Below are 228,436 nucleotides of genomic sequence, written 5' to 3' on the forward strand. Positions count from 1 at the left end.
GTTTATGCAGACCCTCGTCACCCCCATCCTCCCCGAGCTCCCGCAGCTGCTCGACACGACCGTCGGCGACGCGTCGTGGATCCTGACCTCGACGCTCCTCGCCGCAGCGATCACGACCCCGATCTCCGGACGCCTCGGCGACATGTTCGGCAAGCGGCTCATCGTGCTCGTGCTCCTCGGCTGCCTGCTCGCCGGCTCGGTCGTCGCCGCGCTCTCGACCTCGCTCATCCCGCTCATCGCCGGCCGCGCCCTGCAGGGCGTCGGGCTCGGCGTGATCGCCCTCGGCGTCAGCATCCTGCGCGACGTGCTGCACCCGAAGAACCTCGGCGGCGCCGTCGCCCTCGTGAGCGCGACGCTCGGCGTCGGCGGCGCGATCGGCCTGCCCATCTCGGCGATCATCGCTGAGAACCTCGACTGGCACGTGCTGTTCTGGCTCGCGGCCCTGCTCGCGGTCGTGGCCTTCGTGCTCGTGCTCGCGATCGTGCCCGAGAGCACGCTCAAGACGGCCGGGCGCTTCGACTTCGGCGGCGCCGTGCTCTTCGCGATCGGCCTCACGGCGATCCTGCTCGGAATCTCGAAGGGCGAGCTGTGGGGCTGGACGAGCCTCGCGACCCTCGGCCTCCTCATCGGCGGAACCGTCGTGCTGCTCGGCTGGGGCTTCTACGAGCTGCGGGTGCACAGCCCGCTCATCGATCTGCGGATCGCCGCCCGCCGGCCCGTGCTGCTGACCAACCTCACCTCCATCTCCGTCGGCTTCGGCTTCTTCATCAGCAGCGCGGCGCTGCCCCAGCTGCTCGAGCTGCCCTCGACGACGGGGGTCGGGCTCGGGCAGTCCCTGCTCATCGCGAGCCTCTGCCTCACGCCGAGCGGCCTCGTGATGTTCTTTATGTCGCCCGTGGCCGCACGGCTCTCGGCCGCTCGGGGGCCCCGCACGAGCCTCATCCTCGGCGGCGCCATCATCACCGTGGGCTACGCGATCGCCGTCGGCCTGATGACCGAGGTGTGGCACGCCGTCTTCATCGCGACCGCCGTGGGCTTCGGCGTCGGCTTCGCCTACGCGGCCATGCCGACGCTCATCATGCACGCGGTGCCTGCGACCGAGACGGCCGCCGCGAACGGCCTGAACTCGGTCATGCGCACGCTCGGCTCGACCGTCGCCGCGACGGTGGTGGGAGTCATCCTCTCGTCGAGCGTCGTCGTGTCGCAGGGCGTCGCGATCCCGACGGCGGGCGCGTTCCGCACGGTCTTCATCGTGGGCGCGGGCGTGGCGCTGATGGGCGTCGTCATCGCCTTCTTCATCCCCCGCCACGAGCCGAAGTACGAGACCGCGAGCATCCCGATCGTCGGCAGCGAGGCCTGAGCCTCGCCCGGCTGATTCAGGGCAGGATCACGTTCAGGCCAGCGTGACGCCCGGCAGATCGGATGACACGACCGTGTCGAGATCGGATCCGAACGTGAAGCTCGCCCGGATCTGGTCGCCCGCCAGGGCCAGGGGAAGCCAGAACCTCGCGTCGTGCCACATCCGCTCGAACGGGAGGTGCTCGAGCTCGAACCACTCCGGCACGAGCTCATCGGACTCGACGGGCTCGCCCTCGAAGCTGTCGCAGCGGAACGCCGTCGACTCCTGGCTCCACGCGGGCCGGTCGGGGAAGAAGTACCGCAGCCGCGCGAGGGGAACGAGATCGCGGGCCCGGACGCGCACACCCGACTCCTCGTGCACCTCGCGCACCGCGGCATCCAGCACCGACTCGCCCGGCTCGAGCTTGCCGCCCAGGCCTACGAGCTTGCCCGCGCCGAGACCGCCCTTCTTGCGCCCGAGCAGCACCCGGGTGACCCCGGAGGCGTCGACCCGGGTCAGATAGCAGACGCAGACCTGCGGCAGCCCGCTCGCGGGGCCGAGCGGCTCAGCGTCCGCCACCGCCGCCTCCACCACCGCCGCCGCCGGAGAAGCCGCCGCCCATCGAGCCTCCGCCGAACGAGCCGCCGCTGCTGCCCGACCACGAGCTCGAGGAGACGACGGTCGCCGAACTCGCGGCCGACAGGGAGAAGGAGGAGAGCGCGACGGCGAGGTTCGCCGATTGGAAGCCGTTTGCGCTCACGAACCAGTTCGGCTCGGCCGCGAGCTGCTCGTAGCGCACCGCGAGCTCGCCCGCCCAGCGGTCCTCGACGCCCCAGAGCACCGCGAAGGGCAGCAGCCGCTCGTAGAGCTTGACGATCTGGCTGCCGTCGCTCACGTCGATCCGCTCGGCGCCCTCGGGGCTCTGCAGGTAGCGGAAGCGATCCTTCTCGGCGAGGTCGAGGTAGACGCGCATGCCCTCGAGGTACTCCGACAGCTCCGCCCCGCTCGGCGTGAGCACCTCGGGCGGGCGCGACCAGCGCAGGCAGAGCGCGAAACCGACGACCGCGAGCACGATGACCCAGAAGATCCACGGCACATCGGCGTTCGCGGCCATCGCGATGACGAAGAGCACGATCGAGGCGACGACGAGCAGGGCGCTCAGGAGCACGATCGCGGGAGCGAACTTCGCGGTCGGCTTCGTGCGGAGCCCCCGCCCGACCACGAGCCTCCTCGTCGCCGCGGGAAGCGCCGCGAGCTTCGCCGCGAGCGTCTGCGAGGCGACCCCGAGCTCGCGCACGGCGCCCGGTGTCAGATCATCGCGGAAGAGCGCTGAGAGCAGCCCCTGCTCCTGCTCGTCGACCCCGTCGGCGTGCACGAACTGCAGCGTGAAGGTGCCGGACGCCGCGGCGCCCTTCTCCGTCACGGGGTAGTCGAGGATGTGGATGTTGCCGCGCACGGCGAAGCTGATGAGCTGCGCCTGCAATCCGCTCGAGGTGCGCCCGGCGATGTCGGCCGCGACGAGCAGGTTCACGCCCTCCGGAACGCTGTACTGCGGGATGATCGTGCCACGGCCCTTCGCGTTCGGCCAGAGCACCCGGCGCAGCAGGAGCATAACGGCGGCGGCCAGCGCCGAGAGCCCGCCGACGATCCAGGGCAGGATCGTGAACGCCCAGGACTGGCCGGGGGCCTCGGGGACCACGAAGGTGCCGCTGGCGAAGCCGATCGCGACCGTGAGGTTCTCCCCCGGTTCGAGCGGGCCGGCCGAGGCGCTGAACAGCGCGGGCGCAGGCGCTCCCGCCTGCACGTCGACCGCGGGGTCGACGCCCTGCTCGATCGTGCAGTTCTCGGTGGAGTTCTGCGCCCCCTGGTAGCACGCGAAGTCGCCGTTGAGCCCCTCGACCGGCAGGCCCGTCACGTGCACCCGCACCGTCACGCTGCCGAACGGCTGGGCGAACCCGGTGCCGTTCGTGTCCCAGTAGAACTCGTCGGAGTTCGTGTCGTTGAAGTGGCGCACGACGTTGACCTGGTCGTAGCTGATGACGTAGGTCTGCTCGCCGTGCACGAACTCGTCGGTGCCGAGCGCGAGCTCGGTGAAGCCGTCGTCGTGCGTGGTCTCGTAGGGCACGGGGTTGCCGAGCGCGTCGGTGACCGACTGCACCGTCGTACGCAGGGGCACGCCGTCGTAGTCGTCGGGGATCGCGCGCACGATGCCGCGGTTCTGATCGAAGTCGGGGAACTCCGCGACGAAGGTCTCGACCGTGTGCAGGGTCGAGGTGCCCGCCTCGTCGCTGCTCAGATAGTAGTCGACAGAGAAGGAGCCGAAACGGAAGTCGTCGACGTCTCCGCGCACCGCGAGCGTGTCCTGCTGCGTCGCCTGCGGCTGGACGATCGCGGCGGATGCCGCACCGCTCGTGAGCGCAGTCACGGTGCCGAGCACCCCGAGGAGGAACAGGCCGGTCAGTGTATGTCGCGAACGGAATCTCACAGGCTCACCCTACCGACCCCGGTCGGTCACAGCCGGGAGACTCCCGTCACCCGCACGATCGCCGTGCCCTCGGCCACCGAGGCGGGCAGGTCGACCTCGGCGTCGATGCCCCAGTCGTGATAGCCCTGGGGGTCGTGCAGGGTCTGACGCACGAGCCACACGCCGGCACCGGCATCCGCTCGGGACTCGTCGATGCTCAGCAGACGCGGGTTGCGGGCGTCGGCGTCGATGAGGAGCGTGTCGTGCTCCTCGAAGTAGGGGTCGAGGGCGTCGGCCCATTCATCGGCCGAGAGCACGTGCCCGAGCCCGGACGACGGCGACGGTCCGGACGACGACCCCGACGACAGCGCCGCTGATGCCGTCTCGAGCTCCCCGAGGGCGTCGTAGGCCTCGCGCGAGGCGAGTTGCACGCGGCGGAAGAGCTCGTTGCGCACGAGCACCGTGAAGGCCCGGCGATTGGTGAGGATGCTCGGCGGCGGGGGCGGCACGATCTCGGCGCCCCCGAGCTGCTCGAGGTCGGGGTGGATGAGCTCCTCCCACTCGTCGAGCAGGCTCGAGTCGACCTGGCGCACGAGCTCGCCGAGCCACTCGATGAGATCGAGCAGCTCCTCGGTCTTCGCCTCGGTGGGGATCGTCTGCCGGGCGGCGCGGTAGGCGTCGGAGAGGTAGCGCAGCACGACGCCCTCGGAGCGGGCCAGCTTGTAGAAGGCGATGAACTCGCCGAAGCTCATCGAGCGCTCGTAGAGGTCGCGCACGACCGACTTGGGGCGCAGCTCGAAGTCGCCGATCCACGGCTGCGAGGCGCTGTAGGTCTCGAAGGCGGCCTCGAGCAGCTCCTCGAGCGGCTTCGGATGGGTCACCGACTCGAGCAGCTCCATACGCTGGTCGTACTCGATGCCCTCGGCCTTCATGGCCGCGACGGCCTCGCCGCGCGCGGCGAACTGCTGGGCCGAGATGACCGGCCGCGGGTCGTCGAGGGTCGACTCGAGCACCGAGATCATGTCGAGGGCGTACGTGCTCGACGGGGCATCCTCGGTGCCGGGGTCGAGCAGCTCGAAGACGGCGAGCGCGAAGGGCGAGAGCGGCTGGTTGAGCGCGAAGTTCGGCTGCAGCTCCACCGTGAGACGGATGCGCACCGAGCCGTCGGCCTGCGGGGTCTGGGTGACGATGCCCGCGGTGCGCAGCGTGCGGTAGATCGCGAGCGCAGTGCGGGCGAGGGCGAGCTGCTTGAGCCACGGCTCGTGGTTGTCGAAGATGAGGTCGCGCATCGTCTGGAAGGCGTCGCCGCCGCGCGCGATGACGTTGAGCAGCATCGCGTGGCTCACCTGCATGCTCGAGCTCAGGCGCTCCGGCTCGGCCGACACGATGCGGGTGAAGCTCGGCTCGCCCCACGAGACGAAACCCTCCGGCGGCTTCTTGCGCACGATCTTCTTCTTTTTCTTCGGATCGTCGCCGGCCTTCTCGACGGCCTTCGCGTTCTCGGCCTCGTGCTCGGGGGCCTGCACGACGACGGTTCCCGCGGTGTCGTAGCCGGCTCGGCCCGCCCGGCCCGCGATCTGGTGGAACTCGCGCGCGTTCAGCTGGCGCATCTTGATGCCGTCGAACTTCGTGAGCGCCGTGATGAGCACCGTGCGGATCGGCACGTTGATGCCCACGCCGAGGGTGTCCGTTCCGCAGATCACCCGCAGCAGCCCGCGCTGGGCGAGCTGCTCGACGAGCCGCCGGTACTTCGGCAGCATGCCGGCGTGGTGCACGCCGATGCCCGCGCGCAGCAGCCGGTTGAGGGTCTTGCCGAAGCTCGTCGTGAAGCGGAAGCCGGCGATCGCCTCGCCGATCTCGTCGCGTTGCGCACGTGTGGCCACGGCCGAGCTCGTGAGCGCCTGTGCCCGCTCGAGTGCGGCCAGCTGCGAGAAGTGCACGACGTAGACGGGTGACTGGTTGGTCGTGAGCAGCTCGTCGATCGTCTCGTGCACGGGCGTCGTCGCGTAGTAGTAGTGCAGCGGCACGGGCCGCTCCACGCCGGTCACGACGGCCGTCTCACGGCCGGTGCGGCGGCTCAGGTCGTCGGCGAGCCACGACACGTCGCCGAGTGTGGCCGACATGAGGATGAACTGCACGTTCGGCAGGGTGAGCAGGGGAACCTGCCAGGCCCAGCCGCGATCGGGCTCGGAGTAGAAGTGGAACTCGTCCATGACCACCTGGCCGACGGGCGTGTCCGGCCCCATGCGCAGGGAGAGGTTCGCGAGGATCTCGGCCGTGCAGCAGATGATGGGCGCATCGGCGTTGACGGCGGAGTCGCCCGTCATCATGCCCACGTTCTGCGCCCCGAAGATCTCGACGAGGGCGAAGAACTTCTCGGAGACGAGAGCCTTGATCGGTGCCGTGTAGAAAGTGCGCCTGCCCTGAGCGAGGGCGGTGAAGTGCGCGCCCGTGGCGACGAGCGACTTCCCCGTGCCCGTCGGAGTGCTGAGGATGAGGTTCGCCCCCGAGACGATCTCGATGAGCGACTCCTCCTGCGCGGGGTACAGGGTTATGCCGCCATCGGCGACCCAGTTCGCGAACGCGTCGAACGCCGCATCCGCTTCGAAGGGGATGGGCAGGGCGTCGAGGAGTCGCATCGAGACCATCCTCCCATTGCCGGATGACGATCGGATGCCGCGGCTGCCCACCGAGACCGGCTGGCTAAGGGGTCAGTAGCCAGCCGTTCTCGGCCGCGATACGCGCCGCCTCCGAGGCGTTGCGGGCGTTCGTCTTGCCGATCGCCGCTGAGAGATGGTTGCGCACGGTGCCCTCGGAGAGGCGCAGGAGGCGTGCCACCTCGGCCGTCGTGCCACCCTGGCGCAGGGCGATGAGCACGTCGGTCTCTCGCGCGCTCAGCGGAGAAGCGCCCATCACGAGCGACTCGGCCGCGAGAGCCGGGTCGACGACGGTGTCTCCCGCGGCTACCCGGCGCACGGCGGCGGCGAGCTGGCCGGAAGGGGTGTCTTTGACGACGAAGCCCAAGGCGCCGGCCTCGAGCGCGAGCCGGAGATAGCCGGGGCGGCCGAAGGTCGTCACGATGAGCGAACGGCACTCCGGCACCTGCTCGCGCAGCAGCCGGGCCACCGCGATGCCGTCGAGCCCCGGCATCTCCACGTCGAGCAGCGCGACATCCGGCCGGGTCGAGCGAGCTGCCTCGAGCACCTCGTCGCCTCTGCCCACCTGCGAGACGATCTCGAGATCGGGCTCCAGATCGAGCAGGGATGCGATCGCGCCGCGCACGAGGGCCTGGTCGTCGGCGATCAGCACGCGGAGCACCTCCCGCGCCCGGAGCTGTCGGGGCGTGCTCATGTCCCCACCTCCTCGACGACGAGCTCGAAGCCGCCATCGACCCGATCGGTCGCCCGCAAACGCAGTCCGCTTTGCTTCGCGCGTTCGGTCAGGCCGCGCAAACCGTTTCCCGCACCGTCGCCCGTGCCCGGCGTCGAAGCGGTCGTCGCGGAGCCGACTCCGTCGTCGCGCACGACCAGCCGTCGCGGCCCCAGTTCGACCCAGCACTCGCCGGCCTCGGAGTGGCGGATGACGTTGGTCACCCCTTCCCGCAGCACCCAGGCGAAGGCGGTCCGCACCTCGTCGTCGACGGCCGAGGTGTCGTCCGGCAGTCGCGCCGTGATGCCCGCCGCATCGAGTGCCGAACGCGCGGCCGCGAGCTCGGCGTCGAGGTCGGCCTCGCGATAGTTCGAGACCGAGCTTCGCAGATCGGCGAGCGCCGTGCGCGCGAGCTGCTCGACGTCGGCGATCTCCACGCGCGCTCTGCGCGGGTCGAGGCCTACGAGCCGGCCGGCCAGCTCCGCCTTCACCGCGACGACCGTGAGCGAGTGGCCGAGCACGTCGTGCAGGTCTCGGGCGAGCCTCGCCCGCTCCTCCATGGCGGCGAGCCGCCCGATCTCCGCCTGCGCCTCGCGCAGTCGCCGGTTGGCGACGATCTGGCGGGAGAAGGCGATCATCGAGAATGCGACCGAGGCCGTGACCACCGGTGCGAAGGAGACGGAACTGGGGAAGCCCGTGGCGACGACGATCGCGAACAGCACGCCCACGAGAGCCAGGGCGAGCACGAGCGCCGTGCGCATGGGCAACCAGGTGAAGCCGATCATGGCCGCGACCAGCGTCCAGACCCAGAGGGCGTCGACACCGAGGAAGGGGAAGAGCGCGACCGTCGCGACCCAGTACACCACGATCGCGAGGACCTTGATGAGCACGGGCTCCGGCCAGACGAGCGGCGGGAGCACGAGGAACCCCAGGTAAAAGGCCACGAGCAGCACCGTCACAACGATCTGCTCGGCCAGCGGGCCGTCACCTGACCAGACGACGATGAACTCGAGGATCTGGTAGACGAGACCGAACATCGCGCCGAGATACCAGCGGTAGGCCCCCGGAGTGAGGAGACGGCCGATGAGCCTCTTCGATCGCCGTCCGCTCCGATCCTGCACGGGGTTCACTGTACGCCCGCTGCGCTCAGGCCCTCGCCGCATCCCGCCGATAGCGCCAGACGATGAGCACGGTGAGAACCACCGCCCAGCACCCCAGCACGAGTGCCGGGGTGAGCGCGCCACCCGAGCCCAGGGCGCCCATCTGCCCGAGCCGGTTGAGCCAGTACGACGGCACGATCTGCGCGACATCCGACACCCATCCCGGCATGACCTGCAGGGGAATCCAGAGCCCGCCCAGGATCGCGAGGCCCAGGAAGGTCACCATGAACAGCGGCTGCGCGAACTCGGGCTTCGCGAACTGGCCGATGAGGATCGCGATGAGGGCGAAGGGGATGACGCCGATCCACAGGCCGAGGGCTGCCATGGCCCATTCGGCAGGCGCCAGGCGCGCGCCGAGAACGAGAGTCGACACGGCGATCGTCAGCAGGATCGAGAGCAGTGCGATCGTGAGGGCAGCCACGACCTTCGACACGAGATAACCCGTTCCGCTCAGAGGGGTGATACGCAGTTGCCGGTTCCAGCCGATCGAGCGCTCGTTGACGATCGTGAACGCCTGCGAGAGCGCCGCCATCATGGCGCCGTAGCCGGCCATCTGCACGGTCGTGACGACGAGCCAGGGCAGGCCGGTCGAGCCGTCGAGCTGACCGCTCGAACCGTAGGCGCCGCCGAAGATCAGCAGCATAACGACCGGCAGCACGAAGGTGAAGACGAGGGATCGGAGGTTTCGCAGCTGCCGCGCGACCTCGAGGGCGATGTAGCGGGGTCTCATCGAACGGTCTCCTTCGTGCTCGTGAGTGCGAGGAACGCGTCGTCCATGGTGCGCGCGACGACCTCGATGTCGTGGATCCTCGGCCAGGTGGCGAGCACCGTGCGCAGAACACCGTCGGAGTCGTCGGTGCGCACCGAGAAGCGTCCTGCGCGGTGATCGACGGCGTGCACCCCGGGCAGAGCCTCGAGCACAGCCCGGACATCCGCGGTCCCGTTGTCGAGGGTGAAGGCCACGACTCGGCCGGTCACAACAGCCTTGATCTCGGCGGGGGCATCGTCGGCGACGACGCGACCGCGACTCAGGATGACGATGCGGTCGGCGAAGCTATCGGCCTCATCGAGGTAATGGGTCGCGAAGACGACGGTGCGGCCCTGCGAGGTGAACTCCCTCATCGACTCCCAGAAGACGTGCCGCGCCTCGACGTCCATCGCGGCCGTCGGCTCGTCGAGGATGAGCAGCTGCGGGTTGGAGACGACAGCGACGGCGAAGCGGGCGCGCTGCAGCTGGCCGCCGCTCAAGCTGCTCACACGTTGCCGGGCGATGTCGGTGACGCGTGCGCGTTCGAGCGCCTCCGCGACCGGAAGCGGGTGGTTATGAGCAGCGGCGACGAGGGCGACGCTCTGTGCGACCGTCATCGTTGGCAGGAGCGCGCCGCCCTGCAGCATCGCGCCCACCCGGCCGCCGACGATCGCCGCGCGGGGTGTGCCTCCGAAGAGCTCGGCCGTGCCGGAGCTCGGCGTCGCGAGCCCCAGCGCCAGGTCGATCGTCGTCGATTTTCCGGCCCCATTGGGCCCGAGCAGAGCGACGACCTCGCCTCTGCCGATCTCGAGGGAGATGTCGTCGACGGCGGCGAGGGTTCCGAATCGTTTGGAGAGATCCGTCAGGCGGATCACCGGGCTTTCTGTCATGCCTCCATGCTCGTCGCGGCCGCCACCTCGCGCCCAGGGTGGCTGTCACGATCTGGCGGTGACAAATGTCATAACGGGTGACATCTCGGCGCTGCGGCACACTCGAAAACCTAAATGTTGTTAATAAACCGAAATAGCAGAGTATGCCGAGTTCACGCGCCTGTCGCTGTCCCCTGTTCGAACGAGGCAACATACTGTCGACGCCATCCTCATCGCACACATACCACGCCGGATTCACCGTAGATTTGCGGATGCTGAGACCATCGACGATAATCGCGCGCTCGACGGCAATGGCCCCCTCGCACGAGTCCGTCCATTAAGTCTTGACTATCGACATACTCTGCGATTAGCGTGAACCTCGGACTCCCCCGGACCATTCGCCGCAGCTAGGAACGCGGCGATCGCGACGCGAACGGGTGTCTGGTGCCGCGGATGGCCGCGGTATGGAATCAACGGGCGACGCCGCCGGGCATCGTCCGCACAGAACGTGCAGCGACGCACGGGAGAGCGAGCTTCGATGGCTGACAGCGAACGGACGGGAATCTGGTTCATCGGAGCGCGGGGCTCGGTGGCGACGACGGCCACGATCGGGCTCTACGCCATCCGGCGCGGGGTCGCGGCATCCACCGGGCTCGTCACGGCCGGCGCGGACTTCGTGGGCGTCGACCTGCCCTCGCTCGACTCGCTCGTCGTCGGCGGTCATGACGTCTCCGGCCTTCCCCTGCAGGCCCGCGCGCAGGTCATCGTCGACGGCGGCATGGTCTCCGCCGCGATCGTCGCCCAGGTCGCCGACGAGCTCGCGCTCACGGAGCAGGACCTGCGGCCCGGCTACTCGGTGACGAGCGACGAGACCCAGCAGGATGCCGCCGAGCGCCTGCGCGGTGACATCGTCGACTTCCGCGAACGGCACGGCCTCGCCCGCGTCGTGGTCGTCGACGTCGCCTCGACCGAGCCGCTCGTGGACGACGTGCCCGAGTTCCACGACGCCGAGCTCCTGGGCACCGCCCTCGCCGACCCGACCCGGCGCGTGCTGCCGCCGAGCTCGCTCGCGGCCTACGCGGCCATCCTCGCCGGCAGCCCCTATGTCGGCTTCACACCCTCGAGCGGGATGTCGCTGCCCGTGCTCGTCGAGCTCGCGACCCGCGCCGGCCTGCCGATCGCCGGGCAGGACGGCAAGACCGGCGAGACGCTCCTGCGCACGGCCCTCGCGCCTATGTTCCGCGCTCGGGGCATGCGCGTGCTCTCGTGGGCCGGCGCGAACCTCCTCGGCGGCGGCGACGGCGCGACCCTCGCCGACCCCGAGGCCGTGCGCAGCAAGCTCGCCTCCAAGAACCGCGGACTGCACGAGCTGCTCGGCGACGACGTCGTGACCCCGCTGCACATCGACAACGTGCCCGATCTCGGCGACGTCAAGACCGCGTGGGACAACGTGCACGTCGAGGGCTTCCTCGGCTCGCGCCTGACCCTGCAGACCACCTGGACCGCGTACGACTCCTCCCTCGCCGCACCCCTCGTGCTCGACCTCGTGCGCCTCCTCTCGCTCGCGCACATCGCCGGCACGGGCGGCCCCGTGGCCGCCATGGGCTTCTTCTTCAAAGACCCGTGGGGCTCCGACGTGCACGACTTCGGCGAGCAGACCCGCGCTCTCGTCGACTGGGCGCACACGACGAGCGACGCGGTGGCGGCCGCGGCGCCCGTGGGGGACGCGCCCGCGGAAGCGGCACCGACCGAGGCGGCACCGACCGAATACGCGGCGAGCAGAGTGTGACGGTGAAGGCCTATCTCGAACTCGTCAGGGCCCCGGCCGCGCTGACCGTTCTCGGCGACACCCTCGTGGGCGCGGCATCCGCCGGCCGCGCGCTCGGGGTCCGGGGCCTGGCTCTGCCCCTCGCCTCGGCGTGCCTCTACGCGAGCGGGATGGCGCTCAACGACTACGCCGATCGGGAGCTCGACGCCGTCGAACGCCCCGAACGGCCGATCCCCTCCGGCCGGATCTCGCCGCGGCGCGCTCTCGGCGTGGCGGTGGGGCTCACCGCCGCGGGGCTCGCGATCGCGGCCGCGGCGGGCGGGCGGCGCAGCTTCGCCGTGGCGCTGCCCCTCACGGCGAGCATCTGGCTGTACGACCTCGTGGCGAAGCCCACCGCTGCCGGGCCCGCCGTCATGGCGGCCTGCCGCGGGCTCGACGTGCTCATGGGCGCGGGGAGCGACCGGATCGGCGCGGCCGCCCCGTCCGCGGCGATCATGGCCTCGCACACCTTCGGGGTCACCGCCCTCGCCCGCGGCGAGGTGCACGGCACCACGCCCGCGATCGCCCGGGCCGTCGCCCTCGGCACGGCCGCGAACACGATCGCCGCCCTCTCGATCCCCTTGCCGGCCGGATCGGTGAGCGGCTCACCGGGCGGCCTCCGGGCCCCGAGCCCGGCCGCCGGCGCCACACGAACGCTCGCCGCGGCATCCGCGCTGTCATACGCCGCCGCCTGCGGGCCCGCCCAGCTCGAGACGGTCGAGACGCCGGATGCCGCGCACGCACGCCGAGCGACCGGCCGCGGCATCCGCGCCATGGTGCCCCTCCAGACCGCTCTCGCCGCGCGCGCCGGCTCGCTCGGCGCGACGCTCGTGCTCGCCGCCGTGGACGTCGCCGGCCGGCTGCTCTCCCGCAGGCGCTCGACCGCGGACATCACATGAGCACGCCCGACACGGCCGCGCCCTTCGCCATCGGCTACGGCACGAACGGCTTCACCGACCACACGCTCGACGACGCGCTGCGAGTGCTCGCCGGCCTCGGCTACGAGGCGATCGCTCTCACCCTCGGGCACCCTCATCTCGACCCCTTCGCACACGACGCGGACGCCCGCGCCGACCGGCTCGCCCGGCGGCTCGGCGAGTTCGGGATGCGCGTCGTCGTCGAGACGGGCGCCCGGTACCTGCTCGACCCCCGTGTCAAGCACCATCCGACCCTCGTGAGCGAGGAGCTCGGCCGCCGGATCGAGTTCCTCCAGCGCGCCGTCGAGCTCGCCGAACGGCTGGACGCCGAGTGCGTCTCGTTCTGGTCGGGTGTGCTGCCCGCGGGCACGACCCCGGCGGAGGGCGAGAGGCGCATGCTCGAGAGACTGCCCGCCCTGCTCGACACCGCCGAGCGCCACGGCGTGACGCTCGCCCTCGAGCCAGAGCCGGGTATGGCCGTCGAGACCGTCGGCGACGCCCTGCGCCTGCGCGAGGCGCTCGGCTCCCCCGCGCTGCTCGGCATCACGGTCGACCTCGGTCACTGCGTGGCCGTCGAGCCGCACGGCGTCGACGGCGCGCTCCGCGAGGCGGGGGCGCTGCTGCGCAACGTGCAGGTCGACGACATGGTGCCCGGAGTGCACGAGCACCTCGAGCTGGGGCACGGCGAGCTCGACCTCCCGCTCGCCCTCGCGACCCTCGCCGAGATCGGCTACTGCGGTGTCGCGGCCATGGAGTTCCCCCGCCACTCGCACGACGCGCCCGCCCTCGCCGCACGCAGCATCGCCGCCGTCCGTGCGGCGTGGGAGTCATCGCCGTCCACAGCCGAGGAGCGCAGTCATGCCTGACATCCCCTCCGACGGCTGGGTCGCGCGGGCGCAGGCCGTGATCGCGAACGACCCCGCCTCGATCTCCCGCTTCTTCGCGCAGGCCGGCCGCGCCGTGGGGCGCGAGGCCGTCGAGCCCGCAGCCGACCCGACCGGCATCGTGCACGGCACCCGGGACGACCTCGCGCGCGTCGCCCTCGTGGTGTCCCTCTCCGGCGCGCTCGACGACGCCCCGCTCGCGACCGAGCTCGAATCGCTCTACCGCCACGGCGACAACGCCGAGCGACGCGGAGTGCTGCTCGGCCTCGGCGCCCTCGACACCCGCCCGGCGGGGCTCGTGGAGGGCGAGGTGGTAGCGGCAGGTGTCGAGCTCGCGAAGGACGCACTCCGCGCGAACGACCCCCGGCTCGTGGCATCCGCCCTCGGGGATTTCGGCGCTCGGCACCTCGACGACCACAGCTGGCGCCACGGCGTGCTCAAGCTCGTGTTCATGGACGCGCCGCTCGCCTCCGTCGCGGGCCTCGACGGCCGCTACGACGACGAGCTCGACCGGATGCTCGGCGCCCTCGACGAGGAGCGCAGGGCGGCCGGGCGCACGACACCCGACGACGTCGTGCGGCTGCGGCTCCGGCACCGCGCACAGGCACCGACGCGCGCGCAGCCGCCCCAGGACCAGCACGTGCACCAGACGAAAGGCGAATGATGCGCATCTTCGACCCGCACATCCACATGACCTCCCGCACGACCGACGACTACCAGGCGATGTACGCCTCGGGGGTGCGCGCGCTCGTCGAGCCCTCCTTCTGGCTCGGCCAGCCGCGCACGAGCGCGGGCTCCTTCACCGACTACTTCGACGCCCTCATCGGCTGGGAGCGCTTCCGGGCCTCGCAGTACGGCATCCGGCACCACGCGGCGCTCGCCCTCAACCCCAAGGAGGCGAACGACCCGCGGCTGCGCGAGGTCGTCGAGCTGCTGCCCCGCTACCTCGGCAAAGACGGCGTCGTCGCGGTCGGCGAGGTCGGCTACGACTCGATGACCCCCGAGGAGGACGAGGTCTTCGCCCGCCAGCTCGAGCTCGCGCGCGAGTTCGAGCTGCCCGTCATGGTGCACACCCCGCACCGCGACAAGGTCGCCGGCACGAGGCGCACCCTCGACGTCGTGCGCGAGTCGGGCATCGACCCGGCGATGGTCGTGGTCGACCACCTCAACGAGGGCACCGTCGACCTCGTCGCCGACAGCGGTGCCTGGATGGGCTTCTCGATCTACCCGCACACGAAGATGGACGAGCCGCGGATGGTCGAGATCCTGCGCAGGATCGGCACCCGGAGGGTGCTCGTGAACTCGGCCGCCGACTGGGGCCAGTCCGATCCGCTCAAGACCTCGTCGACCGGCCGCGAGATGCTCGGCGGCGGCTTCGACGCGGCCGCGGTGCACACGGTGCTGTGGGAGAACCCCGTCGCCTTCTTCGGGCAGAGCGGCAGGCTCGTGCTCGACCCGATCCCCGGCTTCGAGGAGGACGACGCCTCCGACGGCTCCGGCGCGCCCGACGCCTCGGGCGCGCTCTTCGAGGGCAACTCGGTGCTGCGCGGGGAGCGTGTGCGATGAGGCTCTCCTACTGCACGAACGTTCATCCCGCCGAAGACCTCGAGGGCGTCATCCGTCAGCTCGACGAGTACTCCGGACCCGCTCGGATCGCCGCGGGCCTCGACGTGCTCGGCGTGGGCCTCTGGCTTCCCGCCGAGCTGGCCGCGCTGCTCGCGAGCGACGACGACGCTCTCGCGAGCCTCCGCGACGCGCTCGAGCGCAACCGGCTCGAGCTGCGCACGATCAACGCCTTCCCCTTCGCCGCCTTCCACGCCGAGGTCGTGAAGCTCGACGTCTACCGTCCGAACTGGGCGGATGCCGCGCGCCTGCGCTTCACGCTCGACTGCGCCCTCGTGCTCTCCCGCCTGCTGCCCCCGCACGCCGACGGCAGCATCTCGACGCTCCCCCTCGGCTGGCGCACGGAGTGGTCGGCCGACGACGACCGCATCGCGACGGCTCAGCTCGGCGAGCTGTCGCGCGAGCTCGCGGCGCTGCGGCACAGCAGCGGTCACGCCATCCGCCTCGCGATCGAGCCGGAGCCCGGTTGCATCCTCGACACGGTGAGCGACATCGTGCGCTGGCTCGCGCCCCGCGTGGCGGACGGCGCAATCGATCCCGAGTTCATCGGCGTCTGCCTCGACACCTGCCACCTGGCCGTGTCGTTCGCCGAGCCGGAGTCGGCCGTGCGGCAGATCGCCGAGGCGGGCCTGCGGGTCGTCAAGGTGCAGGCCTCGGCCGCGCTCGAGGTCCCCGACCCCGCCGACCCTCTGCAACGTGCGGCCGTGGGCGTCTTCGCCGAGAAGCGCTACCTGCACCAGGTGCGGGAGCTGCAGCCGGACGGCACGGTGCTCGCCTCCGACGACCTCGACGAGGCGCTCGAGGCCCTTCCCGCCACCGGGCCGTGGCGTGTGCACTTCCACGTGCCGCTGCACCACGTGCCCGCAGAGCCGCTGCGCTCGACGACGGACGTGCTCATCCGCGCCGTCGCGGCCGTCGCCGCGACGCCGGGCGGCGGCGACACCCACCTCGACGTCGAGACCTACACCTGGAGCGTGCTCCCGGAGGGCCGGAACCCCGCCGACCTCGTGGCGGGCATCGCGGCCGAGCTGCGCTGGGCCGTGCGCGAGCTCGTGCCGCCGACGGCGGATGCCGCGACCCATCCGAAGGCCCAGACCGAGGGAGCCCTGCGATGAGGCCCGTGCTGCTGCTCGACGTCGTCGGGCTCACCGCGAAGGCCCTCGCCCACATGCCACGGCTGCGCGCCTGCGTGCAGAACGGCTGGCAGGGCGAGCTCGGCACGATCCTGCCCGCTGTCACCTGCAGCGTGCAGTCGACCATCCTCACCGGCACGATGCCCGCCCAGCACGGCTCGGTCGGCAACGGCTGGTACTTCCGCGAGCTCGGCGAGATCTTCCTGTGGCGCCAGCACAACAAGCTCGTCGCGGGCGAGAAGCTCTGGGAGACGGCCCGCGGCCGCCACGACGGCTACACGGCGGCGAACGTCTGCTGGTGGTACGCGATGGGCGCCTCGACCGACGTCACCGTCACGCCCCGCCCCGTCTATCACGCCGACGGGCGCAAGTCCCCCGACGCCTACGTGCGCCCGCCCGCGCTGCACGACGTGCTCACCGAGCAACTCGGCGACTTCCCGCTCTTCCAGTACTGGGGCCCGACGGCGAGCATCGCCTCGACGCGCTGGATCGTGGAGGCGACGCGCAGCATCCTGCGCAGCCACGAGCCGAACCTCACGATGGCCTACCTGCCGCACCTCGACTACGACCTGCAGCGCTTCGGACCGGACGGCCCCGAGGCGGATGCCGCGGCGGCGGAGCTCGACGCGGCCCTCGCCCCTCTGCTCGACGACGCCGCCGAGCGCGGCATCGCCGTCGTCGCCCTCGCCGAGTACGGGATCGCCCCGGCGACCCTGCCCATCGACCTCAACCGCACCCTGCGCCGCAACGGGCTGCTCGAGGTGTACGTGCAGGACGGCCGCGAGCTGCTCGATCCGTGGACCTCGAAGGCCTTCGCGGTCGCCGACCACCAGGTCGCGCACGTCTACCTCGACGACCTCTCCCGGCTCGAGCGGGTGCGCTCGATCATCGCCGAGCTGCCCGGGGTCGACGAGGTGCTCGACCGCGGGCAGCAGGCCCGGTACGGCCTCGACCACAGCCGCTCGGGCGATCTCGTCGTCGTCGCGCAGCCCGGCGCGTGGTTCACCTACTACTACTGGCTGAGCGACCAGCGCGCCCCCGACTTCGCGCGCGGCGTCGAGATCCACAAGAAGCCCGGCTACGACCCCGCCGAGCTGTTCTTCAACCCCGCCGACCCGCTCGTCAAGCTCAAGGCGGCCGGCAACCTCGCCAAGAAGAAGGTCGGCCTGCGCTACACGATGAACGCCGTGCCGCTCGACGCACACCTAGTGAAGGGCACGCACGGCCGGCTGCCGGACTCCTCGGCCGACACCCCGCTGCTGCTGCTCTCGGATGCCGCGCTCGCCGAGGGGCTCGGCGCGGGCCCCGTTCCGGCCACCGGCATCCGCGACATCGTGCTGCGCGCCCAGGGGCTGCTGCCCGGCTGACTCGCCGCTGACTCGTCGAGCGCGGTTTTGTTCGCGGCCGACGAGTGCCGGGGCTCGTCGGCCGCGAACAAAACCGCGCTCGACGTGCCTCGTTCCCATTCACAGAATTCGGTCGTAGTCTCGGCGTCGTGACAACTACCGGGGAACGCACGGCCGCGAGGCCGGGCAGGCGCACCGTGCCCTGGCGTCTCGCGGCTCTCGCGGGCATCGCCTCCGCCGTCGCCGGCCTCGGCGCGGCCGAGCTCGCCGCGGCCCTGTTCGCGCCCACGGCCGGCCCGATCGTCGTTGTGGGCGCGCTCGTCATCGACCTCGTCCCCGGCTGGGTCAAAGACGTGGTCGTCCAGCTCTTCGGCACCGACGACAAAGCCGTGCTGCTCGTGACCCTCGTGGTTCTCGTGCTCGTCCTCGCAGCCCTCGCGGGGGTGCTCGAGCTCGTGCGCTCGCCCATCGGCCGCATCCTCGTCATCCTCGCCGGCCTCCTCGGCGCCTTCGCCGGGCTCACCCGCGCCGGGGCGTCGCCGCTGGATGCCGCGCCCTCCGTCGTGGGGATGATCGCCGCCGCCGTCCTGCTGGCCGTGCTCGTCAAACGGCTGCAGAACGCGCCTCGCCCGGGAACCCCCGAGGCCGGCATCGACCGCCGCCGCTTCCTCGTCGTCGCGGGCTCGGCGACGGCGCTCGGCATCCTCGCGGTGATCGGCGGGCAGCTGCTCGCCGCCGGCTCGCGGGCCGTCGACGCGGCGAGGGCGATGTTCAGACTCCCTGCGCCTGCGAAGGCCGCGCCGCCCATCCCGAGCGGGGCCGACTTCCGGATCGAGGGGCTCGCCCCGATCGTCACGCCCAACGAGAGCTTCTACCGCATCGACACCGCGCTGCAGGTGCCGCGCATCGACCCCGCCGACTGGAGCCTGAGGATCACGGGCATGGTCGACACCGAGGTCACGCTCGGCTTCGACGAGCTCGTCGCCCTGCCGCTCGAGGAGAGCACGACGACGCTCACCTGCGTCTCCAACGAGATCGGCGGCGACCTCATCGGCAACGCGACCTGGCTCGGCTACCCGATCCGCGAGCTGCTCACCCGGGCGGGCGTGCACGCCGACGCCGACATGGTGCTCTCGACGAGCGAGGACGGCTGGACCGCGAGCACGCCCATCGAGGCGCTCACCGACGACCGCAACGCGATCCTCGCCGTGGGCATGAACGGCGAGCCGCTGCCGCTCGAGCACGGCTTTCCCGTGCGCATGGTCGTGCCGGGGCTCTACGGCTACGTGTCGGCGACCAAATGGGTGCGCACCCTCGAGGTCACCCGCTTCGACCGGCACGTCGCCTACTGGCAGGAGCGCGGCTGGGGCGAGCGCGGGCCCATCAAGACGGCCTCGCGCATCGACGTGCCGAAACGCGGTCAGCCGCTCACGGCGGGCACGATCACCGTGGCCGGCGTCGCCTGGGCGCAGCACACCGGCATCCGGGGCGTCGAGGTGCAGGTCGACGACGGCGCCTGGCAGGCCGCGACCCTCGCCGACGCGATCTCGGCGGACACCTGGCGGCAGTGGCGCTACGACTGGCCCGCGACGAGCGGCGCCCACAGCATCCGGGCGCGGGCGACCGACGGCAACGGAATCGTGCAGACCTCGGCGGTCGCCGGGGTGCTGCCCGACGGGGCGACCGGCTACCCCGAGATCTCGGTGACCGTCGGCGGCTGAGACGCCTATCGCGCGCGGGCCGCCGTGCTCGCCTCGAGCTCGTGCTCGATGAGCGCGAGCGCATCGGTGCCGGCGATGGCGGTCGCCATCCGTTGCGCGGCGATGCGGTAGGCGGGCTCGGCGAGCACGCGCATCACGGCGGCGCGCACGGCCTCGGGCTCGGGGCTGCCGGTGCGCAGGTCGATCCCCGTGCCCGACCAGCCGATGCGGGCGGCGACCTCGGGCTTGTCCTCCGTGTCACCGGCGACGACGATCGGAACGCCCTCGCGCAGTGCGTGCTGCACACCGCCGTAGCCCCCGTTGGTCACGTAGACGGAGCTGAGGGGAAGCAGCCGGTCGTAGGGAAGGTAGGAGGCCACTCGCGCGTTGGTCGGGAGTTCGCCCGGCGCGCCCAGCTCGTCGGGGGAACGGCCGCCGAGCGACACGACCACCAGGACGTCGAGCCCCTCGAGCGCTCTGAGCGTCGGGCGGATCAGGCGGTCCAGGTCGTGATTGTCGATCGTGCCCTGGGTGACGTGCACAACGGGACGGAGGCCGTCGAGCTCGCCCCACCAGGCGGGCAGCGGGATGTCGGCGGAGCCCCCCGGCGGGATCGGACCGACGAACGCCGTGTTCGGCGCGATGTCGCTCCGCGGATACTCGAACTCGCGGGGGCACAGTTGCAGGAACCTGTCGAACGCGCTCGAGATGTCCATGATGAAGTGCTCGGTGCGCGGGATCCCGAGGTCTGACAGGATCCGCTGCGCCAGGGCCTGGGTGCGGCGGAAGAGGATGCGCTTCGCGACGACGTCGAGGAGCCGGTTCCGAATGCGTCCGAGCGGGGTCGACGAGGGCGGCAGCGCGGTTCCGGCGGGCGCGACATCCCGGCTCGACTGCGTGAGCGGGGTCACGCCGAGCGCGAGCACGGGAGGGCGCGGGGCGTCGCGCAGGAGCAGCGGCGCGACCCCGCCGAAGGCGCCGTCGACGAGGATCGCGTCGGGCTGCTCGGCCGCCACGATCGCGCGCACCGCACGATACTGCTCGGGGATCGGCGTGACGAAGATCGTCTGGATGTCGTATTGCGCCTGGGCGATGCCCCGATAGCGCTCACGCTCGGGGAGGTAGCTCGTCACGTCGCGGTCGTCGAAGTCGGCGATGCCGGCGAGGGGGCGGAATTCGGCCCCGATGGCGGCGACGCGATCGGCGAAACGGCTGCCGGTGAGCACGATCACCCGGTGCCCGCGCTCGACGAGATGGCCGGCGGCTCCGAGCACGGGGGCGACATGCCCGTGGACGGGGGTGCTGCAGACGAGGTAGGTGGCCACGGAGTTATTTATAGCACGAATATATTGATTGACATCGGACTAAAATCAATATAGGAATACCTCATGAGATTTCTGACCTGGTGGTTTCGTATCGTCGGCATCGTCAACCTCGTCCTCGGGGCGTTGTGGCTGCCCTTCCTCAGCGCACCCCGTCTCGAGCTGAGCATCCCCGGCTGGGACGCGCCCATCCCCGGCACCGCCTATCGCGGCTTCCTCGACTACACCCTGCTGTTCGGCCTCGATCTGCTGATCCTGGGAGTGTTCTTGATCATCGCGTCCTTTCGTCCGGAGCAGAGCCGCATCCTCGCCTGGCTCGCGATCACGCTCTCTGTCGTGCGCGGCATCCTCGACGACGTCTACATGATCGCGGCAGGCTATCCGCTGCCGAGCATGCTCGCCTTCATCGTGCTCCATCTCGCGATCATCGTCACCGGCCTCCTCGCGTTGCGCGCGGCGGCACGACCAGGGCAGCGGCGCAGCTCCTGAGCGGGGGCGCGACCGGCGCACGTCCACCGAGAGGCGACGGACATCGTAGGATCGCCAGCATGGGAACGCGACAGTACTCCTCGCCGATCCGGGCGGAGGCGTCTGCAGAGACCCGCCGTCGCATCCTCGGCGCCGCCGCGAAGCTGTTCGCGCAGGAGGGCTACCAGGGCACCACGATGGCGGCCATCGCGAAAGAAGCCGGGGTCTCGGCCCAGAGCGTGCACCTCGCCGGGCCCAAGAGCGCCCTGCTCATGGCCGCGTTCGAGGTGACGCTCGCCGGCGACGAGGGCACTCATCCTCTGTACGAGCGCCCCGCGGTGGCGGCGATCATGCAGTTGCCGCCCGACCAGGCCCTCCCCGCCTACCTCCGCTTCCTCGCGGAGGCGAACGCGCGAACGGCAGGCATCCACAACGCCCTCTACGTCGCCGCCGAGACCGACGAGGCGGTCGCAGAGCTGCTGTCCGACCTCAATCGCCGGCGCCACAACGACATCGGCATGGCGATCAGCTGGTGCGGGGCCCACGGGCTGCTGCGCGGCGACACCGACCCCGACGAGCGCGCCGAGGTGCTCACCTACCTCGTCTCGCCCGAGACCTACCGCTTCTTCGCCGGCGAGCGCGGCTGGAGCGACGAGCGCTACCAGCGCTGGCTGGGCGACGCGATCGAGCGCCTGGTGCTCGGCGGACCGATCGTCTGAGCACCGCGCATCCGGCACACCACCGGTCGCCCCGATGCGCCGCGGCGCCGCTCAGCGGCTGACCCGCACCTCGCCCGCCTTGACGCTCAGCCAGACGGTGTCGCCCACGGCCAGCCGCAGCTCGGCGAGCGCCGCCGCCGTGATGTCGGCGAAGAGCTCGAGCCCGCCCTCCGCGGTCGTGGCGCGCACCCTGATCGTCTGCGCGTGCTGCTCGACGCCCCGCACCCGGCACTCCCACACGTTGCGCGGGGAGCCCTCCGGCCGCGACCGGTGCACCCCCACCGCCGAGGGCGCGAAGACGAGGGCCGTGACCGGACCCTCGCTCGTCTCGGCGCTGCGCACGAGGATGCCGCCGCCATGCCGGACGGCGACGCCCGCGTCATCCGGCTGCGCCCGCCCCGTGACGAGGTTGAGCCCCATCAGACGCGCCACGTAGTCGGTGCGGGGCGCACGCGCGAGCTGCGCGGGGGCGCCGCGCTGGGTCACCCTGCCGTGCTCGACCACGAGCACCTCGCTCGCGAGCACCATGGCGTCGAGCGGGTCGTGGGTCACGAGCACCGTCGAACCGGGGAAGTCCCCCAGGTATTCGGCGAGCTCGGCACGCACGTCCATCCGCGTCGAGGCGTCCAGGGCCGCGAGCGGCTCGTCGAGCAGGAGCAGCCGCGGCTCGAGCACGAGCGCGCGGGCGAGCGCGACCCGCTGGGCCTGGCCGCCCGAGAGCGCCGCAGGCCGTTTCTCGGCGAAAGGGCCGAGCGCCATCCTCTCGAGCCAGCGCTCGCTGCGCTCGTGCGCCTCGGCGCGGGCGACGCCCTGCGCACGCAGCCCGAAGGCGACGTTGTCGCGCACGCTCAGGTGCGGGAAGAGCAGGTAGTCCTGGAAGACGACGCCGAGCCCGCGCTTCTCGGTCGGCACCCTCACCGAGGCGCCGACGTCGTCGAGCACCCGGCCGGCGACACGCACATGGCCGCCCGTCGGGCCCACGAGCCCCGCGATCGCCCGCAGAGCCGTGCTCTTGCCCGCGCCGTTCGGCCCGAGAACGGCGAGCACGGCGCCCGGGGCGACGGCGAGCTCGAGGTCGAGGGTGAAGCCCTCCCGCTCGACCAGGAGCCGGGCGTCGAGGCCCGCCGCGCTCACGAGGTCACCCCGAGCCAGCGGTCGCGCAGGCTCACGAGCACCACGATCGAGACGGCCAGCAGCACGAGGGAGAGCACGATCGCGGCATCCGGGTCGGTCTGCAGAGCGAGGTATGCCGAGATCGGCATGGTCTGGGTGACGCCGGGAAGGCTGCCTGCGAAGGTGATCGTGGCCCCGAACTCGCCGAGCGCCCGCGCGAAGCACAGCACGGCACCCGCGAGCACCCCCGGCGCGACGAGGGGCAGCGTCACCCGGCGGAAGACCGTGAACGGCGAGGCGCCGAGGGTCGCCGCCGCGTCCTCGTAGCGACGGTCGGCGCTGCGCAGCGCGCCCTCGACCGCGAGCACGAGGAACGGCATGGCCACAAAGGCCTCGGCGAGCACCACGGCCGTCGTCGTGAACGGCAGCGAGACGCCGAACCACTCGAAGAGGTACTGCCCGAGCAGTCCGCGCCGGCCGAGCAGGAGCAGCAGCGCGACGCCGCCCACGACGGGCGGGAGCACGAGCGGCACGAGCACGAGGGCGCGCAGCAGGCGGCGCAGCCCCGGCATCCGCCACCGGCTCGACCGCACGAGAACCCAGGCGAGCGGCACACCGAGCACGAGCGAGATGAGCGTCGCGAGCACGGCGCTCACGAGCGAGAGACGCAGGGCGTCGAGCACCTGCGGGGTGAACAGCAGCTGCGGCAGTTGCGCCCACGGCGCCCGCACGAGCAGGGCGACGAGCGGGAAGGTCAGAAATGCGAGGGCGAGCACGGCGAACGGCCAGAGCGCGCCGGGGACCCCGGCACGGCGGTCGGTCGCCAGACGAGCCCTAGCCGGCATCGAATCCCGCCGCCGCGAGCACCCCGGCGCCCTCGGAGAGCACGAAGTCGACGAAGGCCTGCGCCCCCGTGGGGTTGGGCGCCGCCGAGAGCACGGCGATCGGGTAGTCGTTGACGGCATCCGCGGCCTCCGCGAACTCGATGCCCTCGACCCCGTCGCCGGCCGCGAGCACGTCGGTGCGGTAGACCATGGCCGCGTCGACCTCGCCGAGCTGAACCTTGGTGAGCGCTGCCTTGACGTCCTGCTCGAGGGTGTCGGGCGCCGCCGTGATCCCGGCCTTCTCGAAGACCGTGGCGGCGGCCGCACCGCACGGCACCTCGGGAGCGCACAGGGCGATCGTCTTGGCCTCGTCGCCGAAGTCGGCGATCCCCGTGATGCCGCCGGGGTTCCCGGGCGGCACCGCGATCTCGAGCGTGTTGCTCGCGAACACGGTGGGCTCCCCCGCCACCCCGCCCGCGTCGACGACGGTCGTCATGGTCGCCGGGCTCGCGGCGGCGAAGACGTCGGCCGGCGCGCCCTGGTTGATCTGCTCGGCGAGCGCCGAGGATCCGCCGAAGTTGAGAGTGACCGTGGCGTCCGGGTTCGCCTGCTCGAACTGCTTCGCGAGCTCGGTGAAGGTGCCGGTGAGGGATGCCGCGGCGAAGACCGTCACGGCGCCCTCGACGTGCTGCGCCTCGCGGCCCGGCGTCGAGCTCGCCTCCGACGACGCCGCGGCGCTCGGGGCGTCGGCGGCGGGCGCGCAGCCGGCGAGGGCCGCCACGAGCGCGAGGGCCGCGAGCACGGGCGCTCCCCGCAGCGCGGTCGTGAGCAGCGCGGTCGTCGACGAGGCGCTCCGGGGCAGGCGGGTTCTGGAGGTCATTCGCGGTCCTTTCGATCGGGCTGGCCGGGTCTGTCGGACTGGCCGGGTCTGTCGGGCACCTCGACGACGACGGTCGTCGCCTTCATGCTCGCGATGGCGAGGGTGCCGGGCTCGAGTCCGAGCTCGTCGGCCGCCTCCCGGCTCATGAGCGAGACGATGCGGAACACCCCGACCTGCATCTCGACCTGCGCCATCACGGTGTCTTTGACGACGCGTGTGACGAGCCCCTGCAGCCGGTTGCGAGCGGATGCCGCGCCCGGCACGGGCAGCGCCGCGAGGGGCGACTCGGCCGCGACCTCGACGCTCAGCCGTGCCAGCTCGGCGCCGTCGACCTCGAGGGCTCCGCTCGCGCCCTTGCCGAGCGTCAGCCGGCCCGCCGCGGCCCAGCGTCGCACGGTGTCGTCGCTCACGCCCAGGAGCGCGGCCGCCTCACTCACTCTGAACGTGCTGACCATGCCGCCTCCGCATCTGCGCTCCCATCATATGCTTCCGCCCGCAGGTGCGGTGAGGCCTGTGCCGCCTGCCGCGCGAGTCGCGCCGAACCGTCGAACAGGCGGCGATTCGAGAACGGTTCGGCGCGACTCGCACAGCGCAGGGCCGAGGAGCGGTGGCAGAATCGCAGGATGACGGTTGCAGCTCAGGCAACACCCCTCCCGCCCCTCGTCGCGGCGGCGGACACCCTCACCGCGGAGGAGCTCACCCGGTACTCGCGGCAGATCGTGCTTCCCGGCTTCGGACCGCTCGGCCAGGGCAGGCTCGCGAACGCCCGCGTGCTCGTGGTCGGCGCCGGCGGGCTCGGCAGCGCGACGATCACGGCGCTCGCCGCGCTGGGCGTGGGAACGGTGGGGATCGTCGACGCCGACATCGTCGAGCTCAGCAACCTGCCGCGCCAGAGCATCCACGACCCGGGCTCGGTCGGCGCGGGCAAGGCGGCGTCGGCTGCGGCATCCGTGCGCGCACTGGCGACCCGCACCCGCGCCGTCGTGCACGATCTGCGGCTCACGCGCGAGAACGCGCTCGGCATCCTCGGCGACTACGATCTCGTGCTCGACGGGAGCGACAACTTCGCCACCCGCTACCTCGTCAACGACGCGGCCGCGATCCTCGGGACACCGCTCGTGTGGGGCGCCGTGCACCGCTTCGGCGGGCAGGCCGGCGTCTGCTGGGCCGTCCACGGGCCCCAGTACCGCGATCTCTTCCCCCAGCCGCCCGAGCCAGGCAGCGTGCCCTCGTGCGAGGAGGCGGGGGTGCTGCCGAGCGTCTGCGCCGTGGTCGGCGGGATCATGGTCGGCGAGGCCGTCAAGCTCATCACCGGCACGGGGCGCACCCTGCTCGGGCGCGTGACGAGCTACGACGCGCTCACGGGCGGCTTCCGCGAGCTCGCCTACGAGCGCGACCCCGAGGGCGCGCCGATCACCGAGCTCGTCGACTACGACGCGTTCTGCGGCACGACGCCGCCCGGCGACACGGCCGGCACTGTCGTGCGTCCCACCTCGATCACGGCCCCGGAGCTCGCGCGCAGGCTGGCCGCGGGCGAGCAGCTGACCGTCGTCGACGTGCGCGAGCCGTGGGAGGCCGAGATCGCGAGCATCCCCGGCGGCCTGCTCAAACCCCTGCCCGGCATCGAGGGCTGGGTCGGCGAGGTGCCCGCAGAGGGCGCGGTCGTGCTCTACTGCCACCACGGCATCCGCTCGGAGACGGCGAGGCGCAGGCTCGCGGCATCCGGCGTCGAGGCCCTCTCCCTCACCGGCGGCATCGACGCCTGGTCGCTCTCCGTCGACCCCCGCGTGGCGCGATACTGAAACGATCGACGGTGGACGTCAATCGATACCGGACACGGGGCGCGACGGCCCGAGGCTCGACGAAACGACAGGTGGCAGGATGATCTCGGTCGAAGACCACGCCGAACGGGTGCGGAAGCTCGTCGAGCCCGTGCTCACACGGCTCCGATCGGGCGAGGACGCCGAACAGCCGGCACTCGACGACGCGCTCGGCCGGGTGCTCGCGCGCGATGTGCTCTCCCCCGTCGATCTGCCGCTCTTCCGCAACTCCCAGATGGACGGCTACGCCGTGGGCAGCGCGGATGTCGCGACTCTGCCGGTCACGCTCCCCGTCGTCGGCGAGCTCGCCGCCGGCGGCACGGCGACACCCGCGTTCGTGCCCGGCACGGCGCTGCGGGTGATGACGGGCGCGCCCGTGCCGCCCGGGGCCGACGTCGTCGTGCCCGTCGAGGAGACCGACACCCTCGAGTGGCCCGAGCGGGGCCTCACCGGGCAGAGCGTGACGATCCACCGCGCGGGGCCGAGCGGGCGGTACGTGCGCGAACGGGGAAGCGACCTGCGGACGGGCGAGCTGCTGGCGCCGGCCGGCGTGCGCCTCGCCCCCCGGCACCTGGGAGCCCTCGCCGCGGCCGGTGTGCGCAGCGTTCCGGTGCGACGCCGGCTGCGCGTCGCCGTGCTCACGACGGGCGCCGAGCTCATCGGCGCTGGTGACGGGCGTGCCGACGACGCGCCGGCCGCCGGCAAGATCTTCGACGCCAACCTCACGAGCCTCGTGGCCGCCGTGCACGAGTGCGGCGCCGAGGTCGTGCTCGCCGAGCGCTCGGGCGACGACACCGCCGAGTTCGCCGGGCTGCTCGCGCGCGCGACATCCGCCGCCGATCTCGTGCTCACCTCGGGCGGCATCTCGCGCGGCGCCTACGAGGTCGTGCGCGAGACCACCGAGCCCCTCGGCGGCAGCATCGTGCACGTGGGCATGCAGCCCGGCAGGCCGCAGGCGACAGCTCTCGTCGACGGGGTGCCGGTGCTGAGCTTCCCGGGCAACCCCGTGAGCACGCAGGTGTCGTTCCTCGTCTTCCTGCGGCCCCTGCTGCGCGAGGCGGCGGGACTCCCGGCCCTGCAACCCGTGACCGGCGCGCTGACGACCGCTGTCGAGTCGCCCGAGGGCAAGAGGCAGTTCTTGCGCGGCATCCTCTCGCCCGACGGCACCGTGACGACGGTGGCCGGGCCGAGCTCGCACCTCGTCGCGGCGATGGCTCGGGCGAACGCGCTCATCGAGATCCCCACGCAGACGACGAGTCTCGCGGCCGGAGCGAACGTGAGAGTGTGGATCCTATGAGCGAGTGGGCACTGTGAGCGAGTTGATACCGTGAGCGAGTTGACGCACCTCGACGGCGAGGGCCGCGCACGGATGGTCGATGTGAGCGGCAAGGCCGAGACGACGCGGGTCGCGATCGCCCGCGGACGGCTCGACACCACCGCGGAGGTGCTCGCCCTCGTGCGGGGCGACGAGCTGCCGAAGGCCGATGTCCTTGCGACCGCCCGGATCGCCGGGATCATGGCCGCGAAGAAGACCTCCGAGCTCATCCCGCTCTGCCACCCGATCCCGCTCAGCTCGGTGACCGTGGTCTTCGAGCTGCACGAGAGCTCGATCGTCGTCGAGGCCGCCGCGAAGACGCGCGGGCAGACGGGCGTCGAGATGGAGGCGCTCACGGCCGTCGCCGTCGCCGGGCTCACCCTGCACGACATGATCAAGGCCGTCGACCCCGCCGCCGTCATGAACGATGTGCGACTCGTCTCGAAGAGCGGCGGCAAGCACGGCGACTGGGTGCGACCGGGCGCCGACGGCGGCGAGCCCTCTCCCGGTGACACGCCGCACGATCGGCCGACGGACGACGACCGCAGCGCCGTCGTTCTCGTCTCCTCCACCCGTTCGGCCGCCGGCGAGCGCGACGACACGACCGGCCCGGTCATCGTCTCCTGGCTCGCGGAGCGCGGTTACGCCGTTGAGGCGCCCCGGGTCGTCGCCGACGCGGATGTCGCGACCGCCCTCACCACGGCCGTCGCCGCCCAGCCCGCCGTCGTGATCACCACGGGCGGCACGGGCGCTGCTCCCGGCGATGTGACCCCCGAGGCGACCGCGGCCGTTCTCGACCGCGAGCTGCCGGGAGTCGCGGAGGCGATCCGGGCGCGCGGCCTCGCCTCGACGGCGACGGCGGCCCTCAGCCGCGGTCTCGCGGGCACGGCCGGCCGCACGATCGTCGTGAACCTGCCCGGCTCGAGGGGCGGAGTCGCCGACGGCCTCGAGGTGCTCGGCGGCCTGCTCGACCATCTCGTCGCCCAGGTCAACGGCGGCGGCGACCACCGTGGCTGACGCGCTCGATGCGGCTGAGGTGCTCGCCCGCGTCTCCGCCGAGCCGCTGAGCCTCGCCGAGGTCGACGCCTTCGTCGCCCGCGCCGCGAACGGGGCGACGGTCTCCTTCCAGGGCGTCGTGCGCGATCACGATCGCGACCGGACCGTGCGGGCCCTCGACTATCGCGCGCATCCCGAGGCCGAGCGCTTCCTGCGCGAATGCTGCGAGCGGGTCGCCGAGCGCTCGGGGCTCGCGGTCGCGGCCGTGCACAGGGTGGGCTCCCTCGTCGTCGGCGACCTCGCGCTCGTCGCCGCGGTCGCCGCACCGCACCGGCGCGAGGCCTTCGAGGCCTGCGCCGAGCTCGTGGAGCTCGTCAAGCACGAGGTGCCGATCTGGAAGCGCCAGCACTTCGACGACGGCGTCTCGGAGTGGGTCGGGCTCTGACGCCAGCCCGGCTCTATCCGCCCGCGAAGGGCGGCAGCACGTCGACCCGCGGGCCGAGCCTCGCGTCCCCTCCACGGCGCACGATCCCGTCGACGAGGAACGAGCCGGAGCGCAGCACGCGCGCCATGGGCTCGCCGTGACGCCGCACGAGCTCGGCGTGCAGCTCGGCGAGCGTGGCATCCGGCGCGAACTCGAAGGCCTCCTGCTCGAGACCGCCGGCGGCCTCCTCGGCCGCCGCGAAGTACCGCACGAGCACCTCAGCCACCGATCGCCCCCATGCTGCGCGCGGGCGGGCTGAACGTCTCGGCGTCGATGCCGTGCCCGGACTGCTTGGCCCACATGGCGCCGCGCCACCATCGGGCGATCTCCTCGTCATCCGCGCCACCGCGCAGCAGGTGCCTGAGGTCGGTCTCGTTGTCGCCGAAGAGGCAGGATCGCACGGTGCCCTCCGCGGTGATGCGGGTGCGGTCGCAGTCGGCGCAGAACGAGCGCGTGACCGAGGCGATGACGCCCACCGTGGCGGGCCCGCCGTCGACGAGCCACTCCTCGCCCGGAGCGGAGGGATCGTCGCGGCCGATCCCGGTGAGCTCGAAGCGCTCGGAGAGCACCGCGAGCAGCTCGCTCGCCGGCACCATGTGGTCGCGCGCCCAGTTCTGGTCGGCGCCGAGCGGCATCTGCTCGATGAACCGCAGCCGGCAGCCCTCGGCGAGCGCCCAGGCGAGCAGCTCGGCGGCGCCGGGCAGGGTCTCCCGCATGAGCACCGCGTTCAGCTTGAGCGGCGTGAGCCCGGCCGCGTGGGCGGCCCGGATGCCGGCGATCACGTCGGGCAGGCGGTCGCGGCGGGTGAGCTCGGCGAAGTGGGCGCGGTCGACGGTGTCGAGGGAGACGTTGACGCGCGTGAGCCCGGCAGCCACGAGCGCGCCGACCCGCCTGTCGAGGCCGATGCCGTTGGAGGTCATCGAGAGGTCGATGCCGGGCGCCGCCTCCGCGCTCAGCCGGACGATCTCGGCGAGGTCTGCGCGCATGAGCGGCTCGCCTCCCGTCAACCGCACCTCGCGCACACCCAGGCGGTGCACGCCGATGCCCACGAGCCGGCCGATCTCCGCCGGGGTCAGCAGCTCCTCGCGCGGGATGGCCGGCAGCCCCTGCTCGGGCATGCAGTAGGTGCACCGCAGCGAGCACTTCTCGGTGACGGAGATCCGGAGGTCGCGCGCCGTCCTCCCGAAGCGGTCGAGGAGCCCGGGCACGTCGGGTCGCCCCGCAGAATCGGGCTGCTCGGCGGAATCCCGCCGCAGCTGCGGAATCCCCAGCTTGAGGAGTGTCACACTCCCAGACTAGACCGGCATTCCGGGGATCTTCCGCCTCTGGACCGCGCTCTCGCGCTCCGTTAAGCTGCCTCACAGCGACACACGGCGCAGCACGAGCGGCACAAGCGGAGGTCGGACATCATGGGCATCATCTCCTCGGGATTCCTCGGCCGGCGACGCAGCGACGACCCGAACCTCCCGCCCGGCCAGTACCTCACGAAGAGCTTCCCCGTGCTCTCCGCCGGCCCCACGCCGCGCGTCGACACGGACGAGTGGGAGTTCACGATCACGACCGAGACCGGTCAGGTGCACCGCTGGGACTGGGACGCGATGATGGCCCTGCCCCAGGAGGACGTGACGGTCGACATCCACTGCGTCACGAGCTGGTCGAAGTTCGGCACCGGATGGCGCGGCGTGGCCCTCGACACCCTCTTCGAAGACGTCGAGTCCACCGCCGATTTCACGATGGCGCACTCCTACGGCGGGTACACGACCAATGTGCCCCTCGAAGACCTGCTCGACGGCCAGGCCTGGATCGCCCACCGCTTCGACGGCGAGCCGCTCGACCCGGAGCACGGCGGCCCCGCGCGCCTGCTCGTGCCCCACCTCTACTTCTGGAAGAGCGCCAAATGGGTGCGCGGCATCGAGATGATGCAGCAGGACGTGCCGGGGTTCTGGGAGAGCAACGGCTACCACATGTACGGCGACCCGTGGCGTGAGCAGCGGTACTGGTGAGCCGCGGCATCCTGAGCGCCCTCGTCCTGGGCAGCGCTCCCATCCCGAGAACCCGGTCGTGAGAACGAGCTGGAAGGTCGCCGACGTCGTGGCGCTGCGCGATGAGACCCCGACCGCCCGAACGCTGCGCCTGCGCATCCCCGGACTGCACGGCCACCTCGCCGGTCAGCACATCGACGTGAAGCTCACGGCCCCCGACGGCTATTCGGCCCAGCGCTCCTATTCGATCGCCTCCGCCCTGCCCGGCGACGAGCTCGAGATCACGGTCGACGAGCTCGTCGACGGCGAGGTCTCGCCCTACCTCGTGCGCGGGGTCTCGGTCGGCGACCAGCTCGAGATCCGCGGGCCGGTGGGCGGCTGGTTCGTCTGGCGGGCCGACGACCCCTCGCCCGTGCAGCTCATCGCGGGCGGATCCGGCGTCGTGCCGCTCATGTCGATGATCCGCGCCCACGAGCTCGCCGGCGCCACGACCGACTTCCGCCTGCTCTACTCGGCGCGCAGCCGCGAGGCCCTGTTCTACCGCGACGAGCTCGCCGCGCTCTCGGCCTCCCCGCATCTCCGCATCGACTACGTCTACACCCGCGTCGCCCCCGAGGGCTGGCATTCGCCGGCCGGGCGACTGGATGCCGCGACCCTCGCCTCGCTCGTGCATCCGATCGCCGCCGACCCGGGCGTCTTCATCTGCGGATCGACGCCGTTCGTCGAGACCGTCGCGGACTGGCTCGTGGCCGACGGCTACTCACCCGACCGCATCAAGACGGAACGCTACGGCGGAGTGGGAGAGAGGCCATGACCGGCGACAGGCAGTTCGAGGGCCGGCGGCTCGACGGCACGCAGTTCGACGGCACGCAGTTCGATCGCCTCGACGGCAACGCGGCCGCCGGGCCGCTCTCCGAGCTCTTCGCGATCGACATGACGACCGCCCGCGGCACGTGCGAGCACTGCGGCACGGTCTCCGTCGTCGCCGAGACGCGCCTCTACGTCGAGGTGCACGGGCTCGCGCTGTGCTGCCCCGGCTGCGACTCGGTGCTGCTGCGGATGGTCGAGGGCGAGGGCCGCAGCCGCCTCGACGTCTCGGGCCTGCGGATGCTCGAGCTCGACGATGAGGCCGACCACCCCGTGTGACGGATCGGCCGGGCGCAGCCGTCGCCCATGCGGCTACGAGCGACGCCCGCCGACCGGCTCGCCGTGCCGGAGATTGTCGATGAACCCCAGGATCGTCGGCCGCAGCGCTTCGTAGGCGCCGTCGAGGGGGATCTCCTCCCCGACGATCGACTCCAGCTGGTCGAGCGTGTCGCCCACAGTGAGACCGGATCGCCGCAGCCCCCACGACGTGAACTCGGCGATCAGGTCGTCCGCGGTGATCTCCGAGTGCCGGTACTTCCCGTCCACGGCCAGAGCCAGCTTGCCGTCGTTGGCGAGATGGGCCTGCGGCACGACGTCATACGCGGGCGCGAGCTGCACGGTGCCGTCGGCGGAATGCAGCAGTCCGATGTTCTTCGTGTGCATGTCGAGGTTTCCGATGCCGACGGCGAGCACCACCATCTGGGCGAGTCGTCGCAGATCGTGCTCCGGCGCGTGTCGCTTGAGCGTCTCGGCCACCCGCTGCAGGCTGACGACGCCGCCCACCTCTTGATATTTCTGGTTCGCCCCGGGAGCCTGGTTGAAGTCCTCCTGCTGCACTCGCTCACCGCCGACTCTGTCGTAGCGCTCGATCACGAGCGCGGCGAGACCGTCGAACTCCTCGATCCAGGTCGCGAAGCGTGCGAGATCGAGTCGGCGAGCGATGCGCGAGCCGTACTCCTCGTCGAAGATCACGGTCGCCTTGTCTGCGCCGAGCCGGGGTTTGAGAATGTGCGTGGTCGGGTATCCGTCGAGCGCCTGCGCCCACCCGTCCTCGAGGCGCACGAGAACAGCCTTGGGTTGTACGCCGCCGAGAGAGGACTTCCCTGCCTCCGGCGCGTTCCCCAGCGGCGACCCCATCGGGTCTTCGAGAAGCCTACGGATCTCGAGGCCGTTCACCGGCCTGACGCCGGGCACCTTCGGCTCAGTGGGATCGTCCATGTCCCAGATGTGAAGTGCACCCGCGACATCCCGCCCGTAACGGGCGAGGAATCTGGGTGTGTCGCCCGCGCGCAAGCCGCCCTGCTGCAGCATGTAGTCATAGTGATCACCCTCGGGAAGCAGCTCGGTGAACCAGTTCCGGCGCCGGCCGGCGTGGTCGCGACGAGGCGTGGGGACGAGCGGTATCGAGACCGAGAGCACGAGGCTGTTCTGGCCGAAGCGCTCGACGCCCTCAGCGCTCGGAACGAAGTCGAAGGTCCGGGCGTCGCCCTCGAGCGTTCCGACGATCGTGCCGTGAAGATCAACCGCGAGTCGCATCGCCATCTTCCCATGTCGCGGTGAGCTCGATGCCCGTGGCGCGTGCCAACGTGAGCAGGCGCCGCAGATAGATCGTGGATTTCCCGCTCTCGATCTCGCTGATCGTGCTCTGCGGAATGCCGAGAAGCTCGGCGAGCTGCTGCTGGGACATGAAGTGGTCGAGACGCGCCTGCTGGATGGCGAGCCCGAAGTCTGCGGGCGCATGCAGTCGGGCGGTGTGTTTCGCCATGTGCTCTCCTCGGATTCGTTCATCGGTCGAGTATCGGGATTTCGTGACACCCGCTCCCCGCAGCGTCCGCGGCGCGGCACGATGGCCCCGCGACACCCGCGAGTAGCCTGTAACCACGATGAGCCATGCAACGCTGTTTCTCGTCACCCGCCCGGTCTCGGTCGAAGGTGTGCTCGACGACGCCCAGCGCGCCGCGCCCGACTTCCTGCCCGCAGACCCCGCCGAGCCGCAGTTGAGCGTGCTCGATCTCGGAGTCAGCCGCGGCGACGGCTGCTTCGAGTCGATCAGCGTCGTGCGGGGGCACGCGCAGGCGCTCGAGAGCCATCTCGAGCGGTTCGCCGCATCCGCTCGCCGGCTCGACCTGCCCGAGCCCGACCTCGACGTCTGGCGCGCCGCCGTGCACGCGGTCATCCAGGCCCACGTGCCCGTGCCGGAGCTCTTCGTCAAGATGATGCTCACGCGCGGCATCGAAGGCGCGAACGCCCCCACCGGCTGGGTCTACGCCGAGACCGCGCCCGACTTCCGAGAGGCGCGCACGACCGGCATCCGCGTGGTCACGCTCGACCGCGGGTACCGGCACGACGTCAACCGCACCTCGCCCTGGCTGCTGCAGGGCGCCAAGACGCTCTCGTACGCGGTCAACCGCGCCGCGATCCGCGAGGCGCACCGCCGCGGGGCGAACGACGTGATCTTCGTGAGCTCCGACGGGATCGTGCTCGAAGGGCCGACCTCGAACCTCATCCTGCTCGACGGCGGCCGGGTGCGCACCCCGCAGACCGACCTCGGCATCCTCGCCGGCACCACCCAGGCGAGCGCCTTCGAGTTCTTCGAGAGCCGGGGGCTGCGCACCGAGTACGCGACGATCTCCGCCGACGAGCTCGAACGGGCGGATGCCGCGTGGCTCGTGTCGAGCGTGCGTCAGGCCGCCCCCATCAACGCGATCGACGACCGCGAGCTGCTGGTCGACGGCCCGCTCACCGAAGGGCTCAACGAGTACCTGCTCGCGCGTCAGGAGTGACGAAGCGGCCGCCGACCGATACCCTCTGACCATGTCAGCCATCGGCAAGAGACTCACGGGAGACGACGACCCCAAAGACGTCGACGGCACGATGACGCTCGAGCAGCTCGCGGAGCTCGAGAGCACGAACGAGGACTGGCAGACCGCGGCACGGGCCGGGCGCTTCATCCGCCCGGGCGGCGTCTACCCCGTCAGCGAGCCCGCCCACGATCAGGAACGAGCCGACGAGCTCGACTGAGCGGCTCGTCGAGATGAATGATCGGCGCCTCACCGTCGAAGATTCGCTCGCGCAAAGATGAACGGTTCACTGCTCAGGTGAACGAGACCTGAACATCACTGAGGAAGACGCTATGAGTGTTTTCCCACCGATTAGCGTGGCGTTATCGCCCCGTGACGTTTTCCGGCGCATCAATACTCGATCCCTCGGCGCCTTCGCGCCGATCACATCTAAGGGGCATCCACAGGGATGATTGGTGACGCTTCGGCGCGCGCGGTTAACACTCCGCGAAGGCGCAAGACACTACTCGCGGGTGGCATCATCGCCGCTCTCGCACTCGGCACGATCGGCAGCGGCATCGCCTATGCCGCGGGCGGCGGCTTGGCTCCGCCGCCCGTCAACCCGGCCACCGTGCACCTCGCATCGGCCGTGCCCGACCGGGTGATCCTCACCCCCACGATCACCCCCGCGACCACGCAGAACGTCTCCTGGCGCACCTCGGTCGAGGTCACCGCGCCGCAGGTCCAGCTCGCGCCGATGACCGACGGCCCCGTGCAGGCGACGAGCACCACGCCGGCCGTGAGCACCACGGAATTTGCCACTGACCTGGGCTATTCCATCAAATACCACACCGCGACGCTTACCGGGCTGACCCCCGCGACGAGCTACGTCTACCGCGTGGGCGACGGCGAGACCTGGAGTGAGTGGTTCGAGTTCGCGACCGCCTCCACCGAGCCGGAGCCGTTCTCCTTCCTCGTGCAGGGCGACGCCCAGAACGACGTCAAGTCGTACGCCTCGCGCGCCTTCCGCGCCGCCTACGAGGCGCGTCCCTACGCCAAGGCCGTCGTCCACCTCGGCGACCTCATCGACACGGACGTCGCCGACGCCGAGTGGGGCGAGTGGTTCTCCGCCGCCGGCTTCGAGAACGCCTACCTCAACGTCATCGCGACCCCCGGCAACCACGAGTACTACCCCGGTCCCGAGCTCACGCGCTACTGGAAGGCGCAGTTCGAGTTCCCCGACAACGGCCCGGCGGACACCCCGGAGGCGAAGGCGATGTTCAGCGAGAACACCTACTTCGTCGACTACCAGGGTGTGCGCTTCATCTCCCTCAACGGCTCGCAGATCAACACGGCCGACCTCGCCTCCCAGACCGCGTGGCTCGACCAGGTGCTCGAGGAGAACCCCGGCAAGTGGAGCGTCGTCTCGTTCCACCAGCCGGTCTTCTCGGTCACCTCGGGGCGCGACAACAAGACGATCCGGGATGCCTGGCTGCCGATCTTCGAGAAGCACAACGTCGACCTCGTGCTCTCGGGCCACGACCACGCCTACGGCCGCGGCAACCTCTTCGCGAACGAGCAGAACCTGCCCGCCGGCGCCTCGGCGGAGACGAGCCAAACCGGCCCGGTCTACATGGTCACCGTCGCCGGCCCGAAGATGTACGTGCCCGACGACCCCGCGACCAACAACTGGGTCACGAACGGGGCGCACATGCGCAGCATGAACCGCGACACCCAGATGTTCCAGACGGTCGACGTCACGGGCGACGAGATCCACGTCGAGAGCCGCAAGGTCACCGGCGAGCTCTTCGACGCCTTCACGATCACCAAGTCGGATGACGGCACCAAGCTCGTGACCGACGACACCGTCGGGCGTGCATCGGGCCCCGGCTCCACCCGCTCGACGATCAACGCGCCCGAGCGGCCCACCCCGGTCATCCCCGGGGCGACCGACGAGCCCACCGCAGAGCCGACGGATGAGCCCACCGACGAGCCGACGCCGGAGCCCACCGACGAGCCCACGGACGAGCCGACGGGCGAGCCCACCACGGAACCGACCGACGAGCCCACCGCAGAGCCGACGGATGAGCCGACCGGCGAGCCCACGGACGAGCCGACCGGCGAGCCCACCACGGAACCGACGGACGAGCCCACGAGCGAGCCCACCACGGAGCCCACGGTCGAACCGACCGAGGAACCCACGACGGAGCCCACCACGGAGCCCACGAGCGACCCGACCTCCGAGCCGACGACGGAACCCACCGCGGAACCCACCGACGAGCCCACCGACCCGCCGAGCCATTCGGCGCAGCTGGAGCTCTCGGCGACCGGGATCGCGGCCGGCGGCGAGCTCTTCCTGAAGGGCTCCGGTTTCAAGCCCAACGAGGACATGGAGGCGACGCTGCATTCGGACCCGATCAGCCTGGGCTTCACGAAGGCCGATGCATCCGGCGACGTGCTCTTCAGCGTGCACATCCCCGCCGGTGTTCCCGCGGGCGTGCACACGATCGTGCTGCGCGGGCTCGAGTCCGGGGTGACCGCCGAGAAGACGATCACCGTGCTTCCCGTCGGAGCGGCGCCCACCGGCGTGAAGAACCTCGCCGACACCGGGGCGAGCGCCGTGGGAACGGCCCTGGCCATCGGCGGCTTCACGCTCTTCGCCGGACTGCTCGTGCTCTTCGGCGTGCGCTACTACCGCAAGCCGCGTCAGGGTGGTGCCGTATGAGGGCCGCCCGGCACACCCGTCCATCGTCGACTGTCCTCACTTCCGAGAAAGGCCCCTCACGCATGAGGAGTTCGTCCCCCTGGTTCCGTCGTGGACCACGCCTCCTGGCCGCGCTCACCGTGGCCGCCCTCGCCGGAGCGGCCCTCGCCCCGGTGCTCGGCACGGCGCAGACCGCAACCGCGGCGACCGTCACGCCGCTCGTGCAGCACGGCCCGTCGCGCGTGCCCGACCGGATCGTCCTGACCCCCTCCGGCGACCTCGCGAACTCGCAGGCCGTCACCTGGCGCACCTCCACGGGGGTGACGACCGCGCAGGCCCAGATCCGGGTGGCGACGGCCGAGCCCTACATGACCGACTACACGACGGTCGACGCCTCCGAGAGCACGACCGTGCCCACGGATCAGGGCTACACCGAGATGTTCCACAGCGTGGAGTTCACGGGCCTCTCCCCCGCGACGCAGTACCAGTACCGCGTCGGCGACGGCACCAACTTCAGCGAGTGGCAGCACTTCACGACCGCGGCCGCCACGCCGGAGGACTTCTCGTTCATCTACCTCGGCGACGTGCAGAACGGCATCAAGTCGGATGCCTCGCGCGTCATCCGCAACGCCTTCCGCGATCGCCCGGATGCGAGCATCGTGCTGCAGGCGGGCGACCTCATCGACGACGCCAACAACGACTCGCAGTGGGGTGAGGTCTTCGACGCCGCCGGGTACACCTTCGGCACGCAGAACTTCCTCGCGGCAGCCGGCAACCACGAGTACGAGGGCGAGCAGCTCTCCTCGCAGTGGCAGGCGCAGTTCGAGTACCCGGACAACGGGCCGAAGGGCTCGCCCGAGGTCGAGGCGCTCCTCGACGGCACCGTGTACTACACGGACTACCAGGGTGTGCGGTTCATCTCGCTCAACAGCAACATCACCGAGGCGTCGGCCCTCGCCGTGCAGACGGCGTGGCTCAAGACCACCCTCGAGAACAACCCCAACAAGTGGACGGTCGTGTACTTCCACCACCCCGTCTTCTCGCTCGACGAGGGCCGCAACAACATCGCGATCCGCCAGGCCTGGGTTCCGCTGTTCGAGGAGAACAACGTCGACCTCGTGCTCCAGGGCCACGACCACGGCTACGGCCGCGGCAACACCCTGGCGTCGGAGGAGGGCAACCCCGAGAACTGGAGCCCCACGACCAACTACGACGGACCCGTCTACGCGGTCTCCGTGGTCGGCTCGAAGATGTACCCCGGCGGCCCGCGGCTGTGGAACGCGAACGGCGCGCACCTGCGCAAGCTCGGTGGCAACATCCAGCTGTACCAGCTCATCGACGTCTCCGGCGACGAGCTGCGCTACGAGTCCCGCACGGCCGACGGCGAGTACTACGACGGTCTGACGATCGTCAAGAACGACTCGGGCAAGGCCGTGACGGATGACACGGAGCCGCAGGTCATCGATCCGGGCAACCCTCAGCCCTGCCTCGGCTGCGAGCCCAACCCCGACCCGAACCCCGACGACCCGGACGAGCCCGAGACCCCCGTGGGATCGGTCGACTACGAGGTCGTCGGCGGACTCGACTCGGTCAACAAGTCGAACGCGCAGCTGCCGGCCGGCTCGGCGTACTCGGAGAGCCGCGACGTGCTGTACCTGGGCGACCAGAACGGGCAGAAGATCTTCGAGATCGACCCCGACACCGACGAGGTCAAGCGCGAGATCACCCTGCCCGAGAACATCCGGGACCTCGGGATCGACGACGAGAAGAACCTGCTCTACGTCGGTCAGCAGAACCGCAACTGGGTCGTCGTCTCCATCGCCGACGACACCTTCGGCCAGATCGTGCGCGGCCCGTTCCCGTTCATCGAGTCCAACCGCTCGATCGACGTCGACCCCGTGCGCGGCTACGTCTACGGCGCCATCCCGTCCCGCGGTGTCGAGGTGCTGAACGCCGAGACCGGCGAATCGATCGGTGTCATCAACGGAACGGCCGACGCCTACTACGTCGCGGCCGACCCCGCACACGGCCAGGTCGCGACGACGTACTTCAGCGACGTCGCCGACGCGATCAACATCGAGGCCTTCGACGTCGAGAACGGCTTCGCCTCGCTGTGGGAGAAGACCAGCAGGTCGAGCCCCCGGCAGCTCGACTACGACTCGACCAACGGTCTGCTCTACGTCGGCTACACGGGCACGGGCGCCGGCACCGGCGGGTTCTCGGTGCACGACCCGAACACGGGAGAGGTTCTCGGAGACTTCGACGACCCCTCCTACGGCAAGGACGGCTACGGCATCTCGGTCGACGAGGAGCACCAGCGCGTGTTCGTCTCCAACCGCGACTTCCGGCTCAACCCGCCCGGCTCCGAGCTCGACGCGGTCGCCGTGACCGTCAGCGAGCGCGTGCTCGACGACACGCTCGACTACACGACGCTCAGCGAGCTCGACTCGGTCAACAAGTCGAACGCGCAGCTGCCGGCCGGCTCGGCGTACTCGGAGAGCCGCGACGTGCTCTACCTGGGCGACCAGAACGGGCAGAAGATCTTCGAGATCGACCCCGACACCGACGAGGTCAAGCGCGAGATCACCCTGCCCGAGAACATCCGGGATCTGGGCATCGACGACGAGAAGAACCTGCTCTACGTCGGTCAGCAGAACCGGAACTGGGTCGTCGTCTCGATCGCGGATGCGGACTTCGGCCAGATCGTGCGCGGCCCGTTCCCGTTCATCGAGTCCAACCGCTCGATCGACGTCGACCCCGTGCGCGGCTACGTCTACGGCGCGATCCCCTCGCGGGGCGTCGAGGTGCTGAACGCCGAGACGGGCGAGTCGATCGGCGTCATCAACGGCACCGCAGACGCGTACTACGTCGCGGCCGATCCGGCCCACGGCCAGGTCGCGGCAGCCTACTTCAGCGATGTCGCCGACGCGATCAACATCGAGGCCTTCGACGTCGACAGCGGCTTCGCCTCGATGTGGGAGAAGACCACCCGCGCCAGCCCGAGGCAGCTCGACTACGACTCGACCAACGGTCTGCTCTACGTCGGCTACACCGGCACGGCCGTGGGCTCGGGAGGCTTCTCCGTGCACGACCCGAACAGCGGCGAGCTGCTCGGCGACTTCGCGGACCCGAAGTACGGCAAGGACGGCTACGGCATCTCGGTCGACGAGGAGCACCAGCGCGTGTTCGTCTCCAACCGCGACTTCCGGCTCAACCCGCCCGGATCGGAGCTGACCGCCGTCGCGGTGACGGTGAGCCAGCGCGTCGGAGCGAGCGGACCGGTCGATCCCGGCGAGCCGACCGACCCGACCGACCCGACGGACCCGACCGACCCGACCGATCCGACCGACCCGACCGATCCGACCGACCCTACGGACCCGACGGACCCGCCCGCGGGCCTGCAGTACACGGCGACCCCGATGGCTGCGATCCCGTCGTCCGAGGCCGATCCCGAGCTCGACACGAAGCCGGTCGGCTCCGTCGTCGACCCGGCCACCGGTCACCTCTTCGTCGGCAACGAGCAGCGGCCGGCACGAGTGATCGAGATCGACCCGATCACCGACACGGTCGTCGCGACGCACCTCATCCCCGGCGGAACAGACGAGGGTGTGCGGGATGTCGCGATCGACTCCGCCACGGGCGAGCTCTACGTCGCCTACGGGGCCTCGTGGGCCGTGCTCACGCTGAGCGACGACACGATCGCCCGCGGGCCGTTCGCGTTCAGCGCCAATGTGCGCGGCATGGACGTCGACCTGGCCGGAGGGCGCGTCTTCGGCGCGACCCGCGGCTCCGGCTTCGACGTCATGGACGCGACCACCGGCGCGATGATCCAGACGGTGACGACGGCGGGGGCCAACTGGGCCTCGCACGGCATCGCCTACGACGCGACATCCGATCGCATCTTCGTGAGCAACTCGGATGTCGCGGGAGCGACGGCCTCGGTGCGCGTCTACGGCGGCGGCGACTACGCGCTGCTCGACGAGACGCTCACCTCGGCGACGCCGGACCTGCGCTCGGTGGCGATCGACCCGATCACGAAGCGCCTCTACCTGGGCCACCAGTCGGATGCCTTCGAGGCCAGCGGCGTGCTCATCCTCTCGTCCACGGATCTGACGCAGCTGCAGGACTACCCGGGCACCGCCTACGGCAACAAGGTCTACGGAGTCTCCGTCGACCCGGCCCGCGGTGCGGTCTACGTCTCGGCGCGCGACCGGTTCCCGACCGCGCTCATCGTGCTGCACAGCGAGGAGGAGGACCCGGGCTACACCCCGGCTCCCCTCGCGGCGATCCCGTCGTCGCAGGCCGATCCCGAGCTCGACACGAAGCCGGTCGGCTCCGTCGTCGACCCGGCCACCGGTCACCTCTTCGTCGGCAACGAGCAGCGACCCGCACGAGTGATCGAGATCGACCCCGGAACCGACGCGGTCGTGGCCACCCACCTCATCCCCGGCGGCGCCGCGGAAGGCGTTCGGGATGTCGCGATCGACACGGAGAAGGGCGAGCTCTACGTCGCCTACGGGGCGGCCTGGGCCGTGCTGAAGCTGAGCGACGACACGATCGCACGCGGGCCGTTCTCCTTCACGGCGAACGTGCGCGGGCTCGACGTGGACCTCGCCGGCGGACGCGTCTTCGGGACCACCCGCGGCTCCGGCTTCGACGTCATGGACGCCACCACCGGCGCGATGATCCAGACGATCACCTCCACGGAGGCCAACTGGAGCTCGCACGGCGTCGCCTACGATCCGAGCACCGACCGGATCTACCTCAGCAACTCGGACGTCACGGGCGCGACCTCATCGGTTCGCGTCTACGACGGAACGGACTACTCCGTGCTCGCGAGCGTGCTGACCTCGGCGGCACCCGATCTCCGATCGATCGCGGTCGACCCGATCGCGCAGCGGCTGTACCTGGGGCACCAGTCGGACGCGTTCGAGGCCAGCGGCGTGCTCATCCTGTCGGCCAGGGATCTGACCCAGATCCACGACTACCCGGGAACCGCCTACGGCAACAAGGTCTACGGCATCTCCGTCGACCCCGCACGAGGCGCCGTCTACGTCTCGGCGCGTGACCGGTTCCCGACCGCCCTGATCGCGCTGCACCGGGGTGGCATGTAGTCAGGGCCCTCACACGATGGCGTCGCACCGGGGGTGCGGCGCCATCGTGCGTTAAAGCCCATCCTGTGCTCGGCTACCGTGGGAGCATGGACCCCATCGAAGAAGAGCTCGAATCGACGCTCGGCGAGCTGCGCGACGTGTACCTCACGGCGGGCGCCGCGGTGCCGAGGCCGCTCCGGGCCCTGCTCGACACGGGATTCCGCCGCGACCCCTCCACGGCCGGCGCCCTCGTCTCCACGGCCCCGGGCACTCTGCGGGCGCGGCGCTTCGGCCCTCGCCTCGGTGACCGGATCGACCCTGCCGCGGTCGCGGAGCTCGAGCTGAACTACGCGGTGCTGCTCGACGAGGCGACAGAGCTCGCCACCCGCCTCGGCCTGCCCTCGGCCGACCCGAGCCTGCCTCTCGGCCTGAACGGCGCCACCTACGCGTACACGCCCGAGGACGGAGCGGTGTCCGGGGTTCCCGGTGGCTTCTCGGAGGCCCGAGATCGCTCCGTCGGCATGTGGGGCTATCTGAGCGCTCTCGCCTGGATCCTGCCGATCCCGTTCTCGAACCTGTGGGGCCCGCTCATCGTGCACCTGAACACCCGGAGGCGTTCGGGCGAGGTCGCGCTCGCCAACACCGCCAACTCGGTGAGCTGGCAGCTCTCCTACCTTCTCTACTGCGTGGCCTCCGTGGCGGTGACGCTCGTGCTGGCGCTCGTGATCGGGCAGAAGGTCAACGGCTTCTTCCCCATCGGCACGCCCCTCATCGTCATCCCCGTGCTCGGTGTGCTCAACCTGATCTTCACGATCATCGGCGCGGTGCGGGCGCACCGCGGGGTCGTCTACCGCGTGCCGCTCGCGCTCCCGCTCCTGCGGGGCTGAGCCGGGGCCGGCTCCGGGCCGGCGGGCAGATCCGGGCTAGACGACCGGATGCGGGGCCGGCGCGACCTGGCGAACGAACTCCTGCAGGCGCCCGTAGACCTCCTGCGACTCCGGGTACCGGTAGTTCTGCTGCCAGGTGTGCTCGGTGTTGCGGCGGGCACGGTCGTAGATGAGCGTGTCGACCTGCACGCCGTGCCGCCGCAGCTCGGCGACGAAGTTGAGGTTGGCGCCGTAGAAGAAGTCGCGCTCGGAGGTCGTGACGAGCACGGGAGGGAAGTCGGGCCCCAGCCACTCGATCGGCGACAGGAACCGGGCGGCGTGCGGCAGCGACATCCCCCGCCCACGGCCCGGAAGCAGGATGCGCACGAAGTCGAGGCTCATGATGAAGCCCTTCTCGAAGACCACGGAGAAGTCGACGGCGCTGCAGTGCTGCACGAGCCCCCGGATCGCCTCCGGCGCGAGCACCGGCTCGAGGTCGTAGTGCTCGGCGAGCTCGGGATGGAAGGCCGCCGCCGCGACGAGCGCCGCGATCTGGCCGCCGGCGGAGTCGCCGCCCAGCACGATGCGCTCGGGATCGCCGCCGTAGCCCGCGATGTTCTCACGGACCCAGAGCAGGGCCGCCGTGGCATCCTGCAGCATGTGCCCCATCTGGAACCGGGTCGCCATGCGGTAGTTGACGTTGACGACGACCATGCCGGCCTGCGCCTGGCTCGCGCAGTACTTGGTGAGCGGCTGCTTGTCGCCCGACGTCCAGCCGCCGCCGTGGAAGTAGACGTAGACGGGGAGCGAGGCGGGGGCGGACGAGTGGAGGGCCGGGGCGGGCGGGCGGGGCACGAGCACGTCGAGCCGATGGCCCCGGATGCCGTCGCCGACGTAGTCGAGATCGAGGTGGTAGTCGACGTTCTCGATCGGGTCGATGTTGAACCGTCGACGCTCACCGGGCTCCAGCTGAGACATCAGAACCTTCCACGCCCAGACGGGAACGCGGGAGACCAGGGCGCGGGAACTGTGCACACCTGAACGCTAGTGCGTCAACCCGGGGGCGCGCTGAACGGAGGCCGACAGGTGCATGTGCGGGTGCGCGCGGCGGGATGTGCAGGGCGCGCAGCGGGATGTGCAGGCAGGTGCGAGGGCGGGCGATCCGTGCAAGGCTGGATGGGTGGTGCTTCCGATGGAACAGATCGACCGGCTGGAGTCGACAGACGTCGATACCCCGTGGGTCGCGATCGTCTGGAACGACCCCGTCAACCTCATGAGCTACGTCACCTACGTCTTCCGCAGCTATTTCGGCTTCACCGCCGAACGCGCCGAGAAGCTCATGCTCGACGTGCACAACAACGGCCGCACCGTCGTCGCGAGCGGCAGCCGAGAAGAGATGGAGCGGCACGTCGAGGCCATGCACGACTACGGACTGTGGGCCACGCTCTCGAAGGCGCCGCAGTGAAGGCTTTCGAGCAGGATGCCGCGGGCGCACTGGTCGCGGAGTTCGAACCGCAGGAGGCGCTCATCCTCACCCTCCTCGCCACCGACATCGCCGACCTGCTCGACGACCCGGCGCGATCCGAACGCGGACCCGTCCTCGAGCGGCTCCTGCCCGACGCCTACCCCGACGACGACTCCGCATCGGCCGAGTTCCGCCGGCTCACGGCCGAAGGCCTCGCGACCCGCAAACGCCTCAACGCCCACACGATCATCTCGACCATCCAGGTGGCGTCGATCGATCGCGACGGAGGCGGCCCCGTGCTGAGCCCCGACAACCCCGCTCCCGTGCGGGTGGAGCTCGACGAGGAGACCACCCAGGCGTGGCTCAAGAGCCTCAACGACATCCGTCTCACGATCGGCGTGCGACTCGGGCTCGACGACGGCCACGACGCGCACGACGACAGCGGCATCGACGAGGAGACCCTCATGCGCGACATCTACCGCTGGGTCAGCGATGTGCAGGACTCCCTGTTGGAAGCGCTCGACGCGTAGGCGGTGACACCTCTCCTCACTTGTCCTGCACGGGATGTCGCATGGTCGGGTCGTTCACGGATCACGTGGTGCCGGCCGGGGTTGTCGGCGGGGTCTGCTCGGCTCGTGGCTAGGGGAACCCCGGCGGAAACCCTTGATCGGCGTGCAGCACAGCCCGCTCCTCATCCGGACACCGAGGAGTGCTAAGTTAAGCGCATGGACAATCGTTGGTATGCGTATTTCGCGTTGGCTCTGGGAGGGCCAACGGTCTAGTACGCCGACCGACACTTCCAGAGCCAACAGGCAGGGGCACAGCCCTTGCCTTTCGTCTTTAACAGGCGGGTTGGTTCAGGACCGGTCCGCCGAGAACGGATCAGAAGAATGAGTTCCACGAACGACCTGCGGGTGACCTCCTTCGAAGCGCTGCCGTCGCCGGCCGAGCTCCGCGACGAGCTGCCCCTCACCGCCGCGCACCAAGACCTCGTGTCTGCGAGCCGTGCCGCCGTCGAGGCCATCGTCCGCGGCGACGACGACAGGCTGCTCGTCGTCGTCGGTCCCTGCTCGGTGCACGACCCCGTCGCGGCCCTCGAGTACGCCCGACGGCTGGCGCCCATCGCCCAGCGCCACAACGATCGGCTCCTGATCGTCATGCGCGTCTACTTCGAGAAACCGCGGTCGACGGGCGGCTGGAAGGGCCTCATCAACGACCCCTACCTCGACGGCAGCCACCGGGTGGCCGACGGGCTCCGGATCGCGCGGAAGCTCCTGCTCGACATCCTCGACCTCGGTCTGCCCGTCGGCTGCGAGTTCCTCGAGCCGACGAGCCCCCAGTACATCGCCGACACCGTGAGCTGGGGCGCCATCGGGGCTCGCACCACCGAGAGCCAGATCCACCGTCAGCTCGCCTCCGGCCTCTCCATGCCCATCGGCTTCAAGAACGCGACCGACGGCGACGTGCAGGTGGCCGTCGACGGATGCACCGTGGCGAGCCAGTCGCACGTCTTCTTCGGAGTCGACGACGACGGCGCCGCATCCGTCGTGACGACGACCGGCAACACCGCCGCCCATGTCATCCTGCGCGGCGGTCGCGGCGGGCCCAACTACACGACCCCCGACCTCGCCGCAGCCGCCCGGCTGCTCGCCGCAGCGGGACGCCCCGCGCGACTCGTCGTCGACGCGAGCCACGCGAACAGCGGCAAAGACCACGTGCGCCAGGCGGCCGTGGTGCGCGAACTGGCCGGTCAGATCGCAGCCGGCGAGCCGATCGCGGGGCTCATGATGGAGAGCTTCCTCGTCGAAGGCGCGCAGAAGCTCGACGGCCGGCCCCTCGACCAGCTCACCTTCGGCCAGAGCGTCACCGATGCCTGCCTCGGCTGGGAGACCACGGAGGAACTGCTGCTCGAGCTCGTGGAAGGGCTCATGGTCGACCCCGACCACCGGAACGAGGAGCTGACCCCGGCGGTCTAGCGCTCGGCGGGCGCAGACGTCTCGAAGTAGAGGTGGGCGTGCAGGCGGCATCCGGGGTTGAAGGCGGCCGCGCACGACGGGCAGGCGTCGACGAGCCGGTAGTCGGCGATCGTCAGCTCCTCTCCGCAGACTCCGCAGAGCACGGCGCGCTCGTGCCACGACGAGCGGGGCCATCGGCGCGCCTCGTGGTCGGCCGTCTCCGCGTGACACTCGAAACACGGGAAGTACCGGTCGCAGCAGACGAACCTGATCGCGACGACGTCGAGCTCCGAGTGGTAGTGCACACAACGGGTCTGGTCGTCGACGACAGGGCCGTGCACCGTCGGCGTACTCGACTGACCCTTCACCACTCGAGGCTAACCCGTAGACTGTCGGTGCAGTGACACGGGGTGCCCGCGACGGAAGCGGGCTGAGATCACACCCGTCGAACCTGATCTAGTTAGAACTAGCGAAGGGATGTCGCGAATGAGCATTCGCACGCCGAACGACCATGCCCGCACAGAGCATGCCGAACAGCCAGAGCACGCCGAACAGCCAGAGCACGCCGAGCAGCCAGAGCACGCCGGATACACCGGCCACGCCTCTCGGGCCGGGGAGCTCCTCCGCGAGCTGCGCGAGACCAATCCTCTTGTGCAGTGCCTCACCAACACCGTCGTGACGAACTTCACGGCCAACGTGCTGCTCGCGGTCGGAGCCTCGCCCGCGATGGTCGACATCCCGGGTGAGGCAGGGGTGTTCGCCGGCATCGCGTCCGGCGTGCTCGTCAACCTCGGCACCCCGCACGCCGAGCAGCGCGCGGCCATGCTCGAGGCCGCCCGGGCCGCGCACGAGGCGCGCACACCCTGGGTGCTCGACCCCGTGGCCGTCGGGGCGCTGACCGTGCGCACGGCCCTCGCTCACCAGCTGCTGGAGTTCCGGCCGACCATCATCCGCGGCAACGCCTCCGAGATCATCGCCCTCGCCGGCACAGGCGCCGGCGGCCGCGGTGTCGACGCGACCGACGAGGCCGAGTCGGCGCTTCCCGCGGCCCGCGAGCTCGCCCGGCGCCACGGCTCGGTCGTCGCCGTCTCGGGGCCGGTCGACGTCACCACCGACGGCGACACGGTCGTGCGCACCCGCAACGGGCACCATCACCTGACCCTCGTGACGGGCGGAGGCTGCGCTCTCGGCGCCGTGATGGCGGGCTTCGCCTCGCTCGAGACCGGGATGACAGGGGCGACCCACCTCACGACGACCGTCGCCGCCGTTCTCGCGTACACCGTGGCCGCAGAGCAGGCGGCCGAGCAGGCGACAGGCCCCGGCAGCTTCTCCCCCGCGTTCCTCGACCGGCTCCACGACCTCGATCCGGCCGTGCTCGACGAGCGGGCGCGCGCCGACTCGAGTGCAGGGGAGGTCCGGGCATGAGCAGCATCACCGCAGCGGCCGACCTGAGCGTCTACCTCGTGACGGATGCCGCGGCGAGCGCCCCGCGCGCGGTGCTCGACGTCATCGCGCTCGCCGTCTCCGGAGGCGTGAGCGCCGTTCAGATCCGCGAGAAGACGGCGAGCGCGAGCGAGCTCTACGCCCTCGTCGTCGAGGCCTCCCGCGTGATCGACGGCCGGGCGGCGCTGCTCGTGGACGACCGCCTCGACATCGTTCTCGCGGCTCGCCAGGCGGGAGCCCGGGTCGACGGCGTGCACCTCGGCCAGAGCGACCTGCCCGTCGCGGCCGCCCGCGCCCTGCTGGGCGAGCACGCGATCGTCGGCCTCACCGCCAACACCCCCGAGCACCTCGCGGCGGTCGCGGCGCTGCCCGCCGGCACCGTCGACTATCTCGGGCTCGGAGTCATCCGCCCGACGGCGACGAAACCCGATCATCCCGAACCGCTCGGCATCGACGGCTTCGCACGACTCGCGGCGACGACGGCACTGCCCTGCGTCGCGATCGGAGGCGTCGCCCTCGGCGACGCCGCCGCTCTGCGCGCTGCCGGAGCCGCGGGACTCGCCATCGTCTCGGCGATCGCGTCGACGGCCGACCCGTCCGAGGCCGCACGCGCCTTCCGCGCGGCATGGGCCGCACGATGAGCCGCGCACCCATGAGCTCAGCGCCGATCCCGCGGGTGCTGAGCATCGCCGGCACCGACCCGAGCGGCGGCGCCGGCATCCAGGCCGACCTCAAGTCCATCGCGGCGAACGGGGGCTACGGCATGGCCGCCGTCACCGCGCTCGTCGCGCAGAACACTCACGGGGTGCGCAGCATCCACGTGCCGCCCGTGGCCTTCCTGCGCGAACAGCTCGACGCGGTGAGCGATGACGTCGAGATCGACGCGGTCAAGATCGGCATGCTCGGCACAACGCAGATCGTGCGCACGGTCGAGAGCTGGCTCATCGAGGTGCGCCCGCCGATCGTCGTGCTCGACCCCGTGATGGTCGCGACGAGCGGGGACAGACTGCTCGATGCCGAGGCGGAAGCCGCGCTCGCGGGCATGCTGCCCCTCGTCGACCTCGTGACGCCCAACCTCGCCGAGCTGGCCGTGCTCGCGGGACTCGCGGGCTCCGCGCACCCGCGCTCGGTGCCGCCGGGCTCCGCGCACCCGAGCTCCGCGCCCGCCCGCGACTGGGCGGGGGCGCTCGCCCAGGCCCGCCGGGTGAGCGAGCGCTGGAACGTGATCGTGCTCGTCAAGGGCGGCCATCTCGGCACGGACGCCTCGCCCGACGCCCTCGTCGACGGCGCGACGCTCGTCGAGTTCCCCGGCGTGCGCGTCGACACCCGTAACACACACGGAACGGGCTGCTCCCTCTCGAGCGCGATGGCGACCCTCCAGGCCCGCAACCACGACTGGGCCGCCTCGCTGCGGCAGGCCAAGGCCTGGCTGACCGAGAGCCTGCTGCGCTCCGAGGAGCTGCACGTGGGCTCGGGCAACGGCCCCGTCCACCACTTCGCCGGGCTGTACGCGAGGGCCGGTCTCTCGGACGCCGAGACGGAAATCAGCGCGGCGACCACCCCAGCGCAGATCACCGGCGACTGGTGGGATGCGATCGCCGGCATCCGTGACGGCATCGACGCGCTGCCCTTCGTCACGGGTCTCGCCGACGGCACCCTCGAACGCGACGACTTCCTCGCCTACCTCGCGCAGGACGCGCTCTACCTCCGCGACTACGCACGGGTGCTCGCCCGGGCGAGCCAGCTCGCGCCCACGAGCGAGGAGCAGGCCTTCTGGGCCACGAGCGCGAGCGGCTCGATCCTCGGCGAGCTCGAGCTGCACCGCGAGTGGCTGGGCGGCGAGCCGGGTGCGACGTTCGAGGCGCATCCCGTCACGACCGCGTATCTCAACCATCTCGCAGCGGCCGGCGCCGGCACGAGCTATCCCGTTCTCGTGGCCGCGCTGCTCCCGTGCTTCTGGCTGTACCAGGATGCCGGCGAACGACTGCACACACGCTCGCATCCGGGGCATCCCTACGCCTCCTGGCTCGACACCTATGCAGACCCGGCGTTCCGCATGGCCACCGACCGGGCGATCGCCATCGTGGGCCGAGCCGCGGCGAGCGCGCCTACGGCGGAACGCGACGCGATGCGGCGCGCGTTCTCCGAGTCGGCGCGGCACGAGCTCGCCTTCTTCGCGATGTTCCCGGAGGCACCGGACAAGCCTTCGGAATAGTCGGAATAGGGTGTACCCATGAGCGATGCGGATCTGGAGCGGTTCCGGTCGCTGCTGCGGATGGCCACGGTCTCGAGCCTCACCCCCGACGAGGTCGACTGGAGCCGCTTCGCGAGCTTCGCCGATCTCGTCGAACAGCTCTATCCTCGTGTGCACGAGCACCTCGCCCGCGAGATCGTCGACGGGCACACCCTGCTCTGGCATTGGGTCGGGCGGGAGACCGGCGATCCGACCGTGCTCATGGCGCACTACGACGTCGTGAGCGTCGTCGAGTCCGAGTGGAGCAGCCCGCCCTTCGAGGCACGGCTCGTCGGCGACGGCGGCGACAGCGACGACGACTCCCAGATCGTGGCCCGCGGCGTGCTCGACGACAAGGGCTCCCTCGTCGCCCTCCTCGAGGCGATCGAAGGGGCGCTCGAGAGCGGATACCAGCCTCTCCACGACGTCTACCTGCTCAGCACGCACGACGAGGAGGTGGCCGGCTCGGGCGCGCCCGCCGCTGTCGCCCTCTTCGCGAGCCGCGGCATCCGCCCCGGCTTCGTGCTCGACGAGGGCGGCTCGGTGCGCGAGGGCATCCTGCCCGGGGTCGAGCGCGCGATCGCGGTCGTCGGCGTCACCGAGCGGGGCATCATCAACCTCGAGCTGCTGGCGAAGGATGCCGGTGGGCACGCCTCGACGCCGCCGCCGCCACCCGCGCTGCTGGCCACCCAGCGCATCGCCCGCGCCATCGACCGTTTGAGCCGCCGGCCGTTCCCCGCCACCGTGCCGGCCCCCATCGCCGAGCTCGTGCGCACCGCAGCACCCTACGCCGACGCCGAGCACCGCGAGCTCTACACGAGCCCGGGCCGCAATGCGCGGGCCATCGTGCGCGCCCTCAACGCCCACTCGAACCGCTCCGCCGCCATGCTGCGCACCACCGTCGCCATCACCCAGCTGCGCGGCAGCGCGGGCGCCAACGTGCTCGCGACGCGGGCGAGTGCGGTCGCCAACATCCGGGTGAACCCGGGCAGCAGCGTCGCCGCCGTCATCGAGCGCGTCGCCCGCATCATCGACGACCCCCTCGTCGAGCTGCGCGTGCTCTCGGCGAGCGAGCCCTCGCCCGTCTCCCCCACCGGCGCGCCCGGCGACGGCGGACCGTTCTCGGTGCTGCGGGAGACCATCTCCGAGGTCTTCCCCGAGGCGATCGTCGCACCCTACGTGCAGACGGGAGGCAGCGATGCGCGCCACTTCGCCCCGATCAGCGACCGGATCTACCGCTTCATCCCCTTCGAGATCACGCCGGCGCTGCAGCTCGGCGTGCACGGCGCCGACGAACGGCTGCCCGTCTCGCAGTTCCGCCGCGCGATCGGCTTCTACCGACGGCTGCTCGAGCGGCTCTGAGGCCCTCCGCACGACCGGAGCCTCCAAAGAGACCGAACGTTCTGGTATCCTCGACCTATGAGCACGACCCTCGAAGCACCCGCGAAACGCCCCTCCGAGGCACGCGAGCGCCTCCTGCGCACGGCATCGGAGCTGTTCTACCGCGAGGGCATCCACTCGGTCGGCGTCGACCGCATCGTCGCCGAGGCCCAGGTGACCCGGGCCACCTTCTACCGTCACTTCCCGGGCAAGGAGGAGCTCGTCCAGGCCTACCTCGAACGCGAGGATGCCGGCATCCGCAGTATGTTCGCCGGCGCGGCCCCGCTCGCGAGCTCCCCCGAGCAGCTGCTCGATCTCGCCATCCGGGGCATCGCCGACGACGTCGCCCGCAACCACACCCGCGGCTGCCCCTTCATCAACGCCTCGGCCGAGTACCCCGATCCGCAGAGCCCCGTGCGCGTGACCGTGCGCGAGCACCGCGCGTGGTTCCACGACACCCTCGAGACCGCGCTCGTCGCGGCCGGCAGAGCGGATGCCGCGGAGAAGGCACGTGCGCTCGTGCTGCTGCGCGACGCGGCACTGGTCGGCGGCTACCTCGACGGCGCCTCCGCCATCACCCCCACCTTCGTCAGGACGGCGCGGACGATCGCCCAGCTCGACTGACGCCGTCGGCCGGCTTCGCGGAGCCGACGCCGTCGGCAGAGCCTCTCGCAGCACGCGCGAGCACCTCCGGACCGGTCACGAGGGCACGACGCCAGGGGGCGACCCCGTCGATCTCGACCTGGAGCGAGAAGCTCAGCACGGTGCGGATGATCACGATGATCGCGAGCACGGCGGCATCCGTGAGCGACGGCGTGGACGTGACGGTCTTCACGAGGTCGGCGGCCACGAGGATCTCGAGGCCGAGCAGGATGACTCCGCCGATCGTCTCGCGCAGGGTCTTGAACGCCCGGGCCCCGTCACGGCTGCGGATCCACACCCGCACGGAGATGATCAAGGCGACGACGAAGCCGACGACCATGGCACTGACGCCCACGATCTCGAAGACCCGGGTGACCGTCTCGAAGAAGGCCTCGTCCACGGCACCTCCCGCTTCTCGAATGAGCCTGGCCCGAACAACGACGCGAATAACGCCGCCTGAACAGCGTCGGTCGAAAATCGCCGTTGAACACCACTGTCTGCACCACAGCGTAGCCTGGATGCATGGACGTCCCCGTGAGCATCGAGGTGCTGCGCCAGGAGGCCCGAGACGAACTGTCCGCGGTCATCGACTACCGCTGCCGTCTCGGCGACGATCCGTGGGAGTTCATGCCGCTGCTGCCCACGGTCGACGAGCACGTCGTCGCGACGCTCCGCTCCGATCTCATGGAGTCGCAGAGCCTCGGCGAGGAGCGCGCCCGAGCCCACCACCCGGCCGCTCCCCCCGATGTCGCGGTCGAGTTCGAGTACGGCATCCTGCGCCGGATCGCCCTCACCCATCCCGAGCTCACCCGGGCCGTCTGGGCGATGGTGTCGCGGCTGCACGACGACCACGAGCACCGTCAGGCCTGAGGCACGCCGAGCAGCGCGAGCAGAGCGAGCGCGTAGGCATCGGCGGCATCCGCGGCCTCGAATGATCGCGGCGGCCCGTCGTCCGATCGCACGGTGACCGCGTGGCCACCGTCGTCGATCCGCTGCAAGGCCAGGAACCGGTCGCCCAGGCGTTCGCGCAGCTGATCCTCGCGGGGCAGCCAGAGCGCGCTCTCGAGGGCGACGGAGTCGAGGGCCCACTCGGTCGTGCCGTTGAAGCCGAGGATCGTGCCCGTGTCGAACTCGTGGGCCTCGATCGTCATCTCGCTCACGGTGAAGACGTCGCCCTCGAACTCGTCGCCCTCGATCCTGAAGGCGTCGCCCGATGCCGGTCGCCACTCCAGCCCGCGGGCACGGAGCCTGCGCGCGTGCTCATTCGAGATCATCCGCCCATTATGCGCCTCCGCCCTGCACCCGCGCCGGCGGATGTCCGCCACGACTCGCGAACGCCTCGCCGAAAAGTATTGGCACTCTCCTACAGAGAGTGCTAAATTTGAGCTAGTTGAGTCACAATGACTCAACTTTCAGAAACCGTGAAGACCGCGTGAGCGGCCGATGTGAAGGAGTAATGACAATGGCTGTGAACTTCGATCCTTTCCGCGATCTGGACCGCGTCGCCGGCGCCCTCTTCGAGGGTCGCCAGGGGCCCCGGAACATGCCCGTCGACGTCTATCGTGACGGCGACACCTATGTGCTGACCGCCGACCTTCCCGGAATCGACCCGGGCTCGGTCGACATCGACGTCGACGGACAGCTGCTGACCGTCCGCGCCGAGCGCACGCTGAGCAACGACCGCAGCGTCAAGTGGATCTCTCGCGAGCGCCAGGCCGGCTCGTTCCTGCGTCAGTTCACCCTCGGCCAGGGGATCGACACCGAGAGGATCGCCGCGAGCTACACGAACGGCGTGCTGAGCATCACGATCCCGGTCAGCGAGAGGGCGAAGGCCCGCAAGATCGAGGTCACGACCGAGGCCGGCTCCGACGCCGTGACGCCCGGCAGCGCGAGGGTCGGCAGCGCGGGGGTCGGCAGCGTGACATCCGGAGCTGTGCCATCCGGCACGATGTCGATCGCGGAGGCTGACGCGTCCTGACCCGTTCGGCCTGATCGACGACGACGGAGATCTCCCCTCCCGCAGGCCCCGCTCGGGCCCGAACAGGCGGAAACGCCCCGGAACGCGGAGATCTCCGTCGTCTCGTGTCCCGGGGAGAAGCCGCGGCGCGGAACGAGGCGCAGAATGAGTACATGTCAACGAACACCACGAACGTCTACGTTCCGGGGGTCTGCAACATCGGCCCCGCCGAGATCCGGATGCGCCGCACGGCCGGCGTCATCGGGCTCGTCATCACGGCGCTCTTCGTCGCCGCCGCGGTGATCTTCGGCATCCCGACCCCGTGGCGGCTGCTCGTCGTCATCCCGGCCGGCCTCGGCGCCTCCGGCTTCCTGCAGGCCGCCCTGCACTTCTGCGCGCGATTCGGGATGTCGGGGCTCTTCAACCTCGGCGACGAGCTCGGCCGGCAGGAACAGGTCTACGAGACCGAATACCGGCGTGCCGACCAGCGCAAGGCCGTCACGATCGTCATCGGCTCGGTGCTCATCGCGATCGTCGTCGCGGGGATCGCGATGCTCCTGCCTTGATCCGCCCTCCCCTACTTCTCTTCTTAAAACGACGGAGATTCCGCCGATATTCTGCCCGTTCTGCGAGAAACCGGGCGTAAGTGGCGGAATCTCCGTCGTTTTAAGAAGAGGCGGAAGGGAAGGGCACCGGAGGATGCCCTAGCGTTGATGGATGCCCTCCGTGCCGCGCGCCGAATCCCGTCCGCAGATCCGCAGCCACCACGGCGACGATGTCGTCGACGAGTTCGAGTGGCTGCGCGACAAAGACGATCCGGCCGTCATCGACTACTTGACCGCCGAGAACGATCACACCGACGCCGAGACGGCGCACCTCGCCGGGCTGCGCGAGACGATCTTCGAGGAGATCAAGTCGCGCACGCAGGAGACCGACCTCTCGGTTCCCGTGCGCGAGGGCGAGTGGTGGTACTACTCGCGATCGTTCGAGGGCAAGCAGTACGGCGTGCACTGCCGCGCGCCGATCACGGGCCCCGACGACTGGACTCCCCCGACGCTCGATCCGGGCGTCGGCGCCACCGAGAAACGCGTTCCGGGTGAGCAGATCGTGCTCGACGACAACGTCGAGGCCGCCGGCCACGAGTTCTACTCGCTCGGATCCTTCGACGTGAGCGAAGACGGCCGCCTGCTGCTCTACGCCGTCGACACGGTCGGCGACGAGCGGTACACCCTGCGCGTGCGCGACCTCGAGACCGGGGAGGACCTCGCCGACGAGGTACCCGGCACCTTCCCGGGGGCGCTCTTCTCCCCCGACGGCCGTTACCTCTACTACCCCACCGTCGACGACGCCTGGCGCCCCGACACGATCTGGCGGCACGAGCTCGGGCAGCCGGCATCCGAGGATGTCGCGGTCTTCACCGAACCCGACGACCGCTACTGGGTCGGGGTGGGGATGACCCGCAGCCGCCGCTACCTCGTCATCGACATCGGCTCGAAGATCACGAGCGAGACGCTCCTGCTCGACGCGGACGACCCCACGGGCGAGTTCGCGGTGGTCTGGCCGCGCCGTGAAGGCGTCGAGTACTCGGTCGAGCACGTCGTCGTCGACGGCGAGGACCGCCTGCTCGTGCTGCACAACGACGGCGCCCTCGACTTCGAGCTCGTCGAGGTCGACCCGCACGCACCCGGCACGGGCCCGAGCGGAGCGCACGTCGTCGTGCCGGCGCACGACGGCCTGCGGCTCGAGGACGTCGACGCCTTCGAGCGCTTCCTCGTTCTCGAGTACCGCCACGAGGGACTCACCCGCGTGGCCGTCGTTCCGAACGCGGCGCTCTCGAGGCCGGCGGGCACGGTGCAGGCAGACACGACGCTCGATCCGCGCGAGTTCGAAATCGCCTTCGACGAACCGCTCTTCCAGGTCGGCGCGCGCGGCAACCCCGAATGGACGCAGCCCACCCTGCGTCTCGGCTACGGCTCCTTCGTCACCCCCTCGACCGTCATCGACTACGCCGTCGACTCGGGCGAGCGCACCGTGCTCAAGCGCCAGCCGGTCCTCGGCGACTACGACCCGCAGCGTTACGAGCAGAGGCGCGAATGGGCCACGGCCTCCGACGGCACGCGTGTGCCGGTGAGCCTCGTCTTCCGTCGCGATCTCGTGAGCCCCGGCATCCCGGCGCCTCTCGAGCTGTACGGCTACGGCTCCTACGAGACGAGCATCGACCCCGCCTTCTCGATCGCACGGCTCTCCCTGCTCGACCGGGGCGTGGTCTTCGCGATCGCGCACGTGCGCGGCGGCGGCGAGCTCGGCCGCGCCTGGTACGAGAACGGCAAGACCCTCACCAAGAAGAACACCTTCACCGACTTCGTGGCCGTCGCCGATCACCTCATCGCGGGGGGCTGGACGACGAGCGAGCGGATGGTCGCCGAGGGCGGCAGCGCGGGCGGCCTGCTCATGGGCGCGGTCGCCAACCTCGCGCCGCAGACCTTCGCCGGCATCCTCGCGAGCGTGCCCTTCGTCGACGCGCTCACCTCGATCCTCGACCCCTCGCTGCCCCTCACGGTCATCGAGTGGGACGAGTGGGGCGACCCCCTGCACGACGCCGAGGTCTACGCCTACATGAAGTCGTATTCGCCCTACGAGAACGTGCGCGAGGATGCCGCGTACCCGCGCATCCTCGCGGTGACCTCGCTCAACGACACCCGGGTGCTCTACGTCGAGCCCGCGAAGTGGACGGCGCGGCTGCGTCAGGTGAACGCCCCCGTGCTGCTCAAGACCGAGATGCAGGCCGGGCACGGCGGGGTGAGCGGCCGGTACGACTCCTGGCGCGAGCGCGCCTACGAGCTCGCCTGGATGCTCGACGTGCTCGGGCTGGCCTGAGATCTCGAACGCATAACAGGTGATCCCGTGTTCGGCAAAACGCCACGTTATCACCAGCCGTCGTTCACATTCGCGTCATAGTGTGTGCCGCATGAGCACCCCGCAGCGCACTGGGGCACCCGAAGCACCGGCGCCGAGAACAGCTGAATACCCGAGACCCGACCACTTCCTGCTGCACCTGAGCGACACCCATCTCATCCCGGGTGACGAGCTGCTCTACGGTGCGGTCGACGCCGAGGCGCACCTGCGCGGCCTCGTCGAGGAGATCGAGGCGTCGAACGCCCGGCCCGAGGCGATCGTCGTGACCGGGGACCTCGCCGACAAAGGCGATCCCCGCGCGTACGTGAAGCTCAGAGGCATCCTCGAGCCCGCGGCCGAACGGATGGGCTCGCAGCTCATCTGGGTCATGGGCAACCACGACAACCGCGCGGCCTTCCGCGCCGAGCTGCTCGACCAGCTGCCCTCGATGCGCTCGGTCGACCGCGTGCACGATGTGAACGGCCTGCGGGTCATCGCGCTCGACTCCTCCGTGCCGGGCGAGCACTACGGCGAGATCACGGGCGCGCAGCTCGACTGGCTCGCCGAGGAGCTCTCGAGCCCCGCGCCGCACGGAACGATCCTCGCCATGCACCACCCTCCCGTTCCGAGCGTGCTCGACCTGGCCGTGACCGTCGAGCTGCGCGACCAGGCGGCCCTCGCCGAGGTGCTCGAAGGCAGCGACGTGCGCAGCATCATCGCCGGTCACCTGCACTACTCGACGAACACGACCTTCGCCGGCATCCCCGTCTCGGTCGCCTCGGCGACCTGCTACACACAAGACCTCACGGTGCCGACCGGCGGCAGCCGCCCCCGCGACGGCGCGCAGGGCTACAACCTCGTGCACGTCTACGAGAGCACGGTGCTGCACTCGGTCGTTCCGATGGGGCAGTTCCCGGTGATGTCGTACACCTCGGCGCAGGAGGCTCAGCGCATCCTCGACCGCGAGCGCATCACGATCCTGCCCCCGGCCTCCGCTCCCGTCGCGGCCGAGGAGCCGCTGACGGTGGACGCGCCGCTCACTGTCGAAGCATCGGCGGCTCTCGTCTAGGGAGCCGTGTCGTCGACCTCCCACGGCGCGACGATCGGGAAGTAGCGCTCGAGGAACCGCTGCACGGTCGCGCGACGCTCCTCGGCCGACACCTCGGGAAAGCTGCCGTCGTTGAGGCAGAAGAAATCGAACGAGCGCCGTTTGAGCAGCCCGGGCAGCAGGCCGAGCCCCGCGCGGGTCGTCGTGTCGACATAACGCACGCGCGCGGCATCCTGTTGCACGGCCCGCCCCGTCATGAGCGCGTAGTAGTGGTACAGCGAGTTGGTCACCGAGATGTCGGTGGGCGAACGGAAGCGCGCCGCCTGCGTCTTCGCGAACTCGGCGGCGAACTCCTGCTCGAGCTCGAGCAGCACGGAACGCCGCAGCGGGGTCGCGGCGTGCTCGAGGTGGCGGGTGATCAGGCGCCCGAAACGGTCGCGCAGCAGTTTGCGGTTGACCCGTGCGGCGTTCTCGAAGCCGCTGCGGCGCGGGTCGTTCTCGCCCAGCCCGATGCGCGTCGACGCCTCGATGAACTTCGTCACGCCGCCCGGTGAGAAGAACATGCTCGGCTGCACGGGCCGGCCGAAGAACATGTCGTCGTTCGAGTAGAGGAAGTGCTCGCTGATGCCCGGGATGTGCTGCAGCTGGCTCTCGACGGCCTGCGAATTGTGGGTGGGCAGCACCGACGGGTCTGAGAAGAAGTCCTCGCTGCGCATGATGTGCACGGCAGGATGCTCCGCGAGCCAGGCGGGCCGCGGCGAGTCGGTCACGATGTAGATGTTGCGCACCCAGGGTGCGAAGAGGTAGACGGAGCGCAGCGCGTACTTGAGCTCGTCGATCTGGCGGTACCGGGCCTCCGCCTCGTCGCCCTCGCCGATCACCGCGTGCTGCATGCGCGCAGCACGCTGGCGCAGGAACTCGGGATCGCTGCCGTCGACCCAGGAGAAGACCAGGTCGATGTCGAAGGTCACGTCGGAGGCGTGCGGCTCGAACATCCCCTCGAAGGTGTCCCAGCTCTGCCCGTACAGCTCGACGGTGCTCGGGATCGCCTCGGAGCGCGGCAGGATCGTGCGCGTGAGCGAGTTCTCGACCGGGCAGATGATCTCGTGCTCGGTGACGGTCCAGAACTGCAGCTCGACGCCCGTCGAGGTGCCGTAGCCCAGACCGCTGTCCACCACGAGCCGCGGGCGGAAGAGCCGGAAGATGCGCGGCTTCCTGTGCCCGAGGGCGCCGTCGGCCACGAGCACCGGCGGTCGTTTCTTGCCCTCCACGGCCTTCGAATAGAGCGGCTCGTGCACACAGGCCGCGGCGAGCACGGTCTCGACCTGGCGGCGCAGCGAGGCGTCGATCGCGATGACGGGGCGCTCGTCGTTGCCGCGCACGAGCCAGAAGTCGATGCCGGCCTCGGCGAGCACGTCGCGCACGAAGAGCAGATCCTCGACGAGGGCCTGCCACGGCGTGAGCCGCTCGTTCGCGAGGGTGAGCATGCCCTTGACGACGACGACGTCAGGGCGGCCGTGAGAGCTCGGCCACGATCTCGACGCGGGGTAGGTGCCGGATTTTGCGCCGAACTCCTCACCCGGCTCGAGCGGCTCGAGCGACTCCTCGAGCGCCACGTTGTGCGTCGCGGCACTACCTGTCGCACTGCTTGCGACACTGCTTGCGCCACTGCTCACGGCGTTCAGTGAGCACCCTCGATCGCCTGTTCGAGCAGGTGCACGAGGGCCTCGAGCTGGATGCTGTCGCTCGGAACGAGGTCGGCGTCCGAGCCGTCGAGCGCACGGGCCGCGAGGCCCTGCTTGTTGTCGATGAGCTCGGCGATCTTCGTGTCGATCGTGTGCGCGGCGATGATCCGCCATGCCGTGACCGGCTCCTCCTGGCCGATGCGGTGCACACGGTCGATGGCCTGCGTCTGCTCGGCCGCCGTCCACGACAGCTCGGCGAGCACGACGTTGGAGGCCGCCTGGAGGTTGACGCCGACGCCCGCCGCGGTGAGCGAGCACACCGCGATCGAGACCTCGGGGTCGTTGTTGAAGGCGTCGATCTGGCCCTGACGGAAGTCGGCGGTCTGGTCGCCGCGGATCGAGACCGTCGTGAGGCCGCGCGAGGCGAACGCCTCCTCGGCCTGGTCCATGACGTCGATGTGCTTGGCGAAGAAGACCACCTTGCCCACCGAGCGGGCCAGCTGGGCCGTGTAGTCCGCGGCGAGCTGCGCCTTCGCCTGGCCGATCTTGCGCACCATCGTGAAGACGTTGTCGCCCGTCGTGGTCGACTTCGACTCCTCGAGTTCGCTCGAGGCGACCATACGCATGAGCTGCTCGGGCGTGTAGTCGGCCGCGGCCTTCGACGCCGACATCGTGCGGAACTTCTTGAGCAGACGCTCGCCGAGCTCCTTCTCCGCCTTGCGGATGCTGCGGCCCAGCTCGTCGTCGAGCTCGACGGGCAGGTCGGCGATGCGCTTCGAGGGCAGGTCGGCCGCGACATCCACCTTCTTGCGGCGCACGATCCCCATGTCGACGACCGCGCGGCGTGCCGCCTGATAGAAGCCGGGATCGGCCGGGGTGAGCTCGGTCTCCTCGAGGCGCTCCATAAGCGGTGCGGTCGGCTTGCTGCCGTCGATCCAGCCGAGGAACTGCCAGATCGCGCGGAAGTCGTCGATGTCGTTGATGAGCGGCGTTCCGGTGAGCGCCATCAGCAGGGGGTCGCCGTTCGGCGCGGTGCGGCGGATCGCCTCGGCGAGCCCGAGCACGTAGCGCGAACGCTGCGAGTGCAGGTTCTTGATGAAGTGGGCCTCGTCGACGACCATGCCGCGGAAGCCGAGGGTGCCGAGCCACGAGAGGTGCCGGTCGAGCACCTCGTAGTTGACGATCACGACGTCGGCGAAGGCGTCGAGCTGGGCCCCGTCGCCGTGGATGACGGTGGCCCGGCGATGCGGCGTCCACATCTCGACCTCGCGCGCCCAGTTGACCTTGACCACGTTCGGCACGACCACGAGCAGCGGGTAGGCGTTGGCGACGGATGCCGCGAGCACCGACTGCGCGGTCTTGCCGAGTCCGGGCTCGTCGGCGAGCAGGAATGAGCGGTGGCCGGCGCGGACGCTCTCGATGAACCGGGCCTGGTGCACCATGAGCTCGTGGCCGGGGGGCGAGTAGCGGTCGATCAGGGGCGGCGGCGGCAGCTCCATGCTCGCCGCGACGCCGCCCGCGCCCTGTTCGAACGACTTGAAGAGCGGCCCGAGCAGCTCCCAGCTGTCGAGACGGCGACGCGGGGCCGGGGCCTGAGCCGCGACGGCGCTGAAGTCGGGGGCGAGGAAGGGGTTGGCGAGCTGGCGGGCGCGCACCGAGGCGGGCACGACCTGCTTGTCGGCGAGCTCGGCGGGGATGACCGTCGGCTGCTGCACCTTGGGCGGCTCGGTCGTGATGATGAGCTCGTCGGGGCTGAGCTCGGTGCCGGCCTCGAGCAGCCAGTCGCGGCGGAAGCGCTGCGCGACCGAGGAGACCGAGGCATCCGGCTCGAGAAGCGTGATGAGGGAGGTGTCGCGCGCGGCCGTCTTCGCGAGGATCGTCGCGATACCGTCGAGCCGTTTGAGCATCTCGGCACGGGCGGAGTCGGTCAGCTCGGTGCTCGTCTTGACCTTGGCGCGCTCTTCGCGCATGAGGAGCGCGATGACCTGGAACTTGACCCGGTTGGTGGGCCCGACCTTGCCGCCCTGCGCCTTCGCCTCGACCTCGCGCACCTTACGGGCGAGGATGGGGATGAGCGGCGCGTCGTCGTCGCGCGAACGCCCGCTGCGCCCCGACGAACCGCGGGATTTCGAGCGGGTGCCCGACGCTGTCGAACCGGTCGAACCTGATCGAGTGCCTTGGCCTGGGCCGGACATTGTCCTCCTGTGCTGTACGAACCGCCGACGTTGGGCAAACGCAGGCGGGCGATCCGAGAGGATCGTGTCTGCCGATACGCCGGTCTGGCAGAAGCCCCGGGTCTTCGTGGAAGAACCCCGAAGAACCTCACCGACGGAACAGCTGCACGCCGACCCGCGAGGGAAAGCCACACCGAAGATCACGTGTCACGTGTCGGATGGCGTCCGGGTTGCCCGGCGTACCCGCCCAGTTTACGCCATTCGGGGGGCGAACGGGCTCATGGCGGCCACAAACGTCAGCGGCGGGTCGTGTTTCCGCGTGAGGCCTGGTTGCGCGCCGCCGGATTCGGCACGGTGATGCGGATGGCGGCGCCCACGAAGACGACGCACGCCGCGAACTGCAGGAAGAGCCACGGCTGATCGTCGATCGTGATCGGGAACACGGGGTTCCAGAGCACCGCGATGGGAACGAGGCCCACGAGCCACCACCACTTCTTGGCCTGGACCGCGAAGACCACGATGATGAGGGCCAGGATGGAGACGATGTAGCGGATGACGATGTAGCCGTCGGGCGAGCCCAGGAGCGCCAGGCCCGCGAGCAGGGCGATCGCGGCGAGCAGGCCGGGAGCCAGCGCCGGTCGGGAGATGGCGGGTTCGTTCGTGGGCATAAAAACAGCCTAGCCGGGGGCGGTGTCGCCCCCGGCCAGGCCGGTTGTCGCTTGTGCGGTTCTACGCGCTGATCAACGCTGTGCCGGGGCTCAGCTCAGGCGGCGCCGGCGCACGAGGAACGTCGTCGCGATGCCGCCGGCGAGCAGGATGCCGCCTGCCGCGAGCCAGAGCATGGCGTCCGCTCCCGTACTCGGCAGCTTCTCGACCTCGCCGGCCGGGTCGGTGCCCTCGCCGGTGCCGCCGTCGCCGCCGTCATCCGGCACGAGGCCGAACATCACGTCGGCGGAGCCGAGGCGCAGGAAGACCGTCTCGCCGGTCGCGTCGTTCACGCCGTCGTTGTCGGTGACCGCGTAGGCCTGGCCGTCGGTGCCGACGGTGAAGCCCTCGAGCTTCTCCTGGGTCCAGCCGTGCGTCGCCTTCATGTCGGGCAGCACGTCGTGGCGCAGCGTCTTCTCGAGGACCGGCAGCTCGCCGTCGGCGTCGTCGGCCGAGAGGCCCGGGCCGGTCGGCAGCTCGACGCTGTAGATGCGCTTGATGGCCGCTTTCTCGCCGTTGAGCTTGTCGCGCTCGATGACCGCGAGTTTGCCGGCGAAGACCGTGATCTCGCTCAGGCCCATCCAGTCGGCGGTGTTCGAGGCGTCGGAGACGGCATCGAGCTCGTAGCCGAAGAAGTCCCAGCTCCCGGCCTCGACGTCGTAGCGGGCGAGGCGCACGGTGCCGGCCGGGTCGGTGCTGAGCTCGCGCTGCAGTGCCGTCCAGACGTACTCGTTCTCACCGACGACCTGGGCGCTGACGCCCTCGAAGCCCCACTTGCCGAGTGCGTCGGCGACGGTCGCGGGAAGCTCGATGTCGTCGATGACCGCTGCCGCGTCATCCAGGAGCAGGAGGTGGTTCTCGGGGCCGGTCGCGCCCTCGGAGACCGCCCAGTAGCCGCCGGCCGGGCGGGCGAAGATGCCCTCGAGGTCGAGGGCGGCGTTCTCGCCGTCGACCGTGACGGGGCGGGCCTCGGTGATGACGGCGGGCTCCTCGGTCACGTCGATCGTGTAGATGAGGCTCGGCGCGTAGGCGTTGTCGCTCACCGAGTAGAGGATGCCGGGGTCGTTCGGGTCGGCGGTGAGGCCGGACTGGGCGCCCCAGGCGATCGGCTTCTCATCCACGTACTCCGAGCGCAGGCTCGGGAAGAACGGCTTGTCGGCGCCGAACTCGTAGACCTGAACGGTCGCGCGCATGCTGATCTCGGCGTCGTCCTCTTCGCTCGAGACGACCAGGAGGTCGCGCTCGGGGATCGCGAGCAGGCCCTCGGGCCCGTTCGTCGAGGGCAGGATCTGCACGAAGCGGGGCTGCGTGGGGTCGGTCACGTCGTAGACGGCCACGAAGTTGCCGCGCTCGCTGCCGACGAAGACGTAGGGGACGCCGTCGAAGGTCGCCGAGAGCAGGCCCTCGGGCTCGGTGCCCTTGGCGTCCGAGCGGCTGTCGGGGTAGAGGGCGTGCTGAATGGCGAGGTACTCCATGTCGGTGCCGGAGTCGAAGACCACGTCGCCGGTCTGCGCGTCGAAGATGGTCCAGCCGCGGGTTCCACCGAGCCAGTCGCCCTCGTTGGCCGTCGCGACGAGGTCGTTGCCGATCCAGCCGATCGAGTCGGGCTCGCGGGGAACGTCGGTGAAGCTCCCGGTGAGCGAGAGGGCGCCGTCGTCTTCAGTGTCGATGCCCGAGAGGCTGCTCGTGCCGGCCGAGAAGTGGCTCGTGACGGCCGCGCTCTCGATGTCGACGAAGGCGACGCCGTTGTTCTCCTGCAGGGTCACGGCGACGGTGCTGTCGTCGGGGCTGATCGTGACGTACTCGGTCTCGGCGTCCTCGGCCTCGGTGAGGCCCGAGAGGCCCGCGAGCGCGACGCGACGCAGCTCCCAGTCGGCGGGGGCGCCGTCGAGGGTGAGGATGACGAGCTCGCCGGAGGGCAGCTGAGGCAGGTCGCCCTCCTCCTTGCCCTCGGGGGTGAACTCCTCGTCGCGCTGGTTCTCCATGGCGATGACGGCGTACTTGCCGTCGGAGGTCATGTCGATCGAGTCGGGCTGGCCGCCGAGCTCGATGGTCTCGAGAACCTCGTGGTCGCCGTCGGCCGCGAGGACGCTCACGTGGCCGGAGGGGTTCACGAAGTCGCCGTCCGAGCCGTCGACGACGGCGAGGATGTAGTCGCCGACCGCGTAGACCGAGGTCGGCGAGCCGTCGACGGGGACGGCGCCGGCCGCGACGGGCGCATGGGCGTCGGTGATGTCGTAGAACGCGATCTGGTCGCCCACGGCGTCCGTCGTGATGACGGTGTTGCCGTCAGGCGTGACGGTCGAGATCTCCGCGACGGCGGGCCCCCCGACCGGCGTCGCGTTGAGGTAGGCCGGAACCGTGGCCACCCTGTTGAAGTAGCTCTGACCCTCTTCCGCGGCGTTCGCGGCCGGAAGGGCCACCGCCCCGGTCACCATGATCGCCGCGACGGATGCCGCGACTACGGCACCCCCGCGAACACTCGAACTGACGCCCATGTCTCTCCTCGTTCACGTGAAATCGGTAGTCGACGCACATCGGATCCATAGCTTTCTCTGCCACGGGGAATGCCGCCCGATCGAGCGTGACGGCGGTGAGTAACGGAGAGGCTCACGGCGGGTTTCCGGATGGTGAATGAACGGTTATGCGACGGCAAATCCGCGGCGAGGTCCCGATCGCATCCCCGACCCGCCCCGCCCGCGTCGCGCCCGATTCGCGCCCGCGTCCCGTCGCGATCGCGCAGCGGTAGCCTTGTCGGGTGATCGAGGACATCCAGAAGCGCGCTCTGCACCGCACCCGCATTCTCGAGGGCCAGTTGCGCGGCATCGAGAAGATGATCGAGAACGATGCCTACTGCATCGACATCATCACGCAGTCGCTCGCCGTGCAGAAGTCGCTCGGCTCGCTCAACAAGCTCCTCGTCGAGAACCACCTGCGCACGCACGTCACCGAGATGTTCGAGGCCGGCGGCGAGCAGCGCGAGGCCGCGATCACCGAGCTGCTGCGGGTCTTCGAGCTGTCGAACAATCGCGCCTGAGGCTTGCGGGCGCCCGAGCGTCCGGCGGCGGCGTCAGAATCCGCGCCGCGGCCGCTCGTAATGGTCGACGGGCAGCACGATGGGCCGCGTGATCGGGGGAAGCGCGTCGAGCGCGTCGATAGCCGGGCGCAGCGCCGCGAGCCACGCCTCGTAGCCGGCATCCGTCAGATGCAGCTCGTCGTCGGAGAAGACGCTGTCGATCGCGGTGCCGTCGGAGCTCAGCACGGGCCAGAGGTCGAGGTACTGCGCGCGCACGGTGGGCGCGAACTGCCACAGGTGACGGTTGATCTCCTGGATGCTCTCGGCGTACTCCGCGCCGCGCGGGATGACCGACTGCAACAGGATGCGGGTCTCCGGCAGCGCCTTGCGCAGCGTCACGAGGATCGTCTCGATCGTGCGCACGACGTGCTCGACGGAGCGGCGCCAGGCCAGGTCGTTGGTGCCGATGAGCAGCACGACGGCATCGGGGTCGAGGTCGACGATCTCGCTCAGGCGGGCGAGGAGATGGTCGGTCGTGTCACCGCCGGCGCCGAGGTTGTGGGTCTCGTGGTCGGGGAACCACTCCGCCCAGCGCCCGGCCTCCGTGATGCTGTCTCCTGCGAACACGATCGTGCCGACAGTCGTCATGGCCAACCTCCCTGGGCGCTCGGGCGCCGTGCCCTTCTCCATCATCCCCCCGCATCCTGAGCTTGACCAGGGCCTGACGTGCTATGAGATCCCGTGCGAGGCTCCGGATGAGACCCTGCGCCGGCTATCCCACCGCCTGCGCGAAGGCCGCCGGCTGCTCGGCCTGGTCGGCGAGGTGCGCGAGGTTCTGCGGCAGCTCGAACCCCTTGCGCCGCATCGACTGCGCCCAGAGCCGACCGGCGCGGTACGAGGATCGCACGAGCGGGCCCGCGAGCACGCCGAGGAAGCCGATCTCCTCGGCCTCCTCCTTGAGCTCGACGAACTCCTCCGGCCTCACCCAGCGCGCGACCGGAAGGTGCCTCGGGCTCGGGCGCAGATACTGCGTGAGGGTGATGATGTCGGTTCCGGCGTCGTGCAGATCGTGCAGTGCCGCGCTGATCTCGGCGCGCTCCTCGCCCATGCCGAGGATGAGGTTCGACTTCGTGATGAGCCCCGCGTCACGTCCCTGCGCGAGCACGTCGAGCGAGCGCTCGTAGCGGAAGGCCGGGCGGATGCGCTTGAAGATGCGCGGCACCGTCTCGACGTTGTGGGCGAAGACCTCCGGCCGCGACGAGAACACCTCGCCCAGCAGATCGGGGTTGCCGGAGAAATCGGTGGCGAGGATCTCGACCCCCGTGCCCGGGTTGCGCCGGTGGATCTCGCGCACGGTCTCGGCGTGCAGCCATGCGCCCTCGTCGGGCAGGTCGTCGCGGGCGACGCCCGTCACGGTCGCATAGCGCAGCCGCATCCGCCCCACCGACTCCGCGACCCTGCGCGGCTCGTCGGTGTCGTAGTCGGCGGGTTTGCCCGTGTCGATCTGGCAGAAGTCGCACCGCCTCGTGCACTGCGAGCCGCCGATGAGGAAGGTGGCCTCGCGATCCTCCCAGCACTCGAAGATGTTGGGGCAGCCCGCCTCCTGGCACACCGTGTGCAGTTCCTCCGACTTCACGAGGGCCTGCAGAGCCTGGTACTCCGGCCCGAACCGCGCCGTGGTCTTGATCCATTCCGGCTTGCGCTCGATGGGCGTCTGCACATTGCGGGCCTCGAGACGCAGCATCCTGCGGCCCTCCGGGGCGGCGCTCATGCCGCGGCCTCCGCGACCCTCGCGCTCCCCGCAGCGGCCCCGGGCTCCGCGAACACGTCGAATCGCGCACGGACGAGCGGGATCACGTCGAGCGGATCGACCCGGCGGCCGAGGCACTCCGACACCGTCGTGACACCGGCGTCGCGGATGCCGCACGCGACGATGTGCGCGTAGGGCTCGAGGCTGTTGCTGCAGTTGAGCGCGAAGCCGTGCATCGTGACTCCCCCGGCGACGCGGATGCCGATGGCCGCGATCTTGAAGTCGCTCAGCCCTCGGGTCACCCAGACGCCCGACCGGCCCTCGATCCGCCGGCAGTCGACGCCGAGCTCCTCGAGAACCTCCATGAGCAGGCTCTCGAGCCGTCGCACGTAGCCGACCACGTCGATCGGCTCCTCGAGCCGCAGGATGGGGTAGCCGACGAGCTGACCGGGCCCGTGCCAGGTGAGCTTGCCACCCCTGTCGACGTCGATGACCCGACTGCCGTCGGTCGGCCGTTCAGACGCCTCCGTGCGCTTGCCCGCCGTATAGACGGGCTCATGCTCGAGCAGCACGAGGGTGTCGGGGATCGTCCCCGCCGTCACCCCGTCGTGAAGGCCCCGCTGAAGCGCGAGTGCCTCGTCGTACGGAACGGCCCGGTCACCGAACCCCGCCAGAATGACATCCATACGGGCAGTCTAATTAATAAATGGACTGCGTCCAGTTAATTATCCTTCTCCGGATCCCGGTCAGTGGAGGCCGCCCGCACGAGCACCCGTCCGAGGCGGCCCAGGTAGTCGAGGAATCCCGGCTCGGCCTCGACCCGATAGCTCATGCCCTCGGGGATCCAGTAGAGCGCGCTCGCCATCTCCTCGTAGCTGTAGCCGCCGATCGGCCACATCGTGGTGGCGGCCGCGACCGGCTCGGCTCCCGAGCCCCAGACGCCGAAGTGCGCGAGGAAGCCGTCGATGTCGACGTCGAGGATGACTCGGGCCACGTGCCGGCGCTTGAGGCTCGAGATCGCCGCGGCCACGAACTCCGCGGCGTCGGCGGCCGGCAGCTCGCGTTCGGCGAACCGCACCCGGGTCGGGAAGAGGCCGTCGATCCGGTCGACCCGGAAGGTGCGCCAGTCGTCGCGGTGCAGATCCCAGGCCACGAGATACCAGCGGCGCTCGGCCGAGACGAGGGCATGCGGCTCGACGAGGCGGTCGCTCCGCGCCCCACTCGTACCCTCGTAGCTCGTACCTTCATAGCGGAAGCGCACCCGCTCGCGATCGCGGCAGACGAGCGCCAGCTGCCCGAGCAGCTCGGGCGCGACCTGCGGCAGTTCACCCTGCTGCCCCGCACCGGCCTGCCAGAGGCTCATCGGCAGCGTGTGGCTCTGCAGCGCGGCGACCCGCCGGCGCAGGTGGGCCGGCAGCACCTGCTCGAGCTTGGCGATCGCACTGAGGGTGAGGTGCTCCGATCCTTCGAGACCGCCCTGGGCGCTCGCGCTGAGCCCGACCGCGATCGCGACGGCCTCGTCCTCGGTGAGCAGCAGCGGCGGCAGCTCGCTGCCGGCCTCGAGCTGGTAGCCGCCGATCGCGCCCCGAGTCGCACCGACGCGGTAGCCCAGCTCCCGCAGCCTGTCGATGTCGCGGCGCAGGGTGCGCCCGCTCACGCCGAGCCGCTCGGCGAGCTCCGGGCCCGCCCAGTGCCGGTGGGTCTGCAGCAGGGAGAGCAGTTCGAGGGTTCTGGCTGTCGTGTCGGACATGGCACCATCTTCTCGCGCATAGCGGACGGAAAGTGGCCTGATGGATTCCTAACCTCTCCCCATGACCACTCACACCGACACCATCATCAGCGCCCGGCGGCTGAGCAAGAGGTTCATCGTCAAGAAGGCACCCGTCGACGCCGTCGTCGGCCTCGACCTCGAGGTCGAACGCGGAGAGCTCGTGGCCTTCCTCGGACCCAACGGCGCCGGCAAGTCCACGAGCCTGCGGATGCTCACGACCCTCATCCCGCCCACGAGCGGGCAGGCGCGCGTCGCGGGCCACGACATCCGCCGCGACCCGGCCGAGGTGCGCCGGCGCATCGGCTACATCGGCCAGGGCAACAGCGCGAGCCAATACCAACGGGTGCGCGACGAACTGCTCAGCCAGGGCGCCTTCTACGGCCTCGGCCGCGGCGCGACCCGGCGACGGGCCGACGAGCTCATCGAGTCGCTCGACCTCGGCTCGTTCGCCAAGCGCCCCGTGCAGGGGCTCTCGGGCGGGCAGAAGCGCCGGGTCGACATCGCGCTCGGCCTCATCCACGGGCCCGAGCTGCTCTTCCTCGACGAGCCGTCGACCGGCCTCGACCCGCAGAGCCGCGCCAACCTGTGGGAGCACATCCTGCGCCTGCGCGAGGAGTACGGCACCACGATCTTCCTCACCACCCACTACCTCGACGAGGCGGACCAGCTCGCCGAGAGGGTCATGGTCATGGACGAGGGCCGGATGATCGCCGACGACACCGCCGCAGGCCTCAAACGCACCCTCGCCGGCGACCGGATCGTGCTCACGCTCGACGACGCCGCGGATGCCGCCGACGCCGTGGCCTGCGCGCGGGCCGCCGGTGCGAGCAGGGCCGTCGCCGAGGGACGAACCGTCACCTGCACGGTGGACGAAGCGGATGCCGCGCTGCTCGGGCTGCTGCGCGAGCTCGACGGCCGCGGCATCCGTGTCTCGAGGGCGACCCTGCACCAGCCGACCCTCGACGACGTCTTCCTCGCTCTCACCGGCCGCAGCCTGCGCGAGTCGGGGGCCGCCGCGGAGCACGCGATCGGGCAGACGACCGAACCCGCGAAAGCAGAGGCCGCACGATGACCACCACGACCAGCACGACCACCGGCGCACGCCCCACCGGATTTCTGCGCGACACCGGCAACGTCTTCGTGCGGGAGCTGAGGCCGGTCATCCGCGACCCGTTCTCGCTCGTGTTCAGCCTCATGCAGCCGCTCGTCTTCCTGATCTTCTTCGGGCCGCTGCTGAGCGGCTCCTCGGGGCAGTCGACGGCGGAGACCCTGCAGTGGTTCGTGCCCGGCATCCTCGTGATGATCGCCCTCTTCGGAACGGCGATGACCGGCTCGAACCTGCTCTTCGAGATGCAGACCGGCTCCCACGAGCGCACCCTCGTCGCGCCGCTCGCCCGCTCCTCGCTGCTCGTCGGGCGCGCGCTCAAGGAGATGGTGCCTCTCGTGATCCAGGCCACGGTCATCGTGCTGCTGACGATCCCGTTCGGCTTCCGGCCCGACCTCGCCGGCATGCTCGTCGGGCTCGTGCTCATCGGCCTCTTCGGAGTCGGCTTCGGCGCGCTCAGCTATTCGCTCGCGATCGCCTCGAAGTCGCGCGACTGGATGTTCTGGACGGTGCAGCAGGGCCTGCTCTTTCCGATCATGATCCTCTCGGGCATGCTGCTGCCCCTCGACGACGGGCCCGAGTGGATGCGGGTCGCCGCGGCCTTCAACCCCGTGAGCTACATCGTCGCCGCCGAGCGCGCGCTGTTCTCGGGCGACATCGCCTCGCTCACGGTGCTCGGCGGCTTCGTCGCGGCCGCCGTGGTCGCGGCGCTCGGTCTGGGCCTCGGCATCCGGGGCATGCGCAGGAGCAGCTGAGCCACGAGCTGAGCCCGCAGCGGAGTCGCGGGGCTGCGTTCTGTCAGCGGGCGGCCACGGCCGCCCGCTCGGCGAGCTGGTCGAGCACAAAACGTGCGGCGGGAACGAGCCGCGGGAACTCCGTGCGGTAACGGGCCACGATCCTGCGCGAGCCCAGCTCGCCGACACCCGGCACACCGGCGCCCAGCACCCGGACGCCGCCGGGCTCGGGCAGCGCGAGCATGGGCACCACGGCGGCGGCGAGGCCTGCCGCGACGATCGCGAGCACGGCGGGATACTCCACGCACTCGTGCTCCCGGCGCAGTCGCACCCCGTCGCGTCTCTCGATGGTCTCGAGGAGCGCGCCCGGCATCCCGTCGGGAAGGCCCACCCAGGGCGAGTCGTAGAGCTCGGAGAGCGCCGCCGGTGGCGGCCACGAGGCGGGCACGACGATCCGGTAGGGGTCGTCGATGAGCACGTCCTCGCTCATCCCCTCGTCTGCGAGAGCATCCTCGCCCGTCTCGCGCTTGGCGATCACGATGTCGGCGGCTCCCGCGCGCAGTGCGCGTATGCCGGAGCCGTCCCGGTCCTCGACGATCCGCACCGTCACCGCGCTCGCCTCCGCCCCGAGCACGGCGGCGGCGGGTGCGACGAGACTCTGGATGGCCGTCGGGAACGCGGCGACCGTGACCGTGCGACGGTGGGCCCCGCGCAGCTCGGAGATGTCGCTCGACGCGCTCACGAGCTCGTCGGCGATGGCGTCGGCGCGCGCGGCGAGCCGGAGCCCCGCGGGCGTGAGAGTGAGCTTGCTGTTGCCGGCGCGCACGACGAGGCCGAGCCCCGTCTCCGCCTCGAGCTTGGCGAGGTGCTGAGAGACCGCGGATGCCGTGATGCCCAGGCTCTGGGCGGCAGCCTGCACTCCCCCGGAGCGCTTGAGCTCGCGCAGCACCATGAGCCTGCGCACGTCGGGAAGAGTCATCTGGCCTCCATCGCTACTTAACCCGGACTGTAGAAGAAACATCTACCACCGTAGCGGAACTTAAGCCGAGAATGGATGCCGTGGACAACCTGATACCCGTGCTCATGACCGTGATCGGCTGGCTCGGCACCCTTCTGCTGCTCGGAGCGTATGCGCTCGTCACCGTCAAGAGGCTGCGGGTGGACGGCTGGGCCTACCAGGGCGCCAATCTCCTGGGCGGCGCCCTCCTGATGGTCAACACCGCCTACCTCTCGGCCTGGCCGTCGGCCGCCCTCAACCTCGCCTGGCTCGGTATCGGGGCGGTCGGGCTCGTGCACGGGCGTCGTGCCCGCCTGCGGCTGCGCACCGGAGCCCGGCCCGAGCCCGAGCTCTAGCCGAGAGCGGCGCCGAGCCGCGCCGCCTCCCGGTGCGCTGCGGCGAGCTCGCTCGCGCTGCGCTCAGCCAGCTCGGCGAGCGCGGGCACGAAATCGGCGAGGGTCACGCTCGTCGTGACGACGGTGACGTCCATGCCAAGGGCGGAGCCGAGCACGATCCGCAACGCGGGAACCTCGTGATCCCAGTCCTGGCTCGGCGTGCCGGGGTCGTACACCGCGCCTCGCGCGGTGACGATCACCGCCGGGCGTCCCTCGAGAGGTCGGGGACTGCCGGCGAAGGAGCCCGTCACGCCGGGAACATGGATGTAGTCGATCCAGGCTTTGAGCGTCGAGGGCAGCGAGTAGTTGTAGAGCGGCGCTCCGATCAGCAGCACATCGGCGCAGAGCAGCTCGTCGAGGAGCTGCCGCTGAAGCTCATCGGCCTCGCGCGCAGGCGTTGCACCCGGCGGCCGCAGCTCGGGCGCCCAGTGCAGCGCCGGGTCGGCGAGGTGCGGCAGCGGTCGCATGTGGAGGTCGCGGTAGACGACCGTGTAGTCGTCACCTCGACCGCGCCAGGCCTCGGCGAAGGTCGCCGTGATCGCGCGCGAGCGCGACGACGTCAGGTCGGCGGATGAGTCGAGGTGCAGCAGCGTGGGCATAACCCAACGCTACAACCCGGCTTCAGCGGTAGCTGACAGCGTCGCGGCGGGAGAAAGTCTCGCCGGCACGTGGAAGATCACGTGCCGGCGAGACTTTCGCGTTCCGTGACAGCGAGTCTCGACGTCCAAACCTCGAATCGAGGTCCAGATGCGCTCAGATGAGGCTCTTCGTGTGCCAGACGGTCTTCGTCTCGGTGAACGCCGTGATGCGCGCGAGCGCGGGGGCCGCGGCATCCGGGCCGGACTCGGGGGTCAGCACGCGCTTGAGGGTCTCGGCGGCGGCGATCTCGAGGTCGACCCAGTCGAGCTCCTCCGCGCCCACGAGGTCGAGGGCGTTGACGTCGGAGTGCGAGGCGAGCCACGGCGCGATCTCGGCGGGAGAGCCGGTCAGCACGTTGACCACGCCGCCGGGCACGTCGCTCGTCGCGAGCACCTCGCTCAGGCTGATCGCGGCGAGCGGCAGGCGCTCGCTCGCGACGACGACCACCGTGTTGCCGCTCACGAGGGCCGGCGCGACGGCGCTCACGAAGCCGAGGAGCGAGGAGTCCTGCGGGGCGATGATCGCCACGACGCCGGTGGGCTCGGGGGTCGAGAGGTTGAAATACGGACCCGAGACGGGGTTGCCGTTGCCGGCGAGCTGCACGTACTTGTCGGCCCAGCCCGCGTACCAGATCCAGCGGTCGATGGCCTCGTCGACCTGCGCCGAGGCCTGAGCGGATGTCGCGCCCTCCGCCGCGCGGATCTCGTCGACGAACTGCGCCCGCCGCCCCTCCAGCAGTTCCGCGATGCGGTAGAGCACCTGACCCCGGTTGTACGCGGTGGCGCCGGACCAGCCGCCGAGAGCGGCACGCGCCGCCACGACCGCATCGCGGGCGTCTTTGCGCGAGGCCTGGGCCGCATTGGCGAGGAAGGCGCCCTCGGCGGTCGTCACCTCGTAGGTGCGGCCGGACTCGCTGCGCGGGAACTTTCCGCCGATGTAGAGCTTGTAGGTCTTGGGAACGGCCAGTCGGGTCATTTCTTCACTCCCTTGCGGTTCGTGGCGGGAGCCGCCTTCGGTGCTGTCTTGGGCTCAGCCTTCGGTGCCGTCTTCTTCGCCGCCGCCTTCGGGGCCTCGACGACAGCCGCCGCGGGGCTCGCGGTCAGCGCCGGCTTGGCACTGGCGGGCTTGAGATACGCGGCGAGCCCGTGGCGTCCGCCCTCGCGCCCGTAGCCCGACTCCTTGTAGCCGCCGAACGGCGAGGCCGGGTCGAAGCGGTTGAAGGTGTTGGCCCAGACCACGCCCGCGCGCAGCTTGTCGGCGACGGCGAGGATGCGGCTGCCCTTGTCGCTCCAGATGCCCGCCGAGAGGCCGTAAGGAGTGTTATTGGCCTTGCTGATCGCCTCGGCGGGCGTGCGGAAGGTGAGCACCGAGAGCACCGGCCCGAAGATCTCCTCGCGCGCGATGCGGTGGCTCGTCGAGACGTTCGTGAAGATCGTGGGCGCGAACCAGAAGCCGTTCTGCGGCAGCTCGCACTTCGGGCTCCAGCGCACGGCGCCCTCGGCCTCCCCGATGTCGCTCAGCTCGCGGATGCGGGCGAGCTGCTCGGCGCTGTTGATGGCGCCGACATCGGTGTTCTTGTCGAGCGGATCGCCCACCCGCAGGGTCGAGAGGCGCTCTTTGAGGCGGTCGACGACCTCGTCGTGGATGTTCTCCTGCACCAGGAGGCGGGAGCCCGCGCAGCAGACGTGGCCCTGGTTGAAGAAGATGCCGTTGACGATGCCCTCGATCGCCTGGTCGATGGGCGCGTCGTCGAAGACGATGTTCGCCGCCTTGCCGCCGAGCTCGAGGGTGACCTTCTTGCCCGTGCCCGCGATGGAGCGCGCGATCTCACGCCCGACCGCCGTCGACCCCGTGAAGGCGACCTTGTTGACATCCGGGTGGTTCACGAGCAGCCGCCCGGTCTCCCCCGCGCCTGTCACGATGTTGACGACTCCGGCGGGCAGATCGGCCTGCTGCAGGATCTCGGCGAAGATGAGCGCCGAGAGCGGCGTCGTCTCTGCAGGCTTGAGCACGACCGTGTTGCCCGCGGCGAGCGCCGGCGCGATCTTCCAGGCGAGCATGAGCAGCGGGAAGTTCCACGGGATGACCTGGGCCGCCACGCCGAGCGCGGCGGGGTTGGGCCCCACGCCGGCGTGATCGAGCTTGTCGGCCCAGCCCGCGTAGTAGAAGAACCAGGCGGCCACGAGCGGCACGTCGACGTCGCGGCTCTCCTTGATGGGCTTGCCGTTGTCGAGGCTCTCGGCGACCGCGAGCTCACGGGCGCGCTCCTGCACGAGACGCGCGATGCGGAAGAGGTACTTGCCGCGGTCGGAGCCCGACATCCGCGACCAGCTCGTGTCGTAGGCCCGGCGGGCGGATGCGACGGCCGCGTCGATGTCGGCCGCGTCGGCGCTCGCGATGGTCGCGATGCGCTCCTCCGTCGCCGGGGAGATGGTCTGGAAGCTCGCGCCGTTGCCGGGCACGAACTCGCCTCCGATGAACAGGCCGTACTCGTCGCGGAGGGACAGGATTGTCCGCGACTCGGGGGCCGGTGCGTATTCGAGGAAAGTCATGAGTGTTGTCTTCTTTCTCAGCCGACGGCGGTTCTCAGTCGACGGTGACGTAGTCGGGGCCCGAGTAGTGGCCCGTGGTCATCTTCTGGCGCTGCAGCAGCACGTCGTTGAGCAGGCTCGACGCCCCGAACCGGAAGAGGTGCGGCTGCAGCCACTCCTCGCCGGCCGTCTCGGCGACGGTCACGAGATAGCGGATGGCGTCTTTCGAGCTGCGGATGCCGCCGGCCGGCTTCACGCCCACACGACGGCCGCTCACGCGGTACCAGTCCCGCACGACCTCGAGCATGCTGAGCGTCACCGGCAGGGTCGCCGCGGGTGAGACCTTGCCGGTCGAGGTCTTGATGAAGTCGCCGCCGGCGAGGATCGCGAGCCAGGAGGCGCGCCGCACGTTGTCGTAGGTGTTGAGCTCGCCGGTCTCCAGGATGACCTTGAGGTGGGCGGAGCTGCCGTCGGCGCGGCGGCAGGCGTCTTTGACGGCCACGATCTCGTCGTAGACCTTGCCGTAACGGCCGGAGAGGAAGGCACCGCGGTCGATGACCATGTCGATCTCGTCGGCGCCGGCCTCGACGGCATCCTTCGTGTCGGCGAGCTTGACCGCGAGCGACGCCCGGCCGCTCGGGAAGGCCGTCGCGACCGCGGCCACCTGAATGCCGCCGTCTCCGCCGGCCGCGTGCGCCGAGCCGAGCGCCTCGACGGCGTAGGGCACCATGTCGCCGTAGACGCAGACGGCCGCGACGCGCGGGGTGCTCAGGTCGGAGGGGTCCGGGGTCATCGCCTTGGCGACGAGCGAGCGCACCTTTCCCGGGGTGTCCGCGCCCTCGAGCGTCGTGAGGTCGATGAGCTCGATGATCGTGTCGAGCGCTCGCCTCTTCGAGCTCGTCTTGATGGAGCGGGTGGCGAGGTCTGCCGCGCGGGCCTCGAGCCCGACGGCGTCGACTCCCGGGATGCCCTCGAGGTAGCGGCGGAGATCGGCGTCGGTCGGGTCTCCGTCGACGAGGGCCCGGATCCTCTCGGCCGGCGCGCTCCCGCCCTGCTGGGTGAGTGTCATCGTGCGATTCCTTCCTGGAGAGCACGGCTGTCGGCCACGAGGGCCGACGCCGTTGCTTCGTCTGTGACGAGCACCGTGCACAGGCCGCTCGACGCGACCGCCCGGGCGATCCCGAGCTTCGCGGCGCCGGCGATCACGGCGATGCTGATGGTGGCCGAGCGCAGGGCGTCGTGACCGAGGCCGAGGGTGCGCTCGTTGAGCTCGTGGTCGACGATCGCGCCCTGGGCGTCGATGAAACGGCCGACGACGTCGCCGACCGCTCCCCGGTCGACGAGGGTCGCGACCTCCTCGGCCGTGAGATAGCCGCTGTCGACGAGCACGGAGTTCTCGTCGGCCGTGCCCGCGCTGAACAGGTAGGCGGAGACCGCACCGGCACGGGTCAGCACCGCGGCGACCGTGCGATCGGTCTCGACGGCGCGTTTGGTCTCGACCCGCTCGAAGATCGCGGGGCTCGGCAGCACGGTGGCCCGGCCGCCGCCCTTGTTGGCGATCGTGACGGCGGTCTCGGCGGCGTCGCCGGGGTGCATGGTCACGCTCACGCCGCCGTTGACCTGCACGACGTCGACGCCGCGCGCCCAGCCCTCGTCGAGCTGGCTCGCGAGGTCGTGCAGGGTGCGGCCCCAGCTCACCCCGAGGGAGCGCGGCGTGGGGCGCAGAGCGGTGAGGTAGTCGGCGGCGGAGCGAGTGACCCGCAATCGCAGATCGTCGTCGCTCGCGGCGTCCGTGCCCGAGACGACGACGGCGTCGTCGAGGCCGTAGCGCTCGCGCAGAGCACGCTCGATGCGCACCTTGCGGGCCCGGGGGTGGGAGATCTCGATGCGCACGAAGCCGTTCTGCTTCGCCTGCGCGAGCAGGCGGCCGACCTTCCAGCGCGTGATGTGCAGGAGGTTGCCGATCTCCTCCTGCGTCTTGTCGTCTTCGTAGTACAGCTCGGCGGCACGGAGGGACAGCAGCTCGTCACTCTGCAACACGGCGGACCCCACTCTCTTCTTCAGTCAACGATAGGCACGTGCCCGGCGGTTCTCAACATCTGTGGGTGGCTTTGCTCATCTGAGCAATGGCGTCGACCGGTCCCCGCGTCCAATAGCCTTTCCTGGTGCCAGAAAAACTCGCTGTAGCCGTCGACTTCGGCGGCACCAAGGTCGAAGCCGCTCTCGTGAGCGCCAACGGAACCGTCGTCGAAGGATCGCGCCATCGCGCCCCGACCGGCCGGGCGGCCGACTCCTCCCAGCTCGAGCAGAGCGTGACCGGCGTCGTGGCCTCCGCCATCGCCGCGCGCCCGCAGGGCGACACGATCGTCGGCGTGGGCATCGGCTCCGCCGGCCCCGTGCTCGTGAGCGAGGGGCTCGTCTCGCCGCTCAACGTGCCGGCGTGGCGCGACTACCCCATGCGTGAGCTCATCCGCTCCTCCGTCGCGGGTGAGCTGGGCGATGTGCCCGTCGAGCTGCAGATGGACGGCGTCGCGATCACCCTCGCCGAGCACTGGGTCGGCGCCGGCCAGGGCGTCGACAACCTCATGGGCATGGTCGTCTCGACGGGCATCGGCGGCGGGCTCATCCTCGGCGGCCGCGTCGTCGCCGGCCCCACGGGCAACGCGGGCCACATCGGCCATGTGGATGTCGCGGGCATCGTCGGCGAGGACACCTTCGGCAATCGGGGCTCCCTCGAGGCCATCGCCTCGGGGCCGCACACGGTGGCCTGGGCGAACTCCCAGGGCTGGGTCGGCGGCACGGGCGAGGAGCTCGCCGCGAGCTACGCGGCCGGCGACGAGCTCGCGCGGCAGGCGATCGTGCGCACCGGAACGGCGCTCGGCCAGGCCATCGCGAGCGCGACGGCCCTCCTCGACCTCGAGCTCGTCGCGATCGGCGGCGGGTTCTCGCAGTCGACGCCCGACCTGCTCACGGTCATCCGCGAGACGATCGCGCGTCACCACTTCGGCTTCGTGCGCAAGGTGCGGGTTGCGCCCTCCGGGCTCTCCGGCACCGGACCGCTCGTGGGCGCCGGCGCGATCATCCACCGCGCCGAGATGCTGCGCCGGCCGTAGTCCTCGGTTCGGGGCCGTCACCCCGTTCCCGCTACGACCCCGGTCGACGTCGCAGCTCCTGCGTCACTCGATGCGCCTGCTCGAGGAGCAGCCGACCGAGCGCCGGACGTCGTTCCGCGGAGAAGCGCGGCTCGATCCCGGTGAGGCTGAGAGCCCACGCGGGCTCGCCGTGCGGATCGAAGACGGTCGCCCCCATTCCCCAGCTCCCCTCGACGATGAGCCCGGGATTGAGCGCATACCCCGTCGCACGTGTCGCCCGTATCCGGTCCCGCAGCGGCCCCGTCCCATGCGACCGCCCGTGCGCGAGGGTGAGATCGTTGCGCGCGAGGTAGTCGTCGACGCGCTCGTCGGGGAGGAACGACAGGATCGCGAGCCCGGCGGATGCCACGCCGAGGGGAAAGCGGATCCCCTCGTAGAGTACGAACGAACGGATCGGGAAGGCGCCCTCCTCACGCAGCAGGCACACGGTCTCCTCACCGCGCCGCACCGAGAGGAACGCGCTCTCGCCCGTGGCCGCTGCGAGCGTTCGAAGGCTCTCGCGCGCGACGCGCGTGATGTCATAGCGCTCGGCCGCAAGCGCCCCCATCACATAGAGCTCCGGGCCGAGCACCCAGCGGTTCGTGACCGGGTCGTGGTCGAGCAACCCGTTGGCGGCGAGGGAGGCGAGGATCCGGTGCGCCGTGGGTCGAGTCAGGCGGGTCGCCTCGGCGACCCGCGTCGTCGAGAGCCCGGCTGGCATGGCACCGCTCACACAGCGCAGCACGGCGGCTGTGCGGTCGACGAGCTGTGTACCGGGAACGGAAGTCGGCATGTCCACATTCTGGACTATCTACTCTATGGATTTCCAGATTTCGACCATAATTCAACTGAATTGGCGGGTAATGGATAGCCTCATGATCGTCATAGTGTGGACACCTTACGCACACAAGGGAGTGAGATGCCCGGCAAACGAAGGGCCAGCGCCGCAGACGCGCTCACGAGCGTCGTCTTCGATGGAATGACGGTCGCCGTCGGCGGCTTCGGTCTGAGCGGTAATCCGACCAATCTCATCAGCGCGCTCCGCGACACGGGGGTGAGAGACCTCACCATCGTGAGCAACAACATGGGCGTCGACGGAAAAGGCCTCGGCCTGCTCCTCGAGGGCGGTCAGGTGCGAAAGGTGCTCGCCTCCTATGTGGGCGAGAACAGGCGCTTTGCCGAGCAGTACCTCGATGGATCGCTCGACGTCGAGTTCGTGCCGCAAGGCACCCTGGCGGAGCGCCTGCGCGCGGGCGGTGCCGGCATCCCGGCCTTCTACACGCCGACCGGGGTCGGCACCCCCGTCGCCGAGGGCAAGTCCGAGGCGAGCTTCGACGGCGTGCGCGCGATCCTCGAACGGGGAATCGTCGCCGACCTCGCCCTCGTGCGCGCGCGCTCCGCTGACGACGCGGGCAACCTGCGCTACCGGCTGACCGCACGCAACTTCAACCCGCTCGTCGCGACATGCGGAAGGGTGACGGTCGCAGAGGCCGAGGAGATGGTCGAAGGGTTCATCGACCCCGACGACATCCACACACCCGGCATCTTCGTGTCACGGCTCGTCGCCGTGGAGGACCCCACGAAAGAGATCGAGCAGAGGACGGTGCTGCCCCGTGTGGACGCGTGATGAGATGGCCGGGATCGCGGCCAGAGACCTGAACGACGGCGACTACGTCAACCTCGGCATCGGTATCCCCACACTCGTTGCCAATGCCCTCCAACCCGGCGTCAACGTCACGTTGCAGAGCGAGAACGGCATCCTCGGAATGGGCCCGTTCCCCGTCGATGGCGACGAGGACGCCGACCTCATCAACGCGGGCAAGCAGACGGTCACCCTCGCGCCCGGCGCCTCGATCTTCGACTCGGCCACGTCGTTCGGCATGATCCGCGGCGGACACGTCGCGGTCGCGATCCTCGGTGCACTGCAGGTCTCGCAATTCGGCGACCTCGCGAATTGGACCATCCCCGGCAAGCTCGTCAAGGGCATGGGTGGCGCGATGGACCTCGTGGCCGGCACACCGAGGGTCATCGTGATCACCGAGCACCTCGCGAAAGACGGGAGCCCCAAGATCGTCGCCGAGTGCGATCTCCCCCTCACCGGCGTGCGTTGCGTCGACCGGATCGTCAGCGATCGCGCGGTCTTCGACATCACCGACGACGGGCTGAACCTCGTGGCGATCGCCCCGGGCCATTCCGTCGAGGAGCTGCGCTCGACAACGGGCGCCCCCTTCCGGATCGCCATCGAGGAGGCCGGATGAACGCCGTCATCGCGGGCTACTCCCGCACCGCGTTCGTCCGTTTCGCCGGAAGTCTCGCGGCCGTTCCCGCCGTCGCGCTCGGCGCGCACGCGATCCGCTCCGCGCTCGCTCGGGCCGCAGTTCCGGCCGAGGAGGTCGAGCGGGTGCTGATCGGTCAGGTGCTTCAGGGCGGGGCGGGGCAGAATCCCGCGCGCCAGAGCGCATTCGCCGCAGGCATTCCGCTGACGGTTCCTGCGATCACCCTCAACGCCGTCTGCCTCTCCGGGATGGAAGCGGTCTCCAGCGGTGCTCTGCTCATCGATCAGGGCAGGGCCGACGTCGTGGTCGCCGCAGGCCAGGAGTCGATGTCGCTCGCCCCGCACGCGTTCAGTGCACGTGCCGGAACGAGGTACGGCGCGATCGAACTCGTCGATACGCTCGAGCACGACGGGCTCACCGACGCGTTCGAGCACCGCTCGATGGGCGCCTCGACCGAAGAGGGCAACGGGGAGCTCGGCATCGGGCGACCCGCACAGGATCGGTGGTCCGCGTCGTCGCACACCCGAGCCGCATCGGGAGCGCAGTGGAGCGCTGCCGAGATCGAGCCGTTCACGATCGAATCCCGTCGCGGCTCGATCGTCGTCGACACCGACGACGGCGTGCGCCCGGAGACCACTGAGGAGACACTCGCGGGCCTACGACCCGCGTTCTCATCGAACGGGACGATCACGGCCGGCAACTCGTCGCAGATCACGGACGGCGCCGCCGCGATCGTCCTCGTCTCCGAGCGCTATGCCGCCGAGCACGCGATCCCCGGCATCGCCTCGATCGAGTCGACGGCGTTCGTAGCGGGTCCCGGCGTCCGTCTGCATACACAGCCCGCGGACGCCATCCTTGCGGCCCTCGCCTCGCTCGGAGCTGATCCGGCAGCCCTGGCGGCGGTCGAGATCAACGAGGCGTTCGCCTCGGTCGCGGTGCACTCGACCGCCGCCCTCGGGATCGATCCCTCGATCGTCAACCGCTACGGGGGCGCGATCGCGCTCGGCCACCCCATCGGAGCCTCGGGAACGCGCATCGTCGGCACGCTCGCCCGCCAGCTCGCGGATGCCGGCAGCGGGGCGCTCGGCGCCGCCGGCATCTGCGGCGGAGGCGGTCAGGGCTCTGCCGTGGTTCTGCGCGCACGGTGATCGTCGAACGGAGCGAGTCAGTAGTCGTCCGGTCCCGGCGGCGTCGCGCCGGGGAGCCACTGCTCGAGCAGCGCCGTCGTCGCGAGACCGCGGTCCGACGAGCACGCGGACGACACCGTGACCTTCTCGTCGTCGGCGGAGACGACCTCTCCCGAGACGACGAGCACGTCGCCGGGCCAGATCTGATCCGAGAAGCGCATGGAGAGCCGCCACGGGCAGTCGAGGGAGAACCAGTCGGTGACCATGTGGCCGATCAGGGCTGCGGAGAGCATGCCCATGGCGAACGTCGTCTGATAGCCCCGGGACCGAGCGGCGTTCTCGTCGTAGTGAATCGCCGTCAGGTCTGCACTGGCGACCGCATAGCGTACGAAATCCGCACGGGTGATGGGACCGAAGCGGCCTTCGGCCAGGGATCGGCCCGGCGCAGCACAGCGTGCCGGGATGGGGTCCGGTACGACGGGGTCTGTGCGCACACGCAAGCCGTCATCGAACACCCTCGTGTCACCGGTGGGAACCGACGACACAAGAGGGTCGGCCGCTTCGAGCAGCGTGCGCGTCACGACGCCCACGACGTTCCCCCGCTCGTCGGCGAGGATGCTCCGACGGCGCGCGCGGCGCATCACGCCCCCGCGCCGGCCCATCACATCGGGCAGACGCAGCGTCGCATCCGTCACCGTGAGCGTCGTGCCCACGATCAGAGGGGCGTAGAGCAGGATCGTCTCCTCGCCGTGGAATGAGCGAGCGACGTCGAACCCGAGAACCTCGAGTGAGTGAGAACGACCGGCGAGCGTCGCGGCGAGGCATCCGAACATCGGCGGCACCGCGATCGAGGCGGTGTCACCCGAGTACCGGTAGCGCGGATTCGCGTCCCACGCGGCCTCTGCGTACCGTCGCACTGAGAGCTCCTCGACGGGAAAGCGGTACTCGTCGCGGATGTCGGACGCCGTGTAGTCAGGCACGCCGATCATCCCGCCCGACCGTGCCGCGCACCGGGAACATCGAGCATCCGCTCATCCGGCTTCCCCCTCGATCCCCATGCCCAGGTAAGCCTCACGCACAGCAGGCGAGGCCTGAAGCGTCGCGGCATCCCCTTCGACGACCACACGCCCCTGCTCCAACACGTATCCGCGGCTCGCCGTGGCGAGTGCGAGAGAGGCATTCTGTTCGACCAGAAGCATGGTCAGGCCCTCCTGCCCGAGCGTCGAGATCGTCTCGAAGACGAGATCGGTGACGATCGGGGCGAGGCCGAGCGACGGCTCGTCGAAAAGCACGAGCTTCGGATTCAACATCATCGCCCGAGCGATGGCGACCATCTGCTGCTCGCCGCCCGAGAGCGTCCCCGCCTGCTGCTGCTTGCGCTCGGAGAGTCGTGGGAAGAGATCGTACATCTCCCCGAGCCGCTTCCGCTTGCCCGACTGCGACCGGCGGGCGCTCGCTCCGACGAGCAGGTTCTCCTCGACCGTGAGATGCGAGAACATACGGCGTCCCTCGGGAACGACGGCGATTCCCCGCTCCGCGATCAGATACGGCGGAAGGCCGGTGATGTCCTCGCCGTCGAAGACGATCCGCCCGCCGCTGCTGCTCAGATGGCCGGCGATCGCACGCAGGAGGGTCGACTTGCCCGCCCCGTTCGAGCCGAGGATGCTCGTGATCGCGTGATCGGGCACCTCGATCGATACGTCGCGGATGGCGCGGGCGTCGCCGTAGCGCACCTCGAGGCCGTCAACGACCAGCATCGTCCACCTCCTCGTGTCGCGGTACTCCGATGTACGCCTCGATGACCTGCGGATCCGCCTGGACCTCGTCCGGCGTGCCGTCCGCGATGAGCTGTCCGTGCTCGAGCACGAGCACACGGCGGCTGATCCGCATGACCACCTTGAGCAGGTGCTCGACGAGCAGGACGGTCACGCCCTCGTCGACCAGCTGGCGGATGAGCATGATCGCATCCTCCACCTCGTGCGGGGTCAGGCCCGTCATCACCTCGTCGAGCAGGAGCAAGGTGGGCTCGGGCACGAGCGCGCGCGCGAGCTCGAGCCGTTTTCGGTCGATGAGCGTGAGCTCTGCCGGGCTTCGGTCCGCCCGATCGTCGAGACCCAGCCGTTCGAGAGCGCGGCGGGCCGCGCCCTCGGCAGCCGACACGGAGTGGAACTTCGCCAGGCCGCCGACGAGAGCGTTCTCGAGCACCGTCATCGACGGGAAGAGACGAACCTTCTGGAAGGTTCTGGCGACGCCGAGCTCGGGGAAGCGATAGCTCGGCGATCGGGTCGTGTCGATCCCCATCGTCCGTCGACGACCGCTGTCCAGCTTCTGGAAGCCCGTCATAAGGTCGAAGGTGGTGCTCTTTCCCGCCCCGTTCGGCCCGACGAGCGCGATCACCCCACCCTCGTCGATGGTGAAGGTCACGTTGTTGACGGCTTTCACACCCCCGAACGACTTGGAGGCGCCATCCATCTCGATAAGCGCGCGTGACATCCCGATCTCACCTCCGTGACTTCTCGCTGGCCTGCCGCCGGGGTGGCACAGGCGTCGTCTGATCCTGGTGCTTCCTGCGCCCCTTCTCCACCGCCGCGCGAATCCGACGCGGGATGGAGACGAGCCCGCCGGGCAGCCACAGCGCCACAGCGATGAGGAAGAGGCCGTACACGATCACATCCGCACCCGCGAAGACGTGCTGCAGGGCGTTGTTCGCCGACTGGCTGATCACGACCACCGCGATCCCGCCGATCACCGGGCCCCACAGGGTTCCTGCGCCGCCGAAGATCGCACCGAGCGCCATCTCGACGGACCTGTCGGTTCCGAACGCACCCGTCGGGTCGATGAAGAGGTCGTGTTGGGCGGTCAGCGTCCCGACGAATGACACCATCACAGCGCTCAGGACGAACGCCCGGAGCTTGACCTGCTCGGTCTTCACCCCGAGGGCCCGCGCGACATCCACGTCGTCTCTCACCGAGCGGAGCTTGTAGCCGAAGGAGCTCCGCATGACCAGCCAGGCGATCGCCGTGAAGATCACGAGGGTGATCAAGGCGATGTAGTAGTAGCTCTGCTGACCGCGGAACTGGAACATCAGGAACGACGGCTCCGTGAGCGGAACGCTCAATCCCACGTCGCCACCCGTCAGCTCGGTGAAGTGGCGCGCCAGGTTCACGAGCAGCAGCGAGAAGACGAAGGTCACAAGGGTGAAGTAGACGCCTCGCAGGTGTGTCGTGATCGAGCCGAGCCCCAGCGCGACAACGGCCGAGATCACCATTCCGGCGATTCCGCCGAGCCACGGCGAGATGCCGAAGTTCACGACCAGAAGCGTGCTCGTGTATGCCCCGATCCCGAAGAAGGCTGCATGCCCGAAGGAGAGCCGGCCGCCCAACCCGCCCACGATGTTCCAGGCGACGGCCATCGCAGCCAGCGTGATCGCCTCGAAGCCGAGGCCCTGCAGGTATCCGGTTCGCAGCAGCCAGAGCGGCGACACTGCGAGGAACACGAAGAATGCGGCCCCGACGATGAGGCTCAGACGTTCTCTCATGCCACGTCTCCCTTTCGCCCGAAGAGGCCGTTCGGCCTGAAGATGAGTACGAGGATGAAGATGACGAACAGGCCGGCATCCTGCAGCGCCGGTCCGACGAACGCGCTTGTGAGCTGCTGTACGACACCCGCGATGACCCCGCCCACGAATGCGCCGTAGACGCTGCTGAGCCCGCCGAGCACGACGGCGACGAACGCGATGACCAGGAACGCGTCACCGGTCGTCGGCGAGACCGGCTGATAGGTGACGAGCACCCCGCCCGCCACGATAGCGATGCAGATTCCGATCGCCATCGAGATCGTGTAGATCCGCTTCGATCGCACTCCCGCGGACTCGGCCATCTGCGAGTCGTCGACGACCGCCCTCATCCGCCTCCCGAGATCCGTGTAGCGGAGGATCAGGACGAGCATCGCCGCGACGAGGATCGCTATCGCGAAGCCGATGATGTGCGCGGGCTTCACATAGAGGCCGCCACCGATGTCGACGAGTGTCGAGCCCGCCGTGAACCCGGACAGCGACAGGGAGTTGGGAGAGAAGATCACCTGCGCGATGCTCTTGATGATGAGGCTGAGACCGAGCGTGAGAAGAAGCTGACGCAACTCGTCCTTGCCCGTGACCGGCCCCAGGAGGACCGTCTGCAGGAGCGCTCCGAAGAGGAGGCCGAGAGGAACCGCGATCAGCAGGGCGACGAACGGATTCACTCCCGCGTTGTAAAGGGAGTACACGAGGTACATGCCCACGAGCACGATCGACCCGTGTGCGAAGTTGATGACCCTCATCACTCCGAAGATCAGGCTCAGGCCCATGGCCACAAGCCCGTAGACGCCGCCGAGGAGGAGACCCGTGAGCGCGGTCTGCGCGAATAGTTGCATGTCGAGTGGCACCTGTCCGATCATTTGGCTGGGCCGCCCGACGGGTGACGCCGGACGGCCCAGTACTGACACGAGCGACTGTCTACTACTCCGGTTTGCAGGCCTGGACCTCCTGCGGCCAGACCGTGCACGGCACGCCGTCCTGCCACTGGATCATGATCGGGAAGATCACGGAGTTGCGACCCGTCTCGTCGAACCGCACCGAGCCACCGGGCATCCAGCTCGCCGGGCCCTCCGAGAACTCGATCGTATGGAGCGCGCTCGAGATCGCGGCGGGGTCTGCGCTGGCCGCGCTCTCCATCGCGGCCGCGATCTCCCACACGGCGACATACGCCTCGCCCGCCTCCTGCGGAGCGAACTTGCCGTACTTGGCCTTGTACGCCTCGTTGACGTCGCCGATGCCGTCGTACGGCAGGTCGAAGTTCCAGCTGGTCATGCTGAGAACACCGTTGACGGATTCGCCCAGTTGCTCGCCGAACTCGGGGTCGAGGATGCCGCCACCGCCGAGGCCCACCATGGGACCCGTGAATCCGAGAGTGCGCGCCGTGCTGACGATCGTTGCGACGGCGGGGGTGGGGCCGCCGAGGAGAATGGCGTCGGGATGTTCAGCGAGCGCCGTCTGCACCATGACGGTGGCGTCGCTCAGGTCCTGCGGATAGAACGCCTGGTTGACCACCGTGAGACCGTTGTCGGACGCTTGCTGGATCGCCGTCTCCCCCTGCGCCTGTGTCGTCGCGTCGTTCGCCGCGAGCACGGCGACCTTCTCGACCGGCGAGCCGACGGCGGCGAAGGCATCCTTGAGGTACGACACCGCGGACCCACCGGAGGCGCTCGCGAGGATCGACACCTGGAAGTAGTTCTGGTAACCGCGCTCGCCGAGCGCATCCGAGTTCGACATCGTGATGAGCGGCACGCTCGCCTGCTCGGCGGAGGTCGATGCCGTGTTCGTGAACGCCGTCACATATGCACCGACGATGGCCACCGCGCCGTCCTGCTCGATGAGCTGGCGCGTGACGGTTCCGGCCTGCCCGGGATCGGTGGAGCCCGTGTCGGCCGTCACTCCCGTCAGCTGGGCGCCGTCGAGGGCCTTGATACCTCCGGCCGCGTTGATCTCGTCGATCGCGAGGAGCGCGCCGTTCGCCGATGCCTGGCCGCCCGATGCCCACGATCCCGTCAGTGGGAAGGGCAGGCCGATCGTGTAGCTCGTGCCCGACGAGTCACCGCCGTCGCCGCCCGCCGCGCCATCCGAAGAACACGCACCGAGTGCGAGGATCGCGACGCTCGCGCCCGCTATCGCGGCCGCGGCCCTGATGCGCCGCGGTGTGTGGCCGCGCCGCTCGCCTGTACCGTGCCGTTTGTCTATACCGTGCCGCTGGTCTGTACCGTGCAGTGCATTTGTCACTTCTGTTCCTCCACATTGAGGTTGGCGGCCCTAGTTAGCCCCCGACAGATTCCGAGAGTTCGGAAATGATTTCCGACAGGCTGACTCTATGGGCGCCGTTCTGCGCCGACAACGCGATTCCGTGAATCCGGAATCGACGGCCCCGCCCGCGCCTCCGAGCAGCCGTCAGACCTCCGCGAGCCGCCGAGAAACGAGGTCCGCAGCGGGCGCAGACAGCTCTCTGCGCGTGAGTTTCCCGGTGGCAGTGCGAGGCAGCTCTCGCACGAACTCGACGGCCCACGGCACCTTGAAGCTCGCGACGGAGTCGCGGCAGTGCCCGATGATCCACTCCTCGGAGGCGGCCTGCCCGGCGCGGGGGACGACGAAGGCGATGGGGACCTCACCGCGAGACGGATGCGGTGCACCAACGACCGCGACCTCTTCAACGGGGGGAAGACTCGCGATGAACGCCTCGACCTCGGTGGGCGAGATATTGATCCCGTTCGACTTGATCATGTCCGAATGCCGGCTGACGAACTGTATGCTCCCGTCCGCCCGCATCGTGCCGAGATCGCCCGTGCGATACCAGCCGTCCTCCGTGATGGCTTCCCGAGTGGCCTCTGCGTTGTTGAGGTACCCGGGCGTCACCCGGCCTCGGACCCAGATCTCCCCCTGATCTCCGATCGGAACGGTCTCCCGCGACTCGATGTCGACGATCCGCACCTCCACACCGGGAAGCGGCTGGCCCTGCGTCACCACCCGCTCGCTCACGGGCATCTCGTGCGGCGTCACGCAGCAGTTCCCATAGGTCTCGGTCTGGCCGTAGACGTTGCACAGCTCAGGGATCCCGAGTTCGACGATAGCCCGCTCGACCTCCTCTCCCCGGCCGATGATGAGGCCCGTGCGAAGCGAGTCGATGGCACGCACTTCGGCCGCGACCTCCTCCTCGAGTGCCAGCGCAAGGCTCGGCAGCAGGTAGAGCGCCGTGCACGCCTCTCTCGCGAGCACCTGGGCGGCCTCCGCCGCTGTGAACCGCTCCTGCAGCACAAGACAGCCCCCATGGGTCAAAGTCGTCATCGCCGCGTTGGCGATTCCGTAGCTCCAGAAGATGGGAGAGCCGAGCCAGACCCGCTCGCTGTCGCCGAACCCCGCTCTCTCCCCCATCGCGAAGCCGTTCTCGATGAGATGCCGATGACGCAGCGGAACAGCCTTGGGATACTGCGTCGTTCCCGAGGTGTACACAATGACCGCCGCGTCATCGCCCCGCGCACGATTCTCCGGAGCAGGCCTGCCGGCCGCACGCACGATCAGGTCGTGGAAGTCATGGGCGGAATCCGGAATGGGCGTCTCGCGGACACCCGAGCCGATCGTGATGAGATTGCGCAGCTGGGGGTATCGCTCACTGTGCACCGGCCCGCCCGTCTCCCAGAACTCGGGGACCAGGGTCGCCAGCTCTCCGAGGAGATCGCTCGAGCGCACGCTCGGCGTCATGATCAGGGTCTCGGTCTTCGCTGACGACAGGAGGAAGTCCAGGTCCCACGCGCGAACCCAGGTGTTGAAGCTGTCAACGGCGACCCCGAGTCGCATCGCTGCGAAGGCCGCGACGACCCACTCCTCGATGTTGGGGGCCAGAAGTGCGACTCGGCTCCCGGGCGAGACACCGAGCGTCGCGAGCGATGCGGCGAACTCGCCGACGCGACGTGCGAGTTCCTCGTAGCTCAGAGTGCCCGAGCTGGAGACCAGGGCGTCGGCATCGGGGCGGACGGCGGCGGTCTGGTCGAGCAGTGCGGGAAGGGTTCGCGCCTCGGGCGGCAGCCGGTTCTCGTCCCAGGCGAGCGGGCCGAACGAGCTCAATCGTGTGGAATCGGAACTCATGGGTTCTGACCGTCCTTTCATCTAGATGACCCTCGTCGCCGTGAGCCCGCCATCGACGCGGATGTCCGCACCGGTGATGAAACCCGACATGTCCGAGGCGAGGAACAGCACACATCGCGCCACGTCCTCCGCTTCGCCGAGTCGCTCGAGCGGGGTCATCGCGATCGCCGTCGCACCGCTTCCTTCTCGGGTGTAGTGGTCGCGATTGATCCCCGTGACGATCACGCCGGGACTGATCGAGTTGACCCGGATGCCTCGTGGGCCGAGTTCGGCCGCGAGTTCACGTGTCATCGACAGCATTCCCCCTTTCGTCGCGGTATAGGCGGGGTAACGATTGCCCGAGTTCGCCGTCATCGACGCGATCTGGATGATGCTCCCGCCGCGTCGCATTCGTGGCACCGTCGCCTTGAGCACCGCGAAACAGCCGGAGAGGTTCACCGAGACGATCCGCTCCCAGTCCTCCCGCTGCGTCTGCTCCAGATCCTTGCGGATCATGATCCCGGCGGCGTTGATCACGATGTCGGCCTCGAGCGAGCCGAGCGCCGTCTGCACCGCACCCCACTCGCTCACATCAAGCACGAGCGCCTCGACCGAGCCTCGCAGACCGTCCGCCGCCCCCACCGTCTGCTCGAGGCCGTCGCCGCTCACATCCACCGCAGTCACTCGCGCTCCGGCGTCAGCGAGCAGGATCGCACTTGCCCGCCCGATGCCCGACCCTCCGCCCGTCACGAGGGCGCGTCGTCCTCGAAGGTCGACGAGACACTCCGAAGCGCTCATCGCGTCTCGCCCTCCGGACGTTCCACGCAGAATCGCGGCGCACGCCGGGCGAGGAAGGCCTGAACACCCTCGACGTAGTCGTCGCCGGAGAACGAGGCGTTTCGCACCTCGACGGTCTCCGGGGTCTCCTCCCGCACACCCTTCGCAAGCTCGCGGAGCATCGACTTCGCCCCTCGAATCGAGGTGCTCGACAGGCTCGCGATCTCGGCGGCGATCGTGCGAACGGCTCCCTCGAGCGCCGCCGGTGCGTGGATCTCGTCGACGAGCCCGGCGCTCAGCGCTTCATCCGCGGTGAGAAGGCGGGCGGTCACGAGCATCCGCGTCGCCCTCACCCTGCCCACGGCGTCGACAAGTCGCCTCGTAGACTCGAGCCCGTAGACGAGGCCGATCCGAGCCGCGGTGACTCCGATTCGAAGACGCGTGTCGGCGATGCGGAGATCGCAGGCGAGCGCGATCCCGCATCCTCCCCCCACGCACGCCCCGTGGATCTGCGCAATAACGGGCACGGGGCACGACTCGAGTGCGCGCTCGGCCGTTGCGACCGCCGCGTTGTAGCTGATCGCGGGGGCACCGGGCGCTCTCGTCTCGCGGAACTCCGAGATGTCCCCGCCCGCCGAGAACGCCTCCTCGCCCGCCCCGCGCACGACGACGACCCTCACGCGCCCGTCGCCGCTCAGACCATCGATCGTTCGGGCGATCAGGCGGTACATCCCGAGGTCGAGGGCGTTCCGCACCGGCCTGTTGTCGATCTCGATCGTCGCGATCCCCCGGTCGACGACCGAGCGTACGGTGCCCGTCACGGCTCCGCTCCCGGATCGATCGGGTGCAGCCAGTCGACGGGGATCGGCAGACCCGCGCAGGCGTCGTTCCCCGCACTGCGGCGAGCGAGCTGGGCAAGGATCTCGGGATCGGAGGGATCGATCACCTCGACGGGCAGGTCGTGGTTCGCTGCGATCGCCGCGATCTCGTCAGCGGTCATCGCCTGAAGCGATGCGGCGAGCCGCTCACGGATTCGGGCGGACCGGGTGCGTCGATCACTGTACCGGGTGTACTCCGGATGTCCGGACCAGTCGTCCCAGCCGAGCGCGGCGCACAGGCGCTCCCACATCGGATCCTCGAGCAGGGCGACGACAACACGATGTCCGTCACGAGACGAGAAGGTGCCGTAGCTCGGTTCGCGATGATCGACGGCCTCCGGTTTGATCCGCGCCCATGAGGCCGCCGCGTCGAGCATTGCCAGATCGAGGTGTGCGCCCGCCCCCGCGTGCCAGGCCGCGACTGCCAGGAGGGCGGCAGTCGATCCGGTCGACAGGTCGACCCAAGGCACCCCGATGCGATCGATCGTGACGTCATCCGGGATGGCTCCGATCATCGCCTGAAGGCTGATGTCGTGCGTCGGCCGCGACGCGAGGGGGCCGCTCTGGCCGAAACCGGAGATCGAGCAGTAGACGATCCCGGGATTGATCGCGCTCACCGTCGCGTAGTCGCAGCCCAGACGCGCGACGACCCCGGGGCGGAAGCCTTCGACGAAGACCTCGGCGTCGACGGCCAGTCGAAGCAGCTCAGCACGATCGCCGTCGCTCTTGAGATCCAGCCTCACCCCGCGTTTCCATCGGTTCACGGTCGTGAACATCGCTGGGTCGAAAGCGCGCCCCGCATCGCCGCCGGGCGGCTCGACCTTGATCACGTCCGCCCCGAGCGCGGCGAGCAGCGCGGTCGCGTAAGGCCCCGGCAATTGCTGGCTGAGGTCGAGCACGCGCATTCCGGCGAGCGGGCCGTCTCCACCCGAGAGAAGCCACGAGATCTGTTCGCTCATAGGATCGCCAGAGGGGTGACCTGCCCCGCGGTCGAACCGGCGAACCCGACCGGGGCCACGACAAAGCAGAACTCGGCCACCCCGCGGCCCACGAGCCCGTCGAGCTCCAGGTTCTCGATGAACGGCACACCGTGCTCATGGATGAGTGCGAGGTGCACGGGGAACCGCGTGCCCTCGCTCGACGGCTGCACCTCGATCGCGTAGTTGTCGACGCCGACGATCGCGATGTCGGCGGCGGCGATCCACTCGGCGGCTGATTCGTCGAGCCCCGGCTCGTTGTCGAAGTAGTCGGCGTGGCTTTCCCGATGCGACTCCCACCACCCCGTGCGCACGACGAGAGCGTCACCGGCCTCGGGCACGAGTCCGGCGGACGCGTAGCCGCGGGCGAGCTCCTCGGCGCCGATGCGGGTGGATGCCGGAAGCGGCTCGCCCCTGGCCGCGACGAGATCGATCAGCACGCCGCGGGTCATGATGCTCCGCAGTGTCTCGGCGCCGAGTCGCGCCGCCCCCGTCGTGGACCGCAGTGTCGAGGCCGGATGCCCGTTGAAGAGCTCGTCACCTGACCACACGTGAGAGAGGGCGTCCACGTGGGTTCCGCTGTGCGTCGAGAGCATCACGGTGTCCTCGGCGAACTTGAACCCGCCGACGACCCGGGCGCCGAGTGCGTAGTCGCCGGCATCCCGATCCATGAATCTCATCCCACGCCCGCGATGCGGTGGCACGGCGCCCTCGGCTCCGGAGGGCTGTGCGAGCGCCACGACGGTCCCCTCGCGGACGAGCGATGCGGCTCGCCGCACCTCGTCCGGACCCACGAGGTTGAGCGCACCGATCTCGTCGGAGCTCCCCCATCTGCCCCAATTGCCGCTCACGGGATCACCACCGTCCGTCCGATCTGCGTCCGCGCGTCGAGAGCGGCATGCGCGGCAACAACCTCGCGAAGCGGACGGCTGTGCGTCCGCGGGGACAGGAGCGCGCCCGATGCGACGAGTTCGACGACGGCTTCGAGATCCTCTCTGGTCGCGTGCGCGGAGCCTGTCACCGACAGCTCTTTCACGATGACGAGGCCGCCCTCCAGACCCAGTGTCCGCGGGTCGACATTGCCGACGAGCACGACCCGTCCCCGCGGAGCGAGCGAGCGCACGGCGAGCGCAAAGGTCGGAGCTCCCGTGAGCTCGAGCACCGCGTTCACGCCGCGACGGAACCCATGGCGTGCAGCCGCGGCCCTGACGGTGCCGGCATCGGGGCGCACAAGCACCTCCACCGCTCCGGCCTCGAGCAGAGCCTTCCCTTTCGCCTCGCTCGAGGTCGCGGCGAACACCGATATTCCCCGTGACGCCGCGAGAGCGACGGCGTTCAGGCCGACCCCGCCCGCGGAGCCCGTGATCAGCAGCGCGTCGCCCGACCCGCAGCCTGAGGCGTTGATCGCCCGGAAGCCCGTGCCCACACCGCACGACAGCACGGCTCCCGTCGCATCGTCGATCGAGTCGGGCAGCAGCACGGCGTTCAGCGGATCGGCGAGGACGAACTCGGCATAGCCGCCCTGGACATCGTCGCCGTAGAAGCCCGGACCCGAGCGGCATTGGTTCGTCGACCCGGTGAGGCAGTCGGCGCACACACCACAGGGGCGCCGCTGCACGAGGGCCACCCGGCGACCCAGCCAGGCGGCCAGCGAGTCGTCCCCGACGGAGTCGACGACGCCGGCGATCTCGTGGCCGAGCACGGCGTCGGACGCAGACGGGATCCTGCCCGAGCGGGCCAGGGCATCGTGTCCGCAGACCCCGCATGCGAGCACCCGCACCCGAAACTCCCCGGGAGCCGCTCGCGGCACGGGGATACGCTCCATTCCGATCACCGACGGACCGCCGTGCCCGTGGAGCGCCATGACCGCCATGGCCTCGACCGGCTCGGAACGCGGGGCGGGCGCAGTACTCGACATCGGCGGGATCAGGAGAGCGGCTCGAACCAGTAGTCGGCCGCGGTTCCCGTCGGCTGCTCGGCGAAAACCGCCTTCACACGAGATCCGATCGTAAGGGCCTTGACCGCGGATCCCTGGTCTGTGAGTCCGACGCCGCGAACGTATCCGACGAGCGCCGTGTCGGCACCGTCGAGCAGGACATAAGCGAGGGCGTAGGGCGGCTTCGGCAGCCCTGTGAAGTGCTCGTAGACGACGGTGGACATCTCGATGGTGCCCTCCGTCCCCACCTCGACCCAGTCGTCGACCTTCGTGTGGGTTCGGTCGTCATAGGAGCGAGGCGGCACAAGAACCCGTCCCTCCTCGGTACGTGTTCCCCAGATCCGCCCTTCGGCGAGTCCACGGAGGAATCTCGATGTCGTCGCGCCCAGCGCGTGCCGGTACTGAAGGTCCCACGTCTGTTCGTAGAACAGCGGAGCCTCTGGGCTGATTGTCTGGTCGGTCACAGTTAGATCTCCTCGAGGTCGGTGCTGAGCACCATGGTGGAATAGAACTGGTGGTCGCCGCCGATGGCGCTCGCCAGGCCGACGCGCGCGCCCTCGACCTGGACCGCGCCGGCTCGACCGCGAACCTGGTTGGCCGCCTCGCCGACGCGGATGGTGCCGGTGACGGCGATCGGGTTGGTGCACAGCGTGCCGCCCGAAGGGTTGACGACCGGCCCATGCGATCCGAACGTGAACTGTCCGTCGGCCAGCGCGGCCGGCGCCTCTCCCGGTGCGGCCAGGCCCGCGGCCTCCACAACGTGCAGTTCGACGCTCGAGAAGGGGGCGTAGAGCTCGGCGACGTCGACCTGCTCCGACGGATTCGTCACACCCGCCTGGGTGTAGGCGATTCGGAACGCCTTCGCGAGCGCGTCCGCGTCGGCGTGGTCGCCGAGGGATTTCGGTCCGACCCGATCGCCCATCCAGAATGTCTCCGTGTTCTGGCCGATCCCGCGAATCCAGGCGGGTTCGAGCCCGTGCTCCTTCGCAAACCGCTCCGAGACGAGGACGAGGCCCGCTGCACCGGTCGATGACGGACAGGCGTCGCCGAGCTTGATCGGCCAGGCGAGTGTCCTGCTCTCGAGCACCTCATCGAGTGTGATCGTCGTACGCAGGTGCGCATAGGGGTTCAGGCTTGCGTGGTAGCGGTTCTTCACGGAGACACGCGCCATGTCGAGCTCCGTGCTGTTGTACTTCCACATGTAACGCTGAGCGGAGAGTGCAAGCATCGTGATCGTGTTGAGCGGAACCGTGCGCTCGTATCCCACGTCCCACATCTTGTTGAGCACGGATTGTGCGGAACCGGACTCCGAGACACGATCGGCCCCGGCGACGAGAACGGCGTCGAAGCGGCCCGAGGCGATGTGCGTCCACGCGGCGAGCACGGCGCTCATGCCCGTCGCCCCGCCGTTGTTCACTCTCATAAAGGGCTTCCCTGCCGCACCGAGCGCATCGATCACCCAGCGTTCACCGTTGTTGACACCGATGAGCGCGTCGGGAGCGAGCGGATAGACGACCGCGTCGATGTCGTCGATCCCGATACCGGCATCGGCGAGGGTGAGGTCCACACCCTCCTTGACCAGTTCGGGGAACGTGACATCGGTGCGCTTCGTCGTGAAGTACGACTGCCCGAATCCTGCGATACCGACGTTGATCATTCGACGCCTCTCTTGTGTGTGCTGAAGACCATCACCGTCGCCCCCTGCGAAGCGAAGCCGTGATACCCGATCCCTGCCGTCTTCGTCGGTGCGCCGCCGCGCGCGGCCGTGGTCGCCCGGATCGCCTCGGCGAATCGTCCCAGACCGGCGACGTGCGGCGAGGTGGGCAGCTCTGCGAGGCCGCCGGCGACGTTGACGCTGTCGGGACGGAGGCCGAGGACCCGCACCGTCTCCCGAACGACGTATTCGCTTCCCGCCGCGATCTCGGTGCGCGCCCAGTTCGCCGGGGCGGCAGCGGGATTTCGCGCGACGATCTGGTCGACGGCTCCGCGGAGGCTCTCAAGTTCTGAGAGGTCACGGCCGCCGAGCTCATAGCTCGACGTCGCCCAACCGGAGTCCACGATCCACGCGAGCTCGCTTCCCTCGGGGAACGCTCCATCCGCCGCGATGACGATCGCGTGCACCGAGTCGCCTCGGCCGGGAAGATCCCCGTGGTCCAGGGGGTAGGCGACCGTCGCCCCTGCGACGGCGCCCTCCCTCACCCACGTGGATGCCTGAAGGGCGGCCGCAATGGTGTGGTTCATTCCGATGTCGCGCAAGACATACGGCTCCGCGGCCATAAGCTCAGCACGATCGGGGTCGACCGACTCGCTCGGTTTGGCCCATCCCACCACGAGCACACGCTCCCCCTGCCCTGCGAGCAGCCGCAGGAAACCATAGCTCAATGCCTGATCGGCCGACGAGGCGATCATCGTGGTGTCTCGATCCACACCGCCCGCGGGACCCGCACTCGCCATGATGGAGATGACCCGACCGTCGATCTCGTCGTTGCCACTGACGACGACCCCATCGAGATCCTCATGGGTGAGGTTCGCGGATCCGAGGGCGCTCGTCGCCGTGTCGAAGATCATCTCCTCGAGGCTTCTGCGCTCTTCGCGCTCCACCGTGGTGCTCGCGACCGCGAGCACCGCAATTTCCGTCCCGGTCACACGTTCTCCTTCCTCAAGACTGCTGTATCGCTGGATGCCGTGCATCACACGCGCGGAATGACGCTTCCGCTGACCAGCGGCGCCACATCCGCCTCCGTGATCGGCTCATGGGGTCGCTGCTGCGGAGGCCTGCCCTGGAGCCGCTCCTCGATGGCGGCCACTGTGGCGATCAGTTCCCCGCCGACCTCGCGGAGCCCCTCATCGTCGAGGCGACTCCTCAGCACCGAGATGTGAGCGGCACCGATGATGTGCTCGTCGCGAAGGATCGGAGCGGCGAGACCGATGATCCCCGTGACCGCCTCCTCGCGCGAGATGCTCAGCCCGCGGCCGAGGATGGCGTCGAACTCCTTGTTCAGCGCGGCCTTGTCCGTGCGCGTGCGGGGGGTGAGCTTGGGGAGCTCGCTGTTGATCACCTCTTTGCGGATCTCCTTGCTGTAGGCGGCGAACAGCTTGCCCGCCGCGGTCGCATGCCGGTAGAGGGGCAGACCCAGTGGAATGTCGATGTTGACGCCCTGACGCCCGCGGAACCGCGACGCGTAGATCACCTCGTTGCCCGTCTGCACAGCCAGGTACACATCGAAGCCGACGCGCCGAACGAGCCGCTCGAGCTCTGGAGTCGCGACCTTCGCGACATCCATCCGCTGCCAGATCTTGAAGGCGAGCCGAGCGGCGACCGGTCCGACGTCGTAGCCGCGTGACGTGACCGTCGCGACGCCTCCGCGGGCCATGGCCGTCAGCAGATCGTGAGTGCTGCTGACGGGGAGCGCTAATATCGAACTGATCTCGGTGACGGTCTTCGGTCCGCTCACGGCGAGGAGTCCGAGGACATCTGTAATCCGCTTCAGGCGATCGCTTTCCAACGCGCATCCTCCGATCGACATCGTTGACGACGAATTTCGGATTCTCGAATCGGGAATCCGAATACCTGTAGTACAGCGGGTGCGCCAGGCCTGTGCAAGCAAGATTCGAAAACCCGGAGCAGACCGCGATCCCCGCGGCCGTTCGGCTAGTGTGCCGCCGGGGCCATCGGCACGGCGGCTCCGGTCGACACAGATCGCGGAGGACCATGATGACGGCAGGCGAGGCGAGTGACGATCTCACCGAATTCTCCTTTCTCGAAGCGGATGCCGACAGGCTCGGAGTGTCGGTTCGCGACGTCGAGCGGGTCGATCTCGGTGCCGGACTCAGCGGCCTGCGCTGGCTCACAGGCCCGCCGCTGCTCGCTCTCGCCCACGGAGCCGGGCTCCACGCGCATTCCTGGGACTCCGTCGCGCTGTCGCTCGGTGCGCCGTCGCTCTCGATCGACCTCCCGGGCCACGGCCAGTCGGCATGGCGCGACGATGCGCGCTACTCACCACTCGAGATCGCTCCGACGCTCACCGACGCGCTCCGCGAATGGCCGACGGTGTCGACGCTCGTCGGCCACTCCCTCGGCGGGCTGGCCCTCATCCCGGCCGCTGCCGCGCTCAGCGACGCCGTGACCCGACTTGTGCTCGTCGATGTGACGCCCGGGTTCGCCAAGCGCGAGCGGAACACCGATGCGATCAACGCCTTCATCAGCGGCCCCGAGAGCTATGCCTCCCGCGACGAGGTGATCGACCGGGCTCTCGCCCATGGGATAGGCCGACGCCGAGAGGACCTCATCCGGGGGATCTTCCTCAACACCCGAGTACGCCCCGACGGCCGGGTCGAGTTCCGTCACCACCTCTCTCGGCTCGACGCCTCGGCACATCGCGGCTACGACCCTGAGACCCTGTGGGCCCCCTTGGACGACGCGCCGAAGAAAGTGCTGCTGATCCGGGCGACGGCCGGGGTGCTCGATGACGAACACGTGGCCGAGTTCCGCGAGCATCGGCCTGACGCGACGGTGGTCGAACTCCGGGGAAGCCACAACCTCTACCGCGACGACCCCCGCGGCGTCGCGGAGGCCATCGCTCGATTCATCGGGTAGCCGCAGGACTCGACCCTTTCAGCGCTCCAGGTCGTCTTCGAGCATCCGCGGGCGGGCGACGATCGCGCCCGCGAAGATCCCCGCGAGGGCCGTCACGAGCAGGAAGACGATCGCGAGGGTCCACTGGCCGGTGAGCTCGTGCAGAACGCCCACGGCGAGCGGCCCGAGCGCGCCCAGCGTGTAGCCGACGCCCTGCACGAAACCGCTCAGCGCGACGGAGCCCTCGTGGCTGCGGGTGCGCACGTTGATGAGCACGAGAGCGAGCGGGAAGAGCAGCGGCCCCAGCCCGATGAACGCGACCCACAGCCAGGTCGCGGTGCCGGGCACCGTGAGCAGGCCCAGGTAGCCGACGACGAAGAAGGCGACGCCGAGGTACACGAGCAGCGCGACGTTCCTCATCCGGGCCGCGAGGATCGGCACGAGCACCCCGGCGGGGATGCCCATGCCCGCGAAGACCGACAGCAGCGCCCCGGCCGTTCCGGGTGAGGCGCCCGCGATCTGGCTCAGCATCTGCGGAAGCCAGGCGAACATCGCATAGGCGTTGAGCGAGGAGACGGCGAAGATCACCGCGAGCGCCCAGGCGATGCTCGACCGCCACAGACGACCGAGCACGGCGGGGGCCGGCTCCTCGATGAGCGGGTCGGCACGGGCGGCGCGCTCGGCCCGCGCACGTCGCTCCCGCACGACGAGCCCGATCCACGGCAGCACCGCGAGCACGCTCACGACGCCCCACATGCCGAGAGCGACACGCCAGCCGAAGCCTTCGGCGACGGGAACCGCGACGAGCGGCGGTATGAGGGTGCTCACCGACATGACCGTCACGTAGAGCGAGGTCACGAGCCCGATGCGATCGGGGAAGTACTTCTTCACGAGCGGGGGCAGGGCGACGTTGCCGACGCCCATCCCCGCGAAGGTCACCGCGCTCGCGACGAAGAGCAGCGGGAGGGATCCCGAGGCCGCCCGCACGAGGTGTCCGGCGACGACGGCGACCATCGCCACGACGAGCACCCGCTCGAGGCCGAAGCGGCGGGTGAAGACCGGGGCGATGACGCCGAAGATCGCGAAGCAGACCGGTGGAAGCATCCCGAGCACGCCCACGGCGATGCTGCCGAGCGGGATGTCGACGGCGATCTCGTGGACGATCGGCGAGAGCGCCGCGACGGCGGTGCGCAGATTGGCTGCGACGAGGAGGATGCCGAGAAGGGCGAGGATGCGACCGGTGCGGGCACTCACAGCAGGATCGAGCGCACGGTCTGCACGTCGGCGCTGATCTGCTCGATGAGCGGCTCGACGCCCGAGTACGCGACCATGCCCCGGATGCGGGCGACGAAGGAGACGTCGACGACGTGGTCGTAGAGGTCGAGCTCCTCGTCGAGCACGAAGGCCTCGACCTGTTTCGGCGGAACGCCGTCGAAGGTCGGGTTGCTGCCGACCGAGATAGCCGCGGGGTACCGCACGCCGTGATCGGTGAGCCACCCCGCGTAGACGCCGTCGGCGGGGATGAGCCCGTCGGACTCGGGCGACAGGTTCGCGGTCGGGAAGCCGAGCTCGCGCCCGCGCTTCGCCCCGTGCACGACGACGCCGCGCACGGTGGGCACGTGGCCGAGCAGCTCGGCGGCCTCCTTCACGTTGCCCTCGGCGAGCAGCTGGCGGATCCAGGTCGACGAGACCCTCCGCCGCCCCGCGAACAGCAGGTCGGGGATGACGCGCACGCCGAAGCCGTGCTGCTCGCCGAGGCTGCGCAGGGTGTCGATGGTGCCCGCGCCGCGGTGCCCGAAGCGGAAGTCGCCGCCGACGAGCACCTCGCGCGCGTGCAGGGCGTGCACGAGAACGCGCTCCACGAACTCCTGCGGGCTCAGCGATGCGAGCGCCTCGTCGAAGGTCAGCACGAGGGATGCCTCGACCCCGGTCTCGGCGAGCAGCTCGAGTTTCTGCTCGACCCCCACGAGCGTCTCGGGGCAGGTCTCGGGAGCGAGCAGCACGAGCGGATGCCGGTCGAAGGTCACGACCGCGGGCACGAGCGACTCCCGCCCTGCGACCGCGAAGAGCTCCGCGAGCACGGCGCGGTGCCCGGCGTGCACGCCGTCGAACTTTCCGATCGTCACGGCGCTCGGGCCGAAGCCGGCGGGCACCTCGGCCGGGTCGCGGAAGACCCGCATCAGGCGGCGGATCCGTCGTGCGCCGCCGTGCGTGCGGCATCCGCGGCAGTCTCCGTGCGGCTCGGGCGGTGGCTCCACAGCCACCAGAGGCCGAGGACGGGCAGCGCGAGCGGGATGAACAGGTAGCCGCGCCCGTAGACCGACCAGACGGTGTCGTGCGGGAAGAGGGCGGCGTCGACGATGCTCAGGGTGCCGACCACGAGGACGCCGAGCAGCTCGAAGGCGATCGCGGTCACGGCCACCCGGTACCAGACCCGGCCGCGCGAGACGAGGGCGACGGTCGCGACGATGTAGACCACGGCAGCGAGCGCCGAGAGCAGATAGGCGACGGGGGCCTCGCCGAACTTCGTGGCGATCTGGTAGAACGAGCGGCCGGTCGCGGCGAGCGCGAGGATCGCGTAGACCACGACGAGAACCCGCCCGACCCCGCCGATGCGTGAGGGCGTGCGCCCGGGGCGTGTCGCGGCAGTGTTCGTGGTCTGTTCAGTCATCGCAAGACAATTATTGCAGCCCTCGTGCAGCCCGCCCTACGACAGCTGCACCGACCAGATCTGCTGCATCCGGTAGAGCATGATCGCGATCGCGATGCAGGCGACGCCCAGGATGACGGTCGACCAGCGCGAGCGCTCGACGAGGGCCCAGAACGTGGCCGCAGCCGGCAGCAGGATCGCCGAGATGAGGTAGATGTAGAACTCGAGCAGGCTTCCCGTGGGCTCGTTGCCGGCGAGCGGGGCGACGATCGCGACGACGAGCTGCGCGATCAGCAGCAGCTCGACGAGCGCCGTCGCGCCGACGGTGAGGTCGCTCGGCGAGCGCCCCGCGAGGCCGAGCACGATGCACAGCAGCGCCGCGAGCACGGCGACGCCGATCTGCGCGTAGGTGAACCACTCGATCACGCGCTACGCCTCCTGCGTCTCGTCGGGCTGCGTCTCGTGAGGCTGCGTCTCGTCGGCGGGGAAATTCACGAGCGTCACGGCCTGGCCGCCACGCGCCTCGACGAGCCCGACGAGACGCCCGTTCGGCGCGAGGGCCGCGATCGGCACCCCGCGCTCGAACCCGGGGTCGACGGCGATGCGCTTGCCGTGGCCCAGGTCGACGGCCTCCTCCTCGCTCAGGGCGAGAGTGGCGAAGAGAGCGGATGCCGCGACCGCGGGCGCCACGAGCGACCGCTCCGGCTCGAGCTCGTCGAGCGCCTCCGCCTCGGCGATGCCGAACGGGCCGATCCTCGTGCGCCGCAGCGCCGTGAGGTGCCCGCCGACGCCGAGGCCCGCGCCGAGGTCGCGGGCGAGCGCGCGGACGTAGGTGCCGCTCGAGCAGACCACCCGCACGTCGAGGTCGATCCAGGCGGGCTCGGCGGGGTCGGCGTTCGAGACGGCGGGGCGACGGGTCTCGAGCAGCTCGAACTCGGCGATCGTGACCCTGCGGGCGTCGAGCTGCACGTCCTCCCCCGCGCGCACACGCGCGTAGGCGCGTTTGCCGTCGACCTTGATAGCGCTCACGGCGCTCGGAACCTGGTCGATCTCGCCCGTGAGGAGGGCGAGGCCGGCTCGGATGCGCTCGGGGGTCACCGCAGCGAGCAGCGTCGGCTCGGCGGCGTCCAGCAGCTCGCCGTCGGCGTCGTCGGTGGTCGAGGCCGCACCGAGGCGGATGGTCGCGGTGTACTCCTTGTCGAGGCCGACGATGTAGGTCAGCAGTCGTGTCGAGCTGTTGACGCCGAGGATGAGCAGGCCCGTCGCCATGGGGTCGAGGGTGCCGGCGTGGCCGACCTTGCGGGTCTGCGCGAGCCTGCGGGTGCGCGCGACGACGTCGTGGCTCGTCCACTCCGCGGGCTTGTCGACGAGCAGCAGGCCGCTCCGGGTCGATTGCGGCCGCCTCATGCGCGACCGCTCGCCGCGGGCCTGCCCGCGTCTGCGCCGGAGTCGCGTCGCGCGACGTCGAGCACGAGGTCGAGCTTGGAGCTGAAGGCGCTCTCGAGGATCTCCTGAGCGCAGACGTCGGTGGCGTAGTCGTCGGTCATCCGCACCGCGAGCAGGGTGTTGATGAGCATCCCCTCGGCGAGGAAGCGGCGCGCGTCGTCGGCGTCGAGGCCCACGTCGTCGCGCAGCAGCCGGTAGATCGCCAGGAAGCCCTGACGGGCCTTGCGGCCGATCGTCTCGTCGTGCCCGAGCATAAAGGCCTGCAGGAGGCAGAGCAGGATGCCCCGGTCTTCGATGAGGTTGACGTAGGCCCGCCCGAGACGCGGCCCGACGGGGCTGTCGTCAGGGTCGGCGAGCACCGCTCGGAACGACTCCATGATGCGCCCGAGCGCCCGGTCGAGCACCTCGAGGAAGAGGTTCTCCTTGCTGCCGAACATCCGCACGACGTAGGGCTGGCTGATGCCGGCGGCCTGCGCCACGCGGTCAGTCGTCGCCTGGGCGTAGCCGCGCTCCCCGAAGACGGCCGTCGCCGCGCGCAGGATCTGCTCGCGGCGTTCGGCGGAGGGGATTCGCTCGGTCGGCTGCTCCGAGGCCGCCGGGCCTGCGGCGCTTCCGGGGACGTTTTTCACACTTGACAGGTTATCAGTCGATTACTACTCTCGAATTTTGTAATCATCCGATTACAACAACTCAGCCTCCTCGCATCGGATCGGACAGCAATGACCTCCCGCGCCCGCCGCACCGCGCCCCTCTGGCTCGTGATCCTGGCCGTCTCCCTGCCCATGTTCATGGCCACCCTCGACAACCTCGTCGTGACGACCGCGCTGCCCGTGCTGCGCACCGACCTCGACGCCTCCCTCGAAGAGCTGCAGTGGTTCGTCAACGCCTACACGCTCAGCTTCGCGAGCCTCATGCTCATGGCCGTCTCCCTCGGTGACCGCTGGGGCCGCAAACGGCTCTTCGCGATCGGCATCGTCGTCTTCACGGTCTTCTCCGTCGCCTGCGCCCTCGCGACCGAGCCGTGGATGCTCGTGGCCGCCCGCGCTCTGCAGGGAGCGGGCGCAGCGGCTCTTATGCCGCTGAGCCTCACCCTCCTCGCCGGCAGCGTTCCCGACCGGCTCCGCCCGCTCGCGATCGGCATCTGGGGCGGCGTCTCCGGCCTCGGCGTCGCGCTCGGCCCGCTCATCGGCGGCCTGGCCATCGAGAGCTGGAGCTGGCACGCCATCTTCTGGATCAACCTGCCGGTCGGCATCGTCGCCCTGCCGCTCGTGCTCTTCGTGCTGCCGGAGAGCTTCGGACGCAGCGTGCGACCCGACGTCGTCGGCCTGCTGCTGGCCGGGCTGGGCGTCTTCGCGATCGTCTTCGCCGTCGTGCGCGGCAACGAGGCCGGCTGGTCGAGCCCCGAGATCACGGTGCCCCTCGTGGCGGGCGCCCTTCTGCTGGCCGGCTTTCTCGCCTGGGAGCGCAGGACCCGCGATCCGCTCGTGCCCCTGCGACTGTTCCGCAGCCGCAGCTTCAGCGTCGCCAACGGCATCGGCCTGACCTTCAGCTTCGGCATCTTCGGGGCGATCTTCATCCTCATCCAGTTCCTGCAGGTCGTCCAGGGCCACACCCCGCTCGAGGCAGGGGTCATGACGATGCCCTGGACCCTCGCGCCCATGGTCGTCGCCCCGCTCGCCGGCATCGTCGCACCGCGGGTCGGCACCCGGCTGCTCATCGTCGTGGGCCTCGTCTTCCTCGTGATCTCGCTCGTCTGGCTCGCCTTCACGATGTCGCCGACGGTCGAGTACGTCGAGATGCTGCCCGCCTTCCTCTTCGGCGGGGTGGGCATGGGACTCGTCTTCGCGCCGAGCTCCACGGCCGTGCTCGCCGACATCGTCGACGCCGACCGCGCGACGGCCTCGGGCACGAACTCGACGATCCGCGAGATCGGGGTGGCGCTCGGCGTCGCCGTGCTCACGGCGGTCTTCTCGGGCGCGGGCGGTCAGCTCACCCCGACCGGCTACGTGGATGCCGCGGTGCCCGCGATCCTCGTCGGCGCCGGCGCGCTCGTGCTCGCCCTGCTCATCGCGCTCGCGCTGCCCGCCGGCCGTCTCGCGCGCAGCCCGCGCCCGGCGGGCGACGAGACCGCTGCAGGCGGGCGCACGGAAGCGGCTAAAGTTCCAGCATGAGGATCGCCGTCGTCGGAGCGGGAGCCGTCGGCGGCACGATGGCCGCGCTGCTCGATCGCGCCGGCCACGACGTCGAGGTCACCGCCCGGGGCGAGCAGCTCGACGCCGTGCGCGCGGGCGGCCTCGTGCTCGACGGCGGCTGGGGCTCCCACACCGCACCGGTCACGGCGTCACCGCGTCTCACGGAGCGCCCCGATCTCGCGCTCGTGGCCACCAAGGCCATGGATGCCGAGGCCGCGATCCGCGAGAACGCCCGGGCCCTCGACGGCACGACCGTCATCGTCGTGCAGAACGGCCTGCGCGGCGTCGACGTCGCACGGGCCGCGCTGCCCGCCGCCCAGACCGTCGGCATGCTCGCGATGTTCGCCGCCTCGTACCTCTCCCCCGGCCACGTGACCGTCACGACGCCGGCGCCGAGCTATCTGGGCGGCGGCACGGGGCCGGTCACCGAGCGCGTGCGCGAGCTCGGCGGCATCCTGCGCGAGGCCTTCCCCGTCGTCGAGCTGCCCAACTTCGTGGGCGCCCAGTGGACGAAGCTGCTCGTCAACCACGTCAACGCCATGCCCGCCATCACGGGCCTCAGCGCCCAGCAGACGATCGCGCACCCGGGGCTGCGCGCCATCGTCACGCAGAGCATGCGGGAGGCCGTGCGGGTCGGAGAGGCACGCGGCATCCGCTTCGGCAGCATGCAGGGGCTCGGCGACGCGCGCCTGCGGCTCTTCGCACGGCTGCCCCGGGCGATCGGCGGTGTGCTCCCCCGGCTGATGGCGGCCCGGATGGGGGCGACGCCCAACCCGGGCTCGACCCTGCAGAGCATCCGGCGCGGCAAGCCGACCGAGATCGACTACCTCAACGGCGCGGTCGTGAGCGAAGGGGAGCTGGCCGGGGTCGCGACACCCGTCAGCCGTGAGCTCGTGGCGCTCGTGCACGAGGTCGAGCGCACGGGGCGCTTCCTGCCACCCGACGAGGTCGTGCGACGGGTGCCGCTGGGCTGAGCCAACCCGCCAACCCAGATGCAGGAGATCTTCCGGTGGGGAGACCAGAATCACGACTATACGGTCCGAAATCCGGTGCGAGTCCTGCATTTGGGTCGGAGGGGCAGGGAGAGGGCAGGCCAGTCCCTCAGCACGAGTCGGAGAAGACCCGCCACGGCCGGGCGGCGTCGTTGTCGTCGACGATCGCGGAGGCCAGCAGCCTCGGCCCTCCGTCGGCGAGATACAGCTCCCAGCCCTCGCGGTACTTGGCGTTCGACGGGGCATCCGGATCGGGATCGACCCCGATGCTCGCGGCGAGCCGCTCGTAGCGCACCACGTCGTCGGCGTCGAGGAAGATCGAGTAGTCCCAGAGCCCCCGGGTCTGCGGGCGGTTGAGGAACGGGCCGTCGACGACGAGCATCGCGTCGACGTCGGCGCTCAGCCACTTGGGCTCCACCTGTGCGTCGCGGCGCACGTCGAAGGCGACGGTCACGAAGCCCGTGCTGCCGCCCATCCGGTACGGGTCGAGCAGCACCCGGCGCAGCAGGGCGTAGTCGTAGGAGTCGCGGTAGTAGGCCTCGGCGGACTCGCGGCCGTGACGGTAGCGCACCGCTCGCGGGGTGTGGAAGTCCTCGAGCGAGGCGCGGAAGCTGTTGTGCCCGACCTCGCGGAAGACCGCCGCGAGATCGTCGGCGAACTCCGCCGTGCCGGATCCGGGTGCCCCGTCGACCGCCACGACGGCACGTCCGACGCCGTAGTTGTGGGCGATCTCGGCACGCAGCCCTCGCAGGAACTCGACCCGGGGTGTGCTCATGAGCGTCATGATCCGAGCCTACGCCGCGCGCGCCGTAGCCTAGACGGGATGGCACACACGAACGCACGGGAGGCGGCCCCCGCCACGATCGCCGGCAGCGCCACCGTCACGGGCGAGATCGCCGGCGACATCGTGGACTGGTTCGCCGAGAACGCGCGCGAACTGCCCTGGCGACGCCCCGGCTTCACGGCCTGGGGTGTGCTCGTGAGCGAGTTCATGCTGCAGCAGACCCCCGTCACCCGGGTGATCCCGCGGCTCGAGGAGTGGCTCGACCGCTGGCCGACCCCCGAGGCCCTCGCGTCGGCGCCCTCCGGCGAGGCCGTGCGGGCCTGGAAGTCGCTCGGCTACCCCCGGCGGGCCCTCTGGCTGCACGCCTGCGCGGTCACGATCACCGAGTGCCACGGCGGCGTGGTGCCCTCCGACGTCGGCGAGCTGCTCGCGCTCCCGGGGGTCGGCGACTACACCGCACGGGCCGTCGCCGCCTTCGCCTACGGCGCGCGGCATCCCGTCGTCGACACCAACACCCGCAGGGTTCTCGCCCGGGCGGTCGACGGCAACGCCGAGCCCGCTCCGCCGTCGAAGCGCGACCTCGCCGCGATGGACGCCCTGCTGCCGGCCGACCCGGTGCGGGCCCGGGCCTTCAACGCCGGGATCATGGAGCTCGGCGCCGTGGTCTGCACCGCCCGCTCGCCCCGCTGCGAGTCCTGCCCCGTGCGCGAGCTCTGCGCGTGGAGGGCCGCCGGCTATCCGGAGTACGACGGGCCGCGCAAGGCGGTGCAGAAGAGGTTCGAGGGCTCGGACCGCCAGGTGCGCGGGCTCATCATGGCCGAGCTGCGGGCGGCGCACGTGCCCGTGAGCCACGAGGAGATCGGCCGTCTGTGGCCGGATGCCGCGCAGCTCGCCCGCGCACTGGCCGGCCTGCTCGCCGACGGCCTCGCCGTCCCGTCCCCTCAGGGCGGGATCACGCTGCCGGAGTGAGCGCGTTGTCCCCCGAATTGGCGTCGGGCCTGCGGCTCGCTAACGTGATGGTGTGATCCGCGTTCTCTTCTCCGTCGGCATCGGCGCACTGCTGGCGAGCGTGGGCGCCTGGATCGTCTCCGGCGACGAGGCATGGGCCGGGCTCGTGATCCCGCTCGCCATCATCTCGAGCGTCTTCCTGCCCCTCATCCTCATCGCGCGCAGTGTCGCGGGCATCGGCGGGGGCGGCCGACTCGGCCTGCCCCTGTCCGCCGAGGAGGTGGCCGCCGCCGCGCACGAGGGCCGGCTGCACCTCGCCCGGGTGACCTCGATCCGGCGCACGGGCACGACCATCAACGATCAGCCCGTCTGCGACATCGACCTCGTCGTCGTGCCCGACCACGGAGCGGCGTTCTCGACGACGACCCGCAAGCTCGTCGACATCCTCGAGATCCCGCGCCTGCAGCCCGAGTGCGTCGTCGTCGTGGCGCAGCCGGCCGGACCCGCCACGGGCGTGCAGCTCGTCATGAGCCCGCCCGACGAGTGGGTGCAGCGGGCCGCGAGCGACGAGCGCGTGCGCACGACGCGCACCGCTCCGCCCCAGACCGCCGGCGCGGCGATGAGCACGGCGGGCACCGTGAGCGCGCCCAGCGGCGCCTCCGTCCCCACGACGGCGATCCTCAACCCGTCGAGCAGCGTCGCGCCGGCCGCCGGCCCCGCGACGAAGCCGCCGCGCACATCGGGGCTGCGGCGCATCCCCCCGGTCTTCTACGTCCTCGGCATCCTTCTCGGCGCCGGGCTCGCCCTCGTGCCCTGTTATCCGACGATCGCGGCGATAGCGAACGGCGAGACGACCCTCGACGAGGTGCGCCGCCCGCACACCTCGGAGGGCGAGTACGAGCAGTACCAGGCGGAGCAGGCCGCGCAGGAGGAGGCCCGGCGGGCGGCCGAGGCGGCGGCCGACATGTTCGTCGGCGACAACGCGCAGAAAGCCGTCGACGCGATCGTCGAGGCGGCCGGCGGCCCCCAGCTCACCAGCCTCTACTTCGGCGGGCAGTTCGCGAGCGCCGACGCGCCCAGCTCGCCGGGTGCGCAGACGCTCGACACCTTCGACTACACCGACGGCGTGGCCACGCGCGACGGCGCGGCGGCCTCCCAGCCGGATCCCGGCGAGCTGGACGCCGAGCTCTTCGACGTGAGCGGCATCGACATGCGGATGCTGCCCTCCCTCGTCGAGCGGGCGAAACAGCTCAGCGGGCTCGGCGACGCCCTCGCACCCGGCTCGAGCCAGTCGGCCTACATCGGGGTGACACCCGTCGTCATCGACGACGCGCTGCAGTACCGCGTGATGATCCGGATCCCCGTCGACGGCGAGTACTACGACGCGTCGATCGGCTTCGACCCCACGGGCATCGTGCTCGAGATGAGCGGCGGCGCCCCCGGTTCCGAGAGCTACCAGGCCGGGAACGGCTAGAGGCTCGCCCTCGACCCCACTCGGTCAGAGACCGGCCCGCTCAGTCCTCGTCGTCGAGCGCGCGCGGCTTCACGTACGGGTCGGCGTCGCCGGCGTAGTCCGCGCCGCGGGCGAGGCTCTCCACCTCGTTGTCGCGGTTGCGCGCCTCGGCGAGCAGCTGCTCGATGAGGGCGGCGTTCTCGGGGATGCCGTCGGCGATGAACTCGATCGACGGGGTGAGCCTCGCCGTGATGTTCTTGCCGACCTCGGTGCGGAACATGCCCGTCGCCGAGGTGAGGGCTGCGGCCGTGTCGGCGCGCTCCTCGTCGGTGCCGTAGACCGTGTAGAAGACGCTCGCGTGCTGCAGGTCGCCCGTCACCTTGACGTCGGTGATCGTCACGAAGCCCATACGCGGGTCTTTGATGCCGCGTTCGAGCCTCTTGGCGACGATGACCTTGATGCGGTCCGCCATCTTCGCGGCGCGTGCCGGATCTGCCATGACCAACTCCTCTGCTCTCAGCGGCCGTACCGCCGCTCTTTCCACAACCCTAGATGTGCCGACCGGATGGTGAGCCGAGCAGTCGTCGAGTGCGCGGAACGCACTCGACGACCGCCGGCTGGACCGCGCTTATCCGCGCGGCTTCTCCTTGAGCTCGATCGTCTCGATCTCGTCGCCGATCTGGATGTCGTTGAACTTGCCGAGGCCGATACCGGCTTCGAAGTCCGTGCGGACCTCGGTGACGTCGTCCTTGAACCGGCGCAGCGACTCGATGGCGAGGTTGTCGCCGACGACGACGCCATCGCGGATGACGCGTGCCTTCGCGTTTCGCGTGATCGTTCCCGATCGCACCACGACACCGGCGATGTTGCCGAACTTGGAGGAGCGGAAGATCTCGCGGATCTCCGCGACACCGCTCTGCACCTCTTCGTACTCGGGCTTGAGCATTCCCTTGAGGGAGTTCTCGACCTCTTCGAGCGCGGCGTAGATGACCGAGTAGAAGCGGATGTCGACACCCTCGCGCGCCGCACGCTCGCGGGCCTTCGGGTCGGGGCGCACGTTGAAGCCCACGATGATCGCGTTGTCGATCGTCGCGAGGTTGACGTCCGACTCGGTGATCGCGCCGACTCCGCGGTGGATGATCCGAAGCTGCACCGACTCGTCGACCTCGATCTTGAGCAGCGACTCCTCGAGCGCCTCGACGGCACCGGAGACGTCGCCCTTGATGATGAGGTTGAGCGACTCGACCTTGCCCTCCTCGAGCGCACGGGTGAAGTCCTCGAGGCTGATGCGCTTGCGGGCCTTGGCGAGCTGAGCATTGCGCTCGGCCGCTTCGCGCTTCTCGGCGATCTGGCGGGCGGTTCGGTCTTCCTCGGTGACGAGGAAGGTGTCGCCCGCACGCGGGACCGAGGAGAGGCCCTGCACCTGCACGGGGCGCGACGGCGTCGCGGCCTCGACCGCGTCGCCGTTCTCGTCGTGCATGGCGCGCACGCGGCCGTACGCCGTTCCGGCGACGATCGCGTCGCCGACCCGGAGCGTTCCCGACTGGATGAGCACGGTCGCGACCGCGCCACGCCCCTTGTCGAGCTTGGCCTCGATGGCGACGCCGCGGGCGTCCTTGTTCGGGTTCGCTCGCATGTCGAGCCCGGCGTCAGCGGTGAGCAGCACGGCGTCGAGCAGCTTGTCGATGCCGACGTTGTTGCGGGCCGAGACGTCGACGAACATGACGTCTCCGCCGTACTCCTCGGCGACGAGGTTGTACTCGGTGAGCTGCTGGCGCACCTTGGCCGGGTTGGCGTCCTCCTTGTCGATCTTGTTGACCGCCACGACGATCGGCACGTTGGCCGCCTGCGCGTGGTTCAAGGCCTCGATCGTCTGGGGCATGATGCCGTCGTCGGCCGCGACCACGAGGATCGCGATGTCGGTGACCTGCGCACCACGGGCACGCATGGCGGTGAACGCCTCGTGGCCCGGGGTGTCGATGAAGGTGATGGCGCGTTCGATGCCCTCGTGCTCGGTCGTGACCTGGTAGGCGCCGATGTGCTGGGTGATGCCGCCGGCCTCGCCCGCGACGACGTTCGCGTTGCGGATCGCGTCGAGGAGCCGGGTCTTGCCGTGGTCGACGTGACCCATGACGGTGACGACCGGGGGGCGGATCTCGAGGTCTTCGTCGGTCTCGTCCTCGAGCTCCTGGTCGAGGTCGATGTCGAAGCCCTCGAGCAGCTCGCGGTCCTCCTCCTCCGGCGACACGATCATGATGCGGTAGCCGAGCTCTTCGCCGAGCACCTCGAAGGTGGCCTCGTCGAGCGACTCCGTGGCCGTCGCCATCTCACCGAGGTGGAAGAGCACGGTCACGAGGTTTCCGGGGCTCGCGTCGATCTTGTCGGCGAAGTCGGTGATCGAGGCGCCACGGCGCAGTCGCACGACCGTGTTGCCGTCGCCGCGGGGAACGCTCACGCCGCCCAGCGACGGGGCCTCCCTCAGCTCGAACTCGGCCCTCTTCGTACGCTTCGACTTGCGGGCCTTGCTCTTGCCGCCACCGCGGCCGAACGCTCCAGCGGTTCCACCGCCGGGGCCACGGCCACGGCCGCCGCCACCGGGACGCGGTGCGAAACCGCCCGCGGGTGCTGCTCCGCCTGCGGCGGGTGCTCCACCGGGACGCTGGAAGCCGGGTCGGGCTCCACCGCCCTGACGCTGGAAGCCGCCGCCGGCTGCTCCACCGGGGCGCTGGCCGAAGCCGCCGGGACGCTGGCCCTGGCCGGGTCCACCCGGGCGCGGCGCGCCGGGGCGCGGCGCTGCCGGGCGGGGGATGTTGCCGGGGGTCGGGCGCTGGCCCATGCCCTGCGAGCTCGCGAACGGGTTGTTGCCCGGGCGCGGAGCGTTCGGGCGCTGGCCCATGCCCTGGTTGCTGGCGAAGGGGTTGTTGCCGGGGCGCGGAGCCTGCGGGCGCGGGATGCTGCCACCCGGGCGCGGCGCCGCGGGGGCGGCTCCTGCGGCGGAGGGTGCGGAACCGGCCGCCGCCGCGGAGGCGGGCTGCGCGGCATCCGGAGCCGGGGCCGACTCGGCTGCCGTCTCTGCGGCTGCGCGCTCGGTCGCGACACGCTCGGCGGTGGCCTTCTCCTGTGCGAGCGCCTGCGCCTGACGCTCGGCGACCGAGAGCGGCGCCGGGGTCGTCGGGGCGGGGGGCGCGGCCGGGGCTGCGGGTGCGGCCGGCGGGCGGGGCCCGGGGGTCGCGGCAGCGCGAGGCGCGGGGGTGCTCGCGGCGGCACGGGGTGCCGACGCGGCGGGCTGGTCGGACTTCGTCGCGATGCCGTCGGCCTCGAGCGCAGCCTTCAGCTTGCGCGCGACGGGCGGCTCGATGCTCGACGAGGGTCCCTTGACGAATTCGCCCATTTCCTTGAGCTTCGCAAGGGCGAGCTTGCTATCGACGCCGAGTTCGCTGGCGATCTCGTGTACGCGTGGTTTTGCCACGTTTTCTCCTGTCTCGGGTCTGCACCCGGACAGGGCAGACCATTAAAAGCGGACGGGACTCATTTCGAGCCACTCATTAGTTGTCACTCATTTGTGATCACTGTGCCGTTCAGCCTGTTCTCTCATGGTCTGGCGGGGATCCGCACTCGCTGGGGGTGGGAGTCCGTCAGGAATCCAGAGACTCCGGTTGAGTCTCCTTCGAAGCCAGGAAGCGCGCGACGTTCTCTGAGCCGAGCGTCTCCGTGACCTTCAGTGCGCGCCCGAAAGCGCGGCGCCCGATGGATTTGTCGAAACACTCGAGAGTCGGATGCATCCACGCTCCCCTGCCCGGAAACCGCGACGCAGTATCGACCACGAGTTGGGATTCTTGGGCCACAATCCTCACGAGTGAGGATTTGGGGGCGCGTGCGCGACATCCGACGCACGTTCTGACTGGTTCCATCGTACACCCGTCGGTGAGCGGGGCAGTGAGCGAAGCGGCTGCGCTGCCGCTCACTCCACCGTGGAGTCGGGCTGGATGTCGATCTTCGCACCCGTGAGCTTCGCGGCGAGCCGGGCGTTCTGGCCCTCCTTGCCGATCGCGAGCGAGAGCTGGTAGTCGGGTACGAGTGCACGCACCGCCTTGAGCGACTCGTCGATCACGAAGGCCGAGGTGACCTTGGCCGGCGAGAGCGCGTTCGCCACGAAGGTGGGGAGGTCGGGCGAGTAGTCGACGATGTCGATCTTCTCGTTGTTGAGCTCCGCCGTCACGGCGCGCACACGCTGGCCGAGCTCGCCGATGCAGGCGCCCTTGGCGTTGATGCCGGGCTCCTTGGCGCGCACGGCGATCTTGGTGCGGTGGCCGGCCTCGCGGGCGAGCGAGACGATCTCGACCGAGCCGGCCGCGATCTCGGGCACCTCGAGCGCGAAGAGCTTGCGCACGAGCGAGGGATGCGTGCGCGACACGGTGATCTGCGGGCCCTTGAGCCCCTTGCTCACGCTCGTGACGTAGACGCGGATGCGCGAGCCGTGCGTGTACTCCTCGCCCGGCACCTGCTCCTCGGGCGGGAGGATGGCCTCGACGGAGCCGAGGTCGACGTGGATCATCCGCGGGTTCGGGCCCTGCTGGATGACGCCGGCGACGATGTCGCCCTCACGGCCGCGGAACTCGCCGAGCACGGCGTCATCGGCGAGATCGCGCAGGCGCTGGTTGATGACCTGCTTGGCGGCGAAGGCGGCGATGCGCCCGAAGTCGCTCGGGCTGTCCTCCGCCTCGCCGACGATCGCGCCCTCATCGTCGTACTCGGGCACGAAGACGCTCACGTGGCCGGTCTTGCGGTCGATCTCGACGCGGGCCGTGGGCTCCGCGGGCGACGCCTTGTGCTCGGGCTGCCCCGTGTGCTTCAGGTAGGCGGTCAGTATCGCCTGCTCGATGATCTGCACGAGCTCGTCGAAAGGGATCTCGCGCTCTCGCTCCATCAGACGCAGGACGCTGAGGTCGATGTCCATGCCGGCCTCCTCTATTCATGTTGTTGCCGCGATTCGCGCGACGAGTGCAATCTCCTAGGGTACCCGACACTCGCCATCTCGTCATCCAGTTCGCCGCGGGCGTGCGTTTGACCCCTGTTCGCGGGACAGACGTCGTTCACCTGACGGTCGCCGCTCCTTCTGAAACGTTCCATAAAACGGCCATCCCACCGAGGGAGCGTGAGCCTGTTCCATATCGGACGCACAGCAACATCAGTCTCTATGCAAAGGATCACCACGTGCCATCCACACCAGCCGCCGAACCGGCCGGCAGCACAACCCAGCGCAGGCGCATCCGTGCCGTCGCCGGGGTCGCAGCGGGCGCACTCGCCGTCGGACTCCTCGCCGCCGTTCCGATCGCGTCCGCCCAGGCCGCCGATCCGGCAGAAGGCGACCTCGCCTCGCGGTTCACCTTCGCGGTGCTGCCCGACACGCAGTTCTATTCGCGATACTCCTCCGACCAGTTCATCCCGCGCTACGGCTCCGACCCGTTCCAGGCCCAGACCGCTTGGCTGGCCGAGAACTCGGATGAGCTCGACATCCCCTTCGTGGCCCACCTCGGCGACATCGTCGACCGTGTCGGCACGCAGAACGAGTGGGAGGCCGCCGACACGGCGATGGCGACGCTCGACGACGCCGAGCTGCCGTACTCGATCCTCGCGGGCAACCACGACGTGCGGAACTCGAACGACTACCTCTACGACGACCAGTACGACCTCGGGAACGAGCCCTTCCTGCGGTGGTTCGGCCCCGATCGTGCCGAGACCCAGTCCACCTACGAGGGCAGCGACCCCACGGGCATGAACCAGTACCACATCTTCGAGGCGGAGGGTCAGCAGTTCATGGTGCTCGCCCTCTCCTGGCGCGCCTCCGACGCGACCCTCGCCTGGGCCGACGACGTCATGGCCGCGCACCCGACGGTGCCCGTCATCCTGACCACCCACCAGGTGATCGACATCGCCGCAGACGCCGTCTCCCCCAAGGAGACCGAGTACGGGCTGCGTCTGTGGGACGAGCTGATCCGCAGCAACGACCAGATCTTCATGACCCTCAACGGGCACTTCCACGGCTCATCCCGTCTCGAGAAGACCAACGACGCGGGCCACACCGTGACCGAGATCGTCATGGACTACCAGATGGCCTACGAGGGCGGGAACGGCTACCTCGGCCTCTTCGAGTTCGACCTCACGAACGGCACGATCGAGGTGCAGACCGGCTCCCCCTGGGTGGTCGCCAAGCCCCAGGACAGCCTGACCTCCTACGACCAGGCGTTCCTCGAAGGACCGAATCAGGAGTTCACCCTCGACGTCGACTTCGCCGACCGCTTCTCGGGCTTCAACCCCGGCTTCAGGGCCGGCCAGGCCGACACACCGTCGCTCTCGCAGCGCGCACGCGACATCCTGCTCGACGGCTTCTCGGGCCCGGATCCGATCTCCACCGAGGCGCCCGGCAACGAGTCCGACTTCGTGGAGGTTCCCGGAACCCTCGCGCACTGGCGCTTCAACGGCCTCGACGGTGTCGTGGACGGGGACGTGACGATCCCGGATGTCGCGGGAGACAACGACCTGCACCGGGTCGACCCCGCCGACACCAACGCCGTCGGCGCCGAGTGGTCTGACGTCACCGTGCAGAGCGACGACGTGCAGGGCTTCTCCTCGGACGGCTCCGCCGTGTGCTTCGCGAACTCCGACCAGACGATCGATGACGACAACCCCGACGATCTCGTCAAGGGCCGCTTCAGCTACCTGACGACCGACGCCGATGCGCCCGTCAACAACGCCGACTTCTCGAAGGGATACACGGTCGAGACGTTCGTGAAGATGGACTCGAGGTGGGACGCGACGGCCAACGGCTGGTCGAAGTACATCGTGCACACCGGCAACCGCTCCAAGATCGAGGGCTTCGGCCGCACGCAGTGGGACTGGACGGCTTCTCCGACGGCTCTCGGCATCTCCAACCTGCGCGAGTTCCAGTGGACGGCCGTGCCCGCGGATCCCACGAAGGGCGACAAGACCAACTGGTCCGGCGAGATCATGGTCGACAGCTGGGCGCACGTCGCCATCGTCAACGATCCCGTGACCGGCACGATCACGATGTACGTCGACGGAGCCCCGGTGCTCCGCAACGCGATCGACGCCGCCGGCCTCGCCGACAACGACGACATGCCGTGGATCCTCGGCTCCGACTGGGTCGATGACGCAGCTCGCAACGGCTGGAACGGCTGCATCGGCGAGACCCGCATCATCGACCACCCGACGACGCCCGAGCAGTGGCTGACGCAGCGCGCCGACCTCACGGGCTTCGCCGTCGCCGACGCGCCCGAGGGCACCCTGCCCTGGGACGCCGAGGTCACCGAGCTCTCCGGCACGGGCCTCCCCGGCGCCGAGGTTCGCCTTGCGGGAAGCCTCACCGGCACGCAGACGATCGACGAGAACGGCGAGTGGACCCTCGCGTTCCCGGAGCCGCTCGGCGCCGGAGCCTACGAGCTCAGCCTCGTGCAGGCGCTGGGCTCGCGTGAGTCGGAGCCCGTGATGATCGACTTCGGGATCGCCGCGGAGCCGACCCCGGAGCCGACCGACACACCTGCGCCGACGGACACGCCCGAGCCCACCGACGCGCCGCGGCCGAGCTCGACCCCGGCCGCTCCGGCCGGGTCGAACGGCTCCGACGAGCCGACGGGCCTGGCTGCGACGGGCGTGGAGCTCTCCCCGCTCGTGCCGTTGGGCGCGGTGCTGGCCCTGCTGCTCGGTGCCGCCGCGGTCTTCGTCATCCGCCGCCCGCGCTCCCGCGCGTAACCCGCTCCCCGCATAACACCCGCGAACCCGCAGCAGGTGCGCAAAAACCTTGGTTTTCAGCGCACCCGCTGCGGGTTCGCGGCTAACCCTTCAGGGCCGCGGCGATCCCGTCGAGGGGCACGGAGGTCTTCTCGCCCGAACGGCGATCCCAGAGCTCGACGACGCCGTCGGCGACGCCCCGGCCCACGATCACGATCGTGGGCACGCCGATGAGCTCGGCATCGCCGAACTTGACGCCCGGCGACACCTTGGGGCGGTCGTCGAGCAGCACGTCGAAGCCGGCGGCCTCGAGCTGCGCCGACACGGCCTCCGCCGCCTCGAAGACGCCCGCATCGCGGCCGGTCGCCACGACCTGCACGTCGAAGGGCGCGACAGAGGGCGGCCAGATGATGCCCTTCTCGTCGTTGTTGAGCTCCGCGATGATCGCGAGGATGCGGGTGACCCCGATGCCGTACGAGCCCATCGTCACGGTCACGAGCTTGCCGTTCTCGTCGAGCACCTTGAGCCCGAGGGCCTCGGCGTACTTGCGCCCCAGCTGGAAGACGTGGCCGATCTCCATGCCGCGCGCGAGCTCCACCGGGCCGGAGCCGTCGGGTGCCGGGTCGCCCGCGAGCACCTCGGCGACCTCGACGGTGCCGTCGGCCTGGAAGTCGCGGCCGGCGACGAGTCCGAAGACGTGCTTGCCGTGCACGTTCGACCCGGTGATCCAGCCGGTGCCGTCGACGACACGGGGGTCGACCACGTAGCGGATGCCGGTGCTCGACGTCTCGCCGAGCACGGGTCCCTCGGCCGACCAGGGGCCGATGTAGCCCTTGACCAGGCCCGGGTTCTTGGCGAAGTCCTCGTCGTTCGCGGGCTCGATCTCGGCGGGGGCGAAAGCGACCTCGGCGCGCTTGAGGTCGACGCCGCGGTTGCCAGGCACGCCCACGACCACGAGCTCACGCGTGCCGTCGATGTGGGTGAGGGCGAGCACGACGTTCTTGAGAGTGTCCGCCGCGGTCCAGGCGCGGCCGTCGGGCCGGGGGTGCGCGCTGTTGGCACGCTCGACGAGCGTCTCGATCGTGGGGGTGTCCGGGGTGTCGAGCACCTCGGCGGGGGTGAGCCCGTCGACGGAGCGCGACTCGGGCACGAGGGTCGTGAACGCCTCGACGTTGGCGGCGTAACCGCCGGCCGAGCGCACGAAGGTGTCCTCCCCGATGGGGGTGGGGTGCAGGAACTCCTCGCTGCGCGATCCGCCCATCGCACCGGCATCCGCCTGCACGATCACGTACTCGAGGCCGAGACGCGTGAAGATGCGCTCGTAGGCGTCGCGCTGGGCCTGGTAGCTCGTGTCGAGGCCCGCGTCCGTGTAGTCGAAGGAGTACGCGTCCTTCATCGTGAACTCGCGGCCGCGCAGGAGGCCGGCGCGGGGGCGCGCCTCGTCGCGGTACTTGTCCTGGATCTGGTAGATGGCCAGCGGCAGGTCTTTGTAGCTCGAGTAGAGGTCTTTCACGAGCAGGGTGAAGACCTCCTCGTGGGTGGGGGCGAGGAGGTAGTCGGCGCCCTTGCGGTCTTTGAGACGGAAGATCCCGTCGCCGTACTCCTCCCAGCGGCCCGTCACCTCGTACGGCTCGCGGGGCAGCAGGGCCGGGAAGTGCACCTCGTGGGCGCCGGCCGCGGTCATCTCCTCGCGGATGATGGTCTCGATCTTGGCCTTCACCCGCAGGCCGATGGGCAGCCAGGCGAAGACGCCCGGCGCCTGGCGGCGGATGTAGCCGGCGCGCACGAGCAGCCGGTGGCTCGTGACCTCCGCATCGGAGGGGTCTTCGCGGAGGGTGCGGAGGAAGTAGTTCGTCAGGCGTGTGGGCACGCGTTCTACTGTACCGGCGGCGCCGACACCGGGTTTTTCCGAGACCGCTGGTTTTTTGTCGCCGTCACCGAGCGGGAACAGCGACGAAACATCCCCCTGCGAGCCTTCTGCATACCCGATCCATAAGCACATCACACCTGACACCTCATAAAAGGACAACTCGGCATGGATACGACCACCCCCTCCCGCCGCAGGCTCGGCCTGCTGACCGTGGGCACCGCCGTGCTCGCCGGCTCCCTCGTGCTCGCCACCTCCCCCGCATACGCCGCCGATCCGACCCCGGAGCAGGCGTGGGCGGAGATGACCGCGCAGCTCGACGCGCTCGTCGCCGAGGCGCAGGCCGACGGCGTCCGCATGGGCGTCTCGGTCACCGACCTGAGCGGCAGCTACGGCGACGCGAGCGTCACCGTCGGCAGCGAGGAGCAGTACAAGGCGGCGAGCCTCATCAAGCTCCCGCTGCTCGGCCTGCTCATGGACGACGCCGACCACGGCACCCTGAGCCTCGACGAGTCGATCACGATCCCGGCGGGTGACGACAACATCGTGGGCGGCTCGGGCACCCTGCGCGACCGTGCCTTCCCGCTCGACATCACGGTGCGCGAGCTCATGGAGCTCATGGTGCAGATCAGCGACAACACCGCCACCAACGTGCTCATCGACCGCGCGGGCGGCTTCGACGCCGTGAACGAGTACATCGCGGCCCTCGGCTACGAGCAGATGTGGCTCGGCCGCAAGATGATCCACCCGGCCCTGCCGCCGCTGCAGGAGAACTGGCTCAACTCGGAGGAGGTCACCGATCTGCTCACGAAGTTCTACAAGCACGAGATCCTGAGCCCGGCCTCGAGCGAGCACATCATCGACCTCATGAAGGGCCAGCTGGTCGACACCAAGTTCGGCGCCGTCATCCCGCGCGAGGTGCTCGCGAACAAGACCGGCGAGCTCGGCGACGTCACGCACGACAGCGGCATCATCCTCGTGCCCGGCCGCGAGGTCGCCCTCGCCGCGACGACGGCCTTCGACCCGTCCAGGCCGCGCACCGAGGTCGACCTCTACGTGCAGCGCGCCGCGACGATCGTCTACGAGTTCGTGCAGCAGCCTCTCGCCGAGGAGCCCGTGCCCAGCGAGGAGCCCACGACCGCACCCACAGAGGCCCCGGTCGTCGAAGACCCCGACGCCGCCGAGGATGCCGCGGACGGGAAGCGTCTCGCCGCCACGGGAGTCGAGCCCGCTCTGCTCGCCGCCGGAGGCCTGGGCGTTGTGCTCGTCGCGCTGGGAGCCGTCGCGCTCACCGCGCGTCGCCGCTCCCGCGCATAGCGCCGCACACCGCGTGTGAACAGAGCCCTCGCAGGCACTCTGCGAGGGCTCTGCGTTCACCCTGCCACGGCCCGCAATTCACCCGCGGACGTGAGCGCCCGATTGCTAGGCTCGGAACATCCCCCACGACGATTGCGATTGGTTGCGACGTGCCTACGGTCATGCCCATCTACGGAACACGCCCCGAGGCCATCAAGTTCGCCCCCGTCGTCCGGGATCTGCTTCGAGCGGATGACATCGACACGATCGTGACCGTCACCGGGCAGCATCGGAGCATGCTCGACCAGGTGAACGGCCTGTTTGGGATCGTGCCGGACTTCGACCTCGACATCATCACCCCGAAGCAGAGCCTCGGCGCCATCGCGGCACGGGTGTTCGACGGACTCGCCGAGGTCTTCGCCGCGAGCAGGCCGGACGCCGTTATGGTGCAGGGCGACACCTCGACCTCGACGATCGCCGCGCTCGCCGCCTTCTACGAGGGGATCCCGGTCGTGCACCTCGAGGCGGGGCTCCGCTCGGGAGACCTCGCCTCGCCCTTCCCCGAGGAGGGCAACCGCAAGGTGACCGGGCAGATCGCCTCCCTCCACCTGGCCCCGACCCCCGGGGCCCGTTCGAACCTGCTGCGCGAGGGCGTCGACCCGTCGACGATCGTCGTGACCGGCAACACCGTGATCGACGCGCTCCTGCACGTCGTCTCGCTGAACACGCCTCTCGAGCACCCCCAGCTCGCGGCGCTCGCCGAGCGCACCGGTCCCCTGCTGGTGGTCACGAGCCACCGCCGCGAATCATGGGGCGAAGGGGTGGCGAGCACCGCCCGCGCCCTCGAACGGCTGGCCGAGCGTCATCCGGAGCTCACGATCGTGCTCCCGCTGCACCGCAACCCCGTCGTGCGCGACGCGCTGTCGGCCACCCTGTCGTCGCGCGAACGGGTGATCCTCACCGATCCGCTCGACTACGCCCAGTTCACGACCCTCCTCGCCCACGCCGACATCGTGCTCACCGACTCGGGAGGGGTGCAGGAGGAGGCCCCCAGCCTGGGCAAGCCCGTGCTGGTCACCCGCGACACGACGGAACGCCCCGAAGCGGTGGATGCCGGCACGGTGCGGCTCGTCGGAACCGGGGAGGACACGATCGTCGCCGAGGTCTCCCGTCTGCTCGACGATCGCGGCGCCTACGAGGCCATGAGCCGCTCGGTCAACCCCTACGGCGACGGACGAGCCTCGGAGAGGACGCTTGCCGCGGTGCGCGCGTTCTTCGGGCTGGGCACGCGTCTGGAGGACTTCGGCACGGTCTGAGTCGCCGGATGCTGCCTGACGAGCAGCAGGGCGAGCGCGAGGCCGAGCGGGATCGCGAACATCGTCAGATAGGTCGAAGTGAGCAGCTTCCGCGGGAGCTCGCTCGCGCCGTCTTCGATGAGCACGAACCAGAAGTGCAGCCAGAGGAAGGCCATCGCGAAGGCCGACATCCGTCCCAGGGCCACCGCGGCGTTGCCGAGCCGTCGGCGGCTCGCCACGGCGATGCCGAGCACGAACACGGCCACCTGCAGCAGCACGAGCGCGCCCGGCACGAAGCCGAACCCGGTCAGCAGGGTGCGCACGACGGGGATCCTCGAGTCCTTCTGCCACGGCTCGCCGCGCGGGCCCGCATCGGCCGCCTCGTACGACCCCAGGTAGTCGAGCTGCGGATGCGTCATCGCGATGAGACCGCGGTCGGCCTTCTGCAGCAGACGCTCGGGGTGGGTGATCGCGAAGAGGGCGAGGGTCGCGGGCGTGACCTTCTCGGCGACCTGCTCGAAGCCCTTCTGCGAGAGGGCCGATGCCGGGTCGGATGCCGCGCGCCCGGCGCCGTCCGCGAGCTCGGGGTCGAGCCCGAACCAGGCCAGGTCGCCGCGCGGGTCGGGGCTGGTCGGCAGGATCTCGAGGAAGACGGCGTCGTAGCGGCGCTCGCTCTCGCCGATCCGGCTCTGCGCGGGGAAGCTGACCACGACCACTCCCACGAGCACGAGGGCCGCCACCGCTCCGGGCAGCCGGCGCAGCAGGCCGCGGTTCGAGGGGCTGGGATTCGAGGGGCTGGGATTCGAGGGGCTGCGGTTCGGCGACCCGGCCGGGGCGCCCCGCGAGGAGGAGACCCGCGCCCCGCGCCGCCGATACGGCCGCCACACGAGCGCGACGACGACCACGGGGAGGAGGCTGGCGAGGGCGAAGGCGCTCGTGAGGGCGAATGCCGCGACGAGCGTCACCACCAGCAGGCCCGTCCAGTCGACCGTGTCGCTGCGCCAGAGATAGAGCAGGGCGATCATCGTCGCGAGCACGCCCAGCATCGACGCCGGCCAGGCGTACGGCGAGACGAAGAAGTCGGCGAACACGCCGTCCGCGGTCACGAGGGTGAGCACCCCGGCGATCAGCAGGCGGTAGCCGAGACGCCCGGGCAGCAGGAGCACGAGCGCCGCGACGAGCACTCCGAAGAGGAGGCAGTACAGCAGGCCGAGCACCCGGGTGTCGAGCCCCTCGCCGCCTCCGAACCACGGGGTCACCCACTGGGCGAGCCAGCCGATGCCCAGCTGCGACGACGACGGCAGCCCCGCACCGCCGCCCGGACAGGTCTCGCCGAACCACTCGTGGGGAACCCAGCGCGGGAAGATCGCCTGCGTGAACTGCTCGGTGTCCCACGGGCGCACGTTCCTCAGCCCCAGCTGGCACAGGAGGCTCGTGCCCTCGCCCTGGTCGGCGACGCCGACGGCGCTCGGCACCAGGAGCCGCAACGCCATCACGAGCGCGGCGACGAAACCGGCCGTGACCGCGGCGAGCGCGGGCGACGACCTCGGCTGCGCGGCACCGGGCAGCAGCCGCAGGGCGAACCACCCCCGGATCGCCTCGGTGCCCGGGCTCTGCCACCACCGGCGCGAGGCACGCCGCGCCCTCGGGGACGGGGACGCGGGCGCCGCGGCATCCTGCGTCTCCGCCGTCTGGGACGTCTGGGATGTCTGGGATGTCTGGGATGTCTCAGCCGACCGCATAGCTCCCCCTCATCGGGCCCGGGGCGCCCGGTGCCTGGGCCGCGGTGCAGCGCAGCGTCCACGCCCCGCCCTCGCCGTCCTGCCGCAGGATCCCGCTCACGACCGTGTCGGCGGGAACGGGGCCCGGGGCGAAGAACTGCCGCACGAAGGGGGCGCAGCGCCCCGGCACGTCCTCGGCCGCCGGGTTGCCCGTGCGCGCCGGGAGCCAGGCGTTCACGTCCTCTGCGGTGTGCTCCTCATCGCACGTCGTCTCGGAGCCGGAGCCGGCCTCCTCCCCCGGAGCGGTCAGGTAGCACCGTCGCAGCGCCGACGAATCGGATCGTTCCATGATGTCGCGCAGGCTCCCCGTCACGCTCACGAGCGACCTCTCGTTCTCGAGCACGGCCAGGTCGCATCGCACCGAGCGGGCGCCGTCGCCCCACTCCCGGGCGGTCGGGGCGAAGGCGACGATCCGGAGGTCGCGCGAGGAGTCGCGATCCCGCGCCCCGATATAGTCGCGCATCGCGTCGTAGGCGCACAGCTGCCCGGCCCGCGCCTTCAGCAGCAGCTCGTCGGGACGCCCGGCTTCGGGGTCGAAGCCCTCCAGCTCCACGACGTCGAAGGTCTCGACGGTGTGCTGGGCGGCGCAGTCGACCGTGGGCGAGGAGTTGCTCACCGCGTCGAACTCGACCGGGTCCAGCACGACCCGGCACTGCCCCGCCCGGGAGCCGGCTGAAGCGGCCGCCCCGGGAGCAGACGAGGCGCCCGAGGTGCCGCCCTGCGCGCACCCGCTCAGGAGCACGACGAGCGCCATGACGGACGCGAGGGCGGATGCCGCGACAGCGGCACTCCGGCGGCCAGCCTTCATCGGCTCGCGTGCCGTCGGACCCGGCGGCGGCCGAGACCCGTGGCGACGCGCAGGAGCACGAAGATCGCGAACGCCAGCCCGAGGATGACCAGGAACGATCCGAGGTAGTGGTGCACGAGGTCGAAGCCCTCGCTGCCGAAGAGCTGCAGGGCGAGGGCGATGAGGCTGTAGCGCGCGAGGTTGCTGGCGACGGCGATCGGAAGCGCGATCGCCAGGCCGCCCAGCACCCGGCCGAGCCCGAATCGCGGCAGCAGGCAGAGCGAGCCGGCGATGAGCAGCAGAGGTGTCACGAGAACGACGGTCGAGCACAGGAAGGTGATGGCGAGCCCGTTGACCGACCCCGTGCCGATGCCGATGTAGACGATGGTGCCCGCGCCGTTGGCGTCGCCGTCGGTGAAGAGGCTCAGAACGCTCGCCGTGATCATCGCCTCCGTGCGGCGGAAGCCCTCCTGGTTGAGCAGGAGCGCGATGGCGGCGGCGATGAGCCCGAGGCCCACGACCACCGAGAGGAACGAGTGCGCGGCACGTGCCGGGGGCTGCCGGTCTGCGGCGATGAGTGTTGTCACGTCAGCTCTCCTTGGCCACGAGGGCGATGTCGTTCTTCTCGGAATTCCGTCTGGTCTTCGCCCAGCCGTCCCGCCCGATGACGATGCGGAAGAAGGCGCGGAGAACGCAGACGTAGGTCTGGTACATGTAGAGCCAGTAGCCGATGCCCCACAGGGCGGCGGTGAGCAGGCTGTGGCGCGGCTCGGCGACCGAGCGGTAGATGGGCGCCCAGATCCAGAACGGCAGGATGCCGGTGATCACGATGAGCGGGAGCAGCCACCACGACTCGGCGAGCCACAGGCCCAGGCTGCCCGAGTTGATCGCGCCCTGCGCGATCATCACGATGAAGACGGTGGGCCAGAGCACGACGCCGAGCAGCTGGATGAACGGCATCATCAGGAAGTAGGTCGCCTCGAGCGCACCGGCGTTGCTGATGTAGCGCGACTCGAAGATCGACCGCAGATACCGCGTGCACTGCATCCCGCCCTGGCACCAGCGGGTGCGCTGCGTCAGCAGCCGGCGAGCGCCCGGCAGGGCCTCCTGCTCGACGTAGGTGTCGTGCATGTACACCGTGCGGTACCCCGCGAGCATCACGTGGATGCCGAGCTCGTAGTCCTCGAGCAGCGAGCCGTGCCACGGCTCGCCCGCGGTGGCGGAGATCTCGTCGAGCACGCTCAGGCGCGTGAACTGCCCGTTTCCGCCCAGGCCGACCGAGACGGTGTGCTTGCGGAGGCTCTGCATGGCCGCGATGGTCGTGCGGAACTCGATGTCCTGCATCCGCACCAGGTAGCGGCCCCACCACTGGTTGAGCCTGCCGCCGTGACCGAGCACGGGGGCGCGGTCGTCGCGGTTCGACATCCAGACCGCCGCCTGAGCCGCGCCGGTCAGAGGGTTGCCGAACGCGGCCTCCCCCGCCGCCTGCCGCAGCGCGTTCTGCGCGAGCCGGCCGTCGGCGTCGACGACGAGCACGACGACGGAGCTGCGGTCGGCGTCGGCGGGCATCCAGGCGCTCAGCGCGCGGTAGGCGGCGTTGAGCGCGGCGCCCTTGCCGGTGCGCGCGTCGGGCCTCCTCCGCGAGACCAGGTGCACGAGCGGATCCCGCGACATCCGATCCTCGACGATCCCGGCCGTCCCGTCATCGCTGTCGTCGTCGATGATCCAGAGATGCGCCTCCGGGAAGTCGCGGCGGAGCCGGTCGATCGTGGCGCCGATGACGGCCTCCTCATCGCGGCAGGGCACGAGCACGTGCCAGGAGAAGCCCGAGGGGTCGCCTTCGGCCTCCTTCTTCCTGCGCAGGAACGGCGTCAGGATCAGCAGGATGTAGCCGAGGAAGATCACCAGCAGCACAAAGGCGAGAGCTTGGGCCGATTCGCTGGCGGTCATGTGTTGGTGCCTTCCTCGATGGTTGTCATCGCGCCGCTGCCCGATCGGGAACGATCGCGCAGCGGCGGAGACGACGAAAGGCGGAAAGACATAATCGGATTCAGGGGTGGTCCGATGACGCCTTTCCGCCGTGCATCCCGCCTAGGCGGAATGCGCTCCGGCCGTACGAACAGCACGTCGGCGGAGGCTGATCCTCAGGATGAGGTAGCCCGCGACGAGTGCGGTGGTTGCGATGAGGAGATACCAGCCGAAGGGAACACCCGTGGCTGCGAGTGCGCCCGAAGCGCCGATCCCCCCGATCCCACCGCCGAAGTTGGATCCCGACATCAGTGCGTTCCTTCGACCGTCACCCGACGACGACGGAGCCAGACGACGAGTCCGATGATGGCCGCGCCACCGCCGGCGATCGCCAGGGCTTCCGGGCTCATGAGCGGAACGCCCTCGATGCCGGCGTTGGGACCGACCGAGGCGCTGGCCAGGTCGACGGCGGCGAGGCTGCCGTCCGGGCCGAGGCCGACGCGCAGCGCCGACTGGGTGAAGGAGCCGTCGTCACCGAGGGTCTGGTTGTTGACATCGAGCTGGGCGATCGCGTCGATCGCTGTTGCGAGCGGTCCGGCGAGAGTGCCGACCAGTCCCGCGATCACGGGGTCGATGATGCCACGAGCCACGGCGAGCGCCGCCTGGGGGACGATCCTCGCAAGCAGCGGGAGCTCGTCGATCGCCGCCTGTGCGGCATCCAGCACTCCGTCTACCACCGAGGTGAGCTGGTTGACCACGGCCTGGGGCACATAGGTCAGGAGGTTCGTGCCCACCGGCAGGTCGTTGAGGCTCGCGACCCCCGCGACGGCCAGCAGGTCATCCGTCGACAGCGAGATGCCGTCGGGACCCAGCGGGTTCGTGATGCCCGTGATCCCGGCCACGGTGAGCGCCGCGATCAGGGTGTCGAGCGCCGGGCTGACGATCGTCGTCACCCCGCTGACGAGCGTGCCGCCGACGAGGACGTCCGCCGAGGCGAGCGTGTAGTCGCCCGACTGCACTCCGTCGGCCGTCTGCGACGCCGAGGCCGCGAGCACTCCGACGTTGATCTGCAGGTTCGCGAGGTCCTCGCCGCCGGTGAGGAGGCTCGTGCCGACCGAGATCTGCGCCGTGCTGCCCGCCGTCGGGGCTCCGACGTCGCTCGGCGTGACGGTGTTGACGCCGATGAGGCTCGGAGCGGCGGAGACCGCACCCGAGAAGGCCTGGGACGAGGCGTCCGAGGCGGCCTGGGCGTACTGGCCGACGGCGCCGAGCTGGATGATCCCCGAGCCGCCGAAGAGCGGCAGGTTGTTGGGGCCGATCTCGAGCGACAGCAGGTCGGCGAGTGCCGAGGCGTCGATCGGGGTGTCGGAGACGACGAGCGGAGTCGCGCCGTCCGGGTTGACGGCGACTGCGCCGGCGAGGGCCGCGATCGGGTCGATCGGCACGCCGGCGATGGAGGCCGTGATGAGGCGCCCGGTGCCCTGCGAGACGACGGGAGCCGCTGTCGCGGCGCTGGGTGCGACGAGCGCGGCGACCGCACCGATCGCGATCGTGGCGGCGGCGATGCCCGCCACTCGTTTCGGTCGCGCGGGTGCCGAAGCCCCGAAGACGCGTGATGTGGACATGGTGTGTGTGTTCCCCTCAGTCATGGGAGCCTCCGCGCGCTCCACCCCCGGACCGGGGGCGCCCCTTTTGGGACACGCGGAGACATGCTCCCGAGATCTATGGCCTCAGTAAATCTGTGAAGCACCCCGCAGGAACAGGCTCACCCCGGGTGATATTCGGGTGAAGTCGGAGGCCCCCGGAAAGGGTTCCACGCCTCACCCGGGTGACCCGCTGCCGGAATCCCGGCCGCCCAGGAGGCCGAGGAGGCTCGCGTTCTCGAGCGCCTCGCGCCGTGATCGGGCGTTGAGCTTGCGGTACACGCTCCGCAGCTGGGTCTTCACGGTGTTGACCGAGATGTAGAGGCTGTTCGCGACGTCCTGGATCGAATCGCTCGAGGCGAGGTGCTGCAGCACGAGGTGCTCGCGAGAGGTGAGCGGCACGGCGTCGCGCTGAGCGAGGAAGACGGAGGGGATGGCGCGCATGGTGTCGGCGCCCTCGAAGACGTCGAGGGCGAGCAGCTGCTCGAGGGTGGACCGCGGGATCTCGACGAGCAGGCCCCACATGCCCGAGCGCGCGACGAAATCGGCGACCGCGCGCATCGACTCCCGCGCCTCCGCGATCCGCCCCAGCGACAAGGCCGCTGCCGCGACGTACAGCTGCATGCCCGCCCCCAGCACCGGTATCTGGCCCTCGCCCACGTCGCGGAAGACACCGGCGGCGTTGCCCACGAGCAGCTCCAGCCGCATCCGCGAATGCGCGACGACCGGATGCACCTGGGGAAAGTCGTCGAGGACCGCACGCGCCGCGTCGAACCGACCGATCCCCTGGAGCAGGTCGCTCTCGACCGCCGTGAGGAGCACACGCTCCAGCTCGGTCTGCGGACGACCGCTCGTCCTCGCCCGCGACACGACCCCCAGCGCCTTCGCACGGTCGCCCCACACGAGCGCGTGGCGGGCGCGCACGTAGGTCATGAGCATCCAGAGCTCGTCGTCGCAGTCGGCCTCAGGCAGCCGCTCGAGCGCCCCCGACACCAGCTGTTCGTCGGCGCGCAGCAGTCCCGCCAGGGCCTGGGTGACGCCGTCGAGGCGCTCCGACTCCGGAGACGAGCCGGAATGGACCCGGACGCCCTCCTGCTCCAGCCCCGGGGCGTCCACCTCGATCCGCCCGCCGAGGGCGAGCACCAGATCCCGGTACGAGCGCGCCGACTCCTCGACGATGCTGTCCTTGGCATCCCGCGCACGCAGGCGGGCCTCCTGGAACGCCTCGAGGGCGGGAGCGGCGCGGCCCGCGAGGAGCTCCGCCAGGCCCAGCTGCAGGAAGGCGATGGCGACGATCGGGTCGGTGCCGCGCGTGTCGGCGATGTCCTCGCGCAGGGAGGCGGCCAGCACGGCGGCGGCCTCGTGCTCGCCTGCGGCGGCGGCGAGCCGCAGACGTGAGATGCGTGCGCCGATGTGGTCGTCGGGCGAGGCGTCGGACACGTAGCGATCGAGCCAGCCGTGGAGGAGCCCGGCCTCGGCGTCGCCGCGCACGTGGTGGTCGACGAGGGCCTGGGCGAGGGCCAGCCTCGGATGCGCCGCAAAGACCTCGGGAGGCACGTGCGCGAGCACCGTGACGACGATCGTGCGACGCGAGAAGCACAGGGTGAACAGGAAGCGCTCGAGGGTCGCCACCGCCTGCGCCCAGTCGCCGGCCTCCGCCGTGTGCACGAGCAGGCGATCCTGCTCGCCGTGCTCGGCATACCAAGCGATCAGCCTCGTGTTGATCTCGACGGCCTGATCGGGGAAGCTCGCGAGCAGTTCCTGACGCAGCACCCGGCGCACCAGCGGAGGCAGCCGCACGACGGCCTCGCCGAACTCGTTCTGCGCCGACGCCAGCTCGCGGCTGCGCACGAGCTCGAACATCCACGCGGCCTCCTCGGGGGAGTCGGCGATCACGGCGGCGAGTTCGTGCGTCATCGAAACCGGCACCGCGGACGCGGCGACCAGATACCTCTCCCGGGGATCGCTGAGCTGGAGGAAGAGGCCGCGAATGTACTCCTCCGCCGCCAAGACGCGGATGGAGCCGTCTGCGAGATGCCCGCCCGGCGCAGACGACGCCATCGCGGCGGCACGCAGCGCGCCGGGCCAGCCGCCCGCCGCCTCGTTGAGGTCGCCGCTCGGCATGCGCACGCCGTGCAGGGCGAAGAGCTCGTCGCTCTCGGCGCGGGTGAAGGCGAGCGCCTGGGCCGTGATGACCTCGGCGTCGACATCGATCGTCGCCATCCGCACGATCGGCCGGCGCATGCGCACGCAGACGATGAGCCTGACCATCCTGAAGGCACGGGAGAAACGCAGGATCTGCTCGTCGACGGAGTGGTCGGCGACCTGATCGAAGTCGTCGATCACGATCGTCAGCACCCGGTCGAGTCTGCGCAGATATGCCTCGAACCGCTGCTCGGGGCGATCGGCACGCCCCCCGACCGAGTCGGAGTCGCCGATCCCGAGCGCGTCGACGACGACGCTCCAGAAGTCGTCGGCACCCGCGGGACGCGAGATGAGCGAGACCCAGGCGATGTCCTCCGTGAGCGGACGGTTCTCCATCCACTCGGCGACGAGCGTCGTCTTGCCGAAGCCCTTCGGCGCGCTGAGGACGACCAGCGGAGCAGTCCCGTCGAGCACACGATGCAGACGGGGACGCTGCAGCAGCAGCCCGGGCAACCGCGGAACGACCCGCAGCTTCTCAGAGCGATTGCGCTCCGCACCGCCCTCTGTCCTCTGCATCGCGGTCGTTCGCATCGCGTCGTCGAGCAATGCGGGTTGTGGTGACGGATCGACGGCGAAGGCGGTCATACCACGACGACCCACCCGCTCAATCGGATCGGGCGGCGGTATCCCCGGGCACTGCCATCAACACGAAAACGGGCCATAAACACGGCGCCAGCTGCCCTCCCCTAGAAACCTCCCGTTTAGGCACAACGGGATTAATTGGATATTAGCGAGGTACCGCCTTGTTTTCTCAGGGCGGCAACTCGCGGATAACCAGGTTCGGGGGGACTTTCAGTCTACGTCGAGGAGTGTCGGGTGTCGCCTTGCATCCTTATAAACAAAACGGGCGCACGACGTCCTGAGCTGCGGGCCGGGCACGTGGATCCGGGTTCTCAATGTCCTGAACAGCCGTGAAAATCACCCTAAATATTCACCCGTGGCTGTTTCTCTGCTCTCGAGGGTGAAGACGTGAAGACCGATCAGCCGGCGGGTCGAGCAGACGGCTCAGTGCGCGCCGACGGTGACGATGGGCTCGCCCGACGCCGTGTCGCTCGCGGGCGTCTCGGCGGCGATGCGGTTCGCCTCGGCGATGAGCGTCGCGACGATCTCCGACTCGGGCACCGTCTTGATGACCTCGCCTTTGACGAAGATCTGGCCCTTGCCGTTGCCGGATGCCACACCCAGGTCGGCCTCACGGGCCTCACCCGGCCCGTTGACGACGCAGCCCATGACCGCGACGCGCAGAGGCACGCTCATGCCCTCGAGACCGGCGGTGACGTCGTTGGCGAGGGTGTAGACATCCACCTGAGCACGCCCGCAGCTCGGGCAGGAGACGATCTCGAGCTTGCGCTCACGCAGGTTGAGCGACTGCAGGATCTGCAGGCCGACCTTGACCTCCTGCACGGGCGGGGCGGAGAGCGAGACGCGGATCGTGTCGCCGATCCCCTCGGAGAGCAGGATGCCGAAGGCCGTCGCGCTCTTGATCGTGCCCTGGAACTCCGGGCCGGCCTCGGTCACGCCGAGGTGCAGAGGCCAGTCGCCGCGCTCGGCGAGAAGGCGGTACGCCTTGACCATGACGATCGGGTCGTTGTGCTTGACCGAGATCTTGAAGTCGTGGAAGTCGTGCTCCTCGAAGAGGCTCGCCTCCCAGACGGCGCTCTCCACGAGCGCCTCCGGGGTGGCCTTGCCGTACTTCTGCAGCAGGCTCGGCTCGAGCGAGCCGGCGTTGACGCCGATGCGGATGGAGACGCCCGCAGCTTTGGCGGCGGCGGCGATCTTGCCCACCTGGTCGTCGAACTTGCGGATGTTGCCCGGGTTGACCCGAACGGCGGCACAGCCCGCGTCGATGGCCGCGAAGACGTAGTTGGGCTGGAAGTGGATGTCGGCGATGACCGGGATCTGGCTCTTCTTGGCGATGATCGGCAGCGCTTCGGCGTCGTCACGACTCGGCACGGCGACGCGCACGATGTCGCAGCCCGATGCGGTGAGCTCGGCGATCTGCTGGAGGGTCGCGTTGATGTTCGGAGTCGGGGTCGTCGTCATGGATTGCACGCTCACCGGAGCGTCGCCACCGACGAGAACCTTGCCGACCTTGATCTGGCGGGACTTGCGACGCGGGGCCAGAACCTCCGGCGTCTTGGGCATCCCTAGATTGATTGCAGCCACGGCCTCAGTCTAGATCGCTTGTCTGAACACGGGGTGATCCCGGCAGAATGGGATGATGGCCCCGAACGAGCTGACCGAGTTCCTCGCCGAGCTGAACGGCTCGGAGGAGAGCTACCCCTTCGGACCGGAGACCCGGGTGCACAAGGTCGCGGGCAAGATCTTCGCCATCGACAGCCCCGACGCCCCGTCGCTCTCGATCACGCTCAAAGCGCTGCCCGAGAACGTGCCCCGTCTCATCGCGAGCGTCGACGGGATCGGGCCCGGCTACCACATGAGCAAACGCCACTGGGTGACCGTCTCACTCGACGGCGGGGTGCCCGACGATCACGTTCGCGAGCTCATCGCGGAGTCTCACGCGATCGTCGTGCACGCCCTGCCGCGACGCCTGCGTCTCGGCCTCGAGGGCTGACGCGGGCGTCGCGGCACGGGTCAGCGCCCGAGGTCGGGCCGGTTGGCCCTCAGGACCTCGAGGCGCGCGCGGTACTCGACCTCGTCGATGTCGCCCTGCGCGAAGCGCTCGGCGAGCGTCGACTCGGCTCCCCCGCGCGCCCAGGGGGCGAAACCGGGGCCGCCGGGGCCGCCGTCCCAGCCCGCACGACGCCAGCGGCGGCGGCCGACGAGCGTGACGACGAGGGCGATGACGAGGATCCAGAAGACCGGGATGAGGAAGAAGAGCCAGCCGAAGCCGGCCCCCCACGGGCCGCCCGCGTGCTCGGCGAGACCGCCGGCCGCGGCTGCGGTGAGTGCAGTGAGCATGATCGTGTCCAATCGTCGTGCGGCCCACCGTGGACCGACGACTCAAGCCTCCTCATCCGCGGCCTCGGGCGAATCTGCCGGGGGGATGCTGTTCGGCTGCTCCCGGGGGAGCACGTCTCCGCGGCGGGCGAGATGGAGAGCGAGATGAAAGTGCGGCCGGCTACTGCCAGCCGGGCGCGATGAGCCCCGTCTCGTACGCCGTCACGACGAGCTGCACCCTGTCTCTGGCCCCCAGCTTGCTCATCATGCGCGAGACGTGGGTCTTGGCCGTGAGCGGGCTGAGATAGAGCTTCGCGGCGATCTCCTCGTTGGTCAGCCCGGCCCCCACCAGAACGAGGACCTCGCGCTCCCGGTCGGTCAGCACGGCGAGCGCCGCCGGATCCGGGATGTCGCGCAGGCCCACCGAGACGCGCTCGAGCAGTCTCTTGGTGACGCCGGGAGAGAGCAGGGCGTTGCCGTCGGCGACCACGTGGATCGCCCGGATGAGCTCGACGGGCTCCGTGTCCTTCACCAGGAAGCCGCTCGCTCCCCCGCGGATCGCGCGAGCCACGTAGTCGTCGAGCTCGAACGTCGTGACGACGACGACCCGGGTCGCGGCGAGACGCTCGTCTGCCACGATCGTCTCCGTCGCCCAGAGCCCGTCGCCGTCCGGCATCCGGATGTCCATGAGCACGACGTCGGGTCGTTCGCGGTCGACGAGCGCCACGACCTCGCGGCCCGTGCCCGCCTCGCCCACGACCTCGATGTCGGGCTCGGCGTCGAGCAGGGCGCGGAATCCAGCGCGGATGAGCTGCTGATCGTCGGCGATCGCGACCCGGATCATCGTTCCACCCCTCTCGGCAGGCGCGCCACGACCCGGAAGCCGCCGCGCGGACCAGGGCCGGCGTCGAGGCTGCCGCCGATGAGCTCCGCGCGTTCGCGCATTCCCAGCAGGCCGCCTCCCGGCACGGGGTCGTTCGCTCCCCGGCCGTCGTCGGCGACCGTCACGACGATCGTGTCGCCCTCCTCGGCGAGGCTCACCCGGACCTCGGATGCCGCGGCATGCCGCACGACGTTGGTGAGCGACTCCTGCACGATCCGGTACACCGCGAACTGCACGGCGCCCGGGGGCTGCACGGTCAGGCCGTCGTCGAGCCGCACCGAGAGGCCCGGATGCGCGACCCGCGCCACGAGCGCCGGCAGCTGCGCGAGATCGGCCTGCGGCGTGAGCGGGGCGTCGGGCGCGCCGGCCTGCCGGGCGGAGTGGGCGAGAGCGACGGAGTCGGCGGCGTGAGCGAAATGGGCGGACTCATCCCGCTCGCCGGACTCGGGCTCGGCCCGGAGCATCCCGAGCACCTGCCGCACGTCGTCGAGGGCGTCTTTGCTCGTGACCTTGATGTTGGCGAGCGCCTCACGCGCCCGCTCGGGCTGCTGCTCGGCGAGGTGCAGGCCGACGCTCGCCTGCACGTTGATCTGCGACAGCGAGTGGGCGAGCACGTCGTGCAGCTCCCGGGCGATGCGCACCCGCTCGGCCTGCTCGGCGCTCAGGCGACGCCGGCTCGACTCGGCGCGGAAGGCGCTCATCCGCTCACGACGCGAACGGATGACGCCGCCGATGCCCAGGCAGATGACGATGCCGATCGTGGTCGCCACGATGCGGAACGGGTTCCAGTCGAGACCGATCGCCGCGCCGATCGTGACGCACAGCAGCCAGCCGGCGGCGACGGAGGCGAAGGCCCAGACCCGGGCGCCGCGCGCCATGCCGAGCACGATCGCGAAGGCGAGGGAGATGTAGGGCGGGCCGTGATCGGGGGCGACGAGCAGGTCGGTCGTCGCGGCCGCGGTCACGAGGGCGACGACGGGGCCGGGGAAGCGCCGGGAGGCGAGCAGGGCGAGCGGCCCGAGAAGGGCGAGCCCGATGGCGAGCGCCGCCGTCGCGATGTCGCCGTCACCGGCGCGCCCGTTCCCGGCGCGCAGAGAGGACACCGAGAAGAACACCGCCGCGGGCACCTGCACGACGAAGGAGAGGATGACGGGGATGAGCAGCACGGCCAGTCGCGGCATCCGGAATCGCGGCTCCTCGCCCGCCCACGACGGCGGGCCGCCCCAGCCGCGCGGCACAGCCTGCTCCCGCGGCGCCGTCGGGCCGCGCTGGGGCACCCCGGACTGTGGCATCCCTCGATCGTAACGAGCGGGTGCCCTCGCGGCATCCGTTTCACAGACCATCGGCGCATACTCCCCCGGGAGTACGCCCCGCCCCCGCTCGTCCCTTCCCACCCACCCACCCACCCACCCACCCACAACGACGGAGATTCTGCACCTAGGAGCCGTTTTCACCCCCACTCGCGCCGAAAAGCCGGATTTCTCCGTCGTTGTGAGGGGGGGGTGCGGCCGCTTGAGGGGGGGCAGCCGTTTGAGGGGGTACGGCCACTTGAGGGGGCACGGAGTGAGGTGAGCGGTCGAGCCTCAGCCGAACAGGTTGACGGGCTTGACGATGTCGGCGTAGAGCAGCAGCGCGCTCATGCCGCCGATGATGAGCACGACCACGTAGGTCACCGGCATGAGCTTCGCGAGGTCGACGGGGCCCGGGTCGCGCTTGCGGAAGATCTTCGCGAAGAAGCGGCGCACGCCCTCGAAGAGCGCCGCGGCGATGTGCCCGCCGTCGAGAGGCATGAGCGGCACGAGGTTGAAGACGAAGAGCGCGACGTTGAGCGAGGCGACGATGCCGACGAGCCCGGCGGCCTTCTGCTCGAAGGGCACCTGGTCGGTCGAGGCGAGCTCGCCCGCGAGACGGCCCACGCCCACGACGCCGATGGGGCCGTTGGGGTCGCGCTCCCCCGGCCCGAAGGCGGCGTTGCCGACGTCGATGAGGCGCTGCGGAAGGTTGAGGATCAGGTTCGCGACGCTCACGATGTTGTCGCCGACGGCGGGCAGCACGGTCGCGGGCGACTGCGGCACCATCTCGCTGGTCGGCAGGATGCCCACGAAGCCCGCGGCGACGGTCTCCGGGGTGCCCTCGGCGTCGTTCACGACGTTGCCGTCGGCGTCGAGCACGTAGCGTTCGGAGACGATCGGCGTGACCTGCAGGGTCTTCTCGCCGCCGTCGCGCTGCACGACGATGTCGATCTCGGTGTTCGGCGACTCGCGGATGGCCGCGTTGATCTGCGGCCACTCGGTGATCGCCTGGCCGTCGATGCTCACGATCCTGTCGCCGGGCAGGATGCCGGCTGCCGCACCGGGCGCGGCCGGGTCGCCGCTCTCGCACGTCTGCCGCTCGCTCGAGGCGGGCAGGGCGCACGCCGAGACGGAGGCGATCGTCGTGCTGGGCTGCGCGCTTCCGAAGCCCATGAGCAGCACGCCGAAGAGCACGACGGCGATCACGAGGTTCATGAACGGCCCGCCGAACATGATGACGATGCGCTTCCAGACAGGCAGCTTGTAGAAGGCCCGCGACTCCTCGCCGTCGCCGATCGTGTCGGCGCTCGCGGTACGGGCGTCCTGCGCCAGCTGGTTGAAGAATCCGGTGCTCGCGTTTCGGGCTCTGCCGCCGGGTGTCGAGGGCGGGAACATGCCGATCATCGAGATGTAGCCGCCGAGCGGGATCGCCTTGATGCCGTACTCGGTCTCGCCTCTGCGCTTCGACCAGACGGTGCGCCCGAAGCCGATCATGTACTGCGTCACCTTGACGCCGAAGAGTTTGGCGGGCACGAGGTGCCCGATCTCGTGGAGCCCGATCGACAGGGCGAGGCCGACGACGAGCACGAGCACGCCGACGACGAACAACAGAACGGATTCCAGCACGTGTTCAGGGTAACGGCGGCAAGCTGCGAGCGTGCTGGAGGATCGCTGAGATGGTCGCCCGTACGGGAGCCGTCGAGCCGGGAACCGGGGCCGCTCAGATCCCGAGCCGCGTCGCCATCTCGTCGATGAGGTACTCCGTGTAGGCGTCGAGGTCGTCGACGACGCGCACGTAGTGGCCGAAGAGCTCGAAGGAGAGGTGGCCGATGAGCTGCGACCAGACCATCACGCCCACGGCGAAGGCCTCGGCGACATCCGGGGTGCCGGACATGTCGGTCGCGAGGCGCTCGAAACCGGGCGCGACGGCACGGCTCGCCTCGGTCGAGGGCGGCGCGATCCCGGCCGCCCGGGCGTCTGCGACGATCGTCGCGATGAGCACGCCGATCATGCTCGCCGGCGCGATGGTGTCCTGCGGAGCTATGTAGCCGGGCACGGGCGAGCCGTAGATGAGCGAGAAGCGGTGCGGATGCCGCAGAGCCCACGCCCGGGCGCCGCGCACGATCGCGGCGAGCCGCCCGCGGTAGTCGTCACGGGCGGGGCGGCTCCCGGCCTCCGTCGCCGCGTCGCCGAGCATCCGGTAGCTCTCGATGATGAGGTCGGTCAGGAGGGCGTCGCGGCTCGGGTAGTAGCGGTAGATCGCGGAGCTCACGAGCCCCATCTCGCGGGCGACGGCGCGCAGGGAGAGGCCGGGGGCGCCCACCTCGCCGAGCTGTCGCGCGGCGAGGTCGAGGATCTCGGCTCGGGTCGCCTCGCGGGCGCGCTGCCGGGGCGTCGTCGTGTCTGCCATCGTGCCATCGTGCCACAGGAGGAGAGGTTCGAGCGAGCACCGCTCACTGAAGAGAGCACTGCTCTTGACAGATCGACGGGAAGAGTTCTAGATTCAGAGAGCACTGCTCTCGTTTTCTCGCATCCTCGCCCTCTCGGCATCACTCGGACCATCCCAGACCTTGGAGATCACATGACCCGCCACCTCGTCGTCGGAGCCGGACTCATCGGCCGCCCCGTCGCTGAAACCCTCGTCGCCCGCGGAGACGAGGTCGCGCTCGCCACCCGCAGCGGCACCGCGCTCGACGGGGCGCGCGCACTGACGCTCGACGCGAGCGATCCCGTGGCGTTCGCCGCGGCGGCCACCGGCGCGCAGACGATCTTCCTCTGCACCAACCCGCCCTACCCCGAGTGGGCCAGTCAGTGGCCGCCCGTCTTCTCCGCCGCCATCGAGGCGGCGAAGGCCTCCGGCGCGAGCCTCGTGGTCATGGGCAACCTCTACCCCTACGGCGTGCCGAGCGGCCCCATGACCGAGCACAGCCCCGAGCGCACCACCGAGAAGAAGGGCCTCATCCGCAAGGCCGGCTGGGACGCCGTCCGCGCCGCGCACGAGCGCGGCGAGATCCGCGCGGTCGAGGTGCGGGCGAGCGACTACTTCGGCCCGGGCGCGACGGGGACAGCGCACCTCGGCGAGGACTTCTTCGGCGCGCTGCGCGAGTCGAAGACGGCCAGGATCGTGGGCGGCGCCGACATCCTGCACAGCTGGAGCTATCTGCCCGACATCGCGGCGACCCTCGTCGCGGCGGCCGACCACGAGGGCGAGTGGGGCCGGGTCTGGCACGTGCCGAGCGGTCAGCCGCTCACCCGCCGCGAGATCGCCCGCCAGGTCGACGCGGTCTACGGCAGCCACGGCCGCGTGTCGTCGTACCCGCAGTGGATGCTGCGCTCACTCGGCTGGTTCAGCCCGATGATGCGCGAGATCCACGCCTCGAGCTACCAGTTCGTCACGCCGTTCGTGATCGACTCGGCCGAGACCGAGCGCGAGCTCGGGGTCACGGCGACTCCGTGGGACGAGGCCCTTCGCACGACGGCCGAGTCGTATCGGGCCTGAGCTCAGACTCCGAAGTTCGGGTACGGAGCGAAGATCTGCTCGATCGGCTCGCTCGAGGGATCGGACGTGAGACCAATGGAGTAGCTCAGATCCATGCCGTTCTCCGACCCGATGACCGTCTCCTCGAGACCGATGAAGAGCACCTCGCGCCCGTCGGCGTCGTAACGCTGCGCCGATGCGGAGGGGAAGCTCTCGACATCCGCCCCCAGATCGCCCACTGCGAAGCCGTCGGTCGTCGAGACGCCGACTCCCGGAACGGCCTCGGGCTCGGTCGCGCTGACCGAGAAGTCGTACTGCCAGGGCTTCTCCGTCGGCACCTCGGCGTCGAAGAGGCGGAAACCGCCCCAGATGTACCTCGTGATCGGAGGCGTCTCCATTCCGGCGGGGATCTCCTCGACCGTCGGCTCGATCCCGAGCTGCGCGGTGACCGCGTCGATCGCCGATGCCGCGGGATCGAAATATCCGAAGGACGCGAGAGCCGCACCCTCCTCGTCGACGATCGAGAACGAGGTTGCGCCGATGACGATCCCGGCCGCCCGGCTCACCGCCGGATCGGCGCTCGGCGTGGAGGATGTCGCGGGATCCGCGCTCGGCGTGGACGTCGCGGCATCCGCGCTGGGCGACGGCGTGGGCTGCACGGGTGCTCCGTCGACGCAACCGCTTACGGCCACGGCCACGGCCGCGGCGATGACCGCCGCCATCAACATCTTGGTTGCCCGCACGACTTCCCCGTCTCTCATGTCAGACCTCGAACTCAGTCAGTCTATGAAAAAACTGTGGCGCACTGTTCTTTGCGTCACAACGATCGCATAACGCGGATTCCCGGAAGATCACCCTCCGATGAGCTGCCCGGCGGTCGCCCTCGCCCAGGCCTCCGCCTCGGCGAGGGACTCGCGGCTGAGGAGGCCGGAGGCCGCGTGCGCGTCGACGACCCGCTCGACCGTGTCGAGGATGCCGAGGTAGCCGATCCGGCCCGCGTGGAAGGCCAGAACGGCCTCCTCGTTGGCCGCGTTGAAGACCGCGGGATAGCTGCCGCCCTCGACGCCGACCCGCTTGGCGAGCGCGACGGCCGGGAAGGCGGCCTCGTCGAGCGGCTCGAAGGTCCAGGATGACGCGACCGTCCAGTCCAGCGGCACTCCGACGCCTGCGACCCGCCGCGGCCAGTCGAGGCCGAGGGAGATGGGCAGCCGCATGTCGGGCGGCGAGGCCTGGGCGATGGTGGAGCCATCCTGGAACTCGACCATCGAGTGCACGATCGACTGCGGGTGCACCGTCACGTCGATGTCGTCGTAGGGCACCCCGAAGAGCAGGTGCGCCTCGATGACCTCGAGCCCCTTGTTGACGAGGGTCGAGGAGTTCGTGGTGACGACGAGGCCCATGTCCCAGGTGGGGTGGGCGAGCGCCTCTCGCGGAGTCACGTCGCGCAACGACTCTCGTGTGCGGCCGCGGAACGGTCCGCCGGATGCCGTGAGCACGAGCCGGCGCACCTCTCCCGCCTCGCCCGAGCGCAGGGCCTGCGCGATCGCGGAATGCTCTGAGTCGACGGGCACGATCTGGCCGGGAGCCGCGATGCCGGTCACGAGCTCGCCGCCCACGATGAGCGACTCCTTGTTGGCGAGCGCGAGGGTGCGCCCCTCTTCGAGCGCGGCGAGTGTCGGGCCGAGGCCCACGGAGCCCGTGATGCCGTTGAGCACGACGTCGGCGTCGACGTCGCGTACGAGCTGCTCGGCCCCGGCGGCGCCGAGCGCTGTGTGCTCGACCGAGAACTCGCGGGCCTGCTCGGCGAGCAGCGCGCGGTTGGAGCCGGCCGCGAGCCCCACCACCTCGAAGCGGTCGCGGTTCGCGCCGATCACCTCGAGCGCCTGGGTTCCGATCGAGCCGGTACTTCCGAGAATCACAACACGTCGCACGGTGACCATCATCCGGCACCGCGACGCGACCCGCCAAGAACGGGCCTCTCGCGACGAGCCCGCGCGGCGGATCCGCGCGGAGGAAACTAGTGTGTTGTTCACCGCTCGTCCACATTTCCGCTCTAGGGTCTCTGCTCGGGCAGCCGTTCACTCGAGCCTGTCCCGAGCACGACGATCGAGGGGACTGGCAGTGACCGACGGCGAGACCACACCGCCCCCGGGGCTCCTACTCGCGGGCGAACGCGCCGCAACGCCGCGCACTCTCCTCGAGATCCTGCGCGAGACGGCCCGCGAGAACCCCGAGTCCCCCGCCCTCGCCGACACGGCGGGCGACCTCAGCTACCGGGAGCTCCTGCGCGCCGTCAACACGGCGGCCGCCCGGCTGAGCCTCGCCGGGGTGCGTCGCGGCGACCGTGTCGGTGTGCGCATCCCCTCGGGCAGTCGCACGCTCTACGTCTCCATCCTCGCGATCCTCGCGGCAGGCGCGAGCTACGTGCCCGTCGACGCCGACGATCCCGAGGAGCGCGCCGAGCTCGTCTTCGGCGAGGCCCGGGTCGTGGGGGTCGTGGGCGCCGACGGCGTGCTCGTGCCCCGCGAGGGCAGCATCGGCGGCGACGGTGACGGGCCGGATGCCGCGGGCCTCGCCGATCGCGAACCGCCCACCACCGGCATCCCCACCATCGGCTCGCCCACCGGCACCATCCCGGCCGTCGGCAACCCCGAGCCGCACGACGACGCCTGGATCATCTTCACCTCCGGCTCGACGGGAACCCCCAAGGGCGTCGCCGTCACCCACCGCTCGGCCGCGGCCTTCGTCGATGCCGAGGCCCGCATCTTCCTGCAGGACGACCCGATCGGCCCCGGCGACCGGGTGCTCGCGGGGCTCTCGGTCGCCTTCGACGCCTCCTGCGAGGAGATGTGGCTCGCCTGGCGCAACGGGGCCTGCCTCGTGCCCGCGCCGCGCTCGCTCGTGCGCTCGGGCGTCGACCTCGGCCCCTGGCTCATCGCGCACGGCATCACGGTCGTCTCGACCGTCCCGACCCTCGCGGCGCTCTGGCCGCCGGAGTCGCTCGAGCTCGTGCGCCTGCTCATCTTCGGCGGCGAGGCCTGCCCGCCCGAGCTCGCCGAGCGTCTCGCGGTCGACGGCCGCGAGGTCTGGAACACCTACGGCCCCACCGAGGCGACCGTCGTGGCCTGCGCGGCACGCCTCACGGGCGAGTCGCCCGTGCGCATCGGCCTGCCGCTCGACGGCTGGGATCTGGCTGTCGTCGACGAGAACGAGCAGCCGGTGACGGCCGAGGGCGCCGTCGGCCAGCTCGTGATCGGCGGTGTGGGCCTCGCCCGCTACCTCGACTCGGCCAAGGACGCCGAGAAGTACGCGCCCATGCCCACACTCGGCTGGAAGCGCGCCTACCGCAGCGGCGACCTCGTGCGTTTCGAGAGCGCCGGCCTCGTCTTCCAGGGCCGCGCAGACGACCAGATCAAGCTCGGCGGCCGGCGCATCGAACTCGGCGAGATCGACGCGGCGCTGCAGGCCCTTCCCGGGGTCGCGGGCGCCGCCGCGGTCGTGCAGACCACCGCGGCGGGCAACCAGATCCTCGTCGGCTACCTCGCCCCGAGCGATCTGACCGCCGACTTCGACACGGATGCCGCGGTGCGGCGCCTGCGCGAGGAGCTGCCCGCCGCTCTCATTCCCCTCCTCGCCGTCGTCGACTCCCTGCCCACGCGCACCTCGGGCAAGGTGGATCGCGCGGCGCTCCCCTGGCCGCTCACCTCGGCCTCGGGCCCCGCTGCCGCCGACGGCGAGCTGGGCCTGACCGAGACCGGCGTCTGGCTCGCCGAGCGCTGGACGGCGATCCTCGGCAGCGCGGTCTCCGGCCCCGACGACGACTTCTTCGCGCACGGCGGGGGCAGCCTCACGGCGGCCCAGCTCGTCTCCGCGATCCGCGAGCGGTTTCCCGAGACGACCGTCTCCGACATCTACGACCACCCGCGCATCGGCGCGCTCGCGACCGAGCTCGACGCCCGCGCGCCGGTCGTGGCCCGGGCCGAGCGCACGGTGCTGCCGACCCCGCTCGGCTCGCAGTGGCTGCAGACCCTGCTCGGCATCCCGCTGCAGATCCTCGTGGGCCTGCGCTGGCTCGTCTACCTCCTGACCGCCAACAACGTGCTCGACTGGTTCGGCGTGCACAGCTGGGCGCCCACGGTGTCGTGGTGGTGGATCCTCGCCGGCTTCGTCGTGCTCATCTCCCCTGTGGGGCGCATGGCGATCTCGGTCGGCGCGGCGCGGCTGCTGCTGCGCGGCCTGCAGCCGGGCGACTACCCGCGCGGCGGCTCGGTGCACCTGCGGATCTGGCTCGCCGAGCAGGTCGCCCTGCTCGTGGGCGCCGCCAACCTCGCCGGCGCCCCGTGGATCAGCTACTACGCCCGCGCACTCGGGGCGAAGATCGGCCCCGGCGTCGACCTGCACAGCCTCCCGCCCATCACGGGCATGATGAAGCTCGGCGCCTACGCGGCGATCGAGCCCGAGGTCGACCTCTCCGGCTACTGGCTCGACGGCGACGTGCTGCGCGTGGGAACCGTGCAGGTGGGCGCCGAGTCGACCGTCGGATCGCGGAGCACCCTGCTGCCGGGCAGCAGGATCGGGCGCAAAGCCCAGATCGCGCCCGGCTCCGCCGTGCACGGGCGGGTTCCGGCCGGCGAGCTGTGGGCGGGCTCGCCCGCCGAGCGCATCGGCAAGGCGCGTCCCGGCTGGCCCGACTACCGCCCGGCCCGCAACACCCGCTGGCTCGTCGCCTTCGGCGTCGGCTCCGCCGCGCTCTCCGGCCTGCCGGTGCTCTCGGTCGCGCTCGCCGCCCTTCTCGTGGGCTCCGCGGTCGTCGGCTCGCCGACGCTTGGCGAGGCCACCCTGCGGGCGCTCGGCATGCTGCCCCTCGCGACCCTCGCGGCAGGTGCGCTCTTCGCCCTGCTCACGGTGATCGCGGTGCGACTGCTCGGCATCGGCATCCGCCCCGGCCACCACCCCGTGCGCAGCCGGGTCGGCTGGCAGGTCTGGGCCACCGAGCGACTGCTCGACACCGCCAGGACCGCGCTCTTCCCCCTCTACGCGAGCCTCGTGACCCCGTTCTGGCTGCGGCTGCTCGGCGCGAAGGTGGGCACGAACGTCGAGGCCTCGACAGTGCTGCTCGTGCCCGCCATGACGACGATCGGCGACGGCGCGTTCCTCGCCGACGACACCATGGTCGCCTCCTACGAGCTCGGCGGCGGCTGGCTGCGCATCGACGAGGCGAAGATCGGCAAACGCGCCTTCCTCGGCAACAGCGGCATGACCGGGCCCGGCCGCACGGTTCCGCGCAACGGCCTCGTCGCCGTGCTCTCGGCGACCCCGCGCAAAGCCAAGTCGGGCTCCTCGTGGCTCGGCAACCCGCCCGTGCGCCTGCGCCGCGCCGTGACCGAGTTCGACGAGCGTCGCACCTTCCACCCGCCGATCGGCCTGCGCATCGCCCGCGGCCTGTGGGAGCTGTGCCGTCTCGTGCCCGTCGTGATCTCCGTCGCGATCGGCCTCTCCGTGCTCGTGGCGCTCGAGTGGCTCGTCGGCGAGATCGGCATCGAGTGGGCGATCGTGCTCTCCGGCGTCGTGCTGCTGGCGGCCGGAGCCGTCTCGGCAGCGGTCACGACGGTCGCCAAGTGGGCGCTCGTCGGCCGGATCGCCGCGCGCGAGCATCCGCTCTGGTCGTCGTTCGTCTGGCGCAACGAGGTCGCCGACACCTTCGTCGAGATGGTCGCGGCGCCCTGGTTCGCCCGCGCGGCGACGGGCACGCCCGCGCTCGCCTGGTGGCTGCGCTCGCTCGGGGCGCGCCTGGGCCGCGGCGTCTGGTGCGAGACCTACTGGCTGCCCGAGGCCGACCTCGTGACGATCGGGGCGGGCTCGACCGTCAACCGCGGCTGCGTCGTGCAGACCCACCTCTTCCACGACCGGGTCATGAGCCTGGATGCCGTGACCCTCGAACCGGGATCGACGCTCGGCCCGCACAGCGTGATCCTGCCCGCGGCGAGCATCGGCGAGCGTGCGAGCGTCGGGCCGGCATCCCTCGTCATGCGCGGCGAGCGCGTGCCCGACGGAAGCCTGTGGGCGGGCAATCCCATCGAGCCGTGGAATACTGCCTGAGTCATGTCTCTCATCCAGCAACCGGCCGGGATCGGCGCCCCGTCGGCGGGCGACCCGTATCTGCCGACGAGCGGCAACGCGGGTTACACGGTCGACCGCTACGACCTCGTGCTCGATTATCGCGTCGCGAGCAACAGGCTCAGCGGCCGTGCGACCATCACGGCGCGCGCGACGACCCGGCTGACCCGGTTCAGCCTCGACCTCGCCGGGCTCTCGGCCGACAAGGTGACCGTCGACGGCGGCCGCACGGCGAAGGTCGCCCAGGCGGCCGGCAAGCTCACCATCACCCCCTCCGCCGCGATCGCCGAGGGCGCGACCTTCACGGTGGTCGTGCGCTACTCGGGGGCGCCCCGCCCCCTCAACAGCCGCTGGGGCGAGGTCGGCTGGGAGGAGCTCACCGACGGGGTGATCGTCGCCGGCCAGCCGTGCGGCGCGCCGTCGTGGTTCCCCTGCGACGACCACCCGAGCGACAAGGCGACGTACCGCATCGAGGTCAGCTGCGAGTCGGTCTATCGCGTCGTCTGCAACGGCGAGCTCACGAGCCGCACCGTGCGGGCGAGCCGCACCACCTGGGTGTTCGAGACCCCCGAGCCCGTCGCGAGCTACCTCGCGACCGTGCAGATCGGCCGCTACGACGACGAGCTGAACGGCCCGGGGCCCGTTCCGAACCGCGTGTACCTGCCCAACGACCTGCGCGAGTCGGCCCAGGTCGACTTCTCACGCCAGCACGAGATGATCGGCGTCTTCGAGAGGCTCTTCGGCCCGTACCCCTTCGGCGGCTACACCGCCGTCGTCACCGACGACGAGCTGGAGATCCCGCTCGAGGCGCACGGCATGGCGATCTTCGGGCGCAACCACGTCGACGGCGAGCACGGCTCCGATCGGCTCATCGCCCACGAGCTCTCGCACCAGTGGTTCGGCAACAGCCTCACGGTCGCCTCCTGGCAGCACATCTGGCTGCACGAGGGCTTCGCCTGCTACGCAGAGTGGCTGTGGTCCGAGAACTCGGGCGGCCCCACCGCCCAGCAGCGCGCGAAGACCTCCTGGAACCGTCTGCGCGGCCTGCCCCAGGACTTCGTGCTCAGCGATCCGGGCCCGGATCTCATGTTCGACGACAGGCTCTACAAGCGCGGCGCCCTCGCACTGCACGCCGTACGCTGCACGCTCGGCGACGAGGTCTTCTTCACGATGCTGAGGGAATGGACCGCCGCCAACCGCTTCGGCAACGTCACGACCGCGGCCTTCGTCGACCACGTCACGCGCTATGCCCCCGAGGAGCGCGTGCGGCGTCTGCTCGCGGCCTGGCTCGATTTCCCCGCGCTGCCGACCCTGCCGCGCTGAGCGGGGGCGCCCCGGGGTCAGGGCTCGATCAGGGCGACGGTGCCCACATACCCGGCCGGCAGGACGCCGATCCCGTCGAGTTCACCGAGGTCGATGAGGCGCAGCCGCGGGGCACGGATGCCGGGAGCACGCCACTCGCGCAGGCGCGGGGTCTCCTCGCCGCCACCCCCGCCGCCTCCGTGCGGCACCGTGACCCGCAGGCTCCTCGGATCGACTCGCAGCCCGTGGCCGGTGGCCTTGAGCACGGCCTCCTTGCGCGTCCAGACGACGGCTCGGGCCCTGCCGCGGTCCTCGTCCGGAAGCCCATCGATCTCGGCCCTCTCCTCGGCGCAGAGGGCCACGTCGTCGAAGCCGGCGGCACGGACCCGGTCGACGGACTCGACGTCGAGTCCGATCGGGCCGAGGGCGCTCAGGGCGACGGCCTCGATGCCCGTCGCGCCGGCGCTGCGGCTCAGGCTCGCGTGGATGCGCGCGCCGCTCGGGAGCAGCGGGCGCACGACCTCGGGCTTGCCGTGGGCGCCCCCGCACCAGAGGCAGCGGGTCTCGAGCTCGACCCCGCTCTCGGCCGCGCCCGCGAAGGCCGCGACGGCCGCGATCAGCAGGCCGTGATCGTGCGGATCGCCCGCCGCGCGGGCGCGCACGACGATCCTGCCTGCACCGCCACCGATTCCTGCCAACTCCACACGACGATCATCCCGCGTAACGAGATGGCAATCATCCGCCACCTACGATGGCTGTATGACTCGTGATTTCTCCGTTCCCCAACAGCGCAAACTCGTCACCGAGCTCCCGGGCCCGAACTCGATCGCCCTGCAAGAACGACGAGTCGCCTCCGTGAGCCGCGGCGCCGGCACCCTCGCCAACATCTACATGGATCACGCCTCGGGCGCGATCCTCGTCGACGTCGACGGCAACCAGCTCATCGACCTCGGCTGCGGCATCGGCGTCACCACGATCGGCCACGCGCACCCGGCGGTCGCCGCCGCGGCAGCCGAGCAGGCCGCCAAGCTCACCCACACCCTCTTCACCGTCACCCCCTACGAGAACTACGTGCGAGTCGCCGAGAAGCTCGCCGAGATCACCCCCGGCGACTTCGAGAAGCGCTCCATCCTCGTCAACTCCGGCGCGGAGGCGGTCGAGAACGCCGTCAAGATCGCCCGCAAGCACACAGGCCGCCGTGCGATCGTGAGCCTCGACCACGCCTTCCACGGGCGCACGAACCTCACGATGGCGATGACCTACCGCCCCTGGCCCGAGCGCGCGGGCATGGGCCCGTTCCCCGGCGAGCTCTACAGCGTTCCCGTGAGCTACCCGTTCCGCGACGGGCTCACGGGCGAGGAGGCGGCCGAGAAGACCATCGACTACATCCGCACCCACATCGGCGCGAGCGAGGTCGCGGCGTTCTTCGCCGAGCCCATCCAGGGCGACGGCGGGATCGTCATCCCCGCCCCCGGCTACTTCACGCGCATCAGCGAGTTCTGCACCGAGAACGGCATCGTCTTCGTCGCCGACGAGATCCAGGCCGGCATCGCCCGCACGGGCACCTGGTACGCGATCGAGCACCACGGCGTCGTGCCCGACCTGGTCACGACCGCCAAGGGCATCGCGGGCGGCTTCCCGCTCGCCGCCGTGACCGGCCGTGCCGAGATCATGGATGCCGTGCAGCCCGGCGGCATCGGCGGAACCTTCGGCGGCAACCCCGTCTCCACCGCGGCAGCGCTCGCGACCTTCGAGGCGATCGAGCAGGAGGGCCTCCTCGCCGAGGCCCGCCGCGTCGAGCAGGCGCTCTGGGCCCGCATCGGCGACTGGGCGCAGAGGTTCCCCGTCGTCGGCGAGGTGCGCGGCAAGGGCGCGATGTTCGGCGTCGAGCTCGTTCAGCCGGGCACGATCACGCCGAACCCCGAGGCGCTCACCGCCGTGCTCGAGCACGTCACGACGAACGGCGTCATCGCCCTCGACGCGGGCAGCTGGGACAGCGTGCTGCGCATCATGCCGAGCGTCGTGATCAGCGAGGAGCTCATCGACGACGCGGCATCCGTCATCGAAGAGGCCCTCGGTTCGCTCTCAGCGAACTGACCGGGCGAGCATGAGCCGGGTCGCGGGCAGCACACGCGCACGAGCACGCGCCGTTCGCGCCGCCCTCGGCGTCGCGGCGGCCATGGCGGCCGTGGTGCTTCTCGTGCCGCTCGGCCTCGCAGCCGCGAACGCGAGCACGTCCGCGCCCTCGCAACCCGACGCCGGCGACTTCGATCCCGGCTACATCGTGAGCGACGACACCTTCTACAACGCCGACTCGATGACGGTCGACGACATCCAGCGCTTTCTCGACCGGCAGCCGTGCATCCCGAGCGGGGGCGTGCCCTGCCTCGCCGACTACGCCGAGACGACGAGCGACCAGCCCGATGCCGGCGCCGACCACTGCGCGAGCTACCGCGGGGCGCGCGAGGAGACCGCGGCACAGATCCTCTCGCGGATCGGGCGGGCCTGCGGCATCAACCCCCAGGTGCTGATCGTGATGCTGCAGAAGGAGCAGTCGCTCGTCACCCGGCCCGACGCGCGCGGCTACGACCGCGCCATGGGCTACGCCTGCCCCGACACGGCCGACTGCGACACCGAGTACTTCGGCTTCTTCAACCAGGTCTACAACGCGGCCTGGCAGATGCGTCAGTACACGAAGTACCCCACCCGCGCCTTCCGGATCGGAGAGCTGCCCGTGCAGCTGAGCCCCGACGCCGCCTGCGGGGCGCCGACCGTCGAGATCCGCAACCAGGCGACCGCGAACCTCTACAACTACACGCCCTACCAGCCCAACGAGGCCGCGCTCGCGAACCTCGGCGACGAGGGCGACGAGTGCAGCAGCTACGGCAACCTCAACTTCTGGCGGCTGTTCACCCTGTGGTTCGGCGATCCCCAGCACGAGCGCTTTCCGCCGTGGTGGGGCGGATGCCTGGGCCACGAGCACGGGCAGAGCTGCCGTTCCGCCTTCGAACAGCTCACTCCGATCCGCGAGACCGATGGAATCGCCCCCTGAGCCGCCCGCGCGTATTCCGACGGAGGCATGGATCCGCGAGTAATCTCGGGCAGGTGACGGAGCATGTGGCGGGGCAGGACGCCGAGCGTGAGGCGGAGTCCTCCGACCCTCGCGCGGCACAGGGCGCCGAGCCCGGCCGCCCCGGCGCGACCTACCTGCTCGGCAAGATCATCATGGCTCCCATCGCCCGGGTCATCTACCGACCCCATGTCAACGGCCGCAAGAACGTCCCCAAGAAGGGGCCGGTCATCTTCGCGAGCAACCACCTCTCGTTCATCGACTCGATCGTGATCCCGCTCATGGCGCCGCGACGGGTGCAGTTCCTCGCCAAGAACGAGTACTTCACCGGCACGGGATTTAAAGGCTGGGTCTCGCGCACCTTCTTCCAGTCCATCGGAGCGGTCGGCGTCGAACGCGGGGCCGGGCAAGCCGCGCAGGAGGCGCTCAACCAGGGTCGCGGCATCCTCGAGTCGGGCAGCGCCTTCGCGATCTACCCCGAGGGCACCCGTTCGCGCGACGGCCGGCTCTACCGCGGCCGCACGGGCGTCGCCTGGCTCGCTCTCACGACCGGCGCCATCGTCGTGCCGGTGGGCCTCATCGACACCGACAAGCTGCAGCCCGTCGGCTCGAAGATCCCCCGCATCCACCGCGTGACCGTGAGCTTCGGCGAACCGCTCGACCTGAGCTCGCACGGCCCGGCCGAATCGGGGCGCGCGCGGCGCAAGGCGACCGACGAGGTCATGGAGGCGATCCATGCCCTCACCGGCCAGGAGCTCGCGAACGCCTACAACGAGTCGCCGCCGGCCCACACCATCGAGCGGGTCAAGCGCGCGGTGCTGCGCCGCGAACGGCTCTGAGCTCTCCGGCCCTGCCCGCGGTTCTCCGGCTCTGCCCGCGCCCGTCGACGGCCGTTAACCTGCCGATGGTTTACTCTCGCTCTATCGAGAGAGGCGGCCATGAGCTCTGGCGACCCGCGTGCCTGGCGCCCGCCGGAGAACGACCTGCCGCCGCGTGACGACCTGCCCCCTCGTGACGGCTACCGGATGCCGCCCGGCTACTCCGTGCTTCCGGCGGGCGGCTACTATCTGCCCGACGACCCCGACGACGGGGACGACCCGTTCGCGGCCATGCGCCGCTCGCGCAACCGCCGCAACGCCTGGGTGACGGCCGTGACGGCCGTCGTCGTGATCGGCGCCCTGCTCCTCGCCCTCGCGAACGCGAAGGAGATCGGCTACCAGATCACCCTCTGGCAGTACCCGCCGTCGGCCGCCATCACCCGCATCGCCGACAGCGTCGCGTTCACCGAGGAGTCCCGCCGGATCTACTTCTCGAGCGCCCCCGCCCTCGAAGACGGCGGTCGCTTCACCGTCTCCTGCCCGACCATGAGCTCGGAGGACTTCTACCTCGGCTGCTGGGACGGCTCCCGCATCCACATCTACGACGTGACCGATCCCCGGCTCGCCGGCACGAACGAGGTCACGGCCGCCCACGAGATGCTGCACGCGGCCTTCGACCGTCTGAGCACGGCCGAGCAGGATGCCCTGGCGCCCCTCCTCGAAGCCGTGGCGGCGCGCTTCGGCCCGGACGACGAGCTGACCCGCACGCTCGCGCAGTACGACTTCGAGGCGACCGGCACCCGGATCACCGAGCTGCACTCCTTCATCGGCACCCAGATCGCCGACGTCGGCCCCGAGCTCGAGGCCCACTACGCCCGCTACTTCACCGATCGGACCACGGTGCTCGCGGCCCACGCGCAGTCGCAGGCGGTCTTCACCCAGATCGAGGGCGAGGCCGACACGATCGAGGCGGAGCTCACCTCCCTGGGCGCCGGGATCGAGGCCGACACGGCCCGCTACGAGAGCGAGACCGCGATCCTCGCCGCCGACTCCGACGACGTCAACCGGCGCGTCGAGAACGGCGAGATCTCGAGCCCCGCGGCCTTCGACGCCGAGTCGTCGCAGCTCCAGGCCCGCTGGGACGCCCTGAACGCGCTCCTGACCGACATCAACGCTCGCGTCGACCGCCACAACGAGCTCCGCATGCAGCTCGAGGCTCTCGGAACCCGCTACGAGGAGGTCTACACGGGCCTCGACAGCCGCCGTCTCGTCGTTCCGCAGTACTGAGCGTTTCCGGGCCCGCCCCTAGACGACCGTCGTCGTCGGCTCGTGCCCGACGGGGAAGTTCACCGAGCTCGCGATGAAGCACTTCAGGCTCGCCTCGTGGTGGAGCGACTCCGCGAGTGAGAGCTGCGCGGCATCCGCCACCGTGACGCGCGGCCGCAGGGTCACGGAGGTGAAGTGGCCGCCGCCGTCGTTCGTCTGCTCCATCGTGCCCACGGCCTCGTCTTCGTAGGCGAGAACGACGACGCCGTTGCTCGTCGCGACGTGCAGATACGAGAGCATGTGGCACTGGCTGAGCGACGCGAGCAGCAGCTCCTCGGGATTCCAGCGCTCGGGGTCTCCCCGGAAGCTGCGATCGGCGGAGCCCTCGATCGGATGCTTGCCCTCGGCCGAGATGAGGTGCTCCCGTCCGTAGCTCCGGTAGTCGCTCGTGCCGGTGCCGCGGTCGCCCTGCCAGACGACGTTCACGGCGTAGTGGTGTTCGAGTTTCATCAGGTCTCCTCAAACCTCGTCCGCTGTAAACTCATTCCACCATGACTGACACCCTCACCCCTTCCGTGACTCAGGCCGCATCGAGCTCCCCGGTGGAGCAGGTGCGACGAATCGTGACGGAGATCCCGGGCCCGAGGTCGCGCGAGCTGCAGGAGCGCCGCAACGCCGTCGTCTCATCCGGCGTGTCCTCGGTGCTGCCCGTCTTCATCGCCCGCGCGCACGGCGGCATCGTCGTCGACGTCGACGGCAACCAGTTCATCGACCTCGGCGCGGGCATCGGGGTCACCACGATCGGGCACACCGACCAGGCCGTCGTCGAGGCGGCCGCCGGGCAGTTGAACGACGTCATCCACACGCTCTTCACCATCACGCCCTACGAGGAGTATGTGCGGGTCGCCGAGCTGCTCGCCGAGCACACCCCCGGTGACTTCGCCAAGAAGACCGTGCTCGTCAACTCCGGGGCCGAGGCCGTCGAGAACGGCGTCAAGATCGCCCGCAAGTACACGGGGCGCCCGGGGGTGGCCGTGCTCGAGCACGCCTACCACGGCCGCACGAACCTCACGATGGCCATGAACTTCAAGGCCGCGCCCTACTCGACGGGCTTCGGGCCGTTCGCGGGCGACATCTACCGCGCACCCAACTCCTACCCGTACCACGACGGCCTCTCGGGGGCCGCCGCGGCGAAGCGCACGATCGACTACCTCGAGAAGACCGTGGGCGCATCCGACCTGGCCTGCCTCGTCGTCGAGCCGATCCAGGGCGAGGGCGGCTTCATCGTGCCCGCCGACGGCTACCTGCCCGCACTCCAGGAGTGGTGCACCGCCACCGGCATCGTGTTCATCGCCGACGAGATCCAGAGCGGCATGGCCCGCACGGGCGCCTACTTCGCGAGCGAGCACTTCGGCCTCGTGCCCGATCTCGTGCTCACCGCCAAGGGCATCGCGGGCGGTCTGCCGCTCGCGGGCGTCACCGGCCGCGCCGAGATCATGGATGCCTCGCAGCCCGGCGGTCTGGGCGGCACCTTCGGCGGCAACCCCGTCGCCGCGGCAGCCGCCGTCGCCGTCTTCGAGCAGATCGAGAGCTCCGGCCTGCTCGCCGAGGCCGCGCGCATCGAGAACACCCTGCGCCCGGCCCTCGAGCGTCTCGCCGCGAAGTACGACATCATCGGCGAGGTGCGCGGCCGGGGCGCGATGCTCGCCGTCGAGCTCGTGCAGCCGGGCACCCGCGACACGACGAAGGAGCCGAACCCGGCCGCCGTCACCGCCGTCACGGCCGCGGCGGCTCAGCAGGGCGTCATCGTGCTCACGGCGGGGAGCTACGGCAACGTCATCCGCTTCCTGCCGAGCCTGGCCGTGAGCGACGAGCTCATCGCCGACGCCGTGTCGGTCATCGACGACGCCCTCGCCGCGCTGTGAACCCCGGTCTCGCCGAGCCCGACGCCGCGGGCACCACGGGAGGCGCAGGCACCTCGGGCACCTTCACCGTCGCCGAGTCGGTCGAGCTCGCGGTCGTCGAGCGCAACGGCTTCGTCGAGTCGCGCCACGCCGGCTCGGCCGTGATCGTCTCGGCCGACGGCGAGGTCCTGCGGGTGCTCGGCAACGGGCAGGCACCGGTCTTCCCCCGCTCGAGCATGAAGCCTTTCCAGGCGATCGCCGTGATGGCGTCAGGCGTCGAGCTCGAGGGCGCCGAGGCGACGATCGCGACGGCGAGCCACGCCGGAACCCCGGCGCACCTCGACCTCGTGCGCGGCCTCCTCGCCCGCGCCGGCCTCGACGAGTCGGCCCTCGCCTGCCCGGCGGACTGGCCTCTCGACGGCGCGAGCCGCAACGCCCTCATCGCCGCGGGCGGCGGCAAGAGCCCCATCTGCATGACCTGCTCGGGAAAGCACGCGGCCATGCTGCTCGCCTGCGTGCAGAACGGCTGGTCGACCACGGACTACCTCGACCCGCGGCATCCGCTGCAGGCCAAGGTGCGCGACGTTCTCGAACGGCTCACGGGCGACAAGGTGGGGCACCTCGGCATCGACGGCTGCGGAACCCCCATCTACGGCATGAGCCTCACCGCCCTCGCCCGCGGCGTCGCGCGCATCAGCGGATCGTCGCCGAGCTCGCCGTTCGCGCTCTACCGCAGCGCCGGCGTCCTCGTGCGCTCCGTGCGTGAGAACGGCTGGGCGATCGACGGGCCGGGCCGGGCGAACACGCTCGTGGTCGAGCGCCTGGGGGTCTTCGCGAAATGGGGCGCGGAGGGCGTTATGGTCATGTCGGCGCCGAATGGCACGACGGTCGCGCTCAAGGTGCTCGACGGCAACACCCGCGCGGTCACGATCGTCGCGCTGCGACTGCTGCAGGATGCCGGAGCCCTCGACGCGGCGGCCGTCGACGCCCTCGTGCCCGAGCTCGACCTCGCCATCCTCGGCGGCGGACAGCCGGTCGGCGCCATCCGCGTGCCCGTCCCGGCGCTCTGAGCGAGGTCTGCGCGCGCTCTGAACGAGGCCTGTGCGAACGGTACCTTTTCCGAACGGTACCCTTCACGAAGTCTTCACGAAATCGGTGCTCTTTCACCGGAACAGCAGTCGAGATGCTCCGTCGGGCACCGATAGCCTGAGCGGATACGAAGGTCCCGGGCCCCACGAGAGCCCGACAACCGTCAGGAGCGACATGAAGATCGCAGTACCCCGCGAGATCAAGAACAACGAATTCCGTGTGGCCATCACCCCGGCAGGCGTGCACGACCTCGTGTCGCACGGCCACGAGGTGCTCGTCGAGACGGGCGCGGGAGCCGGCTCCTCGATCCCCGACGAGCTCTACGCGGCGGCCGGCGCCACGATCGCACCCGACGCCGAGGCCACCTGGTCGGCGGCCGACATCCTGCTCAAGGTCAAGGAGCCGATCGCGAGCGAGTACGCCTACTTCCGCGACGATCTCGTGCTCTTCACCTACCTGCACCTCGCGGCCGAGGAGGCGCTCACCCGCGCGCTGCTGGACGCCGGCGTCACCGCGATCGCCTACGAGACCGTCCAGCTGCCGAACCGCGCACTGCCGCTCCTGGCCCCCATGAGCGAGGTCGCCGGGCGGCTGGCCCCCATCGTCGGCGCCAACACGATGCTCAAGCCGAACGGCGGGCCGGGCCTGCTCGTTCCGGGCGTTCCCGGAACGCACCCCGCGCACGTCGTGGTGCTCGGCGGCGGCGTCGCGGGCACCAACTCGATCGGCGTCGCCGTGGGCCTCGGAGCCCGGGTGACGGTGCTCGACACCAACATCTTCCGCCTGCGCGAGCTCGACGCGCAGTACGCGGGACGCATCACGACGATCGCCTCGAACGCCTTCGAGATCGAGAAGGCCGTGCTCGAGGCCGACCTCGTGATCGGCTCGGTGCTCGTGCCCGGCGCGAAGGCCCCCAAGCTCGTGAGCAACGACCTCGTCTCGCGCATGCGACCGGGCAGCGTGCTCGTCGACATCGCCGTCGACCAGGGCGGCTGCTTCGCCGACTCGCACCCCACGACGCACGCCGACCCGACCTTCACGGTGCACGGCTCGCTCTTCTACTGCGTCGCGAACATGCCCGGCGCCGTGCCGCACACCTCGACCTACGCGCTCACCAACGCGACCATGCCCTACGTGCGCGCTCTCGCGAACCACGGATGGCGCGCCGCGCTGCAGTCGGACCCCTCGCTCGCCCTCGGCCTCAACACCCATGCCGGCACGGTCGTCAACGAGGCCGTCGCCCTCGCCCACGGTCTCCCCCACGCACCGCTCGCGGAGGCCATCGCCTGAGCGCCGGGCTCGCCTGGGCACAGGCCCGCGGCATCCGCCTCAGAGCCAGCGCTTACGCTTGAAGATCGCGTAGAGGCCCGCGCCCATCACGACCATCGCCGCGATCGCAAGGGGGTAGCCGAGCGCCCAGTGCAACTCGGGCATGACGTCGAAGTTCATGCCGTAGACCGTGCCGATGATCGTCGGGGCGAGGAGGATGGCCGCCCACGAGGAGATCTTCTTGAGCTCCTCGTTCTGCGCGAGGCTCGTCTCCGAGAGCCTGCGGGTCTGCTCGCTCTGCTGCTGGCTCACGAGTGTCGCGTCGACGATGAGCGCGTTCTGCAACAGCACGCGGAACGAGTCGGCCCGCTCGGCGATGCGCACGACGTGGTCGAGCACATCGCGAAGGCCGCGCTGCACCTCGATGTCGACGTGGTACTTCTGCGAGCCGCGCAGCAGGGCGCCGAGCATCTCGTCGAGCGGGTGCACCGCGCGCTGGAAGCCGATGACCTCGCGCAGCAGGTCGTAGATCCGGCGCGAGACGGACGGATGCCTGCCAAAGAGCTCGTCCTCGATCTCGTCGATGTCGTTCTCGAGCCCCGCGACGACGGGGCCGTACTCATCGACCACGTCGTCGAGGATCGCGTAGAGGATGGCCTCGGGGCCGAGTGCGAGCAGCTCGGGCTGGGCCTCCATCCGCTGACGCACGTTCGCGAGCCTCGGCGACTCGGCGTGCCGGATCGTGACCACGAATCCGGCGCCGACGAAGATGTGCAGTTCGCCGAACTCGACGACCTCCTGGGCGTCGAGGTAGCGGGCCGGGCGCACCACGACGAAGAGGGTGTCGCCGTAGCGCTCGAGCTTGGATCGTTGATGACCGGCGAGGGCGTCGTGCACCGCGAGCGGGTGCAGGCCGAACTCCTGCGCGACCGAGTCGAGCTCTGCGGCACCCGGCCGGTACAGGCCGATCCACGCCGTGCCGTTGCGCTCCCGGAGCACCTCGTAGGTCTCGTCGAGGCTCTGCGGATCGCGCGTGCGGCGGCCCTCCACGTAGATCGCGTTGTCGATGACCGGCACGCGCTCAGCGCCCGCTGCGGATGAGGGAGGGCGGGCAGGCGGCGGTGCGGTCAGTCATGCCTTCCGGTCTACGCCAGCCCCGGCACGCCGCGGGTGCCGCTAACGAAACCCTCACGCCGACCTCTTCGATATCAACAGAACCCTTATCCCTATCGAACATATGTTCGAATATTGCTAAGCTCGAGTCGTGCCCATCACCTTTCAGACCTCGCTCTTCGACGATCTCGACGCCGACCCCCAGCTGGAGTCGCTGGGGCGCACGGTCGAGCGCATCACGCTCGACGACGGCGCCTGGCTCGACCTCCGGCGGGGCTGGGTCACGAACTCCGACGCCCTCTTCGAACGTCTCGCGGTGGGTGTGCCGTGGAAGGCCGACCGCCGCGAGATGTACGACCGGGTCGTCGACATCCCCCGGCTCGTCTCCTGGTTCGGGCCGGGATCCGTTTTTCCCGACCCCGTGCTCGTGAGCGCCCGCACGGCCCTCAACGACCACTACGGCCGGCCGCCGGGGCAGGTCTTCGAGACGGCGGGGCTGTGCTTCTACCGCACGGGCGACGACAGCGTCGCCTGGCACGGCGATCGCGTCGGGCGCACGATCGACCGCGACACGATGGTGGCCATCGTCTCGGTCGGGGCCGAGCGGGTGCTGTCGGTGCGGCCCAAGAGCGGCGTGCACTCGACAGGGCCTGGCGAGACCCTGCGCTTCCCCCTCGGCCACGGCGACCTCATCGTCATGGGCGGCAGCTGCCAGCGCACGTACGAGCACGCCATCCTGAAGACGAAGAGCGCCACCGGCCCCCGCATCAGCGTGCAGTTCCGGCCGGTCTGGCCGCGCTGAGAGCCGCGCTGAGAAGCCGCGCTCAGACGCCCTCCGCTGCCCCACGGGCTTCGAGTGCGTCGAGCATCACCCGCTGCCCTGCGACGACCTTCCGGCGGGCGACCTCGACGGGAAACCAGCGCGCATCGTCGATCTCGGGGAAATCCCGGATGGTCCCCGAGCGCGGTGGCCACTCGAGCGGGAAGGTGTTGCTGACGACGTCCAGAAAACTTGGGAACAATCTGAGCAATAGCGGAGCCACTCGCGATCCTGGAAGCGCCGCGCACCACGTCGTCGCAGGTTCCGATCGGCGCGCACAACCCGCTCGATATGACTTCGTGAACAAGCAACTTGCGGGAGCCACAAGCGCGCAAGACGTTTACAGCATACTCAGGGCGATCGGCGGTTATCTTCAGTCCGGAGATGGTCCATGGTGACGGAGGAAGAATGAGAATATTCGAGACAGGTACTGCGGAACATTCCGAGTTGTGTCAAGGAGTCGGCTCCGGCGAACGGCGGAAACTCAGCGACCTCGCCCGCCACCCTGGCCCTCGGCTTTCCGATTGGCAACCCCCACGGGTGGAGATCATCACTTGGGCTGGCGGGTCGCTGGTTCCTGTCGACTTTCCATCGACATCCATCAGCAGTTCTTTCATCATGACACGACGAACTCTCGAAGTTCTCCGGGAGGTGCTCTCTGATGACGCCGAGTTCCTGCCGCTCGACAACGATGAGCAGGAGTTGTGGGCGCTGAACCCCCTCAAAGTGCTCGACGCCCTCGATCTCGACCGCTCGACCTATTGGCATACGAAGCCCACACTCTTCGTGCGCGACTACGTGTTCAAAGACGATGTGATCGGGGATGCGGCGGTATTCCACCTGCCACCGGAGCAGCGCGTCGTCGGCGGGGTCTATGTGACGGAGCGCTTCGTCGCCGAAGTCGAGAAACACCATCTCACCGGCCTGACTTTCAAGCATCTCTGGGGATGAGCAGCCTCGAGGGCTTCGGCGAACGAGTTGTGTCTTGTTCTACGTCTCGATTTTCGACAGGGTCTGCCTCGAGTGAGGAGCATCCCTGTAGAGCAGGATGCCCGCGCTGCGCACCGCGGCCATCACCGGGCCCCGAGCGAATCGTCACTGCCGCGCATGCCCTCGACTGTACGCTCACGCCCGCACTCACGCCCACCGTCCCCGCCGCATCCGGCCCTCCGGCTCGAGCAGCCACACCCGGCCCTCCCCGTCGAGCGGCGGCGGGAGCTCCCGCTTCCGCGTGATCGAGCGCACCTCGGCGAGCGAGCATCCGTCGAAGACCATCGTCGCCCTGCCCTTCATCCGCGAGAGGAGGGGCCACTGCGCCTGCCAGCCCTCCGGGTCGGCGATGAGCACGAGTGGCGGCTCCCCGGCATCAGCAGCCGGTTCGGCGAGCTGCGGCGAACCGGGCAGGTCGATCTCGTCGACGCCGATCCGCACGAGGTGCGCCTGCGGATGGCAAGTGCGCAGCTCGTCGGCGAGCCGTGTCGGCGCCGCCGCGACCACGAGAAGGATGCGCCCGGGCTCGACGGCAACGCGGTGAGGGTCGCCTCGTCGCTCGGGCCGTGCGCCGGCCCCCTCCGGATCGCGCACGATCTGCACCTCACGGCCGTGCCAGCGTGCGCGACCCGGCGGTGCGGCCGGATCGTGGCCGCGCGGTTCTCCCCCGGCCGCGACGTGATCCTCCCTGCTCGCCGTCCGCAGCAACAGGGTCGAGCCGAGCAGCGAGCGCAGCCGGCCGAGCTCCGAGGGGATCGTGCGCGCCGTGAGAACGAAGCGGATGCCGCCTCCCGCGCCGGCCCGCAAGCACCTCCCGAGCGTCTCCACGAACGCGAGCCGGTGCTCCTCCTCGTAGGCCGCGAGAAGCGCGTCCAGGCCGTCGACGATGACGACCCGCAGCTCCTCCGTGCCGGGCGGCCGGGACGCGTGCGAGGGCCGCCCCGTGTCGGCGGCGAGCTCGTGGATCCGGTCCCACGCGCCCTCGAGGCCGACGGGCAGACGCTCGACGGGGCGGGCGGGCGAGCTCTGGGCGCACAGCGCGGCGACGAGAGTCGAGACGCCGCTGCCCTCCGCGCCGACGACCATCAGGTGCCCGTCGTGCCGAGGCCGGTAGAGCGCGACATCCTGGCGCTGCTCGTGCGGGCGGTCGTCGATCCCGAGCACGAGCGCGTGCTCCTCGTCCCCCGTCATGCCGTCCGCGCTCCCTGACGACAGAGCCGCCGCGAGGGCGACCGCGAGCCGCGGGTCGCTCCACTCGAGCTCCGTCGGCAGCGGGTCGAGCCACGGGCGCCGAACGGGGGCGCCCGCCTGTGCCGAGGCAGCCGAGACGAGCGAGGCCACGAGCCCGTCACCCGCGGTGGCGATCTGCGCTTCGAGGGGCTCCGCTCCGGCGGCCCGCACCACGCATCGACCCGGCGCCGACCCGGAGAGCCGAGCCGCGGCATCCGTGCCGACGACGGCGACGCTGTCTGCCGAGTTGTTGACCCGCAACGAGAGGCGCAGCTCGCAATTGGCCAGGAGGCCGTCGCGCACGGCGCTTCCGGGCCGCTGGGTTCCGAGCACGAGGTGGATGCCGAGCGAGCGCCCGCGGGCCCCGAGATCGGTGAAGAGCTCGCCGAGCTCGGGAAACGCGGCCGTCATCGCCTGATACTCGTCGACGACGATCACCAGACGGGCGAGCCGGGTCCGCGCTGCCGGGGCGTCGATGCTCCGCGCCCCGAGCTCGGCGAGAACGGCCTCGCGATACCGCAGCTCGGCGCGCAGGCTCGAGACCGCCCGCTCGGCGAGCGCGCCGTCGAGATCGGTCACGACCCCGACGCAGTGCGGCAGCCCGGCCAGAGGAGCGAAGGTCGCGCCGCCCTTGAAGTCGACCAGCAGCACCGTGAGCTCATCGGGCGCGTGCCTGCTCGCGAGCGCGAGCACCCAGCTGAGCAGCAGCTCGCTCTTGCCGCTGCCCGTCGTTCCGCCGACGACGGCGTGCGGACCCTGCGCGACGAGGTCGAGCAGCAGCGGGCCGGATGCCGTGACGCCCACGACCGCGTCGAGCCGTGGCCGCTCGTGGCCGCCGTTCCCCGCCGACGGCTCGGCGACCGGCGACTGCGCCAGCAGCTGCTCGAGCGACACCCGGCGCGGCAGAGCGCCGGCATCGGACCCGATCCCGAGCGCCCGCGCGTGCTCGGCGAGAACGCCGCCGTGCGCCCGCGCCTGACGCTCCGAGACGAGTTCGACCCGGACCTCTGCGGGATCGCCGGGACGATCGGCGAGAGTCAGGCGTGCGCGATCGGCCCGCAGCAGCTCGACGATCGCGCCACAGCCGGGCGGAAGCCTCTCGGCGCTGCTCGCGATCGCGATCGTCGCGAGCGCCGGGTCGGCGGCGGAACCGGGGGCGGCAGCATCCCCGACAGCAGCACCGGCCTCGACGATCCGGAGGGCGAGCGCCGCCGAGCCGAGCGCCGCCGAGCCGCGGTCCACGGCATCCCGCCGATGCGGCAGCCGCTCCGCCCACTCCCAGCCGGGAGGCAGAGCGGTGATCGCGAACTGCCCGGGAGCAAGCGCGTGGGTGAGCTGCAACAGGTAGCCGCGGGCGACGGCCCGGGCGAGCACCCGAGGGCCGAGCACTCCGATCGTCTCCCGCACGTGCGCCGCGATCGGGGCATCCCTCAGCACCCTTGCACGGGCGCGCAGCGCGATCGCCTCCTCGCTCCGCTCCTCGCCGCTCACCCTGAGCGCGCTCGCGACCTCGCCCCGTGCAAGAGCGACGACGTCGGCTCCGGGGCCGGCCCGTCGCCAGCGGGTCGGATCCGCGACCCCGCCCTCGAGCAGCAGGGAGACCGGCGGCAGGGCGGCCCGCCGGTCGAGCAGCTCCTCCTCGTGCCGCCGTTCGATCTCGTGCCCCACCCGCTCGAGCTCCCGTTCGTACTCGGCCGTCGCCGCCCGGTGCACGCGCCTCGTGTGCCGGCGCCCGTCGGCGAGCTGCGCGACGGCGAGAACGGGGCCGAGCGCAGCGAACAGCAGCGAGTACGGCGAGCGCGTCACGAGCCACAGCACGACGGCCATGACGACGGGGGCGAGCACGGCCAGCACGGGAACGGGGCTCCGCTGCGGCTCGGCGGGTGGCGACGGCACCACGACGGTGCGCTCGGGGTCGGCGGGGTCTGGGCTCACCCCGCGAGTGAATCATCGACGGGCGGCCCGTGGTCGCGGCATCCGCCGCTCTGTGCGATCTCGCGCGGGGCGAGCCCGCGGCGCAGGGCAGGAACGGGGCCCGTGCTGTTCGGGCGGCGCTACGCGATCGTGAGGAACTGCTCCGCGATGTCGACCCGGGTTCCCCGTGCCACGAGGTAGCGACGGCCCGGCTCGCAGCGGAACGGGGCCTCCCCCGGGCGGCGGATGACGGAGCCGTTGCCGGAGTAGCGGTCGGATATCCACAGCTGCCCGGACTGCTGGCCGAACTCGAGATGGGTCTTCGAGACCGACATGCCCTCGTCGACGATCTGCACGAGGTGGTCGAGGTACTCCCCCGGCTGCGGCAGGGGGCGTCGGCCGATGAGACCCGTGCCCGAGACGGTCACGATCTCACCCGTGCTGAAGGTCAGGGTGAAACTGGCCGGGCCGCGTTCGGGGACCACCGCGGACTCCCCGGCGGCGGGCTTGGCCCGCACCCCCGAGCGGTCGAGCGGCAGGATGATGGTCGTGTCGTTCGGGCGGGGATCGGTGCCGCGCTGCCAGGAGGCCGGACGGGCGCTCACCGAGCTGCCGCACTCCCCGCAGAAGAGGGCGCCCTCGGGCAGTTCGGCGCCGCAGATCGCGCAGGCCATCTCGGCCGTCCCGGCCATCTCCGTCACCTCCGTCGTCCCGTCTTCCGGCCCGTGGCCGTGCTCCGGCCCGTGCTCGTGCCGCTCCTACCAGAGTAGCCACCCAGCGAGCGCAGCGAGACGAGCGCGCGCAGACGCTGCCACCGGGTCTTGTGCGCGCCGAGCCAGCGACGCAGCTCGTCGACGGCGAGCCAGACCTGCGAGGCGTCGTGGTCGCTCGTCGCGTCGGGCGAGAAGTCGGCGCGGTCGCTCACCGAGGCGAGCACGAGCGGCCGCATCCCGCCCACGGTCGCGGCGATCTCGCTGCGCGTCGCCGAGGGCGGCGGCTCGAAGCCGTGGTCGACGGCCGCGTCGGCGAACTCGCGCCAGGCCCCGTCGATCCGGCCGACCGGATCGTCGACCGTTCGCCGCAGACGCCGACGCCGCACCTTCGCGATGATCACCGCGAGAAACGGCGAGACGAGGATCGCGAGGGCGAGCAGGCTCCAGCCGCCGATCGTGAGCACGGCCAGCAGGATCGCGAGGAAGGTGTCCGGCGCAGGCGGCGGATCCTCCTCGCTGTTGCGCGGCGGGGTGTCGTCCTGCTCCCGGTTGGTCTCCTCCGGCGGCGGGTCGACGACCGATTGCGGCCTGGCCACCTGGGTCGCCTCGTCGGGCTGCTTCTCGGGGATGTCGCGCAGCGCCGGGTTGGGATCGATCGTGACCCACCCCCGCGCGCTGTCCTGCACCTCGATCCAGGCCGAGATGTCGGCGCCGGTGAGAGTCACCGGCCCGCCGTCCGAAGCGGATGCCGCGGCATCCGCCCTCGCGACCGCCGGCGAGCTCGGGTCGAAGCCGATCACCACCCGGGCGGGGAAGCCGAGCTTGCGCGCCATGATCGCGGCGAGCACGGCGTACTGCTCCTGGTCGCCGAGCATGGGCACCTCGGTGAGCAGCTGCCGGAGCCGGTCGACGCTGTGGCCGGACCGGCTCGCGGGTTCGTTCTCGGCCACGCCGTGGCTGATGTAGCCGTCGCTCGCGAGGAAGGCGAGCGCGGCCGCGAGCTTGCCGCCGGGCGTCTGCTGGCCGGCCGTCACGTCGTCGAGCACCGTCGCGAGTTCGTCGGGGACCTCCCCGAGGGCGGGCAGCACCGCGTCGCCGGGTTCGAGGGAGCCCGCGCCGTCCGCCCCCACGGCGGGCAGCACGATCGAGCGGGCCGAGTAGGCGTCGCCCGCGGCGAGGCCGCCGACCACGACGCCCGTTCCCGTGAGGTCGTTGTAGTAGAAGGCGTCGCCGAGACGCTCGGCACGCGGGCCCTGGAACTCGATCTGCTCGAGCTGGCCGATGCCCGGCACCCACACCCCGGAGTACGCGTCGACGGTGACCTCGATCTGCGCCTGCTCGCCGCTGAGCGCCGACTGGTCGAGCTGGTAGGGAACCCGGGCGAACGAGCCCGAGTCGCTCTGCGGGTCGCCGCCGCCGACCGCGTAGACGATGCCGTCGTAGCTGTCCATCGTCGCGATGCGCAGGCGTCCGCCCTCGGGAAGCCCGGCGACCGTGAGCATCGGCTCGGTCGACCGCTCCGCCTGCAGGTAGCTGCGAAAGCCGGCGAGCGGGCTCGGGTAGGCCCGCGGGTCGAAGGGCTGCTCGACGTGGCTGCGCACGACGTCGCGCTCGGTGGTCGTGGCGACGGCGACCGTCGCCCCCGCACCCGCGACGACCGCGACGGCGACCACGAGCACCGCGCCGACGGCCGTGCGCGCTCCCCCGGTGCGCCGGTCGGTCAGGGGAGACGTCGACTGCTCGGCCAGGCGCCGGATGGCCGCCGCACGTCTCTGCCAGCGCAGGGCGACGACCCAGCCCAGCAGGACGACGAGCAGCGCGAGCCCCTGCAGCACGGGCGCGAGCACGCTCTGGGGCCCGAACGCGATCCCCACGAGGAAGACGACCACGGGCGGCACGGCCGCGAGCTCCCGGTAGCGGGATCGCAGCGCGATCGTGAGCGAGACGACGCTCGCCCCGAAGACCACGACGAGGGCGGGCACGAGCAGAGCCTGATAGTCGCCCACCGGCACCGAGATGGTGACGAGCTGCTTCCAGCCGAGCGCGGTCGCGGCCAGCAGGTCGAGGATGCCGCCCGGCGTCGGCAGAACACCCGCGACGGCCTCGCTCGGGATCGCGAGCGGCACGCCCATCACGAGGTAGGCGAGCACGCTCACGACGACGACGAGGTACGACGGCCAGCGGAACACGGCCCCGAGGATCGCGATGACGACTCCGACGACCGCGGCGACCGCCACGAGCACGAGGAAGGAGCCGTCGCGGTAGATCGGCCAGAGCGTCGAGGAGGAGACGGCGACGGCGAGCAGGGTCGCGAGCGCGTTCGCGATCACGAAGCCCACCGGCATCCGGGGTCTTCTCGCTCGGCGGCGCGGGCGCAACGCGGTCATACGGCCGCTGCCCTCGCGAGGGACTTCTGCAGGTCTTCGAGGTAGCCGATGGTCACGACGCTCAGCTCGGCGATGCGGCGCAGGCTCGGCGTGATGCCCGGGTCGCAGACGACGGCGACCACCTCGACGCCGAGCGGGAAGCGCATGGATGCCGCACGCAGCTGGGCGCCCGTGACCGTCGACCCGCAGACGAGGAAGGCGACGGACACCCCCGCCACGTCGTCGGCCGCGACCCGCGCGAGGTCGGCGAGCGGGAGCGCCGTGTCGTCGGACTCGACGAGGCTCAGGTCGTCGAGCAGGCTCGTGCGGCTCATGGTGCGCAGCGGCTTGAGCGCGAAGACCGTGCGCTTGGCGAACTCCGGCGTCTTCTCGCTCACCACGACGGCGAGGGTGCGCGAGTCGCGGATGGCGCGCACCCCGAGCGAGCCGGCGACGCTCACGGCGAGCTCGAACTCCTCGTCGCTCGCGAAGTCGCCGTTCGAGAGGCTGAGCGCGACGATGAGGTGGCTGCGGCGGGTCTCCTCGAACTGGCGCACCATGTAGGTTCCCGTGCGCGCCGTGCTCTTCCAGTGGATGTTGCGGCGCTCGTCTCCGGGCAGGTACTCCCTGAGGGCGTGGAACGACATGTCGTTGCTCGTCACGTCGCGCGTCGAGCTGCCCTCGAGGTCGCGCAGCAGCCCCGTGCTCGTGCTCGGGATCGAGATCGTGCGCGGGTGCACGTAGAGGTCGTGGGCGACCTCCCAGACGAGCTCGCGACGCAGCAGCCCGACCGGGTCGCCGCGCACGGTGCGCACGGGGCCGATGGGGATGACGCCGCGGTGCGAGGTCGGCACGAGAAAGACGTCGGAGTACTCGGCCCCGCCGGCGAGGCTCGGCATCGCGAACTCGGCGAGCCCCTCGCCCACCGGGATCTCGATCGTGACGCCCGTGGCACGACGACGCGAGGGGTTGGTGACGACGATCTCGGCCGCGGCCGTCTCGCCGACGACGACTCGCTCGGTGGGCATACGCAGCGAGATCTCGTAGCCCGAGCGCCCGATCAGGAAGAAGAGGGCGAGGAGAACGAGGGCCAGCGCCGTCCAGGCGATCGCGAGCACCTCGATCCAGCCGAGACCGAAGCCCGCGGCGAAGCCCAGCACGAGAACGGCGAGGATCGCCCAGCCGAGCGCGGTGACGACGGAGCCGACCGCGCGGGCCGCCGTCGCGAGGGCGGCGCCGACCTTCCGGCTCGTGCGCACGACGGCGACGATCGCGTCGGCGAGCACCCCGTCGCGCGCGCCGACGATGCGGGTGCGGGCGTTGCTCGGCATCGAGGTGGAGGTCGAGAACCCCGTGTCGAAGCGGCCGGCGGTGCGCGACCGCGTCGACCCGCCCCGCGAGCCCGCCGAGGTCTTCGCGGCGCGGGAGGCGGTGTCCTTGCGGGGTGCGGCATCCTTGCGCGAGGCGGCGTCGCTGCGCGAGCTCACCCGGCCGGCCGTTCGCTGGGCGGCGGGGTCTCGATGAGGATCTGGGCGACGATGCCGGAGGCCGTGGCCCCGTCGAACTCGGCCTCGGGGTCGAGCACCAGCCGGTGGGCGAGCACGGGCTCGGCGAGCGCCTTGACGTCGTCGGGCACGACGTAGTGCCGTCCGTTCGAGGCGGCGAGCGTCTTCGCCGTGCGGATGAGCGCGAGGGCGCCGCGCACGCTCGCGCCGAGCCTCACCTCGGTGGCCTGCCGGCTCGCCTCGACGAGGCGCGCGACGTAGTCGTTGATGGTCGGGTCGACGTGCACGGTCTTGGCCATGCCCGCCATCTCGACGACGGTCGCCGCGGGGATGATCGCGGGCACCACGATGTCGTGGGCGCTGCGCACCGAGCCCTCGAGGATCTTGATGGTCGAGTCGTGGTCGGGGTAGCCGATCGAGGTGCGCAGCAGGAAGCGGTCGAGCTGGGCCTCCGGCAGCCGGTAGGTGCCGGCCTGCTCGATGGGGTTCTGGGTCGCGATGACCATAAACGGCTTGCCGACCGGGTGCGAGTGTCCGTCGACCGTGACGCGCCCCTCCTCCATGACCTCGAGGAGGGCGGACTGGGTCTTCGGGCTGGCCCGGTTGATCTCGTCGGCGAGCACGATGTTCGCGAAGACGGGGCCCTTGTGGAACTCGAAGGCCGAGCTGCGCTGGTCGTAGATGCTCACGCCCGTGATGTCGCCCGGCAGCAGGTCGGGGGTGAACTGCACCCGGCTCGTCGTGCCCTGCACGCTCTGCGCCATGGCGCGCGCGAGCGAGGTCTTGCCCGTGCCCGGCACGTCTTCGAGCAGCAGGTGGCCTTCGCTCAGAAGCGCCGCGAACGAGAGCCGGATGACGTGGTTCTTGCCGAGCAGCACGGCCTCGACCCCCGTCACGAGGCGCTCGAACACGTCTGCGAACCAGCTCGCCTGCTCCGAGGTCATGGACGCGGGGGTCGGAGGCGCAGAGTTCGTGGGCACCGAGTTGGGCACTGAGGTCGTGGGCATTAGAGGTGCTCTCCAGTGTCGGGGGTGTAGTAGCGGTAGGTGTGGCCGTCGATCCTCACATCGAACCAGGTGCGCGGCTCCGGGGCCGGCACGGGCTCGGTCTCCGTCGGCGGCTCCTCGTTCGGATCGGTGTTCGGGTCGGCGGGGTCTGCGGGATCGGGCGGATCGTTCGGCTCGGGCGGCAACGGGGCGACGGTCAGCACGCAGGATGTCGCGGTCGCACTGCCCGTGGCCTCCTCGCCGTCGACACCGCAACTGTAGCCGGGAACGGCCGCTCCGTTGCCCGGGTCGCCCGTCCACGACCAGGTGGCCGTGCCGACGCCCGTCGCCCCGTCGATCGTGTAGGCGTAGCGCAGGCCGTCGGGCTCGAAGGTGTAGGACGCCGGGGCGGAGAAGGGCCCCGACCAGGTCTGCGAGCAGATGTCGACGACGAAGTTGCGGCATCCGCGGATCTCGAACTGGAACTGCTCGCCGTAGCCGACGCCCAGCAGCTCGCGCGGGAACGAGCCCTCGCCCACCGTGACCCCGCTGCCGGTCTGGCCGACCCTGCGGATCTGGTAGCTGTCGGCCGAGGGCGAGAGCCGGTCGAGGCGGAACTCGAGGGTCTTGCCGCGCGGCACCAGCTGGCCGTCGGCCTCCCGGATGGGGCCCGAGGTCGGCCGCGTCACCTGCGTGGCGACGCTCGTGGCGGTGCAGCCTGAGCGGTTGTACCCCCAGACGACGAAGTAGTAGGTGGCGTCGTCCTGCCCCAGGCCGTCGAAGGTGACCGAGCCGCCGTTGCCCCGCCCGCTCGTCTTCTGGTCGAGCACGGATCCGCCCTGCGCGGGCGGCCTCACCGTGCCGGGGGCCGGCGAGCTCACGGCGCAGGCCTGCGCGCCCGAGGGAACGCTGCCGCCCGAGAGACGCTGGGCGTAGTAGCCGATCATGGGGTCGCCGTTGGGGTCGAAGCCGCTCCAGCTGAGCGTCACCGAGTCGGAGCCGTAGTTCGCGCTCGCACTCAGGCTGCCCGGCTTCGGCGGCCCGAACGGCGTTCCGCTGCCCGAGGCCGTCTTCCACACCGAGAACGCCGGGAATGCCTCGTTGCGGGCGCTCACCGTGAAGGTCGCGCTCGCCCCGTTCTGCAGCCCGCCGACATCCACCGAGCACCGCTCGGCGCAGCGGCTCGGAGCGACGGAGTCGATGGGCGAGCCGTTGAGGCTCAGCACGTAGACGTTCACCGGGCTCGCGCCCGCCGGTGCCGGCACGGCGTTCCAGCTGAGCCGCAGGCCGCCGTCGAGCGGGTCACCGCGCAGCCCCGTGGCCTCCTCGGGCACGATGTCCGACCAGATCGCGTCGGCGAGCGAGACGGGGTCCGAGAGCCCGATGCCGTTCTTCGCGCGCACCTCGAAGCGCACCGCGTTGCCCTCGCCGTTGCCGGGGGTCGCGATGGGGCAGGTCGTCGCCTGGCACGTCGTCGTGCTCACGAGCTGCCCGCTGTCGCGACGGAGGACGGCCACCTCGTATCCCTCGATCGGCGAGTTGTTCGCGGCGCCCGCGGTGAAGGCGATCGTCACCTGGCGGTCGGCGTACCCGGTCACCCGCAGATTGGAGATCGGCTCCGGCCTGTCTTGCACCGAGATGCGCACGGTGCCCCATGCGAAGCGGTCGGGATCCCCGGTCGCGTCGGCGACCTGGTACTGCAGGTTGGTATCGGCCGCGACGGCGTCCGGAGAGACCGTGACCGCGAGGGTGCTCTTGTCGGCGCTCGGCACGACCCGCACCCCGGCCGGCAGCCCGGCGGCGTCGAGGCCGCGCACCGCGTTGACCGTGAGCGGGGTGTCGGGGAAGGGGTTGGTCGCGCTGTCGTTGGCGAGCACCGCGATCGTCGTCGTCCGCCCGCGCGGCGCGATCTGGCTGTCGGAGGCCGGCACGGCGAGCGGCCGGGTCGAGGGCACGACCCGCAGATCGATCCGGCCGGCCTTGCCCTCGTTGATGCCGTCCCGTACGCCGAGGGTCATCGCGGTGCGCGTGTTCTTGGGAGTGCTCTCCTCGGCGCGCAGGGTGAGCCGCTGGCCGTCGAGCGACCAGGTGAAGCCCGCGGGCGTGGGGTCGAGGATCGAGTAGGCGAGCTCGTCGAGGTCGTCGGGGTACGGGTAGCTCGTGAGCTTGGTGAGCTCGATGGTCTTCTGCTCGCCCGGCTCGAAGTCGATGACGCCGCCGCTGAAGGCCGGCGGCTGATTCTCGCGCGGCGTCACGGTGATGGGCAGCACGAGCGTCGCCGTGCGGCCGTCGGGATCGTCGGCCGAGTCGCCGTCGGTGACCTCGAACGAGATGGATGCCGGGCCGTAGTACTTGTCCGCGCTCGTGAACCTCAGCGTGCCCTCGTCGGCCACGAGCTCCCCGCCGTTCGAATGCGTGGCCTGCACCTTGTTGGCATCGGTCAGGCGCACCGTGTCGCCGCCGACCGCGACGACGTACTTGTTGATGTCGATCGTGAGCGTGCTCTCGCTCGGGATCGTCAGCCGGGAGACGCCCTTGCGCAGCTGCGGCAGGGCGTCGTCGTAGCCGGGAACCCGGATGAACGCGAACGCCGTGACCTGCGGGTCGTCGGGGTGGGCGACCGCGAAGGGGATGATCTGGCTCTCGTCGCCGATCGTCACGCGCACACGCTTGTCGCCCGTGACGACGGCCGTGGAGTAGCCGGGCAGCACCGAGAGGTCGAGGCTGCGCGGCGAGCCGTCGGCGAAGAACACGTTGGCGAGCACGTCGACGTCGACCGTCTCGCGGTCGAGCACGTCGGAGAGTGTGAGCACGGTGTCGCTCGCGACCGGGCGGGCGAGCGGCGCGTCGGCGCGCACGATCACGGTCACGAAGTTGGAGCTCGTGCCGCCGCGCTCGTTCTGGATCTCGTAGATGAGGCCGTAGCGGCCCTCGGCCTCCGGCGCGGTCACGCGCACGACGTCGTCCTCGATCTCGGCGGTGATCCCGGGGGTCGTGGGCTCGACGGAGGTGACGCTCAGCGCGCCGTTGTCGGGATCCGAGTCGTTGTCGAGCACCTGCACCGAGACCGTGTTGCCCGGGCGCACCGAGGCCTCGTCGGCGGTCGCGATCGGGTTGCGGGCGCCCTCCATCCGTGCGCTGATGCCGACTCGCACGGTTCCCGTCGCCCGGGCGCCCAGCCCGTCGACGACCGTGTAGCTGAAGGTGTCGGTGCCCGCCGAGTACTCCCCCGCCTCGTACTCGATCCAGTCGGGGCCGACCTCGGTCACCGCGCCCTTCTCGGGCGAGGTCTCCTGGCCCAGCAGCTGCACGGAGTCGCCGTCCGGGTCGATACCCGAGAGCGGCACGGGGATGCGCACGGTCTCGCCGGCCAGCACACGGGCGATGACGGTCTTCGGCACGGGCGGGTTGTTGGTCGCGGCATCCGCCTCGCGCACCGCGATGCGCACCTCGGCGTTCGCGAACTGCCCGTCGGGCCCGCTCACTCGGTAGACGGCCGTGAAGTTGCCCGCCGTGTCGGGGGCGAGGTAGCGCAGGCGATTGCCCGAGGTGAAGAGCAGCCCGGCCCCCTGCGGCAGAGGCGTGCTGAGCTCCGGGCTCAGGGTGAGCGGGTCGTTGTCGGGGTGCTCGTCGTTGGCGAGCACGGGCACGTCGACGGAGTCGCCCACCCGCACCGAGATCGAGTCGGGGTTCGCGATCGGGGCCTGCCGGTGCGCCGGCTGCGGGATCTGGATGATGGTGACGGTGCCCTCCGCCTCGGCGAGCCCGTTGCTCACGCGGTAGGTGAAGCTCACGGGCGCGTCGAGCGGCTTGCTGAGGGTGACCCGCAGGATGCGCTGCTCGAGCACCTCGACGCGCAGCCCCGAGGTCTCGGGCACGTTCATGACGCCCGTGATGAGCAGAACTCCCCCGGCCGGGTCGAAGTCGCCCGCGAGCACGTCGACGGTCGCCACCGACTGCTCACGGATGTAGGCGGTGTGCGGCACGGTCACGGGCTTGTCGTTCTCGTCGAGACGGTCCTCGACACTCACCCGCACCTTGCCGTTGGCGGTGATGGCGCCGTCGGTCACGGCGAAGTCGATGTAGTACTCGCCCTCGGCTGCGGCGACGAACCGGAAGGTGCCGCCGTCGTAGTCGGGCACGACCGTCACGCCGGGTTTGGCCGGGACGCTGCTCAGGCGCACCGTCCCGGTGCCGCCGCGCACGTGGGCGAGGGGTGCGATCTCGATCTCCTGGCCCGTGTAGGCGTTCGCCTCGAAGGCCTCGACGATGATGGGCACCTCGCCCGCCGGCTGCACCGTGACGACGAGGATGCCGCTGCCCTCCGCCGTGCCGTCCGACGCCGTGAGTGCGACCTCGCGCCGCTCACCGCCCCCGCCCCCGTCGGTGAACACCACGGTGCCCTCCGGCTTGTAGCTCACCGAGTCCGTCTCGCCCGCGCTCGCGGCCGTGAGGTAGAAGGGATCGCCGTCGGGGTCGATCCAGTCGCTGAGCACCTGCGCGGTGACGCGCCCGCCCGCCTGCACGAGCGTCTTCGTGGTGCGCAGCTGCTGCGGCGGCGAGTTCTCGCCCGGCTCGCGCACCGTGACGACGACGGTCGCGGTGGCGCTCCCGCCTCGGCCGTCGGTGATCGTGTAGTCGAAGCTCAGCTGGCCGCTCGCCGTGCCGGGCAGGGTCAGCTGCACCTGCTGCTTGTCGTTGATGAGGTCGAGTGTTCCGAGCTCGACGGGCACGCCGCTCGTCTGGGCGACCACGAGCACGTCGCCGTTGGGGTCGTAGTCGTTGAGCAGAACGGGCAGCACGGTCGTGCGCCCCGGGCGGGCGCCGAACTCGTCGTCGACGGCGACGGGCGGGGCCTGGGTCTTGTCGTATTCGGGAGGCGTGTCGAGGTCGTTCTCCTCGACCTGCTGCTGGTCCTGCTGCTGCTCGATGAGGTCGTCCCAGTTGTCGATGCGCTCGCCCGCGCTCTGCACAGCCCAGGACGCCCCGCCACGGCTGTCGTTGAGCACCACGCGGTCGCCGTTGATCCTGAAGCTCAGTGCGGGGTTCGCGGGCATGCCCTCGATCTCGCTCGGGATCCCGTCGCCGTCACCGTCGCCGTCACCGCAGCGCTGCCACGCCGAGCCGTCGGACCATGCCGCGTAGAGACAGTCGCCGAGCACCGTGGGCGCAGCCGCGGCACCCGAGCGCCCCTCGACGATCGGCCGGGGCTCGCCCCCGGCGAGCGGCACCTCGACGGCTCCGCCGTCATAGGCGACGACGACCGTGTCGCCGTGCGCAGACGGCTGCTGCACGACCGCCTGCGCCGTCGAGGGGATGAGGCCGGAGAGGTCGACGCTCGCCCCGTCGAGGTGCAGCACGCGCGCCGTGCCGTCGAGCGCTGCCCATCGCCCGCCCACCGAGGTCACCTGGGCGTCGGCGCCCTCGATGCCCTCGAGGCTGTCGGTCGACGAGACCTCGTCGGAGTCCTGCGCGTCGACGCGGTACACCTCGCCGGCCGACGGCGACCACACCACGAGCGCGCCCTCCGGGTCGACGCTCGCGACCGAGTCGGGGTCGAAGGAGAGCGTGGGGTCGGAGCCGGCGTCGAACGACGACAGGGTGTCGACGGACTCGATCCAGACCGAGCCGGCCGAGAAGATCACGACCCGGTCGCCCGCGAGGAAGAGTCGTGTGTCGTCGGGCGGGAGGGGTACGCTCTCCACGATCTCGGAGCTCGCGGCATCCACGATCTCGACGGTGCTGTTGCCGCTGTCGACGACGAGCACGGTCGCGCCGTCTTGCACCACGTCGATGTCGTTGCTCGCCGAGGTCACGACGCTGTTGAGCTCGAGCACCTCGGTGTTGACGCGGCCGACCGCCTGCTTCGACTCGTTGACAACCCACACCGAGGCGTCGCCGAGATCGAGCCGCTGGGCCGTGTACCCGCCGCTGGCCACAGCGACGGTCGCGACGATCGCGGCCACGAGCGACCCGCTCGTCGCCGTGGCGACGAGCGACTTGTGCGCGGCGAGCCATCCTGAGATCACGGCAGCGGCTCGTCCTCGACATCGACGCACTTGGGACTGCTCGAGGGGCCCGCCTTGCCGTCGCGGTTGACGGTGACGGTCAGGCAGACCCGCTGGGCGCCCTGGGCGTTCACCTGGAACTGCGTCGCACGCTGGGTGCTCGGCTCCTCGTCGTTCGCGCGCACCTGATAGGTGTCGCCCTGGGCCAGCCCCGGATCCTGCCACGAGAACAGCACGGTTCCGCCCTCGACGGTTCCCGAGATGGCCGAGACGGTGGGGATCGACTCGTCGGCGTCGTCGCCGACGAGCACGATGAGGGCGGTCGCGCCGAGGCCGATCACCACGACCGCGAGCGCCACGAGCGACCAGGCGAGGGCGCGCACACCACGACCGGCGGATGCCGCGGGCTGCTCCGATTGCTCGCCGCCCCCCTCGCGCACAATCGTGCCCGCGACGGTCTGCCCGGCGATCTGCGGCTGCGGCCCCGTCTGGCCGCGACGCCGGCGTCGGGGCGGGCCGGCGGAGACGCTCGAGACGGCCGTGATCCTCGTGCGATCGTGCGGGTCGACCTCGGTCGCCGACACCCAGTCGTCGACGGCGACCTCGATGGGCGTCTGCGGCAGCCCGAGCTCGACCTCGACGCCCTGCAGCTCGCGGATGAACTCGAGGGCCGAGGCGGGCCGGGCGTCCGGACGCTTCGACATCGCCTTGGCGAGCACGTGCTCGAGCCGCGCGGGCACGTCGGAACGGCCGGTCGGGGCGGGCTTCGCCTTCTGGATGCGCGAGATGAGCTCGGCCGAGGTGTTGTCGTGGCCCGCCACCTCGAAGGGCGAGCGGCCGGCGAGCAGGGAGTAGACGGTCGCGCCGAGCGACCACACCTCGCTCGCGATCGTTCCGGAGGTCTCGTCGAGCAGCACCTCGGGGGCCGACCACGGGATCGACAGGCCCACCGAGTCGGCCGAGTCGTTCTGGCCGACGGTCGACGCGATGCCGAAGTCGGAGAGCACGGGATGCCCGTACGCGGTCACGAGGATGTTCGACGGCTTGATGTCGCGGTGCAGCACTCCCGCGCGGTGGGCGGTCTCGACGGCGCTCGCGATCTTGATGCCGACCCGCAGCACCTCGGAGACGGGGATCGCCTCACGCCGGTAGCGCTGGCTGAGCCCGGCCGAGCAGTACTCCATAACGAGATAGGGCCGGCCGTCGGCGGCGACGCTCGCCTCGAAGACCGTGAGGATCGACGGATGCGAGCTCAGCTGCGCCATGAGGTTCGCCTCGGCCTGGAACATCTGCCGCACGTGGCTGTCGACGAGCTCCGAGAGCATGACCTTGACGGCCACCTGACGACGGGGCATGTTCTGCTCGTAGAGGAAGACGTCGGCGAAGCCGCCCGAGCCGAGCACGTGCAGATAGGAGAATCCGGGCAGGTTGGGCGGGGTCGAGGGCAGGCGTCGTGCCATGTCTTTCTCCCCCGTTCATCCTCTGAGCGTCGCGAGTGGTGCGTGGATCACGCTGCCCGGGCGAGCGGTCCACCCCACCGACGACCAGGCAAAACGTTCAATAAGTCTAAATACTCGAACACACTCCTGTGACCGCCCTGTTGGGGGCTTGCCGAACGGCATGATTCACGACGTGAACCGCTCAGTGGCGCGGGGACGCCGAACGGGTCTCGACGGTCGGGCGCTGGGCCTCGACGTCCACGACGACGACGGTCACGTTGTCGCGCCCGCCGTTGTCGAGCGCGGCGTCGATGAGATGGTCGGCGGCGTCGTCCGGATCCGGATTGGAGACCAGGAAGTGCCGGATGCCGTAGTCGGTGAGCTCCTTCGTGAGCCCGTCGGAGCAGATCAGGATGCGCATGCCCGGGATGACAGGCAGCACCCGGAAGTCGGGGTCAGGCACGTCGTTGAACCCGACGGAGCGCGTGATGACGTTGCTGTGCGGGTGACCCTCGGCGTCCTCCGGGCGGATGGCACCCGCGTCGATGAGCTCCTGCACGACCGAGTGGTCGACGGTGAGCTGCTCGAGCACCCCCTCGACGAGCTGGTACACCCGGGAGTCGCCGATGTTGAAGACGACCCACTGCGGGGTGCCGCCGATGAGTGTCAGCGCGATGCCCGTGACGGTTGTGCCCGTTCCGAGCTCGCTCTCGCCGGCGCCCTTGCCGATGTCGTCGACAGCGGCGCGCAGGGCCCTGTCGATGCCGCCCGGCTCGACGTAGTCGTGCCCCACGTTCTCGGCGAGCCGCGTGACGACGGCCGCGCTCGCGAAGTCGCCCGCGGAGTGCCCGCCCATGCCGTCGGCGACGGCGAAGAGGGGCGAACGGGCGAGGAAGCTGTCCTCGTTGACGGCACGCCGGTGCCCGGTGTCGGTGCGGGCGGCCCAGCTGAGGGTCACCGCGAGGTCGTCTCGTCCGGGGACGACGACAGTGTGATTGCTCACGCTACGGCCGATCTGGGTCACAGTCGGTGTCCTCCAGGGGGGAATGGGGGAACGTCTACCGAGAGGCCGGCAGGATCTCCACGATTGTACCGTCGCCCACGGAGACGAGTGCGCCCGGCACGACGACGATCGACTCGCCCTGCCGCAGACGCTGCGGCCGGGAGCCCGGGAGCGTCACGGTCGTGCCGTTGGTCGAGCGCAGATCGGTGACGACGACGCTGTCGCCGGTCTGGCGGATCTCGACGTGGGTGCTCGACACCTCGCGAGTGGGCGACGGCACCGTCACGAGACGCGGGATGACCCCGTCGGTGATACGCGGCGAGCTCGGCCGCCGCCCGATGAAGGTCACCTGGTCGAGCGGGTAGAGCTCCTCCCCGACCCGGATGCGGTGCACCGATCTCGGCCGGATGAGCGTGTCGCCCTCGACGATGTCGGGAGCGGAGACGGGCCCGGGAGCCGCGGATGCCGGGGCGGGAACGGACGCGGACACACGCGCCGACACGAGCGTGTCCTCGTCGAGCTCGGGCAGGGGCTCGGGCCGCGGCACGGCGGACGCAGGAGCCGGGGCCGGCGCAGGAGTCGGGGCCGCAGCAGGAGCCGGCGCAGGCGGCAACCCGTCGAGCGGCGCCCGTCGTGGGCGGATGATCGTGTCGTCGACGTCGGCGATGGGCTCGGCCGGCTGCGCGGGTGCGGCGCTCACGATCGTGTCGTCGTCGGCCTCGCTCGCCGACAACGACCAGCCGAGCGTCATCCCCCGGGCCACTCCGACGCCGAGCGGAAGCGCGCCGGGCAGCGATCGGGCGAACGACCGCGGTGCGGCGGCCGAGCCTCCGACGACGAAGCTCGTGACGTTGTGGAAGTCGGCGAGCAGCCAGGGGCGCACCCCGCGGTCGTCGAAGCGGCGCACACCGCCCACCGAGAACACGTCGAGCACGGCGTCGCCGCGCACGACGGAGGTGATCGCGGCGCCGTCGGCCGCGGGCGCGACATCCGCCTCGACCGCCACGACGGCGAAGGATGCGAGCCCGCCCTCGCCGAGCGGCAGGCGCGAGACGAGCGTCTCGACCGAGACCTCCGGCACCGGGGCGAGACGCCAGAGCTCCTCGATGACGGCCGACGGAGCGCCGGAGGGCACCGCGACGAGGAAGGTGGAGCCGACGACGAACGTCCACGGCGACGGCGCCCCGTCGACCGCGGAGTAGGAGACGAAGCCTGCCACGTGCGCTAGTTCGTTCCGATGTACGACATCACGTGCTTGACGCGCGTGTAGTCCTCGAAACCGTACATCGAGAGGTCTTTGCCGTATCCGGAGTGCTTGAAACCGCCGTGCGGCATCTCGGCGACGAGCGGGATGTGCGTGTTGATCCAGACGCAGCCGAAGTCGAGGCCCTTCGCGAACCGCATCGCGCGGCCGTGGTCGCGGGTCCAGACCGACGACGAGAGGCCGTACTGCACGCCGTTGGCCCAGCGCATGGCCTGCGCCTCGTCGCTGAACCTCTGCACGGTGATCACCGGCCCGAAGATCTCGTGCTGCACCGCCTCGTCGTTCTGTCGGAGACCCGAGACGATCGTGGCCTCGTAGAAGTATCCCCGCTCGCCCTGGCGGCGACCGCCGAGCTCGACGTTCGCGTGGTCGGGCAGCCGGTCGACGAAGCCGCTCACCTGCTCGAGCTGGGCGGCGTTGTTGACCGGGCCGAAGAGGATGCCGTCGTCGCTCGGCGCGCCCGTCTTCGCGTTGTCGCGCGCGTAGGCGGCGAGCGCCGCGACGAACTCGTCGTGGATGCCCTCCTGCACGAGCAGCCGGGTCGCGGCGGTGCAGTCCTGGCCCGCGTTGAAGTAGCCAGCGGCGACGATGCCCTGCACGGCGAGCGGGATGTCGGCGTCGTCGAACACGATCACGGGCGCCTTGCCGCCGAGCTCGAGGTGCACGCGCTTGAGATCGTGCGCCGCCGACCGCGCGACCTCCATGCCCGCACGCACCGAGCCGGTGATCGAGATCATCTGCGGGATGCGGTTCTCGACCATGTGCCTGCCGGTGTCGCGATCGCCCGTGAGAACGTTGAGCACCCCCTTCGGCAGGAACTCGGCCGCGACCTCGGCGAGCAGCAGCGTCGACGAGGGGGTCGTGTCGGAGGGCTTGAGCACGACCGTGTTGCCCGCCGCGACCGCGGGCGCGAACTTCCAGACCGCCATGTTGAGCGGGTAGTTCCAGGGGGTCACCTGGCCGATGACGCCGATCGGCTCGCGGCGGATCGAGGAGGTGTGGTCTTTCATGTACTCCGCGCTCGCCCGGCCCTCGAGCACACGCGCGGCGCCGGCGAAGAAGCGGATCTGGTCGACCGAGAGCATGATCTCGTCGTCGACGAGCGAGGCGCGCGGCTTGCCCGTGTCGAGGGACTCGATGTCGGCGAACTCCTCGGCCCTCTTCTCGATGGCGTCGGCGATGCGGAAGAGGGCGAGCTGGCGCTCGGAGGGCGTCGCGTCGCCCCACTCCTCGAAGGCCGTCGAGGCTGCCTCGTAGGCGTTCTCGACGTCTTTCTCCGAGGAGATCGGCGACGTCGCGTAGACCTCCTCGGTGGCGGGATCGATGAGGTCGAAGCGCTGCGTCGACTCCGGCGCAACGAACTCCCCGTTCACGAAATTGCGTAGCTCGCGAGCACTCATGCCGGAAGTCTACCGAGTTCATCCCGCGCCATGGCTACCGATTTCGACACTAAAACCGCTGAACATATGCGGAATCGCTTGCCGGGGCACTGCCCGGCTGACAGAATCGAGCCATGACCGTCAAGACGAAGCCCGTGCAGCTCGACGACGTATCGAAGGCCATCATCGAGCAGCTCCAGACCGACGGACGACGCTCCTACGCCGAGATCGGCAAGACGATCGGCCTGAGCGAGGCCGCCGTGCGGCAGCGGGTGCAGAAGCTCACCGAGTCGGGTGTTATGCAGATCGTCGCCGTGACCGACCCCATGCAGCTGGGCTTCTACCGCCAGGCGATGATCGGGGTGCGCGTGGGCGGTGACACCCGCGTCGTCGCCGACAAGCTCGCGGCCCTCTCGAGCGTCGACTACGTCGTGCTCACCGCGGGCACCTTCGACATTCTCGTCGAGGTCGTCTGCGAGAACGACGAAGACCTCATCACCCTGCTCAACTCCGAGATCAGGAGCCTCGAGGGCGTGCTCTCCACCGAGACGTTCGTCTACCTCAAGCTCCACAAGCAGTTGTACAACTGGGGAACCAGATAGGACGGTGCACCGTGTCATCCGATAACACCTTCAACACCTCGTTCGACGACGCCGATCTGCAGCAGAAGGCCAAAGACCATCTCTGGATGCACTTCGCCCGCCAGTCCGTCATGGAGGACGGCGGCGGCGTGCCCATCATCACCCGGGGCGAGGGCCACCACATCTGGGACTCGACGGGCAAGCGGTACTTCGACGGCCTCTCCGGCCTCTTCGTCGTGAACGCCGGCCACGGGCGCAGGCGTCTCGCCGAGGTCGCGGCGAGACAGGCGGAGGAGCTGGCCTTCTTCCCGCTCTGGTCGTACGCGCATCCGAACGCCATCGAGCTCGCCGACCGCCTGGCCGGCTACGCGCCCGGCGACCTCGACCGGGTGTTCTTCTCGACGGGCGGCGGCGAGGCGGTCGAGACGGCGTTCAAGCTCGCCAAGCACTACTGGAAGCTGCAGGGCCGCCCCGCCAAGCACAAGGTCATCTCGCGTGCCGTCGCCTATCACGGCACGCCGCAGGGGGCCCTCGCGATCACGGGCATCCCCGCCATGAAGGAGATGTTCGAGCCCCTCGTGCCGGGCGGCTTCCGTGTGCCCAATACGAACTTCTACCGCGCGCCCGAACACGCCGACGACCTGGAGGCCTTCGGGCTGTGGGCGGCGAACCGCATCGAGGAGATGATCCTCTTCGAGGGCCCCGAGACCGTCGCGGCCGTCTTCCTCGAGCCCGTGCAGAACAGCGGCGGATGCTTCCCGCCCCCGCCCGGCTACTTCCAGCGTGTGCGCGAGATCTGCGACCAGTACGAGGTGCTGCTCGTGAGCGACGAGGTCATCTGCGCCTTCGGGCGCATCGGCGAGATGTTCGCCTGCGACGCCTACGGCTACGTGCCCGACATGATCACCTGCGCGAAGGGCATGACGAGCGGCTACTCCCCCATCGGCGCGACCATCGTGAGCGACAGGGTCTACGAGCCGTTCAAGCACGGCCAGGCGAGCTTCCCGCACGGCTACACCTTCGGCGGCCACCCGGTCTCCGCGGCCGTCGCCCTCGCCAACCTCGACATCTTCGAGGAGGAGGGGCTCAACGAGCGCGTGCGCGAGAACTCGCCGCTCTTCCGCGCCTCGCTCGAGAGGCTGCTCGACCTGCCGATCGTGGGAGACGTGCGCGGCGACGGCTATTTCTTCGGCATCGAGCTCGTGAAGGACAAGGCCACGAAGCTCACCTTCGACGCCGACGAGTCGGAGCGCCTGCTGCGCGGCTTCCTCTCCAAGGCGCTCTTCGAGGCGGGGCTGTACTGCCGCGCCGACGACCGCGGCGACCCCGTCATCCAGCTCGCGCCGCCGCTCACCGTCGGCCCCGCCGAGTTCGACGAGATCGAGGGCATCCTGCGCGGCGTGCTCACGGAGGCCTGGTCGCGCCTCTAGCTACCCCCCTACTTTCTACTTTTTTCGCCCACCACCCACCACCCACCACCCACCACCCACTCACAACGGCCTACTCAAAACGACGGAGATTTCGCCAAAATCTGCACGTTGAGGCGCGAAAGGGCCCACTTTCAGCGAAATCTCCGTCGTTTTAAGTTCAAGGGGAAGGGGAAGGGGAAGGGAAAAGGGAAGGGGGGACGAGGAGGCGGGCTCAGTCGACCGGGGCCGCGAACTGCGCGTTGTAGAGCGTGAAGTACGCGCCGCGCGCCTCGAGCAGCTCCTCGTGGTCGCCCTGCTCGACGATGCTCCCGTTCTCCATCACGAGGATGCGGTCGGCGTCGCGGATCGTCGAGAGCCGGTGCGCGATCACGAAGCTCGTGCGGTCGGCGCGCAAGGCGTTCATGGCCTGCTGCACGAGCACCTCGGTGCGGGTGTCGACCGAGCTCGTCGCCTCGTCGAGGATGAGCACGTTGGGCCGCGCGAGGAAGGCCCGCGCGATCGTGACGAGCTGCTTCTCGCCCGCGCTGATGTTCGAGGCCTCGTCGTCGAGCAGCGTGTCATAGCCGTCGGGCAGCGTGCGCACGAAGCGGTCCACGAACGTCGCGCGCGCGGCATCCAGGATCTCGTCCTCGGTCGCGTCGGGGCGTCCGTAGGCGATGTTGTCGCGGATCGTGCCGGCGAAGAGCCACGTGTCCTGCAGCACCATGCCCGTGGCCGAGCGCAGGTCGCGCCGGGTCATCGTCGCGGTGTCGACGCCGTCGAGCAGGATGCGCCCCGAGTTCAGCTCGTAGAACCGCATGATGAGGTTGACGAGCGTCGTCTTGCCCGCTCCCGTCGGCCCCACGATCGCGATCGTCTGGCCGGGCTCGACGGTCAGGCTGAGATCGTCGATGAGCGGCTTCTCCGGCTCATAGCGGAACGAGACGTTCTCGAAGACGAGACGGCCCGAGACGGATGTCGGCCGCTGGGGCTCGCGCGGATCCTTGCTCTGCTCCTCCTCGTCGAGCAGCTCGTGCACCCGCTCGCTCGACGCGACGCCCGACTGCAGCACGTTCGCCATCGAGCCCAGCTGGGTGAGCGGCTGGGTGAACTGGCGCGAGTACTGGATGAAGGCCTGCACCGAGCCGAGGCTCATCGCGCCGGCCGCGACCTGCAGGCCGCCGACGACCGCGATCACGACGTAGACGAGGTTTCCGACGAACATCATGGCGGGCATGATGATGCCCGACACGAACTGCGCGCCGAAGCTCGACTGGTAGAGGTCGTCGTTCTGGGTGTCGAACTGCTGCTGCACCTCGCGCTGCCGGCCGAAGACCTTGACGAGGGCGTGACCCGTGTAGGCCTCCTCGATGCGGGCGTTGAGGTGGCCCGTGCTCGTCCACTGCTGCACGAACAGCTTCTGCGAGCGCTTGGCGATGACGACCGTGATGCCGATGCTCGCGGGGATCGTCACGAGGGCGATGACGGCGAGCAGCGGCGAGGTCACGAACATCATCACGAGCACGCCGATGACGGTGAGGATCGAGGTGAGCATCTGGCTGAGCGACTGCTGCAGCGTCTGCTGGATGTTGTCGATGTCGTTCGTCACCCGGCTGAGCACCTCGCCGCGCGGCAGGGAGTCGAAGTACTTGAGAGGCAGGCGGTTGATCTTCGCCTCGACGTCTTCGCGCAGGCGGTAGATCGTGCGCTGCGTGACCGTGTTGAGCACGAGCGCCTGCAGCCAGCCGAAGATCGAGGCGAGCACGTAGAGCGAGAGCGTGAACAGGAGGATCATGCTGAGCGCGTGGAAGTCGATGCCCTGGCCCGGGGTCAGCGTCATGCCGCTCAGCAGGTCGGCGCGAGAGTCGTCGCCCGTGCGCCGCAGCTCGTCGATGACCTGCTGCTGGGTGGCCCCCGAGGGCAGCCCCGCGCTGATGACGCCCGAGAAGATGACGTTCGTCGCGTCGCCGAGCAGTTTGGGCCCGAGCACCGTGAGCACGACGCTCACGACGCCGAGCGCGATCACGAGAGCGAGCTTGAGCCGCTCCGGGCGCAGGCGCCCGAGCAGGCGCTTGGCCGAGGGGCCGAAGTTCATCGACTTCTGGGCGGGCATGCCTGCTCCGCCGAAGGGGCCGCCCCCGCCGGGGCGGCGCATGGGCGGTCGGGCTGTTGTGGTCTGGCTCATGCCGCTTCCTCCGCTGTGAGTTGGGACTCGACGATCTCTTTGTACGTCTCGTTGCCCTCGAGCAGCTCCTCGTGGGTTCCGCGGCCGACGATGCGGCCGTCTTCGAGCACGAGGATCTGATCGGCGTCGACGATCGTCGAGACGCGCTGGGCGACGATCACGAGGGTCGCGTCGCCGACATCCTTGCGCAGGGCCGCCCGCAGCCGGGCGTCGGTCGACAGGTCGAGCGCCGAGAAGGAGTCGTCGAAGATGTAGATCTGCGGCTTCTTGACGAGCGCCCGCGCGATCGCGAGCCGCTGCCGCTGCCCGCCCGAGACGTTGGTCCCGCCCTGGGAGATCGGCGCGTCGAGGCCGTCCGGCATGGCGCGCACGAAGTCGGCGGCCTGCGCCGTCTCGAGCGCCTGCCAGAGCTCCTCCTCGCTCGCATCCGGGCGTCCGTAGCGCAGGTTGCTCTCGACGGTGCCGGTGAAGAGGTAGGGCTTCTGGGGCACGAGGCCGATCCTGGCCCAGAGGGCGTCGGGGTCGGCATCCGCCACGGCCACGCCGTCGACGACGACCCTGCCCTTGGTCGCGTCGAACAGCCGGGGCAGCAGGTGCACGAGCGTCGTCTTGCCCGAGCCGGTGCTTCCGATGATCGCCGTCGTCGAGCCCGGCGCCACCGTGAAGTCGATGTCGCTGAGCACGGGCTTCTCGGCGCCGGGGTAGCTGAACTCGACATCGCGGAAGTCGATCTCGCCGCTCGTGTCGAAGTCGCTCACCGGGTTCGCGGGCGGCCGCACCGAGGTCTCGGTCGCGAGCACCTCATGGATGCGGTCGGCGCAGACGGCCGCGCGCGGGATGAGGATCGCCATGAACGTCGCCATCATGACCGCCATGAGGATCTGCATGATGTAGCTGAGGAAGGCGGTCAGCGCGCCGACCTCCATCGTGCCGGCATCGATCTGGGAGGCGCCGAACCAGAGCACGGCCACGCTCGTGACGTTGAGCACGAGCATCACGACCGGGAACATCAGCGCCATGAGACGCCCGACCCGCAGCGCCGTGTCGGTGAGCTCGTCGTTGGCGACGGCGAAGCGCTGCGTCTCGCGGTCTTCGCGGACGAACGCGCGCACCACGCGGATGCCGCTGATCTGCTCGCGCAGCACCCGGTTGACGGTGTCTATGCGCACCTGCATCTTCCGGAACAGGGGCACCGTGCGGATGATGATCCCGCCCACGGCGACGAGCAGCACGGGAACGCTCACGGCGAGCAGCCAGGAGAGGTTCACGTCTTGCTGCAGGGCCATCACGACGCCGCCGACCGCGAGGATGGGCGCCGAGACGAGCATCGTGCACGTCATGAGCACGAGGATCTGCACCTGCTGCACGTCGTTGGTCGTGCGGGTGATGAGCGAGGGGGCCCCGAACTGCGAGACCTCGCGCTCCGAGAACTCGTTGACGTGGTGGAAGACCGAGCTGCGGATGTCGCGGCCCACCCTCATCGCGGCTTTCGCGCCGAAGTACACGGCCGCGATCGCCGCCGCCACCTGCACGAGCGTGATGAGCAGCATGAGGCCGCCGACGCCCATGATGTACCCGGTGTCACCGGTCGCCACGCCGTTGTCGATGATGTCGGCGTTGAGCGTGGGCAGATAGAGCGAGGCCATCGACTGCACGAGCTGGAACGCGACGACCGCCACGAGCAGCGGCCAGTGCGGCCGAAGGAATCTGGAGAGGATCGTGGGGAGCACAGGGGTCCTATCTCTGCGAGGTCTGAGCGGGGTCGGTGGCGGGGAGGGTGGTGGGGCCGGTGGGCTCCCACTCGGAGCGGAATGCCGAGTCGAGAGCCGAGTCGAGAGCGGAATGGAGGATGGCGTCTGCGCCGTGGGCGTGGCCGGCGGTCGCGTGGCCGGCGTGATCGGCATCCGGCTCGCCGGAGACACCGTAGAGGATGATCTGGGTGATGTCGTCGACGTCGAACGGGATCGTCTCGCCGATGCCCGGCAGCACCGAGGCGAGCGCGACCATGCGGATGATCTGGGCGACCCGGTACGGCGGGCATCGCAGCCGGTCGCGGTCGGGCACGAGCAGCTCGGCGATGATGTGCGCGTACTCGTGTCGCTGCCCGTCGGTCGGCCGTTCGTCGGCGCCGAGCGCCGCGACCATCCGGAACACGTGCTCGAGGCGTCCGCGCATGAGCACCACGATCGCGGCGATCTTCTGCTCGAGGGGCAGTGCGAGGTCGATCGCGCGCAGGCCGTCGCGGAACGGCTGCGGGTCGAAGTAGTTCTCGACGACCCGCCGGATGAGCGTGTCCTTGTCGCCGAACGCACGGAAGATCGTGCCCTCGGCGATCCCCGCGGCCTCGGCGATCTGCTTGGAGGTCACGGCTCGCCCGTGGGCGATGACGAGCGGCGTCGCGGCGTCGATGATCATCGCCTGCCGGTCTTCCACCGACAGCGGTCGCGCACGATTGTGGGTCTCGGGTGTCACGGGACGATCCTAAATGAGTGAGCACTCACTCCGCAAACTGGAGCGCCATCTCATATGGTTTTCATACAGTCAGGGCGGCTCCACCTCTCCTGCACAGAGCACCGCCCGAGGGCATGGTGGCCATATGTCCGATTTCCGCCAGTCAGTGTCGGATGCCGCGACTACAGTCGAATCATGACACCGACATCCACGCCTCCGACCTCCCCATACCTCATCCGTGTGCCGAGCCCCATCGGCCGCCTGGAGCTGACCAGCGACGGCGACAACGTGACCTCGCTCTCGATCGAGCGCGGCGGCCGGCTCCCCCTCGACGGCATCCCCGAAGACTCCGTGCCCGTGCTCGAGCTCGCCGCACGGCAGCTCGAGGAGTACTTCGCCGGTGAGCGCCACGACTTCGACCTGCCCGTCAAGGCGCGGGGCACGAGCTTCCAGCAGAGCGTCTGGAACCGCCTGAACGAGATCCGCTGGGGCGAGCACACCTCCTACGGCGAGCTCGGCCACGACATCGGCAAACCCGGCTCCGGCCGGGCGATCGGCGGCGCCGTGGGCGCCAATCCCCTGCCCATCATCGTGGGCTGCCACCGGGTGCTCTCGTCGACGGGGCGCATCACGGGCTACAGCGGTGGCGAGGGTATCCCCACGAAGCTCTGGCTGCTCGAGCACGAGGGAATCGTGCTCGCCGCATGAGCGCACCCGAGACGACGACCCCGCCGACAGCCCCGCCGCCACTACCAACGGCGACATCGGCCGCGTCCGTCCCCGTCAAGCCGAGCCTCGCGGTGGGCGCCGACGGCCTCGCCCGCTGCGCCTGGGCGAACGGCGACGCCGAGTACGAGCGCTACCACGACGAGGAGTGGGGCACCGCCCTCCACGGCGACCGGGAGCTCTTCGAGAAGCTGTGCCTCGAGGGCTTCCAGGCCGGGCTCTCCTGGATCACCATCCTGCGTCGTCGGCCGGCGTTCCGCCGAGCCTTCCACGACTTCGACGTCGAGAGCGTCGCGGCCATGACCGACGACGACGTCGAGCGCCTGCTGAGCGATGCGAGCATCATCCGGCATCGCGGCAAGATCGAGGCGACGATCGGCAACGCACGGGTCACCCGGGCGCTCGAGTCGGGCCTCGCCGAGCTCATGTGGAGCTTCGCCCCCGACGCGTCGGGTCGGTCGCGCCCCGCCTCGTTCGCCGAGATCCCGGCCGTCACCCCCGAGTCGACGGCGCTCTCGAAGACCCTTCGGGCGCTCGGCTACCGCTTCGTCGGGCCGACCACGATGTACGCGCTTATGCAGTCCTCGGGCATGGTCGACGACCACGTCGAAGGATGCTTCCGCGCGGCCTGAGCTCACACGGCTCAGCTCAGACGGGCTCAGCCCACACCAGCCCAGCCCGCACAGGCTCGGTTCACACGGGCTGCGGCGGCAGGAACGCCCGGACGCGCCACGGCTCCCACCGGGAGTCGTCGAAGGCGATGATGCCCGCCCACACCCACGGCACGAAGATGTAGAGCACGAGGAAGCCCGCGGCCTCTTTGCCGAAGCCCTGGCTCACCCGGTAGACGGCGATGCAGACGAAGACGATCGCCGCGTAGTTGACGAAGGGCACGAGCAGCAGGATCGACCACCACCCGGGCTGGCGCCCGAGCTCCAGCAGAATCCAGTTGCTGTACACGGGCACCCAGGCCTTCCAGGCCGGGATGCCGGCCTTCACGAAGACGCGGGCCACGAACCACGACATCACCAGATACGAGGCGATGACGAGCACGATGCTCAGCAGGCCGATGATGAGCAGGATCGCGAGGATCGCGGCGACGCCTTCGTGCGACATGGGTGGAGTCCTTCGGGAGAGTTCCGTGACCGGAGCCGGCTACACGACGAGCTCGAGCTCCTCCGGCGAGGTGCGCTGGAGATTCCATCCTGCCAGCGCGGCCCAGTCGAGTAAGGCATCGATGCTGGGAAAGTCGACAGCGTTCATGAGGAAGTCGCGCACCAGCCGTCCCTTCGCCGCCTTGTTGAAGTGATTGAGCGCACGACGTGTGCCCGAGCCGTCCCCGGTATCGGTCACGACCCGCACGTACGCGGACTCGACGCCCTCGGGTACGGGCCCCAGCGCCACATACGACTCCGACCGCAGGTCGAGAATCGGGCCGCCGACAGCCGCCAGCTCCTTCGTGACCGGTGCCGCCCAGTGCGAGAGCAGCGAACGCGGTGCCGCCCGAGGGCCGGGGCGCAGGCGCGAGTCGGCCGAGAGACGGTAGGCGGGAACCGGGTCGAGCGCGCCGAGCAGCCCGAACAGCGCCGAGTGCACGACGACGGAGGTGCGGGCGAGCTCCCGGGCGTCGGAGGTGAGGCTTCCGGCATCCAGGGCGTCGAAGAGCACACCCGTGAAACGATCGATCGCCGGCATCGTCGCCGTGCGCCGCAGAGTGCGATTGCGCTCAACCTCGTCGACGAGCCGGGGGCCGAGTTTGAGGGCCGAGACCGCGGCGTCCTCGTCGCGCGACAGCTCCACGAGGGCCGAGACGGCTGCGCGGCGGCGAGCCGTCAGCGCGGGGAACGACAGGGAGGAGAGGTCGAGGGGCGGGCCATCACCGCCGGCCCTCTTCGTCTCGGAGGGCGGAAGCAGTACGAGCACTCAGCCCTCGATGAAGGCGAGCGCGGCCTCGACGTTCTGGCCGAGCGGACGCACCGTGTCGATAGTGACCCGCGGCATGGCGGCGCTCGCGCCCGTCCACTCCTCGTAGTCTTCGAGGCTCTGCTCGACCGCACGCCACGAGGCCTCCTCGAGGTGCGGCAGGTTGCGCACGCGCTTGTCGAGACGCTCCCGGTGAATCATCGGATCGGAGCAGACGATCTCGAGGACACGCAGTTTGACCCCTGCGCGTTCGGCGAGAGCCGTCCACTGCAGGCGCGCGGGCTCCACGGCGTTGACCGCGTCGACGATGACCGTGCGCCCGGAGGTGAGCACGCTCTCGGCGATCGTCTCGGCCACGAGATACGCGGCGAGACCCGTCGGCTGGTCGGCCTCGATCCCTGCGCGCAGGATCGCCGACTCGATCGGGTCGACCGACACCGTGGGGGCGCCCAGGCGCCCCGCCAGGATCTCCGCGAGCGTCGACTTGCCCGAGCCGGGCAGCCCCGCCATCACGATGAGCACGGGTACACGAAGGTCACCGAACTGACGCTCGGTCACCAGACCCCCCTTGCCCGCCACCGACCGCTAGACCAGGTGTGCGTTCCGCGCCACGACCGTGATGACATTGTTCTCGACGGAGAGGAAGCCGTCCTCGGCCTCCGCCGTGATCTTCTCGCCACCCGGCAGGGTGACACGCACCTCGCCGGTCGCCAGGATCGCGAGAACCGGCTCGTGACCGGAGAGGATGCCGATCTCGCCGTCGACGGTGCGGGCGACGAGCATCTCCGCCTCGCCGGACCAGACTTCCTGGTCCGCCGAGACGACGCTCACCTTGAGGGGAGAGGAGGCCATGATCAGCCGTTCTCCTTCTGGATCTGAGCCCACTTCTCTTCCACGTCGGAGATGGGGCCGACGTTGAAGAAGGCCTGCTCGGCGACGTGGTCGAACTCACCCTTGGCGATCGCGTCGAACGACTCGATCGTGTCCTTGAGCGGAACGGTCGAGCCCTCGACACCCGTGAACTTCTTCGCCATGTAGGTGTTCTGCGAGAGGAACTGCTGGATGCGGCGCGCACGCGACACCGTGATCTTGTCTTCCTCGGAGAGCTCGTCGACACCGAGGATCGCGATGATCTCCTGGAGCTCCTTGTTCTTCTGCAGGATCGCCTTGACCGTGGTCGCGACGCGGTAGTGGTCCTCGCCCAGGTAGCGGGGGTCGAGGATGCGGCTCGTCGAGGTCAGCGGGTCGACGGCCGGGTAGAGGCCCTTCGACGCGATCTCACGGGAGAGCTCGGTCGTGGCATCCAGGTGGGCGAAGGTCGTCGCGGGAGCCGGGTCGGTGTAGTCGTCGGCGGGAACGTAGATCGCCTGCAGCGAGGTGATCGAGTGTCCGCGCGTCGAGGTGATGCGCTCCTGGAGCACACCCATCTCGTCGGCGAGGTTCGGCTGGTAGCCCACGGCGGAGGGCATACGGCCCAGAAGGGTCGACACCTCGGAACCGGCCTGGGTGAAGCGGAAGATGTTGTCGATGAAGAGCAGGACGTCCTGGTTCTGCACATCGCGGAAGTACTCGGCCATCGTGAGGGCCGAGAGGGCGACACGCAGACGCGTTCCCGGCGGCTCGTCCATCTGGCCGAAGACGAGGGCCGTCTTGTCGAAGACGCCCGCCTCCTCCATCTCGGCGATGAGGTCGTTGCCCTCACGGGTGCGCTCGCCGACACCGGCGAACACCGAGACACCGCCGTGGTCGGAGGCGACGCGCTGGATCATCTCCTGGATGAGCACGGTCTTGCCGACGCCGGCACCTCCGAAGAGGCCGATCTTGCCGCCGAGCACGTACGGCGTGAGCAGGTCGATGACCTTGATGCCGGTCTCGAAGAGCTCGGTCTTCGACTCGAGCTGGTCGAACGCCGGGGGCTTGCGGTGGATGGGCCAGCGCTCCGTGATCTCGATCGTCTCGCCGGGCTCAGCGTTGAGCACCTCGCCGATGACGTTGAAGACCTTGCCCTTGGTCACATCGCCGACGGGCACCGAGATGGCCGCGCCCGTGTCGCTGACCTCCTGGCCGCGGACGAGGCCGTCCGTCGGCTTCAGAGCGATCGCGCGAACGAGGTCGTCGCCGAGGTGCTGAGCGACCTCGAGAGTCAGAACCGTCGACTCGTCACCGATCGTGATCGTCGTCTTCAGCGCGTTGTAGATCTCCGGAATCGAGTCGTGCGGAAACTCGATGTCGACCACGGGGCCGTTGACGCGCGCGACGCGACCGAGGGCCGTCGCCTCCTCGGTCGGCGTGGCAGCGGGTGCTGTCGTTGTCATGCTCTTCTTCTCTCTCGGTTCTCGTCGAACTCGTGGGGGCTTAAGACGTTTCTCGGCGGATCACTTCGACGTGGCGAGGGCGTCCGCCCCGCCAACGATCTCGGCGATCTGCTGGGTGATTTCGGACTGACGTGCGTTGTTCGCCAAGCGCGTGTAGTTCGTGATGAGCTTGTCGGCGTTGTCGCTCGCCGACTTCATGGCCTTCTGCGTCGCGGCGTGCTTGGCGGCGGCGGACTGCAGCATGGCGTTGAACAGGCGACTCTCGATGTAGACCGGCAGGAGCGCGTCGAGCACGTCCTCCGTGTCGGGCTCGAAGGAGTAGAGCGGGAAGACGGCGCCCTGCTCGGGCTCGTCGACACCCTCCACGACCTCGAGCGGCAGAAGACGCACGACCTCGGGAACCTGCGTGATCATGCTCACGAAGCGGTTGTAGACGATGTGGATCTCGTCGACGCCGCCCTCGGAGGCATCCTTCACGAAGTCGGCGAGGAGCGTGTTGGCGATCTCCTGAGCCGTCTCGAACTTCGGGTCGTCGGTGCCGCCGATCCACTCGGAGCGCGTCGCGAGCTTGCGGAACGCGAAGTACGCGACGGCCTTGCGACCGACGACGTAGTGCACGACGTCTTTGCCCTGGCTGCGCAGCAGCGTCGTGAGCTCGGCCGCCTCACGGAGCACCTGCGAGTTGAAGGCGCCCGCGAGACCGCGGTCGGAGGAGAAGACGACGACCGCTGCGCGCTCGATCTTCTCCGGCTCGGTGGTGAGGATGTGGTCGACATTCGAGAACGTCGCCACAGCCGAGACGGCACGTGTGACGGCACGCGAATACGGCACGGACGCCGCTACCCGCTGTTGCGCCTTCTGGATGCGCGAAGCGGAGATGAGCTCCATGGCCCGGGTGATCTTCTTGGTCGTCTGGGCAGACTTGATCTTCTGCCGGTAGACCCGAAGTTGCGCTCCCATGATTCTCCTGTGTGTCTGTGGTGTCCGATGGCTCAGACGTCTCGTCGGCTAAGTGCGGGCGAACCCGATCAGCGCTTCTGCTTGACGATCTTCTCCTGGTTGACGTCTTCTTCGGCGGTCGCCTCGAACTCTTCGCGACCGGCGGAGGCGAGCGGGTTGCCCGAGCCCGTCTGGAACTCGAGCTTGAACTCGTCCACGGTCTTGTCGAGCGTCTCGACGATGTCGTCGCTCAGCACGTTGGTCTCGCGGAGCTTCGTGAGCACGTCGGTGTTGCGGCCGAGGTAGTCGAGCAGCTCACGCTCGAAGCGCAGGATGTCTTCGACGGGGACCTCGTCGAGCTTGCCGTTGGTGCCGGCCCAGATCGAGACGACCTGGTCTTCGACGGGGTACGGCGAGTACTGCGGCTGGCGCAGGAGCTCGGTGAGGCGGGCGCCGCGGGCGAGCTGACGGCGGCTCGCGGCATCCAGGTCGGAGGCGAACATCGCGAAGGCCTCGAGCGAGCGGTACTGGGCGAGCTCGAGCTTGAGCGTTCCCGACACCTTCTTGATCGACTTGACCTGGGCGTCGCCGCCGACTCGCGAGACCGAGATTCCGACGTCGACCGCGGGGCGCTGGTTGGCGTTGAAGAGGTCGGACTGCAGGAAGATCTGGCCGTCGGTGATCGAGATCACGTTGGTCGGGATGTAGGCCGAGACGTCGTTGGCCTTGGTCTCGATGATCGGCAGGCCGGTCATGGAGCCGGCGCCGAGCTCGTCGGAGAGCTTGGCGCAGCGCTCGAGCAGACGGGAGTGCAGGTAGAAGACGTCACCGGGGTACGCCTCGCGTCCCGGCGGACGACGCAGGAGCAGCGACACGGCGCGGTAGGCCTCGGCCTGCTTCGACAGGTCGTCGAAGATGATCAGGACGTGCTTGCCGCCGTACATCCAGTGCTGGCCGATGGCCGAGCCCGTGTAGGGGGCGAGGTACTTGAAGCCGGCGGGGTCGGATGCCGGGGCCGCGACGATCGTCGTGTACTCCATCGCTCCGGCGTCTTCGAGCGCGCCCTTCACAGCCGCGATGGTCGAGCCCTTCTGGCCGATCGCGACGTAGATGCAGCGGACCTGCTTGGTGACGTCGCCGGACTCCCAGTTGGCCTTCTGGTTGATGATCGTGTCGATCGCGATCGCGGTCTTGCCGGTCTGGCGGTCGCCGATGATGAGCTGACGCTGGCCGCGGCCGACGGGGATCATGGCGTCGATCGCCTTGATGCCGGTCTGCAGCGGCTCGTGCACCGACTTGCGCTGCATAACGCCGGGGGCCTGGAGCTCGAGAGCGCGGCGGCTCTCGGCGACGATCTCGCCCAGGCCGTCGATCGGGTTGCCGAGCGGGTCGACGACACGGCCGAGGAACGCGTCGCCCACAGGGGTGGAGAGCACCTCGCCCGTGCGGCGCACCTCGTGACCGGCCTGGATGCCGGTGAACTCGCCGAGCACGACGACGCCGATCTCGCTCTCGTCGAGGTTGAGCGCGAGGCCGAGCGTGCCGTCTTCGAAGGTGATGAGCTCGTTGGCCATGACGCCCGGGAGGCCTTCGACGTGCGCGATGCCGTCGCTCGCGTCGAGCACGTAGCCGACCTCTTCGGTCGACGCGCCCTTGGGCTCGTACGAGTCGACGAAGTCCTTGAGAGCATCACGGATCTCGTCGGGGCTGATCCTGAGTTCTGCCATTGCCTTGTCCTTCTCTTTCTGCTGAAAGAACTGTCTGTCTGTGCCGGCCGTACCGGCCGAGGAGATTGTGGTGCTCGACCGGTCAGCCGACGAGCTTGAGCCTGAGTTCGTTGAGCCTGGTGGCGATGCTGCCGTCGATGACGTCGTCGCCGATCTGCACGCGGAGACCGCCGATGAGCGTCGGGTCGATGACCTCGTTGACCTTGACCGAACGCCCGTAGGCCTCGCCCAGGCGATCGCTCAGGCGCTTGATCTGGGCCTCGCCCAGCGGTGTCGCGGCCGTGACGGTCGCGACGGCGAGCCCGGACTCGTCTGCGATGATCGCCGCGGCTGAGGCGAGGAGCTCGCCGATCCTGCGGCCTCGCGGCTGCTGGACGAGCTGGCTCGCGATGGCGATCGTCTGCGTGCTCGCGGTGGCTCCGAGGAGCTTCTCGACGAGCGCCGCCTTGGAGGCGTCATCGCCGAGCTTGCTGCTGAGAGCGAGCTCGAGCTCGGCATTCGAACGCACGGCCGTTCCGAATGCGAAGAGCTCGCCCTCGATGTCAGCATCCGCCGGAGCCGAGATCGCTGCGGCGCGAAGGCCGAGCTCCTCGATTCCCGCGAGGAGCTGCTCCGACGACGACCAGCGGCTCTCGGCGATCGAGATCAGGAGCGAGAGGGCCGTCGATCCGATGAGGGATCCGAAGACCCGCTCGACGAGCGACTTCTTCTCCCCCGCCTCCATCGACGGGTCTGCGACGAGCGCCAGCAGATGGGTCGAACGCCCGAGGGTCCGCCCCGCCGCGAGGAGATCTTGCGCGGTAGCCAGGTCGACGCCGTCAGCGGCAGCCAATGCCGCGCGTGACTCGACGAGAGCTTCCCGGGTCGCTGATCCCATTACTTCGCCGCTTTCCCTGAGGCGCCCAGCTGCTCGGATGACTCGAGTTCTGCCAAGAAACGGTCGACGATGGCCGCTGCCTTCGTGTCGTCGTTGAGGCTTTCGCCGATCACGCGCGAGGAGAGGTCGAGGGCCAGTGTGCCCACCTCGGAGCGCAGCGAGACGACGGCCGACTGACGCTCGGCCTCGATCTGCGCGTGCGCGGTCGTCGTGATGCGGTTGGCCTCGACGGACGCCTGGTCTTTGAGCTCCGCGATGATCTTCTTGCCGTCTTCACGAGCCTGCTCGCGAATGCGGCCGGCCTCGACACGCGCTTCGGCGAGCTGAGCGGTGTACTGCTCGAGAGCAGCCTCCGCCTCGCGCTGCGCTTCGTCGGCCTTGGCGATGTTGCCTTCGATCGCCGCGGAACGCTCGTCGAGCATTTTGTTCATCCGCGGAAGCACGTAGCGGATGAAGAAGAACAGGATGATCGCGAAGCAGACCAATGACCAGAGGATGTCGTACGGCGCGGGGATGAGCGGGTTGATCTGCTCTTCCTCGCCGGCCGCGGCCACAATTGCCTGAAGCATGTCTACCTCGTTACCTAACTAGAGCGACCTACGGGAAGGGGATGAAGGCGACGGCGATCGCGATGAAGGCGAGGGCCTCCGTGAACGCGATGCCGAGGAACATCAGACCCGTCAGACGGCCCTGGAGCTCAGGCTGGCGGGCGACCGACTCGATGGTCTTGCCGACAACGATGCCCACGCCGATGGCCGGGCCGATGGTCGCGAGACCATAGGCGACGGGCGCGAGGTTGCCGTTGATCTCGGCGAGGATCGATACTGTGTCCACTTGTGTTTCCTTCCGTGGTTGATAACCGCAGCGGTTGCGCGGTCGTTTAGTGCTCGTCGGCCAGCGCTAGCTGGATGTAGACAGCGGTGAGCAGTGCGAAGACGTACGCCTGCAGGACGGCGACCAGCATCTCGAAGAGGGTGAAGGCGAAGCCGAAGGCGAACGTTCCGACGCTGAACAGGCTGAACCAGCCGCCAGCGGTGAAGAGGAAGAACTGCGTGGCCGAGAAGCACAGCACGAGCAGCATGTGGCCGGCGACCATGTTCATCAGGAGTCGCAGTGCGAGGGTGACGGGCCGCAGGATGAACGTCGACACGAGCTCGATCGGCGTCACGACGATGTAGAGCGGCCACGGCACGCCCGAGGGGAAGAGCGAGTTCTTGAAGAAGGCACCGGGGTGCTTCTTGATGCCCGCGTAGATGAAGGCGACGTAGGCGACGAGCGCGAGAACGATCGGGAAGCCGATGACCGAGCTGCCGGCGATGTTGAGGCCCGGGATGATGCCCGTGAGGTTCATCGTGACGGTCAGGAAGAAGATCGTCATGATGATGGGCAGGAACCGCTTGCCGTCTTTGGCACCGAGCGTGTTGTACGCGATGCTGTTGCGGACGAAGTCGAGGCCCATCTCGATGAGGCTCTGGCCGCGGCCGGGAACGAGCTTCATACGGCGCATGCCCAGCCAGAAGATGACGAGGAGTGCGAGAACGACGAGGAACCGGATCAGGATGATGCGGTTGATCTCGAACGGCGTGCCCTCGAAGAAGATCGCGGGAGGGAAGAAATCAGTGAGCGACGGCCCATGGAATTCCCCATTGTCGCTTTCGCCGTCGGTGGCAAAGGGCAGCACGTGAATGAGAGCGTTTGCTAGCAGCGCTGTCTCCAGATTCGGGGCGTGTTATCACGCGGCGAGGGAAGGGGAATACCCAGAACTCTATCAAGAGTTCGGGCTCGAATCGAATCCTTATATACGGGGGTCGTTTGCATCGCCCGGGAGCGAAACATCGCTCACATACGGTACACGCGCACGGACGAAGGCGAGCACGTCGACGACGAGACTGCCGATGACCGCGACGACGATCGAGACGAAGAAGACCATGGGGTCGATGAACGAGGTGCGGCCCAGTATCACGACGATGCCGAGGAAGATCAGCAGTTTGACGAGCCAGCCGCCGAGCACGATAGCGAAGAAGCCCGTGCTGATGATCTGCCCCTTCGACACCCGGGTGGCGAGCAGGATCGTCGCGGCCGTGAGGCCGAAGAAGACCACCGTCATGAGCGCCCCGATGAGAGCCGAGACGAGCCCGGGCACCCCGGCGACGAGGAAGCCGACGATGGAGCCCACGATGGCCAGGGCGGCCGTGAGGATCGCGCCGTAGAGCAGGGCGCGTTTGAGGATGGGGATGGCGGACATTGTCGTCACTTCTCTCTGGGGCGGGCGGGCTCGGGGAGGGGCTCGGGAGCCTCGTCGGGCAGCACGATGTCGGATGCCGCGTCGAGCGGGTCGAGGGTGGCGCGCTCCTGCGCCTCCGGGGCGTCGACGCTCGACGACTGCGCCTGGGCCTCGCGCGATTTGCGACGGCTCAGGGGGGCGAGGGTCAGCACCGTGCAGATGATGAAGCCGAGCGCGAGCACGGCCGCGGCGATCCAGGCGGGCTGCACGATGTAGAAGAGCAGGAAGCCGAGCGAGGCGACGGCCGTCCAGGCGTAGAAGATGAGCACCGCGTGCAGGTGCGAGTGGCCCATGTCGAGCAGACGGTGGTGCAGGTGCTGGCGGTCGGCGCTGAACGGCGACTTGCCCGCGCGCACTCGGCGGATGACGGCGAGCCCGAAGTCGAGCAGCGGGATGAGCAGCACGGCGAAGGGCAGCAGGATCGGGATGAACGCGGGCAGCAGCTCGGCCCGGTCGAGCTGCGCGGGGTCGACCTGCCCGGTCACGGCGATCGCCGAGGTGGCCATGAGCAGGCCCACGAGGAGAGCCCCGGCATCCCCCATGAAGAGCTTGGCCGGATGCCAGTTGAGCGGCAGGAACCCGGCGCAGACGCCCACGAGCACGGCGGCGATGAGCGAGGCGAGGTTGAAGTAGTTCGACGGCGAGGTGTCCTGCACGAGCAGGTAGCTGTAGAGGAAGAACGCGCCGTTCGCGATGAGCGCGACACCCGCGACGAGGCCGTCGAGGCCGTCGATGAAGTTGATGGCGTTCATCGTGAGCACGATCGCGAGGATCGTGATGACGACCGACATGACGCCCGAGCCCACCGTGCGGCCGCCGATCGGGAGCGAGAGGATCTGCACGCCCTGCCAGGCGACGAGGCCGGCGGCGATGAACTGCCCGGCGAGCTTCGTCATCCAGTCGAGATCCCAGATGTCGTCGGCGACGCCGATGAGCACGATGAGCAGCGCCGCCCCGAGGATCGCGTAGATCGGCAGGGGGTTGGCGAAGACCAGCCGGAAGAAGGGGATCTGCGAGGCGACGGCGAAGGCCACGAGCACCCCCACGAACATCGCGACGCCGCCGAGCCGCGGGGTGGGCCGGGTGTGCACGTCGCGTTCGCGGATCTGCGGGTAGAGCTTGTATTTGAGGCTCAGCTTGTAGACGACGATGGCGAGCACGAAGGTGACGACGGCGGCGATGGCGGCGACGAGCAGGAAGAGTCTCACGAGCCGGGAGCCGCCCTGTCGTCGGCGGCATCGGCAGCGGCATCAGGGGCGGCGGCGTCGCGGGTGACGGATGCCGCGGCATCCGCTTCGAGCGCGTCGCCGATGACCTCGCGCAGCCTCGCGGCCGGAACGACCCCGTGGCGCAGGATGCGCACGGCCCCGCCCGTGTCGAGCGGCGTCGCGTCGACGATCGTCGACGAGGTCTCGACGAGACCATCGAGCGTGTAGTCGGTTCCCGCGTCTCCGCCGTCGAGGTAGACGGCGACCGACTCCCCGAGCATCGCCTCGGCCTGCGCGGCGGAGCTCGGCGCCGGGCGACCGGTGAGGTTCGCCGATGAGACCGCGAGCGGCCCGGTCTCGGCGAGCAGCTCGAGCGCGATGCGGTTGCTCGGCATGCGCAGGGCGACCGTGCCGTGGGTCTCGCCCAGATCCCAGGCGAGGGAGTGCTGGGCCCGCACGACGATCGTCAGCCCGCCGGGCCAGAAGGCCTCGACGAGATCGCGCACCGCGCCGTGCACGTTCTCGGCGAGCGCGTCGAGGGTCGGCAGCCCAGGGATCAGCACGGGCGGGGGCGAGCCCGGGCCCCGGCCCTTGGCGGCGAGGAGCTTGCGCACCGCGGCGGGGGTGAAGGCGTCGGCGGCGACGCCGTAGACCGTGTCGGTCGGGATGACGACGAGTTCGCCGCGGCCGACGGCAGACCTCGCCAGTCTCATTCCGGTGAGGAGTTCGGTGTCGACCGAACAATCGTAGATGCGCGCCATGTCGGCACCCATGATAGTTGAGTATCTTGCCCGCTCGCCGAGCACTCGGTCAGGGTGCGAGGTTCCAGTGCGTGATGACCCTCGTGTCGTGCTCGTAGCCGAGCTCGCTCACGGAGCCGGTGCCGAGCGCGAGCAGCGCGCCGCCCACGGCGGGCAGGCCGAGCCACCGGGCCGCGAGGATGCGCAGCACGTGCCCGTGGGCGACGAGCAGCACATCGTCGCCGCGCTCGAGCACGGGTGAGATTCGGGCGAGCACGGCGTCGGCCCGCTCCCCCACGGCCTCGGCGGTCTCGCCGGGCCGCGGGCTCCCGTCGGTGCCGGCCCGCCAGATCGTCCAGTCCGATCCGTACTCCTCGGCGATCTGCGCGCTCGTGAGGCCCTCGTAGGGGCCGTAGTCCCACTCCACGAGATCGGCGTCGGTCTCTGCCCCCGCCCCCGCCTCGCCGTCACCGAAACCGGCGAGCCGCGCCGTCATCCTGGCCCGCTCGAGGGGACTCGAGAGCACCAGGCCGAAGCTGCGACCCGCGACCATCGTGCCGGCGCCGCGGGCCTGCCGTTCGCCGAGCTCGGTCAGGTGGATGTCGCTGAGACCCGTGTGCCGGCCGTCCCGGCTCCACTCGGTCTCGCCGTGCCGCACGAGCACAACGCGTGCCGCGGTGCCCTCCGAGCCCCGAGCGGCCTTCTGGACCACCTCGTGAACCGCCTCTTGAACCGCGCCTTCGCCGATCACGTCCGCTCCCCTGTGCCCGTTGTGCCGTCTGTGTTGTGCCCGACCGTCTCCAGCCCGTGTATCGCGCCGGTGCCGTCCGTCGTGTCCGAGCGTAGACGGTGGGAAACGTCGCCCGGAGCCGCGACATTCCCTGCGGCGTCCTCCGCGGCATCCCCGTGCGCTTCCCCGGCGAGAAAAATTATTGCGTATACCGCACACTGTGTGTAACGTACACTGCGTACAACATAAACAGCGTATGGCATAAGCAGTTCGAGATCACCATCCCGCTCCATCGCTCACCACCGCCCACCACCGCACTCACGAAAGGATCGGCCACCCCATGACCGCACAGACCGGGCTCAGCGGGGCCCCCGTGCTCATCGCACGCGGCCTCCGCAAGTCCTACGGCTCGCACCACGTGCTCGCCGGCATCGACATGACCGTCGACCGCGGCGAGATCTTCGCACTCCTGGGGCCCAACGGCGCCGGAAAGACGACGACCGTCAACATCCTGACGACCCTCATCCGCCCCGACGCCGGCAGCGCGCGCATCGCCGGGGTCGACCTGATCGCGAACCCGCGGCGCGCCCGCGAGGTCATCAGCCTCACGGGCCAGTACGCCTCGGTCGACGACTTCCAGACCGGCGAGGAGAACCTCAGGATGATGGCGAAGCTCGCGCACCTCGATCGGGCCGACGCCAAGCGCCGGATCGCCGAGCTCATCGAGCGCTTCGACCTCGTCGACGCGGCCGGACGGCGCGCCGGAACCTACTCGGGAGGCATGCGCCGCCGTCTCGACCTCGCCATCAGCCTGCTCGCCGAGCCGCCCGTCGTCTTCCTCGACGAGCCCACGACCGGGCTCGACCCCCGCAGCCGCGCCGACATGTGGGCGGTCGTGCGCGACCTCGCCACGACCGGCACGACGATCATCCTGACGACCCAGTACCTCGAGGAGGCCGACCAGCTGGCCGACCGCGTCGCTGTGCTCGACGACGGCAGGATCATCGCCGAGGGCACCCCCGAGCAGCTCAAACAGCGGGTGAGCGGCGAGCACATCCGCCTGACCCTCGAGAACGCGGGCCAGTTCCAGCTCGCACGCCGGGCAGACTTCGGCCACGGCGCCGTGTTCGACGTCGACGAGCTGAGCGTGCTCGTGCCCGCCGACGACAACGTGCAGACCATGCGCGAGCTGCTCGCGACGACAGCCCGCCACGAGCTCGCGGTGAGCGCCATCGAGATCGTCAAGCCGTCGCTCGACGACGTGTTCCTCGCCCTCACGGGCCAGCCGACCGCAGGCGGCGGGGCCTCCGCCCCGGGCGCCCCGCGCGAGAACGAGGAGGTCGCGGCATGAGCGCCACCATCACCGCGGGAGGCGCAGGAGCCGGCACCGGCAGTCTCGCGCCCCGTCCGCGTGCGCGGACGCCGCGCCGGCTGAGCGCCATCGGCGACGTGTCGGCGATGTCCGGCCGCGAGTTCCGCCGCACCATCCGCAGTGTCGACGCCCTCGTGACGGCCCTCGCGATCCCCGTCTCGATCATGCTCGTCTTCGTCGTCGTCTTCGGCGGCGCCATCCAGCAGGACGGCGGGTACATCGACTACGTCGTGCCCGGAACGCTCATCCTCTGCGCGGGATTCGGCTCGGCGTCCACCGCCATCGCCGTCGCGCAGGACATGACGACGGGCACGATCGACAGGTTCAAGACCCTGCCGATCTACGGGGCCTCGGTGCTCGTCGGGCACGTGCTCGCGAGCGTCATGCGCAACCTCGTCGCGAGCGCGCTCGTGATCGGGGTGGCCCTCGCCCTCGGCTTCCGCCCGAGCGCCGACCTCGGCTCCTGGGTGCTCGCGATCCTCTTCCTGAGCCTCGTGATCGTCGCGATGACCTGGGTCGCCTGCGCGGCCGGCCTCGTGCTGAGCGTCGACGCCGCCGGCAGCATCAACTTCGTCTTCCTCTTCCTGCCCTACCTCAGCACGGGCTTCGTCGAAGTCGACACGATGCCCGAGTGGCTGCGCGGCTTCGCCGAGTACCAGCCCTACACGCCCATCATCGAGACGCTGCGCAGCCTCCTGACGGGAAGCCCGATGGGCGGCTACGGCTGGCAGGCGATCGCCTGGCTGCTCGGCCTGCTCGTCGTCGGCTACGTGTGCGCCTCGGTGACCTTCCGCCGCCGCACCGCCCGCTGATCAGGGGAACGCGACCGCACTGCGCCACGACCGGCGGATGTCGCGGGCCCGCCGCCCGCGACATCCGCTGCTTCTAGGATGGACACCGAATGAACGAGACCCCGGGCGAACGGCCGGGGACCGAGATCGAGGAGGCGAGCGTCGTGACCGATTCCGCCGATTCCGCCGTTCCCACTGATTCCGCCGGCTCCGCAGTCACGGCGGACCCGGCCGAGCCCGTCGACCCCGTCGAGGAGGGCCTCATCCCGCACGCGGTCGCCGTGAGCTGGGGGGTCGCGGCCTTCCCGCAGAAGGGCCCCAAGCGCGAGCTCACGATCGAGCGCATCGTCGACGCGGCCATCTCGATCGCCGACGACGACGGACTGGGCGCCGTCTCGATGAGCAGGGTCGCGCAAGACCTCGGCTTCACGACGATGTCGCTCTACCGCTACGTGAGCGCCAAAGACGACCTCCTGACGCTTATGGAGGACGTCGGCCTCGGGCCCGCTCCCCGCCGCACCGACCCCGTCGCGCGCCCGGCCTCGGCGTCGGGCGGCACGGGCTGGCGCGAGGGTCTGCAGGAATGGGCCGCCGCCATCCTCGGCGTGTACGGCCGGCATCCGTGGCTGCTCGACATCCCCGTGCGCGCGGCGCCGATGACCCCCAACAACCTGAGCTGGCTCGACTGGGGGCTGCAGGAGCTCGCGGGAACCCCGCTGAGCGACCAGGAGAAGCTCATGACCGTGCTCCTGGTGAGCGGCTACACCCGATGGCAGGGCGCGCTCATCCGCGACATGGGACTCGACTCGTTCGATGCCCAGACGCAGATCCAGGAAGCCGACGTGACCTACGACCGCGTGCTGCGCACCCTGGTCACGGAGGATCGCTTCCCGACACTCGGGCCCATGGTACAGGCGGGGCTCTTCGACCCTCGGCTCGAGCAGGATCCTTTCGCCTACGGCCTCGACCGGGTGCTCGACGGCGTGCAGTTCAGCATCGACCACCACGAGGAGGTCGAGGTCCACCGCATCCAGCCGGCGGGCTCCCCTGCCGATCCCCGCCCCGACTCCCCCGCCGCGCCGCCCGCTGGCGCACGGATCCCCTCCGTGAGCGAGCAGGCCCTCGACGACGAGAAGTTCCGCGCCCGGCTCGCGGCAGAGGCCGAGCGCCGGGCGACGGAGGAGCGCAAACGGCGTGCCGAAGCCGCCCAGCGCGAAGAGGAGCTGCGCAAGCGGATCCTCGCGAAGGAGCAGCGCCGCATCGAGGCGGATGCCCGGCGCGCCGCCACCGCGGCCGCCAAGGAGCAGCGCCAGCGCGAGGCACTCGCCCGTCAGGCGCTCAAGGCGCAGCTGCGCGGGGAAGAGCCGCCGGCCTGAGCTTCGGCGATCGACGCAGTCCGCGCGGTCGGCGCAGCGCCTGCCGGCGCAGCAGCCCTGCCGGCGCAGCGCTCTCAGCGCAGCGCGGTCGTCGTGCGGTCGCGCAGAGTGAGATCGCGGTGAGTCGCCGTCGCCGACCAGCCGTCGGCCTCGAGAAGCGCACGGATGCCGGCACCCTGCGCCTCGCCGTGCTCGATCACGAGGGCGCCCCCCGCGACCAGCAGCCGCCGGGCGGTGCGCGAGACCCCGCGGATGACGTCGAAGCCGTCCTCGCCCCCGTAGAGCGCGTGCGCGGGGTCGAAGAGCCGAACCTCCGGGTCGCGCGGCACGGCGTCCTGCGGGATGTACGGAGGGTTCGAGACGACGACCGAGACGGTGCCGTCGAGGTCGTGCAGCGCGTTCTCCAGGTCGTCGAAGACCATCCGGAGGTTGGGGGCCGCGATCGCGTCGGCGTTCCGGCGGGCCCAGATGAACGCCTCCGGGGAGTTCTCGACGGCGACGACGCGCGCGTGCGGCACCTCGGTGGCCATCGCGAGGGCGATCGCGCCGCTGCCCGTGCCCAGGTCGACGCCGATCGGCTCGGGCGAGGAGGTCGCGTACAGGGCGTCGATCGCGATCTGCGCGACGCCCTCCGTCTCGGGGCGGGGCACGAAGACCCCGGGGCCGACGGCGAGCTCGAGGGAACGGAACGGTGCGAGACCCGTGATGTGCTGCAGCGGCTCGCGGGTCGCGCGGCGTTCGACGAGAGAGCGGATGGTCGCGGCATCCGTCTCGGAGACGGGCGCGGCCGTGATCGCGAGCGCCTGCACCTCCCCCCTGCGCCTGTCGAGCACGTGCCCGATGAGCAGCTCGGCGTCGACGGAGGGATCGGCGATCCCGGCGCGGCCGAGCAGCGCGACGGCGTCGTCGCGCAGGGCGGCGACCGTGGGCACTGCGGCGGGGGGCTCTGAGGCGGGGGGCGCTGAGGTCATAAGAAGGATTCGCGCGGGGAACCGTCACGGAAGGGGGTCGTAACGTGAGCCGCCCGACGAGCCTAGCGGTAATAGGCTGGACCGGTATCCCCGCGGTTGTTTTCGACTCGAAGAAGGTCACAGTGTCCGGTCAGATCTATTCCGACGTCACCGAGCTCGTCGGCAGAACCCCCCTCGTGCGCATCAACCGCCTCACGGCCGGGCTCGATGCGACCGTGCTCGCGAAGCTCGAGTTCTACAACCCGGCGTCGAGCGTGAAGGACCGCATCGGGGTCGCGATCGTCGACGCCGCGGAGGCCTCGGGCGAGCTCAAGCCCGGTGGCACGATCGTCGAGGGCACGAGCGGCAACACGGGCATCGCCCTCGCGCTCGTCGGCGCGGCCCGCGGCTACAAGGTGATCCTGACCATGCCGGAGACCATGAGCAAGGAGCGCCGCGTGCTGCTGCGCGCCTACGGCGCCGAGATCGTGCTCACGCCCGGTGCCGACGGCATGCGCGGCGCGGTCGAGAAGGCCAAGGAGATCGTCGCGAGCACCGAGAACGCGATCTGGGCCAGGCAGTTCGAGAACCCGGCCAACCCCGCGATCCACCGCGCGACAACGGGCGAGGAGATCTGGGCCGACACCGACGGCGCCGTCGACATCTTCGTGGCCGGCATCGGCACGGGCGGCACCATCACCGGAGCGGGAGGTCTGCTCAAGGAGCGCAAGCCCGGCGTGCAGGTCATCGCCGTCGAGCCCATCGACTCCCCCATCCTGAGCGGCGGAGCCCCCGGTCCGCACAAGATCCAGGGCCTCGGCGCGAACTTCGTGCCCGATATCCTCGACCGCACGGTCTACGACGAGGTCATCGACGTGAGCCTGCAGGACTCCGTGAGCACCTCGCGCAGGCTCGCGACCGACGAGGGCATCCTCGGCGGCATCTCCTCGGGTGCCGCGATGTGGGCAGCCCTCGAGGTCGCCAAGCGACCGGAGAACGCCGGCAAGACGATCGTCGTGGTCATCCCCGACTTCGGCGAGCGTTACATCTCGACCGTGCTCTACGAAGACCTGATCGACTGACCAGCGGGCTCCCCGGCATGAGCGTGCTCTCCCGCGTGCGGGAAGACGTCGCCAACGTGCGCCGTCACGATCCCGCGGCGCGCACCCCCGCCGAGGTCGTGCTCGGCTACTCCGGCCTGCACGCGATCTGGGCGTATCGCGTCGCACGGCGCTGGTGGCGGGCTCCCGGCCTCAAGCTCCCGGCGCGGCTGCTCTCGCAGTTCGCGCGCTTCCTCACGGGTGTGGAGATCCACCCCGGCGCGCGCATCGGTCGGCGCTTCTTCATCGACCACGGCATGGGCGTCGTGATCGGCGAGACGGCCGTGGTCGGCGATGATGTGCTGATCTACCACGGTGTGACACTGGGCGGCAAGAGCAGAGGGCGGGGCAAGCGGCATCCGACCCTCGGCGACGGCGTCGTCGTCGGCGCGGGCGCCCAGGTGCTCGGCGACATCACGATCGGGGCGGGATCGACGATCGGCGCGAACGCCGTCGTCGTGCACGACGCACCCGCCGGCTCGGTGCTCGTGGGCATCCCCGCACGCGACAGACGGGCACGAGCGGATGCCGCACCCGCCGCCGACGCGAACGCCTCACAGGACCGTGACGACGCCTGGCTCGACCCCGCGATCTACATCTGACCCGCGCCCTCACCTCACCTCACCTCACCCCGCCTCACCCCGCCTCACCTCACCTCACCTCAAAACGACGGAGATTCCGCCGAAATGTGGCGCAAAAGGGCGCAGAACGGCAGAATCGGGCGAAATCTCCGTCGTTTTGAGTGAGGTTTGAGGGGGAAGAGGGAAGGGAAGAGCAGATGCGGGCGGGCTACTGGTCGCCGATGTGGGCGAGCCGGGCCTCCTCGTCGGCCTGGATGGCCGACTCGATGAGCGGGCCGAGTGCGCCGTTCATGACCTGGTCGAGGTTGTACGACTTGTAGCCCGTGCGGTGGTCGGCCACGCGGTTCTCGGGGAAGTTGTAGGTGCGGATGCGCTCCGAGCGGTCCATGGTGCGGATCTGGCTCTTGCGCGCGTCGCTCGCGACTGCGGCCTGCTCCTCCTGCTGACGCGCGAGGATGCGGGCGCGCAGCACGCGCATGCCGGCCTCGCGATTCTGCAGCTGGCTCTTCTCGTTCTGCATCGAGACGACGATGCCGGTCGGGAGGTGCGTGATGCGCACGGCCGAGTCGGTGGTGTTGACGGACTGGCCGCCGGGGCCGCTCGAGCGGTAGACGTCGATCTTGAGGTCGTTCTGGTTGATCTCGACCTCTTCGGGCTCGTCGACCTCGGGGAAGACGAGCACACCCGTCGTCGAGGTGTGGATGCGGCCCTGCGACTCGGTCACGGGCACCCGCTGCACGCGGTGCACGCCGCCCTCGTACTTGAGGTGCGCCCAGACTCCCTGCGAGGGGTCGGGAGAGTTGCCCTTGATGGCGAGCTGCACGTCTTTGTAGCCGCCCAGGTCGCTGTCGGTGAAGTCGAGCAGCTCGGTCTTCCAGCCGCGGGACTCCGCGTAGTGCGTGTACATACGCAGGAGGTCGGCGGCGAAGAGCGCGCTCTCGGCGCCGCCCTCGCCGCCCTTGATCTCCATGATGACGTCGCGGCCGTCGTCGGGGTCGCGCGGGATGAGCAGCCGGCGCAGCTTCTCCTGGGCGGTCTGCAGCTGCTCCTCGAGCTGCGGGACCTCCTCGGCGAAGGCCTCGTCGTCTTTCGCCAGCTCGCGGGCGGCCTCCAGATCGTCGCCGAGCTGGGTCCAGCGCTCGTAGGCCGACTTGATCTGGCTGAGCTCCGCGTACCGGCGGTTGATCTTCTTGGCGCGCGCGGCATCCGCGTGCACGGCAGGGTCAGCGAGCTGCTCCTGCAGGTCTTCGTGCTCGTCGAGCAGCACCTTCACCGATTCGAACATGCGTCCAGCTCCCGTCTCGTCCCGTCACCGTGTCGAGAGTGGAGGGATGTTCGAGGGCTCCCGCGGTACCGGCCACTCTCGAACCGGTGCGGAAGCCCTCGCGCTAGTGGTCTTTGTCGTGACCGTTGGCGCCGGGAGTCGGCATGGACTTCTGCACCTGCATGAGGAACTCGACGTTGCTCGAGGTCTCCTTGAGACGGCCGAGCACGATCTCGAGCGCCTGCTGCTGCTCGAGGCCCGCGAGGGCACGACGCAGCTTCCAGGTGATCTTGACCTCGTCGGCGCCCATGAGCATCTCCTCACGGCGGGTGCCGGAGGCGTTCACGTCGACCGCGGGGAAGATGCGCTTGTCGGCGAGCTGACGCGAGAGGCGCAGCTCCATGTTGCCGGTGCCCTTGAACTCCTCGAAGATGACCTCGTCCATCTTGGAGCCGGTCTCGACGAGAGCCGAGGCGAGGATCGTGAGCGATCCCCCGTGCTCGATGTTGCGGGCGGCTCCGAAGAAGCGCTTGGGCGGGTAGAGCGCCGAGGCGTCGACACCACCGGAGAGGATACGACCGGATGCCGGCGCGGCCAGGTTGTAAGCGCGCCCCAGACGGGTGATCGAGTCGAGCAGCACGACGACGTCGTGGCCGAGCTCGACGAGGCGCTTGGCACGCTCGATGGCGAGCTCGGCGACCGTCGTGTGGTCTTCGGCGGGGCGGTCGAAGGTCGAGGCGATGACCTCGCCCTTGACTGTGCGCTGCATGTCGGTGACCTCTTCGGGTCGCTCGTCGACGAGCACGACCATGAGGTGGACCTCGGGGTTGTTGATCGCGATCGCGTTGGCGATCTGCTGCATCACGATCGTCTTGCCGGCCTTGGGGGGCGCGACGATGAGGCCGCGCTGGCCCTTGCCGATCGGCGCGACGAGGTCGATGATGCGCTGCGTCAGCTTGCCGGGCTCCGTCTCGAGGCGCAGGCGCTCCTGCGGGTAGAGCGGGGTGAGCGCGCCGAACTCGACACGGTTGGCGGCCTCTTCGAGAGGAAGGCCGTTGATCGAGTCGATCTTGACGATCGCGTTGTACTTCTGGCGGCCGTTGCTGTCGCCCTCACGCGGCTGGCGGATGGAGCCGACGACGGCGTCACCCTTGCGCAGGTTGTACTTCTTGACCTGGCCGAGCGAGACGTAGACGTCGTTCGAGCCGGGCAGGTAGCCGCTCGTGCGCACGAAGGCGTAGTTGTCGAGCACGTCGAGGATGCCGGCGACGGGGATGAGCACGTCGTCTTCGGTGATCTCGGGCTCGAACTCCTCGGTTCCGCCCTGGCCACGACGCTTGCGGTCGCGGAACCGGTTGCGGCCGCGGCCACCGCGCTCGTCGTCCTGATCGAGGCGGTTGTCGCGGGCGTTGTCGCGGGACTCGGCCTGCTGCTGACGCTCGGAGTTGCGCTCGTTCTGCTGCTGGCGCTCGTTCTGCTGACGTCCGCCCTGGCGGTCGTTCTGCTGCTGACGGTCGTTCTGCTGACGGTCGCCCTGCTGCTGACGATCCGCGTTGCGGTCGTTCTGCTGCTGACGCTCGCCCTGCTGACGCTCGTTCTGCTGACGCTCGGCCGGCTGGCGGTCGTTCTGCTGACCCTGCTGACGGTCGCCCTGCTGCTGACGCTCGCCCTGACGGTCGCCGTTGCGCTCGTTGCGGTTGCGGTTGCGGCCACGACCCTGACGGGGCTCGGATGCCGCGTCCTGCGCGTCATCGGACTCCGTGGGCTCTGCGGGCTCTGCGTTCTCGGGCGCCTCCCCCGCGTCGGCCGGAGCCTCGGCGGGAAGCTCGAGCTCGGCCTGGGCGGACTCGGCATCGGCAGCCTGCGCTGCACGGTTGCCACGGCCACGACCCTGACCACGGGCGTTGCGGCGGGGCGCGGCCTCGGTGGCCGGTGCCTCGTCGGCCGGTGCGGCGTCGGTCGAGGCCGCCTCGGCCGGTGCGACCTCGGTCTGTGCAGCGGCGGGCTCGGCCAGGGCGGGAGTCGCGGCATCCTGGCTCGAAGCGGGCACGAGGGCCTGCTCGGGCACGAGGCTGTCGACACCGGTTCCGCCGGTCACGTTGATGTGGGAGGACGCCGAGACGGCGCCGCCCGTGCTGGCCCGGCGGGAGGCGCGACGCTTGGGCGCACCCTGTGCGGGGGCCTCGACGTCCGGCGCGTCCGGCGCGGACGCCTCGGCAGCCGGAGCGTCGACGACGGGCGCCTCGGTGGAGGCTGCATCGACCGCTACCTCGACGGGCGTCGTCGCCTCATCGGGTGCGATCGCAGCAGGCGCGTCGCCTGTCGCCTCGTCTGTTGCGGCTCCGCTGTCACGAGTCTCGGAGATGGCATCCACGAGTTCTCCTTTACGAAGTTTTGACGCGCCGACGACGCCCAGGGAGGCCGCGAGAGCTTGGAGCTCCGAGACCCGCATGGACGTGAGTTCTGCGCGGAATTCCGCGCCTGTGGCGCGAATGTTGACATCAGTCACTGAAAGAGGATTCCTTCCGCCTGGCATGCAACTCTGGTGCAATGCCAGGAGAGCCGATCGCGACGGCTACACGCCTCGCGAGTTCTGATCCACGCGACGCAGGTGGATGTACGACAGTACAGCCACACAAGCAAGTGCGATTACGGTGAATATCTGGAAAGTGACCCGGAGACCAGATTCGCTCGTTACGCGGTTTCTTCCGGGTGCGACAAAAGCTTAGCACTGTTGCGGAGGTTCACAGGACAGCGTGCGGCCGGAGTGTTCACAAGCTCGGCCGGCCAGCTCGCTCAGCCGACCAGGGCGTCCGCGACGCTTACCGTCGCGCCCTTGAAGTCGACCGCGAGCATCAGCGCCTGCCACCGGGTGTCCGAGGCGGAGGCGACGAGCTCGGCGGCCGGGATGCGCTGACCCGGGTCGCTCGCTAGCACGAGGATCGAGGGGCCTGCACCCGAGACCACGGCCGGGAAGCCGTTCTCGCGCAGCAGCGCGATGAGGCGGTTCGTCTCCGGCATGGCCGAGGCGCGGTAGTTCTGGTGCAGCTTGTCCTCCGTGGCCGCGAGCAGCAGCTCGGGGCTCTGGATGAGCGCCGCGATGAGCAGCGCCGACCGGGAGACGTTGAAGACGGCGTCCTCGTGGGGCACCGACTGCGGCTGCAGGCTGCGGGCGAGCGCCGTCGACATCACGTGCTCGGGCACGAAGACGAGCGGCGAGACGCCGCGGTGCACCATGAGCCTCTTGTGCTGCGGGCCCTCCGGGGTGACCCAGGCGATCGTGAGCCCGCCGAAGAGCGCGGGCGCGACGTTGTCGGGGTGCCCCTCCATCTCGGTGGCGAGCGCCAGGAGAGCCGTCGAGTCGATGTCGACGATGCCCTCGAGCAGCCCCTTGGCCGCGACGATGCCGGAGACGATGGCCGCACCCGACGAGCCCATGCCCCGGCCGTGCGGGATCGAGTTGCGCGCCACGAGGTCGAGGCCCGGCAGCTCGAGGCCGTAGTGGGCGAAGGTGTGGGCGATGGCCGTGACGACGAGGTTGCTCTCGTCGGTGGGAACCTCGCCGGCGCCCACCCCGATGACGTCGACCGTGGCGCCCGGCTGCTCGCGAACGGTCACGGTGAGCTCGTCGTAGAGGGCGAGGGCCAGGCCGAGGGTGTCGAATCCCGGGCCCAGGTTCGCCGTCGTCGCGGGAACCTTGACGGTGACGCTGCGCCCCGGGCGCAGCGCCGCTACCGCGCTCATGCGCCCGTGAGTCCCAGCACGGACGCGACCTCGGTGGTGTCCGCAGCGACGATCGTCGGCTGCACGTCGCTGCCGTCGGCGGTGCGCAGAGCCCACGAGGGGTCTTTGAGCCCGTGGCCGGTCACGGTGAGCACAACGGTCGCGCCGGCCGGGATCTGGCCGGCCTCCGCGCGCTCGAGCAGGCCGGCGACGCTGATCGCGGAGGCCGGCTCGACGAAGACGCCGACCTCGGCCGAGAGGATGCGGTGCGCCTCGAGGATCTTGGCGTCGTCGATCGCGCCGAAGTAGCCGTCGGTCTCCTCGCGGGCGGCGAGGGCGAGCTCCCACGACGCGGGGTTGCCGATGCGGATGGCGCTCGCGATCGTGTCGGGGTCTTTCACGATGTGACCGAGCACGATGGGCGCGCTGCCCGCTGCCTGGAAGCCGAACATACGCGGGAGCCGGTTGGTCGCGCCGCGGTCGGCCTCCTCGCGGTAGCCGCGCGAGTAGGCCGTGTAGTTGCCGGCGTTGCCGACGGGCACGATGTGGATGTCGGGGGCGTCGCCGAGCACCTCGACGACCTCGAACGCGGCCGTCTTCTGGCCTTCGATGCGATCGGGGTTCACGGAGTTGACGAGGTGCACGGGGTAGTTCGCCGCGAGGTCGCGGGCGATGTCGAGGCAGTCGTCGAAGTTGCCGCGCACCTGCAGCAGCTGCGCGTTGTGCGCGATGGCCTGGCTGAGCTTGCCCATCGCGATCTTGCCCTCGGGCACGAGCACGGCGGCTGTGATGCCCGCGTGCGTCGCGTAGGCCGCGGCACTCGCGGAGGTGTTGCCGGTGGATGCGCAGATGACGGCCTTGGCGCCGTGCTCGAGCGCCTTCGAGATCGCCATCGTCATACCGCGGTCTTTGAACGAGCCCGTGGGGTTCATGCCCTCGAACTTCACGAAGACGCGGGCCCCCGTGCGGGCCGAGAGGGCCGGCGCGGGGATGAGCGGGGTGCCGCCCTCCCCCAGGGTCACGATCGGGGTGGCATCCGAAATGTTCAGACGGTCAGCATACTCACGCAGCACACCTTGCCATTGCTTGGCCATCAGGCTCCTTCAACTCTCAGAACGGATGCGACGGAGGTCACCACTTCGTTGGCCGCAAGGGCGGCGACCGTGGCAGCGAGGGCGGCCTCGGGTGCCTCGTGCGTTCCGATCACCAGGGTAGCGCCACGAGCCGGGGACTCTCGAACCGGGGTGGCCTCCCCGCCCAGCGAACGGGGCGTGGACTGCTCGACGACCTCGACCGAGACGCCGTGATCGCTGAAGACCCCGGCGATCCGCGCGAGCACTCCGGGCTCGTCGGCCACCTCGAGGCTCACCTGGTAGCGGGTGAGCACCGAGCCGATGTCGAGCACGGGGATGTCGGCGTGGGTCGACTCGGCGACGCCGGGGCCGCCGACGACGTGCCGGCGCGCGGCCGAGACGAGGTCGCCGAGCACGGCCGAGGCCGTCTGCGGGCCGCCGGCGCCCGCGCCGTAGAACATCAGGTCGCCCGCGTTCTCGGCCTGCACGAAGACGGCGTTGTTGGCCCCGTGCACGGCGGCGAGAGGATGCTTGCGCGAGACGAGCGCGGGATAGACGCGGGCCGAGACCCCGTCTCTGCCCGTCGCGGGGTCGAGGATGCGCTCGCAGATCGCGAGCAGCTTGACGACGTAGCCGGCCTTGCGGGCCGAGTCGATCTGCTCCTTCGTGATGCCCTCGATGCCCTCGCGGTAGACCGCGTCGTGCGGAACGCTCGTGTGGAAGGCGAGGCTCGCAAGGATGGCGGCCTTCTGCGCGGCGTCGTAGCCGCCGATGTCGGCCGTCGGGTCGGCCTCGGCGTAGCCCAGCGCGGTCGCGGCGGCGAGCGCGGACTCGAGGTCGTCGCCCTCCGTGTCCATCCGGTCGAGGATGTAGTTGGTCGTGCCGTTGACGATGCCGAGGATGCGGTTCACCCGGTCGCCCGCGAGGCTGTCGCGCAACGGGCGGATGATGGGGATCGCGCCCCCGACGGCCGCCTCGTAGTAGAGCTGCGCGCCCACCTGCTCGGCGGCGGCGAAGAGCTCGGGGCCGTGGGTGGCGAGCAGCGCCTTGTTGGCGGTCACGACGTCGGCGCCCGAGTTGATCGCCTGCAGCAGGTAGCTGCGGGCGGGCTCGATGCCGCCGATGAGCTCGATGACGACGTCGGCGCCGAGGATGAGCGTCTGCGCGTCGGTTGTGAAGAGGTGTCGGGGAAGGTCGACGTCGCGTCTCGCGTCGACGTCGCGCACAGCGATGCCGACGAGCTCGATGCGGGTGCCCGCCCGGCTCGCGAGCTCGTCGCCGTGTTCGAGCAGCTGCTTGGCGACCTGGGAGCCGACCGAGCCCGCGCCCAGAAGCGCGACCCTCAGTGTGCGGTACTCGATCATGACTCTCCTCCGATTCCGGCGTCGCGGGAGAGCAGATCGGCTTCCGTCTCCCCGCGTACGATGACTCGCGCCTCGCCGCCGCGCACGGCGACGACGGGCGGGCGGCCCAGGTAGTTGTAGTTGCTCGCGAGCGACCAGCAGTAGGCGCCCGTGGCGGGCACGGCCGCGAGATCGCCGGCCGCGACATCCGACGGCAGGTAGTCGGCGTAGACCAGGATGTCGCCGCTCTCGCAGTGCTTGCCGGCGAGCCGCACGAGCGCCGGGCCGGCCTGCGACACCCGGTTGGCGAGGCGCACCGAGTAGTCGGCGCCGTAGAGCGCCGGGCGGGCGTTGTCGCTCATGCCGCCGTCGACGCTCACGTAGCGGCGCACGGCGGTCTGCGCGGGCTCCTGCTCCGGGCCCGGCTCCCCCGACCCCGGCACGGTCACGACGACGTCTTTGATCGTGCCGATCGTGTAGAGCGTCACCGTCGACGGCCCCACGATCATCCGGCCCGGCTCGAAGGCGACGACGGGAACCGGGATCGCCAGGCGGGCGCACTCCGATGCGACGATCGCGGCGATGCGCTCGGCGAGCTCCGCCACGGGTGTGGGGTCGTCGGCCTCGGTGTAGGCGATGCCGAAACCGCCGCCCAGGTTGAGCTCGGGGATCTCGCCGCCGGCGAGCAGGCGGGCGTGCGCACCGAGGATGCGCGCCGCCGACTCCGCGAAGCCGTCGCTCCCGAAGATCTGCGAGCCGATGTGGCAGTGCAGCCCCAGGAAGCGCAGGCTCTCGTGGCCGCGGATGAGGGCCACGGCTTCGTCGACCGTCTCGAGGGAAAGGCCGAACTTCTGGTCTTCGTGAGCCGTCGCCAGGAAGTCGTGGGTGTGGGCGTGCACGCCGCTGTTGACCCGCAGGCGCACGGGCTGCACACGACCGTGCCGGCTCGCGGCATCCGCGACCCGCTCGATCTCGGCGATGCTGTCGAGAACGATCGCGCCGACGCCCACGCTCACACAGCGGTCGATCTCGGCGAGCGACTTGTTGTTGCCGTGCATGCCCAGCCGGCCGGGGTCGACGCCCGCCGCGAGGGCCACGGCGAGCTCGCCGCCGCTGCAGACGTCGATGTTGAGGCCGGCTGCGGTCACCCAGCGCGCGATCTCGGTGGAGAGGAAGGCCTTGCCCGCGTAGTAGACCGTGGCGGTCGTGCCGATCGCCGCGAAGCTCCTGTCGAAGGCCTCCCGGGTCTCGAGCGCGCGGGAGCGCACGTCGTCTTCGTCGACGACGTAGACGGGTGTTCCGAAACGCTCGGCCAGCTCGGATGCCGCGACTCCGGCGATCAGCAGCTGCCCGTCGTCTGCACGGCCGGCGTTGCGCGGCCAGACGGAGGGCGCGAGCGCGTTGGGGTCTTCCGGCAGGCTGAGCCAGTCGGGTGCGAGCGGGCTCGCGGCTGTGGGCGTGTGGGCCACGGGAGAAAACCTCACGGGATGGGGTCGAGTGGGAGTCTCACTGTGTGGCGAGCGGACCCGGATTGGCCCCTGAAGCCAGTGAAAGTGCGGTACCGCGAGTCTACCGAGAACGTATGCCGCGATCCGAATCCGTTACGCGGTCGTGCCGCGACCGCGAGCCCGCGAAGGTCAGCCGCAGCTGCCCGTCGAGGTCGCCCACTCCTGCGTGAGCACGACGTCGCTCGCCTCGAGGGTGAGCGTCGCCTGCTCGGGCGCGATGTCGATGCCGGTCACTCCGACACCGGGCGGCAGATACTGCGCCACGCACACCGGGATCGGGTCGGAGCCGACGACCGTCGACACGAGCCGGCTCAGGTCGATGTCGGCCGAGCCCGCGGTGAGGCTCACGTTCTGCGGCGCGAGCAGGATCTCGTCGCCGGCCGCCGTCGGGGTCGCCTCCACGCGGATGCCGAGGTCGAGGCCGAGGAAGTTCACCGTCGTGTCGTAGCTGAGGCTCTGGTCGCCGAGCTGCACCGCCGATGTCGCATCGGGAACCTGCACGAGCCTGTTGAGGTTCGCGGCATCCACCGTGATCGTGCCGGTCACCTCGCCCACCGGCTTCTCGAGGTCGGTGGGCACGTTCCTGCCCACGACCGAGACATCGGCGAGCACGCCGTCGATGGTGAGGTCGGGCGCGCTGACCGTGACCTCGTCGAGGTGGCCGGTGAGCAGCTGCGCGATGACGGACACTCCCCCGAGCTGCACCGACACGTCGGCCGCGACACCCTCCGGCAAGCGGCTCTCGATCTGGCTGGCGGCCTCGTTCTGGGCGACGCCCCGCACGACCGCGTCGGCGATGAAGTAGCCGCCGACGAGGATGACGACGAGGCTCACGAGGATGACGATGCCCGCGACGCGTCCTCGCGAGCGGGGTCGTTCGGGCGCCTCCGTCATCCTCCGGCTCACATCCTCTCGGGAGCCGTGACGCCGAGCAGGCCCAGCCCGTTGCGGATGACCTGTCCTGTCGCGTCGTTGAGCCACAGCCTGCTGCGGTGCACGTCGGTCACGGGCTCGTCGCCCACGGGCGTCACCCGGCAGTTGTCGTACCAGCGGTGGTAGTCGCCGGCGACCTCTTCGATGTAGCGCGCGACGCGGTGCGGCTCGCGCAGCTCGGCGGCCTGGCGCACGACCCGCGGGAACTCGGCGAGCGCGCCCAGCAGGATGCTCTCCGTCTCGTGGTCGAGCAGCGAGGCGTCGAAGACGCTGCGGTCGACGCCGACGGATGCCGCGTTCCGCGCGACCGACTGCGTGCGTGCGTGCGCGTACTGCACGTAGAAGACGGGGTTGTCGTTGGTGCGCTTGGTGAGCAGGTCGAGGTCGATGTCGAGCTGCGAGTCGGCGGAGGAGCGCACGAGGGCGTAGCGCGCGGCATCCACGCCCACGGCGTCGACGAGGTCCTCCATCGTTACGACCGTGCCGGCCCGCTTGCTCATCCGCTGCGGCACGCCGTCGCGCAGCAGGGTCACGAGCTGGCCGATGAGGATCTCGAGGTTCACGTACGGCGTGTCGCCGAACGCCGCCGTCATCGCCATGAGCCGGCCCACGTAGCCGTGGTGGTCGGCGCCGAGCATGATGAGGTTGCGCTCGAAGCCGCGTTCGCGCTTGTCGAGGTAGTAGGCGAGGTCGCCGGCGATGTAGGCCGCGTTGCCGTCGCTCTTGATGATGACGCGGTCTTTGTCGTCGCCGAACTCGGTCGTGCGCAGCCAGACCGCTCCGTCTTTCTCGAAGATGTGGCCGGCGTCGCGCAGGCGGGCGACGGCGCGCTCGACGGCCTGCGAGTCGTGCAGGGAGTTCTCGTGGAAGTAGACGTCGAAGTCGACGCCGAAGTCGTGCAGGCTCTGGCGGATGTCGCCGAACATGAGCTCCACGCCGATCGAGCGGAAGACCTCCTGCTTCTCCTCGGCGGGCAGCGAGGCGAGCTCGGCCGCGCCGTCGGCCGCGACCCTCTCCGCGTAGGCCGCGACGACGCGGTCCGTGATGTCGGAGATGTACTGGCCGCCGTAGCCGTCCTCCGGTGTCGGCTGCCCCTCGTAGCTCGCGAGCAGGCTGCGGGCGAAGCGGTCGATCTGCTCGCCGTGGTCGTTGAAGTAGTACTCGCGTGTCACGAGGGCGCCCTCGGCCTGCAGGATGCGGGCGAGGCTGTCGCCCACGGCGGCCCAGCGCACGCCGCCGATGTGGATGGGGCCCGTCGGGTTCGCCGAGACGAACTCGAGGTTCATCGTCACGCCCGCGTAGAGGTCGCCCGTGCCGTACTCGGGCCCGGCCTCGACGATGGCGTGGGCGAGCTGGCCGGCGGCTGCGGCATCCAGGCGGATGTTGATGAAGCCGGGGCCGGCGATGTCGACGGATGCCACGCCCTCGAGCTTCTCGAGACCGCTCGCGAGCTCGGCCGCGACCTCGCGGGGGTTCGCTCCGAGCGGCTTGGCGATGCGCATGGCGATGTTCGACGCCCAGTCGCCGTGCTCGCGGTTCTTGGGCCGCTCGAGCACGACGGAGGCCGGGTCGATGACGAGCGGGGCGATCCGCTCGCCGCCCGCCGCCGTGTCCGCCTCAATGCCCGCTTCCGCGCCCGCGCGTCGACGCTCGACCAGGGAGGCCACGAGGTCGTAGAGGACGCTGGAGAGTTCTGCAGGAGTCACGGGGAGCCATCCTATCGCGAGGGCGACGACGGCCCGGGCGGCACGATCCGCGTCGGTTCCATGAACGCTCCGCGGACTCTGCACGAGTCCCGGCGTCCGTTCAAGAAACGGTTGCTAAGGTCGTGCTCACAGACAGAAAACCCTCCCCGAACAACGCAGGAAGGCCTGGTTCCGCCGTGTCGTCTCTCCACGCTCGCGCCATGCGTGCCGGTCTCGTCGCATTCACCACCGTCGCCGTTCTCGCGACCCTGGCGGCGTGCACGAGCGATCCCGTCTCGACGGTGAAGCCGACGAAGGTCGCGAGCGAGACGCCCGCCGCGGATCCGAGCGAGACGCCCACCACGACGCCCACGCCGACGGAGGATCCCGGCATCCCCGTGACGATCGCGTGTGATCAGCTGCTGACCCCCGACGACGTCTACGCCTTCAACCCCAACTTCGGCACCCAGCCCGACTACGCGCCCGCGGAGGGCAGCTCGGCCGCCGAGATCGTCGCGGCCCAGGGCCTCTCCTGCGGCTGGCTCAACCAGACGAGCGGCGACACGATCTCGGCCTCGGTCGGCCAGTTCGGCGACCCCCACCTCGAGTCGCTCAAGAACACGATGGTCATGGAGAGCAAGCCGGTTCCCACCTACGGCGACCCGGCCACGATCGAGGGCTACTTCGAGGTCGAGAACGGCGTCGGCCAGGCGAACGTCTTCAGCGGTCCGTACTGGATCTCGATGTCGTCGACGTTCTTCGTCGAGCCGGGCGACGCGCAGCCCCTCGTCGCGGCGGCGCTCGCCAACCTCGGGCAGTAGCGGCAGCAGCAGCAGTAGCTAGGCGGTCCCGTGGTCGTCGCGGGGCAGCTCGCCGGCGACCGTCGCCATGACCTCGAGGCCCACGAGGGTCAGCGCGCCGCCCTGGTGGGTGAGGAAGGCCGCGTCCGCGGCATCCCGGCCCGTCGCGATGCGCACGAGGCTCTGCCGGGGCGCGAGGCGGGTGGAGTCGACGACGTGCCACGCGCCGTCGACGTACGCCTCGGCGACGGCGTGGAAGTCCATGGGAGAGAGCCCGGGGGCGTAGACCGACAGGTAGCGCGCGGGCACGTCGAGCGCCCGCAGCAGCGCGATCGTGAGGTGGGCGAAGTCGCGGCAGACCCCGCGGCGGGCGAGCAGCACGTCGGCGGCGCCATCCGTCGACCCGGTCGACCCCGACTCGTACGCGAGCCGCGCGTGCACCCACTCGCCGACCGCGAGCAGCAGGGGCGGCCCCGTGACTCCGGCGAACTCCGCGGCGGCCGTCGGCAGGAGCAGGTCGGACTCGCAGTAGCGGCTCGGCCGCAGGTATTCGAGCAGCTCGAGCTCGGCGGCATCCCCGACCTGTCGTGCGGTGTGTTCCGCGGTTCCGCCGACCGTCGCCTCGTAGGCCACCCGCACCCGCCCCGCACCGGCGTCGAGCAGCTGCAGCCGCGACCCGTTCGCCGTCACGAGCTCGCGCCAGGCGATCGGCCGCTCCCCGTCGGTGACCTCGATCCGCTCGGCCACGACGCCCTCGTCCCTCCGCACGGCGATCGAGAGGATGAGCTCGGCGGATGACTCGAGCAGGAGGTCGAGGCGGCAGGACACGGTGCGCATCATCCGGCGATCATACGGAGCGATTGTTACAGCCGTCGTCGCGGTCTCGACGCGCTGTCCGGATCAGGGCGGCGCAATGCTAACCTGGATGGGTTCCTTGGCCCCCATAGCTCAGGGGATAGAGCACTGCCCTCCGGAGGCAGGGGCCGCAGTTCGAATCTGCGTGGGGGCACCACCTCACGATCTCTCCAGCCCGTCAGCAGGGGCGGTACACGTCGGATCGGTGATCGACGCGCAGGATGAGCACACGGCTCGACGCGTCGTCGACGGCGCGGAGCTCGCGGAGCGGGGCGCAGGGCCGTGCAGGGGGTTCAGCGCCCCGAACGCTTGCCACCCGGGTCGCGGGCGAGGATGATCGTGCCGAACGGCACCGGTGGTGCCCGCCATCCGATGTTCCCCGAGCTTCTGCTTTCCGTCCATGTTTCCGCACACGCACGCGCCCGTCCCCGCACGTACGCTCGTCCCGCACGATGTCGTGAACCGTTGAAAGGAACACCATGCCCGCACAACCCGTCGTCTTCATCCACGGCCTGTGGCTGCACGCCTCGAGCTGGGAGCCGTGGTTCGATCTGTTCCGCGAACAGGGCTTCGAGCCCGTCGCCCCCGGCTGGCCCCACGAGGCGGCGACGGTCGCCGAGGCCCGCGAGAGGCCCGAGGATGTCGCGAACCTCGGCATCGACGACGTGACGAACCACTTCGCGCAGATCATCTCGGACCTCGAGACCCCGCCCGTCGTCATCGGGCACTCCTTCGGCGGCCTCATCGCCGAGAAGCTGCTCGGCCAGGGCTACGGCAACGCGGCCGTCGCGATCGACCCCGCCCAGATCAAGGGGGTGCTGCCGCTCCCGCTCGCCCAGCTGCGCTCCGGCCTGCCCGCCCTGAGCAACCCGGCCAACCTGCACCGCTCGGTCTCCCTCACCGAGAAGGAGTTCCGCTTCGGCTTCGGCAACGCGCTCAGCGAGGAGGAGTCCTCGGCCCTCTGGGAGAAGTGGACGATCCCCTCCCCCGCACGGCCGCTCTTCCAGGCCGCGACCGCGAACTTCCAGATGCACTCCGAGGCGAAGGTCGCGACCGGCAACGAGGACCGCGGACCGCTCCTGCTCATCTCGGGCACGGCAGACCACACGGTGCCCGATGTGGTGACCGACGCGACCCTCAAGCAGTACCGCGACTCCAACGCCGTGACCGAGCTCATCAAGTTCCACGGCCGGGGCCACTCCCTGACGATCGACAACGGCTGGCGGGATGTCGCGACCGAGATCCTCGTCTGGCTGCGCCAGCAGAACCTCGGCGACTGATCCCCTCCCTCCTTACTCAAAACGACGGACTTTCTGCCGTTTCCGGGCTTTTTCGCACCGAACGGGCCCGAAATGGCGGGAAAGTCCGTCGTTTTGAGTTCAGGCGCTGTGAGGTCAGTCGTCGGGCGGGCGGGAGGGCGAGGGCGGGCGGGAGGCGAGGGCCTAGCCGGCGACCGCCCCGAAGGCGAGGCCGAGCACGTAGGTGACGGCGGCCGCGCCGAAGCCGATCGCGAGCTGGCGCACGGCCCGCTTGAGCGGCGAGGCTCCCGAGAGCACGCCCACGATCGCGCCGGTCACGAGCAGCGCGATGCCGACGAGCACGGCGGCCACGACGACGGCGGCGAGACCCTGCAGACCGAAGAGGTACGGCAGCACGGGGATGAGCGCACCGGAGGCGAAGAAGCAGAAACTCGAGATCGCGGCGCCCCACCCGGTGCCGATGGCCTCGTGCTCGTCGGTCTCACGGGCGGCCGCGGCATCCGCGATCATGGTCGTGTCGAGCGTGCGCAGGGTCTCCTGCGCGCGCTCCTCGGCCTCCTCGTGCGTCATGCCTCGGGCGCGGTAGACGAGGGCGAGCTCGTTGGCGGCGAGATCGAGATCGGGCAGCGCGGCACGGGTGTCGGGGTTCGGCGCCGTCGACTGCAGCAGCTCCAGCTGGGAGCGCACGGAGACGTACTCGCCGGCGCCCATCGAGAGCGCCCCGGCCAGGAGCCCGGCGACGCCGGTCGCGAGGACGACGGAGGTCGGCACACCGGTCGCCCCGATGCCGAGCACGAGCGCGAGGTTGCTGACGAGGCCGTCGTTGGCGCCGAAGACCGCCGCCCGAAAGGTGCCCGAGAGACGGTTGCGGCCTCGTACGGCGAGCCCGCGCACGACCTCTTCGTGGATCTGCTCGTCTGCGGCCATCGCGGGCGTCGCATCGGCGTCGTTCGCGTACGGCGAGCGCGATTCGGCGCGCTGGGCGAGCGCGAGCACGAAGACCGAGCCGAAGCGGCTCGCGAGCCATCCGAGCACCCGGGTGCGCGTGTCCGCCTTGCGGGGCTTGCCCACGTGCGGGCCGAGCAGTTCGAGCCAGTGCGCCTCGTGCCGCGCCTCGGCGTCGGCGAGGGCGAGCAGGATGTCGCGCTCCTCGCCCTCGCGGCGCTTGGCGAGCTCGCGGTAGACGTGCGCCTCTGCACGCTCGTCGGCCAGGTACTGCCGCCATCGACGGATGTGGGCTGGGCTGGGCTGGGCCATGGTGGTCCTCCGGTTCAGGGCCTGTCGAATACAACGCCTGACCAGAGGAAATCGGGTGAGTTCAGCTTCGGTCGGACGGTCTCTTCAGACGGTGTCTGACCGAAGGTCTCGTTCGCCCGGAAACCGCAGTGCGATTCAACCGCAGTGCGATTCGCGAATCGCACTGCACCCGGGTGACGCACCGGGCGGCTCGTCGTGAACCGCCAGTATGTCGACACGTCGCGGCGGCGCACAGCCGACCGGAACTACTCCCCTTCGATGCCGATCAGCTTACCGGATGACCGCGGATCGCACCGGGGCCGGGCCGGATCGGGTCGCCCCGGCTCAGGCCGCGACGTCCCCCGCCACCGGCGTCAGCGCCTCTGCCCGCGCCCGCACCTGCGCCCGCTCGGCGAGCGACTCGAGGATCGCGTCGAACTGGCCGGCGGGGGCGCCCGGGTCCTCCGGATGCCACTGCACCCCCGTGATGGGCGCCGACTCGTGCTCGACCGCCTCGACGAGCCCGTCCGGTGCCGTCGCGACCGCGACCAGCCCCGCACCGAGCCGCCCGAGCGCCTGGTGGTGGGCGCTCTGCACCCGGATGCCCGTGCCCAGGCCGCGGCCGAGAGCGCTGTGCGCGGCGATCGTCACCTCGTGCTGCCGCATCGTGCGCTCGGCGGCGACCCGCAGGTTCTTGTGGATCGTCTCGTCGCCCAGGTCTTGCACGAGCGTTCCACCGAGAGCGACGTTGATCAGCTGGTGCCCGCGGCAGATGCCGAGCAGCGGTGTCCCGCGGTCGAGGGCGCGCAGCACGACGGCGATCTGCGCACGGTCGGCGGACTCGAGGTGCCTGCCCTGGGCGGGGTACTCGCGCGGTCCACCGTAGAAGGCGGGCGCGACATCCTCGCCGCCCATGATCACGATCGCGTCGGCCGACTCGGTGGCCTCGAGGAGGGCCTGCTCGCCGAGTTCGTGCGCCGAGAGCCTGAGCACGTGCCATCCCGCGTTCTGCGAGGCCTGCACCGCGCGCGAGCCGAGCATCGTCACGTAGTCGTGGTAATCCGACTCGCCGGGCCGTGTGCTCGTGACCTCGACGACGGCGAGGGTGCCGATCGTGGTGTGACTCATCCCTCCATCATGCCGGGGGCTCGGCGACGGGACGAGCCGCGGCGTAACAGGCCGCAACAGAGGCCCTGTGGGGAATGGTGGACGCCTGTCGGCCCCTCGCCATAGACTCGACGGGCACGTTCGAGACGCTGAAATGAGGGCCGATGCGGGCAGCTTGGACCGGGGGCGCACTTCTCCTCGCCACGACTTTCGGCGCGTCCCTCGCGGTGGCGCTGCCCACCGCGGCCTATGCCGACGATCCCGTCGAGCTCGGCTCGAGCCACGTGCTCGATCGTGTGAACGCCCTCGGAGACCGCACGGGCGAGGTCGAATCGGCGATCGATGCGCTGTACGACGCGACCCAGACCGACCTCTACATCGTCTACGTCGACTCCTTCACGGGCGCCGCCGACCGCACGCAGTGGGCCGACGAGACGGCCGACCTCAACGGCCTGGGCACCAACGACGTGCTCCTCGCCGTCGCCACGGGCGATCGCGAGTACCAGCTCTCCGTCGCGGCGCAGTCGCCGCTGACCGACACCCAGCTCACCCAGGTCGAGACGACCGCGATCGAGCCGGCCCTGCGCGAGAACGACTGGGCCGGTGCCGGGATCGGCGCGGCGACCGGGCTTCAGGCCGTGCTGACCGGCGGCGTCGTCACGGCGCCCCAGGTCGAGCCCGGCGACCCGCATCCCAGCGGCGGCTCGAACGGCTGGGTCGTCTTCTGGATCGTCATCGCCGTGGTCGTCGTGATCGGCCTCGTGCTGTTCTTCGTGCTCCGCCGGCGCGCCGGCGGATCCGGCGCGGCCAAGAAGGCGGCCGCCGTTCCCATCGACGAGCTGCGCACGCGGGCCGGGAGCGCGCTCGTGAACACCGACGACGCCGTCACGACGAGCGGCCAGGAGCTCGGCTTCGCCATCGCCCAGTACGGCGAGCAGGCGACAGCCGGATTCACCACGGCGCTCGCGACGGCGAAGTCGAAGCTCGCCGAGGCCTTCACCTTGCAGCAGAAGCTCGACGACGCCGAGCCCGACAGCGATGAGCAGCGCCGCGCCTGGTACACCGGCATCCTCGAGCTGTGCGCGGCGGCGAACGAGGTGCTCGACACCCAGGCACGCGCCTTCGACGAGCTCCGCGAGCTCGAGAAGAACGCCCCGCAGGCGATCGCCGAGCTGCAGAAGCAGGGCGCGACGATCGAGGGTCGCATCGCCGACGCCCGCCGCCTCGTCGAGCAGCTCGCCACGAGCTACACCCCCGACACCCTCGCGACGATCGCCGACAACCCCGAGCAGGCCCAGGAGCGGCTCGCCTTCGCCATCACGGCTCTCGGCACGGCCCAGGAGAAGATCACGGCCGGCGAGACGAGCGCGGCGGCGGTCGGTATCCGGGGCGCGGAGGAGGCCATCGACCAGGCCGGTCAGCTGCTCGGCGCCGTCGATCGTCTCGACGCCGATCTCGACACCGCCCGTCAGAGCCTCGGATCGACGATCGCCGAGCTCGAACGCGATCTCGCGGAGGCGCGCAAGCTGCAGGCGAGCGGCGACGGGCAGGCCGCCGGGTTCGGCGACACGATCGGATCGACGATCGGATCGACCGAGAAGACCCTCGGCGAGGTCAAGTCGCACCTCGACTCCGGGCTCGTCAATCCCCTCGAGCTCGTTCAGCGGGTCGAGGCCGCCAACCAGCAGATCGACGCCGTGCTCGCCGGGGTTCGCGACGCGCAGGCACAGGCGCAGCGCCTGCGAGCGGCCCTCGACCAGACGCTTCTCTCGGCCCGCAGCCAGACCCAGGCGGCACAGGACTTCATCAGCTCACGACGCGGCGCCGTGGGGGCCGAGGCCCGCACCAGGCTCGCCGAGGCCGGCCGCTTCCTCGGTCAAGCGGATGCCGCACGCGACGTCGACCCGAACGCCGCACTCGCCGCGGCGCAGCGGGCCGACCAGCTCTCCGCCGAGGCGATCCAGTTCGCGCGCAACGACGTGAACAGCTTCGACCCCGCGCCGGCGACGGGCGGAGGCGGGCTCTTCGGCGGGGGCGGGGGCTCGGGCGGCGGAGGCGGCATCGCGGGAGCGGTGCTCGGCGGCATCCTCATCGACTCGGTGCTCGGCGGCGGATCACGCGGCGGAGGTTCATGGGGCGGCTCGCGGGGCGGCGGGGGCTTCGGAGGGTTCGGCGGGGGCTCGGGCGGTGGCGGAGGCCGTCGCAGCAGCGCCGGGAGTTTCGGCGGGAGCGGCACGCGCGCACGGCGCGGTGGCGGCGGCAGGTTCTAGAGCAGTACCGGAACGACAGCAGTACCGAGACAAGGAACGCAGGAGAGGAAACAGGAACAATGGCAAAACAGTCGATATTCGGTCGCATCGCGCAGCTCGCGAAGGCGAACATCAACTCGCTCCTCGATCAGGCCGAGGACCCGAAGCTCATGCTCGACCAGATGGTGCGCGACTACACGAGCAGCATCGCCGACGCGGAATCGGCCATCGCCGAGACGATCGGCAACCTCCGTCTGCTCGAAGACGACCACAAGGAAGACGTCGAGGCCGCCCAGGAATGGGGCAACAAGGCCCTCGCCGCCAGCCGCAAGGGCGACGAGCTGCGTGCTGCCGGCAACACCGCCGACGCCGACAAGTTCGACAACCTCGCGAAGGTCGCCCTGCAGCGCCAGCTGCAGTCCGAGAAGGAGGCGAAGGACGCCGAGCCGCAGATCGCCTCGCAGACCGAGGTCGTCGACAAGCTCAAGACCGGTCTCAACCAGATGAAGCAGAAGCTGCAGCAGCTGGCCTCGAAGCGCGACGAGCTCGTCGCCCGCTCCAAGACGGTCGACGCCCAGGCGCAGGTGCAGGACGCCGTCAAGAGCATCGACATCATGGACCCGACGAGCGAGGTGAGCCGCTTCGAAGACAAGATCCGTCGCGAGGAGGCGAAGGTGCGCGGAGCCGCCGAGCTCGCCTCGTCGAGTCTCGACGCGCAGTTCGAGAGCCTCGACGACCTCGGCGAGCTCACCGAGGTCGACGCCCGTCTCGCCGCCCTCAAAGCCGGCGGCACGGCCGCCATCGGGCAGTGACGACGGCAGCGACAGCAGCCGCAGGACAGCTCGCACGACCAGTTCGGAAGATCGTCTGAAAGCGGCCGCGGTGGGAACATCGCGGCCGCCTTCTCCGTTGGAGGCTCACATGACAACTATCGGATTCATCGGCGCAGGACACATCGGCAGCCAGGTCGCACGCGCCGCGATCGCGAACGGCTACGACGTCGTTCTGAGCAATTCACGCGGGCCGGAGACGCTCGCCGGGCTCATCGCGGAACTGGGCCCCAAAGCACGCGCCGCGACATCCGCCGATGCGGGTGCGGCGGGTGACATCGTCGTCGTGACGATCCCGGCGAAGAACATCGATCTGGTTCCCGTCGAGCCGCTCGCGGGCAAGATCGTCATCGACACGAACAACTACTACCCGCAGCGCGACGGGCAGATCGCCGAGCTCGACGACGAGTCGACCACGGTCTCCGAGCTGCTGCAGCGGCATCTGCCCACCTCGAAGGTCGTCAAGGCCTTCAACCACATCGTGTCGACGCAGATCACGAGCGAGGGGACACCCGCCGGCACCCCCGGGCGTCGTGCCCTCACGATCGCGGGCGACGACGCCGAGGCGAAGGCGACCGTCGCGGCCCTCATCGACTCCTTCGGCTTCGACGTCGTGGATGCCGGGCCCCTCGCCGAGGGATGGCGCATCCAGCGCGACACCCCCGGCTACGTGACCGCGCTCGACGCGCCCCGGCTGCGCGAGGCGCTCGCGAGCGCCAGACGCTATCGGGACATGTGACCCGTCCATGAGCGTCACGTTCGTGGTCGTGCCGGAGTGGCAGGGCTCGGGGTCCTCCCGGGCGATGCGGCTCATCGACGGCGCCGAGAGCATCCGCGGCGATCTGCCGTCGGCGGCGACGCACCTCGTCGAGGTGCCGATGGAGGCCGGGGAGGAGCAGGAGACCGGCATCCACCGCTTCTCCTCGCTCACCGAGATCCGTTCGAGGATCGAGCGAGTGCTCGTCTCGGTCGCGAGCGCCGACCCGCAGACGACGACGATCACGATCGGCGGCGACTGCGCGGTGGAGCTGGCCGCGACGAGCTCGGCCCTCGCCCGCTGGCGCGAGAGCGGACAGCCCGGTGAGAACAGCCGGGGCGACGAGAACGGACAGGGCACGGTGGCCGTCGTCTGGTTCGACGCCCACGCGGATCTGAACACCCCACGGTCGTCGCCGTCCGGCTCGTTCAGCGGCATGGTGCTGCGCGCCCTGCTGGGCGAGTCCGCCGCCGGCCTCCGGGCCGAGGGCCCGGGCGTCGTGTCGGCCGGCGAGCTCGTGCTCGCGGGGGTGCGTTCCATGGACGAGGCGGAGAGCGACTTCCTCGCCTCGAACGGGATCCCGCTCGTGTCGGTCGAGCAGCTGGCGACCCCCGACGCCCTCGTCGCCGCCGTCGACGCGACCGGCGCGTCGGCCGTGTACCTTCACGTCGACCTCGACGTCATCGACCCGGCGGAGTTCGAGGGGGTCGGCTTCCCCGAGCCGTTCGGTGTGACCACCGAGCAGCTCACAACGGCGATCCGGGCGCTCACGGCACGGTTCACGGTGGCCGGCGCGGGCATCACGGGGTTCTCCCCCGCGTCTCCCGAGGATGCCGGGCACGATCTCCCTGCGATCCTGCGTGTTCTGGGGGCGCTCACCCGCTGACCACAGCCCGTGTTCACGGTCGGTGTTCCCACAGCTTTCGCGGTTTCCCTGCGCTCCCGCCCCGGGGGTGGCAAAGTGGAGTAAGCCGAGTGAGCACGCAGACCGGCCAGTCCAAGCAGTCCAAGTCCAAGCAGTCCAAGCGAAGTGAGCCGACGGAGGAGCCGGATGTCGCAGAGCAGCGCGAGCCGCATCGTCACACGCCGCGAGGGCCACGTGCTCGTCATCGGCCTCGATCGCCCCGAGAAGCGCAACGCCGCCGACGCGCAGATGCTCGGCGAGTTGTCGCTCGCCTATGCCGAGCTCGAGAACGACCCCGAGCTGCGGGTCGGCCTGGTCTACGCGGAGGGCGACCATTTCACGGCGGGCCTCGACCTCGCCGACATCGCCCCGCGCATCGGAGCGGGCGGCCTCGACATCGTCGCCGAGGGCGGCATCAACCCGTGGCAGGTCGACGGGCACCGGCTGAGCAAACCCGTCGTCATCGCCGTGCAGGGCACCTGCCTGACCCTGGGCATCGAGCTTATGCTCGCGAGCGACATCGTGGTCGCCGCGGAGTCGTCCGTCTTCGGCCAGATCGAGGTGAGCCGCGGCATCCTGCCCTTCGGCGGTGCCACCATCCGCTTTCCGCGCGCCGCCGGCTGGGGCGACGCGATGCGCTGGATCCTCACCGGCGACACCTTCGACGCCGCAGAGGCCCACCGCATCGGCCTCGTGCAGGAGGTCGTTCCCCACGGGGAGCAGTTCGAACGCGGCCTCGCCCTCGCGAGCCGCATCGCCGAGCAGGCCCCGCTCGCCGTGCAGGCGGCACTCGCGAACGCGCGCACGGCCGTGCGGGAGGGCGATGCCGCGGCTGAGGCGCAGTTGCAGCCCGCACTCGTCGCCCTCGCCGCGAGCGAGGATTCCCGCATCGGCATGGAAGCTTTTCTCACGCGTCAGCAAGCTCGGTTCCTCGGGAGGTAGACCATGCCAGACTCACCATACGATCTCATCGTCATCGGCGCGGGGCCGGTGGGCGAGAACGTCGCCGATCGCGCCGTGCAGGGCGGGCTCACCGTCGCCATCGTCGAGAGCGAGCTGGTCGGGGGCGAGTGCTCCTACTGGGCCTGCATGCCCTCGAAGACCCTCCTGCGCAGCGGCAACGCACTGCGCGCCGCGCAGCGCGTCCCCGGCGCACGCGAGGCGATCACGGGAACCCTCGACGTGCAGGCCGTGCTGAACCGCCGCAACGAGGTCGTGGCCGACTGGAACGACGCGGGCCAGGCCTCCTGGCTCGACTCCGCGGGCATCACCCTCGTGCGCGGCCACGGCCGGCTCGACGGCGAGCGCCGTGTCGTCGTGACCGCGGAAGACGGCACGACGACGACCCTCACCGCGACCCACGCCGTCGCGCTCTCGACGGGCACGGCGGCCCTCCTGCCCGACATCCCGGGCCTGGCCGACGCGAAGCCGTGGACGAGCCGCGAGGCGACGAGCGCGCAGTCGGTTCCGAAGCGACTCGCGATCCTCGGCGGCGGTGTCGTCGGATCCGAGATGGCGACAGCGTATGCGAGCTTCGGCACCGCCGTGACCGTCATCGCCCGGGGCGGCCTGCTCGGCGGCAACGAGCCCTTCGCGGGCGAGCTCGTCGCCGACGCCCTGCGCGAGCTGGGCGCCGACCTCCGGCTCGGGCGCTCACCCGAACGCATCGAACGCGACGGCGACACGGTCACGATCACCCTCGACGACGGCGAGACCATCGAGGCCGACGAGATCCTCGTCGCGACGGGCCGGGTGCCCCGCACCATGGAGCTCGGGCTCGAGACCGTGGGCCTCCCCGCCGGCGACTGGCTGGGGGTCGACGACACCCTCCGGGTGCACGGCGCCGACGGCGAGCCCATCGACTGGCTCTACGCCGTGGGCGACATCAATCACCGTGCCCTGCTCACCCATCAGGGCAAGTACCAGGCGCGCGCGGCCGGTGACGTGATCGCCGCGCGGGCGCTCCGCAAGCCCGTGCACGACGAGCCGTGGGGCGCCCATGTCGCGACCGCCGACCACGAGGCCGTTCCGCAGG

At 70.2% G+C, this 228,436-nt stretch carries 203 protein-coding genes, 1 tRNA gene, 1 pseudogene and 1 riboswitch (2 of these 206 cut by a window edge); of the genes and pseudogenes, 83 read left to right on the plus strand and 122 right to left on the minus strand.

What is annotated here, in order from left to right:
• A protein-coding gene (locus CLV54_RS11650) for an MFS transporter (protein ID WP_100345167.1) crosses the window boundary here: on the plus strand, positions 1-1,360 show its 3' portion. It extends 122 nt beyond the left edge of the window; the window shows 1,360 of its 1,482 coding nt (coding positions 123-1,482); its start codon lies off the left edge, out of view; its stop codon occupies positions 1,358-1,360.
• Positions 1,361-1,393: 33 nt separating this feature from the next.
• On the opposite strand, the gene CLV54_RS11655 is transcribed toward CLV54_RS11650, so the two are convergent.
• Genes CLV54_RS11655 through CLV54_RS11685 form a run of 7 tightly spaced genes read right to left on the minus strand, consistent with a single transcriptional unit; the run spans position 1,394 to position 9,970 of the window.
• The gene (locus CLV54_RS11655) at positions 1,394-1,918 is read right to left on the minus strand and encodes an 8-oxo-dGTP diphosphatase (RefSeq protein ID WP_157802937.1); all 525 of its coding nucleotides are present in this window, start codon (positions 1,916-1,918) and stop codon (positions 1,394-1,396) included.
• Positions 1,905-3,824, minus strand: a complete 1,920-nt coding sequence (locus CLV54_RS17535; protein WP_157802938.1) for a DUF2207 domain-containing protein — start codon at positions 3,822-3,824, stop codon at positions 1,905-1,907. Before CLV54_RS17535 ends, CLV54_RS11655 begins: the two co-directional genes overlap by 14 nt.
• Positions 3,825-3,850: 26 nt before the next feature.
• A complete protein-coding gene (locus CLV54_RS11665) occupies positions 3,851-6,451 on the minus strand; it encodes a DEAD/DEAH box helicase (RefSeq protein WP_425430280.1) in 2,601 nt (866 codons plus the stop codon).
• Positions 6,452-6,506: 55 nt separating this feature from the next.
• The gene (locus tag CLV54_RS11670) at positions 6,507-7,154 is read right to left on the minus strand and encodes a response regulator transcription factor (protein WP_100345169.1); all 648 of its coding nucleotides are present in this window, start codon (positions 7,152-7,154) and stop codon (positions 6,507-6,509) included.
• On the minus strand, positions 7,151-8,293 hold the full coding sequence (locus CLV54_RS11675) for a sensor histidine kinase (protein ID WP_245861660.1): 1,143 nt from the start codon (positions 8,291-8,293) through the stop codon (positions 7,151-7,153). Before CLV54_RS11675 ends, CLV54_RS11670 begins: the two co-directional genes overlap by 4 nt.
• Before the next feature lie 25 nt (positions 8,294-8,318).
• The gene (locus CLV54_RS11680; protein ID WP_100345171.1) at positions 8,319-9,062 is read right to left on the minus strand and encodes an ABC transporter permease; all 744 of its coding nucleotides are present in this window, start codon (positions 9,060-9,062) and stop codon (positions 8,319-8,321) included.
• Positions 9,059-9,970: an ABC transporter ATP-binding protein gene (locus tag CLV54_RS11685; RefSeq protein WP_100345172.1), complete on the minus strand. Its 912-nt coding sequence runs from the start codon at positions 9,968-9,970 to the stop codon at positions 9,059-9,061. The genes CLV54_RS11680 and CLV54_RS11685 overlap by 4 nt, the downstream gene beginning before the upstream one ends.
• Before the next feature lie 517 nt (positions 9,971-10,487).
• Here CLV54_RS11685 and CLV54_RS11690 point away from each other — a divergent pair.
• The 8 genes from CLV54_RS11690 to CLV54_RS11720 all read left to right on the plus strand — a co-directional run bounded on the left by CLV54_RS11690 (position 10,488) and on the right by CLV54_RS11720 (position 19,380).
• The gene (locus CLV54_RS11690) at positions 10,488-11,738 is read left to right on the plus strand and encodes an inositol-3-phosphate synthase (RefSeq protein WP_100345173.1); all 1,251 of its coding nucleotides are present in this window, start codon (positions 10,488-10,490) and stop codon (positions 11,736-11,738) included.
• Between the two features lie 2 nt (positions 11,739-11,740).
• The gene (locus CLV54_RS11695) at positions 11,741-12,655 is read left to right on the plus strand and encodes an SCO3242 family prenyltransferase (protein ID WP_100345496.1); all 915 of its coding nucleotides are present in this window, start codon (positions 11,741-11,743) and stop codon (positions 12,653-12,655) included.
• Complete coding sequence (locus CLV54_RS17810) at positions 12,652-13,539, plus strand: sugar phosphate isomerase/epimerase family protein (RefSeq protein ID WP_211294531.1); 888 nt, start codon at positions 12,652-12,654, stop codon at positions 13,537-13,539. The genes CLV54_RS11695 and CLV54_RS17810 overlap by 4 nt, the downstream gene beginning before the upstream one ends.
• On the plus strand, positions 13,532-14,221 hold the full coding sequence (locus tag CLV54_RS17815) for an EboA domain-containing protein (RefSeq protein ID WP_211294532.1): 690 nt from the start codon (positions 13,532-13,534) through the stop codon (positions 14,219-14,221). The genes CLV54_RS17810 and CLV54_RS17815 overlap by 8 nt, the downstream gene beginning before the upstream one ends.
• A complete protein-coding gene (locus tag CLV54_RS11705; RefSeq protein WP_245861662.1) occupies positions 14,218-15,123 on the plus strand; it encodes a TatD family hydrolase in 906 nt (301 codons plus the stop codon). The genes CLV54_RS17815 and CLV54_RS11705 overlap by 4 nt, the downstream gene beginning before the upstream one ends.
• On the plus strand, positions 15,120-16,295 hold the full coding sequence (eboE, locus tag CLV54_RS11710) for a metabolite traffic protein EboE (protein ID WP_100345174.1): 1,176 nt from the start codon (positions 15,120-15,122) through the stop codon (positions 16,293-16,295). The genes CLV54_RS11705 and eboE overlap by 4 nt, the downstream gene beginning before the upstream one ends.
• Positions 16,292-17,680, plus strand: a complete 1,389-nt coding sequence (locus CLV54_RS11715) for an alkaline phosphatase family protein (RefSeq protein WP_100345175.1) — start codon at positions 16,292-16,294, stop codon at positions 17,678-17,680. Before eboE ends, CLV54_RS11715 begins: the two co-directional genes overlap by 4 nt.
• A gap of 128 nt (positions 17,681-17,808) precedes the next feature.
• Positions 17,809-19,380 (plus strand): molybdopterin-dependent oxidoreductase, encoded by a 1,572-nt coding sequence (locus CLV54_RS11720; RefSeq protein ID WP_245861664.1) that lies wholly within the window; start codon positions 17,809-17,811, stop codon positions 19,378-19,380.
• A gap of 5 nt (positions 19,381-19,385) precedes the next feature.
• On the opposite strand, the gene CLV54_RS11725 is transcribed toward CLV54_RS11720, so the two are convergent.
• The gene (locus tag CLV54_RS11725) at positions 19,386-20,684 is read right to left on the minus strand and encodes a nucleotide disphospho-sugar-binding domain-containing protein (protein WP_100345177.1); all 1,299 of its coding nucleotides are present in this window, start codon (positions 20,682-20,684) and stop codon (positions 19,386-19,388) included.
• Positions 20,685-20,747: 63 nt separating this feature from the next.
• Here CLV54_RS11725 and CLV54_RS11730 point away from each other — a divergent pair, with 63 nt between their 5' ends.
• Together CLV54_RS11730 and CLV54_RS11735 are read left to right on the plus strand one after the other, a co-directional pair.
• The gene (locus tag CLV54_RS11730; RefSeq protein WP_100345178.1) at positions 20,748-21,170 is read left to right on the plus strand and encodes a BphX family protein; all 423 of its coding nucleotides are present in this window, start codon (positions 20,748-20,750) and stop codon (positions 21,168-21,170) included.
• Between the two features lie 59 nt (positions 21,171-21,229).
• Complete coding sequence (locus CLV54_RS11735) at positions 21,230-21,868, plus strand: TetR/AcrR family transcriptional regulator (protein ID WP_100345179.1); 639 nt, start codon at positions 21,230-21,232, stop codon at positions 21,866-21,868.
• A gap of 51 nt (positions 21,869-21,919) precedes the next feature.
• On the opposite strand, the gene CLV54_RS11740 is transcribed toward CLV54_RS11735, so the two are convergent.
• From CLV54_RS11740 to CLV54_RS11755, 4 genes are read right to left on the minus strand one after another with little or no spacing between them, the layout of a single operon-like run.
• Positions 21,920-23,002, minus strand: coding sequence for an ABC transporter ATP-binding protein (locus tag CLV54_RS11740; RefSeq protein WP_211294533.1), 1,083 nt, complete (start codon positions 23,000-23,002; stop codon positions 21,920-21,922).
• The gene (locus CLV54_RS11745; RefSeq protein WP_245861666.1) at positions 22,999-23,826 is read right to left on the minus strand and encodes an ABC transporter permease; all 828 of its coding nucleotides are present in this window, start codon (positions 23,824-23,826) and stop codon (positions 22,999-23,001) included. The genes CLV54_RS11740 and CLV54_RS11745 overlap by 4 nt, the downstream gene beginning before the upstream one ends.
• Positions 23,816-24,685, minus strand: coding sequence for a molybdate ABC transporter substrate-binding protein (modA, locus tag CLV54_RS17960; RefSeq protein WP_245861668.1), 870 nt, complete (start codon positions 24,683-24,685; stop codon positions 23,816-23,818). Before modA ends, CLV54_RS11745 begins: the two co-directional genes overlap by 11 nt.
• Positions 24,682-25,140 carry a TOBE domain-containing protein gene (locus CLV54_RS11755; RefSeq protein WP_100345181.1) on the minus strand — a complete coding sequence of 153 codons (459 nt, stop codon included), beginning with the start codon at positions 25,138-25,140 and terminating at the stop codon, positions 24,682-24,684. The genes modA and CLV54_RS11755 overlap by 4 nt, the downstream gene beginning before the upstream one ends.
• A 168-nt stretch (positions 25,141-25,308) precedes the next feature.
• Here CLV54_RS11755 and CLV54_RS11760 point away from each other — a divergent pair, with 168 nt between their 5' ends.
• From CLV54_RS11760 to CLV54_RS11775, 4 genes are all read left to right on the plus strand, one after another.
• Positions 25,309-26,487 carry a ThiF family adenylyltransferase gene (locus tag CLV54_RS11760; RefSeq protein WP_100345182.1) on the plus strand — a complete coding sequence of 393 codons (1,179 nt, stop codon included), beginning with the start codon at positions 25,309-25,311 and terminating at the stop codon, positions 26,485-26,487.
• A gap of 79 nt (positions 26,488-26,566) precedes the next feature.
• Positions 26,567-27,802 (plus strand): molybdopterin molybdotransferase MoeA, encoded by a 1,236-nt coding sequence (locus CLV54_RS11765; protein ID WP_100345183.1) that lies wholly within the window; start codon positions 26,567-26,569, stop codon positions 27,800-27,802.
• A 30-nt stretch (positions 27,803-27,832) separates the two neighbouring features.
• Positions 27,833-28,837, plus strand: a complete 1,005-nt coding sequence (gene moaCB / locus CLV54_RS11770; RefSeq protein ID WP_100345184.1) for a bifunctional molybdenum cofactor biosynthesis protein MoaC/MoaB — start codon at positions 27,833-27,835, stop codon at positions 28,835-28,837.
• Positions 28,830-29,261 carry a molybdenum cofactor biosynthesis protein MoaE gene (locus tag CLV54_RS11775; RefSeq protein WP_100345185.1) on the plus strand — a complete coding sequence of 144 codons (432 nt, stop codon included), beginning with the start codon at positions 28,830-28,832 and terminating at the stop codon, positions 29,259-29,261. The genes moaCB and CLV54_RS11775 overlap by 8 nt, the downstream gene beginning before the upstream one ends.
• A 13-nt stretch (positions 29,262-29,274) precedes the next feature.
• Here the strand turns inward: CLV54_RS11775 and CLV54_RS11780 are convergent, their stop codons facing one another.
• Both CLV54_RS11780 and moaA read right to left on the minus strand, forming a co-directional pair.
• Positions 29,275-29,526, minus strand: coding sequence for a MoaD/ThiS family protein (locus CLV54_RS11780; protein WP_100345186.1), 252 nt, complete (start codon positions 29,524-29,526; stop codon positions 29,275-29,277).
• Complete coding sequence (gene moaA / locus CLV54_RS11785) at positions 29,519-30,586, minus strand: GTP 3',8-cyclase MoaA (protein WP_100345187.1); 1,068 nt, start codon at positions 30,584-30,586, stop codon at positions 29,519-29,521. Before moaA ends, CLV54_RS11780 begins: the two co-directional genes overlap by 8 nt.
• Before the next feature lie 123 nt (positions 30,587-30,709).
• On the opposite strand from moaA, the gene CLV54_RS11790 reads away from it, so the two are divergent.
• The 3 genes from CLV54_RS11790 to CLV54_RS11800 are packed head-to-tail and all read left to right on the plus strand — an operon-like array spanning position 30,710 to position 32,428.
• Complete coding sequence (locus CLV54_RS11790) at positions 30,710-31,303, plus strand: sulfite oxidase-like oxidoreductase (RefSeq protein WP_100345188.1); 594 nt, start codon at positions 30,710-30,712, stop codon at positions 31,301-31,303.
• Between the two features lie 58 nt (positions 31,304-31,361).
• A complete protein-coding gene (locus tag CLV54_RS11795; protein ID WP_100345189.1) occupies positions 31,362-32,096 on the plus strand; it encodes a ferredoxin reductase in 735 nt (244 codons plus the stop codon).
• Positions 32,093-32,428, plus strand: coding sequence for a DUF6510 family protein (locus tag CLV54_RS11800; RefSeq protein ID WP_211294534.1), 336 nt, complete (start codon positions 32,093-32,095; stop codon positions 32,426-32,428). The genes CLV54_RS11795 and CLV54_RS11800 overlap by 4 nt, the downstream gene beginning before the upstream one ends.
• Positions 32,429-32,461: 33 nt before the next feature.
• On the opposite strand, the gene CLV54_RS11805 is transcribed toward CLV54_RS11800, so the two are convergent.
• Both CLV54_RS11805 and CLV54_RS11810 read right to left on the minus strand, forming a co-directional pair.
• The gene (locus CLV54_RS11805) at positions 32,462-33,685 is read right to left on the minus strand and encodes a type II toxin-antitoxin system HipA family toxin (RefSeq protein ID WP_100345500.1); all 1,224 of its coding nucleotides are present in this window, start codon (positions 33,683-33,685) and stop codon (positions 32,462-32,464) included.
• Positions 33,669-33,914: a helix-turn-helix domain-containing protein gene (locus CLV54_RS11810; protein WP_100345190.1), complete on the minus strand. Its 246-nt coding sequence runs from the start codon at positions 33,912-33,914 to the stop codon at positions 33,669-33,671. The genes CLV54_RS11805 and CLV54_RS11810 overlap by 17 nt, the downstream gene beginning before the upstream one ends.
• A gap of 118 nt (positions 33,915-34,032) precedes the next feature.
• On the opposite strand from CLV54_RS11810, the gene CLV54_RS11815 reads away from it, so the two are divergent.
• The 5 genes from CLV54_RS11815 (at position 34,033) to CLV54_RS11835 (ending at position 43,613) form a co-directional block, all read left to right on the plus strand.
• On the plus strand, positions 34,033-34,932 hold the full coding sequence (locus CLV54_RS11815) for an aminodeoxychorismate lyase (RefSeq protein ID WP_100345191.1): 900 nt from the start codon (positions 34,033-34,035) through the stop codon (positions 34,930-34,932).
• Between the two features lie 31 nt (positions 34,933-34,963).
• The gene (locus CLV54_RS11820; protein ID WP_100345192.1) at positions 34,964-35,170 is read left to right on the plus strand and encodes a hypothetical protein; all 207 of its coding nucleotides are present in this window, start codon (positions 34,964-34,966) and stop codon (positions 35,168-35,170) included.
• A gap of 228 nt (positions 35,171-35,398) precedes the next feature.
• Positions 35,399-37,654 carry a fibronectin type III domain-containing protein gene (locus tag CLV54_RS11825; RefSeq protein WP_100345193.1) on the plus strand — a complete coding sequence of 752 codons (2,256 nt, stop codon included), beginning with the start codon at positions 35,399-35,401 and terminating at the stop codon, positions 37,652-37,654.
• Between the two features lie 62 nt (positions 37,655-37,716).
• Positions 37,717-42,747, plus strand: coding sequence for a metallophosphoesterase (locus CLV54_RS11830; RefSeq protein WP_170061989.1), 5,031 nt, complete (start codon positions 37,717-37,719; stop codon positions 42,745-42,747).
• An 86-nt stretch (positions 42,748-42,833) separates the two neighbouring features.
• Positions 42,834-43,613: a DUF4870 domain-containing protein gene (locus CLV54_RS11835; protein ID WP_157802939.1), complete on the plus strand. Its 780-nt coding sequence runs from the start codon at positions 42,834-42,836 to the stop codon at positions 43,611-43,613.
• Positions 43,614-43,649: 36 nt separating this feature from the next.
• Here the strand turns inward: CLV54_RS11835 and CLV54_RS11840 are convergent, their stop codons facing one another.
• Positions 43,650-44,627 carry an alpha/beta hydrolase gene (locus CLV54_RS11840; RefSeq protein WP_245861670.1) on the minus strand — a complete coding sequence of 326 codons (978 nt, stop codon included), beginning with the start codon at positions 44,625-44,627 and terminating at the stop codon, positions 43,650-43,652.
• 157 nt (positions 44,628-44,784) lie between these two features.
• Here CLV54_RS11840 and clpS point away from each other — a divergent pair, with 157 nt between their 5' ends.
• From clpS to CLV54_RS11855, 3 genes are all read left to right on the plus strand, one after another.
• Entirely contained in the window at positions 44,785-45,057 is a 273-nt protein-coding gene (gene clpS, locus CLV54_RS11845) for an ATP-dependent Clp protease adapter ClpS (protein WP_100345197.1), read from the plus strand.
• Positions 45,054-45,587: a DUF2017 family protein gene (locus tag CLV54_RS11850; RefSeq protein WP_157802940.1), complete on the plus strand. Its 534-nt coding sequence runs from the start codon at positions 45,054-45,056 to the stop codon at positions 45,585-45,587. Before clpS ends, CLV54_RS11850 begins: the two co-directional genes overlap by 4 nt.
• 360 nt (positions 45,588-45,947) lie before the next feature.
• Complete coding sequence (locus CLV54_RS11855) at positions 45,948-47,033, plus strand: 3-deoxy-7-phosphoheptulonate synthase (protein WP_100345199.1); 1,086 nt, start codon at positions 45,948-45,950, stop codon at positions 47,031-47,033.
• On the opposite strand, the gene CLV54_RS11860 is transcribed toward CLV54_RS11855, so the two are convergent.
• Positions 47,030-47,380 (minus strand): CHY zinc finger protein, encoded by a 351-nt coding sequence (locus CLV54_RS11860; RefSeq protein WP_245861671.1) that lies wholly within the window; start codon positions 47,378-47,380, stop codon positions 47,030-47,032. The genes CLV54_RS11855 and CLV54_RS11860 overlap by 4 nt on opposite strands.
• Before the next feature lie 28 nt (positions 47,381-47,408).
• Positions 47,409-47,507, plus strand: a riboswitch (TPP riboswitch).
• On the opposite strand from CLV54_RS11860, the gene thiM reads away from it, so the two are divergent.
• From thiM to CLV54_RS11880, 5 genes are all read left to right on the plus strand, one after another.
• Positions 47,499-48,437 (plus strand): hydroxyethylthiazole kinase, encoded by a 939-nt coding sequence (thiM, locus tag CLV54_RS11865; protein ID WP_100345201.1) that lies wholly within the window; start codon positions 47,499-47,501, stop codon positions 48,435-48,437. (Overlaps the previous riboswitch by 9 nt.)
• Entirely contained in the window at positions 48,434-49,096 is a 663-nt protein-coding gene (thiE, locus tag CLV54_RS17540; RefSeq protein WP_157802941.1) for a thiamine phosphate synthase, read from the plus strand. Before thiM ends, thiE begins: the two co-directional genes overlap by 4 nt.
• A gap of 11 nt (positions 49,097-49,107) precedes the next feature.
• Positions 49,108-50,670, plus strand: coding sequence for a bifunctional hydroxymethylpyrimidine kinase/phosphomethylpyrimidine kinase (locus CLV54_RS11870; protein WP_245861672.1), 1,563 nt, complete (start codon positions 49,108-49,110; stop codon positions 50,668-50,670).
• Between the two features lie 18 nt (positions 50,671-50,688).
• Complete coding sequence (locus CLV54_RS11875) at positions 50,689-52,050, plus strand: M20/M25/M40 family metallo-hydrolase (protein WP_100345202.1); 1,362 nt, start codon at positions 50,689-50,691, stop codon at positions 52,048-52,050.
• 57 nt (positions 52,051-52,107) lie between these two features.
• The gene (locus CLV54_RS11880) at positions 52,108-52,692 is read left to right on the plus strand and encodes a TetR/AcrR family transcriptional regulator (RefSeq protein WP_100345203.1); all 585 of its coding nucleotides are present in this window, start codon (positions 52,108-52,110) and stop codon (positions 52,690-52,692) included.
• On the opposite strand, the gene CLV54_RS11885 is transcribed toward CLV54_RS11880, so the two are convergent.
• A complete protein-coding gene (locus tag CLV54_RS11885) occupies positions 52,658-53,110 on the minus strand; it encodes a DUF1622 domain-containing protein (RefSeq protein ID WP_245861673.1) in 453 nt (150 codons plus the stop codon). The genes CLV54_RS11880 and CLV54_RS11885 overlap by 35 nt on opposite strands.
• A gap of 122 nt (positions 53,111-53,232) precedes the next feature.
• Between CLV54_RS11885 and CLV54_RS11890 the strand changes: the two genes are divergently transcribed.
• Entirely contained in the window at positions 53,233-53,580 is a 348-nt protein-coding gene (locus tag CLV54_RS11890; protein ID WP_100345204.1) for a hypothetical protein, read from the plus strand.
• On the opposite strand, the gene CLV54_RS11895 is transcribed toward CLV54_RS11890, so the two are convergent.
• The gene (locus CLV54_RS11895) at positions 53,571-53,984 is read right to left on the minus strand and encodes a hypothetical protein (RefSeq protein WP_100345205.1); all 414 of its coding nucleotides are present in this window, start codon (positions 53,982-53,984) and stop codon (positions 53,571-53,573) included. The genes CLV54_RS11890 and CLV54_RS11895 overlap by 10 nt on opposite strands.
• 188 nt (positions 53,985-54,172) lie before the next feature.
• Between CLV54_RS11895 and CLV54_RS11900 the strand changes: the two genes are divergently transcribed.
• The 4 genes from CLV54_RS11900 (at position 54,173) to CLV54_RS11915 (ending at position 58,631) form a co-directional block, all read left to right on the plus strand.
• A complete protein-coding gene (locus CLV54_RS11900; RefSeq protein ID WP_100345206.1) occupies positions 54,173-54,688 on the plus strand; it encodes an Hsp20/alpha crystallin family protein in 516 nt (171 codons plus the stop codon).
• Positions 54,689-54,840: 152 nt separating this feature from the next.
• The gene (locus CLV54_RS11905; protein ID WP_100345207.1) at positions 54,841-55,233 is read left to right on the plus strand and encodes a hypothetical protein; all 393 of its coding nucleotides are present in this window, start codon (positions 54,841-54,843) and stop codon (positions 55,231-55,233) included.
• Between the two features lie 151 nt (positions 55,234-55,384).
• Positions 55,385-57,544 (plus strand): S9 family peptidase, encoded by a 2,160-nt coding sequence (locus CLV54_RS11910; protein ID WP_100345208.1) that lies wholly within the window; start codon positions 55,385-55,387, stop codon positions 57,542-57,544.
• 91 nt (positions 57,545-57,635) lie between these two features.
• Entirely contained in the window at positions 57,636-58,631 is a 996-nt protein-coding gene (locus tag CLV54_RS11915; protein WP_100345209.1) for a phosphodiesterase, read from the plus strand.
• Here CLV54_RS11915 and CLV54_RS11920 read toward each other — a convergent pair.
• The 4 genes from CLV54_RS11920 to CLV54_RS11935 form a co-directional block, all read right to left on the minus strand.
• Entirely contained in the window at positions 58,628-60,097 is a 1,470-nt protein-coding gene (locus tag CLV54_RS11920) for a stealth family protein (protein WP_100345502.1), read from the minus strand. The two genes, CLV54_RS11915 and CLV54_RS11920, sit on opposite strands and share 4 nt — an antisense overlap.
• A 194-nt stretch (positions 60,098-60,291) precedes the next feature.
• Entirely contained in the window at positions 60,292-62,490 is a 2,199-nt protein-coding gene (locus CLV54_RS11925; RefSeq protein ID WP_100345210.1) for a DEAD/DEAH box helicase, read from the minus strand.
• Between the two features lie 275 nt (positions 62,491-62,765).
• Complete coding sequence (locus CLV54_RS11930) at positions 62,766-63,137, minus strand: DUF6804 family protein (protein ID WP_100345211.1); 372 nt, start codon at positions 63,135-63,137, stop codon at positions 62,766-62,768.
• Between the two features lie 90 nt (positions 63,138-63,227).
• Entirely contained in the window at positions 63,228-65,672 is a 2,445-nt protein-coding gene (locus CLV54_RS11935) for an esterase-like activity of phytase family protein (protein ID WP_100345503.1), read from the minus strand.
• Between the two features lie 260 nt (positions 65,673-65,932).
• Here CLV54_RS11935 and CLV54_RS11940 point away from each other — a divergent pair, with 260 nt between their 5' ends.
• On the plus strand, positions 65,933-66,211 hold the full coding sequence (locus CLV54_RS11940; RefSeq protein ID WP_100345212.1) for a metal-sensitive transcriptional regulator: 279 nt from the start codon (positions 65,933-65,935) through the stop codon (positions 66,209-66,211).
• A gap of 33 nt (positions 66,212-66,244) precedes the next feature.
• On the opposite strand, the gene CLV54_RS11945 is transcribed toward CLV54_RS11940, so the two are convergent.
• The 4 genes from CLV54_RS11945 to CLV54_RS11960 form a co-directional block, all read right to left on the minus strand.
• The gene (locus CLV54_RS11945; protein ID WP_100345213.1) at positions 66,245-66,838 is read right to left on the minus strand and encodes a GDSL-type esterase/lipase family protein; all 594 of its coding nucleotides are present in this window, start codon (positions 66,836-66,838) and stop codon (positions 66,245-66,247) included.
• A 124-nt stretch (positions 66,839-66,962) separates the two neighbouring features.
• Positions 66,963-67,961, minus strand: a complete 999-nt coding sequence (gene lipA / locus CLV54_RS11950) for a lipoyl synthase (RefSeq protein ID WP_100345214.1) — start codon at positions 67,959-67,961, stop codon at positions 66,963-66,965.
• Entirely contained in the window at positions 67,958-68,626 is a 669-nt protein-coding gene (lipB, locus tag CLV54_RS11955; protein ID WP_100345215.1) for a lipoyl(octanoyl) transferase LipB, read from the minus strand. The genes lipA and lipB overlap by 4 nt, the downstream gene beginning before the upstream one ends.
• A gap of 35 nt (positions 68,627-68,661) precedes the next feature.
• Complete coding sequence (locus CLV54_RS11960) at positions 68,662-69,690, minus strand: helix-turn-helix transcriptional regulator (protein WP_100345216.1); 1,029 nt, start codon at positions 69,688-69,690, stop codon at positions 68,662-68,664.
• Between the two features lie 61 nt (positions 69,691-69,751).
• Between CLV54_RS11960 and CLV54_RS11965 the strand changes: the two genes are divergently transcribed.
• Complete coding sequence (locus CLV54_RS11965) at positions 69,752-70,783, plus strand: ATP-binding cassette domain-containing protein (protein ID WP_211294535.1); 1,032 nt, start codon at positions 69,752-69,754, stop codon at positions 70,781-70,783.
• Entirely contained in the window at positions 70,780-71,571 is a 792-nt protein-coding gene (locus CLV54_RS11970; protein ID WP_100345217.1) for an ABC transporter permease, read from the plus strand. The genes CLV54_RS11965 and CLV54_RS11970 overlap by 4 nt, the downstream gene beginning before the upstream one ends.
• A 43-nt stretch (positions 71,572-71,614) precedes the next feature.
• On the opposite strand, the gene CLV54_RS11975 is transcribed toward CLV54_RS11970, so the two are convergent.
• The gene (locus tag CLV54_RS11975; protein ID WP_170061990.1) at positions 71,615-72,529 is read right to left on the minus strand and encodes a LysR family transcriptional regulator; all 915 of its coding nucleotides are present in this window, start codon (positions 72,527-72,529) and stop codon (positions 71,615-71,617) included.
• Between the two features lie 80 nt (positions 72,530-72,609).
• Here CLV54_RS11975 and CLV54_RS11980 point away from each other — a divergent pair, with 80 nt between their 5' ends.
• The gene (locus tag CLV54_RS11980; RefSeq protein WP_211294536.1) at positions 72,610-72,903 is read left to right on the plus strand and encodes a CBU_0592 family membrane protein; all 294 of its coding nucleotides are present in this window, start codon (positions 72,610-72,612) and stop codon (positions 72,901-72,903) included.
• On the opposite strand, the gene CLV54_RS11985 is transcribed toward CLV54_RS11980, so the two are convergent.
• The 5 genes from CLV54_RS11985 to CLV54_RS12005 form a co-directional block, all read right to left on the minus strand.
• Positions 72,900-73,541 carry an FMN-dependent NADH-azoreductase gene (locus CLV54_RS11985; RefSeq protein ID WP_100345219.1) on the minus strand — a complete coding sequence of 214 codons (642 nt, stop codon included), beginning with the start codon at positions 73,539-73,541 and terminating at the stop codon, positions 72,900-72,902. The genes CLV54_RS11980 and CLV54_RS11985 overlap by 4 nt on opposite strands.
• 154 nt (positions 73,542-73,695) lie before the next feature.
• On the minus strand, positions 73,696-74,556 hold the full coding sequence (locus CLV54_RS11990; RefSeq protein ID WP_100345220.1) for an aldehyde dehydrogenase family protein: 861 nt from the start codon (positions 74,554-74,556) through the stop codon (positions 73,696-73,698).
• Positions 74,553-76,133 carry an aldehyde dehydrogenase family protein gene (locus tag CLV54_RS11995; RefSeq protein WP_245861675.1) on the minus strand — a complete coding sequence of 527 codons (1,581 nt, stop codon included), beginning with the start codon at positions 76,131-76,133 and terminating at the stop codon, positions 74,553-74,555. The genes CLV54_RS11990 and CLV54_RS11995 overlap by 4 nt, the downstream gene beginning before the upstream one ends.
• A 34-nt stretch (positions 76,134-76,167) precedes the next feature.
• Positions 76,168-77,181, minus strand: a complete 1,014-nt coding sequence (gene deoC, locus CLV54_RS12000; protein WP_100345221.1) for a deoxyribose-phosphate aldolase — start codon at positions 77,179-77,181, stop codon at positions 76,168-76,170.
• Complete coding sequence (locus CLV54_RS12005) at positions 77,178-78,152, minus strand: sugar-binding transcriptional regulator (protein WP_100345506.1); 975 nt, start codon at positions 78,150-78,152, stop codon at positions 77,178-77,180. The genes deoC and CLV54_RS12005 overlap by 4 nt, the downstream gene beginning before the upstream one ends.
• Before the next feature lie 125 nt (positions 78,153-78,277).
• On the opposite strand from CLV54_RS12005, the gene CLV54_RS12010 reads away from it, so the two are divergent.
• Positions 78,278-79,225, plus strand: coding sequence for an ROK family protein (locus CLV54_RS12010; RefSeq protein WP_100345222.1), 948 nt, complete (start codon positions 78,278-78,280; stop codon positions 79,223-79,225).
• 31 nt (positions 79,226-79,256) lie between these two features.
• Here CLV54_RS12010 and CLV54_RS12015 read toward each other — a convergent pair whose 3' ends face one another.
• Positions 79,257-80,036 (minus strand): IclR family transcriptional regulator, encoded by a 780-nt coding sequence (locus CLV54_RS12015; RefSeq protein WP_100345507.1) that lies wholly within the window; start codon positions 80,034-80,036, stop codon positions 79,257-79,259.
• A gap of 126 nt (positions 80,037-80,162) precedes the next feature.
• On the opposite strand from CLV54_RS12015, the gene CLV54_RS12020 reads away from it, so the two are divergent.
• From CLV54_RS12020 to CLV54_RS12030, 3 genes are read left to right on the plus strand one after another with little or no spacing between them, the layout of a single operon-like run.
• Positions 80,163-80,870, plus strand: coding sequence for a CoA transferase subunit A (locus CLV54_RS12020; protein ID WP_100345223.1), 708 nt, complete (start codon positions 80,163-80,165; stop codon positions 80,868-80,870).
• A gap of 4 nt (positions 80,871-80,874) precedes the next feature.
• On the plus strand, positions 80,875-81,501 hold the full coding sequence (locus CLV54_RS12025; RefSeq protein WP_100345508.1) for a 3-oxoacid CoA-transferase subunit B: 627 nt from the start codon (positions 80,875-80,877) through the stop codon (positions 81,499-81,501).
• Positions 81,498-82,667, plus strand: a complete 1,170-nt coding sequence (locus tag CLV54_RS12030; RefSeq protein WP_100345224.1) for an acetyl-CoA C-acyltransferase — start codon at positions 81,498-81,500, stop codon at positions 82,665-82,667. Before CLV54_RS12025 ends, CLV54_RS12030 begins: the two co-directional genes overlap by 4 nt.
• A gap of 17 nt (positions 82,668-82,684) precedes the next feature.
• On the opposite strand, the gene CLV54_RS12035 is transcribed toward CLV54_RS12030, so the two are convergent.
• The 16 genes from CLV54_RS12035 to CLV54_RS12110 form a co-directional block, all read right to left on the minus strand.
• A complete protein-coding gene (locus tag CLV54_RS12035) occupies positions 82,685-83,626 on the minus strand; it encodes a MaoC family dehydratase (RefSeq protein WP_170061991.1) in 942 nt (313 codons plus the stop codon).
• Between the two features lie 51 nt (positions 83,627-83,677).
• The gene (locus CLV54_RS12040) at positions 83,678-84,403 is read right to left on the minus strand and encodes an ABC transporter ATP-binding protein (protein WP_100345226.1); all 726 of its coding nucleotides are present in this window, start codon (positions 84,401-84,403) and stop codon (positions 83,678-83,680) included.
• Positions 84,390-85,139 (minus strand): ABC transporter ATP-binding protein, encoded by a 750-nt coding sequence (locus tag CLV54_RS12045; protein WP_100345227.1) that lies wholly within the window; start codon positions 85,137-85,139, stop codon positions 84,390-84,392. Before CLV54_RS12045 ends, CLV54_RS12040 begins: the two co-directional genes overlap by 14 nt.
• A 7-nt stretch (positions 85,140-85,146) precedes the next feature.
• A complete protein-coding gene (locus CLV54_RS12050) occupies positions 85,147-86,184 on the minus strand; it encodes a branched-chain amino acid ABC transporter permease (protein WP_100345228.1) in 1,038 nt (345 codons plus the stop codon).
• Positions 86,181-87,068, minus strand: coding sequence for a branched-chain amino acid ABC transporter permease (locus CLV54_RS12055; RefSeq protein WP_157802942.1), 888 nt, complete (start codon positions 87,066-87,068; stop codon positions 86,181-86,183). Before CLV54_RS12055 ends, CLV54_RS12050 begins: the two co-directional genes overlap by 4 nt.
• Before the next feature lie 73 nt (positions 87,069-87,141).
• Positions 87,142-88,458, minus strand: coding sequence for an ABC transporter substrate-binding protein (locus tag CLV54_RS12060; protein ID WP_100345230.1), 1,317 nt, complete (start codon positions 88,456-88,458; stop codon positions 87,142-87,144).
• A gap of 165 nt (positions 88,459-88,623) precedes the next feature.
• A complete protein-coding gene (locus tag CLV54_RS12065) occupies positions 88,624-90,312 on the minus strand; it encodes a class I adenylate-forming enzyme family protein (protein ID WP_100345231.1) in 1,689 nt (562 codons plus the stop codon).
• 21 nt (positions 90,313-90,333) lie between these two features.
• Positions 90,334-91,089: an SDR family NAD(P)-dependent oxidoreductase gene (locus tag CLV54_RS12070; RefSeq protein ID WP_100345232.1), complete on the minus strand. Its 756-nt coding sequence runs from the start codon at positions 91,087-91,089 to the stop codon at positions 90,334-90,336.
• A complete protein-coding gene (locus CLV54_RS12075) occupies positions 91,086-91,889 on the minus strand; it encodes an enoyl-CoA hydratase/isomerase family protein (protein WP_157802943.1) in 804 nt (267 codons plus the stop codon). The genes CLV54_RS12070 and CLV54_RS12075 overlap by 4 nt, the downstream gene beginning before the upstream one ends.
• Positions 91,886-92,905, minus strand: coding sequence for a CaiB/BaiF CoA transferase family protein (locus CLV54_RS12080; RefSeq protein WP_100345234.1), 1,020 nt, complete (start codon positions 92,903-92,905; stop codon positions 91,886-91,888). The genes CLV54_RS12075 and CLV54_RS12080 overlap by 4 nt, the downstream gene beginning before the upstream one ends.
• Positions 92,902-93,774 (minus strand): cyclase family protein, encoded by an 873-nt coding sequence (locus tag CLV54_RS12085; protein ID WP_100345235.1) that lies wholly within the window; start codon positions 93,772-93,774, stop codon positions 92,902-92,904. Before CLV54_RS12085 ends, CLV54_RS12080 begins: the two co-directional genes overlap by 4 nt.
• Positions 93,771-94,841 (minus strand): alcohol dehydrogenase catalytic domain-containing protein, encoded by a 1,071-nt coding sequence (locus CLV54_RS12090; RefSeq protein ID WP_211294537.1) that lies wholly within the window; start codon positions 94,839-94,841, stop codon positions 93,771-93,773. The genes CLV54_RS12085 and CLV54_RS12090 overlap by 4 nt, the downstream gene beginning before the upstream one ends.
• Before the next feature lie 8 nt (positions 94,842-94,849).
• Complete coding sequence (locus CLV54_RS12095; RefSeq protein ID WP_100345237.1) at positions 94,850-95,323, minus strand: Zn-ribbon domain-containing OB-fold protein; 474 nt, start codon at positions 95,321-95,323, stop codon at positions 94,850-94,852.
• A gap of 2 nt (positions 95,324-95,325) precedes the next feature.
• Positions 95,326-96,516 (minus strand): thiolase family protein, encoded by a 1,191-nt coding sequence (locus CLV54_RS12100; RefSeq protein WP_100345238.1) that lies wholly within the window; start codon positions 96,514-96,516, stop codon positions 95,326-95,328.
• Positions 96,513-97,505, minus strand: a complete 993-nt coding sequence (locus CLV54_RS12105) for a hypothetical protein (RefSeq protein ID WP_157802944.1) — start codon at positions 97,503-97,505, stop codon at positions 96,513-96,515. The genes CLV54_RS12100 and CLV54_RS12105 overlap by 4 nt, the downstream gene beginning before the upstream one ends.
• Before the next feature lie 44 nt (positions 97,506-97,549).
• Positions 97,550-98,386 (minus strand): IclR family transcriptional regulator, encoded by an 837-nt coding sequence (locus tag CLV54_RS12110; RefSeq protein ID WP_100345240.1) that lies wholly within the window; start codon positions 98,384-98,386, stop codon positions 97,550-97,552.
• Positions 98,387-98,571: 185 nt separating this feature from the next.
• Between CLV54_RS12110 and CLV54_RS12115 the strand changes: the two genes are divergently transcribed.
• A complete protein-coding gene (locus tag CLV54_RS12115; protein ID WP_100345241.1) occupies positions 98,572-99,456 on the plus strand; it encodes an alpha/beta fold hydrolase in 885 nt (294 codons plus the stop codon).
• A gap of 18 nt (positions 99,457-99,474) precedes the next feature.
• Here the strand turns inward: CLV54_RS12115 and CLV54_RS12120 are convergent, their stop codons facing one another.
• Genes CLV54_RS12120 through CLV54_RS12145 form a run of 6 tightly spaced genes read right to left on the minus strand, consistent with a single transcriptional unit; the run spans position 99,475 to position 104,160 of the window.
• Positions 99,475-100,689 carry an MFS transporter gene (locus CLV54_RS12120; protein ID WP_100345242.1) on the minus strand — a complete coding sequence of 405 codons (1,215 nt, stop codon included), beginning with the start codon at positions 100,687-100,689 and terminating at the stop codon, positions 99,475-99,477.
• Positions 100,686-101,615, minus strand: coding sequence for a bifunctional riboflavin kinase/FAD synthetase (locus CLV54_RS12125; protein ID WP_100345243.1), 930 nt, complete (start codon positions 101,613-101,615; stop codon positions 100,686-100,688). Before CLV54_RS12125 ends, CLV54_RS12120 begins: the two co-directional genes overlap by 4 nt.
• Positions 101,615-102,106, minus strand: a complete 492-nt coding sequence (locus CLV54_RS12130; protein ID WP_100345244.1) for a hypothetical protein — start codon at positions 102,104-102,106, stop codon at positions 101,615-101,617. The genes CLV54_RS12125 and CLV54_RS12130 overlap by 1 nt, the downstream gene beginning before the upstream one ends.
• Positions 102,107-102,142: 36 nt before the next feature.
• Complete coding sequence (locus CLV54_RS12135) at positions 102,143-102,511, minus strand: hypothetical protein (RefSeq protein WP_100345245.1); 369 nt, start codon at positions 102,509-102,511, stop codon at positions 102,143-102,145.
• Between the two features lie 3 nt (positions 102,512-102,514).
• Positions 102,515-103,492, minus strand: coding sequence for a tRNA pseudouridine(55) synthase TruB (gene truB / locus CLV54_RS12140; RefSeq protein ID WP_100345246.1), 978 nt, complete (start codon positions 103,490-103,492; stop codon positions 102,515-102,517).
• Positions 103,489-104,160: a TetR/AcrR family transcriptional regulator gene (locus CLV54_RS12145; protein ID WP_100345247.1), complete on the minus strand. Its 672-nt coding sequence runs from the start codon at positions 104,158-104,160 to the stop codon at positions 103,489-103,491. The genes truB and CLV54_RS12145 overlap by 4 nt, the downstream gene beginning before the upstream one ends.
• Positions 104,161-104,250: 90 nt before the next feature.
• Here CLV54_RS12145 and CLV54_RS12150 point away from each other — a divergent pair, with 90 nt between their 5' ends.
• Both CLV54_RS12150 and CLV54_RS12155 read left to right on the plus strand, forming a co-directional pair.
• Positions 104,251-105,702 carry a DHA2 family efflux MFS transporter permease subunit gene (locus CLV54_RS12150; protein WP_100345248.1) on the plus strand — a complete coding sequence of 484 codons (1,452 nt, stop codon included), beginning with the start codon at positions 104,251-104,253 and terminating at the stop codon, positions 105,700-105,702.
• Positions 105,699-106,697, plus strand: coding sequence for a ketopantoate reductase family protein (locus tag CLV54_RS12155; RefSeq protein ID WP_100345249.1), 999 nt, complete (start codon positions 105,699-105,701; stop codon positions 106,695-106,697). The genes CLV54_RS12150 and CLV54_RS12155 overlap by 4 nt, the downstream gene beginning before the upstream one ends.
• Positions 106,698-106,824: 127 nt before the next feature.
• On the opposite strand, the gene CLV54_RS12160 is transcribed toward CLV54_RS12155, so the two are convergent.
• Positions 106,825-107,499 carry a nucleoside/nucleotide kinase family protein gene (locus CLV54_RS12160; RefSeq protein WP_100345250.1) on the minus strand — a complete coding sequence of 225 codons (675 nt, stop codon included), beginning with the start codon at positions 107,497-107,499 and terminating at the stop codon, positions 106,825-106,827.
• Positions 107,500-107,538: 39 nt separating this feature from the next.
• On the opposite strand from CLV54_RS12160, the gene CLV54_RS12165 reads away from it, so the two are divergent.
• Both CLV54_RS12165 and CLV54_RS12170 read left to right on the plus strand, forming a co-directional pair.
• A complete protein-coding gene (locus CLV54_RS12165; RefSeq protein WP_100345251.1) occupies positions 107,539-108,468 on the plus strand; it encodes an HhH-GPD family protein in 930 nt (309 codons plus the stop codon).
• Positions 108,469-108,520: 52 nt separating this feature from the next.
• Positions 108,521-109,921 carry a hypothetical protein gene (locus CLV54_RS12170; RefSeq protein ID WP_100345252.1) on the plus strand — a complete coding sequence of 467 codons (1,401 nt, stop codon included), beginning with the start codon at positions 108,521-108,523 and terminating at the stop codon, positions 109,919-109,921.
• A 40-nt stretch (positions 109,922-109,961) separates the two neighbouring features.
• Here the strand turns inward: CLV54_RS12170 and rbfA are convergent, their stop codons facing one another.
• The 4 genes from rbfA to nusA form a co-directional block, all read right to left on the minus strand.
• The gene (gene rbfA, locus CLV54_RS12175; protein ID WP_100345253.1) at positions 109,962-110,399 is read right to left on the minus strand and encodes a 30S ribosome-binding factor RbfA; all 438 of its coding nucleotides are present in this window, start codon (positions 110,397-110,399) and stop codon (positions 109,962-109,964) included.
• Between the two features lie 129 nt (positions 110,400-110,528).
• Positions 110,529-113,369 (minus strand): translation initiation factor IF-2, encoded by a 2,841-nt coding sequence (gene infB / locus CLV54_RS12180; RefSeq protein WP_100345254.1) that lies wholly within the window; start codon positions 113,367-113,369, stop codon positions 110,529-110,531.
• A 166-nt stretch (positions 113,370-113,535) separates the two neighbouring features.
• Positions 113,536-113,811: a YlxR family protein gene (locus CLV54_RS12185; protein ID WP_100345509.1), complete on the minus strand. Its 276-nt coding sequence runs from the start codon at positions 113,809-113,811 to the stop codon at positions 113,536-113,538.
• Positions 113,812-113,861: 50 nt separating this feature from the next.
• Positions 113,862-114,857, minus strand: a complete 996-nt coding sequence (gene nusA / locus CLV54_RS12190; protein ID WP_100345255.1) for a transcription termination factor NusA — start codon at positions 114,855-114,857, stop codon at positions 113,862-113,864.
• Positions 114,858-115,114: 257 nt separating this feature from the next.
• Between nusA and CLV54_RS12195 the strand changes: the two genes are divergently transcribed.
• Positions 115,115-117,670, plus strand: a complete 2,556-nt coding sequence (locus CLV54_RS12195) for a LamG-like jellyroll fold domain-containing protein (protein ID WP_211294538.1) — start codon at positions 115,115-115,117, stop codon at positions 117,668-117,670.
• Between the two features lie 82 nt (positions 117,671-117,752).
• On the opposite strand, the gene CLV54_RS12200 is transcribed toward CLV54_RS12195, so the two are convergent.
• Positions 117,753-119,519: a proline--tRNA ligase gene (locus CLV54_RS12200; protein WP_100345257.1), complete on the minus strand. Its 1,767-nt coding sequence runs from the start codon at positions 119,517-119,519 to the stop codon at positions 117,753-117,755.
• 165 nt (positions 119,520-119,684) lie between these two features.
• Here CLV54_RS12200 and CLV54_RS12205 point away from each other — a divergent pair, with 165 nt between their 5' ends.
• Both CLV54_RS12205 and wecB read left to right on the plus strand, forming a co-directional pair.
• A complete protein-coding gene (locus CLV54_RS12205; protein ID WP_100345258.1) occupies positions 119,685-120,833 on the plus strand; it encodes a serine hydrolase in 1,149 nt (382 codons plus the stop codon).
• Between the two features lie 161 nt (positions 120,834-120,994).
• On the plus strand, positions 120,995-122,128 hold the full coding sequence (gene wecB / locus CLV54_RS12210) for a non-hydrolyzing UDP-N-acetylglucosamine 2-epimerase (RefSeq protein WP_281258176.1): 1,134 nt from the start codon (positions 120,995-120,997) through the stop codon (positions 122,126-122,128).
• Here the strand turns inward: wecB and wsfD are convergent.
• The 8 genes from wsfD to ispG form a co-directional block, all read right to left on the minus strand.
• The gene (wsfD, locus tag CLV54_RS17545; protein WP_157802945.1) at positions 122,035-123,849 is read right to left on the minus strand and encodes a glycan biosynthesis hexose transferase WsfD; all 1,815 of its coding nucleotides are present in this window, start codon (positions 123,847-123,849) and stop codon (positions 122,035-122,037) included. The genes wecB and wsfD overlap by 94 nt on opposite strands.
• Positions 123,836-124,696: a septum formation family protein gene (locus CLV54_RS12225; protein ID WP_100345262.1), complete on the minus strand. Its 861-nt coding sequence runs from the start codon at positions 124,694-124,696 to the stop codon at positions 123,836-123,838. The genes wsfD and CLV54_RS12225 overlap by 14 nt, the downstream gene beginning before the upstream one ends.
• Positions 124,693-125,262, minus strand: a complete 570-nt coding sequence (gene xrtS / locus CLV54_RS12230) for an exosortase S (protein WP_100345263.1) — start codon at positions 125,260-125,262, stop codon at positions 124,693-124,695. Before xrtS ends, CLV54_RS12225 begins: the two co-directional genes overlap by 4 nt.
• A gap of 1 nt (position 125,263) precedes the next feature.
• Positions 125,264-126,625, minus strand: coding sequence for an XrtP-associated glycosyltransferase (locus tag CLV54_RS12235; RefSeq protein ID WP_100345264.1), 1,362 nt, complete (start codon positions 126,623-126,625; stop codon positions 125,264-125,266).
• A gap of 141 nt (positions 126,626-126,766) precedes the next feature.
• Complete coding sequence (locus CLV54_RS12240; protein WP_100345265.1) at positions 126,767-126,952, minus strand: peptidase; 186 nt, start codon at positions 126,950-126,952, stop codon at positions 126,767-126,769.
• Positions 126,952-128,268, minus strand: coding sequence for a PVV-CTERM domain-containing choice-of-anchor G protein (locus CLV54_RS12245; protein ID WP_170061993.1), 1,317 nt, complete (start codon positions 128,266-128,268; stop codon positions 126,952-126,954). Before CLV54_RS12245 ends, CLV54_RS12240 begins: the two co-directional genes overlap by 1 nt.
• Positions 128,269-128,463: 195 nt before the next feature.
• The gene (locus tag CLV54_RS12250; protein WP_170061994.1) at positions 128,464-131,076 is read right to left on the minus strand and encodes a helix-turn-helix transcriptional regulator; all 2,613 of its coding nucleotides are present in this window, start codon (positions 131,074-131,076) and stop codon (positions 128,464-128,466) included.
• A gap of 420 nt (positions 131,077-131,496) precedes the next feature.
• Positions 131,497-132,657 (minus strand): flavodoxin-dependent (E)-4-hydroxy-3-methylbut-2-enyl-diphosphate synthase, encoded by a 1,161-nt coding sequence (ispG, locus tag CLV54_RS12255; protein WP_211294539.1) that lies wholly within the window; start codon positions 132,655-132,657, stop codon positions 131,497-131,499.
• A gap of 55 nt (positions 132,658-132,712) precedes the next feature.
• On the opposite strand from ispG, the gene CLV54_RS12260 reads away from it, so the two are divergent.
• Positions 132,713-133,066: an MmcQ/YjbR family DNA-binding protein gene (locus CLV54_RS12260; RefSeq protein WP_100345510.1), complete on the plus strand. Its 354-nt coding sequence runs from the start codon at positions 132,713-132,715 to the stop codon at positions 133,064-133,066.
• A gap of 20 nt (positions 133,067-133,086) precedes the next feature.
• Here CLV54_RS12260 and CLV54_RS12265 read toward each other — a convergent pair whose 3' ends face one another.
• From CLV54_RS12265 to CLV54_RS12285, 5 genes are all read right to left on the minus strand, one after another.
• Positions 133,087-133,413, minus strand: coding sequence for an SHOCT domain-containing protein (locus CLV54_RS12265; RefSeq protein WP_100345511.1), 327 nt, complete (start codon positions 133,411-133,413; stop codon positions 133,087-133,089).
• A 160-nt stretch (positions 133,414-133,573) separates the two neighbouring features.
• Positions 133,574-134,236 (minus strand): response regulator, encoded by a 663-nt coding sequence (locus tag CLV54_RS12270; protein WP_100345269.1) that lies wholly within the window; start codon positions 134,234-134,236, stop codon positions 133,574-133,576.
• Positions 134,233-135,567 (minus strand): sensor histidine kinase, encoded by a 1,335-nt coding sequence (locus CLV54_RS12275; RefSeq protein WP_157802948.1) that lies wholly within the window; start codon positions 135,565-135,567, stop codon positions 134,233-134,235. Before CLV54_RS12275 ends, CLV54_RS12270 begins: the two co-directional genes overlap by 4 nt.
• Before the next feature lie 291 nt (positions 135,568-135,858).
• Positions 135,859-137,190, minus strand: coding sequence for a M50 family metallopeptidase (locus CLV54_RS12280; protein ID WP_100345512.1), 1,332 nt, complete (start codon positions 137,188-137,190; stop codon positions 135,859-135,861).
• Positions 137,191-137,287: 97 nt separating this feature from the next.
• Complete coding sequence (locus CLV54_RS12285) at positions 137,288-137,977, minus strand: TetR/AcrR family transcriptional regulator (RefSeq protein ID WP_100345271.1); 690 nt, start codon at positions 137,975-137,977, stop codon at positions 137,288-137,290.
• A 171-nt stretch (positions 137,978-138,148) separates the two neighbouring features.
• On the opposite strand from CLV54_RS12285, the gene CLV54_RS12290 reads away from it, so the two are divergent.
• Positions 138,149-139,066 (plus strand): NAD-dependent epimerase/dehydratase family protein, encoded by a 918-nt coding sequence (locus tag CLV54_RS12290; RefSeq protein ID WP_100345272.1) that lies wholly within the window; start codon positions 138,149-138,151, stop codon positions 139,064-139,066.
• A 2-nt stretch (positions 139,067-139,068) separates the two neighbouring features.
• Here the strand turns inward: CLV54_RS12290 and CLV54_RS12295 are convergent, their stop codons facing one another.
• Together CLV54_RS12295 and CLV54_RS12305 are read right to left on the minus strand one after the other, a co-directional pair.
• Positions 139,069-139,806 (minus strand): hypothetical protein, encoded by a 738-nt coding sequence (locus CLV54_RS12295; protein WP_157802949.1) that lies wholly within the window; start codon positions 139,804-139,806, stop codon positions 139,069-139,071.
• Positions 139,807-139,896: 90 nt separating this feature from the next.
• Entirely contained in the window at positions 139,897-140,976 is a 1,080-nt protein-coding gene (locus CLV54_RS12305; protein ID WP_211294540.1) for a 1-deoxy-D-xylulose-5-phosphate reductoisomerase, read from the minus strand.
• A 190-nt stretch (positions 140,977-141,166) separates the two neighbouring features.
• Between CLV54_RS12305 and CLV54_RS12310 the strand changes: the two genes are divergently transcribed.
• Together CLV54_RS12310 and CLV54_RS12315 are read left to right on the plus strand one after the other, a co-directional pair.
• Complete coding sequence (locus CLV54_RS12310) at positions 141,167-145,144, plus strand: Pls/PosA family non-ribosomal peptide synthetase (RefSeq protein WP_245861677.1); 3,978 nt, start codon at positions 141,167-141,169, stop codon at positions 145,142-145,144.
• A gap of 3 nt (positions 145,145-145,147) precedes the next feature.
• On the plus strand, positions 145,148-146,485 hold the full coding sequence (locus CLV54_RS12315) for a M1 family metallopeptidase (protein ID WP_100345275.1): 1,338 nt from the start codon (positions 145,148-145,150) through the stop codon (positions 146,483-146,485).
• Positions 146,486-146,502: 17 nt separating this feature from the next.
• Here the strand turns inward: CLV54_RS12315 and CLV54_RS12320 are convergent, their stop codons facing one another.
• On the minus strand, positions 146,503-147,168 hold the full coding sequence (locus CLV54_RS12320; protein ID WP_157802950.1) for a 4'-phosphopantetheinyl transferase family protein: 666 nt from the start codon (positions 147,166-147,168) through the stop codon (positions 146,503-146,505).
• A gap of 55 nt (positions 147,169-147,223) precedes the next feature.
• On the opposite strand from CLV54_RS12320, the gene CLV54_RS12325 reads away from it, so the two are divergent.
• The 4 genes from CLV54_RS12325 (at position 147,224) to CLV54_RS12340 (ending at position 151,639) form a co-directional block, all read left to right on the plus strand.
• On the plus strand, positions 147,224-148,561 hold the full coding sequence (locus CLV54_RS12325) for an aminotransferase class III-fold pyridoxal phosphate-dependent enzyme (RefSeq protein ID WP_100345277.1): 1,338 nt from the start codon (positions 147,224-147,226) through the stop codon (positions 148,559-148,561).
• A gap of 10 nt (positions 148,562-148,571) precedes the next feature.
• Complete coding sequence (locus CLV54_RS12330) at positions 148,572-149,516, plus strand: hypothetical protein (protein WP_100345278.1); 945 nt, start codon at positions 148,572-148,574, stop codon at positions 149,514-149,516.
• Positions 149,517-149,689: 173 nt separating this feature from the next.
• Positions 149,690-150,373, plus strand: a complete 684-nt coding sequence (locus CLV54_RS12335) for a lysophospholipid acyltransferase family protein (RefSeq protein WP_100345515.1) — start codon at positions 149,690-149,692, stop codon at positions 150,371-150,373.
• 99 nt (positions 150,374-150,472) lie between these two features.
• Positions 150,473-151,639 (plus strand): OmpH/Skp family outer membrane protein, encoded by a 1,167-nt coding sequence (locus CLV54_RS12340; RefSeq protein WP_100345279.1) that lies wholly within the window; start codon positions 150,473-150,475, stop codon positions 151,637-151,639.
• Between the two features lie 18 nt (positions 151,640-151,657).
• Here CLV54_RS12340 and CLV54_RS12345 read toward each other — a convergent pair whose 3' ends face one another.
• Positions 151,658-152,128, minus strand: coding sequence for an OsmC family protein (locus CLV54_RS12345; RefSeq protein ID WP_100345280.1), 471 nt, complete (start codon positions 152,126-152,128; stop codon positions 151,658-151,660).
• Positions 152,129-152,169: 41 nt separating this feature from the next.
• Between CLV54_RS12345 and gabT the strand changes: the two genes are divergently transcribed.
• The 3 genes from gabT (at position 152,170) to ald (ending at position 155,901) form a co-directional block, all read left to right on the plus strand.
• Complete coding sequence (gene gabT, locus CLV54_RS12350) at positions 152,170-153,543, plus strand: 4-aminobutyrate--2-oxoglutarate transaminase (protein ID WP_100345281.1); 1,374 nt, start codon at positions 152,170-152,172, stop codon at positions 153,541-153,543.
• Positions 153,540-154,592 carry an asparaginase gene (locus CLV54_RS12355; RefSeq protein ID WP_100345282.1) on the plus strand — a complete coding sequence of 351 codons (1,053 nt, stop codon included), beginning with the start codon at positions 153,540-153,542 and terminating at the stop codon, positions 154,590-154,592. Before gabT ends, CLV54_RS12355 begins: the two co-directional genes overlap by 4 nt.
• Before the next feature lie 193 nt (positions 154,593-154,785).
• Entirely contained in the window at positions 154,786-155,901 is a 1,116-nt protein-coding gene (gene ald, locus CLV54_RS12360) for an alanine dehydrogenase (protein ID WP_100345283.1), read from the plus strand.
• A 39-nt stretch (positions 155,902-155,940) separates the two neighbouring features.
• On the opposite strand, the gene corA is transcribed toward ald, so the two are convergent.
• A complete protein-coding gene (gene corA, locus CLV54_RS12365; RefSeq protein WP_100345284.1) occupies positions 155,941-156,957 on the minus strand; it encodes a magnesium/cobalt transporter CorA in 1,017 nt (338 codons plus the stop codon).
• Between the two features lie 187 nt (positions 156,958-157,144).
• Here corA and CLV54_RS12370 point away from each other — a divergent pair, with 187 nt between their 5' ends.
• A complete protein-coding gene (locus CLV54_RS12370) occupies positions 157,145-157,795 on the plus strand; it encodes an alpha-ketoglutarate-dependent dioxygenase AlkB (RefSeq protein ID WP_100345285.1) in 651 nt (216 codons plus the stop codon).
• Between the two features lie 22 nt (positions 157,796-157,817).
• On the opposite strand, the gene CLV54_RS12375 is transcribed toward CLV54_RS12370, so the two are convergent.
• Positions 157,818-158,036, minus strand: a complete 219-nt coding sequence (locus CLV54_RS12375; RefSeq protein WP_211294541.1) for a hypothetical protein — start codon at positions 158,034-158,036, stop codon at positions 157,818-157,820.
• A gap of 317 nt (positions 158,037-158,353) precedes the next feature.
• On the opposite strand from CLV54_RS12375, the gene CLV54_RS12380 reads away from it, so the two are divergent.
• Positions 158,354-158,764 (plus strand): imm11 family protein, encoded by a 411-nt coding sequence (locus CLV54_RS12380; RefSeq protein ID WP_157802951.1) that lies wholly within the window; start codon positions 158,354-158,356, stop codon positions 158,762-158,764.
• 186 nt (positions 158,765-158,950) lie between these two features.
• On the opposite strand, the gene CLV54_RS12385 is transcribed toward CLV54_RS12380, so the two are convergent.
• The 10 genes from CLV54_RS12385 to CLV54_RS12430 form a co-directional block, all read right to left on the minus strand.
• Complete coding sequence (locus tag CLV54_RS12385; protein WP_100345287.1) at positions 158,951-161,968, minus strand: FtsK/SpoIIIE domain-containing protein; 3,018 nt, start codon at positions 161,966-161,968, stop codon at positions 158,951-158,953.
• A gap of 119 nt (positions 161,969-162,087) precedes the next feature.
• Positions 162,088-162,639 carry a zinc-ribbon domain-containing protein gene (locus CLV54_RS12390; RefSeq protein WP_245861678.1) on the minus strand — a complete coding sequence of 184 codons (552 nt, stop codon included), beginning with the start codon at positions 162,637-162,639 and terminating at the stop codon, positions 162,088-162,090.
• A 5-nt stretch (positions 162,640-162,644) separates the two neighbouring features.
• Positions 162,645-165,005: a transglutaminase-like domain-containing protein gene (locus CLV54_RS12395; RefSeq protein WP_100345288.1), complete on the minus strand. Its 2,361-nt coding sequence runs from the start codon at positions 165,003-165,005 to the stop codon at positions 162,645-162,647.
• Positions 165,006-165,043: 38 nt separating this feature from the next.
• Positions 165,044-166,513 (minus strand): DUF58 domain-containing protein, encoded by a 1,470-nt coding sequence (locus tag CLV54_RS12400; protein ID WP_245861680.1) that lies wholly within the window; start codon positions 166,511-166,513, stop codon positions 165,044-165,046.
• Positions 166,510-167,538: an AAA family ATPase gene (locus CLV54_RS12405; protein ID WP_245861681.1), complete on the minus strand. Its 1,029-nt coding sequence runs from the start codon at positions 167,536-167,538 to the stop codon at positions 166,510-166,512. The genes CLV54_RS12400 and CLV54_RS12405 overlap by 4 nt, the downstream gene beginning before the upstream one ends.
• A complete protein-coding gene (locus tag CLV54_RS12410; RefSeq protein ID WP_100345290.1) occupies positions 167,538-173,546 on the minus strand; it encodes an Ig-like domain-containing protein in 6,009 nt (2,002 codons plus the stop codon). Before CLV54_RS12410 ends, CLV54_RS12405 begins: the two co-directional genes overlap by 1 nt.
• Positions 173,543-174,985: a serine/threonine-protein kinase gene (locus CLV54_RS12415; RefSeq protein WP_100345291.1), complete on the minus strand. Its 1,443-nt coding sequence runs from the start codon at positions 174,983-174,985 to the stop codon at positions 173,543-173,545. The genes CLV54_RS12410 and CLV54_RS12415 overlap by 4 nt, the downstream gene beginning before the upstream one ends.
• A 181-nt stretch (positions 174,986-175,166) precedes the next feature.
• Entirely contained in the window at positions 175,167-175,967 is an 801-nt protein-coding gene (locus CLV54_RS12420) for a PP2C family protein-serine/threonine phosphatase (protein ID WP_245861683.1), read from the minus strand.
• 55 nt (positions 175,968-176,022) lie between these two features.
• Positions 176,023-177,186 carry an FHA domain-containing protein gene (locus CLV54_RS17965; RefSeq protein ID WP_245861685.1) on the minus strand — a complete coding sequence of 388 codons (1,164 nt, stop codon included), beginning with the start codon at positions 177,184-177,186 and terminating at the stop codon, positions 176,023-176,025.
• A gap of 5 nt (positions 177,187-177,191) precedes the next feature.
• Positions 177,192-178,631 (minus strand): gamma-aminobutyraldehyde dehydrogenase, encoded by a 1,440-nt coding sequence (locus tag CLV54_RS12430; RefSeq protein ID WP_100345293.1) that lies wholly within the window; start codon positions 178,629-178,631, stop codon positions 177,192-177,194.
• A 113-nt stretch (positions 178,632-178,744) separates the two neighbouring features.
• On the opposite strand from CLV54_RS12430, the gene CLV54_RS12435 reads away from it, so the two are divergent.
• Both CLV54_RS12435 and CLV54_RS12440 read left to right on the plus strand, forming a co-directional pair.
• Positions 178,745-179,212, plus strand: coding sequence for an Lrp/AsnC family transcriptional regulator (locus CLV54_RS12435; protein ID WP_100345294.1), 468 nt, complete (start codon positions 178,745-178,747; stop codon positions 179,210-179,212).
• Positions 179,213-179,223: 11 nt separating this feature from the next.
• Entirely contained in the window at positions 179,224-180,621 is a 1,398-nt protein-coding gene (locus CLV54_RS12440) for an aspartate aminotransferase family protein (protein ID WP_281258177.1), read from the plus strand.
• Between the two features lie 211 nt (positions 180,622-180,832).
• Here the strand turns inward: CLV54_RS12440 and CLV54_RS12445 are convergent, their stop codons facing one another.
• Genes CLV54_RS12445 through CLV54_RS12455 form a run of 3 tightly spaced genes read right to left on the minus strand, consistent with a single transcriptional unit; the run spans position 180,833 to position 185,257 of the window.
• Positions 180,833-182,785, minus strand: coding sequence for an ABC transporter ATP-binding protein (locus CLV54_RS12445; protein WP_100345296.1), 1,953 nt, complete (start codon positions 182,783-182,785; stop codon positions 180,833-180,835).
• Positions 182,782-184,515 carry an ABC transporter ATP-binding protein gene (locus CLV54_RS12450; RefSeq protein WP_100345297.1) on the minus strand — a complete coding sequence of 578 codons (1,734 nt, stop codon included), beginning with the start codon at positions 184,513-184,515 and terminating at the stop codon, positions 182,782-182,784. Before CLV54_RS12450 ends, CLV54_RS12445 begins: the two co-directional genes overlap by 4 nt.
• 7 nt (positions 184,516-184,522) lie before the next feature.
• On the minus strand, positions 184,523-185,257 hold the full coding sequence (locus tag CLV54_RS12455; protein ID WP_245861686.1) for a TetR/AcrR family transcriptional regulator: 735 nt from the start codon (positions 185,255-185,257) through the stop codon (positions 184,523-184,525).
• 174 nt (positions 185,258-185,431) lie between these two features.
• Here CLV54_RS12455 and CLV54_RS12460 point away from each other — a divergent pair, with 174 nt between their 5' ends.
• Positions 185,432-185,944, plus strand: coding sequence for a methylated-DNA--[protein]-cysteine S-methyltransferase (locus tag CLV54_RS12460; RefSeq protein ID WP_100345298.1), 513 nt, complete (start codon positions 185,432-185,434; stop codon positions 185,942-185,944).
• Positions 185,941-186,594, plus strand: a complete 654-nt coding sequence (locus CLV54_RS12465) for a DNA-3-methyladenine glycosylase I (protein WP_100345299.1) — start codon at positions 185,941-185,943, stop codon at positions 186,592-186,594. Before CLV54_RS12460 ends, CLV54_RS12465 begins: the two co-directional genes overlap by 4 nt.
• A gap of 61 nt (positions 186,595-186,655) precedes the next feature.
• Here CLV54_RS12465 and CLV54_RS12470 read toward each other — a convergent pair whose 3' ends face one another.
• From CLV54_RS12470 to CLV54_RS12540, 15 genes are all read right to left on the minus strand, one after another.
• Positions 186,656-187,078, minus strand: a complete 423-nt coding sequence (locus tag CLV54_RS12470) for a DUF5684 domain-containing protein (protein WP_100345300.1) — start codon at positions 187,076-187,078, stop codon at positions 186,656-186,658.
• 39 nt (positions 187,079-187,117) lie between these two features.
• On the minus strand, positions 187,118-187,885 hold the full coding sequence (locus tag CLV54_RS12475; protein ID WP_100345301.1) for a YaaA family protein: 768 nt from the start codon (positions 187,883-187,885) through the stop codon (positions 187,118-187,120).
• The gene (locus CLV54_RS12480; protein WP_245861687.1) at positions 187,886-188,443 is read right to left on the minus strand and encodes a P-loop nucleotide/nucleoside kinase family protein; all 558 of its coding nucleotides are present in this window, start codon (positions 188,441-188,443) and stop codon (positions 187,886-187,888) included.
• Positions 188,444-188,470: 27 nt separating this feature from the next.
• Complete coding sequence (locus CLV54_RS12485) at positions 188,471-188,737, minus strand: F0F1 ATP synthase subunit epsilon (protein WP_100345303.1); 267 nt, start codon at positions 188,735-188,737, stop codon at positions 188,471-188,473.
• 2 nt (positions 188,738-188,739) lie between these two features.
• On the minus strand, positions 188,740-190,200 hold the full coding sequence (gene atpD / locus CLV54_RS12490) for a F0F1 ATP synthase subunit beta (RefSeq protein WP_100345304.1): 1,461 nt from the start codon (positions 190,198-190,200) through the stop codon (positions 188,740-188,742).
• Between the two features lie 60 nt (positions 190,201-190,260).
• The gene (locus CLV54_RS12495; protein WP_100345305.1) at positions 190,261-191,160 is read right to left on the minus strand and encodes a F0F1 ATP synthase subunit gamma; all 900 of its coding nucleotides are present in this window, start codon (positions 191,158-191,160) and stop codon (positions 190,261-190,263) included.
• A 68-nt stretch (positions 191,161-191,228) separates the two neighbouring features.
• On the minus strand, positions 191,229-192,866 hold the full coding sequence (gene atpA, locus CLV54_RS12500; RefSeq protein ID WP_100345306.1) for a F0F1 ATP synthase subunit alpha: 1,638 nt from the start codon (positions 192,864-192,866) through the stop codon (positions 191,229-191,231).
• A gap of 82 nt (positions 192,867-192,948) precedes the next feature.
• Positions 192,949-193,743 carry a F0F1 ATP synthase subunit delta gene (locus CLV54_RS12505; RefSeq protein WP_100345307.1) on the minus strand — a complete coding sequence of 265 codons (795 nt, stop codon included), beginning with the start codon at positions 193,741-193,743 and terminating at the stop codon, positions 192,949-192,951.
• Positions 193,743-194,312, minus strand: coding sequence for a F0F1 ATP synthase subunit B (locus tag CLV54_RS12510; protein ID WP_100345308.1), 570 nt, complete (start codon positions 194,310-194,312; stop codon positions 193,743-193,745). The genes CLV54_RS12505 and CLV54_RS12510 overlap by 1 nt, the downstream gene beginning before the upstream one ends.
• A gap of 28 nt (positions 194,313-194,340) precedes the next feature.
• The gene (atpE, locus tag CLV54_RS12515; RefSeq protein ID WP_100345309.1) at positions 194,341-194,577 is read right to left on the minus strand and encodes an ATP synthase F0 subunit C; all 237 of its coding nucleotides are present in this window, start codon (positions 194,575-194,577) and stop codon (positions 194,341-194,343) included.
• Positions 194,578-194,623: 46 nt separating this feature from the next.
• Positions 194,624-195,424 (minus strand): F0F1 ATP synthase subunit A, encoded by an 801-nt coding sequence (gene atpB / locus CLV54_RS12520; RefSeq protein ID WP_100345310.1) that lies wholly within the window; start codon positions 195,422-195,424, stop codon positions 194,624-194,626.
• Positions 195,425-195,538: 114 nt separating this feature from the next.
• The gene (locus CLV54_RS12525) at positions 195,539-195,988 is read right to left on the minus strand and encodes a Cg1360 family ATP-synthase-associated protein (protein WP_100345311.1); all 450 of its coding nucleotides are present in this window, start codon (positions 195,986-195,988) and stop codon (positions 195,539-195,541) included.
• Positions 195,989-195,993: 5 nt separating this feature from the next.
• The gene (locus CLV54_RS12530; protein WP_100345312.1) at positions 195,994-197,235 is read right to left on the minus strand and encodes an MraY family glycosyltransferase; all 1,242 of its coding nucleotides are present in this window, start codon (positions 197,233-197,235) and stop codon (positions 195,994-195,996) included.
• Entirely contained in the window at positions 197,232-197,996 is a 765-nt protein-coding gene (locus tag CLV54_RS12535) for an L-threonylcarbamoyladenylate synthase (protein WP_100345520.1), read from the minus strand. Before CLV54_RS12535 ends, CLV54_RS12530 begins: the two co-directional genes overlap by 4 nt.
• A gap of 49 nt (positions 197,997-198,045) precedes the next feature.
• On the minus strand, positions 198,046-198,687 hold the full coding sequence (locus CLV54_RS12540; protein WP_100345521.1) for a histidine phosphatase family protein: 642 nt from the start codon (positions 198,685-198,687) through the stop codon (positions 198,046-198,048).
• A 358-nt stretch (positions 198,688-199,045) separates the two neighbouring features.
• On the opposite strand from CLV54_RS12540, the gene CLV54_RS12545 reads away from it, so the two are divergent.
• From CLV54_RS12545 to CLV54_RS12555, 3 genes are all read left to right on the plus strand, one after another.
• Positions 199,046-200,056: an ATP-binding cassette domain-containing protein gene (locus CLV54_RS12545; RefSeq protein ID WP_100345313.1), complete on the plus strand. Its 1,011-nt coding sequence runs from the start codon at positions 199,046-199,048 to the stop codon at positions 200,054-200,056.
• Positions 200,053-200,889, plus strand: a complete 837-nt coding sequence (locus CLV54_RS12550; protein WP_211294542.1) for an ABC transporter permease — start codon at positions 200,053-200,055, stop codon at positions 200,887-200,889. Before CLV54_RS12545 ends, CLV54_RS12550 begins: the two co-directional genes overlap by 4 nt.
• Before the next feature lie 89 nt (positions 200,890-200,978).
• Positions 200,979-202,244, plus strand: a complete 1,266-nt coding sequence (locus tag CLV54_RS12555) for a TetR/AcrR family transcriptional regulator (protein WP_100345314.1) — start codon at positions 200,979-200,981, stop codon at positions 202,242-202,244.
• Between the two features lie 74 nt (positions 202,245-202,318).
• On the opposite strand, the gene prmC is transcribed toward CLV54_RS12555, so the two are convergent.
• Entirely contained in the window at positions 202,319-203,215 is an 897-nt protein-coding gene (gene prmC, locus CLV54_RS12560) for a peptide chain release factor N(5)-glutamine methyltransferase (RefSeq protein ID WP_100345315.1), read from the minus strand.
• A 122-nt stretch (positions 203,216-203,337) separates the two neighbouring features.
• On the opposite strand from prmC, the gene cysK reads away from it, so the two are divergent.
• Positions 203,338-204,276, plus strand: a complete 939-nt coding sequence (gene cysK, locus CLV54_RS12565) for a cysteine synthase A (protein WP_100345316.1) — start codon at positions 203,338-203,340, stop codon at positions 204,274-204,276.
• 17 nt (positions 204,277-204,293) lie between these two features.
• Positions 204,294-204,896: a serine O-acetyltransferase EpsC gene (gene epsC, locus CLV54_RS12570; protein WP_100345317.1), complete on the plus strand. Its 603-nt coding sequence runs from the start codon at positions 204,294-204,296 to the stop codon at positions 204,894-204,896.
• A 187-nt stretch (positions 204,897-205,083) separates the two neighbouring features.
• Here epsC and prfA read toward each other — a convergent pair whose 3' ends face one another.
• The 8 genes from prfA to argS form a co-directional block, all read right to left on the minus strand.
• Entirely contained in the window at positions 205,084-206,160 is a 1,077-nt protein-coding gene (prfA, locus tag CLV54_RS12575) for a peptide chain release factor 1 (protein ID WP_100345318.1), read from the minus strand.
• A gap of 103 nt (positions 206,161-206,263) precedes the next feature.
• Positions 206,264-208,675, minus strand: coding sequence for a transcription termination factor Rho (rho, locus tag CLV54_RS12580; RefSeq protein WP_100345319.1), 2,412 nt, complete (start codon positions 208,673-208,675; stop codon positions 206,264-206,266).
• A gap of 260 nt (positions 208,676-208,935) precedes the next feature.
• Positions 208,936-209,883, minus strand: a complete 948-nt coding sequence (thrB, locus tag CLV54_RS12585; RefSeq protein WP_100345320.1) for a homoserine kinase — start codon at positions 209,881-209,883, stop codon at positions 208,936-208,938.
• A complete protein-coding gene (gene thrC, locus CLV54_RS12590; RefSeq protein ID WP_100345321.1) occupies positions 209,880-210,956 on the minus strand; it encodes a threonine synthase in 1,077 nt (358 codons plus the stop codon). Before thrC ends, thrB begins: the two co-directional genes overlap by 4 nt.
• Positions 210,956-212,299, minus strand: coding sequence for a homoserine dehydrogenase (locus tag CLV54_RS12595; RefSeq protein WP_100345322.1), 1,344 nt, complete (start codon positions 212,297-212,299; stop codon positions 210,956-210,958). Before CLV54_RS12595 ends, thrC begins: the two co-directional genes overlap by 1 nt.
• Positions 212,296-213,747, minus strand: a complete 1,452-nt coding sequence (lysA, locus tag CLV54_RS12600; RefSeq protein ID WP_100345323.1) for a diaminopimelate decarboxylase — start codon at positions 213,745-213,747, stop codon at positions 212,296-212,298. Before lysA ends, CLV54_RS12595 begins: the two co-directional genes overlap by 4 nt.
• Before the next feature lie 168 nt (positions 213,748-213,915).
• Positions 213,916-214,680 carry an LmeA family phospholipid-binding protein gene (locus CLV54_RS12605; protein ID WP_100345324.1) on the minus strand — a complete coding sequence of 255 codons (765 nt, stop codon included), beginning with the start codon at positions 214,678-214,680 and terminating at the stop codon, positions 213,916-213,918.
• A gap of 8 nt (positions 214,681-214,688) precedes the next feature.
• Positions 214,689-216,425, minus strand: coding sequence for an arginine--tRNA ligase (argS, locus tag CLV54_RS12610; protein WP_100345523.1), 1,737 nt, complete (start codon positions 216,423-216,425; stop codon positions 214,689-214,691).
• A 200-nt stretch (positions 216,426-216,625) separates the two neighbouring features.
• Here argS and CLV54_RS12615 point away from each other — a divergent pair, with 200 nt between their 5' ends.
• Positions 216,626-217,225, plus strand: coding sequence for an iron ABC transporter ATP-binding protein (locus CLV54_RS12615; protein ID WP_100345325.1), 600 nt, complete (start codon positions 216,626-216,628; stop codon positions 217,223-217,225).
• Positions 217,226-217,243: 18 nt separating this feature from the next.
• Here the strand turns inward: CLV54_RS12615 and CLV54_RS12620 are convergent, their stop codons facing one another.
• On the minus strand, positions 217,244-218,044 hold the full coding sequence (locus CLV54_RS12620) for a transglutaminase-like domain-containing protein (protein ID WP_100345326.1): 801 nt from the start codon (positions 218,042-218,044) through the stop codon (positions 217,244-217,246).
• 97 nt (positions 218,045-218,141) lie between these two features.
• On the opposite strand from CLV54_RS12620, the gene CLV54_RS12625 reads away from it, so the two are divergent.
• Positions 218,142-218,216 (plus strand) — tRNA-Arg (locus CLV54_RS12625).
• A gap of 322 nt (positions 218,217-218,538) precedes the next feature.
• On the plus strand, positions 218,539-219,339 hold the full coding sequence (locus tag CLV54_RS12630) for an alpha/beta hydrolase (protein ID WP_100345327.1): 801 nt from the start codon (positions 218,539-218,541) through the stop codon (positions 219,337-219,339).
• 162 nt (positions 219,340-219,501) lie between these two features.
• Here CLV54_RS12630 and CLV54_RS12635 read toward each other — a convergent pair whose 3' ends face one another.
• Both CLV54_RS12635 and CLV54_RS12640 read right to left on the minus strand, forming a co-directional pair.
• The gene (locus tag CLV54_RS12635) at positions 219,502-220,575 is read right to left on the minus strand and encodes a VIT1/CCC1 transporter family protein (protein ID WP_100345328.1); all 1,074 of its coding nucleotides are present in this window, start codon (positions 220,573-220,575) and stop codon (positions 219,502-219,504) included.
• Positions 220,576-220,899: 324 nt separating this feature from the next.
• Positions 220,900-221,682: a gamma-glutamyl-gamma-aminobutyrate hydrolase family protein gene (locus CLV54_RS12640; RefSeq protein ID WP_100345329.1), complete on the minus strand. Its 783-nt coding sequence runs from the start codon at positions 221,680-221,682 to the stop codon at positions 220,900-220,902.
• Positions 221,683-221,825: 143 nt separating this feature from the next.
• On the opposite strand from CLV54_RS12640, the gene CLV54_RS12645 reads away from it, so the two are divergent.
• The 6 genes and pseudogenes from CLV54_RS12645 to CLV54_RS12670 form a co-directional block, all read left to right on the plus strand.
• Entirely contained in the window at positions 221,826-223,931 is a 2,106-nt protein-coding gene (locus CLV54_RS12645) for a TPM domain-containing protein (RefSeq protein WP_100345330.1), read from the plus strand.
• A gap of 59 nt (positions 223,932-223,990) precedes the next feature.
• Positions 223,991-224,722 carry a PspA/IM30 family protein gene (locus CLV54_RS12650; protein WP_100345331.1) on the plus strand — a complete coding sequence of 244 codons (732 nt, stop codon included), beginning with the start codon at positions 223,991-223,993 and terminating at the stop codon, positions 224,720-224,722.
• Between the two features lie 7 nt (positions 224,723-224,729).
• Positions 224,730-225,479 (plus strand): annotated as a pseudogene (locus CLV54_RS12655) (NADPH-dependent F420 reductase); the annotation flags it as partial.
• Between the two features lie 7 nt (positions 225,480-225,486).
• Positions 225,487-226,383 carry an arginase family protein gene (locus tag CLV54_RS12660; protein WP_100345333.1) on the plus strand — a complete coding sequence of 299 codons (897 nt, stop codon included), beginning with the start codon at positions 225,487-225,489 and terminating at the stop codon, positions 226,381-226,383.
• 165 nt (positions 226,384-226,548) lie between these two features.
• On the plus strand, positions 226,549-227,343 hold the full coding sequence (locus tag CLV54_RS12665) for a crotonase/enoyl-CoA hydratase family protein (RefSeq protein WP_100345334.1): 795 nt from the start codon (positions 226,549-226,551) through the stop codon (positions 227,341-227,343).
• A 3-nt stretch (positions 227,344-227,346) separates the two neighbouring features.
• A protein-coding gene (locus CLV54_RS12670; RefSeq protein WP_100345335.1) for a dihydrolipoyl dehydrogenase family protein crosses the window boundary here: on the plus strand, positions 227,347-228,436 show its 5' portion. The gene runs 347 nt beyond the window's last position; only the first 1,090 of its 1,437 coding nucleotides appear in the window; its start codon is at positions 227,347-227,349; the stop codon falls past the right edge of the window.

The sequence above is a fragment of the Compostimonas suwonensis genome, from assembly GCF_002797855.1.
Classification (GTDB): Bacteria; Actinomycetota; Actinomycetes; order Actinomycetales; family Microbacteriaceae; genus Compostimonas; species Compostimonas suwonensis.

Excerpts from the sequence above, each read along its gene's own strand:
- CLV54_RS11665 (WP_425430280.1), bottom strand. The coding sequence starts at position 6,451 with ATGGTCTCGATGCGACTCCTCGACGCCCTGCCCATCCCCTTCGAAGCG.
- CLV54_RS11670 (WP_100345169.1), bottom strand. The coding sequence starts at position 7,154 with ATGAGCACGCCCCGACAGCTCCGGGCGCGGGAGGTGCTCCGCGTGCTG.
- CLV54_RS11680 (WP_100345171.1), bottom strand. The coding sequence starts at position 9,062 with ATGAGACCCCGCTACATCGCCCTCGAGGTCGCGCGGCAGCTGCGAAAC.
- CLV54_RS11685 (WP_100345172.1), bottom strand. The coding sequence starts at position 9,970 with ATGACAGAAAGCCCGGTGATCCGCCTGACGGATCTCTCCAAACGATTC.
- CLV54_RS11690 (WP_100345173.1), top strand. The coding sequence starts at position 10,488 with ATGGCTGACAGCGAACGGACGGGAATCTGGTTCATCGGAGCGCGGGGC.
- CLV54_RS17810 (WP_211294531.1), top strand. The coding sequence starts at position 12,652 with ATGAGCACGCCCGACACGGCCGCGCCCTTCGCCATCGGCTACGGCACG.
- CLV54_RS17815 (WP_211294532.1), top strand. The coding sequence starts at position 13,532 with ATGCCTGACATCCCCTCCGACGGCTGGGTCGCGCGGGCGCAGGCCGTG.
- CLV54_RS11705 (WP_245861662.1), top strand. The coding sequence starts at position 14,218 with ATGATGCGCATCTTCGACCCGCACATCCACATGACCTCCCGCACGACC.
- eboE (WP_100345174.1), top strand. The coding sequence starts at position 15,120 with ATGAGGCTCTCCTACTGCACGAACGTTCATCCCGCCGAAGACCTCGAG.
- CLV54_RS11715 (WP_100345175.1), top strand. The coding sequence starts at position 16,292 with ATGAGGCCCGTGCTGCTGCTCGACGTCGTCGGGCTCACCGCGAAGGCC.
- CLV54_RS11730 (WP_100345178.1), top strand. The coding sequence starts at position 20,748 with ATGAGATTTCTGACCTGGTGGTTTCGTATCGTCGGCATCGTCAACCTC.
- CLV54_RS11735 (WP_100345179.1), top strand. The coding sequence starts at position 21,230 with ATGGGAACGCGACAGTACTCCTCGCCGATCCGGGCGGAGGCGTCTGCA.
- CLV54_RS11745 (WP_245861666.1), bottom strand. The coding sequence starts at position 23,826 with ATGCCGGCTAGGGCTCGTCTGGCGACCGACCGCCGTGCCGGGGTCCCC.
- modA (WP_245861668.1), bottom strand. The coding sequence starts at position 24,685 with ATGACCTCCAGAACCCGCCTGCCCCGGAGCGCCTCGTCGACGACCGCG.
- CLV54_RS11755 (WP_100345181.1), bottom strand. The coding sequence starts at position 25,140 with ATGGTCAGCACGTTCAGAGTGAGTGAGGCGGCCGCGCTCCTGGGCGTG.
- CLV54_RS11760 (WP_100345182.1), top strand. The coding sequence starts at position 25,309 with ATGACGGTTGCAGCTCAGGCAACACCCCTCCCGCCCCTCGTCGCGGCG.
- CLV54_RS11765 (WP_100345183.1), top strand. The coding sequence starts at position 26,567 with ATGATCTCGGTCGAAGACCACGCCGAACGGGTGCGGAAGCTCGTCGAG.
- CLV54_RS11790 (WP_100345188.1), top strand. The coding sequence starts at position 30,710 with ATGGGCATCATCTCCTCGGGATTCCTCGGCCGGCGACGCAGCGACGAC.
- CLV54_RS11800 (WP_211294534.1), top strand. The coding sequence starts at position 32,093 with ATGACCGGCGACAGGCAGTTCGAGGGCCGGCGGCTCGACGGCACGCAG.
- CLV54_RS11805 (WP_100345500.1), bottom strand. The coding sequence starts at position 33,685 with ATGCGACTCGCGGTTGATCTTCACGGCACGATCGTCGGAACGCTCGAG.
- CLV54_RS11810 (WP_100345190.1), bottom strand. The coding sequence starts at position 33,914 with ATGGCGAAACACACCGCCCGACTGCATGCGCCCGCAGACTTCGGGCTC.
- CLV54_RS11815 (WP_100345191.1), top strand. The coding sequence starts at position 34,033 with ATGAGCCATGCAACGCTGTTTCTCGTCACCCGCCCGGTCTCGGTCGAA.
- CLV54_RS11820 (WP_100345192.1), top strand. The coding sequence starts at position 34,964 with ATGTCAGCCATCGGCAAGAGACTCACGGGAGACGACGACCCCAAAGAC.
- CLV54_RS11825 (WP_100345193.1), top strand. The coding sequence starts at position 35,399 with ATGATTGGTGACGCTTCGGCGCGCGCGGTTAACACTCCGCGAAGGCGC.
- CLV54_RS11830 (WP_170061989.1), top strand. The coding sequence starts at position 37,717 with ATGAGGAGTTCGTCCCCCTGGTTCCGTCGTGGACCACGCCTCCTGGCC.
- CLV54_RS11835 (WP_157802939.1), top strand. The coding sequence starts at position 42,834 with ATGGACCCCATCGAAGAAGAGCTCGAATCGACGCTCGGCGAGCTGCGC.
- clpS (WP_100345197.1), top strand. The coding sequence starts at position 44,785 with ATGGAACAGATCGACCGGCTGGAGTCGACAGACGTCGATACCCCGTGG.
- CLV54_RS11855 (WP_100345199.1), top strand. The coding sequence starts at position 45,948 with ATGAGTTCCACGAACGACCTGCGGGTGACCTCCTTCGAAGCGCTGCCG.
- thiM (WP_100345201.1), top strand. The coding sequence starts at position 47,499 with ATGAGCATTCGCACGCCGAACGACCATGCCCGCACAGAGCATGCCGAA.
- thiE (WP_157802941.1), top strand. The coding sequence starts at position 48,434 with ATGAGCAGCATCACCGCAGCGGCCGACCTGAGCGTCTACCTCGTGACG.
- CLV54_RS11870 (WP_245861672.1), top strand. The coding sequence starts at position 49,108 with ATGAGCTCAGCGCCGATCCCGCGGGTGCTGAGCATCGCCGGCACCGAC.
- CLV54_RS11875 (WP_100345202.1), top strand. The coding sequence starts at position 50,689 with ATGAGCGATGCGGATCTGGAGCGGTTCCGGTCGCTGCTGCGGATGGCC.
- CLV54_RS11880 (WP_100345203.1), top strand. The coding sequence starts at position 52,108 with ATGAGCACGACCCTCGAAGCACCCGCGAAACGCCCCTCCGAGGCACGC.
- CLV54_RS11890 (WP_100345204.1), top strand. The coding sequence starts at position 53,233 with ATGGACGTCCCCGTGAGCATCGAGGTGCTGCGCCAGGAGGCCCGAGAC.
- CLV54_RS11895 (WP_100345205.1), bottom strand. The coding sequence starts at position 53,984 with ATGATCTCGAATGAGCACGCGCGCAGGCTCCGTGCCCGCGGGCTGGAG.
- CLV54_RS11900 (WP_100345206.1), top strand. The coding sequence starts at position 54,173 with ATGGCTGTGAACTTCGATCCTTTCCGCGATCTGGACCGCGTCGCCGGC.
- CLV54_RS11905 (WP_100345207.1), top strand. The coding sequence starts at position 54,841 with ATGTCAACGAACACCACGAACGTCTACGTTCCGGGGGTCTGCAACATC.
- CLV54_RS11910 (WP_100345208.1), top strand. The coding sequence starts at position 55,385 with ATGCCCTCCGTGCCGCGCGCCGAATCCCGTCCGCAGATCCGCAGCCAC.
- CLV54_RS11915 (WP_100345209.1), top strand. The coding sequence starts at position 57,636 with ATGAGCACCCCGCAGCGCACTGGGGCACCCGAAGCACCGGCGCCGAGA.
- CLV54_RS11920 (WP_100345502.1), bottom strand. The coding sequence starts at position 60,097 with ATGCTCACCCTCGCGAACGAGCGGCTCACGCCGTGGCAGGCCCTCGTC.
- CLV54_RS11925 (WP_100345210.1), bottom strand. The coding sequence starts at position 62,490 with ATGTCCGGCCCAGGCCAAGGCACTCGATCAGGTTCGACCGGTTCGACA.
- CLV54_RS11930 (WP_100345211.1), bottom strand. The coding sequence starts at position 63,137 with ATGCCCACGAACGAACCCGCCATCTCCCGACCGGCGCTGGCTCCCGGC.
- CLV54_RS11935 (WP_100345503.1), bottom strand. The coding sequence starts at position 65,672 with ATGGGCGTCAGTTCGAGTGTTCGCGGGGGTGCCGTAGTCGCGGCATCC.
- CLV54_RS11945 (WP_100345213.1), bottom strand. The coding sequence starts at position 66,838 with ATGACGACTGTCGGCACGATCGTGTTCGCAGGAGACAGCATCACGGAG.
- lipA (WP_100345214.1), bottom strand. The coding sequence starts at position 67,961 with ATGAGCGCCGCCCCGGAGGGCCGCAGGATGCTGCGTCTCGAGGCCCGC.
- lipB (WP_100345215.1), bottom strand. The coding sequence starts at position 68,626 with ATGGATGTCATTCTGGCGGGGTTCGGTGACCGGGCCGTTCCGTACGAC.
- CLV54_RS11960 (WP_100345216.1), bottom strand. The coding sequence starts at position 69,690 with ATGTCCGACACGACAGCCAGAACCCTCGAACTGCTCTCCCTGCTGCAG.
- CLV54_RS11965 (WP_211294535.1), top strand. The coding sequence starts at position 69,752 with ATGACCACTCACACCGACACCATCATCAGCGCCCGGCGGCTGAGCAAG.
- CLV54_RS11970 (WP_100345217.1), top strand. The coding sequence starts at position 70,780 with ATGACCACCACGACCAGCACGACCACCGGCGCACGCCCCACCGGATTT.
- CLV54_RS11975 (WP_170061990.1), bottom strand. The coding sequence starts at position 72,529 with ATGACTCTTCCCGACGTGCGCAGGCTCATGGTGCTGCGCGAGCTCAAG.
- CLV54_RS11985 (WP_100345219.1), bottom strand. The coding sequence starts at position 73,541 with ATGCCCACGCTGCTGCACCTCGACTCATCCGCCGACCTGACGTCGTCG.
- CLV54_RS11990 (WP_100345220.1), bottom strand. The coding sequence starts at position 74,556 with ATGACCCGACTGGCCGTTCCCAAGACCTACAAGCTCTACATCGGCGGA.
- CLV54_RS11995 (WP_245861675.1), bottom strand. The coding sequence starts at position 76,133 with ATGACTTTCCTCGAATACGCACCGGCCCCCGAGTCGCGGACAATCCTG.
- deoC (WP_100345221.1), bottom strand. The coding sequence starts at position 77,181 with ATGACACTCACCCAGCAGGGCGGGAGCGCGCCGGCCGAGAGGATCCGG.
- CLV54_RS12015 (WP_100345507.1), bottom strand. The coding sequence starts at position 80,036 with ATGCCGACTTCCGTTCCCGGTACACAGCTCGTCGACCGCACAGCCGCC.
- CLV54_RS12020 (WP_100345223.1), top strand. The coding sequence starts at position 80,163 with ATGCCCGGCAAACGAAGGGCCAGCGCCGCAGACGCGCTCACGAGCGTC.
- CLV54_RS12025 (WP_100345508.1), top strand. The coding sequence starts at position 80,875 with ATGGCCGGGATCGCGGCCAGAGACCTGAACGACGGCGACTACGTCAAC.
- CLV54_RS12030 (WP_100345224.1), top strand. The coding sequence starts at position 81,498 with ATGAACGCCGTCATCGCGGGCTACTCCCGCACCGCGTTCGTCCGTTTC.
- CLV54_RS12040 (WP_100345226.1), bottom strand. The coding sequence starts at position 84,403 with ATGCTGGTCGTTGACGGCCTCGAGGTGCGCTACGGCGACGCCCGCGCC.
- CLV54_RS12045 (WP_100345227.1), bottom strand. The coding sequence starts at position 85,139 with ATGTCACGCGCGCTTATCGAGATGGATGGCGCCTCCAAGTCGTTCGGG.
- CLV54_RS12050 (WP_100345228.1), bottom strand. The coding sequence starts at position 86,184 with ATGAGAGAACGTCTGAGCCTCATCGTCGGGGCCGCATTCTTCGTGTTC.
- CLV54_RS12065 (WP_100345231.1), bottom strand. The coding sequence starts at position 90,312 with ATGAGTTCCGATTCCACACGATTGAGCTCGTTCGGCCCGCTCGCCTGG.
- CLV54_RS12070 (WP_100345232.1), bottom strand. The coding sequence starts at position 91,089 with ATGAGCGCTTCGGAGTGTCTCGTCGACCTTCGAGGACGACGCGCCCTC.
- CLV54_RS12080 (WP_100345234.1), bottom strand. The coding sequence starts at position 92,905 with ATGAGCGAACAGATCTCGTGGCTTCTCTCGGGTGGAGACGGCCCGCTC.
- CLV54_RS12090 (WP_211294537.1), bottom strand. The coding sequence starts at position 94,841 with ATGTCGAGTACTGCGCCCGCCCCGCGTTCCGAGCCGGTCGAGGCCATG.
- CLV54_RS12100 (WP_100345238.1), bottom strand. The coding sequence starts at position 96,516 with ATGATCAACGTCGGTATCGCAGGATTCGGGCAGTCGTACTTCACGACG.
- CLV54_RS12110 (WP_100345240.1), bottom strand. The coding sequence starts at position 98,386 with ATGTCGATCGGAGGATGCGCGTTGGAAAGCGATCGCCTGAAGCGGATT.
- CLV54_RS12115 (WP_100345241.1), top strand. The coding sequence starts at position 98,572 with ATGATGACGGCAGGCGAGGCGAGTGACGATCTCACCGAATTCTCCTTT.
- CLV54_RS12125 (WP_100345243.1), bottom strand. The coding sequence starts at position 101,615 with ATGCGGGTCTTCCGCGACCCGGCCGAGGTGCCCGCCGGCTTCGGCCCG.
- CLV54_RS12130 (WP_100345244.1), bottom strand. The coding sequence starts at position 102,106 with ATGACTGAACAGACCACGAACACTGCCGCGACACGCCCCGGGCGCACG.
- truB (WP_100345246.1), bottom strand. The coding sequence starts at position 103,492 with ATGAGGCGGCCGCAATCGACCCGGAGCGGCCTGCTGCTCGTCGACAAG.
- CLV54_RS12150 (WP_100345248.1), top strand. The coding sequence starts at position 104,251 with ATGACCTCCCGCGCCCGCCGCACCGCGCCCCTCTGGCTCGTGATCCTG.
- CLV54_RS12155 (WP_100345249.1), top strand. The coding sequence starts at position 105,699 with ATGAGGATCGCCGTCGTCGGAGCGGGAGCCGTCGGCGGCACGATGGCC.
- CLV54_RS12160 (WP_100345250.1), bottom strand. The coding sequence starts at position 107,499 with ATGACGCTCATGAGCACACCCCGGGTCGAGTTCCTGCGAGGGCTGCGT.
- CLV54_RS12165 (WP_100345251.1), top strand. The coding sequence starts at position 107,539 with ATGGCACACACGAACGCACGGGAGGCGGCCCCCGCCACGATCGCCGGC.
- rbfA (WP_100345253.1), bottom strand. The coding sequence starts at position 110,399 with ATGGCAGATCCGGCACGCGCCGCGAAGATGGCGGACCGCATCAAGGTC.
- CLV54_RS12185 (WP_100345509.1), bottom strand. The coding sequence starts at position 113,811 with ATGGAACCAGTCAGAACGTGCGTCGGATGTCGCGCACGCGCCCCCAAA.
- nusA (WP_100345255.1), bottom strand. The coding sequence starts at position 114,857 with ATGGACATCGACCTCAGCGTCCTGCGTCTGATGGAGCGAGAGCGCGAG.
- CLV54_RS12205 (WP_100345258.1), top strand. The coding sequence starts at position 119,685 with ATGGATACGACCACCCCCTCCCGCCGCAGGCTCGGCCTGCTGACCGTG.
- wecB (WP_281258176.1), top strand. The coding sequence starts at position 120,995 with ATGCCCATCTACGGAACACGCCCCGAGGCCATCAAGTTCGCCCCCGTC.
- wsfD (WP_157802945.1), bottom strand. The coding sequence starts at position 123,849 with ATGCGGTCGGCTGAGACATCCCAGACATCCCAGACATCCCAGACGTCC.
- CLV54_RS12225 (WP_100345262.1), bottom strand. The coding sequence starts at position 124,696 with ATGAAGGCTGGCCGCCGGAGTGCCGCTGTCGCGGCATCCGCCCTCGCG.
- CLV54_RS12235 (WP_100345264.1), bottom strand. The coding sequence starts at position 126,625 with ATGACCGCCAGCGAATCGGCCCAAGCTCTCGCCTTTGTGCTGCTGGTG.
- CLV54_RS12240 (WP_100345265.1), bottom strand. The coding sequence starts at position 126,952 with ATGTCGGGATCCAACTTCGGCGGTGGGATCGGGGGGATCGGCGCTTCG.
- CLV54_RS12245 (WP_170061993.1), bottom strand. The coding sequence starts at position 128,268 with ATGTCCACATCACGCGTCTTCGGGGCTTCGGCACCCGCGCGACCGAAA.
- CLV54_RS12250 (WP_170061994.1), bottom strand. The coding sequence starts at position 131,076 with ATGACCGCCTTCGCCGTCGATCCGTCACCACAACCCGCATTGCTCGAC.
- CLV54_RS12260 (WP_100345510.1), top strand. The coding sequence starts at position 132,713 with ATGGCCCCGAACGAGCTGACCGAGTTCCTCGCCGAGCTGAACGGCTCG.
- CLV54_RS12265 (WP_100345511.1), bottom strand. The coding sequence starts at position 133,413 with ATGCTCACTGCACTCACCGCAGCCGCGGCCGGCGGTCTCGCCGAGCAC.
- CLV54_RS12270 (WP_100345269.1), bottom strand. The coding sequence starts at position 134,236 with ATGATCCGGGTCGCGATCGCCGACGATCAGCAGCTCATCCGCGCTGGA.
- CLV54_RS12275 (WP_157802948.1), bottom strand. The coding sequence starts at position 135,567 with ATGCCACAGTCCGGGGTGCCCCAGCGCGGCCCGACGGCGCCGCGGGAG.
- CLV54_RS12285 (WP_100345271.1), bottom strand. The coding sequence starts at position 137,977 with ATGGCAGACACGACGACGCCCCGGCAGCGCGCCCGCGAGGCGACCCGA.
- CLV54_RS12290 (WP_100345272.1), top strand. The coding sequence starts at position 138,149 with ATGACCCGCCACCTCGTCGTCGGAGCCGGACTCATCGGCCGCCCCGTC.
- CLV54_RS12295 (WP_157802949.1), bottom strand. The coding sequence starts at position 139,806 with ATGAGAGACGGGGAAGTCGTGCGGGCAACCAAGATGTTGATGGCGGCG.
- CLV54_RS12315 (WP_100345275.1), top strand. The coding sequence starts at position 145,148 with ATGTCTCTCATCCAGCAACCGGCCGGGATCGGCGCCCCGTCGGCGGGC.
- CLV54_RS12325 (WP_100345277.1), top strand. The coding sequence starts at position 147,224 with ATGACTCGTGATTTCTCCGTTCCCCAACAGCGCAAACTCGTCACCGAG.
- CLV54_RS12330 (WP_100345278.1), top strand. The coding sequence starts at position 148,572 with ATGAGCCGGGTCGCGGGCAGCACACGCGCACGAGCACGCGCCGTTCGC.
- CLV54_RS12335 (WP_100345515.1), top strand. The coding sequence starts at position 149,690 with ATGGCTCCCATCGCCCGGGTCATCTACCGACCCCATGTCAACGGCCGC.
- CLV54_RS12340 (WP_100345279.1), top strand. The coding sequence starts at position 150,473 with ATGAGCTCTGGCGACCCGCGTGCCTGGCGCCCGCCGGAGAACGACCTG.
- CLV54_RS12345 (WP_100345280.1), bottom strand. The coding sequence starts at position 152,128 with ATGAAACTCGAACACCACTACGCCGTGAACGTCGTCTGGCAGGGCGAC.
- gabT (WP_100345281.1), top strand. The coding sequence starts at position 152,170 with ATGACTGACACCCTCACCCCTTCCGTGACTCAGGCCGCATCGAGCTCC.
- ald (WP_100345283.1), top strand. The coding sequence starts at position 154,786 with ATGAAGATCGCAGTACCCCGCGAGATCAAGAACAACGAATTCCGTGTG.
- CLV54_RS12390 (WP_245861678.1), bottom strand. The coding sequence starts at position 162,639 with ATGGCCGGGACGGCCGAGATGGCCTGCGCGATCTGCGGCGCCGAACTG.
- CLV54_RS12395 (WP_100345288.1), bottom strand. The coding sequence starts at position 165,005 with ATGCCGGTGGGCTTCGTGATCGCGAACGCGCTCGCGACCCTGCTCGCC.
- CLV54_RS12405 (WP_245861681.1), bottom strand. The coding sequence starts at position 167,538 with ATGCCCACGACCTCAGTGCCCAACTCGGTGCCCACGAACTCTGCGCCT.
- CLV54_RS12415 (WP_100345291.1), bottom strand. The coding sequence starts at position 174,985 with ATGGCACGACGCCTGCCCTCGACCCCGCCCAACCTGCCCGGATTCTCC.
- CLV54_RS12430 (WP_100345293.1), bottom strand. The coding sequence starts at position 178,631 with ATGAGTGCTCGCGAGCTACGCAATTTCGTGAACGGGGAGTTCGTTGCG.
- CLV54_RS12435 (WP_100345294.1), top strand. The coding sequence starts at position 178,745 with ATGACCGTCAAGACGAAGCCCGTGCAGCTCGACGACGTATCGAAGGCC.
- CLV54_RS12445 (WP_100345296.1), bottom strand. The coding sequence starts at position 182,785 with ATGAGCCAGACCACAACAGCCCGACCGCCCATGCGCCGCCCCGGCGGG.
- CLV54_RS12460 (WP_100345298.1), top strand. The coding sequence starts at position 185,432 with ATGACACCGACATCCACGCCTCCGACCTCCCCATACCTCATCCGTGTG.
- CLV54_RS12465 (WP_100345299.1), top strand. The coding sequence starts at position 185,941 with ATGAGCGCACCCGAGACGACGACCCCGCCGACAGCCCCGCCGCCACTA.
- CLV54_RS12470 (WP_100345300.1), bottom strand. The coding sequence starts at position 187,078 with ATGTCGCACGAAGGCGTCGCCGCGATCCTCGCGATCCTGCTCATCATC.
- CLV54_RS12485 (WP_100345303.1), bottom strand. The coding sequence starts at position 188,737 with ATGGCCTCCTCTCCCCTCAAGGTGAGCGTCGTCTCGGCGGACCAGGAA.
- atpD (WP_100345304.1), bottom strand. The coding sequence starts at position 190,200 with ATGACAACGACAGCACCCGCTGCCACGCCGACCGAGGAGGCGACGGCC.
- CLV54_RS12495 (WP_100345305.1), bottom strand. The coding sequence starts at position 191,160 with ATGGGAGCGCAACTTCGGGTCTACCGGCAGAAGATCAAGTCTGCCCAG.
- atpA (WP_100345306.1), bottom strand. The coding sequence starts at position 192,866 with ATGGCAGAACTCAGGATCAGCCCCGACGAGATCCGTGATGCTCTCAAG.
- CLV54_RS12505 (WP_100345307.1), bottom strand. The coding sequence starts at position 193,743 with ATGGGATCAGCGACCCGGGAAGCTCTCGTCGAGTCACGCGCGGCATTG.
- CLV54_RS12510 (WP_100345308.1), bottom strand. The coding sequence starts at position 194,312 with ATGCTTCAGGCAATTGTGGCCGCGGCCGGCGAGGAAGAGCAGATCAAC.
- CLV54_RS12525 (WP_100345311.1), bottom strand. The coding sequence starts at position 195,988 with ATGTCCGCCATCCCCATCCTCAAACGCGCCCTGCTCTACGGCGCGATC.
- CLV54_RS12535 (WP_100345520.1), bottom strand. The coding sequence starts at position 197,996 with ATGGCGCGCATCTACGATTGTTCGGTCGACACCGAACTCCTCACCGGA.
- CLV54_RS12545 (WP_100345313.1), top strand. The coding sequence starts at position 199,046 with ATGACCGCACAGACCGGGCTCAGCGGGGCCCCCGTGCTCATCGCACGC.
- CLV54_RS12550 (WP_211294542.1), top strand. The coding sequence starts at position 200,053 with ATGAGCGCCACCATCACCGCGGGAGGCGCAGGAGCCGGCACCGGCAGT.
- CLV54_RS12555 (WP_100345314.1), top strand. The coding sequence starts at position 200,979 with ATGAACGAGACCCCGGGCGAACGGCCGGGGACCGAGATCGAGGAGGCG.
- prmC (WP_100345315.1), bottom strand. The coding sequence starts at position 203,215 with ATGACCTCAGCGCCCCCCGCCTCAGAGCCCCCCGCCGCAGTGCCCACG.
- epsC (WP_100345317.1), top strand. The coding sequence starts at position 204,294 with ATGAGCGTGCTCTCCCGCGTGCGGGAAGACGTCGCCAACGTGCGCCGT.
- prfA (WP_100345318.1), bottom strand. The coding sequence starts at position 206,160 with ATGTTCGAATCGGTGAAGGTGCTGCTCGACGAGCACGAAGACCTGCAG.
- rho (WP_100345319.1), bottom strand. The coding sequence starts at position 208,675 with ATGCCAGGCGGAAGGAATCCTCTTTCAGTGACTGATGTCAACATTCGC.
- thrB (WP_100345320.1), bottom strand. The coding sequence starts at position 209,883 with ATGAGCGCGGTAGCGGCGCTGCGCCCGGGGCGCAGCGTCACCGTCAAG.
- thrC (WP_100345321.1), bottom strand. The coding sequence starts at position 210,956 with ATGGCCAAGCAATGGCAAGGTGTGCTGCGTGAGTATGCTGACCGTCTG.
- CLV54_RS12595 (WP_100345322.1), bottom strand. The coding sequence starts at position 212,299 with ATGATCGAGTACCGCACACTGAGGGTCGCGCTTCTGGGCGCGGGCTCG.
- CLV54_RS12605 (WP_100345324.1), bottom strand. The coding sequence starts at position 214,680 with ATGACGGAGGCGCCCGAACGACCCCGCTCGCGAGGACGCGTCGCGGGC.
- CLV54_RS12615 (WP_100345325.1), top strand. The coding sequence starts at position 216,626 with ATGCGTGCCGGTCTCGTCGCATTCACCACCGTCGCCGTTCTCGCGACC.
- CLV54_RS12620 (WP_100345326.1), bottom strand. The coding sequence starts at position 218,044 with ATGATGCGCACCGTGTCCTGCCGCCTCGACCTCCTGCTCGAGTCATCC.
- CLV54_RS12630 (WP_100345327.1), top strand. The coding sequence starts at position 218,539 with ATGCCCGCACAACCCGTCGTCTTCATCCACGGCCTGTGGCTGCACGCC.
- CLV54_RS12635 (WP_100345328.1), bottom strand. The coding sequence starts at position 220,575 with ATGGCCCAGCCCAGCCCAGCCCACATCCGTCGATGGCGGCAGTACCTG.
- CLV54_RS12640 (WP_100345329.1), bottom strand. The coding sequence starts at position 221,682 with ATGAGTCACACCACGATCGGCACCCTCGCCGTCGTCGAGGTCACGAGC.
- CLV54_RS12645 (WP_100345330.1), top strand. The coding sequence starts at position 221,826 with ATGCGGGCAGCTTGGACCGGGGGCGCACTTCTCCTCGCCACGACTTTC.
- CLV54_RS12650 (WP_100345331.1), top strand. The coding sequence starts at position 223,991 with ATGGCAAAACAGTCGATATTCGGTCGCATCGCGCAGCTCGCGAAGGCG.
- CLV54_RS12660 (WP_100345333.1), top strand. The coding sequence starts at position 225,487 with ATGAGCGTCACGTTCGTGGTCGTGCCGGAGTGGCAGGGCTCGGGGTCC.
- CLV54_RS12665 (WP_100345334.1), top strand. The coding sequence starts at position 226,549 with ATGTCGCAGAGCAGCGCGAGCCGCATCGTCACACGCCGCGAGGGCCAC.